This window comes from Bacillus pretiosus (assembly GCF_052947655.1).
Genome location: NZ_CM129593.1, coordinates 4,521,131 through 4,707,500, shown reverse-complemented (window position 1 = coordinate 4,707,500; position 186,370 = coordinate 4,521,131). Strand labels below are relative to the sequence as shown.

Here is a 186,370-nt window from a genome sequence, read left to right as displayed (position 1 = left end):
ACTAGTCGAGTGACTCTGCGCCGAAAATGTACCGGGGCTAAATACACCACCGAAGCTGCGAATTGATACCAATGGTATCAGTGGTAGGGGAGCGTTCTAAGTGCAGTGAAGTCAGACCGGAAGGACTGGTGGAGCGCTTAGAAGTGAGAATGCCGGTATGAGTAGCGAAAGACGGGTGAGAATCCCGTCCACCGAATGCCTAAGGTTTCCTGAGGAAGGCTCGTCCGCTCAGGGTTAGTCAGGACCTAAGCCGAGGCCGACAGGCGTAGGCGATGGACAACAGGTTGATATTCCTGTACCACCTCTTTATCGTTTGAGCAATGGAGGGACGCAGAAGGATAGAAGAAGCGTGCGATTGGTTGTGCACGTCCAAGCAGTTAGGCTGATAAGTAGGCAAATCCGCTTATCGTGAAGGCTGAGCTGTGATGGGGAAGCTCCTTATGGAGCGAAGTCTTTGATTCCCCGCTGCCAAGAAAAGCTTCTAGCGAGATAAAAGGTGCCTGTACCGCAAACCGACACAGGTAGGCGAGGAGAGAATCCTAAGGTGTGCGAGAGAACTCTGGTTAAGGAACTCGGCAAAATGACCCCGTAACTTCGGGAGAAGGGGTGCTTTCTTAACGGAAAGCCGCAGTGAATAGGCCCAAGCGACTGTTTAGCAAAAACACAGGTCTCTGCGAAGCCGTAAGGCGAAGTATAGGGGCTGACACCTGCCCGGTGCTGGAAGGTTAAGGAGAGGGGTTAGCGTAAGCGAAGCTCTGAACTGAAGCCCCAGTAAACGGCGGCCGTAACTATAACGGTCCTAAGGTAGCGAAATTCCTTGTCGGGTAAGTTCCGACCCGCACGAAAGGTGTAACGATTTGGGCACTGTCTCAACCAGAGACTCGGTGAAATTATAGTACCTGTGAAGATGCAGGTTACCCGCGACAGGACGGAAAGACCCCGTGGAGCTTTACTGTAGCCTGATATTGAATTTTGGTACAGTTTGTACAGGATAGGCGGGAGCCATTGAAACCGGAGCGCTAGCTTCGGTGGAGGCGCTGGTGGGATACCGCCCTGACTGTATTGAAATTCTAACCTACGGGTCTTATCGACCCGGGAGACAGTGTCAGGTGGGCAGTTTGACTGGGGCGGTCGCCTCCTAAAGTGTAACGGAGGCGCCCAAAGGTTCCCTCAGAATGGTTGGAAATCATTCGTAGAGTGCAAAGGCATAAGGGAGCTTGACTGCGAGACCTACAAGTCGAGCAGGGACGAAAGTCGGGCTTAGTGATCCGGTGGTTCCGCATGGAAGGGCCATCGCTCAACGGATAAAAGCTACCCCGGGGATAACAGGCTTATCTCCCCCAAGAGTCCACATCGACGGGGAGGTTTGGCACCTCGATGTCGGCTCATCGCATCCTGGGGCTGTAGTCGGTCCCAAGGGTTGGGCTGTTCGCCCATTAAAGCGGTACGCGAGCTGGGTTCAGAACGTCGTGAGACAGTTCGGTCCCTATCCGTCGTGGGCGTAGGAAATTTGAGAGGAGCTGTCCTTAGTACGAGAGGACCGGGATGGACGCACCGCTGGTGTACCAGTTGTTCTGCCAAGGGCATAGCTGGGTAGCTATGTGCGGAAGGGATAAGTGCTGAAAGCATCTAAGCATGAAGCCCCCCTCAAGATGAGATTTCCCATAGCGTAAGCTAGTAAGATCCCTGAAAGATGATCAGGTTGATAGGTTCGAGGTGGAAGCATGGTGACATGTGGAGCTGACGAATACTAATAGATCGAGGACTTAACCATATAATATGAAGCAATGTTATCTAGTTTTGAAAGAATATAAAAAACTTGTTGACTTTAAAAGTTAAATAAGTTACAATGATTCTTGTCTTAAATGAATATAGTCTGGTAATGATGGCAGAGAGGTCACACCCGTTCCCATACCGAACACGGAAGTTAAGCTCTCTAGCGCCGATGGTAGTTGGGACCTTGTCCCTGTGAGAGTAGGACGTTGCCAGGCAAATGGAGGATTAGCTCAGCTGGGAGAGCACCTGCCTTACAAGCAGGGGGTCGGCGGTTCGATCCCGTCATCCTCCACCATTTAGCCGACTTAGCTCAATTGGTAGAGCAACTGACTTGTAATCAGTAGGTTGGGGGTTCAAGTCCTCTAGTCGGCACCAGAAAATCATGGCGGTTGTGGCGAAGTGGTTAACGCACCGGATTGTGGCTCCGGCATTCGTGGGTTCGATTCCCATCAGTCGCCCCATTTTTTCTTTGAATAATTAATATGCGGGTGTGGCGGAATTGGCAGACGCACTAGACTTAGGATCTAGCGCCTTTGGCGTGGGGGTTCGACTCCCTTCACCCGCACTTTTAATAAAATAACTCATACATGTCTTGCGGAAGTAGTTCAGTGGTAGAATACAACCTTGCCAAGGTTGGGGTCGCGGGTTCGAATCCCGTCTTCCGCTCCAATTTTCAATATGACATGCCGGGGTGGCGGAACAGGCAGACGCACAGGACTTAAAATCCTGCGGTGGGTGACCACCGTGCGGGTTCGACCCCCGCCCTCGGCACCATATGCGCCCGTAGCTCAATTGGATAGAGCGTTTGACTACGGATCAAGAGGTTAGGGGTTCGACTCCTCTCGGGCGCGCTTTTATTAACGGGAAGTGGCTCAGCTTGGTAGAGCACCTGGTTTGGGACCAGGGGGTCGCAGGTTCAAATCCTGTCTTCCCGATTTTCCAAAAACACGGGGCCTTAGCTCAGCTGGGAGAGCGCCTGCCTTGCACGCAGGAGGTCAGCGGTTCGATCCCGCTAGGCTCCACTTATTTTAATATATTTTATGGCGGTGTAGCTCAGCTGGCTAGAGCGTACGGTTCATACCCGTGAGGTCGGGGGTTCGATCCCCTCCGCCGCTACCATAAAGGACCTTTAGCTCAGCTGGTTAGAGCAGACGGCTCATAACCGTCCGGTCGTAGGTTCGAGTCCTACAAGGTCCACCACTAAAGCTTTATATCTCGGAGGTATACCCAAGTTCGGCTGAAGGGATCGGTCTTGAAAACCGACAGGCGGCGAGAGTCGCGCGGGGGTTCGAATCCCTCTACCTCCTCCATTTTTTCTAAATTAAATATTTTATCATCGCGGGGTGGAGCAGCACGGTAGCTCGTCGGGCTCATAACCCGAAGGTCGCAGGTTCAAATCCTGTCCCCGCAACCAAATGGTCCCGTGGTGTAGTGGTTAACATGCCTGCCTGTCACGCAGGAGATCGCCGGTTCGACCCCGGTCGGGACCGCCATTTTTTTACATAAAGGCTCGGTAGCTCAGTCGGTAGAGCAGAGGACTGAAAATCCTCGTGTCGGCGGTTCGATTCCGTCCCGAGCCACCATTTTGAAGTCGCAAGCCGACTTAGCTCAACTGGTAGAGCAACTGACTTGTAATCAGTAGGTTGGGGGTTCAAGTCCTCTAGTCGGCACCACTTTCAAAATGAGCCATTAGCTCAGTTGGTAGAGCATCTGACTTTTAATCAGAGGGTCGAAGGTTCGAATCCTTCATGGCTCACCATTTACAATTTAATGCGGGTGTAGTTTAGTGGTAAAACAAGAGCCTTCCAAGCTCTGGTCGAGAGTTCGATTCTCTTCACCCGCTTTTCAATTATGGGCCTATAGCTCAGCTGGTTAGAGCGCACGCCTGATAAGCGTGAGGTCGATGGTTCGAGTCCATTTAGGCCCACCATAATTATTCCGCAGTAGCTCAGTGGTAGAGCTATCGGCTGTTAACCGATCGGTCGTAGGTTCGAGTCCTACCTGCGGAGCCATATTATAGAGAAGTACCCAAGTGGCTCAAGGGGCTCCCCTGCTAAGGGAGTAGATCGCGAACGCGGTGCGAGGGTTCGAATCCCTTCTTCTCTGCCAGAATTGGCCCGTTGGTCAAGTGGTTAAGACACCGCCCTTTCACGGCGGTAACACGGGTTCGAATCCCGTACGGGTCATACTAAAAGAGATAGCATAATCTGCTATCTCTTTTTTGTTGTGTAAAAGCGGACTTTGGATAGTCTGCTTTTTTTTATGGGTTTTTTGTGTCTTTAATGCTTGATAGTAATTATTGCAATAAGTTGTAGGAGATTTATATATATGCATTTATTTTTGCAACCTTTTTATTCTCTCATTCGACTATATTAGTAAAGGGAGGAAGAAATAAAAATGGACATAGCCTATCTAGTAAACTAAGCAACAAGAGGAAATGATCAAGCATTTGAACAACTTATTACTTTTGTTCGCCCAAAGCTATATCGAACAGCCTATTCTTATGTAAGAAATGAACAAGATGCACTGGATATATACCAAGAAACAATTTATGAAGCATATCTTTCATTGAGAAAATTAAAAAAGCCGGAGAAATTTCAAAGTTGGATTACTAAAATTCTTGTTTTTAAATCCATTGATTTTGTAAGAAAGTCCTCTAGACAATTTGTTGTGAATGATGAAATGTTATCTAATTTATGTACAGAAGAGAGCATGAATAAATTAGAGCAATCGCTGGATTTAACCGAGGCATTTAATTTCTTAGATCCTACTTACAAAACCATTATTTTATTAAGGTATTATCACGATTTATCTATTAAGGAAATTGCTGAGGTTCTTAATTCTCCAGAAGGAACGGTAAAATCTCAATTACATCGAGCAAAGCAAGCCTTACGCCCCATTTTAAAGGAGGGATATAGTTATGAATAAAGAAGAAATTAATCACCATATCAATGATATTCCTATACCAGAAGATCGGTTAATTCAAAGAGAAAAAACAGCCATGCTTCAAGCTAAGAAAAATCAGTACCGTAGAAAAAAAACAATTAAGTATTCTAGTCTTATTGCTTGTGGAATATGTGTTTCTCTCTTAGGTTTTGGATTCATTTCTCCTACCATGGCAAAGACATTATCGGGTGTTCCAGTTATAGGCTCCATTTATGCACAATTTAATGATATTGCTTCTGATAAAATTGAAAAGGATGAGCTTGCCACATCAATTGAGAGACGAGATAGTCATAGTGGTTTAACGATGAATGTGAAAGAAGCTGTTTACGATGGTGGACGTTTAGTGGTCACGGTGGAATACAAAGGAGAGAATCCTATTTCCAAAAGTAATGAAGAGAAAGCTGGATTTAGTTATATAACCATTAATGGGAAAGAAGTCAGAGCTGCAATTGGTTCTACTTCACAGAAGTCAAAAGGACAAAACACCATTATTGAGCAGCATGAATTTACTCTGGCTAATTACGGTGAATTTGGTGATAAAATTGATGTTTCCGTCCATGGGAAAGATTTATTTGAACAAACAGGAATATGGAACGTAGCATTTCCTCTTACAAAAGTTGAAGGTGAGATTCATAAATTCACTCCTAATATAAAAACATCAACGAAAGATAATTTATATGCATTAACAGTAAATCAAGTAACCTTTTCTTCACTTTCAACGAGGATTGATTTGACCTTTGATTATCCAAAAGAAATGGAAGCTAATGATAGCTGGCCAGCACTTGATTATACCGTAACTGATGATAAAGGAAAAATCTACGAAGGAGTCAGCTTGCAAGTTGGTAGCACGGGACTATACGGACACCATATTGTTTTAGCTCTTCCACCAATGGATAATCCTCCAAAATCCTTAACAATTGAACCTACGTATCTTAGTGATCTAAATGATACATTAAAAAATGGAGGTGCTGAAGATTTAAAAACGACTGTGTTGCTACAATAATTAAAGAGCTTTGCTAGGTTCACATGTTTATTGACTGTTAATAAGTGACGGTATGTTAATTTGACGTGTATGGAAAAAACATCGCTGTCCAGCTAAGATAAATTTGTATCCATATAATCAAAAGACGCTATTCTTTTTGTAGAAATATACAGAAAGGATGGCGTTTGTTATGCTGTTATCATTGTCGGTTTTTGTCGGTAAGTCGATATATTGCAAAAATCGCTGATATATTTGGAGTTACGGTCCATATATTTAAAAAATCGCTGATATAATTTCACTTACCGACAAAAACATAAGAAAATCCCTTTCACAATCTAAAGAAAACGTCTCCATTGAGATGGATTCCACACCTATTCCATCAACTTTACACTCTATGTGAAAAAGTTCACAAATAGGTCATAATTTGTGAACTTTTTCACAATAATACGTGCTACAATATGAATGTAAAGAAGTTAAACAACATTAAATTAGTATTTTAATTAATTACTTAAACAATCATAAAAAAATATATGTGAACAATAGAGAGGGGAAATTACCATGAAAAAAGGTATCAATCGTGTAGTATTAGTAGGAACAGGAGCTGTAGGTTGTAGTTACGCTTACTCAATGATCAACCAAGGTGTAGCTGAAGAATTCGTATTAGTAGATGTTAATGAAGCAAAAGCAGAAGGGGAAGCAATGGACTTAAGCCATGCGGTACCATTCTCTCCATCACCAACAAAAGTTTGGAGCGGTAGCTATGCAGATTGTAAAGATGCAGATCTAGTTGTTATCACTGCTGGATTACCACAAAAGCCAGGTGAAACTCGTTTAGACTTAGTTGAGAAAAATACAAAGATCTTTAAACAAATCGTTCGCGGCATTATGGATAGCGGGTTCGATGGAATCTTCTTAATCGCAACTAACCCAGTTGATATTTTAACTTACGTAACTTGGAAAGAATCTGGTTTACCAAAAGAGCGCGTAATCGGTTCTGGTACTACTTTAGACTCTGCTCGTTTCCGTTACATGTTAGGTGACTACTTAGATGTAGATCCACGTAACGTTCATGCTTACATCGTTGGTGAGCACGGTGACACTGAACTTCCAGTATGGAGCCACGCTACTGTAGGTGTACAAAAGTTAGAAACAATCTTAGCTAACAACGAGCAGTACAAACAAGAAGACTTAGATAAAATCTTCGAAAATGTACGCGATGCAGCTTACCATATCATCGAGCGTAAAGGTGCAACTTACTACGGAATCGGTATGTCACTACTTCGTGTAACTAAAGCAATCTTAAGCAACGAGAACAGCGTATTAACTGTATCTGCATACCTTGAAGGACAATATGGTGAGAAAGATGCTTTCGTAGGTGTTCCAGCTGTTATTAACCGCGAAGGTGTACGTGAAATCGTAGAACTTGAGCTAAATGAAGAAGAAAAAGCGAAATTCGCTCATTCTGTAAAAGTATTAAAAGAAACAATGGCACCAGTACTATAATAATTGCTAAATAATTCAGAGGCGGGAAACTGCTTCCTACCTCTGAGTTTTTATATAATTTAATATAAATTCCTTTTCCGGTTTCCCTTGTATATCCCCAATATACCCCTTTTGCTGGATAAGGGTCGTTTATAGAAAAGAGCACTCTACTTTATATAGAGTGCTCTTTATTATTATTTTTTAGGTGTTAATCCTAATTTCTTTAAAATATCTGCCAGTGTACCGCTTTTTGATTTTTCAACAGGTATTTGTGATTTAGATGCATCTGGTCCTTTTTTCAAGAAGTTCTTTTCAACGAAACGAATATCTTTTTCGTCGACAATGCCATCTTTGTTAAGGTCGCCGTCTTTCACAGATAGTCCTTTTTTACCATAGTTGCTAGCGATAATTTCAGCATCTTTCATATCAATTACTTTATCAGCATTTACATCGCCAGCAAGGTTTTCGTCAGGTCGTGCATAATAATATTGACCAAGTAGTTTACCATCTTTTTCAGTACCTAGTTTTGTAGTTAGTCGGCTTGTTAAATGTCCTGGAACCTCCACGTATAAGTTATAATCACGTTTATTAACAGGAAGTCCATTCAATTTGAAGTAACCGTATTTATCAAGTGAGCCTTCAAACTTATGACGGTAAGAATCTGTTGCATATACTTTTACACCAAGCTTTGTATAATCAAATTTCTCATCTAAATATCCACGTTCATTTAAGAATGCACCAGGTTTAATATTTCCTTCTACTTTTGAGTTTAAAGACATAACTGAGAATGTTTGATCTTGAAGCACACGCATTCTGCTTGGCTCTGATTCACCTTGTTTCCAGTAAACGAACACCGGTAAATCTAATTGAGCATTTGCTTCATAAAACTCATCATTTTCTACCTTGAAAGTTACATCAATGAACGGGAAGTCACCATCTAATCCGGCGAAGTTTTTATCATCGATAGCTCCGCCTACTGTAACAGAACCTTCTTCTAGTTTCGGCTCATTTACTTTTGCGGTTACCCCTTTTTCAGAAAGGAGTTTTTCAAAAGTAGGATTCAATTTCGCATTTGCAAATTTGAAGTTCTTCTCTAGGAATTTTACGTTAAATTCTCCAGATACAAATTGTTTCACATGTTTGGCGTTTAGTGTCACAGTGAATTCATCATCTTTATATAATTCTTTTTTATCATAACTAGCTTTTGCATATTGAGCACCTTGCGGAATAAACCAATAGTTATTTACACCGCTTGGATAGTCAGGACCTGCAGTTGCATAATCGAAAATATATACGCCTGTGTTCATTGGACCTTCAGTTTTAAAGGAATCAGGTGTAATACCAACTTTAAAGTCACCATTTTCAGTAATAGGTAAAAACTTGTGCAAGTAGGGAGAATAGTCATAGTACATAACGCCGTTCGCTTCTTGCGTAATGTTTAATCCTTTTCCTCTTAAGTAGTCAACGTTAGAATCATATACATTTCCTTTAACCCATAGTGCTTTTTTACCGTCTTCTACTGTATAGTTTTCTTCATTTAATTCATAAATACCAGGCTGTAATCCAGTTAATTTCACTTCTGGCGGTGTATTATCAATTACGACATAATCACCTTTCACACGTGCTTTCCCGGCTTTATCGTAGCCAACAAATTCAATTGTGTAATCTCCTTCTGGTAAGTCGATTTTTTCATCACCAATTGGTTTTGCAGGATCATTTGTAAAAGGATACACTCTGCCGTTAAAGAATGAATCTAAATAGTAATACACATCTGTTTTTAATCCACTCGTGTTTAATGTTCCGATGAAGCCAAGTGCTTTATTTGTTTTGGAATCTTTCACGATAAGATCTAACGTTTCAAGTTCGCTATTTAATTGGAACGCCCCGTGAACATATGATTCGCGGTATGGATTGAATGTAGATGTATCAGTTGAGATTGTTTTTCTTGATAATAGTGCATTTTCAATACCAGGCTCTGACACACGAATAGAGAACGGAATTTGATACGTTTCTTCTTTATTTTTCGTATTTGTAATATGAATATATCCTTCATATCGGCCTTGCTTTGCACCAGCAGGAATATTAATTTTTGCTTCAATTTCATCTGATTTACCAGCATCAATCGTAATTGTTTCAGAAGTAGAAATTTTTACACCGTTTGCGGTAGCGTCATTAATGGCAGAAGAAGCTGGTGTATAAGAAATTTCTGTTTTAAATTCTTTCTTCTCTTGTTTATTGCGGTTTTCAATTTTAATTTTTCGTTTTTGTTCAATGGATTCCCCGTCTTTTTGATAGTATTTACCGAATGCAATGGATCCAGTTTCGTCTGGTACTTCAATCACTTCATCATTGACAATTGTTTTTGTCGTATCTAACACTTTAAAACTTGTTTCCGTGTGAACAGAGTTATAAGCATCTACTCGTCCAGCTCCAACTTCATATACGGAATACTTTTCTTTTAAATCATCAGCTGTGTTCATAAGAGATGCCTTTACATCGAATGGAGAGTATTCTGGGTGTTCTTGCAAAATAAGAGCAGCAACGCCAGCGATATGAGGAGATGCCATGGATGTTCCTTGCATACGTTCATAGGAAACATCGTAGTTTTCACCTTCTTGCGGGTCGTTAATATATTCAGGTACTGTTGAAAGTACCGCAACACCAGGCGCTGTAATATCAGGTTTAATATCATCATTTGATGTAACAGGGCCGCGTGAGCTAAAGTCTGCAAGATGATCGCCTTCTGTTTGAATATAATTTATTTCATCGAAAGTTAAGGATGTTTTGCCTTGTTCAATTTGAGCTTTTAGTTTTTCGCCATCTTCTTTCGTTAGGCGGAATGCTGGAATGTATTTTGTACTTTCGCCAATATAGTAAGGAATTTCTCCATCCACATTGTTATAAATAATAACTGCTTTTGCACCAGCTTGTTTCGCATTTGCGATTTTTTCATCAAACGAGATTGTACCACGTGCAACGAGAGCGATTTTTCCTTTTACATCTTTTTTACTAAACTCGTCAGGAGTACCGATTCCTACAGATTCAATAGGGAGAGATTGTCCTTTGAAATCCTCTATTTTATCAGTGAAGTTTTTGCCGAATAAAATTAGGTTAGGGAATTGTAATTGCCCAGCATGACCGGATAGTTTCGGTAAGGAAATAGAGCTATCACTTGCTCCAACTGTAATAGCAAATGGAGAAGCGCCTGGTGACCCAAGTGTCGCTGGATTTGGGCCAGAGTTCCCGGCAGCAACGACTGTAACAACGCCCGAAAGCATTGCGTTATTGACAGCGATAGACGTTGGATCAAGCGGATTGTTGCTATCGTCACCTAACGATAAGTTAATGACGTTCATACCGTCAGAAATAGATTTATCGATTGCAGCAATAATACCAGAACTATCGCCGCTTCCGTAAGGACCTAGTACACGATAGTTATACAGTTCAATGTCAGGTGCAACACCTTTTACTGCGGAATCTGATTTATTTTTCTTTTGAGCAGAAACGATACCTGCTACGTGAGTACCATGCGCAGTATAGAAGGAAGAACCACGATCATCAAATTCAGGAGCGCCAGATTGTTGCCACTCTGTATAAGTTGTTTCCATCGGATCTGCATCGTTATTAATAAAGTCCCAACCTTTTACGGAGTTTGGGTCTACCTTACTAGAATCCTCACCCGATTTTGCGCGATAGCCTTTATACACGTCTTTTAAGTCAGGGTGATTGTAATCAATACCTGTATCTAGTACACCAACTTTAATTCCTTTTCCGGTAATGCCCTCGCTATGTAACTTATCTACCCCAATTTGGGGAATGCTATCTGTTAGTTTTTGAGGTGCTTTCTGCTCTGCTTGTTTTGGTAAATTTAATTTCACTTCGTAATCTTTCCAAATACGTTTTACAACGCCAATGCGTAACAATTCTTCAACTGTATTTGCAGGTAACGTTAGCGCAACACCATTTATAGCGTGCTTATAAGAACGTTTAATTTGTACAGACTGGAAATTCCCTGATTTTACTGATGGGCTGAATTGATAAAGGCGTTTTAATCCTTTTTGGAATTCCTCATGTTCTTGATCAATACGTGCCTTTATATTTTCAGGAGCAGCTTGTAATCCTTTTTCTTTTTGTTTTAATTCATTAATCTTTACTGGAGCAGTTTGAAATTCTACAATGATATTTACTGGTTCAGAACTACTCGTATTAATATCTGGCGAAATAGTAAAACCAGGATTGGCATCTAACGTTTGTAATGCTTGGCGCTGTTCTTTAGAAAGTTTTGATAGTAAAGACTGGGCGTTTGAAGAGTCAATTTGGTTAATAGGGTTTTCAGCAAGTACATTGAACGGAAGGGCAGTTGAAAATAGAACGCCAGCCGTCACAATTCCGGTAACAAAACGATTTTTCTTTTTCATATATAGGCCTCCGATAATTTATATTTTAAAAATTATTTCTCCACGCCTGGTGTTTGCTCTGCATGGAATGTCCAGTTTAGCTGCAGGGAATCACCCTGGAATTTATTTTGATCTTGGTCGTTATCTTCAAAGGAGAAGAGAACGTGTAAATAGTCTGTTTCACCAGACTTAATACCGTCTATTAAGTTATAACGTTCTAGAGAAGTAGCTACATCCTCCGGTTTCATAGTTTTTAATTCTGATAGTTTTGTTTCCCACAAAATTTCATGATCATCGTTTGGATTAGATGGCTTTCCATCATTCACTAAAAATTTGACGGTGATGTGATCGCCTAAATCTTCACTATCATTATTTTTCTTTGCATCTGTAACCTTATAGGATGCTTCAAGTGCTACTTTTGCAATATCTAATGTTCCTTTATTTTCAAGCTTGAAGTTTCTTTCAATCAAATCACCTGGTTTTAAATCTTTCACATTAACAATTACACTTGGGTTAATAGAAAGATCTAGTGTACCAGCTTGAAATGAGTTACTAGATGTTTCAGAATCACTGAAATAGGCGAATACACCGCCGAATGTAAGGGATAAGCCAAGTGAAGCTGTGACAACTCCCATTCCAACCTTTTGTTTTAATGACATAAGAAAGCCTCCTAATTTAATTTTTTATCAAACTTTTTCCTGGAGCATGGACAGAGTAAACATAGTGTTTCAGTATGAATTATATTTGCGAGAGTTCGTAGTTCTTTATTGAGAACAAGTATATGCTTATGAATTTTCCATTTCAATAAAATTGTGACAAAAAATGTTGAGAAACATTTTTTTATGACAGATTATTTTGTTGTGATTTTAAGTGATAAATAGCAAGTAAAATAGAATCAATCTAATGAAATAAAGGTTGAGAAATAAATAATAGGATGAAAGACTAGTAGGAAATGAAGCGTTTGCAATGGATATTCGTCAAAATTCGATATTTTACACAGTAAATTTGAATATTTTAAGCGAAATTAAAGAAAAAAACGAATATTTTTTAAAAAATAACAAGGATATTTCAGTTTTTCGCAGAAATGATAAAGAGTAAAAAATTTCTGTCATCTTAGTGAGGTGAACATATTGGATGTAATAAATTGTGAAGAAGTGAAACGAGATGAGTTTCATACAGAAAAGTACTATGACAGTTATAACATCTTTGGGGCACATATTGTGACGGAAGATGGGATGCGAGGTGTACGATTCACAGTATGGGCTCCTCATGCGAAAGCAATGAGTGTTGTTGGAGATTTTAATGAATGGGATTATGAGCAACATAAGATGCTACAAGTGACAGAAGAGGGGATTTGGTCCTTGTTTGTACCGCATATTGAAGAGAATGAGATATATAAGTATGCGATTGAAACGATGGATGGTGACGTTATTTTAAAAGCAGATCCTTACGCAGTATATGCAGAAGTAAGACCAAATACGGCATCTGTAGTTTTTGATATAGAGGGATATGAATGGAATGATAAAAACTGGATTCGTAAGAGAAAGAAAAAATCGATTTATAAAGAAGCGATGACAGTTTATGAATTACATTTCGGTTCTTGGAAAAAGAAAGAAGATGGCGCTCTGTATTCTTATAGAGAAATGGCCGAGGAGCTCATTCCGTATGTGGTGGAACATCAATTTACACATATTGAAATTATGCCGCTTGTTGAGCATCCATATGATCGTTCTTGGGGATATCAAGGGACGGGATATTATGCAGCGACAAGTAGATTCGGCACGCCACATGATTTGATGTATTTTGTCGATGAATGTCATAAATATGGAATCGGTGTCATTTTAGATTGGGTGCCGGGGCATTTTTGTAAAGATGCTCACGGTTTATATTTGTTTGATGGGACACCGACTTATGAATATAAAGATATAGATGTACAAGAAAACCTAGTATGGGGAACTGTTAATTTTGATTTAGGGAAGAGGGAAGTACGTAATTTTTTAATTTCAAATGCGTTATTTTGGATGAAGTATTTCCACATTGACGGTTTCAGGGTGGATGCAGTTGCGAATATGCTGTACTGGAATAAAGAAGGACAAGAGCAAAGTAATGAGCACGCTGTTTCATTTTTACGAGAGTTAAATGAAGCGGTGTTTGCAGAAGATGAAGATTTTCTTATGACAGCAGAAGATTCAACAGCTTGGCCACTTGTAACAGCTCCAACGTATGAAGGTGGGCTTGGGTTCAATTACAAATGGAATATGGGCTGGATGAATGATGTGCTGAAATATATGGAGTGTGCGCCTGAGTACAGGAAGTATATTCATGAGAAAATGACGTTCTCTTTAATATATGCTTACTCTGAAAATTTCATATTACCGCTTTCTCATGATGAAGTCGTTCATGGGAAAAAGTCGTTATTAAATAAAATGCCAGGAGATTACTGGGATAAGTTTGCTCAACTTCGTTTATTATATGGATATTTCTTTACTCATCCAGGTAAGAAATTGCTCTTTATGGGTGGAGAATTCGGGCAGTTTGATGAGTGGAAAGACCTTGAAGATTTAGATTGGAATTTACATGATTTTGAAATGCATCGTTATATGCATGATTACTTTAAAGAGCTCATAGCATTGTATAAGCGCTCCAAACCACTTTGGCAGCTTGATCATTCACCTGAAGGATTTCAGTGGATAGATGCTAATAATCATGAGCAAAGTATTTTCTCGTTTATCCGCCAAGGGGATAAACAAGAAGATGCGTTAGTTGTCGTATGTAATTTTACGAAAGCTACATATGAAAACTATAAAGTAGGTTTGCCAGATTTCGAGTATTATAACGAGATTTTAAACAGTGACGCTGAGCAATATGGCGGATCGGGGCAAGTGAATAAGAAACGTCTCAAGACGATTCAAGAACCGTATCATAATCAAGCGGCACATGTAGAAATTACAATTCCACCATTCGGCGTATCCATATTACGACCAGTGAAGACGAGAAAGGGGAGCAAAAAACAAGATGGCTCAAAAGCAAAAGTGCGTAGCAATGTTACTAGCAGGGGGAAAAGGTAGTCGATTAAGTGCATTAACAAAAAATTTAGCCAAGCCAGCTGTTCCATTTGGTGGTAAATATCGCATTATTGACTTTACGCTAAGTAACTGTGCGAATTCTGGTATTGAAACGGTTGGGATTTTGACGCAATATCAACCACTCGAACTTCATAATTATATCGGAATCGGCAATGCTTGGGATTTAGACCGAGTAAGCGGTGGAGTCACAGTGTTACCTCCTTATGCGGAGTCTTCAGGTGTGAAGTGGTACACAGGTACAGCAAGTGCCATTTATCAAAACTTAAACTATTTAAGTCAGTATGAACCAGAGTATGTTCTGATTTTATCAGGCGATCATATTTATAAAATGGATTACAGTAAAATGCTAGATTACCATATTGAGAAAGAAGCGGACGTTTCGATTTCTGTTATTGAAGTGCCGTGGGATGAAGCGAGTCGTTTCGGTATTATGAATACGAACGAAGAGATGGAGATTGTTGAATTTGAAGAGAAACCGCAATTTCCAAGAAGTAATCTTGCATCAATGGGAATTTATATTTTTAACTGGGCAATTTTGAAAGAGTATTTAGAGATGGATGCAAGAAATCCTGAATCTAGTAATGATTTCGGAAAAGATGTACTTCCGCTTTTATTAGATGAAGGGAAAAAGCTGATGGCGTATCCGTTTGAAGGATATTGGAAAGATGTTGGAACGGTGAAAAGCTTATGGGAAGCGAATATGGATTTACTTCGCGATGAAACATCGCTGAATTTAAACGATCGTAATTGGCGTATTTATTCTGTAAATCCAAATGAGCCACCTCAATATATTGCAGAAAAGGCAAAAGTAGAAGAATCACTTATTAACGAGGGATGTGTCATTGAAGGGGACGTGAAGCATTCTGTATTATTCCAAGGGGTGACGGTGGAAGAAGGTAGTATGGTTATTGATTCCGTCGTTATGCCAGGAGCGAAGATTGGTAAAAATGTTGTGATTGAAAGAGCGATTGTTGGATCGGAAATGGTTATTGAAGATGGAACAATTATTCGTCCAGAAAAAAATGTCGACGATGTAGTACTCATTGCTGAAGGGAAATAGAAAAGGGGGATGAAATGAATGGGAGAAAAAATGTTAGGAATTATTAATGCAACGGGAAGTTTTCCTTCCTTAAAGAAAGTAACAGGGCATCGTTCATTAGCGGCGTTACCATTTGGGGGCCGTTATCGACTCATTGATTTCATGCTTTCAAATATGGTGAATTCTAATATTCATAGTGTAGCGGTTTTTACAAGTCATAAAAACCGTTCACTAATGGACCATGTTGGTTCAGGAAAACAGTGGGATTTAGATAGAAAAAGAGACGGACTGTTTTTATTCCCGCCAAATTGCCAATGTGACCAAGATGAATTTGGGTCTTTTGCACATTTTAGAAGACATATTGATTATTTTTTAAGAGCTAGAGAAGAATACGTTGTTATTACGAATAGCCATCTCGTAACAGCATTAAATTTTCAAGCGGTGTTAGAGCGACATATACATACGGCAGCTGATATTACTGAAGTTTGCCATGAAGGGGTTTCGCTTCAAACATACGTGTTAAAGAAACAATTATTGTTAGATTTATTTGAGACATATAAAGATGTGGAGCAATACAGTTTATTTGATGTAGTGAGAGAAAAGCGCGGAAAATCACTGTATATTGCTACTTATGAGCATACAGGATATGTAGCTATTATTGATTCAATTGAAAGTTACTATAAACATAGCTTAGAAATTTTGCAACCTGCTATTTGGAAGCAATTATTTAAGAAAGAAGCACCGATCTTTACGAAAGTAAAAGATGAACCACCAACTCGTTACCTGAAGGGTGCAGCCGTGAAAAATACAATGATTGCAAACGGCAGTATTATTGAAGGAGAAGTAGAAAATAGTGTTATCTCCCGTTCTGTTAAAATTGGAAAAGGCTCAATTGTTCGTAATAGCATTATTATGCAAAAGAGCAAAATTGGAGATAATTGTATAATAGACGGTGTTATTATTGATAAAGACGTGAAAATTGGTGACGGTGTTGTACTAAAAGGAAACGCCGATGAGCCATATGTTGTAGAAAAAGGAAGCATTCAAAACAGTACGATTAATAGTTATTCTTAAAAGAATCAGTGGGGGTTTTTCCTCCACTGATTAAAGCATTCATTCAAATGAAAACTCGAAGGGAGGAAGCTGCAAGGGAAGTCGTATAAGCTTTTCGTGCAGTGGGACAACAAGTGAATATTTTATTTGCAGTATCAGAATGTGTACCATTTGTTAAATCGGGAGGATTAGCTGATGTAGCAGGTGCGCTCCCAAAAGAGCTAAAAAAATTAGGCGTAGACGTTCGCATTATACTTCCAAATTATAGTCTTATTCCGCAAAAATTAAGGGATGGATGTACGTTACATAAAGTAATTAACGTCCCGCTTGGGTGGAGAAATCAATATTGCGGAATTTTAAAAGGTGAGCAAGACGGGATTACGTATTACTTAATAGATAATGAATATTATTTTAAGAGAGATTCTTTATATGGTCATTATGATGACGGAGAGCGTTTTTCTTATTTTTCGAAAGCAGTTTTAGAGTGTATTCCGCATCTTGATTTCGAAGTGGATGTTCTTCATAGCCATGATTGGCATACAGCTATGGTGAATTTCTTACTGCGTGAAAAGTATCAAGATAATCCATTATATGAGCATATTAAAACGGTGTATACGATTCATAATTTGCAGTTCCAAGGTGTATTTCCTCCTGAAGTGATGTACGACTTGTTAGAACTTGGTGATGAATATTTTCATAGTGAGCAGCTAGAGTTTTATGGAAATGTGAACTTTATGAAGGGCGGAATTATTGCTTCTGATCAAATTACAGCGGTTAGCCCGACATACAAAGAGGAAATTCAATATGAGTTTTTCGGTGAGAAGTTAGATGGGTTGTTACGAAAAAATAATGGTAAGCTTAGCGGCATCGTAAATGGAATTGATACGAGCGTATATAATCCAGAAACAGATTCGTATATTACTGCTCAGTATGATGCAGAGTCATTAGAGGAAAAGAATGAAAATAAACGCGCCTTGCAGCGTTATTTTGGTTTGCCAGAAAAAGAAGATACACCAATTATTTCGATGGTAACGAGATTAACGAAGCAAAAAGGTCTTGATTTAGTACGTACTGTATTCCGCGAAATAATGGAGGAAGATGTGCAATGTATTATTTTAGGATCAGGTGATTCTGAATATGAACAATTCTTTGAGTGGATGGCATACGAGTATCCTGAGAAGGTAAAAGTGTATATCGGATTTAATGAAGAACTAGCCCACCAAGTGTATGCGGGAAGTGATTTATTCTTAATGCCATCACTATTTGAACCGTGTGGACTTGGACAACTTATCGCATTAGCGTACGGTACAATTCCGATTGTAAGAGAGACAGGCGGATTAAATGATACTGTACAATCTTATGACGAAGAAACTGGAGAAGGAAATGGTTTCAGTTTCACGAACTTTAATGCGCATGACATGTTGCACACGGTTCTTCGTGCGATTGAATTTTATCATGATAAACCGGTATGGGAGCAGCTTGTAAAACAAGCGATGACTGAAGATTATAGCTGGGAGAAATCAGCTCTTGCCTATAAGAAATTGTATAAAAGTCTCATGGAATAACATGTAGGTGGTGAAGAAATGTTTACTCATGTTGAAAGTTTCAAATCAGCTTTTCTAGAAAAGTTAGAGACGATGTATGGTAAAAGTTTTAAAGACTCTACAACTCGTGATCAATACAATACGCTTGGGTACATGGTACGTGAGTATATGAATAGTCAATGGATTGCAACGAACGAAAGTTATCGGTCTGGAGAGCAAAAGCAAATGTATTACTTATCCATTGAGTTTTTACTTGGGCGTTTGCTTGGAAGTAACATATTAAATTTAGGCATCAGGGATGTATGTGAGCAAGGACTTTCTGAGCTTGGGATTTCTTTGCAACAGTTAGAAGAGGTGGAAGCAGATGCAGGTCTTGGAAATGGTGGACTTGGACGATTAGCAGCCTGTTTCCTTGATTCACTTGCATCTTTAAACTTACCAGGTCATGGCTGTGGAATTCGTTACAAGCACGGCTTATTTGATCAAAAAATTGTTGATGGTTATCAAGTTGAATTTCCAGAACAGTGGCTTCTTCATGAAAACGTATGGGAAGTAAGAAGGCATGATCAAGCTGTAGAGGTAAGTTATTTCGGCAATGTTGAACCGCTATACATTGACGGGCGTTTAGAGTTCAGGCATACGAATGCAGAAGTGATTATGGCAGTACCATATGACGTTCCAGTAGTAGGTTATGAGACGAGTACTGTAAATACACTCAGACTTTGGAATGCTGAACCAGTTCCTTTCCCGCAAAATTGCAAAGATATTTTGAAATATAAGCGTGAAACAGAGGCGGTATCGGAGTTTTTATATCCAGATGATACGCATGATGAGGGGAAAATACTTCGTTTGAAGCAACAGTATTTCCTCGTATCAGCAAGTTTGCAAAATATCGTTCGTATGCATAGAGAAAGATATGGTGACCTTCGTCAATTACATGAGAAAATTGCGATTCATATTAATGATACACATCCAGTTTTGGCGATTCCAGAACTAATGCGTATTTTATTAGATGAAGAAAAACTAGCATGGGAAGAAGCTTGGCACATAACGACACAAACGATTTCTTATACGAATCATACGACGTTATCAGAAGCGCTTGAGAAGTGGCCAATTCACATTTTTAAACCGTTATTACCGAGAATTTATATGATTATTGAAGAGATTAATGAACGTTTCTGTCATGAACTTTGGGAACGTTATCCATATGAATGGCATCGTATTGAAGAGATGGCGATTATTGCGCATGATCTTGTGAAAATGGCTCATTTAGCAATTGTCGGTAGCCATAGCGTAAATGGTGTAGCAAAAATTCATACGGAAATTTTAAAGCAACGTGAAATGCGATTGTTTTATGAGTTTTATCCAGATAAGTTTAATAATAAAACGAATGGAATCGCTCATAGACGTTGGTTAATGAAGGCGAATCCGCAGCTGACAAACCTTATTTCGGAGGCGATTGGAACAGAGTGGAAGAAAGAACCGATTAAGCTTCAAGAGCTACAATTAGTTCAATATGATGCGAGTTTTCAAGAGAAATTTGCAGAGGTAAAACAAGAGCGTAAAGAGATTTTAGCGGAGCGTATTCATAATAAAATGGGGATTACAATTGATCCTAATTCTATTTTTGATGTGCAAGTAAAAAGACTACATGCTTACAAACGACAACTATTAAACGTTCTTCATATTTTATATTTGTATAACCGTTTGAAAGAGGATGCTAGTTTTACATTTTATCCGCGTACTTTTATCTTTGGAGCGAAAGCATCACCTGGCTATTACTATGCGAAAAAAATTATTAAATTAATCAATGAACTCGCAAGGAAAGTGAATAATGATCCGTACGTAAGCCAATATATGAAAGTTATCTTTCTAGAAAACTATCGAGTGTCTTTAGCGGAAGATATATTCCCAGCTGCGGATGTGAGTGAGCAAATTTCAACTGCGAGTAAAGAAGCATCAGGAACAGGGAATATGAAATTTATGATGAATGGTGCGATTACACTCGGAACGTTAGACGGAGCTAATGTTGAAATAAAAGACCGGGTCGGTGATGATAACTGTTTCATTTTTGGCTTAACAGCGGAAGAGGTTCTTCATTACTATCAAAATGGTGGATATCGTGCAAGTGATTATTATCACCACAATATGCATATTAAAAAAGTAGTAGATCAGTTAACGAATGGTTTCTTTGCACATTCGGGAGCTGAATTTGAAGCGATTTATGATTCTCTCGTAATTCAAAATGATGAATACTTCGTTCTGCGAGATTTTGGTCCATATGCGGAAAGACAAGAAGCTGTCGGTAGAGCGTATGAAAACCGAACGAAGTGGCTAGAAATGTCGATTTTAAATATTGCACAGTCTGGTCATTTTGCGAGTGATCGAACGATTTTACAGTATAGTAATGAGATTTGGAGTATTGGTAATGCCGTTACACAGTATTAAGTGAAAGTCCCTTTTGAAGGGACTTTTATTCATGGAGACAAAGTGTATTCACTTTTAAAAGAGGAATATAATTGCTAAAAAACGAGCTTAATCTCATTAAGCTCGTTTTTCCTTTTTTGCTTAAGAAAGAAATGGGATGGCAGTATACATGATACCTGTTCCACCATATTCTCCAGTCGCAAAGTATGAAAATGTAAAGAAACCCGTAAACGTAAAAATTACAATGAGAAAAAGTGCAAAGATAAATTTTAGCATGTAAGGTCCCCTCATCCAAAAATAACTTCATATATTATTATAGTATAAGGATATAGAGTTTCCAATCATTACCTGGTTAAAAATGAGAGGTCAGACATGTTTTGTATGTTGTCATGGCATGATTATTTGTAATAGATTTTGTGTTTTTTGTAAATGTCATGTTGTGATGAACGTGTGCATATTCCCAGTCTTGGTCATTAAAATGGACATTGCGCGGAGGGAGAAGAGGAACGACATCAAATAGATTAACGAAGCGAAAGCTACTAGCTACTTGTAGTTTATAATAATTACGAAATGCAATATCGCCCACTTTGGGAGAGGCAAATGTATAAAGACCGTACTGTGCGAAGGCGGTGTTGATACGCGCATCGAGTATATGTAGTGTGGCGAGCGCGCCGCCTAAGCTATGACCTGTTGCAAGGAGTTTTTTATGGGCTGGTAGTGATACGAGCATATCCATAATAGAATCTCGGCAAGATTCATAAATGGAAAGAAAGCCGTTATGGACATTTCCGCTGTTTAAAGCATATGGGTATGGTTTTTGGTTAACGAGTGAATCGATAATCCAGTCTGTATCTGTTTGTGTTCCGCGAAAAGCTACAATAATCGTATCCTCAGATTCTAGTATGAATCCGAACCATTCTGTCGTTTGAATGGTTTTTCCTTGAAAGCCTTGTACATATTGAAAACCATCCGGTATTTCGAAAATCCCATTTTGTTTATATTGTTCATACGTTAACTCACAACAAGAAGCTAACAATATGGCGGTATCTTTATCGAAGGATAAAGGAGTACGCATTAAGGAAGCCCTCCTTAAGAAAAGGTATAGTTCAATATATGCAGTGAGGGACTTGATTCATTCTTTTGGAGGGGGCAAATAGTTTGTATCGCGTATATAAATTAGTGGATGAAATTATAGCGACTTATGGACGAATCATGCCAAAATAAAACAGCACCCTATAAGGGCACTGTTTACTCTTTTCCATCTAATAAACGTCCAAGTCCGCCTAAGACGCTGCCTTCACCGCTGTTTTGAGCTGCTGGGCTTGTAAGGCGTGCTGCTAAACGGCTAAGTGTTAAGGACTGAATCCAAACCGTTCCAGGACCTTCTAACGTTGCGAAGAATAAACCTTCGCCGCCAAATAGAGCTGTTTTTACTTTTCCAACGAACTCGATATCGTAGTTAACGTCTTTTGTCATGGCAACGAGACAACCTGTATCGATGCGAAGTCTTTCGCCAGGTTTTAATTCACGCTTATATACAGTCCCTCCTGCATGCATGAAAGCGAGTCCATCACCTTCAAGTTTCTGCATGATGAAACCTTCACCACCGAAGAAACCAGTTCCAATTTTTTTCGTAAACTCAATTCCGATAGAAACGCCCTTTGCTGCACAAAGAAACGCGTCTTTTTGACAAACGACTTTCCCTTGATATTGTGTTAAATCAACAGGGATGATTTTTCCTGGATAAGGAGCGGCGAATGATACGTGGCGCTTGCCATGACCTGTATTTGTAAAGACAGTCATAAACATACTTTCACCTGTAACAAGACGCTTACCAGCGCCCATTAATTTACCGAATAGACCACTAGATGGGCCAGAACCATCACCGAAAATGGTTTCCATTTCGATATGATCTTCCATCATCATCATTGCGCCAGCCTCTGCGATAACGCTTTCTTCTGGATCTAATTCAATTTCAACAAACTGCATATCATCGCCATATAATTTATACTCGATTTCATGTGCTTGCATTTTTTCACCTCATCATATGTAGTAATTATATTGTACAGAAATCAAAGGAATTAGAATACTGTAGATTTGTTAATTTTTGAATAAAAATAGAATGAAAATTTAAGGTTATACTAGGATTATAAAAAACGATGGGTTGAAAGTGTTCTCATTTGACGTTTTTGACATAGCATGATATAGTGAAAATACTATTGAGCTACATAATGTGGTACGGAAATAAAGCACGTTGTATTAAAGGCTGTAAGCTTGTTATACATTCATGTCCTTTATATCCACCTTTTCATGTGGATTCATAGTTTCATTTTTATTTAGGAGGTACATGACATGCAAACAGGTAAAGTTAAATGGTTTAACGGCGAAAAAGGTTTTGGCTTCATCGAAGTTGAAGGCGGAGAAGACGTATTCGTACATTTCTCAGCTATCCAAGGCGACGGCTTCAAAACTTTAGAAGAAGGTCAAGAAGTTTCTTTCGAAATCGTTGAAGGAAACCGCGGACCACAAGCAGCTAACGTTACAAAAAACTAATTAGCTAGCGAAAAAAAGCATTCCGAATTTCGGAATGCTTTTTTTATTCTTTGGAGCTAGATTCATTTGAAGATAACTCGCCTTTGAAAGTACGCTCTTCAAAGTCATCAAGCATTTGTTCATACTCTTCATGTTCTTCTGTGGCGAAAACTTGAGGATTTTTGCCATACATGTCTGTTCCTATAAAATTTTCGAAATCCTCTACATACCCAACATTTTCTTCACTATTTACGTACATGCCATTATAGTTTTTGGAATCCTGTCTTTCTAAATCGGACGGTGTTTCTGATGTCCCATAATTTGCGACATCTTGCCATGCATCTTCAGCATCGTATTCTACAGAATGATCTTCGTCGTGCTTGTGAAAAGAAGGAGCCAACACCTCTTCTTCAACTGGTCGCGTGTTCATATTTAATTTATTTGTAGTGTGCTGAATACACGTTGTAGCGGTTGGCATTGCCTCTAATCTTTCAAACGGAATTTCTTCGCCAGATACTTCGCAAATTCCATACGTACCTTCTTCAATTTTTTGCAGGGCATGTTTTGTATCTTCTAGCTGCTTATGCCAAAATTCGATGAGCCCGAAATCTTTCTCACGTTCGTACAATTCTGTAGCCATATCACCTGGATGATTGTCATAGCTAGATAATTCTCCAACAGAATCGCGTTCAGAAGCACGATCTGTATTCTCATGAGTTTGTATTGTTTGTTCAACTTCTTGCTGTTGTTTTTCTAAAATAGATTTAAATTGATTTATTTGTTGTGGAGTTAACATAGTCGTCCACCTTCCTACAATTCAGTTTCTTTACATAGTATGAGCGTTGAGAGTAGGAATTATGAGCTGAAATTGGTATATGAAAAAGGAGCCACGTCAGCAGCTCCTTTTTATCCCGCATTAACGGGCAGTTGATTAAAGTTTCACTTTATAGGAAATATCCAAGCAATAATCCGATTCCCATGAGGAGACCGAAGATTGTATTTGTTTTTGCTGTTGCAATCATCGCAGGTACCATTTCCATTGGAATACTTTTGCCGATAAAGCCTTTCGTCGCTTTCAATGCTTTCGGTGCACTTAAAAATACGATAAGCATCCATGGTGATACGATGTTAACGATAATTAGAGCGATTGTCCAAATATAAGAAACGATGAACATAGAAGCGAGTACACCAACGGCTCTTTCGCGTCCAACGAGAATTGCTAACGTTTTACGACCGTTTTCTTTATCGCCATCTAAGTCACGAATGTTATTAGCTAGTAAAATGGCACCAATTAAAATGGAGCTTGGAATAGATAGTAAAACGACTTCTGATGTTACAGTTCCAGTTTGAATAAAGAATGAAATTCCAATAATAATGACACCCATAAATAATCCGGCTGTTAACTCTCCAAATGGTGTATATGCAATTGGAAGTGGGCCACCTGTATAAAGGTAAGCAACGGCCATACAAACAAGACCGATTGCAGCAAGCCACCAGCTAGAATTCATACAAATATAAACACCTAATAGTATTGCGATCCCGAAAAATCCAAATGCTAAGTTAAGCACCGTTTTTGGCTGAATGCCATCGCGAACGATAGCGCCGCCGATACCAACTGACCCTTCGTGATCGAGTCCTCTTTTATAATCAAAGTATTCATTAAACATGTTTGTTGCTGCTTGAATGAGAAGACAAGCGAGAAGCATCATAAGGAAAAGAGGGAGATGTATTTGATTTATACCTCCGACCTGCATCGCATAGGCTGTTCCGATGAAAACAGGAACGAAAGCTGCTGTTAATGTATGGGGACGTAGTAAACTCCACCAAATGCGCCAGCCGGTTTGCTTACTTGGCTTTGGCGCCGTAGGAGAGGAATTCGTTTCGACGTTCATTTCCATGTTGAATCCTCCTTTGGTCACATATTGTACACAACTAAGTGTAGAAAAAGCATCATTTAGTGTCAACGTTTATTTTCTAGGAAGAGAAGGTGAATTTCTCAGAAATGCTAAACGTTGACAGGCCTTTCGTTTGAGGTGTATCTTAAAATCAAGCGTAATTATGACTATTTTTCGCCCATAGGGGGGAGACAATTGTGATTCAAACGAAACAAATAGGCTTGCAAGAAGTTCTTAGTGCAGCCATTAAGCGTGCAACTGATGAAAAAATATTGGTGAGCTTCGTAAAACAAATAGACTGGATAGATCCGCTTCTGTTTTATGCAGCAGGAAAAAGGATCTCATTCGAAAATAGATGTTATTTTGCAGACCCAGCTCAGCATGTAATATTTGCTGGAATTGGCTCTGTTTTCACTATAGCAACTTCTTCTCACAAACGCTTTCAAACGGCTCGTGACGAGTGGGATAAAGTAAAAGAGAAAGCATTTGTACAAAGAGAAAGATACGAATTTGGAACAGGTCCTCTTTTATTTGGTGGATTTTCATTTGACCAAGAAAAAGAGAAAACCGACTTATGGAAAGAATTTGATGATACGACATTTTCACTACCAGCATTTTTATTAACTGTAAAAAATGAAAAAGCATGGTTAACAATGAATACATTCGTTTCAGCAACTGATTGTGCAGAAACTCTTTATAACGAAATTGTTTCTTTAGAAGAGAAAATTTTTTGGGAGAGTAAATGTGCACTCGAAGGATCGAAATTAACAGTTACTTCTAAAGTAGAAGTAGATCCGCAAGGCTGGATGAAGGCCATTGAGAAAGTGCAGGATGAGATGAAGCAGGGGAACGTGCAGAAGGTTGTATTAGCGAGGGAGCTAAAAGTAGAAATGGATCATCATATTGATTCTGCTCTTGTTTTAGAAGCACTTCGCATTGGGCAACCAGATTGTTACGTATTTTCTTTTGATTATAAAGGAGCATGCTTCTTAGGAGCGACGCCAGAGAGATTAATTCGCAAAGAAGATGAGAAGTTTACTTCGATGTGTCTTGCTGGTTCAACTGGTCATGGTCAATCTATAGAAGAAAGTGAACGAAATAGTAATGCGCTTCTTCATGATGAAAAGAATTTAGCTGAACACGGTTATGTTGTGAACATGATTCGAGGAGTACTAAATGAGCACTGCGAATCCGTTAATATTCCGGAAAGTCCGGGCTTATTAACAACGAAAAACTTAATTCATTTATATACGCCTGTAGAGGCAAAAGGCGATGCGAGTCTTTTGACAATGGTAGAAGAATTACATCCAACACCAGCTCTTGGCGGGACACCTCGTTTGGAAGCGATGAAACTGATTCGTGATGTTGAATTGTTAGACAGAGGGTTATATGGTGCACCGATTGGCTGGATAGATGATGAAGGAAATGGTGAATTTGCGGTTGCACTTCGCTGCGGATTATTAAATGGCGCGAAAGCATCCTTATTTGCTGGGTGTGGGATTGTAATTGATTCAGTACCGCAACTTGAATATGAAGAAACAAGCTTGAAGTTTAGACCGATGCTTGGTGCTTTGGAGGAATTAATGAAATGAACAATCATATAGAAGCATTATCATATTATTTAGGCGCGTTCGTGGATGAACTGACGCGTCTAAATGTATGTGATGTTGTCATTAGTCCAGGCTCACGGTCAACACCGATTGCTCTACTAATGGAACAACATGAAGGAATGAACACATATTTACATGTAGATGAAAGATCAGCGGGATTTTTTGCACTCGGTATCGCAAAAGCAAAAAAACGCCCTGTTGCATTATTATGTACGTCAGGAACGGCAGCAGCAAACTATTATCCAGCTGTATGTGAAGCTTTTCATTCACGAGTGCCGCTTATCGTCTTAACGGCAGATAGACCGCATGAATTAAGAGATGTTGGTGCGCCACAAGCGATGAATCAATTCAATTTATACGGTACATTTGTGAAGCAATTTACAGAGATGGCACTTCCAGAAGCGAGTGAAGCGATGTATCATTATGCTCGCATGACGACGCAGCGCACGATAGCAAGCGCACTTCTAGCGCCGCAAGGACCTGTTCATCTTAATTTTCCAGTTCGCGAGCCGCTTATCCCAGATTTCTCATTAGAAAGTTTATGGGATAAAGGACGCGGGGAATATACAGGAGTAGTTCAGCAAGGGAACGTGATGATGCCGAGTGAATATGTAGATTCTCTTGTAGGGCGCCTTTCACATATGGAAAAGGGGCTTATTATTTGTGGAGATGATAGTCATTCAGAAATCGCAGCGTTTACGGCAGAACTAGCTGAGAAAACGGGATATCCAATATTAGCGGATCCACTTTCTAACATTCGTAGCGGACATCACGATAAAACGATGGTAATCGACTGTTACGATACATTTTTACGAAATGAGCTGTTAAAAGAAACGTGGAAGCCAGAAGTTATGATTCGTTTTGGTGGGATGCCTGTTTCGAAAGCATTAACGCAGTTCATCAAAAAACAGACGAAAGCTGTTCATATCGTTGTTGACGAATCTGGACAATGGAGAGATCCAGCTCTCGTTGCGACAGAAGTTGTCCAAGCAAGTGATATTGCATTTTGCAGTGCATTAATAGAAAAACTGCCAGTTATGAAAAAGAATGATTGGTTCGGAATGTGGCAACATATAAACGAAAAAACGAAGGAAACGCTTCGTGAAATGGAAACATATGAAACTGCATTTGAAGGGAAAGTTATTACGGATATCGTCCGCGTACTACCAGAAGGGGCAACATTATTTGCGAGTAATAGTATGCCAATTCGTGATACAGATTCATTCTTCTTCACATCGGATAAAAATATTCAAGTGATGGCAAACCGTGGTGTAAATGGGATTGATGGCATCATTTCGACAGCTTTAGGAGCGAGCATTATTTGCGATCCGCTCGTATTAGTTATTGGTGATTTATCATTCTATCACGATTTAAACGGATTATTAGCCGCAAAATTACATGAATTAAATATAACGATTGTCGTTGTAAACAATGATGGTGGCGGTATTTTCTCATTCTTACCACAATATGAGAAAAAGGAACATTTTGAATCATTATTTGGAACGCCAATTGGACTTGATTATGAGCATGTTGTCAAAATGTACGGCGGTTCATTTAGTCGTGTAAATGGTTGGGAGCAATTCCGAGAAGAGGTACAAAAGGGAACGACGACGGAAGGTTTACACGTTGTAGAAATTTGTACGAACCGTGATGAAAACTTAACATTGCACCGTAAATTGTGGGCAAAAACGCAGGACGTAATTACTACATCGTTGCAAGGTGAATCAAAATGAACGTAACGCTGCAAGGTGTATCGTATGAATATGAAGTAGTCGGAAGCGGGGAACCACTTCTACTTCTTCATGGTTTTACGGGAAGCATGGAAACGTGGCGTTCCTTCGTTCCTTCTTGGAGTGAGCAGTTTCAAGTCATTTTAGTAGACATTGTGGGGCACGGAAAAACGGAAAGTCCTGAAGATGTAACTCACTATGATATTCGAAATGTAGCATTGCAAATGAAAGAACTATTAGATTACCTTCATATTGAAAGAGCGCACATACTTGGCTATTCAATGGGCGGTAGACTGGCGATTACGATGGCATGTCTATATCCAGAGTATGTACATTCCCTTTTGTTAGAAAATTGTACAGCTGGGCTCAAAAGTGAAGATGAGAGAGAAGAACGTCGTGAAAAAGATGAGCGACTTGCCGATAAAATTGAGCGAGAAGGCATCAATAGTTTTGTAACGATGTGGGAAAATATTCCGCTGTTTGAAACGCAAAAACGTTTAGCACAAAACGCACAAGAAGCAGTGCGACAAGAAAGACTTGCTAACAATCCAAAAGGAATTGCAAATAGCTTGCGCGGCATGGGAACAGGGGCTCAGCCTTCATGGTGGAACGAGCTGCAAAACTTAAAAATACCTGTTCTTTTAATGAACGGGGAGCATGATGAAAAGTTCTTTCGCATATTAAAAAACATCGAAAAATGCATCTCTGACGCGAAATTTGTGAAAATTGATGGTGCTGGCCATGCAATTCATGTGGAACAACCGGAAAAGTTTGATACAATAGTAAAGGGATTTCTAAAAACTATGCAGTGATGCTTTTTCATCTAAGAAGGAAGCTACACTTATAGAGGAGATCAGAAATATACAAGGAGGTAGTTGTAATGGCTATTGAATGGGTAAAAGAAGGCAATTACGAAGATATTATTTATTCAACATACAATGGTATCGCAAAAATTTCGATTAACCGTCCTGAAGTACATAACGCATTCCGTCCTAAAACGGTAATGGAGTTAATCAACGCTTTTGCACACGCTCGTGATGATGCAAATGTTGGCGTTATCATTTTAACAGGTGAAGGTGGACGTGCATTCTGTTCTGGCGGCGACCAAAAAGTTCGCGGTCATGGTGGATATGTAGGTGACGACCAAATCCCTCGTTTAAATGTATTAGACTTACAACGTCTAATTCGCGCAATTCCTAAACCAGTTATCGCAATGGTAGCAGGTTATGCAATCGGTGGTGGACACGTACTTCATATCGTATGTGACTTAACAATCGCTGCAGACAACGCTGTATTCGGACAAACTGGTCCTAAAGTAGGAAGCTTTGACGGTGGATACGGAGCTGGTTACTTAGCTCGTATGGTAGGCCACAAGAAAGCTCGCGAAATTTGGTACCTATGCCGTCAATACAGCGCACAAGAAGCGCTTGATATGGGCTTAGTAAACACAGTAGTACCATTAGAAGAGCTTGAAGCAGAAACAGTACAATGGGCACAAGAAATCTTAGCAAACAGCCCAATGGCACTTCGTTTCCTAAAAGCTGCATTCAACGCAGACACAGACGGTCTAGCTGGTATTCAACAACTAGCTGGAGATGCAACGTTATTGTACTACACAACTGACGAAGCAAAAGAAGGTCGTGACGCGTTCAAAGAAAAACGCAGTCCGGACTTCGGTCAATTCCCTCGTTTCCCTTGATCAAACCAAAAGCGGAGCCGACTGTTTAGCCTCGTAGGCTAAGGTTCTTTCGCACAGAAAGTGTTTTTTACTTTCTCGCTTAGAATGTGAGGGGGATGGAGCTTCTGACGAAGAGGCGCTTTTTGCCTCGTAGGAAGGCGTGAAACGACCGACTGTTCTAGCCGCTGTAGCTAGATGAGATCAACCGGAAACAAAATAACTAAGAGACTTGATGTCATATCAAGTCTCTTTCTTTCATGAAAGGAGAATGAGTGATGGAGACGATGCCAAATTGGTTAATGCAACGTGCATTTTTAACACCAGATCGCACTGCAATTGAAATAGAGGATGAAAAGGTTACTTTTATGGAGCTGCATGAAAAAGTAGTATCTGTTTGTGAACACCTCACGCATGTAGGAGTGAAGCGTGGGCAAAAGGTGGCTGTTCTGATGAAAAATGGTATGGAGATGATTACAGTTATTCACGCCCTATCTTACGTAGGTGCAGTAGCTGTGCTTTTAAATACGCGTCTTTCAAGAGAAGAGCTACTTTGGCAAATGGATGATGCTGAAGTTATATGCTTAGTGACGGATCAAGATTTCGAGGCTAAAGATGTTCCTGTATATTCGTTCGCCGAAGTGATGAATGGATCGAAGGCGGAAGCCTCTATACAAGAAGAATTCTCTTTAGAAGAAGCGATGACAATCATTTATACGTCAGGGACGACAGGAAAACCGAAAGGCGTTATTTTAACGTACGGCAATCACTGGGCAAGCGCAGTCGGTTCTTCGCTTAATTTAGGGCTTCGTGATGATGATTGCTGGTTAGCTTGTATGCCAATGTTCCACGTTGGCGGGCTATCTCTTTTAATGAAAAATGTTATGTACGGAATGCGTATTTTACTCGTTCCGAAATATGATGCTGATTTTATTCATAAAGCACTTCAAACGAGAGGTGTTACGATCATTTCTGTCGTTTCTAAAATGTTAACTGATTTATTAGAGAGACTTGGAGAAGAGACATATCCATCTTCTTTACGATGTATGTTACTTGGCGGAGGACCAGCGCCGAAACCGTTATTAGAAACTTGTGTAGATAAAGGAATTCCTGTGTATCAAACGTACGGTATGACAGAAACGTCGTCGCAAATTTGTACGTTATCCGCAGATTATATGTTAACGAAAGTAGGATCAGCTGGGAAACCACTATTTCAGTGCCAACTTCGTATTGAAAAAGATGGCGTAGTAGTACCGCCGTTTGTGGAAGGCGAGATCGTAGTAAAAGGACCGAATGTAACAGGTGGTTATTTTAACCGTGAAGATGCGACAAGCGAAACAATTCAAAACGGATGGCTTCATACTGGTGACCTCGGTTATTTAGATGGAGAAGGATTTTTATACGTACTAGATCGCCGCAGTGATTTAATTATTTCTGGCGGAGAAAATATATATCCGGCTCAAATTGAAGAAGTGTTGCTTTCTCATCCGATGGTAGCGGAAGCCGGTGTTGTCGGTATGACTGACGATAAATGGGGACAAGTACCCGCTGCTTTTGTTGTAAAAAGTGGAGAGGTAACAGAAGAAGAAATTCTGCATTTTTGCGAGGAGAAATTAGCGAAATATAAAGTGCCGAAGAAAGCGTGTTTCTTAGAGGAATTACCACGAAATGCTTCGAAAAAATTGTTAAGACGAGAGTTAAGACAATTAGTGGAGGAGATGTAAGTGGAAATAAAAAAAGCGACACTTCATATAACGGAAATGCCACTCGTAATCCCGTTTGCTGCAAGCTACGGAACGTATGAAAAGCGTGAAAGTATCGTCATTGAATTAGAAAATACGGACGGATACATTGGATTTGGCGAAGTTGTTGCGTTCTCTGAACCGTGGTATACGGAAGAAACGGTGAAGACAGCGCTACATGTACTTCAAGATTTTTTAATACCGGATTTATTGAAAGCTGAAATTTCTCATCCGAATGAAATACCAGGGTTGTTCAAGCATATAAAGAGAAACAGAATGGCAAAGGCCGGAATTGAAGGGGCTGTTTGGGATTTATATACAAAGCGTCAAAAGAAGTCATTAGCGACATTGCTTGGCGGAACTAGGACTGAAATTGAAGTAGGCGTTGTGATTGGTATCAATACAATTCCGGTTATGTTAAAACAAATCGAGAAGTATGCAGAAGAAGGATATGAGCGTTTTAAAGTGAAAATAAAGCCAGAGCACGACTACGAGTTATTGAAAGAAATTCGTAAAGAGTTTCCAAGCATCCCGTTAATGGCTGATGCAAATTCAGCGTATACATTAGCTGATACGGAGAAACTGAAACGATTAGATGAATTTCAATTGATGATGATTGAACAACCGCTAGCGGATTACGATTTTCTTGATCATGCACAACTGCAAAAGAAAATGGAAACGCCGATTTGTTTAGACGAAAGCATCCATAGTTTAGAAGACGCGCGCGTTGCGATTACGCTTGGCAGTTGCCGAATCGTTAATATTAAACCAGGGCGAGTGGGTGGATTAACAGAATCCATTCAAATTCATGATTACTGCATGGAGCATAACATATCAGTTTGGTGCGGTGGTATGGTAGAGATGGGGATTTCACGAGCACAAAATGTTGCGCTTGCTTCACTGCCAAACTTTACGATTCCAGGTGATATATCTGCCTCTAGCCGACATTGGGAGAAGGATATTATTTCGCCGGAAGTGATGCTTGAGGGCGGAAAGGTGATTGTACCGCAAAGTGTTGACACTGAGTATGAAGTAAATCGAGGAAGGCTGGCGGAAATCACGAAGCAGCGGATAGTTTTGGAGCGGTGAATTTAATCAGGATGCCCGCAAATAGCGGTAGGATTTTGTTGTTAATTGTCGGTAAGTCGATATATTTCAATAATCGTCGATATAATTTCATTTACAAAGGTTACTCCTGTGAGTAACCTTTTCGTATTGTACAAATTGGATAGACTAGTTTACAATCGAGCGTATAAAGTGAAACTTTAATCAGTGGGGGCATCCCCACTGATTATTAGCCCGCACCAATCGGGCTTTTATGGGCAGTTGATCTTCCACCTAACTTCTTTGATTCACCCGAATTTTGAGGTGGGAGTCTTACTGCCCGCAAATAGCGGGGTAAAGGGGGAGTAAAATGAAGAACATTTCAATTTTAATAGCGGATGATGAGGCAGAAATTGCTGATTTAATTGAGATACATTTAGAAAAAGAAGGTTACCACGTCGTGAAAGCAGCTGATGGAGAAGAGGCAATTCATATTATTGAAACGCAGCCAATCGATTTAGTGGTTTTAGATATTATGATGCCGAAAATGGATGGTTATGAAGTGACGCGCCAAATTCGCGCGAAGCACCATATGCCAATCATTTTCTTAAGTGCGAAAACGTCTGATTTTGATAAGGTGACAGGTTTAGTATTAGGTGCAGATGATTATATGACGAAACCTTTTACACCGATTGAATTAGTCGCACGTGTAAATGCACAATTACGCCGATTTCTTACGTTAAATCAGCCGAAGGTAGCGGAGAATAAATCTGCTTTAGAGGTAGGCGGAGTCGTTATTGATCCTGAGCGAAGAACAGTGAATGTGTACGGAGAACAAGTTGAATTAACACCGAAAGAGTTTGATATTTTATATTTATTAGCGAGCCATCCGAAGAAAGTGTACAATGTGGAAAATATTTTTCAGCAAGTATGGGCAGATGATTATTATGAAGGCGGAAATACGGTTATGGTACATATTCGTACGTTGCGGAAAAAACTTGGGGAAGATAAAAGAAAGAATAAGTTAATAAAAACAGTTTGGGGAGTAGGGTATACTTTCAATGGCTAAAAAGATGAGAAGCTTTCGCTCGAAGATGGTTATGCTATTTGCGTTAAGTATGATATTTGCTGGTGGCGTAACGTATATCATTTATGAAGGATTACGGATTTATTATAAATTAGTCGTTCGTTTTGAGGATCCGTTAGCTCAATTTCGTTCCATGGTAAGACAAATTGGGGATGTTAATTTCTTTTTGATTATTTTCATTCCTCTATCCATTATGTTTTTCTTCTTCCTTACTAGGCCGTATTTAAAATATTTTGATGAGATTTCAAACGGAATTCATCATTTGGCAAACGGTGATTTTACAAATGAAGTGCGCGTTTCATCTAATGATGAGTTTGGATATATCGCACGTGAAATAAATGTAGCGAGTGAAAAATTAAAGGAAGCGGTTGAACGAGGAGACTTTGCGGAAAGTAGTAAAGACCAGCTCATTGTTAATTTAGCTCACGATTTAAGAACGCCGTTAACATCTGTTTTAGGTTATTTAGATTTAATTCTTAAAGATGAGAATTTGACGAAAGAACAAATTAAACATTTTTCCACAATCGCTTTTACGAAATCCGAAAGGCTGGAAAGTTTAATTGATGAATTATTTGAAATTACGAGAATGAATTATGGGATGTTGCAGCTGGACAAAAGACCAATTGATATAAGTGAATTGCTTATACAGTTAGAGGAAGAATTGTATCCGTTATTAGAGAAAAAGGGTTTAGAAGCGAGATTGAACATGGATTCTTATTTACCTATTAGCGGTGATGGAAAATTATTAGCGAGGGTATTTGAAAATCTTTTAACGAACGCGATTCGTTACGGGTATGATGGAAAGTTTGTCGATGTGAACGGATATATTGAGAGTGAAGAGGTAGTCGTACAAATTATTAATTACGGAGATAGCATTCCGGAAGAAGATTTACCGTATCTTTTTGATATGTTTTATACAGGTGATAAAGCAAGGTCAGAGCAACAAGGTAGTACAGGCCTTGGACTGTTTATCGCGAAAAATATTGTTGAACAGCATGATGGGAAGATTTCTGCTGAAAGTAATGTGATTAGGACGATATTTGAAGTGAGATTGCCAAAAGAAGAGAGCGAAGCAATTTAATAAAAATTTAAACTTTACCCCACTTTTTATTTTAATAGTTTTTTCTATTCTATACGTAAGTTACGTTAAGGAGGAACTAGAAATGAAAAAGTGGGTATTTATTTCTCTATTTATAGCATGTACAATCTGTGTAGGTTTTTATATATCACCGTTATTTCAAAAAGAGATCGATGTTAAAATTGCTGACAAAGATAATACGGTAAGAGCTGCGAATACGGAAAAGATAGAGATTACAAAAGAAGAAATTTATAAAGGGGATCTATTATTAGTTAATAAAGATTACCCAGTTAAAAAAGATAGTATTAGGTCTGACATTATAAATGTAAATCACAATAGTGAATTAGTAAGAGGTTACGTCATATTTGATAGAAATCTTCGCTTATCAAAGGGTGTTGTGAAAAATTTTTTGAACGTTGTCGATGCAGCTGGAAAAGATGGAGTACAGCATTTCTTAATGAGTAGCGGGTATCGAGATTTTAAAGAGCAAAGTAAATTGTATAAAGAAATGGGATCTGACTATGCACTTCCAGCAGGATATAGTGAACATAATTTAGGATTATCACTCGACATTGGATCTACGCAAAAGAAAATGGAGAGAGCCCCTGAAGGAAAGTGGATTGAAGAGAACGTATGGAAGCATGGCTTTGTTTTACGTTATCCGAAAAATAAAAGTCATATTACAGGCATTCAATATGAGCCGTGGCATATACGCTATGTCGGATTACCTCATAGTGCGATTATGCAAAAGGAGAAAATTACATTAGAGGAATATTTGGACTTCTTAAAAGAGAAAAAAGAAGTTTCAACTGATGTTGAAGGTAAGAAATATACGGTTTCTTATTATAAAGTTTCAGATCGTATGAACGTGAATGTTCCAGCGAATAAGCAGTATGAAATTTCGGGGAATAATATGGATGGGGTTATCGTGACGGTTCAGGAATAGATAAAGAGGTTGTTCCCTTTTGGAGCAGCCTTTTCGTATATAAGAAGGGGATTGGCGTTTTTTGTCGGTAAATCGATATTCCTTGTTGAAGCGTTGATATAAATTCCTGTACTATCATTATTTTGAGGAGTATCTTTTATTTCACCTTTAAACATTATAACGTTATATTTACTTCTCCCTTTTTTTGTGTTACGCTAAACGTGTGAAAGACATATAAAATGAAATTTTAATGTAAGCGTATTCTTGTGGCTTCTTATAGAAAAGGGTGGAAGTACAATGACAGAACGATTCGTACTACGTAATGTGGAACGTGTGAACGGGGAAGAGATTGACATTGTAATTGAAAATAATAAAATCGCACAGGTGACGAAAGCTGGTGCTGGCGAGGGTGGAAAGGTTCTTGATTACTCAGGTACTTACGTATCGAGTGGCTGGATTGATTTACACGTTCATGCTTTTCCAGAGTTTGATCCGTATGGCGATGAGGTGGATGAAATTGGCGTTAAGCAAGGGGTAACGACAATTGTTGATGCGGGTAGCTGCGGAGCTGATCGTATTGCAGATTTAGTACAAAGTAGAGAACAGGCGAAAACGAATTTATTTGCCTTTTTAAATATTTCTCGCATCGGTTTGAAACGAATTGATGAATTATCCAATATGGAATGGATAGATAAAGAGAAAGTAATAGAAGCAGTAGAAAAGTATAAAGATGTCATCGTTGGGTTAAAGGCGAGAATGAGTAAAAGTGTTGTTTGTGACAGCGGAATTGAACCGCTTCATGTTGCACGCTCGTTATCTCGTGAAACATCATTGCCGATTATGGTACATATCGGTTCAGCGCCTCCTCGCATTGAGGAAGTTGTACCTCTTTTAGAAAAAGATGATGTCATTACACATTACTTAAACGGGAAAGAAAATAATTTATTTGATGAAGAAGGCAAACCGCTACCTGTATTACTAGATGCAGTGAAGCGCGGTGTTCATTTAGATGTTGGTCACGGTAATGCTAGTTTTTCTTTTAAAGTAGCAGAAGCGGCGAAGCGTCACGGTATTGCCTTTAATACAATTAGTACAGATATTTACCGGAAGAATCGTATACACGGCCCAGTGTATAGTATGGCTCACGTTCTTTCGAAATTCCTTTACTTAGGTTATCTGCTAGAAGAAGTAATTGATGCGGTTACGAAAAATGCGGCAGAGTGGCTGAAAAAACCAGAGCTTGGCCGTATTCAAGAAGGCGATATTGCAAATTTAACTTTATTTACGGTGAAAGATGAACCGATTACGTTAATTGATTCAGAAGGGGATCAGCGCATTGCTGAAAGAAGAATTGATACGAAAGGGGTTGTAATCAATGGGTCATTCATTGAATGCTAAGTACGGATTAAAAAGAGTAATTAATGCGAGCGGTAGAATGAGTATTTTAGGTGTATCCGCTCCTACAAATACAGTTATGGATGCGATGAAACATGGTGGACAAAATTATGTGGAAATTGCAGATTTAGTAGATAAAGCAGGAGACCATATTGCGAGAATTCTAGATTCGGAGGCAGCAGTCGTTGTGAATTCAGCATCGAGCGGAATTGCGCTTTCTATCGCTGGTATCGTTACAGAAGGAAATCGCCGTAAAAGTGAAAGACTTCATCAAGAGGTCATCGCGAAAAACGAAGTGATTATGTTAAAAGGTCATAACGTTCAATACGGTGCTCCTGTTGAAACGATGATTTATTTAGGTGGCGGTAAGCTTGTTGAAGTGGGTTACGCAAATGAAGGGAAAGCAGAGCATATTGAAGATGCGATTGGTGAAAATACAGCAGCAATTCTATATGTGAAATCCCATCATGCCGTGCAAAAAAATATGATTTCTGTTGAAGAAGCATGGGAAGTTGCGCAGCGAAATAACGTACCACTTATCGTCGATGCGGCAGCTGAAGAAGATATTCAAAAATATGTGAAGTATTCAGACCTTGCCATTTATAGCGGTTCAAAGGCAATTGAAGGACCAACTTCTGGTATTGTCGGCGGTAAACGAAAATATATCGAGTGGCTGAAAGTACAATTACATTGCATCGGAAGAAGTATGAAAGTTGGGAAAGAAACAACTTTCGGTCTACTTCAAGCACTTGATGAGTACGGAGTAAAACAAGATAAGAGTGAGCAAGAAAAAGAGTTATTACAAGTACTTATGCCGCTAAAAGAATTAAACGGTGTAAATGTAACGATCGTTCAAGATGAAGCAGGAAGAGCAATCTTTAGAGCACGCATTCACATTAACGAGAATGAGTTAAATAAATCAGCAAAAGATGTTGTAACAGCATTACGCGAAGGGGAAATTGCCATTTACACACGTGATTACGGAGTAAGACAAGGATTCTTTGATATCGATCCACGTCCACTTCAAGGTGATGACATACATGTAATCGAAGAAAAAATGAGAGAAATTGTAGGGGGAAACTAAAATGACAAACATTCAAAAACGTTTTTATAAAGGCCGCGTAGCATTAAATGTATTAGCGAACAATATCGAAAATGCGAAAGACATTTTTGAGGCCGCAGAAGGTTATGTAGTTGTTGGAGTGTTATCAAAAGATTATCCAACAGTAGAAGAAGCAGTTACAGCGATGAAAGCATACGGAAAAGAAATTGATGACGCTGTATCAATCGGATTAGGCGCAGGAGATAATCGCCAAGCAGCAGTTGTAGCTGAAATTGCGAAGCATTATCCTGGTAGTCATATTAATCAAGTGTTCCCTTCAGTTGGAGCGACACGTGCAAATCTTGGCGGAAAAGATAGCTGGATTAATAGTTTAGTATCTCCAACAGGAAAAGTAGGGTACGTAAATATTTCTACGGGTCCAATTAGTGCAGCTGGAGAGGAAAAAGCAATCGTTCCAATTAAAACAGCAATCGCACTTGTACGTGATATGGGCGGAAATTCATTGAAATACTTCCCAATGAAAGGTTTAGCTCATGAAGAAGAATATCGCGCAGTTGCGAAAGCTTGTGCGGAAGAGGGATTTGCATTAGAGCCAACAGGCGGAATTGATAAAGAAAACTTCGAAACAATTGTACGTATTGCGCTAGAAGCAAATGTAGAGCAAGTTATCCCGCACGTGTACTCTTCTATTATTGATAAAGAAACTGGCAATACGAAAGTAGAAGATGTTCGCGAATTATTAGTGGTAGTGAAGAAGCTAGTTGATCAAAATGCGTAAGAAAATTGCAGCATTCGGCGAAGTAATGATGCGCCTGCAAATACCAGGATATGAGTTGTTGTCGCAAGCTAACACATTAAACTACTCATTTTCTGGTACAGGTGTGAATGTTGCAGCAGCACTTTCTCATCTCGGTCACGAAGGCTTTCTTATTTCAACTTTACCAGAGAACTCGGTTGGGGATGCTGCGGTATCACATATTCAAAAGTTAGGCATTCGGACGCCGTTTATTTCAAGAGGCGGTAAATATGTCGGCATGTACTTTTTAGAAAATGGATTTGGCGCACGTGCAAGCCGCGTTACTTATTCAAATCGATTAGAAAGTAGTTTCAATACGGCATGTGAAGACATGTATCAATTTGAAGAAATCGCAAAGGAAATTGATATCGTTCATTTTTGCGGGATTACACTTGCGATGAATGATACGGTGCGCCATCATATGAAATCTTTAGCGAAAGCAGTGAAAGAAAACGGAGGAACTGTCGTCTTTGATTGCAACTATCGTCCATCTCTTTGGGGAGAAGACGGGTATAAGCAGGCGAAACCACATTATGAAGAAATGCTGGCTCTTGCTGATAGCGTTATGATGAACGAAAAAGATGCAATGTTCGTTCTGGGAATGAAAACCGAGGAGACGGAGCGAGAGGCGCAACTTGTTGATCTTATTCCAAAGGTTGCTGAAACATATCATATCGCTACAATTGCTGGTACACATCGCTCTATTAATAGCGATAATACACACTCGCTTCGCGGGTTTATATGTAAAGATGGTGCGTTCACTTTTGCAAAAACACTTACGTTTTCTGTATATGATAGAATAGGTGCTGGAGATGCTTATACGAGCGGGATTATTCATGGCGAGATAGAAGAGTTTGCACCAGAGAAAGCTGTTTCATTTGCGTCAGCAGCTGGAATGCTTGCACATACAATCGTCGGTGATACGCCAATGTCATCAGAGAAGGATATACTTCGGGCAATGACGGCATCAGTAGGTGATGTAGAAAGGTAGTGGGTGTAACGGTGAACGTAACGAGGAAAAAAGGACCATTATATTTACAAATAAAAAATATTATTCGTGATCGAATATTGCATGGTGTATATGCGATTCATACGAATATTCCTTCCGAACCGCAGTTAGAAGAAGAGTTCAAAGTGAGCAAAATTACAGTGCGTAATGCGATTAAAGAACTTGCTCAAGAAGGATATTTAGAAAAGAAAAGCGGTAAAGGAACGAAAGTTATCCGTAATACTTCTGCGACAAAGTTGTCAAAGGGTAAGAAATTTACAGAAGTGTTAGTGGAAGAAGGATATAAAGTACAGAAGAAATTGCTCAAAGCAGAAATCGTTCATAATGAAGAAGGAACGGTGCCATTTCGATTATTCGGTAAGGAAAGTTTTCGCATTGAACGTTTATATACGTTAAATGATGCACCGTACATTCATTATACGCACTATTTCTCAGCACACATGGCAAGTACAGATTTATCGGACTTTGACTTGCAATCGCTTTACGATTTAGTGGAAGACCGAGGTATACATTTAGAAAACTTCAGAGATGAATTCGCTGTTGGGCTTGCGCCTAGTTTCGTTGCCGAAGCGTTAGGTGAAAAAGAGGGGACAGCGCTATTAAAACGTATGCGCTATTCTTACGATGAAGTTGGAGAAGTAATTGAATATAGCGAAGGCTACTACAACACAGAAATGCAGCATTATGTAGTGAATTATGACATATAAAAAAGAGGGGATTCGCCCTCTTTTTTTATAAAGTGTTTCATTAGATTCATCCCGCACCAATTAGGTGCTTATTACCTGCAAATACGGGATAAAAGTAAGGGGAATGAGAGATGGATATATACTTATTAATCGTCACGTTACTTGCAATCGCGATTGTTATTTTAGGGGTATCATGGTGGAAATGGCATGCATTTATTAGTTTAACAGTTGCAAGTTTATTTTTAGCTATCATGTCTGGATTGAATTTGACGAAAATAGTGACTGCCTATGAAACTGGTGTCGGTAGTGTACTAGGGCATCTAGTTGGTATTTTAGCTCTCGGAACAATTTTAGGAAAAATGATGTCCGATTCAGGGGCCGGCATGCAAGTGGCAGACTTCTTTATTCGATTTTTCGGTGTAAAGAAACTACCTTGGGCTATGTTATTTGCAGGATTTGTTATAGGAATTCCAGTATTTTTTGAAGTGGGGATCGTCATTTTATTACCACTTGTTATTTCTATTCGAAAAACGACGAAGCAAAATATATTATTAATTGCGTTACCTGTTATTGCTGGATTATCTATTGTGCACGGGCTTGTACCACCACATCCAGGGGCGATGACAGCAATCGGTATTTATAACGCGAACTTAGGAAAGGTACTTTTATATTCATTACTTATCGCGTTACCAGCAGCCATTATCGCAGGACCGATATTTGCAAAGTGGGTACATAAAAGGGTTATACCTGAAAATGAACCAGAGCTTGTTCGAGTTACGACTGTATCAACAGATTTACCAAGTCGTAAAGTTTCATTTTTTATTATTTTATTACCAGTTGTATTGATGATTTTATCAGTAGTTGCACCATATATTTCATTACCAAAAAAAGATAACTGAATTTTTAGTATTTATAGGTAGCCCAGTAATTGCTTTACTTATTTCATGTTTCGCAGCGTTCTATTTACTTGGAATAAGACAAGGAATTAATAAAAAGATGATTAAAAAATTAACGGATGACAGTTTATTACCGGTCGGTTCCATTATTTTAATTATTGGTGCAGGCGGTGGATTTAAACAAATATTAATTGAAAGCGGCGTTGGAACAGCGATTGCCCAAATGGCAGAACATATATCGTTATCACCAATTGTGTTAGCTTTCATGGTAGCTGGATTAATTCGAATTGCAACAGGTTCAGCGACAGTAGCATTAACGACAGCAGCAGGGATTGTTTCACCAGTTATTCAGCACATGTCAGGTGTAAATTTAGAATTGCTCGTTATAGCAACAGGTGCAGGATCATTAATGTTTTCTCACGTAAATGATGCAGGGTTTTGGCTTGTAAAAGAGTATTTAGGATTAACGGTGAAGGAAACGTTTAAAACGTGGACGGTACTTGAGACATTGTTATCATTTATTGCATTTGGTTTTGCGCTTTTATTAAATACTTTTATTTAGAAGATACCTTAATTGGTATCTTTTTTTGATGAAGCCCATTTCCAAAAACAAGCCCGTTTTTAGGTAAGCCAAGCTTCCTATTCGCCCTGAAAACATACTATAAATGGAATCCCCTCATTTAGAGCAAGGTGAACTTGTTATGAATGATACTAAAGGAGGAATAGAGTAATGAGCGAAAAGTGTGAACACAGACATGATGATTGTAACCGCAGACACCATGGTTGCGGAGGCGGTTTTGCGCTTCTAATCGTATTGTTTATTTTATTAATTATCATCGGTGCTAGCTGCTTCGGCGGAGGCGGAGGCGGTTGTGGTTATGGTGGTTACGGCGGTTATGGCGGCGGCTATGGTGGATATTGCTGCTAATTAAAAACTATTGAAAATAGCCTTGTGCATACTGCACAAGGCTATTTTATTCATATTTTTATATGCTGTGATAATTTATTAATGTACAGAGAACGGATTAAGAAGAAGAAAATGATCTCGATAATCCCGAAAAAGGTGAGTATAATTAATAACTCTTTTAGTAATGAGAAAGAAAACATGCTTTGTAAAAACTTAACCGCAAATAATGTGTGAACACCAGCAACGATATAAGGAACGAAAAATAAAATTCCTAACTGAATCGTTGCAGAGCGAAACATTTCTGATTCAGTTAAGCCTAGTTTTGTAATCGTAATGTATTTTTGTTTTTCATTCGTTAAGTCGTTATACATACGGAAGTATAAAACGCTAGCCGCACCGATAAAGAAGATAAAGCCAAGAAATGCCCAAATAAAGAATTGAGCAACTGCATTTTCTTTATTATGGAGTAACTCATCAGTAGCTGTATAAATATTAAAAGGAACGGGAGATGCATGCTTATCGTCTTTATGTGCCTCATAATATTTTTCGGTGTCATTACTAATACTTTTTAATATATTTTTTGTTGGAATAATTGCATTTTCCCAATTATCCACGAAGTAGTTATAAACTGTAATGGTTTCAATATGAGGAATCATAGTATCGATTGCATAATCTTGCATAATAACTAAATTTGCTAATGCAAATGGTGGTGCTATTCCTTTGTTAATAAATCCCTTTATATAAAACTCCTTTTTATTGGATTCAAGCGTAATTGTATTTTGTTTTACAAATGGATTTGATACAAGGTTTAATAGCTCTGGTGAATAGCCAGAAATAATGTAAACTTCTTTTGAATCAAGGGTGATTGTAGGTCTCTTTAACTGTTTAGCAATTTCGTTATAATCACTCATTTTCATAATTGCAATCTCTTCTTTTGAAGCAGTATCTTTTAAAAGCGTAAATTTATATTTTTTATATTGAAAATGAGCATTGGAAAGTTCGGATTCAATAGTATTAACGTGCTTTCGTTCAAGGGAATGATCCCCTTCTAATTTGTATGTGAAGGGAATAGGATATCGCTCTAGTATCGACGCTTTTGTATTATTATTCGCAGCAAATAGTCCGATAATAATCGTAAATGCAAGCGCAGATAGCATAGAAACGATAAAGAGTACATTAATATTACTACGGGTACGAGCAACTAAATCTGAAATCCATAACATGTTTATTTGTTTCAAATAAAACTTTCTACGCTTCTTTAAAATATAGATAAAAAGAAGAAATGTTTGTGAAAAGAAAAAATATGTTCCGATTACTACGAGTGGCAAAATAGATAATATAATAAAGAAGACAGATCCGTTTTGCACATTTTTTTCGGTTACGTAGCCTTGTGGATAACCAGCAATATAATAACATAACCCTAAACAAGTTAAAGCAAATATCGAAATGAGTATAGACGGCCTTTTTTCGGCTGTCACTTTCTTGTTCCCTTTAATAAGATGGACTGTTTTACGCGTACGAATAAACATCGGTGTAAACGTAGAAACGATTAAAAATAAAATGATAAACGTTACGGTTGTCACGATTATCGCTTCTGTTGGCCAATATAAATAGAGACCTTTCGCACTTGTTAATTTCGAAGTGACTAATAAGAAAAAGTTAGAAAATACAAGGCCACCTTGAATGCCGATAAAGATAGACAATATCCCGATGATCATGTTTTCAGTAAATAAAAGTCTTTTTAATTGTCTCTGTGAGATACCGAGAATCGTGAGTATCCCGAATTGCTGCTTCCGTACATTTAAAAATGTTCCAATTGAATATAAGAGAAAGAAGAACGAGAACATAACGATAACAAGCTGTGCTGTACTTGCTAAGTTCATTAGAGGATCACGTTCTTGAAAGTTTTGTACATTTTGTAAGCGCGGGTGATACGCGTATACAGTAAATGAAAAGAAAACCATGATAGAAAAAGCACTACTTACAAAATAAGCGAAATATGCTTTAGAATTACGCGAGACATTTTTAAATGCAAATTGCCAAAATGTCATCCACGTCTTCCTCCTAATAATGCTAAAACATCTAATATTTCTTGATAAAACTTCTCGCGATATAGCCCGCGGTGTAGTTCGTTGTAAAGCTCGCCATCTTTAATGAAAATGACACGGTTACAGTAACTTGCTGCGAATGGATCGTGCGTAACCATTAAAATTGTTGCATCTTCTTCTTTATTTAACTTCGTAAATAACTCCATTACATCAATTGCCGCCTTTGAATCTAAGTTTCCTGTTGGTTCATCGGCAAGTAGAAGTGACGGATGATGAATAACAGCACGTGCTACTGCGGTACGCTGCGCTTGTCCGCCAGAAACTTCAAAAATACGCTTGTCTAAAATATGATCAATTCCAAGCTTTTTTGAAATGTTATCAAGCTTTTCGTCCATTTCTTTTAATGGAACATTATCTAACGTTAAAGGGAGTACGATATTTTCACCGATTGTTAGTGTATCTAGTAGGTTAAAGTTTTGGAAAACAAATCCTAACTCTTGGCGGCGGAAAATAGCTAACTTCTCTCTACGAAATGTGTGCGGTTTTTTTCCGTTAATAACGACATCACCAGAAGTAGGTGAATCAATTGTAGAGATAACGTTTAAAAATGTAGATTTACCACTACCAGATGGTCCCATGATAGCGACAAATTCACCTTTATCTACATGTAAATTTATATTTTTTAAAGCAGTATGAGGGACTTTTCCTTCATACACTTTTGATACGTTTTTTATGTGTAAAACTTCTTCCATAGTAATCACCTTTCTATTCGTTAAAACTTAATATGTTGTGATAATTTTTGCATATAGAAGGAACGAATTAAAAGGAAAAATATCACTTCAACTGTTCCAAAAATCATCAGTACGACTGTAATCTCAGCGAAGAACGAGAGATGTAAAACTTCTTGTAGCATCTTTGTCGCAAACATCGTATGGATCGATGCCATAATGTATGGAACAAAGAATAAAATAGCAAGTTGAATTGTAGCAGATCGTTTCATCTCAGCTTCTGTTAAACCGATTTTTGTAATCGTCACATACTTTTCTTGCTCATTTGTTAAATCTGTATACATCCTGAAGTAAAGAACGCTGCCAGCACCGATAAAGAAAATAACACCTAAGAAAGTACCAATTAAGAAGAACGAAGCGACATTGAGTTTAGTTGTGTATAGAGAATCGCTCGCTTCACTTGCATGGAAAGGCGGGTGCTCTGCTTGAATGTTGTTCCCGTCGGTATTAATTTTTTCTATGAATACCGAGCCGATGTTATTAGCTTTTTCCCAATCGTTAACTTTAAAGCTATATACACTCATCTGTTTTGAAGCTGATGATAATGCCTCTACATTTTCATCAGATAATACGAGTAATTGTGAGATTAAGCTATTTGGGAATGGATTATAACTTTTATATTCTTTTATGTGTAACGGTAAAGAATTTTGGTTCAGCGTAAGCGTATTTTTCGTTTTTTGATCATGAAGTGTTTCAAAAACTTGATTATCTAAATCTTTAATAAGGATATAAGATTCATTATTCTTCACGTGGAGATTTTCCCAGTTTAATGCTTTAGCAAGTATATTATAGTCACTTTGTTTAATTGCATAATAGAGCTGCGGTGTTTCTTCCGCCGAAGATACTTCATATATATCCGTTTTAAATTGTTTATAAGTAAATTGTTCTTCATTGAACTTTTGTTTTAACCAATTCAAATGTTCATCCGCTAACGTATTTTCAGTATGTGATAAATATGTAAAAGGAAAAGGATTTTCCCTTACTGCATCAAACTTTGTAAATTTCCCAAAACCGTATAAGAACGTAATCATAGTGAAAGCGAGTGTTGATAGCATCGCTACAATAAAGAGCATGTTAATATTTGTCCGAATGCGAGCTGCTAAATCAGAAATCCAAAGCATATTAATACGTTTCATATAAAATTTTCTTCTCGTTTTTAATATACGAATGAGTAAAAAACTAATTTGTGAAAAGAAAAAATATGTTCCAGCCGCAACGAGTGAAGGAATGACAAATATACTGGTGACGGCGTACAAAATTCCAATTACGTCGCCAAGCGATATGAAATATAGCGGATTTGCTGCTAGTACGTATCCAGATATTAAACATGTCGCACCAAATAGAGAGATGAGCACGGATGCTTTTCTTTCTTTTTGCTTTGTTCCTTCTTTTAAAAGACGTACAGCCTTTCTCGTCCGAATGAGCATCGGCGTAAAAGATGAAACGAGAATGAAGAGTCCAAGAAAGATGATCATAGTTAAAATAATAGCACTCGTTGGCCAATATAAATATAAACCAGGTACATGTGTAATTTTGGCGGTAACTAGTAGAAAGAACTGTGAAAAGACAAGTCCAAGTTGAATGCCGAAAAATATGGAAAGAACACCAATTAACATGTTTTCTAGAAATACAAGTCTTTTTAATTGTTTTTGAGATATACCAAGTACTGTTAAAATCCCAAATTGTTTTTTTCGTACTTTTAAGAAAGTACCGATTGAATATAGTAAAAAGAAAAAAGAAAAGAATACAATGACAACTTCTGAAATTGTCATTAATATGTTCAGAGCAGCATTCACGCCTGTCATATGCAATTTAGGATGAAATAAATAAACCGCAAACGAGAAAAAAATTGCAATGGAAAATGCACTACTTACAAAATAGGCGAAATAAGCTCTGGCGTTCCGGGTTACGTTTTTGAATGCAAACTGCCAAAATGTCATTCACCTGAACCTCCTAATAGAGTGAAGAAGAAAAGGATATAAGAGATACCCTTTTCCTGTACTAATATATTTATAAAACTTAACCATTCGTATACTCTGATAACTTTTGCATGTAAAAGGAACGAATAAATAAGAAAAAGATGACTTCAACGACTCCAAAAATAATAAGAACAGCTGAAATTTCTTTGAATAGTGATAAATCAATTACGTCTTGGAGCATTTTTGTTGCGAACATTGTATGAATGGACGCCATAACGTACGGAACGAAAAATAAAATGCTAAGTTGAATGGTTGCAGATATTTTCATCTCTACATCTGTTACACCAATTTTTGAAATTGCTACATATTTTTCTTGTTCATTCGTTAAATCAGTATACAGTCTAAAGTAAAGAACGCTACCTGCTCCAATAAAGAAAATGACACCTAAGAATGTCCCGATTAGGAAGTATGCGGCACTTCCTGATGTAATTCTATATAATGAGCCTGCTGATTCATAGGAGCGTATAAGGGGTCCTTCGTATTGGAATTCCTGTCGATCTCTTTGTATTTTTTTCATAAAATCATCAGCAATTTCATACGTCTTTTCCCAGTTTTGTACGTTATAATTGTACGCTGCTACATGCTTTGTTGTATTTGGTAAGTTGTTTACAACAGCGTCAGGTAAAATTAAAGTTTGATATGAAAAGTCAGAGGGAATGGCCCCTACTTGTTCATATCCTTTTACTTGTAATGTCGTATTTGTGCTAGAAAGTGTAATGGATTTTCTATTGTAGCTTGGCTCAAATTGGCTGAATAAGGTGAAATAAGCGCTACCTGTTAAGACATATGCTTCGTTATCGCTCATGAATAGTTGTTTCATTCGCAGGGAAGCTGCAAGTTTGTTATAGTCACTTTGTTTCATTGCATAGATGTCATTGTAAGTCGTTATACCTTCATCTTCTTTCAGTGGTGTTTCATATAAATCAGCCTTTAGTTTTTTATAAGAGAAATCTTCCTTTTGTAACTGCTTTTCAAGCCAAGTTAAATGCTCGTTAACAAAAGGATTTGCGTCATATGAAAAATAAGAAAATGGAAAAGGTGAAGTTCTCGCAACATCTAGCTTTGTAAACTTTCCGAATCCATATAGGAACGTAATCATTGTGAAAGCAATTGTAGAAAGCATCGCTACAATAAAAAGCATATTGATATTCGTTCGAATACGACTTGCTAAATCCGAAATCCAAAGCATGTTAATTCGTTTCATATAAAAATTTCTTCTTTTCTTTAAAATATAAATAAGTAAGAAACTAATTTGAGAAAAGAAAAAATATGTCCCAATTGTAACAAGTGCTGGAATCACAAAAACACTTGAAACCATATAGATAACGCCTACTTGCGTGTTTATTGAGAAGAAATATTTAGGGTTTGCAGCTAAAATATAACCACCTAATAAACAGATAGCACCAAATAGAGAAATGAATATGGATGGTTTTCTTTCCTTTTGTTTCCCACCATTAGTTTTTAAAAGGTTTACCGTCTTTTTCGTACGAATTAGCATGGGTGTAAATGAAGATACAGCGATAAAGAGACCAAGAAATACAATCGTTGTTAAAATGAAAGCATTCGTAGGTGGATATAAATATATCCCTGGTAGATGTGTAATTTTCGCTGTCACTAATAAGAAAAATTGTGAAAATACAAATCCAAACTGCATACCGAAAAAGATAGATAAAATACCAATTAACATATTTTCAGTGAAAACGAGTCGATGTAATTGTTTTTTTGATATACCTAAAATAGTTAAAATACCAAATTGCTTTTTACGAACTTTTAAAAACGATCCAATTGAATAGAGTAGAAAAAAGAACGAGAACAAGACAATAACAACTTCTGAAAAAATCATTAATCCTGAAATTTCAGAGATCATAGTGGGATTTTGTAATTTCGGATGAAACAAATAAACAGCAAACGAAAAGAAAACAGCAATTGAAAAGGAACTGCTTAAGAAATAAGCAAAATAAGCTCTGGAATTACGCGTTACATTTTTAAAGGCAAACTGCCAAAATGTCATAATATGTACCTCCCGTTAGAAGGTAAATATGTAGTTTTATTGCAAAAAATGTATGAGAGTAAGTTCTCATACATTTTGCTAGCATATGTTCCGATCATGCTTCGGTCACCTTCTCTGTATGTTCTGCTTGATTATTTGCAGCGTTGTGGAAGATGATTTTAATCGTCGTTCCTTTACCAACTTCAGAATCTAGTTTGACAGAGTGACCTAAATAATCACAAATTTTACTTACAATATAAAGTCCCATACCAGTAGATTCTCCGAATGCGCGACCGTTTTTCCCAGTGTAAAACGGTTCAAATACTCTTCGAATATCTTCTTGCGGAATACCAACACCTTCATCGCGAACTTCTAAAATAATATCTTTTCCGTTTCGATAAGCAGATAAGAAAACTTTCTTCCCGCGCTCACCAGAGTAACGAACTGCATTTGTCATTAACTGATAAATGATGAACTTTAGCCATTTCGCATCAGAAGCAACTTTTAAATCGGAATGAACTTCTAAAACAGGGAAGACCCCATTTCGAATGAATAGTTCTTTTAATCCGTTAATATTTTTTGTTACCGCATCTTTTAATGAAATCGTCTCAACGTGGAAATCTTCATGGAAGTTATTTAACCTTGCCATATATAAAGCCATATCGAGTCCTTGATTTAATCGTTCTAATTCTTTTTTGAATTTCGGAATCAAATGTTCATCTTCCATTTCGAGTACCATAAGTTGCATAACAGACACAGGTGTCTTCATTTGATGCACCCAGTGGTTAATGAATAATTGATGTTCTTGTTGTTTTACTTCATACGACTGTAGTTCCTTTTGGAAGAGACGGTACTGTGTGCGCACGAGTTCATTTACACCGTGAGGCATCGGAGCAGTTGCTCTTTCAATAAACGCATCTTCCATTTTCTCTGGTTGCTCACTTAATCTATGGTACATTCTACGATTGCGGACGTAACGATAAGCGAGGAAACAAATGAATAAATATAAACTTAAAACGACGAAGTAAAATTTATTATTTTGAAATCCATCTACTGCATCATACAGAACGAAAATGATGCCGAAGTTTAATACATATAGTAGAAAAAATGCAAAATGATCACGTAAAAATAGCTTCATGCTTATTCACTCCAAGTTGCGTTAAAACGATACCCAAGTCCACGTACTGTTTCAATAGCATTTTCAATACCAAGCTCATTGAACTTTTTACGAAGACGCGTAATGTTTACGTTTAATGTATTTTCCTCAACGAAGCTTTCGTCATCCCATAGGGCAGCTAATAAATCTTCACGGCTCGCTGTACGAGGGAATTTAGATAATAACATTTCTGCTAAAATTGCCTCTTTCTTCGTTAAAAGAACTTGCTCAGCACCGAAATGGATTTCTGGGCGTTCTGGGAATAGTTTTAAACCTTCTACTTCAACGATACGTTCAGAAATATTTGGCGCATAATCACCGTAAATACGGCGTAATTGACCTTTAATTTTCGCCATTACAACGTCATAGTGGAACGGTTTTGTAATATAATCATCCGCACCGCTTTCAATCGCCATAATTTGTTCCATCTCGCCAGCACGCGCTGAAATGAAAATAATTGGACAAGTAGATTCATGACGAATTTGACGGCACCAGTAGAATCCATCGAATTTCGGTAAGTTTACATCAAGTAAAACAAGATGTGGTTTCACTGCATTAAACGATTCCATAATATCATCGAAATTCTCTGCAACAACAGCTTCATAGCCATATTTTTGAATGTGAGATTGTAGTAATGATGAAATATTTGGATCGTCTTCAACGATTAAAATTTTATACATATGTATACTCCTCCTAAAAAAACAATTGTAGCTATAGTGTATCATGTGTTTCAAGTCTTTTCATTATGTTGAAATGTAGGCTAATAAACAGTATAGGTCAAAAGTGTGAAAAGTAAAAAGGGCTTATGTATAATTGACAATTAATTGGAAGTGATTTAATATTTAGATAAATATCTAAATGTCTAATTAGTGAAAGGAAGAAAGACATTGAATCAAGCATTCAAAGCATTAGCAGATCCAACAAGGCGAAAAATTTTGGACTTATTGAAAGAAGATGATTTAACTGCTGGTGAGATTGCTGAACATTTCAATATGACGAAGCCAAGTATTTCACACCACTTAAACGCACTTAAAAATGCTGAACTTATTCAAGATGAAAAAAAAGGGCAATTCGTTATGTACTCTTTAAATACAACTGTATTTCAAGATTTATTGACTTGGGTGTTTACATTTACGAATAAGGGGGAAGAGGGGAAATGAGGAAGCATATATTTCCGTTATTATTAATTGCTTTAACGATTATTGCATGGTGTGCCGCGTGGCCGCATTTACCGGAGGAGGTTCCGAGTCATTGGAATCTTGCTGGTGAGGTAGATGGACATATGTCAAAAATGGGCATGATGATTTTGGATGTTGCAGTTATGGTTTTTATATATGTGTTATTGACTTTATTGCCTAAGATAGATCCGAAGCATGGGAATTATAAGAAATTTTCTAAAGGATATAATGTAATGAATTATAGCGTATTAGTCCTATTATTTTTAGTAAGTATCATTGGAATTGGTGCTGGATTAGGTTATGACATTCCCATGAATAGTACACCGCATATTCTTGTTGGTCTTTTATTTATAGTCATCGGCAACTATTTACCACAATGTAAACCAAACTACTTTGTAGGTATAAAAACACCGTGGACATTAAGTAACGAGGAAGTGTGGAGGAAGACACACCGTTTTAGTGGAAAGGTGTTTGTTGTATTAGGAATTATTATGATGTTAAGTATTTTTGCCCCAGTAGTATGGAAAGCTTTCTTAATAATTGGGATTATTATCGGTGCAGTAGGACTAACGATGGGATATTCTTATGTTGCTTATAAAAAAGAACTAAAAATGTAAATAAAAGCTGCTTTTCCTTCTAAGGAAGAGCAGCTTTATTTCTTATTTCTTCAAAATCGGTATCCAAATTTCACTTTTAAAGTTTGGAGAAGATACATCTTTCTGTTCATTCCACAATATTTCCGGTCCTACCGCTAATTCATAGTTGGAAGAAGGAAACCATTCGGAATAAATGCGTCCCCATACATTTTGTAATGTTTCAGGAAATGGACCGACAGCTTCAAAGATAGCCCACGTTGAGGCTGTGACTTCAAGTTGCGCGAATTGCGCTGGACAATCTTTCGTTGTGGCTACTCCAATGTAGTGATCAAGTTCTCCCTTTTCCTCCATCCTTCCTTCAGAAAAGTTAGTAGAAGCACTAATAATTCCATTCGGTTCCATGTTTGAAAGGGACTTTAACGTTTGAATGGACTCTGGTTTTAAACTCTTCCACATAGAAGCAATTTCTTCATTTACACCATTAAACACAATCGGTACTCGTTTCGTAATACCAATAATTCGAAATGGTTCTTTTTCTTTAATTCGATAATTCATTTCATTTCCTCCTTGAATCGATAACTGGAAGGTCATTGGTGAATAAGCTTTCAAAGAACGAATTGTACTTCGAGCTTCTGAAGGCGTTATACCGTGCAAGTTTTGAAAGGCACGTGTAAAGGAATCGGGTGAGTTGTATCCATATTTGATAGCGACATCAATGACTTTTGCATTGCTATCTTTTAGTTCAAAAGCAGCAAGAGTAAGACGTCTACAGCGAATATATTCTGACAGTGGTATGCCAGCTAGGAAAGAAAACATTCTTTTAAAATGATATTCGGAGCAGAAAGCTATTTTTGCGACTTCTTTAAAATCAATTTCGTTTGTAAGGTTGTTTTCAATATACTGCATTGCCGCATTCATGTTTTTAAGTGAATCCATATCATGACCTCCTTGTTAAATAGAATAGCAGGAACAAACGAAGTCCATCCGACATTTCATGCACAACTTTGTAGGGTACATTTTTAACCTTACAAAATTGTAATGTTCCTGTAAGGAGAATGAATGGATGGTATGATATCCCAATGCTATAGTAACAAAGTACTTTTGTTCAGTAGGTTAAATTTTTATATCTTTACTTATGCGTCTTACATAACTGTCATGTTTGTGTAAGAAACATCGATAGTGGCAAGAGTAGAGAGTGTATATAGTTGAAAATAGAGAATAGAAGAAATGAGGGATGTCGAGATGAAAACAGTGTTAGAAGCAAAAAATATTGAAAAAGTGTATGACACGGGTGGTAATAAATTTGCAGCGTTAAAAGGTATTAACTTACAAGTAAAAGAAGGTGAGTTCGTTGGAATTATGGGACCTTCTGGTTCGGGTAAGACGACTTTACTAAACGTTCTTTCTACAATTGATAATGCGACGAACGGTGAAATTTTAATTGATGGAAAAGATATCGTGAAGATGAACGATGATAAGTTAGCGTTATTCCGCCGCGATCATTTAGGGTTCATTTTCCAAGATTATAATTTATTAGATACGTTAACGGTAAAAGAGAACATTGCGTTACCTCTTGCGTTATCAAAGGTGAAAGCGAGTGAGATTGATCGCCGCGTTCTTGAAATTTCAAAGAAATTCGGTATTGATCACATTTTAAGTCAGTTCCCATATCAAGTGTCAGGCGGACAGAAGCAGCGCTGCGCAGCATCGCGTGCGATCGTTACGAATCCTAGTATGATTTTCGGGGACGAGCCGACAGGAGCGCTTGATTCTAAATCAGCGACAGATTTACTTGAAAGTATGAAGTCGTTAAATGAATATGATAACTCTACAATTTTAATGGTAACACATGATGCGTTTGCGGCGAGTTACTGTAAACGAGTTATTTTCATTAAAGATGGTGAGTTATATAAAGAATTGCACCGCGGGGAATTAACGCGTAAACAGTTCTTCCAACAAGTCGTTGACGTAATGTCTTCCATTTCCGGAGGTATGGCTGATGACCTTATCTAGCATTGCCCTCCGCAACATACAGCGGAATTTTAAAGACTACTTTGTATATTTTGCATCTATGATCTTTAGCATCGTCATTTATTTTACATTTAAGGCGTTGCAGTATAATTCACAAATGGAAAAAGCTGCGGAAGCTTCTAAAAAAATTAGCGGAGCGTTCCAAGTTTCAAGTGTTATGCTAATTATTTTCGTAGCGGTGTTCATTATATATTCGAACGGTTTCTTTACAAGGAAGCGTAAAAAAGAAGTTGGGCTATATTCCTTATTAGGCATTCGTAAAAGACAAATTGGTAAAATGCTGTTTTATGAAAATATGTTAATGGGATTAATGTCTTTAATTATCGGAATTGCGATCGGTAGCGTTCTTTCAAAACTATTCCTTGAACTACTAATAAGTATGATGGGAATAAACTTAAACGTTCATTTTGAAATACCGATGGCCGCAGTTATTGATACAGCACTTATTTTCTTTGTGATTATTTTGTATACATCACTTCAAGGATATCGTTTAATTTATCGCTTTAAGCTAATTGAACTTTTCCGAGCGGAACGCGAAGGAGAAGCAATGCCAAAAGGATCCGTAGTGATGGCGTTAATTTCAGTTTTCTTAATCGGTTCAGGTTATTTCTTAGCGTTAATGTACATGAAAGCAGTTATGTATGCAGACTTTATGGTCGTTGCATTATACATTTTACTAGCGACAGTAGCAGGAACTTATTTATTGTTTATGTTCTTCACAGTATTTGTATTGAAGCGAGCAAGAAATAATAAGTCAGCATTTTATAACGGTATGAATATGGTAACGACATCGCAACTACTATATCGCATTAAAGGAAACTCGAAATCACTAGCAACAATTGCTATTTTAAGTGCAGTGACATTAACAGCGGTTGGTACGTCAGTTACGATGTATTACAACACATTTACGCAATCAAAAGTTGCAGCACCGTATAGTTATTCTTATGAGAAAAAAGATGAAGCACTAGATAAAAAGGTAAAAGAAATACTTGCTGGAGAGAAGAGCAATCATCCAGTGACATATGAGTCAGAAGTTGAAATGATTCCTGTGAAGGGAACATTTAAAGGTGAAAGAGCAGATCAAGTGCTGAACACACACTATAATGTTACGAAGCAGTACCAGCTTATTTCTCAATCAAGCTTTAATACAATTGCGAAACGTTTAGATGTAGAACCTGTAAATTTAAGTGCGAATGAAGCTTTTGTATATGATAGCCTCTATATTGAAAAACTCGATTTTGGTCCTCTTTATACAGGAAATAAAGCTGTATTTCCTGTTGGGAATGAATCGAAAGAGCTAAACATTAAAGGTGTAAATAGTAGAAGTCTTACAAACTTAAATGAACTATTTGTAATCGTTCCAGATCAAACATATGAGCAGGCGAAACAAGTACATGAAACACGCGCTGTAAAAAATATTGATGTAAAAGGTGAGCGAAATAGTAAAGAGTTAACAGCGAAATTAGCAAGTATTATGCCAGCAGGTGAATCGGAAGTTTTAAAACCATTTAACGATTTCTATACAGGATTCCAAATGGGAATTGAAACGACAGGTTTAATGATGTTCATTGGGCTATTCTTAGGATTAGTTTTCCTATTAGCGACAGGCTCAATCATTTACTTTAAGCAACTTACAGAAGCAAGTGCTGACCGTGATCGTTACGTTGTTCTTCATAAAATTGGTGTAACGAAGCAAGAGATGAAGAGAGCTATTGCGAAACAAGTGAGCTTTATCTTTGCTATTCCGTTAATTATCGGTATTTTACACAGTTTGTTCGCACTAAAAGGTTTATCAAATATATTACCATTTGAAATTATGATCCCGCTCCTAATTAGTATTGGAGTATATGGCGTCATTTATATCGGATATTACTTCCTAACAGTTCGTTCTTATTATAAGATTGTGAGTGCGAAATAATAAGTGAAGCTGCGAGAAAATAAGAAAGCCACTTACCTAATTTTTTATGAGGTGAATGGCTTTTTTTACGTTCTAATTATAATGAAGAGATAATTAACGCGCATCGATTATGTCGATGAAACTAAAAGTATGCTTTCGGTTAAAGGCATCTATGCAAAGTAAAGAACGCTTCAAAGGATTTAATTCCATTACAGTCATATAACTTGTAGGGAAGTAACCATCTTTATAATAAGTGATCAATATTTCTTTTTCTGAAATGTAAGAGCGTAATAAAGTATCTTCAATTTTGTCTCTATCATCATAGGGTGATACTATTTGCGATTCTTTCATATCAGTCGATTTTGATATATTTGTACTACTCATGCTTTCTATTCTCCTAACGATATATTTTCTATATGGGAAGGCTAATTACTATGGAAGTACCTTGTGTGATAGAACGAAGTAAGTATGGATGATTGGGAGCAGGATTGGCTTCGTACTAAAAAATTATCAAATTCATTCACTTATTTATAGTAATTATTTGTCATTCTTGTACTTTTTTGAATGGGATTCAAACTTTATTAAGGGGAATAAATCGATGTGATGAAGGTGAGCTAGTATGACAACTATCTCACCTTCTATATTAAGTAAGCATTTTTATATAACGGTATGATTTTCACGATATTGTCTAGGCGTCATACCCGCAATTTTTTTGAAGACTCTTGTGAAATAACTTTGATCATTAAAATTAAGCCAGGCACAAATATCTGATAATGGATAAGTCGTTAATGTTAATAATTTTTTAGCTTCTTCTACTCGTTCTCTCTGGATGTATTCAATTAAAGGAATTCCCACTTCTTTTTTAAATAGTTTTGATAAATAAGTAGGGGAAATATGTAAAAGGTTAGCAAGATCATTCAAAGATATTTCATCGTAAATATGCTTGTTAATATAATTGAGGCACGTAGTAATGGAATTAGAATATGCTTGATTATGATATTCTTTTACACGTTCTGCAAAAGTACATAATGCATCTTCAATTAACCTATTTACGGAATACATGTTATCTAGTTTCTCAATCGTTTGTATATATAAAGTACCGAGTGAAAAAGCAATATGCGATGGAAGATTACCGTCTATCGCATATCGAATAGCTAGCGTAATGGCGATAATGCCATTATTTTTTTGGTTTCTAAGCTGATCTCCTTTAGACCAAATTGTCGCATCTTCTTGGGGGAATGAATACGCATATTGTATGACCTTTTCTGTATTGCCTTCTTTAATGGCTGAAAAAAATTTGCGTTCCAATGATATGTCATAATTTTGCGGATCATGCCGGCGACGTTTTGAAATGTATAAATCAGGATTTACGATTTTATAAGAAACATCTTCGAGTAATTTATTCTCTTTCCAGACAATATCTCTATCTAATTTTTCATTAAAAATGACGTAATGTAACCAAATACTTATATCAATTAACGTGCTTTTTTTAATCTCGGGTAGAAATTGATAGTAATCTACTCCTTGTTGCATTTTATTATTACAGTTGAAATACTTCATCAGTTTAATCGCCATTTCATCTGATACTTTTGGATAGGTAGTCGGGCCGATTATAATTGTACCTTTTATATGTTCATGATTTGTTATATGGATGCTAATGAAATTTTCAAGATACTTATTTCCTTTGAAAATTGGAAAATTGCAAGGTACGTTTTCTTGATAAATTTCATTAAGATGTTCTTCTTTAGAAGAATAAAATGGACTACCAATTGTATGAGAAGTAGATTCATATACAATTTTTTTATCAGTAGATAGAAATTGAACAGGAACATGGAATGTTCTATGTACAAGGTCACATAAGTGCTGTAGGTCGATGGAATTATTCATTATCTTCTCCTTTTAAATAGTTTTGGAATACCACATATTCAGACTCAAATCTATATTTCTTATTATTTGCCTTTGTTTGCTTACATGAAAATAATTACATATATTGGATAATAATGAAAGTTGATTTACAAATTAATTTCCGCAGATAGTGCATGAAAATAAACGTAGTGATGGTACCTTCCATAAAAGTTCTTTTTATATTTATTATACCAAATTAATGAATATAAAAGAGGTATTTATATATGGAATAAGAAATGTTTCATTCTTCATAAAATCTTAAGAAATCTCCTCAATTTTTGTTAAGAAACGATAGTTATACTTAGAACCAAGTTAAAAACTATCGAACGAATGGGGAGAGGGTTACATGCAACTCATAACATTCTTACATGAATTTATAAAACATCCGAAACATACTGGTGCAATTGCGCCAAGTTCAAAAATATTAGCAAAGAAAATGGTAGATGTAATTGATTTTAATAGAGCGAAATGTATCGTAGAGCTAGGGCCTGGTACAGGGGTTTTCACGAGAGAAATTATGAAGAGAAAGAAGAAGGAAACGATATTTCTTCTTATTGAAATTAATGAAGTGTTTTGCAAAGAGTTAAAGAGAAAGTTTAAAAATGAGCAGAACGTCATTGTGGTACATGGTTCAGCTGAAAATATAAAGAAGTATATGGAAGAATTACAGATAGAATGCATTGATTACGTCTTATCGGGATTGCCTTTTACATCTTTACCAGAAGAAGTTTCAAAGCGTATTTTAAACAATGTAATGGAGGCGATACATGAGACAGGTGAATTTATTACATTTCAATATTCACTTGTGAAAAAAGGATTTATACAGCATTTCTTTCCTGAAATTACGCTCGAAAAAGTGTGGCTCAATTTCCCGCCAGCGTACGTCTTTAGCTGTAAAAAAGAGCTAAGGAGAGCATATGCTTAATGGACTTACATGAATTATTATCTTATATTGAACAGTACGGTTATTGGGCACTATTTTTCTGTTTATGGTTAGGTATTATCGGTATGCCAATTCCAGACGAAATGATCGTAATGAGTGGTGGGTTTGTCTCTTCATTAGGGATATTAAGTGTCATTCCAGCATTTTTATTAACCTATTTAGGCGTTGTATCTGGGCTGTCGTTAGGTTATATAGTAGGAAAAATATTTGGTACAAAAGTACTTGATAAGCTAATGAAAAAGAAAAAGGCGAAATATCTTTTGAAATCTCAACAAATGGTAGAGAAGTATGGCCATTATGCGTTAGTCACAAGCTACTTCATACCGGTTGTAAGACATATCGTACCGTATTTAGTTGGAATGAATAACATGTCATTTAAGGTGTACGCTTTGTATTCCTATACGACAGGACTTGTTTGGACACTTGCTTACTTTGTACTCGGTTCTTTATTTGGACAACATATTGAAAGGATTGTAGCGCTTGCGATAGAGTATGGCGTGTATTTTGGCGGAATTGTTTTTGTTGTTGCGAGTGGTGCTTATTTGTATAAGCAAAGAAGAAGTACGGTGATGAGTAAGTAAATGTTTATACTTATTGAGAGTAGTATAAAAGGGAGAGTTATTTTGTAGAATAACTCTCCCTTTTAATGTAATGGCTTCTTATTACTTACATTAGGTGTTGTTTGAAATACAGTTATATAAATTGTTAATATGATTGTATTGATTAGATTGGCAAATATAGTCATAAAATCACTTGATGGGATGAGAAGAACGAAGATTGAAAGTATGGCAGAAGCAAGTGGAATGAACTTTTGCAGAGTAGTTAACTTTCCTTCTTTATGAAGCTTCGAAGATTGAAAGAAGCTAATTAAGAAAATAAAGGATGTAAATACTAATCCTAAATACCCCCAACCATCTTCAATATACCAAGGTAAAAAGCTCATTCTTGATGTGAAAATAAATAAATTGAATACTAACGTGCTAATGATTAGCGTATTTAAAATCGTGATATTTGTCTGTTTTTCCATTTGAATTATACTCCGAAATTTATTTTATCCCGTATTAAAGGGCAGTAAAATCCCCACTGATTAAAGTTTTACTTTATTGAGATGTTTTTGCCATTTCCATAAATCGCTGTTCAATTTCATCGAAATCGAATGAGTGGCATATTCTGCGGTCTTCTTTATCTAAAATTCGATAATGTTGAGATAAAATATTTTGTTGTATTTGATAACCATTTAATTCTTTTATTTGTCGCCACCACACTTTTCCGCCTAATGTCTTCGGGAAGTTCGTATTGTAATGTGTAAAGGCGATTGTTTTTATAATTTCATTCACATCATCTCCAAATGTCATCTGGACTGTATCGCTCTGTTCGAAGAGTGTTACGACACAAACTGCACCTGACCATGTTAGCGTGCGTCTTCCTTTTTCGATTTCGACTAATGTTTTCTTTGATAAACCAATAATTTCTGACATTTTATCTTGTGATAAATCATTTTCAACACGGATGAGTTTTAATTTTGAATTAACGAGTTCAATAAATTTTTGTTTATCCATAATGCAGCTCCTTTTTCTTATAGTGTAAAATTACACTAAAGGTGTAATTTTGTCAATTGGAGTGTAAAAATTTATTTTTTGTCTATTTCAATCTTTTTAATTAATATTTCACTTTTAGTTTAAGAAAATGTTAAGAAATCGAACGAGTTTTTATTAAGAAATAAGCTCTATACTTAGAAAGATCTTAAAGAAAACATAATGAAAGGTAGAATATAGATGAAAAGATTTATTTTTGGATCACTACTTGTTATCGTCGCAGGAGCGGCATATTTATTAAATGGGAGCGCGGGGTTTGATAGAATGAATCCATTTCTTGATATAGAGGACCATTATGCAATAATTGATAACGATGGAAAAGAGTTAGGTGGAAATAAAGGTCGTGAATATAAAGTGAAAGCTTATGATGAAAATGGTAAGAAAAAAGAAGTTACAATTGACGAAGTAGATGAATTACCAAAAGGCTCATACTGGCATGTGCTTACGAGAGGTAAGTTCTTACATAATAAAGTACAAGTAACAACAGATAAAATTCCTGATGGAGCGAAGGCGAAATTAGGACTATAAGTATAAAACCGATTCTCAATGAGAGAATCGGTTTTGTTGTTTTATGGTAATGTTTAGTGTAAGGGGGCGAGGGTGATGCTACTCATTGTTAGTCTTATTTTAATCGGGGTTATGTGTAGTATGAGAATAGTATCTTTACATATGATAGAACGAGAAAAGATAGAAGAGCGATATGTATATTGTCCAAAATGTAATGCGAAAATTAGGAGAGGCAATTCTGCTCCCTTTTGTTCCAAATGTAATTTAACATTTTAATTATAGGAAATTTGAAATCATTTTGTATGGTTTTGGATTTTTTACACGAAAGCGTAAGAAAGAAATAGGTCTTTACTCTTTACTAGGTATTGGAAAAAAAGAAATAGGTCTTTACTCTTTACTAGGTATTGGAAAAAAAGAAATAGGCAAAATGCTGTTTTATGAAAATACGTTAATGGTTTTACTATCGATTAGTAATCGGCATTGTAATTGGTAGTTTACTTTCAAAATCATTCCTTCAGTTATTAGTAAGCACGATGGAATTAGGCGTAAACGTTCATTTTGAAGTACCGATTGGAGCGGTTATTGATACAGCATGTATTTTTTTGTTTCATTTTTCTTTATACATCTTTTAAAGGATATAGCGTTATTTATATTAGTTATTATTTCTTAACGGTTCATTCTTATTTTCGGATTGTGAGTAAATGAAAATAGTGATAAAGTTTTTCGGGAAACGAAAGAGAACATAGTGAAAATTATGTTCTCTTTCGTTTTTTATTAGCTAAAATGAGGTGTGCATAACTAAGGTTTGATAAGGGGAATTTGAAACAGAAAAGAGATGGGAAAACCATCTCTTTTCTGTTTCAATGTTTTACGCTATTATCTATTTTCTTTCTATTCACATATAGGAAATGCATCTTGTAGATAAGGAGAAAGATAATCCTTTATTCTAATATTTAAAGTGGAGAAAAGCAGAAGTTAGAGCTTTTGTAATAAACGCTCGCTACTATTCATATCATTTTTGCATAATGGACATTTTGGTTCTTCTTCTAATGAAAAATTTTTACGCATCCATCCACGGCAGTCTTTTGCCGTGCATTCCCATATAGCTATCGCTTCGGGATCTTCTACAGGCTTATCATTTTTTCTCCAATACATGTGATCGCTCCTCTAAAGTGAAAAGTTTTTTTGAAAAAATAAAAAGGTTGTTAACATTTTTTGTTAACAACCTTTTACTTATTAATTATACTGTATTTTTCGCAAAAATGCGAAGTTTAGTAATTATTAAAGTATAATAAAGTATTGATTACACAACCGCAGGATTATAAATCATCGTAAAGTGTCCTTGTAATAGTTCAATATGACAAGGTGTATGAAGCGAGCTTTCTCCATCTGTATCTACTTCTTTTTCTTCTTCTGTTTCAATGTGAATGGATTTCGCTTTTACATGGAAGATGTCATTTTCATTTGAGTCTTCAAATAGTTTCTTCCCGATATAATCTTTAAACGCTTGAATGCCTGTTGATTTTACAACAAAAATATCAAGTGTTCCGTCATCACATTTTACGTTCGGAATAAAGGACGGGATCCCGCCAAGATATTCACCGTTTCCAACCATAACAAGGACGGCTTCGTCTTCATATACTTGTCCATCGTACGTAATTTTTACGGGGAATGTTTCAGCGTTTTTGACAGTTCGAATGGTGCTTAAATAGTAACCAATTTTCCCAAGCTTTGCTTTCTCTTCCGCATCGATATTGTTTGATACTTCAGAGACAAGTCCAATGCCCCAGAAGTTTAAGAAGTGTAGGTCATTTGCTTTTGCGACGTCAACTGGTTTTACATGTCCTTGTGTAATAAGTTTTGCTGCTTCTGCGATGTTTTGCGGAACGCCAAGTGTGCGAGAGAAGTCATTGCAAGTTCCGCCTGGAATGATTGCAAGTGTAGGTCTAGTTTCAAGAGGTGCTAAGCCATTTGTGCATTCAAATACAGTGCCGTCACCACCAAAGACGATAATTAAATCTACTTTACTAGCAAACTCTTGGCAATATTTTGTTGCATCACCTTGCTTTTTCGTATGAAGGATATGTAAGTCAGGAAAAGCTGCCGCAAGAGGTGGTACGATTTTCGTTAAGTTCGTATGTAAATCACCTTGTCCTGCTTTCGGATTTACGATGAGGAGTACTTTTTTAAATTTTGTTTTTGTCATTTTATTCTCTCCCTTTGTCTTTTACGAATCGTGATAGAAAATAAACTTCCATCAATGATTGATAGAAGTTTATTCTATTTATATTACTTCGTTACAACTGAAGCGATAAATGGTAAGTTACGATATTTTTCTGCGCAGTCGATACCGTAGCCAACGATAAATTCGTCTGGAATTTGGAAGCCAACATATTCAGCTTTTAAGTCCACTTTACGACGCTCAGGTTTATCAAGTAACGTACAGAATTTCAATGCTTTCGGTTTATGCATAAAGAAGTGATCTTTTAAGAAGTGAAGTGTTAAACCAGAATCGATAATATCTTCTACGACAATTACGTTTTTTCCAGTAATGTTTACATCGATATCTTTTAATAGTTTTACTTTGCCAGTTGTTTCTGTTTGATTTCCGTAGCTAGATGCAGAAATAAAGTCGATTGTTACATCGTTTTTAATGTGACGAATTAAATCGGCAGCGAATACGAAAGATCCTTTTAATACAGCGATTACTACGATTTCTTCTCTTTCAAAGTCACGTTCGATTTGAAGTGCTAGTTCTTTTACTTTTTCTTGTAATTGTTCTTCAGAAATTAAAGTATCTTTTATTTCAAGATTCATTGGAGTCCTCCTACAGTGTAAAACTTGTGAACATTTCGACTGTAAAGGAAAGAAGGGGAAAAGTCAAAGAAGATATAAGTTTTTTACAGAAATCCCCACAAAATAGTCAGATGGTATGATATACTGATTACATCAAGAAAACGCTTCCAAAAGGATGATTATGATGAGAAAGAAAGAGTATACAAGTGCAACATTTATAAAAGCATTACTTTTAACAATTGTTCTTGGTAGTTTGGCTTACATAATTGATGTACCAGCGATTCGGATTTCACTAATTGGAATGACTTTAGTATTAGGCGCAATTTCCCACGGTATGATGTCACAGCTACAAGAAGCTGGAGTGGATCATATGAAAAATCATATAGATAAGAAATGAGAAACCTTCACGTATAGAGAGTGAAGGTTTTTTGTTTCTTACAAAAATGTAAGGTAGTTGTAAGGCAAATCGATAGTTGCATAGTAGTGTTTTGGATAAACTATAGGTGTAAGGTAAAAGGCAAGCATATTTTAGGTAAATTAAGTTTTAGGCACTCTATATGTGAAAAAGGAGTAGGAGGGCATGGAGAAACGTTGGACGACCTTTTCTTTTTTAGCAACTAGCAACACCGTAATGCTAGCTGGCGAAATGGATTTTTTGCACTTGTTTGATCGAGAAGACGATCATTCTTCTTCTAAATTTACAATGAAATGGAATAAATGGAGCGAAAGTTGTAGGTTTGAAGAAGAGGCCCCTAACGAAGAGCAAAAGATTATTTTGACAAACCCTATTAAAGCGTGGGTTGTTCAACGTCGTAAGTGTAACGTCAAAAATCACTTAAAGAAAACTGAGCCGAGACAATTAGTTATCGCTCCGGCCCGTTCTACTTCTAAATCACGCGAAAGTAACATGTAAATATTGAGACACACACCCGAAAAAACATCGCATATATTGCGATGTTTTTTTATTTTTCTACAATGAAATCTTTAAATGAAATATATTTCATCTGCATCTTATATTTATATCTCTTGTTTATTCTAGTGATACATCCGATGCGAGTTGATGTGAATAAAATATAAGGAGAGAATGAAGATGAAAAAGAGACTATTACCAATTTGTGCAATGGCACTTTTAACAGTAGGATATTCTTCAGTAGCGAGTGCGGATACTGGAACAGTAACAAAGGAAGAACAGGCACAACTGCAGCAAGATAAAGCGAAAAAAGAAGCATTGATTAAAGAACAGCAAAAAAGTGAAGAAGAGAAAAAGCGAATAGCGCAAGAGCAGTTGAAAAACGATAAGGCGAAAAAAGAAGCAGTGATTAAGGAACAGCAAAAAAGTGAAGAAGAGAAAAAGAGAATAGCACAAGAACAGTTGAAAAATGATATGGCAAAAAAAGAAGCAGCACAAGTACAACAAAAAAATGGTGCGGTAAAAAAAGAAGTAGCGAAGCCAGCTGTACAAGGTGAAAAATTACCAAACACAGCATCTAATAATGTAGCAATGATGGCACTAAGCGCATGTCTTGTAGGGATAGGGACATTATTTGGTTTGAATCGTCGCAATAAAGTTAAGGCGTAAATAAAATATTGTCCTATAAAGAATGGAATAATTTCATATATTAAAAATGGTAGGTTATTCCTACCATTTTTGGCATGGAGGGATGAACATGAAGTTACTCAATTATATCGGTATCATATTGATGGCTATAGGGCTATTTATGGGATCATATTACGCTATGGAATGGTATAAAGGAAAAAGCTCTGCTCAACAATTAACGAAAGAAAAATTAAAGAGGCTTGAAAATATACAACATAATCAACTTTCTTACGAAACACCTGTAACTTCCCAAGTACCTTCTTCTCAAACAGAACATAAAGAAGGAGAAAAGGTTGCACTGTTAAATATACTGAAAATAAAGAAGAAGTTTTCTATATACTGGGGAGCGGATGATGCAACGTTGAAGAAAGGAGTTGGAATGTTCGTTAGTGATGTAACGACAACGCCATCTGGAGGGGGACATACTGTACTGAGTGGACACCGGGATACTGTCTTTACAGATTTAGGAGAGTTAAAAGAAAAAGACACTCTTGTTTTAGAGTATGATAATAAAACTTACACATACGAAATTCAAAAGATATGGATTACCCATGCGGATGATCGTACTGTTATTATAAAAAAAGAAGAACCGATATTAACACTAACGACTTGCTATCCATTTGATTATATAGGGGATGCACCAGATAGATATATTATCGAGGCGAAGTTAACGGCTAGTTATTCAAAATGAAGTGATAGTTTCTGAAAGCGGAAGGGGGATACATAAGTTATGTCAAAAAACATTTTAATTGTGGAAGATGAAGATATTTTGCGTGAAATATTAAAAGATTATTTTTTGAGCGAGCAATATGTAGTGTTTGAAGCAAGAGATGGGAAAGAAGCTTTAGTTGTATTTGAGGAAGAAGAGGTTGATTTAGTTATTTTAGATATTATGTTGCCGGAACTTGATGGATGGTCTGTTTGCCGAAGAATTCGTAAAACATCGGAGGTTCCTATTATTATGCTGACGGCACGTGTAGATGAAGATGATACGTTACTTGGATTTGAACTTGGGGCGGATGACTATGTGACGAAGCCGTATAGCCCACCAATTTTATTAGCAAGAGCGAAAAGGCTGTTAGAAAGTAGAAAAGTAACGAAGCAACTTCTAGAGAATGAAGATGATACATTATCTATTCACGGTATTCACGTCCACTTCCCATCGCGCACTGTTACGGTAGATAGGACAGACATTAATTTAACACATACTGAATTTGAAATATTAGCGTATTTCATGAAAAATCAAGGGATTGTTTTAACGCGAGAGCAACTCATTTCAAGAATTTGGGGATATGAATTTGCTGGTGACGATCGAACGGTTAATAGTCATATTCGTAATTTAAGAAATAAATTAGGAGAGAAAGCAAAGTGCATTACAACTGTAGTACGAACAGGTTATAAATTTGAGGGGAATGTATGAGAAAGGGGATTGTACTAAAATTATTTGCCCTCACAACAGCATTATGTATGTTAATTTTAGCGACGATATTTATTGGACAAACGATATTTTTTAAACAATATTATGCGAATCGAAAAGTAGAAGATATTAAAGTGAATTTAAATTCCTTTGAGAAGAATTATTTGAATTATGCAGGAAGTGCAGAAGGAATTCAGAAGCTGGAGCAAGACTTTTTAAGAGAAAATAATACGTGGATTACAACGTTAGATCAGAATGGGAATTTAAAACATGCGGATGATTTTTATTTTGAAGTAACGATAGATCGTAGGCAACAAAAGAGCTTTGGACAACAAATATTCAAAATTCCTTTATACAATCTCGTCAATATAGAGGAGATTGATAATAAATTATCAGATCCGTTTTTAGGACAAGAAATTTATTTTTCTGGCGTGAAAAAAGGTGATAGTTTTATTCCATTCTCTTTCGCGTTAGGTAAGCAAAATTTAAATGGATCTAATAAACCGTTAGAAAAAGCGTTTCAGGAGAAAATGAAATTAGATGAGGAGAAAAAGAGAGCGGATCAAGAACAACTTGTTAAAGAAAAGAAACCAGCTGTTCAGGAAGAATCTGCTCAGGAATTAGATACTTACATAAGAGGACGTGTTACGAAAGTACAGTTTCCTGATGTAAAAGGTCTTGTAAATCCAATTTATAAAAATAGTCTATTCTTAGATAGCATAAAAGAGTTTCAAAGGGATGTATTACTAAATGAAAGTAATCAAATAGAATATTCAATAAAAACAATGGACTATGAAAAAAATGATATAAAATATAAATTATTAATGAAACCAATAACAGAAAGAGACGGATCAGTCACATATATTTATGCGATGGCTTCTTTACAGCCTGTAGATGAAGCTGTACAAATGGTGCAAGATTACTACATTTACATCATTGCATTTGTAGTCGTTCTTATTTTTCTAGCTTCGTTCTATTATTCAAAACAAATTGCAAAGCCGTTATTAAAAATAAATGATACGACGAAGAAAATAGCACACTTAGATTTCACAGAACAAATACCGATTACTTCAAAAGATGAAATTGGTGATTTATCGAAAAATATTAATGTATTATCTAATAAGCTCCATTCGCATATTGGACAGCTAGAACAAGATATTGAAAAGGAAAGAAAGTTAGAAAATACGCGGAAAGAATTTATTTCTGGTGTTTCGCATGAATTAAAAACACCGCTGAGTATTATGAAAAGCTGTATTTCTATTTTAAAAGATGGAGTAGCTGAGCATAAAAAAGAATACTATTTTCAGGCAATGGAACGAGAAGTAGATAAAATGGATACTTTAATTTTGGATATGCTGGAGTTAGCTAAATTTGAGTCAGGTACATATAAAATGAAAAAGGGTGTATTTTATATCGATACAGTAATTGAAGATATATGTGAACACCTTTCTGTGGACATAGAGAAAAAAGAACTTCATGTGCATAAAAATATATGTTCATTTGAAGTAGTCGCAAATCAAAGTCGGATTGAACAAGTAATCGTGAACTTCATTACGAATGCCATACGTTATACACCGAATAAAGAGGATATTATTATTTCTACAATAGATGAGAAAGATCGTATAAAAGTGTGTATTGAAAATAAAGGTACTCACATTGAAGAAGAGCAATTAGATAAAATTTGGGACCGTTTTTATCGCGTGGATGCAGCTCGCCACCGTTCACAAGGTGGAACTGGGCTTGGTCTAGCTATTTCTAAAAATATTTTAGAACTGCACGATGCTGAATATGGGGCAGAAAATACAGAAGATGGTGTATTATTTTACTTTTATTTACCTAAAAAAGCGTAGATGATGCATGCTACGCTTTTTTTAGTTTATTTTCATATTATCTTTACCTAATCTTTATTTTTAAACGATATAATCTGGGTAGAAAATGAGGTTATGTAAGGAGTCGATGAACCGTGCATAGCAAGTGGCTAAGTATAATGGTATTTATTTTCTTTTGTGCATTTATTGTATTTTTAATTGATATTACGATATAACAAAAAGAGCGCTTATTAAGCGCTCTTTTTGTTTGAATTTATTTGATAAGCATTGATGCTCTTGAATAAGCGAGGTGAAGTAAGAAATAAAAATATAAGTAAAACGGTACATAAAATAAAAGAACCGAGCATTGTACTGCCGTTTACGATTAATGAGTATAGAACTGCTGATTGACCTTTCGGTGCATATTGTCCCCAGAAAATAATACCAGCAATAAAGTGGCAGAAATAGCGAGCAAAGCTACCGATAAATGTAGCAAGGATAATATAAGCAAGGACTTTCTTACCTTCGTTTTGTTTTGATGAAGGTTTTTCTTTACGGGTACCTAAACTTGATTGTTCTAAGTTATTTTCATTAGACGTTAAAAGTGCTTTTTGAATTGGACGATAGAATAAGCCAGCAAATCCGATAAAAGCAAAGGCAATGAAGTACTCAATGAAAGCTTGAATAGGTGTTAAAATGTAAGCATCTCCTACGACAATTTGTAATAGTCCCCAAACTAAACCACCTAAGAAAGCTGATTTAAAGCCCCAGCGGTATGCAATAATAAAAATAGGAATCATAGCGAATGAAATGGAACCGCCTGTTGGAAGTTTGATTGATAATGGTAAAATGTCGATGACCAAGGCGAAGGCTGCAAGAATTGCAGATTCGATCATCGCTTGTAAATTGGTGTTACGCATGTTGTCTCCCCCTAAATCCAAGTTGTACAAAAAAGAATAGATATCATAGGAGGATACGAAATACGTAAATAAAAAAGAGGTATGTATTTCGGACGTTTGCACAATCCCTGCGTTAGCATTAACTAACAGGTTCGAAGGGTCGGAACGAAGTGTTCCCTCTCAGCGGCATGGCTCCCCCAGTGATAACGAGATTCTTTATTTGCTATTGTTTATTGTAAGCGAAATGGATGAGAATGGCAAACGAATACAGTATGACAATGATTGAAATAGAATTGTAGCGAAATGTTAATAAATATGAAGCAAAAGGGTATAGTACAAGAGAAATAGAGTGTGCTATAATTTTTTTGAAAATAATTATCATTCTCTTCTGAGGGGGAAGGTTATGAGCTTAGTAGATATTAAAATCGGTGAGAAAGTGTTAGTAAAAAGCGTTCAGTCTTTAGATCATTTACTGAAGAGAAGATTGGCTGCTTTCGGTCTTTCTGAAGGAAGCGAACTTCGCATGAAGCAGAAAGCGATGTTCAAAGGTCCTTGTACATTGGAGTGTCGTGGACAGTTAATTAGTATTCGTCATTGTGACGCGAAAATGATAAAGGTGGAATTAGCGTGAATAAGGTAGCTTTGCTAGGGAATCCGAATACAGGGAAGACATCATTATTTAATGCACTTACTGGTTCTTATGAATACGTAGGAAACTGGAGCGGTGTAACAGTAGAAAAGAAGGTTGGTAAATTAAAAGATAAGCAAGGAACATTAATTGATTTACCAGGTGTTTATGATTTGAATCCAGTTTCGCGTGATGAAGGTGTCGTTACAAATTTTCTACTAACAGACGAATTTCATCATATGTTAAATATAGTGGATTCTTCGCAATTCGAGAGAAATATGCATTTAACGTTGCAATTACTTGAGTTTGGAAAGCCGGTTTCAATCGGATTAAATATGGTCGATGTGGCAAAGCAACGAGGCATTGTAATTGATGTAAAACGATTATCAGAGCTATTAGGTGTAACAGTCGTTCCTGTCGTTGCAAGAAGTGGAAAAGGCTGTGAAGAACTACTTGCTACTCTTAAAGAAAATGACAAAAACGAGAAAAAGCCATTCATTATTTCATATGGTGTACAGATGGATGAAGGAATTGGAGAGGTAATAGCCCTTTTAGAGACAGCGAATTATAAGCATCCAAGATGGTTAGCCCTTCAATTTTTAAGCAATAACGAAGTAGTAGAAAAAGAAATGAAAGCATTACCAATTTATAAGGAACTTGTAGCCATTCGATCTCGCTTAGAAGGAAAACTTGATTGTACGTTGGAAGAGCACATTTACAAAACTCGTGAAGCGTATATTGAAAAGTTAAAAACAAATGTTATGAAGCATGAGAAAGAAGGAAAAATTCCTTTTTCGGAAAAAATTGATAGATTAATTACACATAAAATTTTAGGACTTCCAATCTTTTTAGCAGTTATGTTTTTTATTTTTCAGGTTACGTTTACGTGGATTGGTACACCTTTATCCGATATGTTAGATGAATTTTTTGGTGGACAGCTTACGGATTGGGTAACGGCTGGGCTCACAAGTGTTGGAGCTTCTGATTTTATTCAAGCACTCGTTACAGAAGGTATTATTGCCGGTGTTGGTGCGGTATTAGTATTCGTTCCACAAATCTTTGCACTATTCTTTTTCATTTCATTATTAGAAGACTCAGGATATATGGCGCGAATTGCAGTTGTTATGGATAGAATTATGGAGTTCTTCGGTTTAAATGGAAAAGCATTCATTCCGATGATTATCGGTTTTGGATGTAATGTTCCAGGTATTATGGCAGCGAGAACGATTGAACAAGAAAAAGAACGTTTACTTACAGTTCTTGTAACACCATTTATGTCTTGTTCGGCACGTTTACCTGTATATGCATTATTTGCGGGAGTATTCTTCCCTCATAGTCAGGCAACTGTTGTGTTTTCTTTATATGTTGCAGGTATTGTTCTTGCATTATTAGTTACAAAAATTATGTCTCTTACAATTTTAAAAGCGGAAAAGTCTATTTTCGTCATTGAACTACCTCCTTACCGCGTGCCACAAGCGAAAACGTTATGGCTAAGCACGTGGGAGAAAGGTAAGGGATTTGTTCGTAAAGCAGGTACATTCATCTTCGGTGGTTCTGTTGTCATTTGGTTATTAAACTATGCAGGTCCATCAGGATTTGGTGTTGATATGGGAGATAGTTACTTAGCGATGATTGGTGGATTTATTGCACCACTATTTGCACCGCTCGGCTTTGGAACGTGGCAAGCTGCAGCATCTCTTTTAACAGGATTTTTAGCGAAAGAAGTTGTCGTTTCTACAATGGCAATTATTTATGCGGTGAAAGAAGATGTGCTTGGAAATGTAATGGGAGCACATTATACTGCGTTATCAGCATATGCATTTATGTTCTTTATTTTATTATATGTTCCGTGTTTAGCGACAGTAGCTGTTATTAAACGTGAAACAGGATCAACGAAGTGGACGATTTTCTCTGTCGTTTATCCACTCGTTGTTGCTTATGTATTAACGTTCATTATATACCAAGTTGGATCCTTACTCGGATTCTAGAAGGAGATGTATTAGAGTGATGGTCAATATTATAATCGGAGCTATCATTTTTGGTTATGCAGCATACACGTTAGTTAATTTTGTAAAGAGAAGTAAAAAGGGAAAATGCGCAGCATGTTCTTTAAATAAATCATGTCAGTCGCAAACTTGTAGTCCGGATATGGAGCAAATCGCTCACAAATAGCAAAAAAGCTTTGCGAATTTCGCAAAGCTTTTTTGTTTTACTTTTTAATTTTTACAAGTTGAGAAGCTTCTACACCGTTGTAGCCAGGGAATTCTTTACTAGGGTCTTTATCGAATTTTAATACCCCAACAGATTTTTCATCGCCTTTTACATTTACGTAAGTTGCATCATCAACAATCGCGAACATGTCGGCATATGCACGTCCACTTCCGATAATTGTATTGCCTTCGTATTTTAATTTTGCCCCATCAAGTGTAGCATTTTCTACTTTTTCTTTAGCAAATAATACACCTTGTTCTGCTGTTACAGCTGGTAATTTATTAAGTGGTTTCGTGTCGTCTTTTTCATCAACTTTGCTAAGTAACTCTTTCTTCACCAGTTCTTCACCAGTTTTCTTATCCATAACAAGAACTTTTTTACCCTCTAATGTAGTCATTTTCATTTTATAGAAGTCTTTTTCTTTCACTTCTTTTTTGTTTTTATCTGTAATTTGTTGAACTTGTTCTTCTGATCCGTACAGTACAAAACCGTTTGCTTTCTCTCCTAATAAAGAACAACCTGATAATGCTCCGAATGAAATTGCTGCTGCTAATCCGATGCCTACTAATTTTTTCATGATGATTTCTCCTTTTTATATGTTTTATTGTAAATACAGTTTTTGTATTAGTTCTGAAATGATGAGAAGCTTGTTCGTTGCTTCTGGTATTAGTGTATAAGAAATATTGCAACGTAACTATCGAGTTAGCTTACAGTAACATTACAATAATGTAATTTAGTGAAAGTGCATAAAAATAAGTCAATTCTGAAGAGGGTTAATGAGAATATATTAGGAATACAATGTTTTATATAGAATGTCATATTATATTGGCTGTATTTTGGAAATAACATGTAAGGACATATTAGTTTTGTTATAATAAACACGTAGGCTGTAAAAATGAATATTCTTTACTGTTAAGGGAGATTTTTCAGTTTTCCAAGTAGTGAATTTGAAATATGAGGTAAGTCATAGGAGGAATTAGAATGTCTGTATTTAAACGATTACGAGATTTAACAATGTCGAATGTATATTCATTAATTGAAAAAGCGGAAGATCCAGTTAAGATGACGGATCAATATTTACGCGATATGCAAGCGGATGTACAAGAAGCTGAGAAAAGTGTAGCAGCTCAAATTGCACTTGAGAAGAAATTCAAAATATTATTTGAAGAGCAAGAAGCACTTGTGAAAAAACGTGAAGAGCAAGCTCATATGGCTGTTCAAGCAAGCAATCTTGATCTTGCACGTCGTGCTCTTGAAGAAAAACAAAACGCAGAGCAAAAGATGAATGAGTATAAAGCAAGCTATGAGCAAAACAAAGCTGCTGCCGATAATCTTCGCCTGAAGCTAGAAGAAATGCGTAAGCAATTAACAGAGCTGAAAAATAAACGTGAAACACTTGTAGCACGTGTAAATGCGGCGAAAGCACAAAAGAATATTAATCAGGCGATGTCTGGATTTGATTCAAATTCAGCAAAAGCTGGTTTAAGTCGTATGGAAGAGAAAGCTCTTCAATTAGAAGCTGAAGCAGAAGCAAGTGGTGAAGTGTATAAAAAAGAAAAGTCATTAGATGATGAATTCGCAAGCTTAAACAAAAATTCTGCTGTTGACGATGAATTAGCTCGTATTATGAAGCAGTATGAGAAATAATATAGAATAGACAAAGAAACCGACATGTCTGAAGAGAATTCATGTCGGTTTTCTATTACTTTTTAGAGGAGGTTTTGCAATGACATGGACAAATGTGTTAGCCATGCTTGTATGGACTGGAGCAAGTGCAGTACTTTTATTTGCAATTATGTGGGTTGATTCAATTTTTACTAAATACAATGATTTAAAAGAAATAAAGAATGGGAATACAGCTGTAACAACGCGTTTCGTTATGAAATTATTCGCGCAAGGGTACATTTTATCTCAATCCATAACGAAAGCAAATGACTTATGGCAAGCGCTACTTGCATCAGCAGTTTCTTTCGTTATTTTATTAGTGGTAGAAATGTTTATCGAATTTGTGTTAAAGAAAATGTCCGGTTTAGATTTAGAAGAAGGTACGAAAGAAGGCAGTGTTGCGCATGCGATGTTGGCCGGATCATTACATATCGTTGGTGCACTTATTTTAGGTGCTTGTTTATAAAGAGAGAAGGAGGGGTAAATCATGAGTTTATTTAAACGAATTAAAAATATAATGAAGAGCCCAGAACCGCCGAAACCGGAGAAGAGTTTGTTAACGTTAGCTCCTGGCGATATGATTGAAGTTTCATTAGTCATGTACGAATTAACTGGGAAAACGAGTATGCATTCTCGTAAAGAAATTGTTTTAACACTGCAAGACGGGAAAGATATTCGTTATTTAAAAATTGAAGATCGTGAAAATACGTATTACAAATTATATACACCAATCGATGGTCGTTTAGATTCAATTGATGAAGTTCCGACGACAATTGAAATGGATGATACAGAGTACCATATGGAAGAGCAATATAACGGACGTGTTGTTGTGATGGGGAAAACACCATTCTCTGCTTCAGAGGAACAGTACGTATGGGAATTCCAATCAGATAACCGAAAATTATTACGTATTGAATGGCAAAATGGTCGCACAATGATGTATGAGGGAGAAGCAATTATTCCTGCTGATGTACAAATTATAAGAGCAACGTAAGGGGGCGTAATCATGTCAAACCGATTGTTTACCATGATTAAATCGTTCGTAATCCCTATACTTGCTATCGTTCTATTACTTGTTGTTGCTGGATATGCCTTATCAGGTTGTCAAGGCGGACAGACAAAGTCGATTCAAGACCGTTATCCACTAGAATCTGTCGCAAAAGAAGGTAAACAAGAATCTTACGTGTATAGGGCCGCCAATCGGTCAGTTCCTGAAGTCGCAAAGGAACTCATTAATGAAAGAGAACCGAAGCAAGCATCTAAAGAAGACGAAAATCAAATGTTCCTCGTTTATTCTGATAAGATTTATAACCTGCAAAAGGATAAAGAGAAACCTTCTGATACGTTAATTGAAATAAGTAATAAAGAATTTGTCCGTCAAAATTACCAACCATCCTTCCTGCAAGGATATATTATGGGAAGTATTTTAAACGATATATTCGGTTCACGAAAATCATCATACGGTGATTATCGCGGATATAATGACAGACAAAATCATAAACCGGTTATTCCAGAGAGACCGCCTACGAAAGAAGAAAAGAAAACCCCGCCTCCAATTACGAAGGAAGGGAAAGGATCTATCATTAAGCGAGGCGATAATGTAGATTCGAAACCTTCCGTAGGAGATACAGGAAGTATTACGAAAAAAGGAAGTAGTACGCCTCCGCCTTCTACTGGAAGCAAAGGAAAAATTACAAAAACACCAGGTGGCTCGAGCGGATCAGATGTGAAGCCGAAATCATCTATTAAAACGCCGCCAAGGAATACATCTCCTCCGAAAACGAGGGTCGGTGGTTCAGGAAAAATTACGAAGAGAAGATAGGTATAGAGGCCGAAAAGGAGAAGTTGCTTTTCGGTCTTTTTATTATGGAAATTAATTCCTTGTAGCTGGTACAATTAAGTTATAAGGAGGAAATTAGTATGACTATATATAAAAGGTTTAGTTTGATTATGTTCCTCGTTTTATTCCTCAGTTTGTTTATTAGCACAACGATGAAATTTCACTTTGTAGTAGGTATTCTATGGATACTATGTACATGTACTCTTTTTCTATATGTTCCGCTGCGCTTTCAACATGAAGTGCCTGCCTTTCAAAAATATGTAGCATGGATTAAGAGAGGAAGAAGATGGGGAGAGTAAAATTATATCAGCGATTATTAGAATATATCGACCGCAACTCCAAATATATCAGCGATTATTGAAATATATCGACTTACCGACAACGACCGCAACTTCATAATAAGAAGAGGGTGTGCCAAATTGTTGGCACACCCTCTTTATTCATGATGATTAATGAATATCACGTTTCTTAAAGTTACCGCCTTTTACTTCTGCTACGTCATAAACTGTAATAAAGGCGTGTGGATCGATTTCATTAATAAGTTCTTTCATTTTACTTTCTTCTAAACGGTTAATTACACAAGAAATTTCTTTGAATTTCTCTCTTGAATAACCACCGTATACTTCGTTATATGTTGCACTTCGGCCTAAACGATCACGAATTGTTTCTACCATTAATTCAGGCTCTTTCGTAATGATTTTAAATGCTTTCGAACCACTTAAACCAACTTCAACGATATGAATCACTTTCGAAGCAATAAAGTAAGCAATTGCCGAAAGGATAGCTCCTTGAAGACCGAATACTGTTGATACGAAAATAAATACGAACATGTTTAAGAATAAAATAAGGTCACTTGTTCCAAAAGGTAACTTACGAGAAAGCAATACAGCTAGCATATCGATTCCATCTAATGCGCCGCCGTTACGTAATGCTAGTCCCATACCGAAACCGATAATAATACCACCAACAACTGTAACAAGTAGTGTATCGCCTTCAATAATAGCTGGTATTCCGTGCATAACAACAGTACCTACTGCTAATGAAGCAATCCCGATAATGGAATAAATAGCAAAGCTTTTACCGATTTGCTTATATCCTAACCAAACGAAAGGAATGTTAATAACTGCGATTAGAGCTCCTAATGGCAATCCAAATAATCTTGAACTAACGATACTTAAACCAGTCACACCACCGTCTGATACGTTATTTGGAATTAATACTGCTTCTAATCCGTACGCTGTGATAAATGCCCCAATAATAATCATCAAAGCTTTTGAAGCAATTTTTAGCTTATTGGGCTTGTTTTTGATAATTTTCTCCATGTAATTTCCTCGTTTCAAACTAGTTTCTTATTTGTTACGTCATTCACACCTAACTTCCATTTTAACATTTAATTTGAAAAATTTCTCCTTTAATGGATGTATGCAGGGGATATTATGACCATACTCACTTTAAAATATTTTTGAAGTGAGTATAAGAAATCCCATCCTTTCAAAGGATGGGAGACTATTAAGAAATGATAAAACTAAGCACGGATAGGAATAAAGAAAATCCTAAAATAGCTCCGCAAACTTTCATATGACGTTTACGTCCCATCACAACGATTGCGACATACTCACGAATCATTGCATTAGGCCAGTAATAAAATGCAGTTTTTGATCCGATTCCTTGGCTATTAAGCCCCGCTTGTCTTGCATATATACCAGCGCGGAAAAGATGGAAATTATTCGTTGTAAAAATACTTCTATACTTACCTTCAGGTTTTAAAGACTCCATAATTTCTTTAGAGAACGACATATTTTGATATGTGTTTACAGAGCGATTTTCTTGCACTGTATGTTCAAGCGGGATTCCTTTTTCAACAGCGTACTTTTGCATCGCTTCCGCTTCTGGAAGACCTTCATCTGGACCTTGTCCACCAGAGAAAATGATTGTTGGTGGTGTATTCACAGCGGCTTGTTTCCAGTAAAAGTCGATTGCTTTATGAATACGACTTGCAAGTAAAGGCGGTACTTTATCATTAATTAAGCCGCTACCAAGAACGATGATGAAATCTTGATTACGCCTTGGTCTGTTGAATTGATATAGAAAATAAGCGCTTAAGAAGTTAGATAAGTGTATAAAGAAATATAAGGTTATAAGAGAAATTCCACCAAAAATAGGTTGCAAATGCGGTGAGAAGAAACTTGCTGGACTTATGAAAAAGAATAATATACAGAATAAAATACCTAAAGCAGCAATGAGTGTTAAACAGTTAGTGAACCGTCGTCCTTCTCGTTTCATTAAAATTCTCGCATTCAGAAATAGCCCAAACATTAAAGCAACAACACCGAAAGGAATCATAAGAATAAGTGCTAAAATAGGTAAAATTATACTATAGCGTAGGACATCAATACTTGAATTTACAGATATAATCACACAAAAAAGAAGGAAAAAACAGAAAAAAACATTAAATAAAAAGCCGTTTATTATTTTTCGCGGATCCTTTAAGTAAGAGATAAGAAAAATAATAAACAATATAAGAGGAATAATTCCAAAATACATAAATATAGTACACCTCAATTTGTATAATAATTTGACATACCCTTTATATTACATGATTTTATAATTGAAAATGAAAGAAAAAATGATTTAGAATTTTCTCAATAAAATATATAGATACATATGTTACAATGTATGGAAAGCGATATATTAAAAGTAAAATGGTTGAAAAGGCACTCTATGGAGTGTCTTTTCTTTTTTTCATGTAATTATGCATATTATATTTATTTTCAAGTGAAGAGGATTAAAATATAAGTGGTAGGCAGACTATATAAAGCAGAATTTCTTACAAACATTTCCCTCTACTTTTTGTATCTAACAATCGTATAACAATAAATAATTCTGTTTTATAGCGTCTGTTTATGAAAGGTGCCCTCTTTGAAGGCACCTTTTTATTGTTTCATGTAGATACTTTTCACTGTTGATATAGTGGAAAGTATCTATACTAAACATTAGCAATCTTCCGTATAAATATTATCAATTTACTATATATTCCAGTGGTGTTAACCTACATATGAAAGGCTTTCTTTTTCAAAATATTACCCCTAATAAATTTTTGAAGAAGTCAACTGTCTCCAAAACTGCCATTCATGCTTAGCAAAAAAGAATCCTTTTGGATTCTTTTTTGTGTTCGACATAATGTGACAAAATATATTTAAATAATTTGTTATATTGTTAAATGGTTATTATAGGAAAGAAAAGGAGACTTAAGTATGGGATTTAAAAAATTAATTTTAACAGGTGCAATTGTTGCAACTACAGCATTTACTTCAATTGGAACAGCGCAGGCAAGTGCAGATTTTAAAGATGTTCCAAACAATCATTGGTCTTATAAAGCGATTATGGATTTAGCAAATAAAAACGTTGTTGCTGGATACGGAAATGGGATTTTTGGATTTGGTGATGATGTAACACGTGAGCAAGTTGCAGCTCTTATGTTCCGTCATTTCAAACCGACAGTAAAAGAACAGTATAACAATCCGTATAAAGATGTTACGGATCGTTCAACTATGTTTAAAAAAGAGATTCTTGCTTTAACAGAGATGGGTGTATTCGTTGGAGATAACACAGGAAAATTTAGACCGAAAGATTCGTTAACTCGTGAAGAAATGGCACAAATTTTGACAAGGGGATTCCAATTGCAAATAAGAGGCGATCATAATTTCCCGGATGTAGATAGAAATGGATGGGCGAATCCTGCGATTACTGCAATTAAATCAAATTATATTACGGCTGGAACTGGTGATGGTAAATTCGCACCTAAAATGCATGTAAGTCGTGAGCAATACGTTCAGTTCTTATATAATGCAACGTTACCATTTGAAGAAAGACCAGGAGCAAAACAACCACAACCAGAAGTGAAGCCAGAAGTAAAGCCAGAAGTAAAACCTGAAGTGAAACCGGATCCGAAACGTTTTGCTAATTGTAAAGAAGCAAACGATGCTGGATATTATGACATTACAAGAGATAGTCCATATTATGGTAAGCATTTAGATCGTGATGGCGATGGAGTTGCTTGTGAGAAAAAGAAAAAAGGTAAATAAGAAAAAGCACTCAGTTTGAGTGCTTTTTCTTATGGAAACATGCTATTTTTTTAGGTGGTTCTCATAAAATAAAAGTAAGGAAATGAAAGTAGGTGACAAAATGCCGTCAGTTGTGGAAGGCGTTATTATTGAAAACTGTAACGGAACGATTAATTTAGGAGATAAATATAACGTGCAGCCGATTGAAAAAACGAAAGCTTATAATGGATCAGGATCATCGAATACAGGAAAAAAAGTACAAACATTTAGTGGTATTAGTACAGCAGATGTAAGGGATAGCGATGCGAACGATCAAGGAATACAGTTTACTTTATAGATAAATATGTAAAATTGCATAAAATGATGAACTTGCCCTGTGCTACAATCTAGCTGTGAGCTGTTCATGATTCTTCTGTATTATAGTTGTTAGATTGGAAATATAACATCTTATCAAAAATCATACGTACAAAAAAGACACTTCAAACGAAGTGTCTTTTTTTACTTTAGTGATACCCTTTAGCAGAGTCTTTATGAATTTTATTTTTAAAGATACTGTAGCTCCAAAGTTGATATCCAATAACAATTGGTACCATAACCATTGCAACGAAGAACATAATTTTTAAGTTTAATTGACTACCAGCTGCGTTATATAGCGTTGTACTATAAGCATCATTAATACGAGATGGTAACATTCTTGGGAACATACCTGCAAATCCAGTTGTCATAAACATTGCGATTGTTAAGCAAACGAATGTGAATGCGAGACCTATATTATGTTTGTACACCATAATAAGTGCGAGTACACTCATTAACATGGCAAGTACCGGAAGAATGAATAGTACCGGATATTCTGTGAAGTTTTGGAATAAATTTGTACGATTTGCAGTTGCTACATAGAAAATAGCTAAAATGATAGCAGCTGCCATTGAAAATGGTCTTGCGATTTTATAAGCACGATCAGATACTTCACCAGTTGTTTTAATCATAACCCAAAGGGCGCCAGATACGACGAATATAGCAGTGAAGAACAGACCACCTAAAATACCATAATGATTTAGTAAGCTTAGTAAATTTCCTTCATAGCCATTTTTTCCGATTTGTAGTCCGTAATAAAGGTTAGCGAACGTAACACCGAATAAGAAGGCGATTAGGAAACTACCAATTGTAAATGCCCATTTACAAGTTTTTTGCCAAATTGGTGAATCGTCTTTATGCATAAATTCAAGTCCGGCAGCACGAGCAAACAGTGCGAGTAATACTAAAAATAGTGGTGTATATAGGTAACTAAACATATTTGCATATGTGACTGGGAAGGCAGCAAATGTTGCGCCACCAGCTGTAATTAACCATACTTCATTACCACCCCAGAATGGGCCGATTGCTTCTTGTAATTGATTTCGTTCTTGTCGGTCTTTCGCAACGAAAGGAAAAATCATTCCGTTACCAAGTGCATATCCATCAAGAATGAAGTAAACTGTCCAAATCACGCCCCATAAACAAAACCAGATAATTGCAAGCATATCATGAGACATGAGCTGCACCTCCCTCAGTAGCAGGTTCTTCTAATGCTGCTGGTCCTTTTTTCGCGAACTTTAGCATTAAGTATACGTCTGCGATTAAAAGTAATGTGTAGAACAAGATTAAACTAATTAATGAGAACCAAATTTGTGGAACAGATATAGGTGATACAGATTCTGCTGTACGCATTAGTTTATAAACTGTCCATGGTTGACGACCTACTTCGGCAACAATCCAACCAGCGTTAATTGCGATATATGGTAGTAAGACAGACCATATTGTAATTTTTAAATAACGTTTTGAGTTTTCTAGTTTTCCTTTTCGGTTTAAGTAGAAGCCGTACCAAGTTAATGCCATAAAGAACATACCAAGTGCAACCATTAAGCGGAAGCTATAGTACACGAGGTTAACATTTGGACGTTCATCTTTCGGGATATCTTTTAAACCAACAATTTCGCCATTAAATGAGTTTGTATAGAAGAAACTCCCTAGTTTCGGAATAGTAAGGAATTCAAAGTTCTTTTCGTTTTTTACATCAGGAATTTGAACAATCGAAAAGCCTTGTCCTTTTCCAGTTTCCCAAACTGCTTCCATCGCAGCTCCTTTAGCTGGTTGATATTTAGCTGCTGATACACCAGACTGATGACCCATAAACGGTGTAACAGTTGCAGCGAATAAACCTAACATTAAACCAAATTTAAATGATTTTTTGAAGAATTCCACTTCATTTTTACGTAATAAATGATAGGCGCTAATTGCCATAACGAAGAAAGCACCAACGATATAACAACCAATTACAGTATGGAAGAACATGTTCCAAGCATATGGATTTGTCACAAGTGCCCAGAAATCATTTAATTCAGCGCGGCCGTTACGTACGACGTAGCCAACAGGATTTTGCATAAAACCGTTTGCTGTAATAATCCAAAGGGCGGAAATATTTGTTCCAAGTGCAACCATCCACATACAGAAGGCACGGAACTTTGGTGAAATTTTGTCTTTACCGAATAACCATATTCCCATGAAAGTAGATTCTAAGAAGAAGGCAACGAGTGCTTCGATTGCGAGAGGTGATCCGAAAATATCTCCCATATATTTGGAGTACTCAGACCAGTTTGTTCCAAATTGGAATTCCATCGTAATCCCAGTTATAATCCCCATTACGAAGTTAATTGTAAATAATTTACCCCAGAAATTTGCCATTTTGCGGTATGTTGGATTCAATGTGCGGGCGTATTGAGTTTCCATACATGCTACTAAAATAACAAGTCCGATTGTCAAAGGTACAAATAAAAAGTGATAAAAAATAGTAATTGCAAATTGAAAACGACTCAGTAACAGAACGTCGGACATAATGAATATTCACTCCTTTTTTACATTATCTACAATCAGTTTATAGTGAAAATACGTTTTAAATAGGAGGGACTTGTTACAAAGATGTGTGTATATTTTGAAAGAATTATGTCGGTTATCTGAAAATATCTTATTTTCACTATAAAGTAATATCCTTTTTGAGTTTTTTAAATTTTGGTACACTATATAAGTAATGTAAATGAGAGAAAAGAGGGTTCTTTACTATGAAGTCATTAGAAGAGATTTTACAATACAATGAAAAATTCGTTGAAGAAAAAAAATACGAAGAGTACGAAACAGGTAAATTTCCAAACAAAAAGATGGTAATTATCTCTTGTATGGATACTCGTCTTGTTGAATTATTACCGAAAGCGATGAATATGCGTAACGGTGATGTGAAAATTATTAAAGTAGCAGGCGCTGTTATTTCACATCCGTTTGGAAGTATTATGCGTAGTATTTTAGTTGCTGTATATGAACTTGGTGCTGATGAAGTTTGTGTAGTTGGTCACCACGATTGTGGTATGGCAAAAATTCAAGCAAGCAGTACAATTGAGAAGATGAAAGAGCGCGGTATAACAGAAGAGAAATTAGATACACTTCGTTATTCTGGAATCGATTTAGAAAGATTCCTACAAGGATTCTCTAGTGTAGAAGAAAGTGTAGAACATAGCGTATCAATACTTCGCAACCATCCATTACTTCCTGAAGAAGTACCTGTTCACGGTCTTGTTATAGATCCTGACACAGGAAAATTAGATTTAGTTGTGAATGGTTACGACAATTAAGAATTTGCTTTGTCATCCTTTTTATCTGGGACAGGATCAAATCCTCCCGGGTGGAAAGGGTGACATTTTAATATACGCTTGCATGTAAGCCAAAATCCTTTCAGAGCACCATGTTTTTGAAATGCTTCTAATCCATAATGAGAGCAAGTTGGGTAAAAGCGGCACGTTGGTGGTGTCATTGGAGAAATGAATTTTTGATAAAAGCGTATAATCCCAATAAAAATCTGTTTCATAATGGTCTCCTTTTCAGCATAGTCTTAAAGTATTATAGCACGACTGTACATAATACTTTACTAATGTTGATTTCCGTTATATCATATTGGATATAACGGAATTAAATTAAAAGCGGGAGAGATGTTGTATGCCATCAGTAGAAAGCTTTGAATTAGATCATACGATTGTAAAGGCGCCTTATGTAAGACATTGCGGAGTTCACAACGTAGGTAGTGACGGTATTGTAAATAAATTCGATATTCGTTTTTGCCAACCGAATAAACAAGCAATGAAACCAGATGTTATTCATACGTTAGAACATTTATTAGCATTTAATTTACGTAAATATATTGATCGTTATCCGCATTTTGATATTATCGATATTTCACCAATGGGCTGCCAAACAGGATATTATCTTGTAGTAAGCGGAACACCAACGGTTCGAGAAATCATTGATTTATTAGAATTAACATTAAAAGATGCGGTTCAAATTACAGAAATTCCAGCTGCAAATGAAACACAGTGTGGCCAAGCGAAGCTTCACGACTTAGAAGGAGCACAACGCTTAATGAACTTCTGGTTAAGCCAAGATAAAGATGAACTTGAGAAAGTATTTGGATAAAAAGAAAAAACTGCCTGTGAAAGGGCAGTTTTTTGTAACACGATGATAAATGAAATTATATCGACGATTTTTCGAATATATCGAACACAACTTGAAATATATTAACGATTTTTTTAATATATCGATGTTTCGAAACTGGATATCGACTTACCGACAAAAACTGCCAATAGTATGAATCAAATATAAAGAAGAGGCCGTCTAACATATGTGTTGGGCGGCCTCTTTTTTATGAAAGTATACTAGATACCCCAACATATAAAATAAAGGCAGAACCGAGAAAATAAACAAATGCTTTTGCTTTTTGCCGCTCTTTTATTTCATCGATTCCAAAAAGGATAAACATAATACTCAAAAGGATAAAAACGTATGGTAAAAGCGTAGAGAGGTTTGCGAAGAAGCTAAATAGGGCGAGAATAAGAGCGATAGTAGCTATTATAATTCGAATGTTTTTAAACATATAATTCTCCTTTAAAAGAACATTATAAATGGAATAACAAAAACAATCGTAAAAAGACTTAAACCGATGCTAATTAGCTCCAATTTGTTTTTGCTGTTTTTGAATCGTCTCAATTCCTACTAAGCTTCCATATAAACTAAAGAGGAACAAAATGATAGGTGAAAAGATTTGAAAGTTCATTGTAAATGTGCTGTATAAACATAAGATCAAAGTAATAAAAACGATGGTTAGCTGTACTTTTCTTATATGCATTTTAACCTCCTAGTAGAAAAATAATTACCGAGAGACAAAAATTATAATAGCAACGATTAAAGTGAATACGCCAGAAAAGAAGGAGAGTGTACTATGTACTTTCTTTTGTTTCTGTTTTTCTTCTGCGCTCATGATGAAGGTCATAACAGATAAGGCGATGAGCATATAAGGCATTGTAACAAGTGCGTTTGTAAACATTCCGGATAAAGCGAGAGCGATGACGATAAGAGCCGATACAATTCGTAATGTTTTTAGCATACAAATCTCCACCTTTTAAATAGATTATTTACCGGAATATTTCTGAGAAGCCAAGCAGTAAAGCACCAGCACCAGCCATGAAAGCAAGTATGCTGCTAGATTGTTTCTGTTTTTTTATTTCCTCTAAACCTATAGTGAAAGCCATAGCCCCTAAGAAAATGAACATGTAAGGCATAATGTCTCTGTTACCGCTAATAAATCCATAGATTGCTATAGATAAGGCGATAAGTGCAAAAGTAATTCGAACGCCTTTTAACATAAAAGCCCTCCTTCTAGTTTATGTAGGTAATGATGGGAACAATCTAAATGAAAGCACCTGCAACAATACAAATAAATCTAGTTCCTGAATCCTTTTTCCTGATTTGTTCAATGGTAATAAGAAGCAGTAAAACTCCTAATAGAGATTGTGAAAGTGGTAGAAAGTTATGTTGACCTGTCAATAAACTAATACTGAATATGATGTGGGCTAAAATAAGTGGTATATGAAGCGTATTATGAATTCTTCTTGCTGTTTTTTGTATAAGGGTTATCTTCTGGCTTATCAACAGAATGTTTATAAGCGTAGCCTTTATTAATCGTCATGACGGAGAGTACTAGTATGACTAGAACGATTATAATACCGATAATTAATATTTTGAACATGGAATCCCTCCTTTTCTTTATTTTACATAATTTTGTAATTGATGAAAACAATAGAAATTAAAAGGATGAAAGAAGGGTGTTACATGGAGACGAAAAAAACATATTATATATCAATAGGAAACGGTCAAATTTCACAAGTGAAGACGGCGGATACGTATAATTTTGAGATTTCCGCAAGTGATGAAGAAATTACGGAGTTAAGAGAGTACTTTGATCAAGCATATGTAGAGGATTTAGGTTCATTTGTACGTTCTCACGTTCCATTTGTTGAGTATCATCACGATTCGAATAATGACCGATATGATGAACAACTACAAAAAGCATATAAAATGATTTACGATTTAGGTAATCATGAGACGAAAGAATTAGTCGCGCAAATGGGAATAATCAATGGATTGTAATTGGATAATATTATGCAGAAAAGCGAGAATATGCTACAATTTGTGGTAGGAAAAACTTGTAACCATCAATAGGGGAGTAATGGCATGTACAAATTTAAAGATTATTACCACAATACTGTACAATTATCGTTTGAACGTTATCCATTTTCTCCTGAGCCAAAGCATGTTTGGGTTGTATGCCGGTACGGGGATCAATGGTTATTAACGCATCATTTACGTCGCGGTCTTGAATTTCCAGGTGGTAAAGTAGAATTAGGGGAAACACCGGAAGAAGCGGCAGTTCGAGAGGTTCATGAAGAAACCGGCGGCATAGTTTCTGATTTAACTTACTTAGGACAATATAAAGTATCTGGAAAAGACAAAATAATCATTAAAAACATTTATTTTGCAACAATTAGTGCGGTAGAAGAACATACGCATTACGAAGAAACGAAAGGATCTGTTTTATTAACAGACATTCCTGATAACATTAAAACGGATAGAAAATTTAGCTTTATAATGCGTGACGATGTACTGGCGCGCACGATGAAACATATAGAAGAAATCGGCTGTTTTACGAAGTAAAGTGGCCGGTTTCTTTTTTTGTGTGTAAGAATAAATGTAAATATATCTTTATATTATTTTGGGTATATTATACAATTTTGTAAAGATATATTTACATTTTAGGAGGGGGAAGATGGATAAAAGAAAAGAAACGACTGTTACTGTTTCGATGGGGAAATTAAATTTCTATTCATGTTGTATAGCATTTGCTCTGGCGATTGGAGTTAGTTTTTTACATTCACTTCTTTCAGGTGAGTTTCAAATTGAAATTACGTTACCAACCTTGTTTCTTTTTATTATCGCAATGATTGTTCTTGTTTGTATTCATGAAGCGATACATTTAATAGGGTTTCGCTATATCGGTGGTGTTCCGTGGAGTGAACTGAAATGGGGTGTTAATTGGAAATTAGGTGTTGCATATGCTCATTCTAAACAGGCGATTACAGTAAAGCAAATGAAGAAAGTGTTAATGCTGCCGTTTTTACCAACTGGAATTTTGCCAATTGTAATTGGGTTAACTACGAATGTGCAATCCATCTCATTTTTAGGGATTTTACTAACAGCAGGTTGTATCGGTGACATTGCCCTATATCAAAAAGTCTCAAAGTTTCCAGATGGTGCGCAAGTTAAAGATCATCCGAGTAAACCGCAGTTTACAGTATATGAATAATAAAGGAAGGGGAGGCGTTTTTGAAAAACGGCCTCTTTTTTGTTTGTCAGCTTTTGTCGGTAAGTCGATATATTGTAAAAAATCGCCGATGTAATTTATTTACTATTATTTTGTTTTCATTTCTACCTCTAAAAACGAAAGCACCTCCAACAAATCGTTCACCATGCGTGAATGTTCAAAGTCACCCCAAAACGAATCTCTCTTCCACACACCAAGAATCCCTACTCGTTCAGAACCAAGCACGTCGTTTTCTGGATGATCTCCAACGTAAATACATTCTGTGGCCTTAACATCTAGCTTTTTTAAAGCCCGTTCGAAAATCTCAGGATGTGGTTTTTTAATTCCTTCCGCTTCTGAAACGAGAATTGTATTTGTATACGTATGTATGTTTAGTGCGCGAAGATTATTCATTTGAAAGTCAGTAAAGCCATTTGTAATAATACCAATTTTAATATTTTGTTGTGTTAAACGATGAAGTAATTCATGCATGTTTTTGAAAGGAATACAATGGTGTTGAAAGTTTGTAATATAGTCGTGCAGCAGTTGCTCTGGTATTAAAGTGGTAATGTTATATTCGCAAAGGAGAGTAGCATATACTTTATCTTTCCACGTATAGCCATTATTATCGAGCTCAAGAAATCGAGAACAATACTCTGATTTTTCTATGTTCATTAAGTGAGAGGCAAAGCGATTATATTGATCATGAATAAACTGTTCTAGAGATTGGCGCCGATCTAATAGTGTTCCATCTAAGTCGAATAAGACTGCTTGAATCATGAGAAACCTCCTTATAGTTTGTATAATTAATTATCGCACATTCGTTAGAAATTGCTTATGATATTTTTGTAGAATGGAACGACGGAGGTTTATATGAAGAGACTGTATGGTAAGTTAGTAGCGGTTGTCGTCGCAATTGGTTTAGTAGCAGGGTGTGATATTTCTATGAAGAGTGTGAAGGAAAAAGAAGTTTGTAAAACAGAAGAAGAATGTGTGGAAATAGGAGATAAGAAACTTCAAAAAGTATATGAAAAAATAGATGGATTATCTGAACTTGAAGCAGTAGAAGATTATGATATAGAAGAGCATGAAAGTGCGAATATGAAAGAGGCAGAGCAGAAAAAAGAGGATGACGAAAATTATTTCTTTTTAGCCTCTTATTATATTGATGGTGATGAAATTGTAGATCCTTATTTTGAAAAAATAGAACGGAAACGTTTAAATAAAGTATTCGCTGAAGATAAAGAAGCGAAAGAAGAGGTACTACAACAGCGTCAAGATAGAGGTTATCATGAAGACTTATGGGATATGTACCGTACTCTCATTCCAGCTAAATATCGCGGGAATATAACAGAATTTGATTTAATAACGGACGGTTATGACGGTGTTGTTGCTCACGTTATGCCTAGCATGGAGAATCCGAAAGATTGGATTCTTAGCTTAGATACGCTTGATTCCGCGATAAATATCGATGAAGTGATGAAAACATTAATTCATGAGACGGCTCACGTGTTGACACTCGGGCATAAGCAAATACCAGTAGATGAAAAGTATGTAAAGGATTTTGAAGAAGATAAAGATATTTCAACATACCGAAATAACTGTGAAACTCTTTTCTTACAAGAGGGGTGTGCGAAGGGAAAATCTTATATTAATCAATTTTATAACTCTTTCTGGAAGGACATTGAGCAGGAGTGGACAGAAAAGAAAGTGGAAGAAAGTGAAGAAACTCAAATTGAATTTTTTAAAGAAAAGCATGAGGAGTTTGTATCACAGTATGGAACAACAAACGTAGCGGAAGATATTGCAGATACGTTTACAGCATTTATTTTGCAAGATTCAAAAAAGGTGAAAGAAGGATCGGAGTTAAAGTATAAAAAAATTGCGTTCTTCTATCAGTTCCCTGAGCTTGTAAAAATGAGAGCAGAAGTGTTGTCGGGATTAGATGATATCTCAAAAACGATAGAACAACAAAGCGGACAATAATGAGAGGTATACATTTTAGCCAATAAAACGTAAAGAATTTTAGTTCTTTGCGTTTTTTTATGTTTATAAAATTGAAAATTCTGTCTTTTTTAAAAAAGAAGAAGGAACTGAAGCTTTAAAAGAGAATTAGTATAAAAATGTCACAAATTAGACACAATTATAATGCGCATATTGTAGGGACTATAAGTTTACTCTCAAGGAGGTAATGAAACGTATGAAAACGATTCTTGCGGTTGCTGGTCTCATTTGGGTAATGTCTCACGGTTTTCCGATTTTTGAAGGAGAGCAAATTCGTAGTGCATTAAATAAAAAGTATGATGATTATCATGTAATAGATCGAAAAGAAAATGTCGTTACAGTACGTGTGAAAGATTGTTTCCATACAGTTACGGTTGCAGATGGAAACGTTACAAATGAAACAAAGATGTGTGATAAAAGGTAAAGAAAGAAGCTGACTATAGTTTATCGCCCTAAGTCAGCTTCTTTTTCGTTTTCCAATTAGAAGTTTTTCAAATGCCTCAACAAACACATACATAAGTGTTGCGAGGACGCAGGTGAGTAGTACGCTCAGTAAGACGAGCGTGAAATTAAATACTTGGAATCCGTAGCTAATTAAGTAGCCAAGACCTTGTTTAGAGACGAGAAGTTCGCCGAATATAACACCGACCCATGATAAACCAACGTTCACTTTTAACGTTGAAATAATTGCTGGGAAGGATGCAGGGAGAACGACTTGCTTATAACATTGCCATTTATTCGCGCCAAATGTGTCCATCACTTTTATATAGTTAGAATCGACTTCTTGAAATGCGCTGTAAATAACGAGAATGGTAATGATGATGGAAATGATTACCCCCATTGCAATCGACGAAGAAATATTTGGACCGAAGATTACAATGATAATAGGTCCAAGTGCCACTTTTGGCATGGCGTTTAGGACGACGAGATAGGGGTCGAGCACGCGAGCGAGAAGTGGCATCCACCAAAGAAAAGTAGCGATAATAGCGCCGAGCACTGTTCCAAGAATGAAGCCTACTCCTGTTTCAAGTAATGTCGTCCATATGTGAACCCAAAGCGAACCGTCAATCCATTTACTAAGGAAGAGATCCCAAATGCTTGAAGGAGAGCTAAAGAGTAAAGGATCAATCCACTCTTTTTTGCTAGCTATTTCCCATAGTGAAAAGAAAAGAATGAGCAGTAAAAGCTGCAGTGAGCGTGCTAACCATGCACGCTTACGTTCTTTTTTCTGAAACTGTTCATGTAGTTGCTTTATATTATCCAAGTCGCTCCAGCTCCTTCCATATATCTTGGAAGAGGGATGGGAAGTCATGGTGGTGGCGTGATTCTAACGGTGATAAGGAACGGATGCTTTCTGGGACGATAAATGTTTTTGCAATTTTCCCGGGATTCGCTTGTAGTAAATAAATACGATCACTCATCGCAATTGCTTCTTCAATATCATGTGTTACGAGTAGTGACGTTTTCTTATATTTGCGTAGTAAGTTGAAAACGAGATCTTCTAGTTTCAATTTCGTTTGATAATCGAGTGCTGAGAATGGTTCATCTAGCAATAAAATTTTAGGATCGGTCGCTAACGTTCGAACGAGAGCGGCACGTTGACGCATACCGCCGGACAGTTCACGAGGGTATTGCTCTTCTACATCATGTAGACCGACTTGTTTTAAAAGCTGTAAAGTATGTTCTTTCGTCTGTTCATTGTAAATTTTTCGGGTATGAAGTCCGAGCATAATATTTTCTTCAATTGTTTTCCAAGGGAACAAGTAATCTTGCTGCAGCATATATCCCATAGATGAAGTTTTCGTTGTAATAGGCTCACCATCTAAAAAGACGATACCTTCAATTGGATCAAGTAGCCCGGCAATAATGGAGAGGAGTGTCGTTTTGCCGCAACCACTTGGACCGAGTATAGAAATAAATTCGCCTTCTTCCACTTGTAAGCTCATATCTTCGAGAATTAGTTTGGCATTCTCTTTCGCGAAAAAGCAGTGAGAAACGTTACGTATTTGTAAAAAACTCATACACTTCGCCTCTATTTCTTAATAACGCTTTCGGCAATTTTTGTATTGACGAGCGCTTCATGTGGAACTTCTTTTTGTAATTCGCCAGCTTCTTTCATTATCGTTTGGAGCTGTTTCCATTCTTCAGCATCTAATAGCGGATTTGTTGCATAAGAGTGTTGTTTTTTATACCGTTCGATTACTTTTACTGTAATGTCTTTTGAAGTGTCTTTAAATAACGGAGAAACGGTGTCAGCAATCTCTTCTGGACTATGTGTATCAACCCATTGCTGCGCTTTATAGAGAGCACGTGTGAATTTTTCAGCAGCATCTTTATCTTTCTTTAAGAAGCTTTCTTTTGCCATGAACGTTGTATACGGAACAGTTCCAGATTCATTTCCGAACGAAGCGACGATAAACCCTTTTCCTTCTTTTTCGAATATACTTGCAGTCGGTTCAAAGAGCTGTACAAATTCCCCAGTACCAGATGCAAAGGCACTTGCAATGTTAGCAAATTCGATGTTTTGAATTAAGTTTGTATCTTTGCGAGGATCAATGCCATTTTTCTTTAAAACGTATTCTCCAACCATTTGCGGCATGCCGCCTTTACGCTGTCCTAAAAACGTAACACCTTTTACGTCATTCCAATTAAAAGAGTCTAATTTTTTACGCGAAACTAAAAATGTTCCGTCTGTTTGTGTAAGTTGTGCGAAGTTAATGATAGGGTCTTTTGCACCTTGTTGATGAACATAAATAGACGTTTCAGAACCGACGAGAGCAATATCAATTCCGCCAGATAATAGGGCGGTCATCGTTTTATCTCCGCCAGCTGTTGTTTGGAGGTCAATATTTAATCCTTCATCTTTAAAAAATCCTTTTTCAATCCCGACATATAAAGGGGCGTAGAAGAGAGAATGGGTAACTTCGCCGATGCGAATGTTTTGCGTTTGTTCTTTCGTACCTTCCTTTTTACTACTGCAAGCAGCAAATGTGAAAATAGATAGTAACATGATGCAAAAAACAGCTATAAATTTTTTCACTATATGACACCTCCTAGAAGTCACTCTACAAGCATGATATGTAGGTAAGTGCCCATATGTGAGTGTAGATAGCAGGAATTTTTTGGGTGATAAAGAAGTACAAATATAAGGGGTGATAAAATGGAGTACGAATATGATGATAGCGTACATTTACATCTTGACTATTTCGGAACAGAATGTGATATGGAATCGATTGCTTATAAGCGGAAGAATGAAGACGTGTGGGATGTGTATTTTAATTTTGGAACATATGGTCTTCAGAAAGATGAGATCGAGACAGGTAGATTTATGGACGAATATGCTGGTCATTACGTTTTTTCTGTACATGCTCGTGATCTTAGTTGGGAATTTGGAAGTGCTCAATTTGAAGAGTGGGTCTTGAAAAATCATATAGTAGAAAAATCGCTGCAAAAATAGGGAGGAATTTTGTGGTCGATTTTCTCATTTTCTTGTTCATTTTCGTAGTCGGTTTTTTTATTATGCAAGTACTCATTTACAGATTTGCAAAGAAAAACATTCAAAAATATACAAAAAGAAAATGGATTCATATGTGGCTAGAGATGAATATGAAAAAGGGCCCGAGATTAGATCTTTTTGATTTTGTAGTTATCTTACTTGTATGTATTATATGGAAAGTATGGATGTATTCTCTTATATAATACATATGCTCATGTCTGTTAGAATGAAGCAGAACCTGTCAGTGTTGATAGGTTCTTTTCTTATGGTAACAATTTTGTGAAGCGTAGTTCATTTATGCTGTTAGAATATAGAGCGAAGAAGGTTCATCCCGTTCAATCCTGAATGGTTCGGACTTATTAAAGTTTCACTGCATTTTTAAGGGGAAATTAAGGATACATGTGTATTATTACAAGCACATAGGGAGACTAGCTGCATACAAATATGGTATTTTGTATATGACAATATGTTTGTTGATGCGAGACGAAGGGGTAAAGGAAAGAGGGAATAAATTGCGCTTTAATGTTTTTACACAGCGACGAAGAAGAGATGAATTTCATTTTAGTTTCTCGGCTCAGCAACCGAGAAAGAATCTATTAATTTCTATCATTCTTAGTGGAATGTGGGCGATCTGTTTAGAAACGCTATTCTTTGTTATGTTAAGGTCTTTCGAATTTGAGAGAACGAAAGATTTTTTTAATGGGGAAATACCGCTAAGTATACTCATTATTGTTTTGTGGAGTGTACTACTATATATCATTCATTTGAATAAAGGCATCAGTCATAAGCTTAGGCCGGCTATTCGAGTGTATGTCGTATTATTTTTAATTGCTCATACAATGAATTGGATGTATATCATAGTGCAGGAGGACATGAACCTTATAGTAGTAAATACATGGGTGTATTTACAATATGGACAGTATATATTAAGCCTGTTATTTATTTATATGGTATACGTTTTTGCATATAATTTGCTTGGAAGAGTTTTCTTAAGTACAACGATAACTAGCTTAGTCTTACTTATTTTTGTGATGGTGAACCATTTTAAACTCATTTTTAGAGGAGAGCCATTCTACCCGTCTGATTTTACACAGATTGGTCATATGAATTCCGTTATACCGATGGTCATGGAGTATTTTAGTTTTTGGAATATGTTCCTGACAATCGTTGGCATTGTGTTGATTGTATTTGTAGTTACGTATATACGAAAGTATATTCCAGTTATAAAATCACATATTATTATGAGGATTATTTTAATATGTGGCTCTGGGTTTATGTTGTATGGATATAGTAACTATCCTACTACCTTTATGAATGATTTATTTATAAAAGGTGGAGTAGACATCCGTGCATGGAATCAAGCTGCAAATTATAAAGCGAATGGTTTTATTATTGGATTTTTAAGTAACTTAGATACGACAGTTATTAAAGAGCCAGAGGAATATTCAAAAGAAAATATGCAGCAAATTGCAAAGGATATAGAAAAACAATATAGCGGCAAAGTAAAAGCACAAAAAAAAGTAGAGAAGCCGAACATTATATTTATTATGAGTGAAGCATTTTGGGATCCAACAAAATTAACGAATCTTTCATTTAGCGAAGATCCAGTGCCGAATTTACATCATTATACAGAGAATTTTCCAGGTGGACAAACGATAGCTCCTACATTTGGAGGGAATACAGCGAATACAGAATTTGAAGCCTTAACGAGTTATTCGATGAGTCTTTTAATGCCAGGTTCTATACCATATCAACAAGCTGTTCCAAGCCAAAAAGAGATTCCATCGATTGCAAGTGAGTTGAAAAAACAAGGGTATTATGCAAGTGCAATTCATGCGTTTAATCGATCGTTTTATAAACGTGAAGATGTATATAAAACATTGGGATTCGATAATTTTAATGCAGAAGATACGATGAAAAATAAAGAAGTAGTGGGAGACAATATTGGTGATTTATCTATGAGTAAAGAAATCATAGATGAATTAAATAAGAGAAAAGAACCTACATTTATTCATGCGGTGACGATGCAAAATCATTTTCCGTATACGCCAAATATGTTTGGAGAAAATAAAATAGAAATTAGTGGATTAACAGAAGAGGAATCGAAAGCGGAATTAGAAGCATATACAGAAGGTGTAAGACTGTCTGATGAAGCTCTGCAATATTTAATCGAGCAGCTTAACGATTTAGACAGACCTACTTTATTAGTCTTCTTTGGAGATCATTTACCTATGTTAGGAACTAATAAATCTATTTATAAAGAAGCAGGATATATAGAAAATGAAGAGACGGTAAGAGAAAGATTAATTATGTCAGAAACACCATTGTTAATGTATGCAAATTTTGATTTGCCAAATGACAATTTAGGTTTAGTAAGTCCAATTTATTTTTCTAATCTTGTTTTTGATTATGCAGGACTAAATCAATCACCGTTTTATCAATTTTTATCGGAAATGCATAAAGAAATACCGGTTCTTAGAGATGAGTTAAAGGTTAATAAAGATGGGGAAGAGATAACAGATTTAACAAAGAAACAAAAAGAAATGTTAGAGCAATATAAAATGATCCAATATGATTTACTTGCTGGAAAGCAGTATAGTAAAGATATACTTTTTAAATAGAACAAACAAAAAGAACTTGTATAACGATACAAGTTCTTTTTTTTATAGTATTTAACGGGGTAACCAGACAAGCTGGGTTTAGGGAGTATTACCTGTACATTTAGTATAAATGAAAATGTAATCGTTTTATTGATTGATTTGTGAGAAATATGTGAATTTTAATCTTTTCAAAAAATGCGTTCCAATTGAAGCGATTTGGTATAGATTTTTATGAATGCAAAAACTTTATAAGTTCTGCATTTAATTCATCCGCTTGATCAATTGGAGAGCCGTGACCGCTATTTGTAAGAGGATGTAACTGAGAATTTTTAATCTGCTTTTGCGTGAGTTCAGCGCTTTTGTAAGGGATAAGTTGATCGTGAACACCGTGGAATATTTTTGTTGGGACGTTAATTTCACTTAAATCTTTCGTTACATCTTCATTTGCGGCTGCTTGCAATATTTTGATGAGAGCGTAGGAAGCAGACTGCATACCGAGATAAGAAAACCATTCTAACGTAGCAGATCCTAAGTTTCTATTAAAAAATGATAAAGATACATCATTTAAAAATTTTGGCATATTGGCATACATTTGATTAATGAGGGTATCTGCTTGTTCTTTTGGGACACCATAGGGCGATTCTTGATTTTTAACGAAAGAGGGGGAAACAGCATCGACTAATACAAGTTTAGAAATACGATGGCCATTATAGCGGGACATGTACCGAATAGAAAGAGCACCACCTACTGAAAAACCGACTAATGTAGCATTTTCTACTTGAAGTGCTTCGAGAACAATGGCGATATCGTCTGCTAAACGATCGTATGTGTAACCAGTCCATGGTTTATCAGATTGCCCGTTTCCTCGTATATCCATAGCGATGCAGCGGAAACCATGCTGTGGTAACACATTGAGTTGATATTGGTACATTTGATGATTTAAAGGCCAGCCATGAACGAAAAACACGGTTTTACTACCGGGTCCAGGATTAACGTCTTGCACAAAAATATGCACATCTTTCTCGACGGTAACAAACATAAATTATCCCCCTAACCTATTCATATGCTCTATCCCAAAAGCGTTGTTTCGTCATGGCTTTAATAAATTTATTTGCAAGTTGCGTAGGGTTTTGTTCTATTAGGACGCCAGGCTTTCCTTCAATATTTAAAGATTGAATAACGGTAGATCCATTTTGAAAGGCACCAATTGGCTTAAAGTGATTATATGATTCTACGACAAATGAACTCGCTTTATTAAGAAACAGTTCATCAAGGTTTCCTCCAATAAGAAGTAGCCCGTCATAAAGAAGTGAAGATCCCGTTAAGAAAGTGTCATTCACGTCCCAACGTACATTTTGCGTTCCTTGCACAATACCTAATCGCTCGGAAACAATTACTGGCTGCAACCCAACTTGTTTGAATTGATTTAGTATATATTGCGCGTTTTGTCCGTCATATCCATTTGCAACAATGACACCTACTCGTAATGTATTAGGACTAAATGTCGTATTTGCCATACTGAGTGCTGGCGATGATTTCGTAACGCCCGATTCTTGAATATTTGGGACTTTTGCTCCGATCGCTTCAGCGACTAACGTAGCTAATTCAGTACTAATATGCCCAATCATAGTTACGACTTGTTGGCGGACCGATTTACTTTTTACTTTTCCTAATTCAAAGGAGAAGGCTTGCATAATATGAACCTTTTCGACGTTACTCATACTATTCCAAAATAAACGTGCTTGAGAGAAATGATCTTTGAAACTAGCGGCTGTTTCTCTCGTTTTATGCCCTGATACAGTAGAAGGATATGTAACGAACCCACCCTTTGTACCGGGGACAGTGTAAGGAGTGTTATTTGCTAAGGAATTATTATGGTAAGCAATTTTTCCTTTGTCGATTATATATTTAGATGCACCATCTCTTTGATTGTTGTGAAATGGGCATATCGGACGGTTAATCGGTAATTCTTGATAATTTGTACCGACGCGTGCCAATTGAGTGTCTGTATAAGAAAAGAGCCTACCTTGTAAGAGCGGATCATTTGTAAAATCAATACCACGGACGATACTTCCCGGATGAAGCGCGACTTGTTCCGTTTCAGCGAATACATTCTCGACGTTGCGATTTAATGTCATTTTCCCGATGATTTTAACGGGGAAATCTTCTTCAGGCCAAATTTTCGTCGCATCTAATATATCGAAAGCGTATTTAAATTCATCCTCTTCTTCTAAAATTTGAATGCCAAGTTCGTACTCAGGATAGTTTCCAGCATTAATATTTTCCCATAAATCACGGCGATGGTAATCTGGATCAGCACCACCTAATTTTTGCGCTTCATCCCAAATTAATGAGTGAATGCCGAGCTTCGGCTTCCAGTGAAATTTTACGAATTGTGACTTTCCATTTTTATTCACTAAGCGAAATGTATGAACGCCAAACCCTTGCATCATTCGAAAACTTCTTGGAATGGCACGATCAGACATAATCCACATCATCATCGCAGCCGATTCTTGGTTATTGGCGATGAAGTCCCAAAATGTATCATGTGCTGTTTGTCCCTGTGGAATCTCATTATGCGGTTCAGGTTTAAGGGCGTGAATAAGATCAGGGAATTTAATGCCATCTTGAATGAAAAAAATAGGAATATTGTTTCCTACTAAATCAAAATTTCCTTCTTCTGTATAAAATTTAACGGCGAACCCTCGTACATCTCGATTTGTTTCATTCGCCCCTTTTGATCCGGCTACTTCAGAGAAGCGAACGAAAAGGGGTGTTTTTTTTGAAGGGTCTTGTAAAAAGTGGGCCATTGTTAGCTCTTCTAAAGATTCATATAGCTCGAATATACCATGTGCACCATATCCACGTGCGTGAACGACTCTTTCAGGAATTCGTTCACGGTCAAAATGAGCAAGCTTTTCTCGCATTAGGAAATCTTCTAGAAGGGTAGGACCACGATCACCAGCGGTTAAAGTATTTTCATCATTTGAAATGGTAACACCTGTATTTGTCGTCATTTTCTTTCCTTCATTCTCACGCGTGAAGGATTCCAGTTGTTCTGTTTTTTTATTTTTTTTGCCGTCCACATAAAACACCTCCCATAATATACGTATTATTGTTTATAGCTTTTATGCTTATATAGCCTGAAGATACTTTGCTTTATTGGGATGATTTTCCTCAAATGTTCGATTTATCTTTGTTTGTCTATGAAAATCATTTATTATAATAAATGGTATTCTTCGAGATATTATTTTGAAGGGGTGTTGAAGTGAAAGGAAGTTTTCTATCATATAAAGAAGAAGAAAGGAATGCAAAAATTTTTTTATGGGTGCTATATGTCATTGTTGTTTCATACCAAATTTTCTATGCAATCGTATTAGAAAATAAATCATTAACGGATATGGGACATAGCATACTATGGCAAGTTATTTGCGGAACTGCAATACTCGGTGTGAATGTATATTTAATAAAAAAAGAGAAAGCGAACCTTGTTAAATATGCATGTGTATTTGCATACATAGGAATAGAAATCGTTAATATACTTTCGTATATGCTTTATAATGAGGCGGCATTTGATGGAGTAAATATAATAGAAATTATTTTCATCTTCTTTGTACCTATATTTTTAAATAAAAAATATTTTGTGTTTGTACTTTCGACAATTGTAGGGAAATATGTTATTTATTTATTCGTATTAAAGGAAGTAAAAGGATTTATGTTCCTCATTATGTATACACTCGTATTAATAGCGGCATACATCATTTTAAATCGATTTATACAATACCTTTCAGCGGTAAAGGAAAGTATTAAGATTGCTAGTGAATCACAAAAATTAGCAGTAATCGGAAAAATGGCAGCGACAGTGGGACATGAAATTAAAAATCCACTTGCTTCATTAAAAGGGTTTACGCAATTACAACGAGAGAAGCATGAGGAGGACCCTATTTACGAACAGATGATTTTTGAAATAGAAAATATGAATAATATGATAAGTGAGTTAATGGAAGTTGCTACATGTAAACCTTCTGTTTATAAGAAACATAATATAGGTGAAATTGCATTACAAGCAGTAAAAATTGTTCGCGAAAAAATGAATGAATCTAGCGTCCAGTTTATTTCTAATGTGGAAGAAAAGACGATAGAAGTTGAATGTGATGAGCGGAAAATAAGAGGAGTCTTTCTATATGTCATAAAAAATGCTCTGGAGGCAATGGAGCAAGGTGGCACATTAGAGTTACGGTTAGAAAACAAAGGACAAGATTATGTAATGCTAAGTGTAATTGATAATGGTTACGGTATTAAGAAAGAAAATTTAGCTCGTGTTAAAGAGGCCTTTTATACAACGAAACAAGATAAAATTGGCCTAGGACTTACTGTAGCGAATCGGCTTGTTACTGAGCAGCATCTTGGTGAATTACATATTTCAAGTGAAAGAGATATTGGAACTAGAATAGATATTATGCTCCCGAAGCAACGTGGAAATAATGAAATCCAAGAGGGAGAAAAGCTAGGAGTTACGATATGAATAAAGACGATATATTTAAAAATGAAGAAATGAAGGCACTGAAAATATTTTTAAGTTTATTTTTCATTATATTTTTTGTATACGATCTTGCCTACGAATTTATTGTACCTTTAATAGGAGGAGAGCAAGAAGGAGTAGGACAATTTGAAGATGGTTTAGGTTTATGGCTTTATTTTCTAATGGTGATTTTGTTTTGTATTGGAGTATACTTCATGAAATGGAAGAATCCATTTGCAGTGAAATATATTATTCTAATTGGATATAACCTATTAGATTTTATCCATAATTTTATGATTTACTACGGTAGTGATGCTGAGTTTGATGGTGGGAATATAGTAGAAGGATTTTTTATTTTATTTGCCCCACTCTTTGTGAACAAAAGGTATTTTTGGTTAGTTACTGGTATACTTGTTGGGAAATACGCTCTTATAGGAATCATTATTCACTCGTCACTCGTTTTAATCCCGATGGCATTATATAGCGTATTTACTATTATATGTTGGATTATGTTTTTAAGGTTTCAATCTTACGTTCGTACGCTTGAGATGATGGATAAAGAAATACAACAAACAGAAAAGCTAGCAACTGTTGGGAAAATGGCTACAGTTATTGGTTACAAAATTAGAAGACCTCTAGCTAATTTAGATAAATTTGTTAATAAGCAAGCAAATAAATATCCTGAGGATAAAATATATAGTGATATTATGAAACAAGAAGTAGAGCGAATTCATACAATCGCTACAGAACTTAGTGGATTTGAGAAATCTAAATCACTAGAATCAGAAGTTCATAATATAGAAGAAATTATCGCTTATGTTATTCGAGTTATGGGAAAGCCTGCTTTAAAGCAAGGAGTGCACATACAAGGTATTTATAGTAAAGACATACCATCGATTACATGCGATGAAAAACGATTAAAGCAAGTATTTTTTAATTTAATTAAAAATGCGATTGAAGCAATGTCAGTTGGCGGAACGATTACGATTAAAGTGACTGTAGAAGATGCAATCATTGTTCAAGTTAAGGATGAAGGTTGCGGTATTCCAAAAGACAAAATTCCAAAGTTAAATGAAGCTTTTTACACAACGAAAGAAACGGGAACAGGTTTAGGTTTAGTAGTTACAGAAAAAATTATTAAAGACCACAACGGTAAAATGAGTTTTGAAAGTGAAGTTGGGGTTGGAACGACTGTGAAGATTGTATTGCCAATGTAATGAAAAAATTTTTAAAAGGGAGATTACTTATTTGAGAGTGATCTCCTTTTTTTGTTAAATAAATTACTGTTAAGAAGGAACTAAATATTAGTGATTAGAAAAATAGAATATACAGCACTGGCAGTAATTCCAGGGTTAATATAAAGAGATATAGCATCCCCTCTTGAAACAGGGTTTCCAGTTGTAATGCTAGTCCAAGTTACAGTAGCCGGACCTACGGCTGGAGTAGGATTAAATACTTGAATTTGTCCTGATCCAGTATCCGTCGGTTTAATGGAAAATACTATAGTTCCGGTAATTTTGTCCGTGGTAGTTAAGGTAATAGTAGTTAAAATGTAACTGGAAGTAGGGGCAGTGAGGTTTGTTGGGACATTCCTGCAAATATCAATCGTATAAACAGCAGCAGGTAAGTTATTTACATTTATAGATGCAGCAAAGCCAACTACACTACCGTCTCCAGCAGTGACATATGGAATAACATTGGAGTCAATGCCAGGAGAACCCGCTATACGTTGAAAACCAGCATTTGTTCCTTGAAAAACAATACTTTTTGCTGATGCACTACCTGCAGTTCCAGTAGGCCCGGTAAATCCAGTAGGCCCGGTAAATCCAGTAGGCCCGGTAATGCCAGTAGAACCAGTAAATCCAGTAGGCCCGGTAATGCCAGTAGGCCCGGTAATGCCAGTAGGCCCGGTAAATCCAGTAGGCCCGGTAATGCCAGTAGGTCCGGTACTACCAGAAGGTCCAGTATTCCCCGTAGGCCCAGTACTGCCAGTAGATCCAGTATTCCCCGTAGGCCCAGTACTGCCAGAAGGTCCAGTATTCCCCGTAGGCCCAGTACTGCCAGAAGGTCCAGTATTTCCCGTAGGCCCAGTACTGCCAGTAGATCCAGTATTCCCCGTAGGCCCAGTACTGCCAGAAGGTCCAGTATTCCCCGTAGGCCCAGTACTGCCAGAAGGTCCAGTATTCCCCGTAGGCCCAGTACTGCCAGTAGATCCAGTATTCCCCGTAGGCCCAGTACTACCAGTAGATCCAGTATTCCCCGTAGGTCCAGTGATGCCGGAAGGTCCGGTACCGCCAGAAGGTCCAGTACTGCCAGTGTTTCCAGTAGGTCCGCTTTCTACTAATACGATATAATCTGGAGATACATTCGGAAATCCTTGAGGTGCATCTTTTTTTACAACATAGCCGCTGCTCGTATAAGTGACAACTTGTCCTTTTTTATAGGTGGGGGCGGCTGCTAGACTAAAGGCGGTAGTACTTTGGAAACCAGCTCCGGAAGGCCCGGCAGAGCCAGAAGGTCCAGTACTACCAGTGGGTCCGGTGTTCCCGGAAGGTCCAGTGATGCCGGCAGAGCCAGTGTTTCCAGTAGGTCCGGTGCTACCAGTGGGCCCGGTGTTTCCGTTAGAACTACTATTGCGTCTGCCGTCGCAACTAAAACAATTACGTGGGTACATGTATGTTCTCCTTTCTATATTTTGAAAAACTAGTTTTAAAAATAGAACCACTATATACATATTATGAATTCTATATTTTTGTGTGTTCAATCGTATTGTGTATAGATTTTAAAATATAGAGGAGAGTTGAATCGTTATAGAGCCAACGTTTCTCTTGTGGGCCGAAAGTAACACCCAAGTCAAAATTAAGCTGCAAATAAATCTTAAAGTGATTCTTATTTTTTCATAGCAAAATAAGAAGCGGTTAGGAAACAAATAAAGCCTAAAATCCAACCAATAGAAGGAGAATAAGGAAGTATATGTTGTAATAGCATTCCGCTAGAAATAAAAAAGCTACCGAGTAGGCCTAAGAAGATGGGGTATCGCAGTAATTTGAACATGAGTGATACAACCTCCTTTATTACATACATTGTATATTAGTCTTAATTTTCTGTATATAAATTTAAGAGAAAATGGTGGTACAATGTATGAAGGATATGAGAAGAGAGGATGAAGATTAACATATGTACGTTACTGTAACAGAAGCAGCATATAAAAAGATTATGGATACGATTCCAAATGAAGCGAAATATATAAAGTTATTTTACGATAATGAAGGTTGCGGTTGTGTAATGAGCGGAATTATCGATTTAGTAGCTGTAGCAGAAAAAGATGAGCGCGATGTGGATATCGAATCTAGCGCAATGAATTTTATCGCAGATCGCACAAAGCTTGTATTTATGGATGATAAGTTAACAGTTGATTGGCATGAAGTTGGAGGAACTTTTCAGCTGAAGAGCCCAAGCCAATTTTATAATCCAAATATGAAGTTACACGTTCGAGTGTAAGAAAGAAAAGGTGGTCCAAAATATTTTTGGACCATCTTTTTATTATATAAGGTACTATTATTTTCGTTTTTTGTTGATAAGTCGATATATTCGAAAAATCGTCGATATAAGTTTATGTACCAAACAAAGCAAACCTCTCCATACAATACAAAGATTTTTTCACATAATGAAATGTACATGTGATTGAATTTTCTGTATAATCTTATTTGCGGAGGGGATATGCATGAGAAGATGGGGGATTGAGTTATTAATTTTAGCAGTCGTTATTATTTGGGGGATTAATTTTACGATTGCTAAATATGGACTTTTAGAATTTACAGCAATTGAGTTTACTGCACTTCGGATGATATCAGCGGCACCGCTTATGTTACTCCTTACATTTTTTATTGAAAAGTCGGTTTATATGGAACGAAAGGATATACCTAGATTAATCATCGTTAGTGTTGTAGGTATTGTACTGTATCAAACGTTATTTATGGAAACTGTCAAATATACGTCCGCTACAAATGCCTCTTTACTCATTTCTATTTCACCTATTTTTACAACTGTATTTGCTATTTTTTTGAAACAAGAAAAGTTTTCTTCTCGAAAGCTCATCGGTTCTATAATTGCCTTTGGTGGTGCCGCATTAGTTTTAGTAGCAGGGCATTCGCTTGCTAGTTCTTTTTATGGTAACGGAATTGGACTTATTACATCAATATGCTGGGGGCTTTATCCTGTTTTAGCAGGTCCATTAATTAAAAAATATTCAGCACTACGTGTTACCGCATGGTCAGCATTAGTTGGCGCGATTCCGCTTTTATTGTTAAGTGGACCACATGTATTTATAATGCCATTTCACATTACACATGGAATGACACTATTCGCTTTACTATATTCCATTTTCTTTGTAACAGTATTTGGTTTAGTGATGTGGTATGTTGGTATTCAAAAAATTGGCGCGTCACATACGATGGTATATATGTATATAACGCCACTTGTAGCTGTTTTATTTGCAGCTATATGGGCAAATGAATATGTATCATTTCAACAAATAATCGGTGGAATTATTATTTTCTTCGGTCTATGGTTTGTGAAATCGGAGAAAGTAAAAATTCATTCTACTGCGGGGGAACCTATATCAAAATAGGAAAACAGATCATCTATGATCTGCTTTCCTATTTTTTTATTTTTGGTAAGAAGACGAGAAATAAGATAGCAGTAATAAGTGGAATTAAGTTTAAAAATGGAATACGGAAGAGTGTGATAAGAATAATACCTGGAAGAAGAACACCGAGGACAGCGTAGAAAATACTATGATTTTTCGTGTACCAATACAATGAAAGTCCAATAAGTGCAGGGATAATGAGGTGAATGAGAGCCATTAAAAAATAAATCATTAGACGCCCCCTTTATTTGTGTACTTATTACATCATATCCGTATGTTCATAGATTGATATCACTTTTTTCATAAATGGACGAAAAATGTTTGGAAAAACGTCACAAATTATGAGAATATGATGTTTGAAATCTTGTATAATATTATTTCCTGAAAACATTCAAACAACATAAACATACTGTTTATGTTGTTTTTAATTTGAGTGAAATGAATTTTAAGTAGTATGAACTCGAAAGAAATGAGTTATACAGCTTTTGTTGGATAGATAAAAATTACTGAAGAGGAGAACAGCATGATTAGTATGTCATTAAGATCATTTAAAATTCAATCGTATTATTTACTAGGTTTTCTTTTGCTAGGATGGATGTTAACACCGTTTTCAGCTCATTTTCTAGGTGCTGGAATTGGACTTATCGTAAGTATGTATTGTGTTTGGCTTTTAGGGAGACGAATTGAGAAGCTTGGAGATAGTATCGTAAAGAAAACGAAAGCACCGATGCTCGGTATGTTTAATCGTTTTGCAGCTGCCATTTTGGGCGCTGTTATTATGTACGAAATTGAGCACCACATGGTTATGTGGGCATTTGCAGTAGGGATTCTGGGTGGTTATTTCTTAATCGTTGTGAATTTAGGCTACTATAGTATGAAAGATGAGGAAGAATTAACAAAGGGCTAAAAAGATAAAAAGCCTCTTTTTAGATGGAATAGAGGGTCCGGCGAGGGGGAGTTACAATAGGAAGCATAATTTTGCATAAAATACAGGTTTCTGCTTCCTATAAGCTAACATGAAATCACATATTAGTATGACTCTTATGTTCTTTAAAAAAGGTGGATATAATACAACAAATTATTCCGGTAATTAGAATAATATATTTTATCGTTTCATTTGTATGCTCAAATAAATTAACGTTAAGCATCACAAGTCCCCAAAACATTTGGATCGCTCCGTAACTGAATAAAATTTTTCCTGTACGAGAAAAATTTTCCATAGGCCTCATCCTTTCCTGTATATGTAAATTGTATCATAAAAAAATAATAATGAATGATTATAAAATGAATTTTCTGTAAAATTTGGATGTTGGTATGTAATTTTACGAACTAAGTCATAGATGAAGAGATAAGATATAGAAAGAAGCTTACGTTAAAAACGTAAGCTTCTTTTTTATGTAAGTGTGTATAACCGTAAAGCCGCATTGGGTTTTGTCGGTGAGTACGCGGAACTTTACGGTTACACGGCACTTATTCATATGAGTAAAAGGGGTATTCCAACAGAAAGTTTGTACTTAAGCGATTGGACCGCCTAAGTTAATAATATCTTCAGAAACGCTGTCGAACTTTTTGAAGTTCTCTTTGAATTCGCTCGCAAGCTCGATTGCTTTCTCTTTATAAGCAGCTTTATCAGCCCAAGTTTGTTCAGGCATTAACACTTCGTCAGGTACACCTGGTACGTGAAGTGGAACTTCAAGACCGAAGATGTCATGTTTAGCTGTTTCAGTTTTCGCAAGTTCGCCGCTTAATGCAGCTTGAATCATTGCACGAGTGTAACCTAAGTTCATACGTTTACCAATGCCGTATTCGCCACCAGTCCAGCCAGTGTTTACTAAGAATACTTTCGCATCGTGTTTCTCGATTTTTTCACCAAGCATTTCAGCATAGCGAGATGCATCAAGTGGTAAGAATGGTGAACCGAAGCAAGTTGAGAATGTTGCTTGCGGAGATGTAACGCCGCGCTCTGTTCCTGCTAGTTTACTAGTGTAACCACTTAAGAAATGATACATAGCTTGTTCTTTTGATAACTTACTGATTGGAGGCAATACGCCAGATGCATCAGCAGTTAAGAAAATGATTGTATTTGGGTGTCCAGCAACACTTGGCAGTACGATATTGTCAATCGCATGCATAGGGTATGCAGCACGAGTATTTTCTGTTAAAGTAGTATCGTTATAGTCTGCGATACGCGTTTGGTTATTAATGATAACGTTTTCTAAAACAGATCCAAATTTGATTGCATCGAAAATTTGTGGTTCTTTCTCGTGAGAAAGGTTTACACATTTTGCGTAGCAACCGCCTTCAATATTGAATACACCGTTATCAGACCAACCATGCTCATCATCACCGATTAATTTACGGTGTGGATCAGCAGATAATGTTGTTTTACCTGTTCCAGATAAACCGAAGAATAGTGCTACGTCACCTTCTTCACCTACGTTTGCAGAGCAGTGCATAGAAAGAATATCTTGTTCAGGTAGTAAGAAGTTCATAATAGAGAAGATTGATTTTTTCATTTCTCCAGCGTATTCTGTACCACCAATTAGTACGATACGTTTTTCGAATGAAACCATAATGAATGCTTCAGAGTTTGTACCGTCAACAGCTGGATCAGCTTTGAAATTCGGTGCAGAAACAATTGTGAACTCTGATTCATGAGTTGTTAATTCTTCTTCAGTTGGACGAATGAATAATTGATGTACAAATAAATTGTGCCATGCATATTCGTTAATAACTTGAATTGGTAGGCGGTAATTGCGGTCAGCGCCTGCAAATCCATTGAAGATGAATAACTCTTCTTTTTCTTTTAAGTATTCTAAAACTTTAGTGTATAATTTATTAAAATGTTCTTCAGAAATCGGTTGATTCACTGCTCCCCAAGCAATTTTGTCAGCAACCGATGCTTCTTTCACAATAAATTTATCTTTAGGAGAACGTCCTGTATATTTTCCTGTTGAAGCAGAAACGGCACCAGTAGAAGTTAATTTCCCTTCATTTCGCATTAATACTTTTTCCACTAATTGCGGAACACTTAGTTGAATCTGTGCATTGCTTCCGTTCAATAATTCGTGTAAACCAATTTGGACATTCACAGTACTCATATTTATATACCATCCTTTTCATTTAATGAAATATTTCTCGTAATCCCCAACAAGAGTATAACACAATTATATAAATAATGTATACTATTTATTTCTTTTTGTTTGTGTGAATGTATTATTTCCTTATTAATATTTCATTCCAGGCGTATTGAGAAAAACTTTCAGGAAAATGTGAATATTAATTGACAAATGAATATCATTTCTTTAGTATAGGTTGGGACGGATACTCTCTTATCCCGAGCTGGCGGAGGGACAGGCCCGATGAAGCCCAGCAACCTCACTTGTAGTGGTAAATACAGGTGAATAGGTGCTAAAACCTGTGCGAGGCTAACGGTCTCGAACGATAAGAGCAAAGGGCAAAAAGCAGTATGCAAGTAGCAAATTAAACCTTTCCTCTATGTAAAGTAGGAAAGGTTTTTCTGTATGCTTGTGTGGGAGAATAAATGTATGTCGCAGTTTGTGGCAAATTAAGGATGAGTTCCGTACAATATATACAATTACTGTAGGGAGGTTTACCACATGACAAAAAAACGTCATCTGTTCACATCTGAGTCTGTAACTGAAGGACATCCAGATAAAATTTGTGACCAAATTTCTGATTCAATTTTAGATGCGATCTTATCAAAGGACGCAAATGCACGTGTAGCTTGTGAAACAACTGTAACAACTGGTTTAGTATTGGTAGCGGGGGAAATTACGACTTCTACTTACGTAGATATTCCAAAAATCGTTCGTGAAACAATTCAAGGCATTGGTTACACACGCGCAAAATACGGATTCGATGCAGAAACTTGTGCAGTTTTAACATCTATCGATGAGCAATCTGCTGACATCGCTATGGGTGTTGACCAAGCGCTAGAAGCACGCGAAGGTCTAATGACTGACGCTGAGATTGAGGCAATTGGTGCGGGAGACCAAGGTTTAATGTTTGGCTTCGCATGTAATGAAACACAAGAATTAATGCCACTTCCAATCTCGCTTGCTCACAAATTAGCTCGCCGTTTAACTGAAGTACGTAAAGATGACACATTATCATACTTACGTCCGGATGGAAAAACGCAAGTTACAGTTGAGTATGATGAAAATGGTAAACCTGTACGTGTAGATACAATCGTAATTTCTACACAGCATCATCCAGATGTTACATGGGAAGAAATCGATCGCGATTTAAAAGAGCATGTAATTAAAGCTGTAGTTCCAGCAGAATTAATGGATGGAGAAACGAAATTCTTCATTAACCCAACTGGCCGCTTCGTAATTGGTGGACCACAAGGTGATGCTGGTTTAACAGGACGTAAAATCATCGTTGATACTTATGGTGGATACGCTCGCCACGGTGGCGGTGCATTCTCTGGTAAAGATGCAACGAAAGTTGACCGTTCTGCAGCATATGCAGCTCGTTATGTTGCGAAAAACATCGTAGCAGCTGGTCTTGCTGACAAAGCAGAAGTACAACTTGCATACGCAATTGGTGTAGCACAACCAGTATCAATTTCAGTTGATACATTCGGGACTGGTAAAGTATCTGAAGACGTACTAGTAGAACTAGTTCGTAACAACTTCGATCTTCGCCCAGCTGGTATTATTAAAATGCTAGACTTACGTCGCCCAATTTATAAACAAACAGCAGCTTACGGCCACTTCGGACGTACTGATGTAGACCTAACATGGGAACGTACAGACAAAGCTGCAGCTTTAAAAGAGCAAGCTGGTCTATAATATATGAAAAAAAGCTTTGCGCCGTGAGCGCAAAGCTTTTTTTATTTTGTTTTACTTCCAATTTGAATACATGAGCTACAATACACTTCGCCGTATAGCTCAATATACTTTTTCATATTCGTCATACTATTTGCTGGAAAGGGCATATGAATCCATGCTTTTTCATACGTTTGTATTTCTTTTTTACATGATTTACAAAGGATTGGTTTCTTCTGGAACATATGTAATCAACCTTTCATTTGACGTGCTTTACCCGCGCAAAAGGCACTGCATAGTAAAAATAGTGTTGCGAATATAATGCTTACTAATGTAGCGTATGGAATTGCGCCTTTTAGAGAAAAGCCGACAGTAATGGAAGCGACGAATAAGAGGATGAATGTTGTTGTTAGTTTTTTATAAAGTTCCATAATATGTAGACCTCCTTATTTAGAGATAGAACGTTTAAAAATAAAATCTATTATATAGGCAAGTACGAGAGGAATTAATGTGCTAGTCAAATAGTAACGAATACCACCATCAGGCAAAAGTACATACAATTTTAAAAAGTTAATATCGAACCCGTAAGCGATACATTGAAAAAGGGATAATATAATTAGGAATGGTATAATGGGTACGGATCGTTTCATATTTTGAATCATGTAAAGCTCCTTTATATGGATAAACATACTTATATTGTATCATGTTGAATTCTTTGCTTCATACATAATTTTACAATAAAATGAAAGGGAAGATGAAAAATGAGTGTAACTGAACATAAAAAACAAGCTCCAAAAGAAGTGCGTTGTAAGATCGTGACGATTTCCGATACACGTACGGAAGAGACAGATAAGAGCGGACAACTATTACATGAATTGTTAAAAGAAGCGGGACATAAAGTAACTTCTTATGAAATTGTAAAAGATGATAAAGAAAGTATTCAGCAAGCGGTGTTAGCTGGTTATCATAAGGAAGATGTAGATGTTGTATTAACAAATGGCGGTACTGGTATTACGAAACGCGATGTCACAATTGAAGCAGTATCAGCGTTATTACATAAAGAAATTGTCGGATTTGGTGAGCTGTTCCGTATGATTAGTTATTTAGAAGATATCGGAAGCAGCGCAATGTTAAGTAGAGCGATTGGTGGTACAATTGGGCGCAAAGTAGTTTTCTCGATGCCAGGATCGAGCGGAGCAGTTCGCCTTGCGATGAATAAATTAATTTTACCGGAATTAGGTCATATTACATTTGAGCTGCATCGCCAATGAGTAAGTATGCTGGAATTGTATTAGCAGGCGGTATGTCGAGTCGATTCGGTGAGCCGAAAGCGTTAGCAATTTGGAAGGGAACTACTTTTGTTGAGCATATTGTGAAAGTGATGGGAACTACTTTGCAAGACATTGTAGTAATTAGCCATACTGATATAAAAGAGCGAGTAGAGCAACTCGTACAAGTTCCTGTTATAGAAGATATTCCGCATTATAAAGGAAATGGACCGCTTGCCGGCATTGTATCAGGTATGGAATATATAGAAGCAGATTGGTACGCTATTATGCCTTGCGATGCACCAAACGTTTCGCCAGAGTGGCTTACCATTTTACTAGAGCAAACGAGTAATGAATATGATGCGGTTGTACCTATTATTAATGGAAGAAAACAACCGTTACTTGCAGCGTATCATAACCGTGTGAAAGAAAAGATGTATGCTTTGCTTCAGGAAGAAAAAAGAAGTGTGGGCCAGCTTTTATCACAATGTAATGTAAAGTATGTTGTTGGAGAAGATGTACAAGCGCATGCGGATTGGTTTATAAATGTGAATACGAAAGAAGAATATGTGCAGGCTCAAAAAAACCTTTCAAATGAATGAAAGGTTTTTTAGTATACAGAAATTGGGGAACAATTACTGTATAAAGGTATGTGAGTAAGTTGATTTTAAGGGGAATTCTTAAAATCAATATACAGTTAAAATACTGTATAACCATATATTAATTTTTATGGGTTTTTATTACAAGTCTGTTTAGTTATGTTTATTTTTGATATAATGAATATAGAAATAAAACAATGTTTAACCTTATGTATCATTTATGAAACTAAAATTTATAACTGTGTAATAAACTCCCTTCGTCTAGTTGAAGGGAGCTCTTCTGTTTAAGCGAGTAATTCTGATGCGGTGTTCTGAAGGACGGTTTCGTATTGGTCAAGTAACCCACGGAAAATCTCATCCCAGCTTTTTGTTTTGGCATAAGATGAAGCCGCTATGCTCATTTGCATAAGTTGCTCTTCATTTCGCAATAAAGAATGGATGGATGATAGAAATGAATCCGCATGTTTGGGCGGGCAAAGAACTCCTGTCTGTCCATCCGTAATAATATTTTTAACCCCGCCACTATTTGCACCGATGACAGGTGTACCGCATGCAAGTGATTCGAGTACGACATTTCCGAACGTTTCAGTAGCGGATGGAAATACCATGATGTTAGAACAAGCATATGCTTCAGCTAAATCCTTACCTTGTAAATATCCAGTAAAAGTGACATTTGTATTCGGAACAGCTTCACGTAAATTTATTGCTAGAGGACCGTCTCCTGCAATGAGCCAATGAATATCGTTTCGAGTATGCGCTGTTTTCGCAATAAGGTGTTGTAACGTATCAATATCTTTTTCAGGGGCAAGCCGTCCAACATAGGAAAGGACATACTTCGCTGTAATATTATATTTTTTTCGGAATAGGTCTGTATTGTAAGATGGATGAAAGAGTGTGCAATCTACACCACGTCCCCATATGGAGAGGGAATGAAAGCCTTTATTTTTTAGTTGGTGTAACGTTTCAAAGGAAGGAACGAAATTTTTTTGCATATGGCTATGAAACCATTTTAAATAGTTCCAAAGCATGTTAGAGAGAAATTCGATTTTGTAATAGCGTAAATAAGCATCGAAATCAGTATGATAAGAACCGACAACTGGGATGTTTAACTTTTTTGCATAATACAATCCACAAAGTCCCATGTTGAAAGGTGTAGCAATGTGAATAATGTCAGGTTTAAAGGAAAGAAGTTCTCGTTTAATGCGCGGAGTAGGAAAAGAAAAGCGGCATTCTGGATATAATATTGTTAACGGGATACTTCTCATCTTGTTCACATTAGCTACGAAATTATCTTCAGCTGTATGCTGAGGGGCGAAAACAGAATAGGCGATCTTTTCTTTCTGAAAGTAACGTGTTAATCGTTCTAATGTTTTCGCAACTCCGTTAACTTGTGGCGTAAAAGTATCGGTAAAAATGGCGACTCTCATCATATCACTCCTTTATGTGAAAAGTGGGATGAATTGATAAAAAGAGATGATGCCAGAGCAAGTGCCGAGGCACATACCGACGAATACATCAGACGGATAGTGAAGCCCTAAATAAATGCGAGAAATGCCAACGCATAATGCTAACGGTAATAGAAAAGCAAATATGCTTGGATTATAGCAAATAAATGGAATAAGGACAGAGAAAACGGCTGTTGTATGACCAGACGGGAAAGAGTGGTCTTTTAATGGATGGACTGGATATTTCGCATCCTGAATTGTTAAATAAGGGCGTTTTCGCGGATACCATCTTTTTAATATTTGTACAGGAATATGGCTAATTGCTAAAGAAATAGCAGTTGCGATTGCAGCTTGATGCAAAGTCCCTTTTGCAAAAATTAAAAAGAAAAGTGTGAGTGCGATTGAGAAAGTAGCACCACCGATATGAGTAATATTGCTGAAAAAGATATTTAATGTTTTTTGATCAAAGTATCGGTTAATTCCTTTGAAAATGTAACATTCTATTTTATACAGTCCACTGACCTTCATGAAAATTCTCCTCCCTCGTTTACATATATATGGAGATATTAGCTTTTATTTTAATAAGATTTTATTGAGGGAGTAATAATGTTTTGTAAAGAAAAAGTTAGTTTTTATCCCGCTTTAATGGGCAGTAAGACCCCCACCTCAAAATTCAGCGAAAGCAAAGAAGTTAGGTGGGGGATCAACTGCCCATAAAAGTCCGACTGGTTCAACTAATAATCAGTGGGGGATGAAGAAAAACCCCACTGATTAAAGTTTCACTTTATATAAAAAGCTGCCATTAAAGTGGCAGCTGGAAAAGTTACTTCTGTAATGATTTATAATACTGGCCTTTTTCAACATATTGTGTGCGAATTCGCTCCATGTCTTTACGGTCTTCTTCTGTTAATTCACGAACGACTTTAGCTGGTCGACCGAATGCTAATGTGTTTGGCGGGATTTTCTTTCCTTGTGAAACGAGGCTTCCAGCACCGATAAAGGCTCCTTCACCAATTTCAGCACCATCTAATATAATAGATCCCATTCCAATTAAAGCATCTTTTTTAATATGACAGCTATGTAAAATAACTTGATGCCCAATGGTCACGTCGTCTTCTAAAATAAGAGGATACTGTGGGCTTTGGTGAAGTGTACATTGGTCTTGTACATTTACCCGGTTTCCAATGATTGTTGGTGAAACATCACCGCGTATGACTGTATTAAACCAAATACTTGATTCTTCACCAATGGAAACGTCGCCTGTAATCGTAACATAATCAGCGACAAAAGCACTACTCGCAATTTTTGGATTTTTTTCTTTGTAAGGATATATCATGTAAAGTCTTCCTTTCCTAGAGACTAGTTTCAGTGTATCAAATTATGAGAAAGAGTGAAATGGAGGAGGTCCGTATGTGGAATTATGAAACAGAGGAAGCGAAAGCTGTCGTTGTTATCGTGCACGGCGCAATGGAATATCACGGACGTTATGAAGCCGTTGCGGAAATGTGGAATCATATCGGCTATCACGTCGTGATGGGGGACCTTCCGTCACACGGAACGACTTCAAGAAATAGAGGACATATTGATTCATTTGATGAATACATAGAGGAAGTTAAATTATGGGTGAAAGAGGCAAGAAAGTATAGGTTACCTATTTTTATATTTGGTCATAGTATGGGTGGTCTTATTGTCATTCGTATGATGCAAGAAACGAAGAGAGAAGATGTAGACGGCATTATTTTAAGTTCGCCATGTTTAGGCTTAGTAGCTGGACCTTCAGCACCACTTCAAGCTGCCTCAAAAATATTAAATATTATCGCTCCAAAATTGCAATTTGCAACGAATCTTACAGTGGAAATGTCCACTCGTAATCATGAAGTTAGGGACGCGATGGAGAATGATTCATTGTTCTTGCGCAAAGTATCAGTACGTTGGTATAGTGAATTGATTAAGTCTATCGAAATTGCTCATAAAAAAATAGATGATTTTCCAGATGTTCCGCTCTTGCTAATGCAAGCTTGTGAGGATAAACTTGTAGATAAAATACGTGTCCGCACTTGGTTTGATAATGTTAAAATAAGTGATAAGGCTTTTAAAGAATGGCCGAATTGTTATCACGAGTTATTAAATGAGTATGAGCGTGATGAAATTTTGAATTATATTCAGTCATTTACTGAAATACGCATCAATAACATAATAGAAACAAACAAATAAGTAAATTATTTGTACATCGAATAGAGGAGATGAAGGAAGAAGTGAACGTACCGAGTAATCCCATAACGCTCATGGCGAAAGTATACCGTGATGTGTTTCCGGTAGTACACCATGAGCTAGCGGTGTGGAAAGAGCGTGCCTACCATATTCCGAATGATGAGCTTCATAGTCAGGCAATCGCGAGTATTGAGAATAAAACGTTTCATTCCGAAGGCGGTGGTATTTTAGCACTGTTAGCAAATGAGCACCGAGAGGAATGCATTCGTTTTATCGTAGCGTATCAAACAATCAGCGATTATTTAGATAATTTATGTGACCGCAGTACATCACTTGATCCGAATGATTTTGCCGCACTGCATGAATCTATGTTAATGGCATTATCACCTGAAGTAGAAGGTGGCGGTAATTATTATCGCTATCGTGATGACCAAGACGATGGTGGTTATTTAGATGAACTTGTTGAAACATGCCAAGATGTTTTAAAGAAAACGAAGCACTATGACAAAATTGCTCCTGTTCTTCATGAACTTGCTTGTTATTATTGTGATTTGCAAATTCATAAACACGTGAAGTTAGAAGAAAGAGAACCACGCTTACAAAAATGGTTTGAAGCACATAAAGAAAATTTACCTGAAATGAGCTGGTTTGAATTTTCAGCATGTGCCGGTTCTACACTTGGAATCTTCTGTCTTGTAGCATATGCATTTCATGATGAATTACATGATGAAGATATTGCGAAAATTAGACAAGGATACTTCCCATACGTACAAGGACTTCACATTTTACTTGATTATTTCATCGATCAAGAAGAAGACCGTATAGGCGGGGATTTGAATTTCTGTAGTTATTATGAAAACGAGCAAGCGATATTAGATCGTATGAAACATTTTGTAGAAGAAGCAGAGAAGAGCATTGGTGATTTACCTCATGCGAAGTTTCATCGTCTCATAAGCCGAGGGTTACTTGGTATTTATTTATCAGATCAAAAAGTATCAGCACAAAAGAATATGAACAAAATGGCACGGCGCATTGTAAAATACGGAGGGCTTACTTCACGATTCTTCTATTGGAACGGGAAGATGTACCGAAAGAAAATGGCGCAGTGATGAAAAAAACCACTCATGTAGAGTGGTTTTTTGTTATAATATGGTAAATGCTGGTGGTGGAAATGAAGCGATTGTTTCAAAAGCTATATGAAAATATTGAAGTAACGTTACTCATGCTACATTCCATTTCATTTGTAACTGGAATGTATATGATGATGAATAGGCCAAGTGGTCCTACTATGATGGATTATGTGCCGCAAGTAATAATTGGCACAATTATTATTGTAGATATCGTGTTCTTAATGAATAGTAGAAAAAAACAAACGAATAGTAAATAAAAAAGCATTTGTACACGAGAGTACAAATGCTTTTTTATTTATGATCGTATTTTTGAAAATACATATATGAGAAGTTCAATTGCGAAAATAACTAAAACAGATAGTCCGAATAAAGGCATGACAGCGCCTAGTATAACCATCATGATAAAGAAAACGATTATGCTTTTTTTATCTCTTTGTTTTGGCGGTGCTGCTAATTTTCCTTTCGGCTTTCTTGCAAACCACATTTTTACTCCGTAATAAATAAGAAGTAATAAAGATAATGTCGTTAGTAAGCATAATATTTTATTTGGCCATCCGAATAAATGACCTTCGTGAAGCGGGATACCGTAAGTGAACCATTGTGCAAATAAGCCATAATCACGATAGTCCGTTTTTGAAATGAGTTTTCCGCTATATTGATCAAAGTAAGCTGTTATTTCTTCATTTGGTGCCACATCCATGCCCGTAATACCAGAACCGCTCGATTTCGAAACGGTGAATACACCTTTCGGATCAGTTGGTAGTGAGATAACGTATGGCTTTTTTATTTCAATTCCTTTTTGTAATTCATCGACAGAAATTGTTTTTGGCTCATTTGAATTCGATTCAGGAGGAGCTTCTTTTCTTGTTGCCCACGGCAATTCTTTTACCTTTGATTCAGGCGGTGCCATATACAACTTGGGATATCCAATCGATTCATTCGACGATGCGATTTTATAAATTTGGTTACCCATAAATCCTGACCATGGCAATCCAGATGCGACTAACAAAACGAGTGGAATTGTAAATATAATACCGATAATAGAATGACGTCGTTTTGCTTTTTCTCGCTTAGTGGATGCCGGTGTGTTTTTGAATTGGCGTATACTCATATACAATCCAGTCACAATTAAAAAGATTGTCCAGCATGCCGCAAGCTCTACAGTATAGTTGACGACAGTGCCACCAACTAAAAGAGAACTATGTAATTCCCGCATTATATTGGCAAACGTTTCACTTGCATTTTGATCTCCAATAATTTGATTATTGCTATCTAAATACACATATTTTTGTTGCCCTGTATATTCATTTGCAATAGTAAGCCTCGTATTATAATCCCCATTAAACTCACTAATTTTCGCCACACTATAATGTGGATATTTTTTCTCTGTTAAGGAAATAGAATCAGACATCGAAATAGATTCCGTTTGGGCGCTCTTCCCAAAATATAAATCTTTATAGATGAAATCTTCAACTTCTTCCCGAAATAAATACCCAATTCCGCTCAGTGACAACGTAATAAGAAGCGGTGTAATAAAAAGCCCAGCATAAAAATGCCAACGCCAAAAAATGTAATGAAGCGAACGATTTACTTTCATACTTTCAGTTCCCCTAACCTTCCCTATATGAATAAATTCCTCATTTTAATATAGCGAGATTAAGTGTGGATATTTTGAAGGAATTGTGAAAAATGTTAAAAGTTTTGGGGAGGTTTTCTATGTTTATGAAGATTTCTTTGTATTTGATAGATACATCCTAACAACCGCCTCAGCAAGACATTGAGAGGAATCAACAAAATCCTCATCCGCCACAACATTTAAATCGGTACATGCGATAATTGCGGTATCTACTTCATTTCTCAATTGTAAAACGAGCGTATGCCATAATTCGCGGGCTTTTTCAATTTCTCCGCCTTTAATACAAGAAATAGTTTGATTAATCATTTCTTGCCATTTTCCATGATGAATGTATTCTATATTCCGTTTTGCAATACCGTCTTGATAAATACCAGCTTGAATTGTCGCTTCTGTTGCGAGAAGCGCGACTCTTTTTGTACTTTCAGGAATTGCTTGTAACGTCTCATCGACTATATTTAAAATCGGGATAGAAAGAGAATGCTGTAATTCTTCAAAATAAAGATGCGCTGTATTGCAGGGCATAGCGATAAAGTCTACGCCAATACTTTCAAGTTTTTGTGCCCCTTCAATAATTGCTTTTTTCATCGCCTCATGATCAATAGGCCGATCCATATAAAACGGTGTTGGACAAGAATAAATCATCATATGAGGAAAGTCCATATCATGCTTTGCTCCGTATATAGTTTGGCACCCTGCTACAACTGTATCAACGAATGGCCCAGTTGATTTTGGTCCCATTCCTGCTAGTATTCCGATCATTGGTTTGTCTCCTTTATTATGTAATTAAAAACGTTTTTTACGAACGACAAAAAGAAATAAAGTAAGTAATAAAAATGAATATACGATAGCCCAAGCTGTGAGCCATAGCGTGTGAGTAAGTATATTAAATTTGTATTGTCCAAGCATTAGAAAGCTTTCGACAGGTGGTAAAAACCATAGTAACTCTTTTTTAAACCGGATTGAGGCGATTGTTATAAGTAATATAAATATCAGGCTAAGCCAAGCTGTGCTTGCTTTTGGAATCATATTTCTAGTAAATAAAGTTGCAATTGAAATTCCTATTATAGAGAAAGATATATGAGCGAGAAATCCGACTAGGAATAAAGAAACTGTCATTTTTTCATTAAACATTTGCAAAATCATTGGATAGATTACGGATATAAAAGATAGCACAGTACAAATGAGAAGAGCGGTAATATATTTACCCACATATAGTGCGGAAATATTATTTGTGTGAGAAATAGTAATTTGTTCTTGTACAGGATCTTCCGTATGAAAAATTGTGATTGTAATCCAGGCAGATAATAAATAAAGGGCGAGAGCTGTTTCTAAGTATGTCGGTACAATAGGAGTCGGCTTATATGTATATACAAAAAGTAAGCTCACAAAGTACATCGCAATAGGAGGGACGTACTTATACGATTTTGTATAGTCGAGAAAATGGTAACGAATAAGGGCAAACATAATAAACCTTCTTTCGATTTAAAAGTTAGGTTGTAGCAGTGTGATAGATGCTTTTTTATGTAATAAAAACTGAAGCATTTCGTTTGTATATTCTTTTTCGATTTGTAATTGAATAAGGTTTTGATTTGAATTGTGTGCAACGTGTATAAAGCCTAATTGTTTCCGTAGTTCTATCGCTGAAAATGTTTCATGAACGATTGCTTCAATATAGACTTGTTCTGCTCCTTTTTGCACAGAGATATCTTCTGTGATTGTATGATTTGCTAACGTCACAATTCTATCGGCGAAGTTTTCTAGTAGTTGTTTTTCGTGACATGTGAAGAGTATAGATATGCCTTGTTGTTTTAATGAGAGTAAAATATGTTCTAATTCTTGCTGAGAGTTAGGATCAAGTCCAGAAAGAGGTTCATCTAAAATTAATAAATGGACGTCTGTAAGCAATGCTTGCATAATGCCAGTTTTTTGTTTCATACCTTTTGAAAAGTTTCGTAAAACGGAATGCCTTGCATGATGTAAATGAAAAGATTCAAGAAGCATCGGAATTTTATCTTTTAAATATTTTGTTGATAAGCCGTGGATGTGGCCGAGATGATATAAATAATCCTCTAATGTAAAACGAATCCCTTCAGGAAAATGTTCAGGTACATAGCCAATTTGTATATGTTCTTTTCTTTGAAGTGTCCCTGTTGTAGGTGAAATAAATCCTGCAATTATTTTGAGTAGAGTACTTTTTCCAGTCCCGTTCCCGCCAATAATAGCGAGTGCCTCTCCTTCTGGAATGGATAAATCGATGTTGTCTAGTATAAGTGATTTGCCGTACTTCTTTTGAATTCCCCTTAGTTCTACTAGCAAAGTTCTATCCTTCTTTCTTCAAATAGTGTATATATCCATTATATAGGAGAATAAGAAAAAGACGTGCAATGAGTGCACGTCTTTTTTTGTTATGTTTTGTCGAATCGTCGATATATCGAAAAAATCGTTGATATATTTTATCGCTTCTCAATCGCCACAATAAATGGTGGGTTATTTTGCTGGTTAATGAAGCCGTATCGTAGTACGTGAGCTTGTTTTTGGTCGAGTTCTTCTGCAAATTTGAGAACAGCGTCGCGTTCTACTTGTCCTTCTGGGTGTCCGTGGTAAATGACAAGGACGATGATTCCTTCAGGTGCCATTACTTCTAGTAATTGTTCAATTGCCGAAAGTGTTGAGTTCGGTTTTGTAACGATATGCTTGTCACCACCAGGAAGGTAACCTAAGTTGAAGATAGCGCCTGTTACTTTTCCTTTTGCATCTTCTGGTAGTACGGATAGAAGCGTATCGTGACTATCGTGAACTAAAACAGTACGTTCAAAAAGCTCTTTTTCTTTTAGACGGATAGTAGAGCTTTCAATTGCTTCTTTTTGAATATCAAATCCAAATACTTTTCCGTTATCTCCAACGATTTCAGCTAGGAAGCATGTGTCATGTCCATTGCCGAGCGTTGCATCTACAGCGTAATCGCCTTCTTTTACTGCCGTTTGCAGTAGTGTGCGAGCAAACGGTAATACACGTTCTAATTTCATTGTTGTTTCTCCTCATTTGCATATTTTCCTTGCCAGCTTCCGCGGCGTACAAATTCTGCATCGATGGAATTTAATACTTCCCATTTATTTAAGCTCCACATTGGACCAATCATTAAGTCAGGCGGACCGTCACCTGTGATACGGTGCACAATTACGTCTTCTGGAATCATTTCAAGTTGGTCAACAACGAGACTTACGTAATCTTCAAGAGAAAGGAATTCTAGTTGTCCTTTTTCATATTGCTTCACCATTGGCGTTCCTTTTAATAAATGAAGTAAATGAATTTTAATTCCTTGTACATCAAGCTTCGCTACTTCACGAGCTGTTTCCATCATCATGTCGTAATCTTCAAGTGGAAGACCGTTAATAATATGAGAGCAAACTCTAATGCCATGCTTACGTAATTTATTTACACCTTCCACGTAAGATGGGTAATCATGAGCGCGATTAATAAGGTTTGCAGTTCGTTCGTGAACAGTTTGTAAACCGAGTTCAACCCAAAGGTATGTGCGTTTATTTAAGTCCGCTAAATATTCAACGACATCGTCCGGTAAGCAATCTGGACGAGTGGCGATAGAAAGACCGACAACGTCTTTTTCTGCTAGAAGCGGTTCGAATTTTTCTTTTAACACTTCAAGTGGTGCATGTGTATTTGTGTACGCTTGGAAATAAGCGATACATTTTCCGTCTTTCCACTTTGAGCGCATTTTTTCTTTCATTTCATGATATTGCGTTATAACATCATCGCGGCGATCACCAGCGAAGTCACCAGATCCGGCAGCACTACAAAATGTACAACCACCGTAAGCAACTGTACCGTCACGGTTCGGGCAATCGAAGCCAGCATCTAATGAAACTTTAAAGATTTTTTCACCAAATTCATTTCGTAAATGGTAATTCCATGTATGATAACGTTTATTGTCGTTTGTATATGGAAAAGGGTTTTGAACCTTCATTACTTTCCCTCCTAAGCCGAGTCAAAATGAAACAAAATCCATTATAACATACTCATAAGGTAGAGATGGAAGGGACACACTAAAGGGGAATTGAAGCAAGGAGGGACAATTATGGCAGAGCGTCAATCACTTGAATCGTATATTACACAAGCGGAACAAGCGGTGGAATATGCGAAAGAACAATTAGACCAAGGTATGAGACAAGAGCATTATAATACGATGGAGTATTCAGATGCACAGTTACAATTAGAACAAGCATATAACGATTTACAAACGATGCAGCAACATGCGAATGATGAGCAACGTGAGCAGTTAAATAGAGCACGCATGGCAATTCGCCAACTGCAACATCAAATGATTATTACACCGCACTAATAAGGAGTGAATGTAATGGCGAAACGTTCCGATCAAAATAATCCAGAGCAAAAAACGCAAAATGGACATAACGCTGAGTTTTCAAATGAACTTGATCCAGTTGTTCAAGTGAAACAGCGCAACAGTAAAAAAGGACAACCTCAAAGATCAAAGCAATCAGAGTAAACCAGGTCGCAATATGACCTGGTTTTATTTTGCTATATGACAATAATGTAAGATTTCTGTAAGGTTTGCCGATAGTTGTAAGCTTACTTTTCCAGTAGAGTAAGGGAGGATTAAATTTTGGACAAGGAGTTGCTTTATGGGGAACAACATTACAAACAAACGAATTGATGAGTTAGATTACATTCGTGGCTTCGCATTACTGGGGATTATTTTAGTAAATATTCTTGCACTACTCAATATTAAGGTACCCGATCCTAATACAGTAGATGCCAGTTATCAAAGGTTTCTATACTTATTTGTAGAAGGTCGTTTCTTCTCGATTTTCTCATTCTTATTTGGAGTAGGATTCTACATCTTTATTACAAGAGCAATTGCGAAAGGGAAGAATGGGTACGTTCTATTTCTACGCCGCGTAGTTGCACTATTTATTTTTGGTTTAATTCATCAAATGTTTCAGCCTGGAGAAGCACTAGCGTTATACGCAATTTGTGGATTAGTCGTTTTACCGTTTTATAAAGCGAAAAAAGAAGTGAATGTAGTACTCGGTCTTATTCTTACGATAGCTTTTAGTATTATGGCAGCTAAGGAATTATTACCATTAGGTTTAATTTTATTAGGTCTTGCTGCAGGGCAGTATAAAGTGTTTGAAAACCTTTCAGCAAAAATCAAACAAGTCGCTATTTTTACAGGCATTATGTTTGTTTTAAGTGTTGCAGCGTTATGGTATCAATATGGGCACGTTCCTGCTAATCCATTTGTAAATATGATAATTATGAATGAAGATGGAACAATGGACGCTGCAGGTCAATTCTTAAAAATTGGTGTTACAGTTGGACCAATTATTTCAGCTTTCTATGTAGGAGCATTAATTTTATTACTTCAGTTAAAACCAGTTCAAACATTGTTAGCACCATTGAAATACTACGGTCGTATGGCTTTAACGAATTATATCGGACAAACTGCAATGATTTTAATTGCTGGTAGTGTATGTAACTTTGCAGGAAACTTAACATACATGCAGACGTTATATGTATGTATCGCAATTTATGCTATTCAAATTGTGTTTAGTGTAATTTGGATGAAAATCTTTAAAATGGGTCCACTAGAATGGATTTGGCGTGTTATTACGTATTGGACGGTAACACCTTTAAAGAAATAAGGAGAGAATTGGGCTGTTCCTTTTGTGGAACAGTCTATTTTTATTGTCATCTTTTTTCGGTAAGTCGATATTCCTTTGAGAATCGCTGATAAAATTGCATTTACCAATGAGGTTGATCTAAAAAAAACGAACCTTACACGCGCGCCTTTTTTATATTACAAAAGTGTAAGGTAATTGTAATGTTAACAAATAGCAGTTCTCTTCTAAAAGGCGCAAAATAGGTAATGGAAAAACAAGCGTAGGAGGATATATATGACGAAACCAGTTGTAGACGTGAAAAACGTTCAAAAAGTGTACGGTAAAAAAGGTGAGAACCAATCACACGCGTTAAAAGGTGTTTCATTCTCAATTCAAGAGGGTGAGTTTGTTGGAATTATGGGACCATCTGGTTCTGGTAAAACGACATTATTAAATGTAATTTCAACGCTTGATAAAGCAACGGGCGGCGTTGTTGAAATTGCGGGTACGGATATTACGAAAATGAAGCAAGGTGAGCTTTCTGATTTCCGTTCACAAAAATTAGGATTTATCTTCCAAGACTTTAACTTATTAGAGAACTTATCTATTTATGAAAACATCGCACTTCCACTTTCCCTTCAAGGTGTTTCATCACGTAATATTGGACCGAAAGTAGAAAAAGTAGCGGATATGCTAGGGATTACAGAAATTCTTCAAAAGTATCCATCTGAAGTATCTGGTGGACAAAAGCAGCGTTCAGCAGCAGCGCGTGCACTTGTGCATGAGCCAGCAATTATTTTAGGGGACGAGCCAACAGGAGCTCTTGATTCTAAAAATGCAACGAGTTTACTTGATGCGATGACAAATTTAAATAAAGATCAAGGTGTATCGATTATGATGGTTACACATGATCCGTATAGTGCAAGTTACTGTCAGCGTATTTTATTCATTCAAGATGGTGAGCTATATAAAGAAATTCATCGCGGTGGTACGCGTGAAGAGTTCTACAAAGAAATTTTAGATGTACTTGCAGATTTAGGTACACAAAAAGCGTAAGAAAGGAGGTTCCAGTATGTTATTTAAACTTTCCATGTCGGGGCTGAAGAGTAAGCTGAAAGATTATATCGTCTTACTTGTTGGTCTTGTCATGTCTATCTCAATTTTTTATATGTTTCAAACGTTAGCGCTTAATAAAGCGTTTATTGAATCTAACTCAGTTATTCAATCAATTGGATTCGTATTCCAGGCAGGTTCATTTTTACTAGCCATTATAACGTTCTTCTATATTTTATATGCGAACTCTTTCTTATTATCTCTTCGTCAAAAAGAGTTTGGTATGTACATGATGTTAGGAGCAAAAAAACATAAAGTTACATTGCTTATGTTTATTGAAACGATTGTATTAGGTGCTGCGTCTCTTGCGATTGGTATTACAGTTGGTGTAGGACTTGCAGAAGGTATCGGACAGTTATTAATGAAACAATTAGAATTTGCTGGTGAAGGCTATAAAGCATTTTATCTTCCATCTATGACTGTTACTTGCATTTTCTTCTTTGCACTATTTGTATTATCAGCAATTATGAACAGTATTAAGTTATCACGTATTTCTGTACTGCAACTTGTACATGCAGATGCACAAACAGAGCGTGTTGCAGTAAAGGGAAAAATGACAGGTGTCGTTGCAATCCTTGCTGTTATTTTATTAGGAATTGGCTATGCATCAATGATCTATATGGCAAAACTAAGAGAAATGGGAATCCTTATTGCATTAATTACAACAACAACTGGTACTTACATGCTATTTGGATCACTTCTCCCAGTTATCATTAGAAAGTTAAAGAGTAATAAAAAACGTAGTGAAAAAGGACTTAATGCTTTTACGTTTGCACAATTAAATTTCCGTATTAATAGCTTAACGAAAGTACTTGCAACGGTAGCGATGTTAGTTGCTCTTGGAGCGGGTGCAATTTCAGGTGGTATGGCGTTTAAAAATAACGTTATAAAAATGGTTGATGGTTTAGTAATATATGATTCAGTTATTCATAACCCAACAGCTGAAGAAAAGAATATTTTAGATGGTATTACATTTAAAGAGAAAAATGAATATCGTTACAAAGTTGATAATAAATACGTTTATTATGTAAAAGAAGATTTAGAGAAAAATCCTCCTTTCGTACAAGATACAAAACAGATGGAAAGTATGAAGGATTTAGGAAAAATAAAGAAAGTTTCAGAGGAACTGCCAGTAGGTGCAGTTTCTAGAGAAATGAATGAAAAAGATGCGAGTGCTAAAGAACTTCCAGAAGAATGGAACGAGGCTTTCAGAACAATTCAGCCATTTTATCTATATGAAGATCATGCAATTAAAATTGTAGATCAGAAAATGTACGATACTGTAAATGGTAAAGAAGGAATCGTAGTTACTGGAAAAACAGACGATTTTGTAGCATACACAAAAGAATGGAAAAAACTTGACGAGTTGCAGCTAGTTAAATATAAAAATGTAAAAGCTGAAAGATTAGATAGTAAATATCAATCTTACAATGGATTCTACGGCGTTGCGAGTGGAACAGTATTTATGGGATTCTTCCTTGGAATTGCGTTCTTAGCAATGATGGCAAGTTGTTTAATGTTTAAAATTCTTTCTGGTGCATCAAAAGATATTACGCGTTATCAAATGCTTCGTAAAATCGGTGTGCGCCGTGAGTTATTAACGAAATCGATTTATAAAGAATTATTCTTAGTATTCTTATTCCCGGCAATTGTGGGTATCGCTCACGTATTAGTTGGTATGAATATTTTCGGATTTATTTTAATGGATCCTTACTTCCGTATTTGGGTACCGATCGTAATTTTCGTAGTTATTTATGCGATTTATTACTTCATTACAGTTCAATTGTATAAAGGAATTGTTCTTCCAAAAGAAGATTAATAGGTAAAAAGCCGAGTGGAAGTGCTCGGCTTTTTGTATTTTCAGAAAAAACACTTTAATGTTACTGAAATATATAATATAATGTAAATAAGTAACATAATATAAAAGTATCAGCAACCGAAAAATGAAAGGAGGAATCCGATCTGTAGAAAGAAGCTGAACTTGTACTCCCCCTATTTTTTCTACCCACACCGTATTTGTACAATCATAAATTTCCAAATGAAAAATTGTCGTAAGAGTATATTGTGAAAATAATGGATAATACATGGAAATCTCATAGCATGATAAGGTAAAATGGACAGGATAATGAGAAAATTACCGTTCATAAGATGAGGAGATACATGTATGGAAGTTGTAGAGGCATTAAAAGATATAAGCCAAATTGAGGCTATGAAAAAGTATTTAAAAGAGCATTCGCAGCGAGATTATCTTTTATTTGTTATTGGAATTAACACTGGATTAAAGATCACTGAACTACTTAGTATGAAATTTGAAGAGGTATTGAATGAAGATGGAACTGTTAAAGAGTTCTATTCTCTTCCTGTGAAAGATGAAAAATTCAAACAAGATATTTATTTAAATACAAAAGTAAAAGAAGCCCTTTTAGAGTACGCACAATCTATTGATGCTCAAAGAGAAAACTACGTATTTCAATCTAATAAAACGAAAAATTCAATCTCACGCCAACAAGCATATCGTGTTATCCATAGCGCAGCTGAAGCGGTTGGGATTGTTGAAAAGATTGGAACGAATTCAATGCGAAAAACATTTGGATTTCATGCGTACAAAAGAGGAATAGCGATTGCGCTATTGCAAAAGCATTTTCATCACGCAACTCCATCAGAAACGCTCAAGTATTTAGGAATCTCAAAAGATGAGAAGTTTAAAACAGAGATTGATGTAGATTTGTAAGAGCCGTAACTAAAAACTTTAGGAGGCGGAAAATATGAATATTAGAGAGAGTGAACTACCTGGCATTGGATGTAAATTTGAAGTGATAACAAAAGGTAATGAAAAAATGGTTATTGTGATTCATGATGATGGCCGAAGAGAAATGTATCATTTTGATGCGGATCATGATGAGAGTATTTCAAGCATTTCTCTTCGTGATTCTGAAGCGAGACAAATTGCGGCTATATTAGGCGGAATGGTATATAGGCCGCAAGCGCTAGACACAATTGAGATGGCTTTTGAAGGATTATCAATTGAATGGTTTAAGGTGGAGAATAATGCACCAGTAGTACAACAAACAATTGGTAGCTTACATGTCAGAAAAACATATAACGTAACGATTATTGCTATTTTGAAAAAGAATATGAAGAAATTCTTTAATCCAGGTCCAGATTCTATTATTGAAGCTGGCGATATGCTCGTATTGTCGGGTGAAAGACATGAAGTGAAAAGAATTATTAATGAATTGCTTTCAGCAGGAGGTGATTCCTAATCGATGGATACTTTAATCTTTGAAGTTGGAACTGCGTTAGTATTAGTAGCTTTTGCAGCTATCCTCGCTGCGAAGTTAAAGTTCTCGATTATTCCGTTTCTCATTATACTCGGTATGTTAGTGGGGCCTCATGCCCCAGATTTAGGACTTATCGATTTAAGGTTTATTGAAAGCGGAGAAGTTATTTCCTTCCTCGGCCGTGTTGGCGTCATATTCCTCTTATTCTACTTAGGTTTAGAATTCTCAATAAAAAAATTAATTAAATCAGGAAAGTCGATTGCTTTTGGGGGTAGTATTCATATATCGCTTAATTTCATATTGGGTTTACTTTATGGATATGTTATGGGTTTCCCCTTATTAGAAACATTAATTATTGCTGGAATCATTACAATCTCATCGAGTGCAATTGTTGCAAAAGTAATTGTTGATTTAAGAAGATCTGGTAATAAAGAGACTGAATTAATATTAGGAATCATTATGTTTGATGATATCTTTTTAGCTGTATATTTATCAGTCGTTTCAGGGTTAGTACTCGGTGGTGTAACATCATTTGTAGGTGCTCTTACATCGGTGTTAATCGCGGTAGGGTATATGCTACTATTCTTTGTAATCGCTAGAAAAGCTACGCCGTTTCTAAATAAAGTATTAGATATTTCGTCAAACGAAATTTTTATTATCGTAATATTCGCCATTTTATTCTTTGTAGCAGGATTTTCAGAAACGATTCATGTTGCTGAGGCAATTGGAGCATTATTGTTAGGACTCGTCTTTTCTGAAACAGAGCATAGTGATCGGATTGAGCATCTCGTCGTTCCGTTTCGTGACTTCTTTGGAGCCATATTCTTTTTCAGTTTCGGTTTAAGTATAGATCCGTTTTCACTTGGAGGAGCAGTGTGGTTGGCATTAGGAGCAGTTTTCATTACGCTCATCGGTAATTTTACAGCTGGAATGATGGCGGGACGTAAAGCCGGGTTATCGCATAAGGCTTCTACGAATATCGGTTTAACCCTCGTATCACGCGGAGAGTTCTCCATTATTGTAGCCAATATCGGCATTGCGGGTGGTTTAATGGCAACGATTAAACCGTTCTCTGCACTGTACGTTTTAATATTAGCATCGTTAGGACCGTTATTAACGAAGGAGTCTGGGAGAATATACTCTCTACTAAATAAAATATTTAAATGGAGTGCGAAAGAACGTGCGAAGCGAGAAAAAGAAGTTGGATAGTATAAATAAGGGGGAGACTGCATGAACTTTAGAACTTTATGCAGTCTTCCTTTTTTATATATTGTTGTTGATGTCGTTTTTTGTCGGTAAGTCGATATATTTTAATAATCGCTCATATATTTCGGGAATCGCCGATATATTCCCCAAATCGCTGATATATTTTCAAGTGACAATTCATATAATTTCATTTACTGAAAAACCATTATCTGAATTTCATCAACTATTAATCAGTTGCCTTCCTATTTAAAAACGACTACAATTTTACTGTTATAGATGAACGAAAAAAATAGAATAGGAGGGGAGACTATGCCAAGGAAAGTATGGCTATTAGTAGCTGGGATGATTATTAATGTCACGGGTGCTTCTTTTTTATGGCCTTTTAATACAATTTATTTGCATGATCACCTAGGAAAATCTTTATCTGTGGCCGGAATGGTATTAATGATCAACTCGCTTACTGGTGTAATCGGAAACTTGCTCGGCGGTGTTTTGTTTGATAAATGGGGCGGTTATAAATCAACTTTAGTAGGGATTGTCATTACACTTGTATCGATTTTAGGCCTTGTGTTCTTCCACGGTTGGCCGTTATATGTTGTGTGGCTAGCATTAATCGGCTTTGGTTCTGGAATGGTCTTCCCATCGATGTATGCGATGGTCGGTACGGTTTGGCCAGAGGGCGGAAGACGAGCATTTAATGCGATGTATGTTGGGCAAAACGTTGGTATTGCGATCGGAACAGCGTGCGGTGGTTTAGTTGCATCTTACCGTTTTGATTATATTTTCTTAGCCAATTTTGTTTTGTACTTTGTTTTCTTCTTAATTGCTTTTATTGGATTCCGTGGTATGGAAGACAAGAAAGAGCCAGGAGTGCAAAAAGAAGTCGAAACGAAAAAAGGCTGGACACTTACACCTGGATTCAAAGCACTTCTTATCGTATGTGTAGCATATGCTTTATGCTGGGTTACATATGTGCAGTGGCAAGGGGCGATTGCGACTCATATGCGGGAATTAGATATTAGCCTCCGCCATTATAGTTTATTATGGACGATAAACGGAGCGATGATTGTTTGTGCGCAGCCACTTGTTAGTATGTTAATTCGCTGGATGAAGCGTTCTTTAAAACAACAAATTATGATTGGAATCGTCATTTTTGCGGCGTCATTTATTGTGTTAAGTCAAGCGCAGCAATTCACGATGTTCCTCGTTGCGATGGTGACGTTAACGATTGGTGAGTTATTCGTATGGCCAGCAGTTCCGACCATTGCAAATATACTTGCACCAAAAGATAAGTTAGGGTTTTATCAAGGGGTTGTAAATAGCGCGGCGACTGTAGGGAAAATGTTCGGACCGGTCGTTGGCGGAGCAATTGTTGATTTATACAATATGGAAGTATTGTTTATAGCAATCATGGTAATGCTTGTAGTAGCGATTATTGCAACGAGCATGTATGATAAACGAGTAAAAGTAGAAGAAACAGTAGAAGAAAAAATTGCAGTTTAGTTTGACGGAACATGTAACATGTTTTAGAATATATTTAAATAAAACAACCTTTGGAACAAGGGAGATAGCTCGGCTGTCCTAAGACGAATTCGTTAGTTATGAAGAGTAACGATTAACCGAGAAGCCTTAGCTTCAAGTAAGCTCTTTAGAGATACGAAGTGGTGGGTAGTTCACATTAACTTATATTTGTAATAACAGTGAGAAGGAGTAGTAGTAATAGAAGCTGGTTTAGAGAGTTGACGGTCGGTGCAAGTCAATCCACGTTTCGTTATGAACTCGCCTTTGAGTTGCAGTTGTGAAACTAGTAGTAGCAATTGCCGTTAATCCACGTTACGGATCTAAGCGAATGTATATTTGTACATTAATTTAGGGTGGTACCGCGGGAATCTATAGCCTCTCGTCCCTTTCTAGGGATGAGAGGTTTTTTGTATTTTGGGCGGTGAAAATAAATAGAATTTCAAGGAGGGTATCTCATGAGCTTTAATCATCAAAATATTGAGAAGAAGTGGCAAGGGTACTGGGAAGAGAATAAAACATTCCGTACGCCAGATGAGACAGAAAAACCAAAATTTTATGCACTAGATATGTTCCCATATCCATCAGGTGCAGGCCTACACGTAGGACATCCAGAAGGTTATACAGCGACAGATATCTTATCTCGTATGAAGCGTATGCAAGGATATAACGTTCTTCATCCAATGGGATGGGATGCGTTCGGTCTTCCAGCAGAGCAATATGCACTTGATACTGGAAACAGCCCGGCAGAATTTACAGAGCTTAATATTAATACGTTCCGTAATCAAATTAAAGCATTAGGCTTCTCTTACGATTGGGATCGTGAAGTAAATACAACAGATCCAAACTACTACAAGTGGACACAATGGATCTTCCTAAAACTATTTGAAAAAGGTTTAGCTTACGTTGATGAAGTACCTGTAAACTGGTGCCCAGCACTTGGTACAGTACTTGCAAATGAAGAAATCATTGACGGTAAGAGTGAGCGCGGTGGACATCCAGTTGAGCGTCGTCCGATGAGACAGTGGATGTTAAAAATTACAGCTTACGGAGATCGTCTATTAGAAGATCTAGATGAGCTTGATTGGCCAGAAAGCTTAAAAGATATGCAACGTAACTGGATTGGTCGTTCTGAAGGTGCAGAAGTACACTTCAACATCGATGGTACAGACGAGAAATTCACAGTTTTCACAACGCGTCCTGATACACTATTTGGTGCGAGCTACTGTGTACTTGCCCCAGAGCATGCGCTTGTTGCTGACATTACAACAGCAGAGCAAAAAGAAGCTGTAGAAGCTTACATTAACTCTGTTAAAATGAAGAGTGACCTAGAGCGTACAGAACTTGCGAAAGAGAAAACTGGTGTATTCACTGGTGCTTACGCAGTTAACCCAGTAAATGGTGAGAAATTACCAATCTGGATCGCTGACTATGTTCTTGCAACTTACGGAACAGGTGCTGTAATGGCAGTTCCCGCTCATGATGAGCGTGACTATGAATTCGCATCAACGTTCAATCTTCCAATGAAGGAAGTTGTAAAAGGCGGAGACATTACGAAAGAAGCATACACAGGTGATGGTGCGCACGTAAACTCAGCATTCCTTGATGGTTTAAATAAAGAAGAAGCCATCGCAAAAATGATTGAATGGCTGGAAGTAACAAGCGCAGGAAATCAAAAAGTAACGTACCGTCTACGTGACTGGTTATTCAGCCGTCAACGTTACTGGGGTGAGCCAATTCCAGTAATTCACTGGGAAGATGGCACAATGACAGCTGTGAAAGAAGAAGAATTACCGTTAGTTCTTCCGAAAACAGAAAACATTCGTCCTTCAGGTACAGGTGAATCACCACTTGCTAACATTGACGAGTGGGTAAATGTTGTTGATCCTGAGACTGGTAAAAAAGGTCGTCGTGAAACGAACACAATGCCACAATGGGCTGGTAGCTGCTGGTATTACCTACGTTACATCGATCCAAACAATAGTGAAGCACTTGTAGATCCTGAAAAAGTAAAACAATGGCTTCCAGTTGATATTTATATCGGCGGAGCAGAGCACGCTGTACTTCACTTACTATATGCTCGTTTCTGGCATAAAGTATTATACGATATCGGTGTAGTTCCAACGAAAGAGCCGTTCCAACAATTATTTAACCAAGGTATGATTCTAGGTGAAAACAACGAGAAAATGAGTAAATCAAAAGGTAACGTTGTAAACCCTGATGATATCGTAGCAAGCCACGGTGCAGATACACTTCGTCTATATGAAATGTTCATGGGACCATTAGATGCTTCAATCGCTTGGTCTGAAAATGGTCTTGACGGAGCTCGTCGTTTCCTAGACCGCGTATGGCGTCTATTCATTCAAGATAACGGTGAATTAAGTGAGAAAATTACGGATGCACCAAATAAAGAGCTTGAAAAAGCTTACCACCAAACAGTGAAGAAAGTAACAGAAGACTATGCAGAACTTCGCTTCAATACAGCGATTTCTCAAATGATGGTATTCATTAACGATGCATATAAAGCTGAAACACTTCCGAAAGAATATGTAGAAGGTTTCGTGAAAATGATTGCACCAGTTGCACCTCACATCGGGGAAGAGCTATGGAGCAAACTTGGATACAATGAAACAATCACATATGCAAGCTGGCCAACATTTGATGAGTCTAAACTTGTAGAAGATGAAGTTGAAATCGTTGTTCAAGTTATGGGCAAAGTTCGCGCGAAACTAACAATGAGTAAAGATGCATCAAAAGAAGAAATGGAACAACTTGCACTTGAAGCAATTCAAGACCAAATTGAAGGGAAAACAGTTCGTAAAGTAATTGTTGTTCCTGGAAAACTTGTTAACGTTGTTGCAAACTAATTCATTCTAAAAAAAAGCTCAGAGCATTTATGCTCTGAGCTTTTTTGTGTAGAAAATAATTTCAGGATCTCTTTCATCTAAATTTTCAACTATTCCACTACGTACAAATAAAAGAGCGGAATTCCAATACAGACAAACACCTATTTTTCTATAGGAAATATGATAAAAAAGGTAGGCTAAATTGAGTAGAAGAGGTGAAAGGAATGAAAGGGATGGACAATAATGCACCACATGGCTTCTTCGGAGGCGAATCGGACAGTTATACACAAATGATGTTAATGGGAGGAGCTGGCCAACAAGGGTACGGTGGAATTCCGAGCTGGATGGGTGGAGGAGCAGGGGGATTTCCAACATCGGTAGCGGGCATGCAAACTGGAATGCCTACATTAATGGGAGGGTTTTCGACATCAGGGGCTGGAATGCCTACAGTAACAGGAGGATTTCCGACATCAGTAGCTGGCGTACAGACAGGAATTCCAGTAGGAGTACCAACTACATTTCCTTCTTTCGTTGGAGGAGTGCAGACAGGATTTCCGGTACCGGGAGTAGGTGTTGTAGCAGGTGGAGTAGGTGGTTATCCGCAAGGTGTTCACGGTCATCATGTACATCACCACCACCAAGGCCAACACGGTCATCATGGACATCACCACCATCAAGGCCAACACGGTCATCATGTACATCATCACCATCAAGGCCAACACGGTCATCATGGACATCACCACCATCAAGGTCAACATAGTCATCATGGACACCATCATCACCAAGGCCAACAAGGTCAGCACGGTCATCATCATCACCAAGGTCAACACGGCCATCAACAACAAGTACATCACCACGGACACCATCATATATATCCACAGGCTGTTCTTTATCAAACGCATCAAGGTCAACACGGTCATCATGGTCACCAAGGCCAGCACGGTCATCATGGTCACCAAGGCCAACACGGTCATCATGGTCAACACGGTCATCAAGGCCAACACGGACACCAAGGTCAACACGGTCATCAAGGCCAACATGGTCAACAGCACCAACAGCACCAACAGCACCAACAGCACCAACAGCACCAACAGCACCAACAGCACCAACAATACCAACAATATCAACAGCAACAATCTTCTCCTTGGACAGGTGGAATTGGAGCAGGAGGAGCAGGAGCAGCAGCAGGAGCGGCTAGCATTAGTGGAGCAGCAGGGCACGCTGGACACGTGGGTCATTAATGAATTGCAGAAAAAAAGACATAATAAAAAACTGCTAGGAAATCCTAGCAGTTTTTTTCAGCTTCTTGGCGCTGGCGTTCGATTTCAGCACGAAGCTGTGGTTCTGGTGCTTGCCAGCCTTCTGGTTTTAGAATTTTGCCGTCCCCTTCACGGAATCGAGGTTTTCCATCAGGGAATAGTTTTGCCATGTTTGCGTTATTTACAATTTCGAATCCTTTATCAGGACGTACGCCCATTTCGGCAAACGTTCCGAATGCAAAGTAAATAAGGTCAATTAGTGCATCATATTGATCTTCAACAGTCGTTGCTTCTAGAAATTCTTCTAGCTCTTCTTGCATAAAGCTAGCACGAATTTTTGCACGTTCTTCTGTTAATTTCGTTGGAGTATTTGTCACAGGGTGTCCGAACTCTTCATGCATTTTTGCAACAAGTTCGTATCCTTTATCTAAACCTTTTTCGTTTGTCATGTTGTTTCATCCTTTCTCGCTTTGTGCCGAATCTCATTGTAACATAAGGTGATTATGAAATGAAAAAGGACTGTTCAAAAGTTTCATCTTTTAGTTAAGGTAGGGAAAGATTATATCGACTAAACGACAAAACATAACCTATTAATAAAAGAAAGCCATCCCGGAATATTTTTGGGACGGCCTTGCTCGTTATTTTTCTTCTTTTATTAAAATGGATAAAAGAAGATCGATGCCAAACATACCAACGAGCAACATTGGAATAACGACAAGTAAATAACGTGTGAAGGAAACATTTTTTAAGTATGTATGAGCAAATAAAAAGACGCCGAGAAATAAAATACCATTTAAAATAGGCTTTACTAATTTTTTAGACATAAGCTCCCCCGTAAATATCTTCTCTCTCTATCTAAAATAAAAACTCCTCTTTCCGTTGTATCATGCTGGAGAGAGGAGTTCAATCATTTCTCATTCAATTACACCAGAATTTGTAATATTTACGGTGTATTTTATAGTAACTGGAACATCTTTATACATTTGCCTCCACTCTTCTAATTTGAATGGGCGATAATGTTGCTTATATTTAGCTCCTAGCCCGAGCGGATCGACACCTAAAGATTTGAATTGCTTAATTAACTTGTTACCTTGTATATCCAATTGTTTTTGGATGGCTTTCTCAATCTTTTTTGTGTTCTTAGCATTCTCTAAGTTAATTTGTTTTGATACTTCTTGAATGCGAGCATCAATTTTAACATGAATGGAAAAAGAAGGCTTTCCATTTTTTATTTTTATATCGTATGTTGGAACAGAACGAATATTATTAATCATTACGTACCCAGGATTTGCTTTAAATTCATGTGAATCCAACTTATGTTTCTCTAAAAGTCCTTTGAATACAAACATATCTTTTTCTGCAATTTTACCAACATATTTATCCTTTTTAAAAAGACCAATTCCGGTGATTTTTATTTTATCACCATGTTTCTTTAAAATTGGAATATAGTAGTCTTGCCCTTCTTGATAATAACGGAATGCTCCTACATGCAGATTATCTGTTGGTAAAGGACCGGTTTCCATATTATGTTCTAGCATTTTTTTTATATAAATTGCAACGTTGGATGAAGTCGTGTACTTTCCTTTTAAAAGTTCAGTACCGTTACCTTCAAGTAAAGCAACATATAAGGCATTTCCAATGTTTACATCGCGAATTAATGTATCGAAGGAAGCAACCATTCCTTTCTTAGCAATTCGGGTGGTAAATAGAGCAACTCGCATTTGCCCGCTAGCAAATGGTTGAGAAGACTCTAAAGATGTGTCTGCTTTTACTTGTTTTACAGCATTTGCTGTTCCTTCAAAAACTTGAACTTTGTTCCCTTTTTGCTGAATAGGACAAACAAATGTTACCTTTATTTTATTATCTTTTGCTACATCAAAGACAGTTCCTTGGATAAGGTGTACGTCATCGATAATATTTTTTTGTAAACATCCAGTTAGACTGATGAGTGTTATACAAGAGATAAGTATTAATTTATTTTTGATTTTTTCCATTTTCTTTTCACCCACACAATGATAAATAGGATTGGGATGTATACATAAATGAGCCAAAAGCTCCCCTTTGATGCATTACTAATAAAATTATTAATATCGTGTCTGTTTGTTAAAAGTTGTGAAACAATGAGGGTGATAATGATAAAAGCGATTAAAACACCTCTTTGTTTTACACGGAATATTTCGTGAGTTGCTCTCGTTGCCGCCCACAAAGGTAGAATAAAACTTGTAATAATAACGAGGGCATAAGCTGAAATTGCAATATATTCTAGCCTTTCTATGAATGGTAATTGAATGACTTGGGTCATAGAAAGTTGGGCCCATATCGTTTTTAATAATTGTTTTTCACTAAAAAACGAAAAGGCTAAAAGGGTACTAAATAAATATAGAAGGTTTGAAAATAGTGCTCCAAGCTGGGCGTATTTATGAGATTGCATAGGCTTTTTCACAAATGGATACACCATGAGGTAAATCTCAAAACCGGTCATACTGTAGATTGACAGTTGAGCGGATTTTAAAATGTCTGAAAAAGAATGTGTGAATATAGGTAGTAAATTATCCCAATGTGAATATTTCAAAACGAATAAGCTTAGAAATAAATATCCTAATGTACCACCAACAGAGATGACGCAAATACCGGTAATTACACGAAATCCAGAAGAAATAATGTAATAGCTAACTAAGCATAAAAAGAGTGTTAACATCCAAGTGGAAGCGGTAGGAAACATCCACACTTGAATAATTTCAACGTATGTTCGAATGACGGAAATACTGACGATTAAAAAATAAGCAGCAAAGATGATGTTAACGCCGTTCCCTAGCCACTTTCCAAATGTTTGCCGATGTAAGTCGATTAAATTACCGTTTGTTTCTTTTAATAAAAAATACATCATCCATATAAGAATCTGGATACAGATTCCTGTGATTAGAACGCCCATCCAGCCATCGTATCCAGCGGCCTTGGCAGTAATTCGAGCGAAGCCGAGAACGCCAGCTCCAAACTGTGCACCGTGAATTAAGAAGAAGACAAAGACAGGAGATATTTGATATTTTTCTTGAACTTTACTCATCGATGCACCTCGTTCTTTAATCATCAAAGTCTGATCTATGTTTTGTTGAAATTCCTTTTGCTGATTTTTTTACATGTTGTGGCCTCGCTTGTACATCCCTTGTATCAATCATCGTTAAAGGAAAACGAATCCAAGAGTCCTTAACCGACTGTTGTCTCGTCGGATAAAACAAAGCGTACGGCTTACGTAAGGAAGTAAGTCTGAATAGATGCGTAAATAAGAAGATAAATCCAAGAGAAATCCCGAACAATCCGCCTATTTCTGCAAACATAAGAAATGGAAAGCGTAGTAATCGAACTGCATTACCCATTTTATAAATAGGTGTAATAAAGGAAGCAAGTGCTGATAAGGCAACGATAATTAATAAAATATTACTCGTTAAACCAGCTTGTACAGATGCTTGCCCGATTACGATACCACCTACAATTCCGAGTGTTTGACCAACTTTCATCGGTAATCTCGCGCCAGCTTCTCTCAATAAGTCGATTGCAAGTTCTAAAAAGAGTGCTTCAATTAAAGGTGGGAATGGTACTTGTGCCCTTGATAAAATCAAAGTTTCAAGTAAATCACTTGGAATAAGTTCATAATGATAATTTAAAATTGCAACATATAGTGGTGTAGCACAAATTGAAAATAGAACAGCGATAAGGCGTAAAATGCGTGAAAATGTAGCGTATAGCCAAGAAACGTTATAGTCTTCTGGTGAAATGAAAAAATCGAAATAGGATACTGGCGTAAGTAGAACACTTGGAGAACCATCCACAAAAATAGCAATTTTCCCATCAATGAGTGCTTTTGTAACTCTATCAGTACGTTCTGTATTGATATAGAGAGGGAAAATCGACTTTTCACCCATTAGTTCTTGTATATAAGCACTATCATTAATTTGATCATATTCAAGAGCACGTAATGACTCCTCGAGAAAATCTACATTTTCTTTTTCAGCGAGGTTGTCTAAATACATCATGACAACTTTTGTTTTGGAAAACTCGCCGACAATCATTTCTTTTGTTTGTAAATCTAAAACAGGAAGACGTTTTCGAACTAAATTAATATTTGTATCAATATCCTCTACGAAACCTTCTTGAGGACCGATAACAGTCGATTCGTTTAAAGGAGGGCTTGGTGCCCGATACGTATCAATTGCAATGTTTGCAAGCATACACTTTTGGTCTTGCTGATTTAATTGAATAATCGCATGTCCCTTTAACACCATATCCTCAATTTTTTGTAAATCGTTCGTAATTGTAATACCGCTCATTGGAATATGTTCTTTTAGCTCTTCTAGTGAAGCGTTAGGTCGTTCTAAAAGAGTAGGCATTAAATACTTTTGTAATTTCTCTCCATCAAGCGAAGGGCGATAGTAAGAAATCCAATAAGGCATCGTTTCATCGTCAGATGTGTGATAATTAACAAAATCGCTAGATTTTTTAAGTTTCTCTATTAAATCTTGTAGAGAGTGAATCCGGTCTTTTTCTGGTTTCGTAAAATCATAAATACTATTATTTCCAGAGTTTTGCTGCTGATCTTGATCCGAGTTCCCTTGTTTAGAATGTTGTTGCTGATTCTGATTCGAGTCGTTTTGTTTAGAATTTCGTTGTTGATTCTGATTCGAGTTGTCTTGATTAGAATGTTGTTGATTCTGATCCGAGTCGTTTTGTTTAGAATGTTGTTGTTGATTCTGATTCGAGTCGTTTTGTTTAGAGTTTTGTTGTTGATTCTGATTCGAGTCGTTTTGTTTAGAATTTCGTTGTTGATTCTGATCCGAGTTGTCTTGTTTAGAATGTTGTTGTTGATTCTGATTCGAGTCGTTTTGTTTAGAGTTTTGTTGTTGATTCTGATTCGAGTTGTCTTGTTTAGAGTTTTGTTGTTGATTCTGATCTGAGTCGTTTTGTTTAGAATGTTGTTGCTGCTGATCCTGAGAAGGCTCTTTGTGTTCCTCTTTTTTTTGCTCGCTATTGCTATCTTTATTATGTTTCATACTTCTAGTCTGTTCTTTGTTATCATTCTCTTGGTTGTTAAGCTGTTGCTCCGAGTTATCTGTTTCGTTTTTCTCTGTCGTATTTGATTTTTTTTTCTTACGTAGCCAATTCCAAATCATATGTATGCCCTCTTTGATTGTGTAATATAATGCTATTTTGTGGCTAATTTTGTATATTATTCATTTATTTATGAAAAGAAGGAGGAGATTAGTTTGCATAGAAAAAATCCTTTAGTAAGCAGCAGTTCATACTATGTCGGGAAGAGGGCGAGTCTGTGCAATTTGTAAAAAAGGAAAAGTTTGTTTTAAGAGAGTTTACGTTTGAAAATGGTAGGGGAATTCCTGTTCAAATGGGGTATGAGACGTATGGTACTTTAAATAGAGAAAGGTCAAATGCGATTTTGGTATGCCATTATTTTAGTGCAACGAGTCACGCGGCAGGGAAATATACAGCGCATGATGAGGAGTCTGGTTGGTGGGATGGTTTAATTGGACCGGGAAAAGCAGTTGATACAAATAAATATTTTGTTATATGTACTGATAATCTTTGTAATGTGCAGGTTAAGAACCCTTATGTGTTTACAACGGGACCGAAATCGATTCATCCGAAAACTGGAGATGAATATGCGATGGATTTTCCGGTTTTTACATTTCTTGATGTAGCTCGTGTGCAATATGAGTTAATAAAAGATATGGGAATCTCAAGGTTACATGCTGTAATGGGACCGTCAGCTGGTGGGATGATTGCGCAGCAATGGGCTGTTCATTATCCTCATATGGTAGAGCGGATGATTGGTGTTATTACGAACCCGCAAAATCCAATTATTACGTCGGTAAATGTAGCGCAAAATGCAATTGAGGCTATTCAACTGGATCCAAGTTGGAAGGGCGGAAAATATGGAGAAGAGCAGCCAATGAAGGGACTTCATTTAGCAAATAGAATGATGTTTATGAACGCATTTGATGAGCATTTTTATGAAACGACATTCCCTCGTAATAGTGTAGAGAAAGAACCTTATGAAACATTTGCTGCATTAACATCATTTGAGAAAGAAATAAATAAAGTGACATATAGAAGTATAGAGTTAGTAGATGCAAATTCATGGATATACACTGCGAAAGCAGTTTTATTACATGATATTGCGCATGGATTTTCGTCTTTAGAAGAGGCGCTTTCTAACATAGAAGCAAATGTACTTATGATTCCGTGCAAACAAGATTTGCTTCAGCCGTCACGTTATAATTATAAAATGGTAGACATTTTGCAAAAACAAGGGAAGTATGCGGAAGTGTATGAGATAGAAAGTATAAATGGGCATATGGCAGGAGCATTTGATATTCATTTATTTGAAAAGAAAGTTTATGAATTTTTAAATCGGAAAGTATCTAGTTTGGTGTAGAAAATAAATGGTGTGAAAAAGGTGCGATGTATGTAGTAGGCACCTTTTTTTACATGATTTGTAGACGGAAAATATATGTGGCAATTGCTATACCGAAGAATGCGATACTAAGCAATAGAAATAAGAATGACATTTCTTGTGGTGATTTTATCTTTTTATTATTCTTCATACTAAGTGCAATAATTGCGGCGATTAAGAAAATGATGCCCGTAATGAAAAGAAAAAGTGTCATTTTCATTGGCTCCTTTCATAAAACAAGTATATTGAGGATACAATGCACGAGTTATGTTTGTAAAGAATAAGTTTTGCGAGAAAATTGAGAAATAAAATTTCCATTCTTTGCGTTCTTTCTTTCGCATGCTAAAATTGACTAGATATGCTTGTTTAAGGAAGAGACTAAAGGTTTTATTGTATATAAGGAGGAACGACATATGACAGAAGTTAAAACAATTACTACAGAAGAAGTGCAAGAGCGTTTAGAAAATGGAGAAACGTTATTTTTAGTAGACGTAAGGGAAGATGAAGAAGTAGCGGCAGGGAAAATTCCAGAAGCTGTACATATTAAAATGGGTGATATCCCAAATAAAGTAGATTTCTTTGATAAAGAGAATGAATATATCTTTATTTGTCGCTCGGGAATGCGCAGTGAAAATGTATGCCATTATTTAAATGAGCAAGGATTTAAAACAATGAACATGGTTGGCGGTATGCTTCAATATGAAGGTGAAACGAAATAAGTAGCTAAAAAAACTTGAAACGTGTTTGTTTCAAGTTTTTTTCTTTTGCATACAGTGTACAAAAGGGGGATAGGTAAATGGGGATTAACTTGCGGAAAGTAAAAATTATTAATAATACAGGGGCTGTTAATGTCGGTGACTGTTATGATATCTCACCTTTAGCTGTAGCAAAAATATATGCAGGTGCTGGAGGATCGAGTGCGGCTATTTTTTTAAATGGGAAAAGGCAGCCAGAAGCGGTGATTCGAACATCAGTATTTCTTCCACCATTAGCAACGAGTACACGTACATTAGGTTCATAGAGGAAAGGTAGAGTGTAATTATGCCTGCTCATATAAAAGAGTTTGTTATTGTGAATAACACTGGGAATATATTTACTGGTGATAATTTGAGTGATACGTCATTTACTGCTACGAAATCGTATAGTGGCTCAATGGGGTGCACTTGGATCGACGTTGTTACAGTAATAGGGACGGAGACGAAGCTTTGTTTACAGCCGGGTGATTCGGTGACGACAACATATACAAGAGGCACTCCTGCGGGTACTGTAACAGGAACAAATATGGGGCAAAGTGTAAATGCATCGAGTATAGCACAAGCTGTCCCTAATACAGATAATATGGATTCAATTGCTGGACTCCCTTAAGGATTTAAGGGAGTTTTTATTATTTCAAATAAAAATAGTCTTTGAGTTTGTTTTTGTAAATACATATTAAGAAGAAGAGGTTTGTTTAATGTAAAAAAGATGGTGTGCAGGTGGTGAAAGTGTGAGAGAGCGCGATAAAAAACATTCATTAAACTCTAATTTCAGAATTTCACCAAATCTTATTGGTCCTACCTTTCCACCCGTTCCAACGGGATTTACTGGCATTGGGATTACTGGTCCAACTGGTTCCCAAGGTCCGACTGGCCCTCAAGGGCCAAGAGGATTACAAGGTCCGATGGGGGAGATGGGCCCGACAGGACCTCAAGGTGTGCAAGGGATACAAGGACCAGTTGGACCAATAGGGGCAACAGGACCAGAAGGACAGCAGGGGCCGCAAGGATTGAGGGGAGCACAGGGAGCTACAGGAGCGACAGGACCAGAAGGAGTGCAAGGGTTACAAGGTCCGATTGGTCCAACAGGAGCGACTGGGGCACAAGGTATACAGGGGATACAAGGGTTACAAGGTTCGATTGGAGCGACTGGACCTGAGGGACCTCAAGGAATTCAAGGTGTGCAAGGGGTACCAGGTGCAACAGGTCCACAAGGAATACAAGGAGCGCAAGGGATACAAGGACCACAAGGACCGAGTGGAAGTGCGGGGACAACAGGAGCAACTGGTCAAGGGGTTACAGGCCCAACTGGAATAACAGGTCCAACAGGGATAACGGGTCCATCTGGAGGACCACCAGGTCCGACGGGGGCAACTGGTGCGACAGGTCCAGGAGGTGGACCGAGTGGAAGTACAGGTGCGACGGGAGCAACTGGAAATACAGGGGTAACAGGAAGTACAGGTGTAACTGGAGTAACGGGAAATACAGGACCGACTGGAAGTACAGGAGAAACAGGAGCACAGGGATTGCAAGGAATACAAGGGGTTCAAGGGCCAATTGGACCAACAGGTCCAGAAGGTCCGCAAGGTATTCAAGGTATTCCGGGTCCGACGGGCGTAACTGGTGAACAAGGAATACAAGGAGTTCAGGGAATTCAAGGGATAACAGGAGCAACAGGAGATCAAGGTCCACAAGGTATACAGGGAGCTATAGGGCCTCAAGGTGTAACAGGGGCAACAGGAGATCAAGGTCCACAAGGTATACAAGGAGTACCGGGTCCAACAGGAGAAACGGGACCACAAGGAGTTCAAGGGATTCAAGGCCCGATGGGTGAGATCGGACCAACAGGACCAGAAGGCCCAGAAGGACTTCAAGGTCCGCAAGGAATACAAGGGGTGCCAGGACCAGCTGGAGCAACAGGTCCAGAGGGTCCGCAAGGTATACAGGGAATCCAAGGGCTAATAGGAGCAACAGGTCCAGAAGGTCCACAAGGTATACAGGGGGCTATAGGACCACAAGGTGTAACAGGAGCAATAGGAGCACAAGGAGCAACTGGAATTCAAGGTGTACAAGGGAATATAGGAGCAACAGGTCCAGAGGGCCCGCAAGGAGTGCAAGGTACTCAAGGGGAAATAGGCCCAACAGGTCCAATGGGAACACAGGGCGTGCAAGGTATTCAAGGAATTCAAGGTCCAACGGGTGCGCAAGGAGTGCAGGGGCCACAGGGAATTCAAGGGGGCCAAGGTCCAACCGGAGTAACAGGAGATACGGGTGTAACCGGAGCGACAGGGGAAGGAACTACAGGCCCGACAGGAGTAACCGGTCCAACAGGGGTAACTGGTCCTTCTGGAGGACCAGCAGGACCAAGTGGTCCAACGGGGCCATCAGGTCCGACTGGAGTGACAGGTCCATCCGGTGGACCACCTGGACCAACAGGAGCAACCGGTGTGACAGGAGCAACTGGAGATACCGGGGCGACAGGCTCAACTGGAGTGACAGGAGCGACAGGAGAAACAGGAGCAACTGGTGTGACGGGCTTACAGGGACCCCAAGGAATTCAAGGTGTACAAGGAGAAATAGGTCCAACCGGTCTGCAAGGTGTTCAAGGTCCCCAAGGGATACAAGGAGTAACGGGAGCAACGGGAGATCAAGGCTCACAAGGAATCCAAGGCCCGCAAGGAATCCAAGGCCCAACCGGTCCACAAGGAGTACAAGGAGATCAAGGCCCACAAGGGATTCAAGGTGCGACAGGAGCAACAGGAGCACAAGGTCCACAGGGAATTCAAGGAATCCAAGGAGTGCAGGGGCCGACCGGTCCACAAGGCCCAACAGGAATTCAAGGTGTACAAGGAGAAATAGGTCCAACCGGTCCGCAAGGCGTGCAAGGGTTGCAAGGTCCACAAGGCCCGACAGGGGATACGGGAGCTACTGGTTCACAAGGTCCACAAGGAATTCAAGGTCCACAAGGCCCGACGGGATCCACTGGAGCAACGGGTGTGACCGGAGTTAGTACAACTGCAACGTATGCATTTGCGAATAATACATCAGGAACCGCTATTTCCGTTTTATTAGGTGGTACAAATGTACCATTACCGAACAATCAAAATATTGGACCAGGAATTACCGTTAGCGGAGGAAATACCGTATTTACGGTTGCGAATGCGGGGAATTACTATATAGCTTATACAATAAATTTAACAGCCTCTTTACTTGTAAGTTCTCGTATAACTGTAAATGGCAGTCCGCTTGCAGGAACAATAAATTCACCAGCAATAGCTACAGGTTCATTTAATGCGACAATCATTGCTAATTTGCCTGCTGGAGCTGCCATTAGTCTGCAGTTATTTGGATTAGTTGCAATAGCTACATTATCTACGGCAACGCCAGGAGCTACTCTAACTATTATTAGACTAAGTTAATAGGAAGAAAACCTTGGAGCTTTTATGCTTCAAGGTTTTTTATCCTGTTATTTGTAGGTAGTCTAATTGGTTAGGAAAGTTTCACTTTATTCACTTGAGCAAAAACATCGCAGTTCGAAAATATATTATAATAGAATGAAAAGAGAGAAATTTGACAGAAAGGGAGGGTGGCGATGCAGGAGATGGTTACAGATTTTTTTGGACGCCCACTTCAAGATTTGCGCATATCTGTCATTGATCGTTGCAATTTTAGATGTACATATTGTATGCCAGCGGAAGTTTTTGGGCCAGATTATGCTTTTTTGAAAGATGAGTTTTTACTGACGTTTGATGAAATTGAGCGTTTGGCAAAACTATTTGTTAGCATCGGTGTACGAAAAATTAGACTTACTGGTGGCGAACCACTACTGCGTAAAGATTTAACAAAACTTATTGCTCGTCTCGTGAAAATTGAAGGGTTAGTAGATATAGGGTTAACGACAAATGCAATTCATTTAACGAAACAAGCAAAAGCATTAAAAGAAGCTGGATTACATAGAGTAAATGTTAGTTTGGATGCAATAGATGACGATGTATTTAAGGACATTAATGGCCGGAATATCAATACGAAACCTGTTATAAAGGGAATTATGGCTGCAAAAGAGGCCGGGCTTGATGTAAAGGTAAATATGGTTGTGAAAAAAGGGATGAATGACCATCAAGTACTTCCGATGGCTGCTTATTTTAAAGAGCAAGGAATCACACTTAGGTTTATTGAGTTTATGGATGTTGGTAGTACAAATGGATGGAACTTTGATCAAGTCGTTACAAAGCAAGAATTAATTGAAATGATTCATAGTGTGTATCCACTTGAGCCAGCCGAAGCGCATTATTTCGGTGAAGTTGCGAAGCGATATCGTTACGTTGGAACAAATGTCGAAGTCGGTTTTATTACTTCTGTTTCAGAGTCATTTTGTTCCTCTTGTACGAGAGCAAGAATTTCGGCAGATGGAAAGTTTTATACTTGCTTATTTGCGACAGAAGGATTGGATGTAAGGGAACTTCTTAGAGGAAATCTTTCGGATGATGAGTTAGTAAGCGTTATACAAGATGTATGGATGAATAGAAAAGACAGGTATTCGGATGAGCGGACAGAAGAAAGTGCAAAGAATCGTCCGAAAATTGAAATGTCTTATATAGGAGGATAAGAAAGGGGGGCTATCGTATGCAGGAGCGATATTCAAGACAAATATTATTTTCTGGTGTTGGAGAAGAAGGTCAGAGAAAAATTAGAGAGAAGCATGTGCTTATTATCGGCGCTGGTGCTCTCGGGGCAGCGAATGCAGAAGCAATTGTTAGAGCAGGTGTTGGCAAAATAACAATTGCGGATCGTGATTATGTAGAATGGAGTAATTTACAAAGGCAACAATTATATACAGAAGAAGATGCAAAGCAATATAAACCAAAGGCGGTAGCAGCAGCAGAGCATTTACAAGCGATTAATTCTGAGGTGAAAATAAATCCGGTTGTGACTGATGTAACAGTGCAAGAAATGGAAGAGCTAGTGAATGATGTAGATTTAATATTAGATGCGACAGATAATTTTGAAACGCGTCTTCTTATTAATGATATTTCACAAAAGTATAATATTCCGTGGATATATGGTGGTTGTGTCGGAAGCTACGGAGTAACGTATACAATTTTACCAGGAAAAACACCGTGTTTCCGCTGTTTAATGGAACATCCAGCGAGCGGGGCAACATGTGATACGGCTGGTATTATACAGCCGGCAGTACAATTAGTAGTTGCGCATCAAATAACGGAAGCGCTGAAAATATTAGTAGAAGACTATGGGGCACTTCGCGAAACGATGTTATCGTTTGATCTTTGGAATAATCAACAGATGGCATTTAAAGTGAATAGGCAGAAAAAAGACACATGTTTATCTTGCGGAAGATTACGTACATATCCGAGTTTAACATTTGAAGCACAAACGAAAACAGAAGTGTTATGTGGCCGAAATACAGTACAAATCCGTCCAGGTGTGCGGAATGAATTTAATTTAGAAGAAATTAAAAAGCGCTTACAAAGAAGTGTGGATGTAAAAGCTACTCCGTATTTATTATCATTTCCGGTGGAGGAATTTCGTTTTGTTTTATTTACAGATGGCAGGGCGTTCATTCATGGAACGAATGATATAAATATAGCAAAACGCTTATATGCAAGATATATAGGTTGAACCTAAAGGGAGCCCTTTAGGTTCAACGGAAAGAAGATTAAGACTTTCTCGTATAATCTCCACTTTTTCCACCTGTTTTTTCAAATAAGTAAGTTTCGCCAATAATCATACCTTTATCAACAGCTTTGCACATATCGTACACAGTAAGAGCTGTAGCGGAAGCGGCTGTTAAAGCTTCCATTTCAACACCGGTGCTACCTTCTGTTTTAACTTTTACTTCAATAAGTAATCGATATTGTTCTTCGGATTGTTTCCAATCGAAAGAAACGTCAACACCTTTTAATAATAAAGGATGGCACATTGGGATAATATCAGAAGTGCGTTTCGCAGCCATAATACCTGCGATTTGTGCAACTGCTAATACGTCACCTTTCCCAATTTCATTGTGAGAGATTTTATCGTAAATTTCTTTTGTAACGACAATGCTAGAGCACGCAATTGCTGTTCGGACGGTTGCTTTTTTGTCACTTATATCAACCATCTTCGCGCGTCCTTGGTCATTAAAGTGTGTGAATGAAGACATGGAATTCCTCCTTGAAGTAATTTCTATTTAATATATAAAGTTTAATCGAGATAAAAAAAATTGCAAATATGAGGTGAGAAACGATGATAGAAAAACGAATTCCAATTCAAGTTGCTGAGGCAGTAGAGAGAGTAATGGAATATGTGAAGCATGGTGAAGTAGAAGAGGTTTCTATTACGGAAAGTTACGGGAGAATTCTTGGGGAGGATGTTATCTCTGATCATGACGTTCCTCATTTCGATCGTTCTCCTTACGATGGTTTCGCGATTCGAGCAGAAGATACGAAAGAAGCAAATCAAGAGAATGCGATTGAGTTTGAAGTAATAGGAGAAATCGGGGCAGGATCTGTTTTTACAGAAGAAGTAGGACATTTTCAGGCGGTTCGTATTATGACAGGAGCAGCTATTCCAGAGGATTGTAATGCAGTCGTAATGCTAGAGTTGACGGAAGGTTTTGAGAAGAACGGAAAAACATATATGAAGTTAAAGCGTCCTTTTCATAGTGGTGACAATGTGTCATTTAAAGGAGAAGATATAAAGAAAAATCAAGTTCTCGTTCAGAAAGGTGTTGCAATTAATCCAGGTGTTGCGGCCTTATTAGCGACGTTTGGATATAGTACTGTGAAGGTTGTAAAACAGCCTGTTGTTGGTATTGTGACGACAGGAAGTGAACTGCTAGAGGTACACGAGTCGTTACAGCCGGGGAAAATTAGAAATAGTAACTCGTATATGATCGCCGCTCAAATTATGAAAGTCGGAGGGAAAGTTCGTTATTATGGCCAACTTGCCGACGAGTTAGATGCATGCTTTGCAGCTGTTCAATCAGCGATGAATGAGGTTGATATTTTAATTACGACAGGCGGTGTGTCGGTAGGGGATTATGACTACTTGCCGGCTATTTATGAAAGATTACAAGCGAATGTACTCTTTAATAAAATAGCGATGAGACCAGGAAGTGTAACGACAGTAGCTGAAGTTGACGGAAAGTTACTTTTCGGTTTATCAGGGAATCCGTCAGCTTGCTACGTAGGCTTTGAGCTATTTGTGCATCCGGTTATAAAAACATATTTGTATGCGAAAGAACCCCACGTATATAGAGCGGATGCTATTTTACAAAAAGATTTTCCGAAGCCAAATCCGTTTACTCGTTTTGTAAGAGCAAACGTGACAATCGTAGACGGGGCATTACAAGCGATGCCGGTCGGTTTAGATAAATCGAGTGCGGTCTCTTCACTCGCCGATGCGAATGCTTTTATTGTGTTGCCTGGAGGAACGAGAGGATTTGAAGCAGGGATGAAAGTATCTGTATTATTGTTAGAGCACGACGAGGGATGTGATTGGCCATGGGCAAAGCCCCTTCAATCTTACAAATAGTAGGATATCAAAATAGCGGGAAAACAACGCTCGTTGAGAAAATTGTGTATGCATTAGCTGAACGAAACATGAAAGTTGCTACAATTAAGCATCACGGGCACGGAGGTTTTCCAGAAGTAGCGCAAAAAGATAGTGAAAGGCACCGAAAGGCTGGGGCTGTTGTCAGTAGTGTAGAAGGCGCTGGATTACTTTCACTGTCGTCATTAAGAGAGGAATGGTCCTTGCAAGAAATTATTCGCTTATATGAGTTTTTTGAAGTGGATACAATTTTAATAGAGGGCTATAAAAAAGAGAGCTATCCGAAAGTAGTATTACTTCGTTCTGCGGAAGACGTTGAACTTTTACATAAAGTAGAAAACATAGTAGCGGTTATTACGTGGCATGATGCACCTGCAAACTTACGAGAAGAATATAAAGTATTTCATATAACAGAAGAAGAGTTGTATATAGACTGGTTTATACAAACGGTAAGGAGTACGAAATGACAAATACGTATTATGAAGTAATTGATACAGAAATCTCGATTGAAGAGGTAGCAAAGAAGGTTATTCGCCGCGAATGCGGTGCTGTTACAACATTTATTGGAACGGTTAGGGAGTTTACGAAAGGGAGTCGTACATTATACTTAGAATATGTCGCTTATAAAACGATGGCAGAAAAGATGCTAGAGAAAATTGGCTCAGAAGTGAAAGAGAAGTGGCCAGGTACACACGTTGCGATTACACATCGCATCGGTACACTGCAAATTTCTGATATCGCGGTTGTTGTTGCTGTTTCAACACCGCATCGTAAAGCGGCCTATGAGGCGAATGAATACATTATGGAACGTATAAAACAAGTTGTTCCGATTTGGAAAAAGGAGTTTTGGGAAGATGGAGACTCATGGATTGGTGATCAATTAGAAAAAACGCCATATCCGGCAGGGGAGCCTGGGAAGGAGCTGTAAGTATGATTCGAGTATTATTATTTGCGCACTTGCAAGAGGAAGCAGGAACAAGTGAATTACAAATAGAGAAAGAAAATATTACGGTTGCAGAGTTAAAAGATGTTGTTGCTAAAGAATATAATGTACCAGTGACAGCATCAACTATGGTTGCGATTAATGAAGAATATGCGAATGAAGATGATACGATCCGAGATGGTGATGTTGTTGCACTAATCCCACCAGTGAGCGGTGGTTAATATTGGATTCATTAAAACGACTTTCCTACATAGGGAAGTCGTTTTTTTATGGAAGTTTTGCGAACACTAACTTATAGAACAAGGAGGGTGTTATGAAAAAAATATGTGTAGTTATTACAATGCTATGTGCAATCTTTTTCTCTTCTCCAAGTGATTCTTTTGCGAAAGAATCGAGGGAGCAGCTGTTAGAGAGTGCATTATCAAATAGGTACTATTCAGTTATTAGACAAGTGACAGAAGATCAGTATGAATGTGCTTCCGTTATAAATATAAAACGTCTCGGTAAGAACGGTGAGTTCGTTCCTAGATTTGAAATTACGCTACAATTTCTTACGTTCCAAGGTGCACATAATCCGCCGAATGATAAAGTTACACTTATTTTGGAAGATTATTTAGATCACGTAAAAATAAAGAAGGTGGAGCGAGAAAAGAATGTTTCTGGTGCTATTGCAGAAAAAGTTTGTGAACGGGAAAAAGAAAAAATAAAAGCTCACTCTAATGATTCAGAGTGATAACTTATGACATTTAGTAAAGAAAGGTAATGAGCGATGGACATACTTTTAGCGATTTTACCGGCTATATTTTGGGGAAGTATTGTGCTATTTAACGTGAAACTGGGCGGGGGACCGTATAGTCAAACGCTCGGTACAACGTTTGGGGCACTTATTTTCTCGATTGTTGTTTATATTTTTATGAAGCCAGTATTAACTCCTACTGTTATTGGAGTTGGAATTGTGTCAGGTTTATTTTGGGCACTTGGTCAGGCGAATCAATTAAAAAGTATTGATTTAATGGGCGTTTCGAGAACGATGCCCATTTCAACAGGACTGCAATTAGTTGCGACGACTTTATTTGGAGTCATCGTATTTCATGAGTGGTCCACGACTATATCAGTCGTCCTTGGTGTTTTGGCTCTCGTTTGTATTATTATCGGTGTTATTTTAACATCACTTCAAAGTGAAGAAGAAAAGAGTGCAGAGCAGGCGGGTAATTTTAAAAGGGGCATTATCATTTTATTGATTTCAACAGTCGGTTATTTAGTTTACGTAGTAGTGATTAGGCTATTTAACGTAGATGGTTGGTCAGCTTTATTGCCACAAGCAGTTGGTATGGTGTTAGGGGGCGTTTTGCTTACGTTTAAACATCATCCATTTAATAAATATGCACTACGAAATATTATCCCAGGATTAATTTGGGCAGCTGGAAATATGTTTTTATTCATTTCGCAGCCGCGTGTTGGAGTGGCAACAAGTTTTTCGCTATCGCAAATGGGGATTATTATTTCAACGCTTGGCGGGATTCTTATATTAGGTGAAAGAAAAACGAAACGCCAATTAACGGGGATTGTTGTCGGTATCGTTTTTATTATCGCAGCCGGAATAATGTTAGGTGTTGCAAAAAGTTAAAGGGGGTATTGAAATGTATAGTGATTTAGCAGGAAAAGTTGTCGTTATTACAGGATCAGCAACTGGTCTTGGAAGAGCGATGGGAGTACGGTTTGCTAAGGAGAAAGCAAAAGTAGTAATTAACTATCGCTCACGAGAGTCAGAAGCGCATGATGTATTAGAAGAAATTAAAAAAGTAGGCGGAGAAGCGATTGCTGTAAAAGGTGATGTGACAGTTGAATCTGATGTCGTGAACCTCATTCAATCTGCTGTGAAAGAGTTTGGTACGCTTGACGTTATGATTAATAATGCAGGGATAGAAAACGCGGTCCCGTCGCATGAAATGCCGTTAGAGGATTGGAATAAAGTAATCAATACAAATTTAACAGGTGCTTTTTTAGGAAGCCGTGAAGCGATTAAATATTTTGTAGAACATGATATTAAAGGTTCTGTTATTAATATGTCGAGTGTTCATGAGAAAATTCCGTGGCCACTATTTGTGCACTATGCGGCGAGTAAGGGCGGCATTAAACTGATGACAGAAACGTTAGCGTTAGAATATGCACCAAAAGGTATTCGAGTAAATAATATTGGGCCAGGTGCAATAAATACGCCAATTAATGCCGAAAAGTTTGCTGATCCTAAAAAACGTGCTGACGTAGAAAGTATGATACCGATGGGCTACATTGGAAAACCGGAAGAAATTGCAGCAGTCGCAACGTGGCTTGCTTCCTCAGAAGCGAGTTACGTAACTGGAATTACGTTATTTGCAGATGGTGGAATGACTTTATACCCGTCGTTTCAAGCAGGGCGCGGTTAATAAAAAAGGACAAAGAGATTATCTCTTTGTCCTTTTTTCTGCAAAAAAAAATAGCGGTCGGCTATTTTAAATTTAATGATTAATTGTATCTTGAAGAAATTCTGTTGCTTGATGTTCAGAAACATTTTGCACAAGTGCAACTTCGCTAATCATCATTTTGCGTGCATTATCTAGCATTTGTTTTTCGCTCGCATTTAATGCTCTCTCTTTATTACGGCGAAGTAAATCGCGAACAACTTCTGCGCTATCTTGCAGATTGCCGTTTTTCATTTTTTCCATATTCATTGTATATCTCTGTTTCCAGGAAAGTGATGTGTCTGATTCCCCGTTTTGAAACTCAAGAAGTATAACATCTAATGTACCTTTATCTACGATATAACGAATACCTGATTTTTGTAATTGATCCATAGGAAGCATTATTTGCATGTCTTTACTAATGATACGTATCACACAATATTGACGTGTTGTTCCTAATATTTCTTTCTCTTCAATGGCTTCGATGACTCCTGCGCCGTTCATTGGATAAACGATTTTATCGCCAATTTGAAACAAATCATCCACCTCCATATGTGGTAACCACTTTTAATGATAGCACAAGTGAGTGAAAATGTCAAATTTTATATAATACCATAATGTTGATATTATAGTCAATAAGTAAAAACTCTTTTTTTTTTATATATTTTTTTGCTCTTATTTATTGATGATTTTTTTGAAAAATAGTACAGACGAAGAAAGAAGGCATATCCACTTATTTTTAAGCATAAAATGTAAAATCGTTAATACAATATACCTAAATCCGTTCTTTGCAAGGGAGGGAGAGAAGGTGGGGCGCACAATAAGAATTGATATTACAAATAAAGTTGTAGCTAAATTTAGACCGGATTATTTGGAATTATATACGAGTAAATTTATGATAGGTAAGTTTTATGTCTATACTGAAGGTAAACAATATGTGTTAGAAGACGGATATATATATGAAGACGGAAAATTTTATCGCATCATAGATACGCACCGTGGCAATAATCAAGCGGCGGAGGGCTGCGATCTAGGATGGTGTTAACATGATTCGTGTGAAAGTGTTTGATGAAAGTCACGAAAAAGACTTAGAAGACGCTGTAAATGTTTTTTTGAAAAAGATTGATGATAGTAATTTTGTAGATATTAAGTACCAAGTCGGTGTTTCCATTAATGATGACGAAAACCAAATTTATTGTTTTTCAGCAATGATCGTTTATAAAACATAAAAAAGAGCTGGGTGAGCCAGCTCTTTTTTATGTTTTATGTTGGGACAACATGTGTCGGTAATACGTTCATAATAGATTGAGTTGTGCCTAATTTCTTTTTCGCTAAAAGAGGCTCCCCTGTTTCATGGTTTTGGGCATCTGTACACATACCAAGGTGATAACGATCACCTAAAAATGGATCGATATAAAAACCGTTTTTGAATACTTTATCATTCGGATGTTTTTCATGGTGAATGTCAGAGCAATTAATGCAATAGAACATAGCTTTCATCCCCTTTTTATTTTTGTTTGAAAAAAGTGAGTTGGTAGTCATTTCGCTCCTAAGGAAATGTTGAGGAGAAGAGAAATAACTACCTACTCAAATGGTGGGCATATTCCTTCTGATTTTTCATATCTCGCGTAGTGTCCCTGAGGGAAGGAGGAGAGACGAAATACGCATGATATACGTAAGGCACTTCTTTCAAGATGAATGATGGAGTTTCATGTTGAGAGAAGTTTTTATTTTTTGTTGCCTTTGTGAGTATATTATGAGGGAATGCTCAGAGGGTGTTTGTCCTGTTGAAAAAATGTTGAGAATTTCTCAACAATAAAAAATAACTAGCGTTGACATGAAACTAAAAGGTGTTATATTATCAAAGTATAACCAAAAGGTGTTATATTTGATTGCCGAATAAAGGAGAATGAAAATGGAACAACAAAATACATTAACTGATATTAAACAAACGATCGTTTTTAACGCGTGTATTCAAAAAGTATGGAATGTAGTATCAACTGCAGAAGGGATTGCGTCATGGTTTATGCCGAATGATTTTGTATTAGAGGTAGGACATGAATTTCATGTGCAATCACCATTTGGCCCATCACCATGTAAAGTGTTAAAAATTGATGAACCAAACCATCTATCTTTCTCATGGGATACAGATGGCTGGGTCGTTTCATTTAATCTGAAAGACCTAGGAGATAATAAAACAGAATTTACGTTAATTCACGGCGGCTGGAAACATCCTGATGAAATTCTTCCGAAAGCGAATGCGAAGAGCTCTATTATTCGCGATAGAATGAGTGGCGGCTGGGTAGCGATTGTAAATGAAAAACTGAAAAAGGTTGTTGAAGGCTAAGTGTCTTCATCAGCAGCGAAATATGATGTATTTCAAGCAATTGCTGATCCAACCCGCCGAGAAGTAATACGGTTATTAAGTGATAAAGAGTTACCGATTTCCAAAATAACGGATCATTTTCCGATGAGTCGTACTGCGGTTGTAAAGCACCTTCATATTCTTTCGGAAGCGAATTTAGTAAGCGGAAGAAAAAGCGGAAGAGAGAAGATATATCGTTTGCATCCAGAACCATTAGAGGAATTACAACAGTGGCTCTCATATTATGAACGTTTTTGGGATAATAAATTATCTATGCTGAAACATATTGTGGAGAATGAAGAGTAAAAAGAGGATGACCAAAATGGTCATCCTCTTTATGATTGCTCACTTGTTTGAGTAGCTGGTTTTAATAAAATCCAAGCGATAATTAGTGTAAATACTGCTAATACGAAAGTACTCATATAAATGACGTGTACACTTGATGCTAATGCCTCTTGCGATTCGGTTACTACGTTTGCTGTAGTTCCTCCGTGTCCGCCACCAGATACAAGATCAAGGTTTTGAATACCGCGTGCATGAATCATCGTATTAAAGATTGTGCCAAAGATTGCAGCACCTAACGTTTGACTAAATGTATTAATAAATGTGTTTAAACCAACGGCTGTTCCGCGTGTATGAGCTGGTACGGCTGCTTGAATTGTTACCATATAAATAGGTGTCACAAGCCCCATTCCTAATCCGAATAATCCGACTGCTACATAGATAAGGAACGATGGTGAATTTGTTGATAATGTAAATAATAAGAACGTAGCGACTGATAAAATGCTAGCTCCAAGTAAAATGATTTGTTTCGTTTTTAATTTGCCTACTAAGTTACCAGAGAAAATAGCGCCAAATGTCCACATAACAGGGATTGGCATTAAAATAAGTCCGGCTTCTGTCGCATTTTTTCCTAATACACCTTGGCTCCAAATTGGAAGGTACATTGTAATACTAATGATCATTGCGCCAGCAATGAGCGTTAATATGTTTATTGTAGATAATGTACGGTTAGAGAAAAGTGCTAGCGGAATTAATGGTTCCGGAGATTTTTTCTCGATGAATAAGAAAATAATGAATGAAACGACGGCAAAGATTAATAGGCCGATAATTGTTATGTCGCCCCAGTTTTGCTTACTGCTACCTGTTAATAATGCATATAGTAGAGCGATCGTACTTAATGAGAAGACTGTTGCACCAAGATAGTCGATATGGTGTTTAGCGGGCTTAATAGATTCTTTGTAGTAAATGGCGATCATTAAGCAAGCGATAATTCCAAATGGGACGTTTAAGAAGAAAATATAACGCCAAGATAGAGAATCAACTAAAAATCCACCGACTAACGGTCCGATAACACCCGATACACCCCAAACGGCACTCATCCAACCTTGTGCTTTCGCGCGGTCTCTCGCTTCGCTATATAAGTCTCCAATAATCGTCATTGTGATCGGCATAACAGCACCAGCACCTATACCTTGAAGAGCACGGAAGAAGATTAATTGTTCCATTGATGTAACGACTCCGCAAAGCGCAGAACCGATTAAGAAGATTGTAGCTCCGATGAGTAAAACTTTTTTACGGCCGAATAAATCAGCTAACTTTCCGTATATTGGAGTCGAAACAGCTGTTGCAAGCATATAAATTGCATATACCCAACTAACAAGTTCGACGCCTGACAAATCACTCGTTATACGAGGGATCGCTGTACTAACAATCGTTCCTTCTACCGCAGAAAGAAACGTCATTAGCATTAAAGACATCATGACTTTTTTTCTCATATTTTTTCCCCTTACCCTTTTTCAAATATTCAACAATATAAAATATAAAGGTACTAAGGTATATAAAGCAACAAAAAAGCAATGGGAAGTTAGGAGGAACGTATATTTGTCGCTTATTTTCGGTAAGTCGATATATTTAAGAAATCGCTGATATATGTTGCCAAATCGCTTATATAATTTCATATACCTATAAAAAAAGAAACAGGAAGCCCTGTTTCTTTTTTAATATTGCATTTTCGCGTTTTCTCCAGCCGTTGTTCCGGCAATTCTACCAGTAACGAGAGCAGATGTAATATTATAGCCGCCAGTATAACCGTGAATATCAAGAACTTCTCCGCAGAAATATACGCCGTTCGTGAATTTAGAAGACATTTCTTTCGGGTTAATTTCTTTAACGGATACACCGCCGCCAGTAACGAATGCTTTTTCAATTGACTGCGTACCATTTACATTCACAGTAAACTCTTTAAAGTCTTTCACAAGTGCACGAATTTTCTCGTGAGAAACTTGTCCAGCTTGTTCGCTGCCATCAATTTCATTTTTTTCTAATAAGAATAGGAAGTAACGTTCAGGAACATAACCTTTTAATACATTTTTAATCCCTTTTTTCGGATCTTCTTTCATTTGTTTCAGCATGCGCTGGAATAGTTGTTCACTATTTTCTTCTGGCAATGCATCGATACTCATTTGAATCGTATTCGTTTTAAACTTTTTCAGTGCTTTCACGACGAATTGGCTACAACGAAGAGCGGCAGGACCAGATAGGCCGAAATGAGTGAAGAGCATGTCCATTTTGTGAGAAATGATAGCTTTTCCTTTTGGGTTTAATACGCTTAAGTTAACATCGCGTAAAGCAAGACCTTGTAAGGAGCGATCACGAATAAATGGTTCGTTTGAAAGGATTGGTACTTCTGTTGGGAATAGCTCTGTAATTGTATGCCCAGCTTTTTCAGCCCAAGCGTATCCGTCTCCAGTAGAGCCAGTTTGAGGAACGGATTTTCCGCCAACAGCGATAACGACATGATTCGTTTCTAACACTTCGCCAGTTTGCAGTACGACTGCTTTCGTTTGACCGTTCTCATATTCAATTGTTTCAACGGGTGTATTCGTACGGATTTTTACACCTAAGTCTTTTAATCGTGTTAAAAGTGCGTCTACTACTGATTGTGCTTTATTTGATACAGGGAACATGCGACCATGATCTTCTTCTTTTAGTTGCACGCCAAGCTTTTCGAAGAATGTAATAATATCTTCATTATTGAAAATAGAAAAAGCGCTGTATAAGAAGCGACCGTTTCCTGGTATATGTTTAACGATCTCATCAAGTGGTAGACGGTTCGTTACGTTACAACGACCACCACCAGAAATCGCAAGTTTACGCCCTAGTTTATTTCCTTTATCAAGAAGTAAGACACTTGCGCCTTCTTCTGCAGCACCGATTGCAGCCATTAGCCCAGAAGGCCCGCCGCCGATGACAATAACATCATAATGCATAATATATCGACCTCATTTTCTACATTTCCTGCCTAAAAGAATAGCATGTTTTCCCTTAAAAGAAAAATAGAGTGAAGTACTGCTTAAGGAGAGAATTGTGGTACAATACAAAAGTTAGAGTTCAGCACTATCCTGCTATTTGTGGGTAAGAAGACTAAAACCTTAAGATGTAAGAGAAATAAAAAGGGAATTTGGTAGCCCATAAATGCTCGAATAGTTCAACTAATAATCAGTGGGGAAGAACACCCACACTGATTAAAGTTTCACTTTATGTAGATGTAGGAGGATTTTTGTATGTCCGATTCGAAATTTCTGCGCGGAACGCTTATTGTTACGTTAGGGACATTTTTAGTAAAGTTCTTAGGCATGATTTACGTCTTTCCGTTTCATGCATTAGTAGGTACAGAAGGCGGAACGCTCTATACATATGGATACATTCCATATACGATCTTTTTAAGTATTGCAACGGCAGGGGTGCCGCTTGCTGTTTCAAAATTTGTTTCCAAATATAATGCGCTTGGCGATTATAAAACGAGCCGGAGAATGTTCCGTTCGGGAATGGTTATGATGATAGTAACAGGAGTTCTTTCGTTCCTAGTTCTATACATGACAGCGCCACTGTTTGCAGAAGCAATGCTTGGTAAACAAAGTATACACAGTAATGTAGAAGAAGTTACGACGATTATTCGTCTTGTAAGTTTTGCACTTATTGTTGTACCAGCAGCGAGTTTAATTCGTGGTTATTTCCAAGGTCACCAATCGATGGGACCGACTACTGTTTCGCAAATTATTGAACAAATTATTCGTATCGTCTTTTTATTAGCGGGTAGTTTTATCGTTATTAAAGTACTTGGCGGTACAGTTGCAACAGCAGTTGGGGTAGCGACATTTGCTGCGTTCGTTTCAGCAGTTGGAGCGCTCGGTGTACTCATTTGGTACTGGTTAAAACGTAAAAAATATTTGGATCAATATTTAATTGAACAAACTGTACCAGAATCGACAGTGAGTACGGTTCAATTATTTAAAGAATTATTTGCATATGCGATTCCTTACGTTGTAATTGGGTTAACAATTCCTTTATATCAACAAATTGATACATTGACATTTAACTCAATTATGCAAGCGATTGGCCAAGGTGATATCGCAGAGCGAGCGCTTGGTATTTTCACAATGTGGACGCATAAATTAATTATGATTCCTGTATCGCTTGCAACAGCGTTTAGTTTAACGCTTGTACCAGCGATTACAAAATCATTTACTGAAAAACAATACCGCTATTTAAAGTTACAAATTACACAAACATTCCAGGCAAATATGTTCTTAACATTGCCAGCAGTTGTCGGTATATCAACACTTGCATATCCAATTTATACTGCGTTCTATGACTCAGATCCACTAGGTGGACAAGTATTAATGTGGTATGCACCGGTTGCGTTATTATTCGCTTTATTTACAGTAACAGCAGCAATTCTGCAAGGAATCAATCAACAAAAACATGCGATTGTCGCGCTTATTATGGGTGTTATTTTGAAATTCGTATGTAACGTAATCTTTATTCGTTATTTCGGTACAGTTGGAGCGATTTTAGCAACTGCAGTCGGATTCTTAGCTTCCGTATGGTATACGAATCGACAAATCAAAAAACATGTACACTATTCATTTGGTGTTGTATATAAGAGAACTTTCCAAATTGCAGTATTAACACTTGTAATGGTCATTGCTGTAAAGTTATCACAATGGACTCTGTCCTTCATGATCTCACCTGATGGCCGAATGGGTGCTCTTATTACAGTTGTGGTTTGTGCAGGTATTGGTGGTCTTGTGTATGGATTGTTAGCAATTCGCACAGGAGTACTTGAACGAGTATTTGGCGGAGAAGCGTTAGAGAAAATCCAACGTAAACTTGGCAATAGATTCAAAATAAAGTTGAAATCAAAAGGGGCGTAATTACGTCCCCTTTTCTATGATAAACAAAGAAGGTGAAAAACGTGAGATTAGATAAATTATTAGCAAATATGGGATATGGAAGTAGAAAAGAAGTAAAGAAATTATTGAAAGACGGCGTTGTAAAAATTGATGGAACGCCAGTGAAAGATGCGAAGGTTCATGTAAATGTAGAAGAGCAAGAAGTTATGATTCACGGAGAAGTTGTGGAATATAAAGAGTTTGTTTATTTAATGTTGCATAAACCACAAGGCGTTATTTCAGCGACAGAAGATGATAATCATGAAACGGTAATAGATTTATTAGAGTTAGAAGATGCAATCTTTGATCCGTTCCCAGTTGGACGACTTGATATTGATACGGAAGGTTTCTTATTGATAACAAATGACGGGAAGTTATCACATCAATTGTTATCTCCGAAAAAGCATGTGCCGAAAAAATATTATGCACACGTTGCAGGAGTAGTAACAGAAGAGGATGTAAAAGAGTTTGCTAAAGGTGTTATTTTAGATGATGGCTATGAAACAAAGCCAGGTGCACTTACAATATTAAAAAGCGATGAGATTTCTGAAATCGAGCTTGTAATTACAGAAGGAAAGTTCCATCAAGTGAAGCGTATGTTTGAAGCGGTAGGGAAAAAAGTAGTCTACCTAAAGAGAACAGAGATGGGACCATTAGTATTAGATGAAGAGCTAGAACTTGGACAATACCGAGAGCTATCAGATGAAGAAGTAGAAATGTTAAAAACATATCAAGTAGATACTGAAAAATAGTGCTGTTTTTGGCGCAGAAAAGACCCCTTTCTAACGAATTAGAAAGGGGTATGTATTTATTTACATACAATTATTTGTTCATTATGAGGTCATTCTCACTTTCTTTCCTGTTGTTGTCCACTTACCGCGGCAAGGGCTATACACGAGTTCATTAAACTGCAACACATTTAGATCACGTTGTATCGTTCGCGGTGTGATCCCGAACTCATCTACAAGGTCTTTCGTCGTTACCGTTCCGTTTTCATTGATGTACATATAAATTGATTTAATGCGTGTTAGCATACGAGTAGTTGTAGGTTTCAAGAGAAAACCACTCCTCTACTAGTTTTTTTGACCCCATTCAGGAAAGAAGGTCGTTACTACCATTGTACTCTACATGATAAAATTCATGCTTTAATCTACTTAAATTTTACAGAAATTTAACAAATATTCATATAGAAAAATATTGGTAGTTGACATTGTATATATGGTCAGTCAACTAACACATAAAATTCTACGTAAAACGCCAAATTCCTGCAAATTTTTTTAGAAAAATAAAAGAAAAACTAATAAGAAATATCTGAAATGTTACAATTGTTAGGTATTTGAGTTTCGTATATGGCATAAGAGATTTCGGTTTGTTATGATGAAAGAAACAATATAGTGAAGGATGGATGCGTGATGTCAGCGATTAATTGGACAGAAGAAGTTGCAAAACGAAAAGATGATTTAATTCGTGATACACAACAATTTTTACAAATTAAAAGTGTATGGGAAGAAGAATCAGCGAAAGAGGGCGCACCATTCGGTGAAGGTGTAGAAAAAGCTTTATCTTTCATGTTACATAAAGGAGAAACTGAAGGTTTTGCTTCTAAAAATTTAGAAGGGTATGCAGGTCATCTTGAAATGGGACAAGGAGAAGAGTTAGTAGGTATTCTTTGTCACGTTGATGTTGTACCAGAAGGAGATGGCTGGACGACTCCCGCATATAGTGCAGATATTCGCGATGGAAAGATTTTTGCACGTGGTGCAATTGACGATAAAGGCCCAACGATGGCAGCTTATTATGCGATGAAAATTGTGAAAGAATTGGGTTTGTCTCTTTCAAAACGCGTTCGCATGATTTTAGGAACAGATGAGGAAAGCAATTGGAAATGTGTAGATCACTACTTTAAAAACGAAGAAATGCCAACAATCGGTTTTGCGCCAGACGCAGATTTTCCAATTATTAATGCAGAAAAAGGAATTTCTGATATACAAGTTGTGCAAAGTGGTAGTGAAGAGAAGAAAGGTACATATGAACTTGTTTCATTTGAATCAGGTCGCCGTTTAAATATGGTTCCTGATTTTGCGGAAGCGACTATTACAGGAGAAGATGTAAATACACTTACAGTAGCATATGAAGAGTATTTACAAACTGCTAAAAAAATAGGTGAAGCAATTGTAGAAGGTAATACGGTGACGTTGCAAATCAAAGGGATTTCAGCTCACGGATCTACTCCAGAGAAGGGTGAGAATGCAGGTTTATTACTGGCAAACTTCTTAACTACAGTTGCTCTTGATGGAAAAGGGGCTTCGTTTGCATCGTTTGTAACAGAAACATTTACAGGAGATATTTTAGGAGAGAAAGCTGGGATTTCTTATAAAGACGATATTAGCGGACCGTTAACTGTGAATGTTGGTCGCCTTTCTTATACGAAAGAGAATGGTGGTAATTTAGGATTAAATGTACGTTACCCGGTTACGACTAACTTTGACGAAATGATTGCAAAGTTAAAAGAATACGTTGGTAATCATGGATTTAAAGTGGCGGATTATTCAAACTCTCGCCCGCATCACGTTGATAAAGACCACGTGTTAATTCGTACGTTGCAACGCGTATATGAAGAACAAACAGGTGAAAAAGCAGAGCTATTAGCAATCGGCGGCGGTACTTACGCTCGTTCATTGAAAGCTGGCGTTGCGTTTGGTCCGTTGTTCCCTGGAAAAGAAGAACTTGCGCATCAAAAAGACGAGTACATTGAAATTGAAGACTTATTAAAAGCAACAGCAATTTACGCGCAAGCAATTCATGAATTAGCGAAGTAATGGATATATAAATAAGGAGAGGCCGTCCCGATACATATTTTGGGACGGTTTTCTGTTACGTATAGGTTGCTTTTCTTATCGTATTTAGTTGTTAAGTCGATATAATTTCATTTATCCCGCATTAACGGGCAGTAAGCCCCCCACTTTAAAATTTAGCGAAAGCGAAGAAGTTAGGTGGGGATCAACTGCCCGTAAAAGCCCGATTGGTGAGGGCTAATAATCAGTAGGGGATGGACAAAACCCCCACTGATTAAAGTTTCACTTTATTAACGCGACCCTAACTTGGTTAGACTTGTAGGGAAGTTTGATTCTATTTAATTGAATGAGATAAGAAAGAAAAGCAACAATAGAAAGAAGGAGAAGATGTACATGGAGCCGCATTATTTTGTCGCGATTACGTTACCGAATCATATAAAAGAAGTGCTGTCTAACTATAAAGAGGAAATGCAGGAGGAATTACCATTTCGTTCATGGGTACATAAAGAAGACTACCATATTACCCTTTCATTTTTAGGTAGTGCAACAGAGGAACAATTAGAAGGAATAAAGAATGGATTACAAACCCTTACAGAAACGCAAGAACTATCGTTCACATTACAAGGATTTTCTACGTTCGGTATGGAAGATAGGCCGCGTATTTTTTGGTCGAAGGTAAGCGAGAATTACGATTTGCTTCAATTACAAAAGCAAGTGCACGCTATGTGTGAAGGGAATGGATTTTCTTTAGAAGCGCGCCCGTATCATCCGCATATTACTGTTGCTCGTAAATGGGTAGGAGAAGAGAAGTTTGATTTAGAACATATAAAGGAAGTACCTGAAATATCATTTCAAGCGGATACGATTACTTTATACGAATCTCACGTGAAGGAGACACCGAAGTATAAAGCGATTGCTGAAATAAAATTACAAAAATAGAATGTATGAAAACGTTTTTTATACAGGTGAATATACTATAGAGAATAATGAGTTACTGTATAGGGCTTCAATGATAAGAAAAGTCTTATCATTTGCAGCTCGTTTCATCCCTCTATTTGCGGGCAGTAAGACTCCTACCTCAAAATTAGGATCAAGCAAAGAAGTTAGGTGGGAGATCAACTGCCCATAAAGGCCCAATTGGTGAAGGCTAATAATCAGTGGGGTAAAGCTTTCCCGCTGATTAAAGTTTCACTTTATTTTAACTTTAAGAATGATGGTGATTTTTTTATGTTGAAAGTAAAACGTCCATTTGATGCCTATTTAGATGAAATGAATAAAATTACAATTTTGCTCCCACATGCGTATGGAACAAGCCGGACATTTCGTTTGCAAGAAGGAAGTAACGTGAAAGATTTACCGATTGCTCATACAATTGCGCTTCCGGATGCAACGAAGTATGAGTGCTTTATAGAAGAGCCGCTAGATGTGGGGAAGTATTATACAGTACGAGATGAACGGAATGAAGAAACAGATTTACAAATAGGTGCTGTCATAAGAACAGCGATTTTCGATGAAAAGTATTATTACGAAGGTACAGATTTAGGTGCTGTTTATCAAAAAGAAGCAACGACATTTAAAGTATGGGCTCCAACTGCGAGGCTTGCGAAAGTAAGGATTTATAAAAGTGATAAAGAATATACCGATCATGAAATGTATAGAGGAGAAAGTGGGGTTTGGACTCATACATTACAAGGTAATTTAGCTGGAGAAAAGTATACATTTCTTGTTTGTATTAATTTAATATGGAATGAAGCAGTGGATCCTTACGCAAAGTCAGTGACTGTAAATGGGAAGTACGGCGTTGTTATCGATTTGGAAAAGACAAATGTAACAAGACGAGAGCAATTACCACCATTACACGCAATGACAGATGCCATACTGTATGAACTGCATATTCGTGATGCCACTATTCATAAGGGCAGTGGAGTGAGTAAAAAAGGAACATATAAAGGGCTAATGGAAGAAGGGACAACAGGGCGAAATGGGACGTTAACAGGCTTGTCTCATATAAAAGATTTGGGTGTTACACATGTTGAATTATTGCCTTTATATTGTTTCGGTGGTGTAGATGAGGCGAATCCTTCTTCTGCATATAATTGGGGTTACAATCCATTATATTACAATGCGCCTACGGGATTTTATGCTACAAACCCTTCTGACCCGTATAACAGGATAGTAGAGTGTAAGCAACTAATTGAAACATTTCATGAGCACGGCATTAGGGTGATTATAGATGTTGTATACAATCATGTGTATGAAAGAGAGCTATCATCATTTGAAAAGCTTGTCCCAGGATATTATTTTCGTCATGGTGAAGATGGTATGCCTTCTAATGGGACGGGAGTCGGGAATGATATAGCATCTGAACGGAAAATGATGAGGAAATTTATTGTAGAGTCTATTTTATATTGGCTTACTGAATACAATGTTGATGGATTCCGATTCGACTTAATGGGAATTTTAGATGTTGATACAATGAATATAATAGAAAAAGAAGTACGAAACATAAAGCGAGATGCATTGTTATTAGGAGAAGGGTGGGAGCTACAAACACCACTTCCTCTAGAGGAAAAAGCAACGTTAAATAACGCAAAGAAAATGCCGCATATTGCGCAATTTAATGATCAATTTCGTGATGGGATAAAAGGGAGTACCTTTCATATAAATAAGCGTGGTTTTGCATTTGGTGGGCATGTAGACTGTAATCATTTGCAGTATATAGCATCGGGAAGTCTTTTGAGTATGAAAGAAACAGGTCTGTTTCTAGAGCCTGTGCAAAGCATTAACTATGTAGAATGTCATGACAATATGACGATGTGGGATAAACTAATGCGGAGTAATGAAGAACCAGAAGAGATTTTGAAAAAACGTCACCTTCTAGCGAGCGCAATGGTGATTCTTTCGCAAGGCATCCCTTTCTTACATGCTGGGCAAGAGTTTTATCGTACGAAGCAAGGAAATGAAAATAGTTATAATGCAAATGATGAAATTAATCAATTAGATTGGGATCAAAAAGAGGAAGAGATAGAGACCGTTAACTATATAAAAGGTTTAATTGCGATTCGCAAAGAGCACAGAGCATTCCGATTACAAAACGCAGACCTTATAAAAAAGCACATGACTTTTTTGCAAACATCTCCAGAAGTACTTGCATATCACCTAGAGCATGCAGAATCATTTGGACCGTGGAAAGAGATTATAGTTTTATTTAATAGCGGTTTAGAAGCTAAAACGGTGCAACTTCCGAAAGAAGAAACGTGGCATGTGTTAGTAAACGAAAAGCAAGCGAAAATAGAGCCAATTTCTTCATTTAGAGGAAAGGAACTTAGGCTCGCTCCGATTAGCACGTATATATTGACGATAATGTGACAAATCGCTACTTGACGATGAGAATGTAATAAATGTAGAATTGACAAAGGTGACGATTTTGATAAGTTGTCATTCTATGACAGGTTTTGTAAAATAAAATAGAGAGTTTTTGGCTTATGCCAAGTTTTCTTTTCATTTACAGTAAAATATATGAATCCACAACATATGTAGAAATGTTGCGGTTTTTCTTTTCATAACTATAAAAGATAAGGATTTGTTAACGGGTAATGAATATGGAATGGTTGGAACAATTATTAGGAAAAGAGTGGAGTCTTGTACCGGCTGGTGGAGTAACGGGCGATGCGTATATTGCGCAAAACGGACAACAGAAGTTATTTTTAAAGCGGAATACATCGCCCTTTTTAGCGGTATTGTCAGCAGAAGGAATTGTTCCAAAATTACTTTGGACAAGAAGGGTAACGAACGGTGATGTAATTTCTGCTCAAAAATGGCTTCCGGGACAGAAGCTAGAGCCAGAGGATATGAAACTAGAACGTGTTGCGAAACTTTTGAAGAAAATACACTCTTCTAAAGCGCTTGTACAGATGATTCAAAGACTTGGGAAGCAGCCGCTTCACGCACAAGAGTTATTACAACAACTGCAACTGGTTTTAAGAGGAGATATAAGGGATGATGAAACAATTCAGCAAGGCCTTCAATATTTAATGGATTCATTAAAAGATATTGAATACAATGAATTCGTTGTATGCCATTGTGATGTGAACCATAACAACTGGCTATTGTCGGATGAAGATGAGTTGTTTTTAATTGATTGGGATGGAGCTGTAATTGCTGACCCAGCTCTAGACCTCGGTATGTTATTATATTGGTACATTCCGCGCCACGAATGGAGCGAGTGGCTCAAATATTATGATATTGAAATGGATGAATCGCTGCTTAGGCGTATGAGATGGTATGTAATAGCACAAACGATTTTGTCTATGCAATGGCACACAACAAAAAAACAGCAAGCAGAAGCTGAATATTGGCATCAATATTTACAGCAACTACTTGCTTCAGAGTAATACTTAAGAAAAATTGTCCATTCCAGCAATCCACTGAGTAAGTTGTTCTTGATTATTGGAAATGTGGTTGTCCAAATTAGAGGAAGATTTACCCGATTGACTATAAGAATATACATCGTTTAGCATTGCTTTAGCGTCACTACTTATACTATCGTTTGCGAGTAACGATTGAATGAGACGCTCTAATTGCTCGCATTCAGAAACTGTCCCGCAACAATCACTTTGGTGATTGACTAAAATATCTTTCAGCACTTCTAATTGATGTTGTTGATTAATTGGCATGAACGGATCATCCTTTCGATTGTTTTTCTCTTCAAATGTACGAGAAAAAGCTGTTTCGTCATGGAATGTTTAATGCTGTATGTAGTTTTTATCAAAATGGTACATCTTATACTTGAAAGAAACGGACCGAGTGCTCGTACGTACTTGGTTTTTTGTTTGGGAGATTGATTAAAACAGAGAGAAGGAATTATTCCTTTAAAATAGCTATGTAAAGAGAGGGAGACATCTATGCGTTTAAGACATAAACCATATGCAATGGATCGAATTAATGAGTATTCACATATCGTAATTGGAAACCCAGAGGAGCGCGCTGGTAACTGGAAAGAAGTATTTGGAAATGAGCAACCAATTCATATTGAAGTAGGTACAGGTCGTGGCCGCTTTATGTACGATATGGCAAAAGCAAACCCACATATTAATTATATTGGAATTGAAAAATTCACAAGTGTTGTTGTAGATGCACTTGATAAATTAATTGAAGAAGAAGTACCGAACTTAAAGTTAATTAATAAAGATGCTGAAGATTTAACAGTTTTCTTTGCAAAAGGTGAGATTGACCGCGTTTATTTAAACTTCTCAGACCCATGGCCGAAGAATCGTCATACGAAGCGTCGTCTAACGTATAAAACATTTTTACGCAATTATGAAGAAGTGTTAGTAGAAGGCGGAGAAATTCATTTCAAAACAGATAACCAAGGTTTATTTGAATACTCTCTAATGAGTATGGCTGAGTATGGTATGTTATTAACTTACCTGAGCCTAGATCTTCATAATAGTGATTATGAAGGAAACATTATGACAGAATACGAAGAGAAATTCTCAAGTAAAGGTCATCGTATTTACCGAGTTGAAGCAAAATATCGCACAGAGCCTATGCAGTAATGCATAGGTTTTTTTTGTAACTAAAATAATCGGAATTTTATGTTAATATTGAAAGGAAAGGGGGATGAAAAATGGAACAGTTACAAATTGGAGATATAAAAGTGACGTGGCTAAAAGGCGGGAACACACATTTAGATGGGGGAGCAATGTTTGGTGTTGTACCGAAAGTGCTTTGGTCACGTAAATATAAACATAATGATACAAATCATATTTATTTACGAACAGATCCGTTACTTTTGCAAACGAAAGACGGTAATATGCTCATTGATTCCGGAATAGGAAACGGTAAATTGAATGAGAAGATGAAGCGAAATCAAGGTGTAACAGAAGAGTCATCGGTTTATAAATCATTAGAAAAACTAGATTTAAAACCTGAAGATATTCAGTATGTCTTAATGACACACCTGCATTTTGATCATGCATCTGGTTTAACGAAATGGGAAGGTGATCACCTTGTACCATCGTTTCCGAATGCGAAAGTTTACGTAAGCGAAACAGAATGGAATGAAATGAGGAACCCAAATATCAGGTCGCGTAATACATATTGGAAGGAAAATTGGGAGCCGATTGTAGATCAAGTTGTTACATTCCAGCAAGAAATAGAAATTACGGATGAAATAAAAATGGCGCATACAGGTGGTCATAGTGATGGACATGCAGTTATTGCTTTAGAAAGCAAAGGTGAAACGATGATTCATTTAGCAGACCTATTGCCGACGCACGCACATCAAAATGTACTATGGGTGATGGCCTACGATGATTATCCAATGACATCAATTGAAAATAAGAAAAAGTGGATGGAGTACGGCGCTGAAAACGATGCTTGGTTTACGTTTTATCATGACGCGTATTACCGTGCAGTAAAGTGGAATAAGGAAGGACATATTGTAGAAAAGATAGAGCGGAAAACGAGTGTAGAAGCATAAAAATAGGAGGTTGTTCCAGAATATTTGCTGGAGCAGCCTCCTATTTAGATATGCTATATAAATAATGAAGCATATCTCCATTATAATATTTAGTCATGAATTCTTTTTCTTTAATCATACCAAGCTTCTTAGCAACTTTTTGTGAAGCAATATTGTCATGTTTAATCATTGAATAGACTTTTGATAGTCCTAATTCATTAAAAGCATATTCTTTAATGCTTTTAGTAATTTCACTTGCGTAACCTTTATGCCAAAACTCTTTTTTTAACAAATATCCAATTTCTATGACCTGTTCAACATCGGTATCCTGCATACTTAAACCGGCATTCCCTATAAATTCATCAGTTTCTTTTAGATACATCCCCCATAAGCCAAACCCAAAATCTTTATATCGTTTTATATTTTTATCTAACCAGGATTGGACATCAGCATCAGAAAAATTGTGCTCATAAGCATACATTACATCTGGATCTTGCAACATCATTTTTAAATCATCAAAATCATCTTGTCGCATTTCCTTTAGGCATAAGTATTCGGTTTCTAATATCATCTAACATCGATACTCCTTTTATTTCTTTCACAATTAAAAAATAAGAGGTTCACCTAATGGGAACCCTCCTTTTTATGCTGCTATAACCTCTAAAACAGTACCTGTTTTAGCATCAACTAAAAATTCAAATCGTTCTTGTATATCATCTAACATTGTTGTAAGACCGCCACGATAAACTTCGTATGCGACATCATATTTTTCAAATGCCTCTGGAACCATATGTACCCAAGAGCCAGTAATTTCACCTTTATGACTTAATGCTTGTTTCACCATTTTCAATGCTTTTTCTGAAGAAATATGGGATTGTTCTTGTACTTTGTTTGCAACAAGATAACCAGCTGCGAACCCAACGCCAAGACCTGCTACTAAACCTTTCCAGCTCATATATTCACCTCAATTCTATAAAATAAAAATAGTGTACCAATAATAATTATAAAGCAAATACAGTTAAAAAAGAAGAAACTAGAAACATTTCGAAAATTTCGTTACAATAAAAGAGGTATTCTACTAAGGTTTGAAAGAAGGGGACTTCGTGAATAAAGAGACATTACAATTATTTCGTACGTTAACAGAATTACAAGGTGCATCAGGTTTCGAACATGATGTACGCCGTTTTATGAAGCAAGAATTAAGCAAATATGCGGATGAAATTGTGCAAGACGGTTTAGGTAGCGTATTTGGTCTAAAAAAAGGGGACGAAACTGGCCCACGTGTTCTTGTAGCAGGTCATATGGATGAAGTAGGTTTCATGGTTACGCAAATTACGAAAAACGGGATGCTTCGTTTTCAAACGTTAGGCGGCTGGTGGAGTCAAGTGTTATTAGCGCAACGTGTACAAGTTATGACGAAGAATGGTCCTGTTATTGGGGTTGTTGGTTCTATTCCTCCTCATTTATTAAGTGACGCGCAACGTGCAAAACCGATGGATATAAAAAATATGTTAATTGATATAGGTGCAGATAGCTACGAAGATGCGATTGAGATTGGTGTAAAACCAGGACAACAAATCGTGCCAATCTGTCCGTTTACGCCGATGGCAAATGAAAAGAAAATTATGGCGAAAGCTTGGGACAACCGTTATGGATGTGGCCTTGCAATCGAATTATTAAAAGAATTAAAAGATGAAACATTACCAAACACATTATACTCTGGTGCGACTGTACAAGAAGAAGTTGGTCTTCGCGGTGCACAAACTGCTGCAAATATGATTCAACCAGACATTTTCTATGCGCTTGATGCAAGTCCAGCAAACGATGCATCTGGTGATAAAACGCAGTTCGGTCAATTAGGAAAAGGTGCTCTTCTTCGTATTTACGACCGTACAATGGTAACACATAGAGGAATGCGCGAATTCATTTTAGATACAGCAGAAACACACAACATTCCGTACCAATACTTTATTTCACAAGGTGGTACAGATGCGGGCCGTGTACATACAAGTAACTCAGGTATCCCATCAGCAGTAATTGGTGTTTGCGCACGTTACATTCATACACATGCTTCTATTTTACATGTTGATGATTATGCGGCAGCAAAAGAACTCATTACGAAGCTTGTAAGAGCAACGGATAAAACGACGTTAGAGACAATTAAGAATAACGCGTAGAGGAGAAGGGCGAAAAACCCTTCTTTTTTTAGGTTGAATAGATGCCCCAGCGGTGTGTGGTGGCGGTTAGTGCTTAATAGGTGCTCGAATGGTGTATTAAGACCGTGGGTAGGAAGAAAGAAGAAGCCTGTTTTTTTGTTTAGGACCAATAATATTGCGGAAAGCCATCTTCTTTTATAGGTAAAAGGGATTCCACTGTGGTGTGTGATAGTGGTTGGTACTTAATTTGTGCCGAAGCGGATATTGGATGGAACAAAATGATGAATTTTTATAGAGGTGAACGAAATGAAAGTAGTAGTTGGATCGAAGAATAAAACGAAAGTTGGTGCTGTGGAGAAGGTTTGGAAAGATGCTACAATTACATCTATTTCTGTTCCTTCAGGGGTAGCAAATCAGCCGTTTACAGATGAAGAGACGATGCAAGGAGCGGTTAATAGAGCGAAGCGAGCGCTACAAGAAGGAGAAGCTCAAATTGGTATTGGATTAGAAGGTGGCGTAATGAAAACGGAGCACGGTTTATTTATGTGTAACTGGGGCGCGCTAGCAACAAATACCGGTAAAACATTCGTTGCAGGCGGTGCACGTATTAAGTTACCAGATGATTTTTTAGCACCTCTTGAAGATGGCAAGGAGTTAAGTGAAGTGATGGAAGAGTTTGTACAAAGAAAAGATATTCGTAGTCACGAAGGTGCTATCGGTATTTTTACAGATGATTGTGTCGACCGCACGGAATTATTTGTACATGTTGTTAAGTTACTTGTTGGGCAATATAAGTATGACGAAAAGCAAGCATAAACCTTGCACCATGCGCGATGTATGGTAGTATAAAAGAAAGATTATAACATGAAAAAATGCACTCGTTAGAGGAGGAAATATAGATGAAATCATTAGAAAGCATGGAGCAATTCCAACAATTGAAAAATGAAGAGAATGTAGTCTTTATGTTCTCAGCAGAATGGTGCCCAGACTGCCGTTTTGTAGACCCGTTTATGCCAGAAGTAGAAGAGAAATATAGTGATTTCTCATTTTACTATGTAGATCGTGATGAGTTTATTGATCTATGCGTAAAATTAGACGTATTTGGCATTCCGAGCTTTGTAGCGTACAATAAGGGTGAAGAAACAGGTCGCTATGTAAACAAAGATCGTAAAACACAAGAGCAAATCGAAGAGTTCATTGAAGGTTTAAAATAAGGCAATTTGCCAATTGAATTGTAAAACAACCTCTACCTTCGCGGGGGAGGTTATTTTTTTGGAAGGGAGGAAAAAGAGATGAAGATGACAAGTAAAAAGATGAAAGACGAGTTAATGAAGAAATTATCTCGCCCAGAATGGGACTTTCAGTATGATAGCGAGAAAGAAGTTCTACGTATAGAACAGAAAGACTCGAAAAAAGGTATTAACGTATCGCTTCCAGGAGTTGTGGCAAAATGGGAAGTGAATAAAGAAAAAGCAATTGAAGAGGTTGCTTATTACGTACAAGAAGCGTTAATTGCGATGCATAAAGAAGAAAATAGCGCAGCGAAAATTTTACCTGTTATTCGCTCTACTTCTTTCCCGAAACAAGCAGAAGAAGGAAATCCGTTTATTATGACGGATCATACGGCGGAAACACGTATTTACTACGCGTTAGATTCGAATAAAACGTATCGACTCATTGATGAGCGTCTATTACAAAAATTAGAACTTACAGAGCAACAAGTGCGTGAGATGGCATTATTCAACGCTCGCTCATTAGGTTATGAATTTAAACAAGAAACAGTAGCAGGGAATACATTCTACTTTTTAAACACAAATGATGGGTATGATGCGACGCGTATTTTAAACGAATCGTTACTACAATCGATGCGTGAAAAGATTTCTGGTGACATGGTTGTTGCTGTTCCTCACCAAGATGTATTAATTATTGCTGATATCGTCAACGAAATCGGTTATGATATTATTGCACAAATGACAATGAAATTTTTTGCCGAAGGGCATGTTCCGATTACATCACTTTCATTCGTATATGAAGATGGAGACTTCGAGCCAATCTTTATTTTAGCGAAGAATCGGAAGAAGACAGACGGAAAAGAGAAAGGATGAACGAAGTGAACGTTTTTTACAACCTTGAAGGAATTGGTGACACTCTAATTGTTGCCTTACAAGATATTACTTTAGAGAACCGTACTTTTGATCGCAAAGGAGATGTTGCACGCGTATACGATCGTGAAAGCGATGTAACAGCAGGATTCAACATCTTTAATGCGTCTTCTTACTTAGAAGTAAAAGAAACAGGTAACCTAACATTAACGAAAGAATTTGTAGAAAAAATTAACGGGATTTTAGCGAAGAACGGCTTTGAAGAAACAGTAGAAGCAGATCTTTCTCCAAAATTTGTTGTAGGCTATGTAGCTGAAAAAGAGAAGCATCCAAATGCTGATAAGCTAAACATTTGTAAAGTAGAAATCGGTACAGAAACATTACAAATCGTATGTGGCGCACCGAACGTTGATGCAGGACAAAAAGTTGTCGTTGCAAAAATCGGCGCTGTAATGCCAAGCGGTATGTTAATTAAACCAGCTGAACTTCGCGGTGTTCCTTCTTCTGGAATGATTTGTTCAGCACGTGAATTAGAGCTTCCAAATGCTCCACAAGAAAAAGGTATTCTTGTATTAGAAGATAGCTTTGAAGTTGGACAAGAGTTCAAATTTTAATTGATGTAAGAAAAGAGAGGTTGTCCTTTTGGACAGCCTCTCTTTTCTGTTGAATCATTGATATATTGCGAGTTGTGACAGATATATTCAAAAAATCGTTCATATGATAAGGATGTCACCTTTTTTCTCAAAAACTATATTGTATTTTATAAACAAACTAGTTAAAATTTAGAAAAATAGAAGGGGATAGACGTATGAAACAACAACTAAAAATCGCAGAACTTCTGAAACGAATTGAAACTTCAAAACAGCAAGATATCGAACTAGGTTCCTATGAAATATATGTGTTTAGCGAAAATGAATTAGAAAAAGGACAAATCGGTTATCGATATGATAAACATAAAAATTCATTAATAAGTGAAGAACATGGAAAATGGAAAGAAGAATGGATTGTTATCGGATATGAAACAGATATGGGGGATCCGATTTTCGTAAATGTGGCTGATGGTGCGTATTTAGTTTATACGGCAGAGCGTGGTATAGAAACATGGCAACCCGTTCATATTGGAAATATGGATGAGATTATAAAACAATTATAAAAAAATTTGAGACCGGTGCAAAGTGATGGGAGAAACACATGAAGTATATAAAAATAATGAGCATGATTGTATTCATTGGAATATATATGGGAGGTTGTTCGCAAGAAGAGCCGAAAAAAGAAGTAACATCTTCTATGCAGGAAAAAAAACAAGATAACAGGGAAGACGCACCGGTAGAAAAGCAGCAAGAAGAACAAGAAAAGAAAGAAGAACCGCAAGCAGTTCAAACGAATGAGCAAGTGGAGCAGAAGCAGGAGGAAGTGCCGGCCGAGGAAAAGAAAGAGGAAGCTACGCCAGCGCAGCCAACAGAGCAACCGCTGCAAAATAATGAACAAAAAGTAGAGAGTAATGAAAAACAAGGAAAGTTTCTTGTTGTTATTGATCCGGGGCATCAACAAAAAGCAAATTTAAATTTGGAGCCAATCGGGCCAGGAGCAACGACGCAAAAATATAAAGTGACAGATGGTACAACTGGTGTTGTGACGAAAAAAAGAGAGGCTGTTCTTGTATTAGAAATGGCTTCCGTATTAAAAGAAAAGTTAGAAGCAAAGGGAATACAAGTATTAATGACGAGAACGTCACAAGATGTGGATATAAGTAATAAAGAACGCGCGACATTTGCGAATGATCATAAGGCGAATTTATTTTTACGTCTTCATGCAGATGGCTCTGAAAATCCGAATCAAAGTGGATTTGCTGTATTAACGCCGGCAGAAGGAAGTCCGTACACGAAAGAGATTTATGCTGAAAGTCTTCAAATCTCTCAAACGATTGTAAATAAAATGAGAGAGAATCATCAAGTGAAAGTAAATGGAATTAAATTCAGGGATGACCTTTCTGGATTTAATTGGGCAAAGGTTCCTGGCGTACTATTAGAACTTGGATTTATGTCAAATTCTGAAGAAGATAAAAAATTATCTGACCCACAGTATGTAAATTCTTTATTGCAAAGTGTAACGGATAGTGTAGATGAGTATCGGAAGAGTAAAGCTTAAACGCAGTCTTACATGGAAGGCTGCGTTTTTCCATATGAAAACACTCGTAAATTAGAATGTTATGGATAAATATGACATGCTTAATTTTACCTGCACTTTTTGCCGAATGCTGATACAATAAAGGATGTTACTATTTAGTAGAAAGAGTGGTAAGCATGTTAGATTGGATGAAAAAGCTGTTTAACAAAGAGGAAGAACAAACAGCGATAAATAAAGAAGTACCAAAGCAAATCGAAAGTCAGCCGAAGATCCCTCGTGTAAACCACTACACTGAAGCAAGAGAAGCACAAATGGCAAGTCGGAATGCAGGTAAATGCCGTTTTCCATTAGTACCGGATAATGGGTTCGATGAAGAGGATGTTATAGCAACAGGGCATTTTGAAGAACAACCTGTTCAAGTTGTAACATATGAAAATCAGCCTACTCAAAGAGGGGTCAAAGTGGAAAGAAGTAGACGACAGTATGTGGAAAAAGTAGTTTCTACATATGAAGAGCCGGCAGTACAATATGAACCGGAGAGAGAGCCTGTCGTAAAGAAAGCATCTGCACCTTCGCAAGAAAGTAACCGTAGACCATTTCGTCCAACAGAAATGATCTCGCCAATTTACGGATATAATCGTCCTTCTGTAGAGAAAAAGGTAGAAAAGCAGGAGGAAAAAAAGGAAAGAGAAGATCTTGAAATATCTGTAGAGGGCAAATCAGTCGTTGATGCATGGTTAGAGAAAAAAGGATATACATTATCTGATTTCTCAGAAGGACAAGCAACGAATTCTTCCAGTCATGAAGGTGTTGATCAGCGAGATCAACAAAGTAAAAAGGAAGAAAAGTCAGTTGTCGATCAATGGCTAGAGAAAAACGGTTATGAAATTGAACGCCAAGAGCCTATAGTAGAAGAAAAAGAAGTGGTTCAAGAAATTAGTGCACAGCAGGCAGTTCCAGCGGGTGAAGTACCTCATCAAACAATTGCTGAGCGTATGGAAGATGCTAAGCAAGAAAGTGATGTAGTGGTCAAAAACATTCTACAAACAGAATTAGTAGATTCTAAAGTAGAGCACGAGGATACAATATTATCAGAAGAAACTAAACGTAATACAGAAATAGAACAACCTACTATTGAAGTAGAAAAGCAAGCTCCAGCAGAATCAGTGATTGTCAAAGCAGAAGAAAAACTTGAAGAAACAATCATCGTGGAAATACCAGAAGAAGTGGAAGTAATTGCAGAAACAGAAGAGTCAGAAGAAGTGGAAGTAATTGCAGAAGCAGAAGAGCTAGAAGAAGTGGAAGTAATTGCAGAAGCAGAAGAGCTAGAAGAAGTGGAAGTAATTGCGGAAGCAGAAGAGCTAGAAGAAGTGGAAGTAATTGCGGAAGCAGAAGAGTTAGAAAAAGTGGAAGTAATTGCAGAAACAGAAGAGCTAGAAGAAGTGGAAGTAATTGCAGAAGCAGAAGAGCTAGAAGAAGTGGAAGTAATTGCGGAAGCAGAAGAGTTAGAAGAAGTGGAACCTATAGCACTTGAGGAAACACAGCAAGAAATGGTTTTAAATGAAGCAATTGAACTAAAGAATGGATTCATACATGTTACTGAGGTTGATGAACAAACGAAAAAAGATGTTCAAAGCTTTGCAAATGTTTTAATTGCAGAAGAACAACAAGTTGTAGAAGAAGCGCCGATTGCGGAAGAACAACGAGTTGTAGAAGAAGCGCCGATTGCAGAAGAACAACGAGTTGTAGAAGAAGCACTAATTGCAGAAGAACAACAAGTTGTAGAAGAAGCACGGATTGCGGAAGAGCAACGAGTTGTAGAAGAAGCGCCGATTGCGGAAGAGCAACGAGTTGTAGAAGAAGCGCCGATTGCAGAAGAACAACGAGTTGTAGAAGAAGCACCGATTGCAGAAGGACAACAAGTTGTAGAAGAAGCACCGATTGCGGAAGAGCAGCCAGTTGTAGAAGAAGCACTGATTGCAGAAGAACAACAAGTTGTAGAAGAAGCGCCGATTGCGGAAGAGCAGCCAGTTGTAGAAGAAGCACGGATTGCAGAAGAACGACAAGTTGTAGAAGAAGCACTAATTGCAGAAGAACAACAAGTTGTAGAAGAAGCACGGATTGCGGAAGAGCAACGAGTTGTAGAAGAAGCGCCGATTGCAGAAGAACAACGAGTTGTAGAAGAAGCGCCGATTGCAGAAGAACAACGAGTTGTAGAAGAAGCACCGATTGCGGAAGAGCAACGAGTTGTAGAGGAAGCACCGATTGCAGAAGGACAACAAGTTGTAGAAGAAGCACGGATTGCGGAAGAGCAACGAGTTGTAGAAGAAGCGCCGATTGCGGAAGAGCAGCCAGTTGTAGAAGAAGCACGGATTGCAGAAGAACGACAAGTTGTAGAGGAAACACCGGTCTCAGAAGAGCAACAAATTGTACAAAAAGAAGAACCAAAACGTCAGAAAAAGCGCCATGTCCCATTTAATGTTGTTATGTTGAAACAAGACAGAACGCGATTAATGGAAAGACATGCGGCTAGAGTAAATGCAATGCAACCTTCTATGAGTGAACGAGTAGAGAATAAGCCTGTCCAACAAGTGGAAGAAAAGCCAATGCAGCAAGTAGTAGTGGAACCACAAGTGGAAGAAAGACCAATGCAACAAGTGGCAGTAGAACCACAAGTGGAAGAGAAACCAATGCAGCAAGTAGTGGTAGAATCACGAGTGGAAGAAAAGCCAATGCAGCAAGTAGTAGTGGACCCACAAGTGGAAGAAAGACCAATGCAACAAGAGGTAGTAGAACCACAAGTGGAAGAGAAATCAATGCAGCAAGTGGTGGTAGAATCACGAGTGGAAGAACACCCAGTGCAACAAGTAGTAGTAGTAGAACCACAAGCGGAAGAGAAACCAATGCAGCAAGTAGTGGTGGAATCACAAGTGGAAGAACGTCCAGTGCAACAAGTGGTGGTAGAGCAAGTACAAAAGCCAACTTCAAGTACGGAAGTACAAGAGAAAGCATATGTTGTAAATCAAAGAGAGAACGATATGCGAAATGTATTGCAAACACCACCGACATATGCAATTCCGCCATTAACATTGTTGTCAATTCCGCAGCAGGCAGCTTTAGATAATACGGAATGGTTGGATGAACAGAAAGAATTATTAGATACAACATTTAATAATTTCCACGTTGGTGCACATGTTATTAACGTATCGCAAGGTCCAGCGGTAACTCGTTTTGAGGTACAGCCAGACCCAGGTGTGAAAGTAAATAAAATTACAAACTTAAGTGATGATATTAAACTGAGTTTAGCAGCGAAAGATATTCGTATTGAAGCACCGATTCCAGGGAAGAGTGCGATTGGAATCGAAGTTCCAAATAAAGAAAGTAAGCCAGTATTCCTTCGTGAAATTTTAAGAAGTCCTGTGTTTACAAAGAGCGAATCACCGCTTACAGTTGCGCTAGGACTTGATATTTCAGGCGATCCAATTGTAACGGATATTCGAAAAATGCCACATGGACTTATTGCGGGTGCAACGGGTTCTGGTAAAAGTGTGTGCATTAACGCAATTTTAACGAGCATTTTATATAAAGCGAAACCGCATGAAGTGAAGTTAATGTTAATCGATCCGAAGATGGTTGAGCTTGCACCATACAATTCTGTTCCGCATCTTGTAGCACCTGTTATTACGGATGTAAAAGCAGCGACAGCTGCATTAAAGTGGGCGGTTGAAGAAATGGAGCGTCGTTATGAATTGTTTGCGCACGCTGGTGCTCGTGATTTAACTCGTTATAATACGATTGTAAGTGGGCGAGAAATTCCAGGAGAGACATTACCTTATATCGTTATTGTCATTGACGAGTTAGCCGATTTAATGATGGTAGCACCTGGTGATGTTGAGGAAGCGATTTGTCGTATTGCGCAAAAAGCACGTGCTTGTGGTATTCATTTATTAGTAGCAACGCAGCGTCCGTCTGTAGATGTTATTACAGGTTTAATTAAGTCAAACATTCCAACGCGTATTGCGTTTACTGTATCATCTCAAGTTGATTCGCGTACGATTATTGATATTGGGGGCGCGGAGAAATTACTTGGCCGTGGTGATATGCTATTTTTAGGAAACGGTACGTCTAAACCAGTTCGTGTACAAGGTGTATATGTATCGGATGATGAGATTGAGAAAACAGTTGATCATGTGAGAAAGCAAATGAAGCCGAATTACTTATTTAAGCAAGAGGATTTATTAGCGAAAACAGAACAAGCTGAGTCGGAAGACGAATTGTTCTTTGATGCATGTCAATTTGTTGTAGAACAAGGGGGAGCGTCCACATCTTCTGTACAGCGAAAATTCCGCATCGGTTATAATCGCGCGGCACGTCTCATTGAAGAGATGGAATCGCAAGGGATTATTTCTGAAGGAAGAGGAACGAAACCGAGAGATGTCCTTATTTCTGAGGATGAATTCGCTGCTATGCAGGAAACAAATGTATAGTAAACGGTTTTGCTGTATACTAATAGAAAATGTTGGATAGTAAAGTAGGGAGTAAAGCGACATGAAAGAAATTGAATTAAAATTAAAAGGTGAAATAAATAGACTAACAAATAGAACATTTAAATTTGACGAACGTGTTGGAGAAGGTTGGTTCTCTGCCGTTTACTTTTTAAAGACTAGAGAAATCATTGAAGAATTTCGCCCGAAAAGTGTTGTGACGATGCAATTTTTCCAAAAGGAAAATGCAGTTCTTTGCGGAACAGATGAAGTGATTGCGTTGCTACAAACATTCGCCAAAAATCCTGAGGAACTTGAAATTAACTCTTTAAAAGATGGCGATAATATTAGTCCGTTTGAAACAGTGTTAACAATTCATGGTCCTTATGAAAATTTCGGATTTTTAGAAGGTGTCATTGATGGAATTTTAGCCCGTCGTACATCAGTTGCGACAAACGTATATAACGTTGTCCAAGCTGCGCGTAGCGTAGATAAAGAAAAACCAGTTATTTTCATGGGAGATCGTGACGATCATTATACGCAACAAGCTGGTGACGGTTATGCAGCATACATCGGAGGTATGAGCGCACAAGCGACGCATGCGATGAATGAATGGTGGGGTAGAAGTGGTATGGGGACAATGCCTCACGCATTAATTCAAATGTTTAATGGTGATGTTGTGGAAGCGGCAAAAGCATATCATAAGAAATTCCCAGAAGATGAATTAGTTGTATTAATTGATTACAATAATGATGTCATTACAGATGCACTTCGCGTAGCGCGTGAATTTGGATCAACATTAAAAGGTGTACGTGTAGATACGTCGCGCACGATGATTGATCAATACTTCATTCGCCACCCAGAAGTACTTGGAACATTCGATCCACGTGGTGTAAACCCATCGCTTGTATTCGCACTTCGTAAAGCACTTGATGAAGAAGGATTCCAGCATGTAGACATCGTTGTAACTGGTGGATTTGATGAGAAGCGTATTCGTGAATTTGAAGCTCAAAACGTACCTGTTGATATATACGGAGTAGGAAGTAGCTTATTAAAAATGAATATTGGCTTTACTGGTGATAACGTAGAATTAAATGGAAAACCAGAAGCGAAAGCTGGTCGTAAATATCGTCCAAACCCACGTCTAGAGCGTGTTCAATTAGAAAAAAGAGAAGATATGTAAAAGAGAGAAAAACTGATAGGTGATTGACCCTATCAGTTTTTCTGTTATCATAGTATAGCGGCTTCTTTTTTGCTATAATGGATTTGTTATGGACATAAAAAAGAAGTACGTACGAGTTTATCCTGATAAGTGAAGGGAAAGAATAACTTCACTACATCAAAAATGTATGATGATTACCAAAATAAGAAAAGATTCATATACTGTCTTATAGATAGGCCGTTGTATTAGTTCGAAATGTTGGAGGTTCTTTAAGATGACAGTTTACCATTTTGTAGGAATTAAAGGAACAGGAATGAGTTCATTAGCTCAAATTCTTCATGACATGAAGCATACTGTTCAAGGGTCTGATTATGAAAAGCGTTTCTTTACACAAACAGCGTTGGAAAAGCGTAATATCTCGATCCTTCCTTTTGATAAAAATAATGTAAAAGAAGGACAAGTGATTATTGCAGGAAATGCATTTCCTGATACGCATGAAGAAATTGTAGCAGCAAAAGAATTAAATATCCCAGTACATCGTTACCATCACTTCTTAGGTGATCTTATGAACCAATACACAAGTGTTGCTGTAACTGGTGCACATGGAAAAACATCAACAACTGGTTTGTTAGCCCATGTAATGCAAGGTGCACACCCTACATCTTACCTCATTGGAGATGGAACAGGGCATGGGGTAGAAAATAGTAAGTATTTTGTATTTGAAGCTTGTGAGTATCGTCGTCATTTCTTGTCTTACAATCCAGACTATGCAATTATGACAAACATTGATTTTGATCATCCAGATTATTTCTCAGATATCAATGATGTATTCAATGCATTCCAAGAGATGGCATTGCAAGTGAAAAAAGGTATTATTGCATGTGGAGATGATGAAGAACTTCAAAAAATTCAAGCGAAAGTACCTGTTATTTTCTATGGATTTGGAGAAGATAATGATTTCCAAGCACGTAACATTCAAAAGAGAACAGATGGTACTATTTTCGATGTATTCGTTCGTAATACGTACTATGACACGTTCAAAATTACAGGATACGGCAACCACAGCGTATTAAATGCATTAGCAGTAATCGCGCTTTGCCATTATGAAAACGTTGATGTAGAAGCAGTTAAGCATCAGTTAACAACTTTTGAAGGCGTAAAACGTCGCTTTAATGAAAAGCCAATGGGAGAGCAAGTTATTATCGATGACTACGCACACCATCCGACAGAAATTAATGCAACGATTGAAGCAGCTCGTCAAAAACATCCAGAGCGTGAAGTTGTCGCTGTATTCCAGCCGCATACATTCTCACGTACAGAAAAGTTCTTAGATGAGTTCGCTGAAAGCTTAAGCAAAGCTGACCAAGTATACTTATGTGATATTTTCGGATCAGCGCGCGAAAACAAAGGTGAATTAACAATCGAAGATCTGCAAAAGCGTATTGACGGTGCAGAACTAATTACAGATACAACAACGGATGTATTAAAGAAACATAAAAACGGCGTTCTAATTTTCATGGGCGCAGGAGACATCCAAAAATTCGAAGCAGCTTACGTAAAAGAAGTTCAAGTTGCAGAGAAGTAATAGAAAAGACGCATAGCTGTGGCTGTGCGTCTTTTTTTGTTGTATTCGATATATTTTAAAAAGCGTTAATCTGTTGATATTGTTTATTCTTTTTGTATAGTTGTTTTAATAAAAAGATATATAGTGAACTAAAAAGTACATATCCGATTAAATAATAGAATGAAAATATATCGAATTGTTTTGTTATCATAATTCGAATCGCGAAGAATGCAAACGGAAGTGCAATTAAAACGCTAGTACTAAAGGAAATCATTGTTTTTAAAAATTTTAATTGCTTTGTATTCCAATGGTTTTCTCTACAGATGAACCAAATATTGCTTACGATAAAGGCTAATAAAAATGGTAAATTAGCTGAAATATTTATAAAGCCAAGTGCGATAGGTACTGATAAAGCAACGAGTGGAGCAACAGATAGCCCTGTAAAGTATTTAATAAATGTATTTGTAAATTGCTGTGCATCTTGAATAACGTCTGTATATTCTCCGGCAATTTCCTTTGCTAATTCTTTTGGAGGAAGAAATTCTTCAATCACTTGTGAAGGGATGATTTCTAATGGTATCCCTTCACTTTCTTTACTTAATGCATTTTCATATAAATCGGATTTGATTTCTAGCACATGTTGTTCTCTTGCTGAGGTAGGTAAGTTCATTAAACCTTTGTCGAAATCCTGTAAGAAAGAAGTAATGAGTTCATTTGAAAAGAATTGTTCTTTATTCATTTTTTATCCTCTCCTTTAGCTAGTAACATTAGAGCATGATACACTGCATCATAATCATGTAAGCGACTATTTAAAATTTCTCTCCCTTCGTCTGTAATTCGATAGTATTTTCTTTTTGGGCCATCACCGGACTCTTCCCAATAGGAAATAGCCCAATTGTTTTTCGTGATTCGATTTAATATGGGGTAAATCGAACCGTTTGGGATATGAAACACAGGGATATCTTGTAATGCACTTGTAATTTCGTATCCGTACATAGGTTGTTTACTTATTAAAGACAAAATAGCGAGATCAAAAACACCTTTACGTAATTGAATTATAAAATTATCATTTTTTTCCATACTTTAACTATATATGATTCATATCTAGATATCAATCATATATAGTGGTTGTTCATATATAAAATTCAAAAGAAAGTGTGAATATTTAACAATTTACATCTGTAAGTGTTAGAATAATAAGAAAACTAAAAGGGAGCTAAAAAACATGTTCACACTTCGAGTAGACGATGAAATCGAATTACAGTTATTAGAGAAGCATCATAAAGAGGAACTATATCAATTAATAGACCAAAATCGTAATCATTTACGAAGATGGCTTCCTTGGGTAGATGGGGTAAAATCTGCTGGTGCGTATGATGAGATTTGTCCGATGTGGTTAAAGAAGTTTGCAGAGGGAGACGGTTTTGAAAGTGGCATACGTTATAAAGGAAAGCTCGTTGGGATGGTAGGCATTCATCCGGTAAGTTGGGGGAAGAAAGCGGCCAGTCTCGGATATTACCTGGCAGAAGATGCTGGCGGGAAAGGTATTATGACGCGTAGCGTGAAGGCTGTACTTCACTATGCATTTGAGAATTTAAAATTAAATAAAGTGGAAATTAGATGCGGTGTTGAAAATGTGAAAAGCCGCGCTATTCCAGAGCGTTTAGGTTTTAAGTTAGATGGTATTTTAAGAGATGATGAATGGCTATATGATCATTTTCACGATATCGCTGTATATAGTTTACTAGCTTCAGAGTGGAAGGAGATTCGATGAACGAGAAGATACGCATTATTCCGTATGAAAGTACGTTTCAAGATAAAGTAGTAGATCTTATCGTTCATATTCAGCAAAAAGAGTACAATGTCCCCATTACGAAAGAAGAGCAGCCAGACCTGCTTGAAATAGAAACATTTTATCAAAGGAATCATGGAAACTTTTGGGTAGCAACTTATGATGATAAAGTAGTTGGAACAGTAGCTTTATTAGATATTGAGAATCAGCAAGTAGCGTTAAGAAAAATGTTCGTAAAAAAAGAATTTCGTGGAAAAGCGTGGGGCGCATCACATAAGTTGCTCCAAACAGCAATTTCGTGGGCTGAGAATAAAAAGCTGAAAGATATTTACTTAGGAACGACAGTGAAATTTTTAGCAGCACATCGCTTTTATGAAAAGAATGGTTTTCAAAGTGTGGATATAGAAGATTTGCCAAAAAGTTTTCCAGTGTTACAGGTGGATAAGAAATTCTATAGATATATTGTTTAAGAAGGTCATGTAGAAATGGCCTTTTTTTATGGACTAAAATGGAAAAAAGTGGTATAATTTGGGGTGGAGGTGCGTGTATGAACATTCCGATTCAAAGAAGTAAATCGGTAGTAATTTTCGTTTGTCTCACGTTAGTTTTTATGTTCGTATATCCGCTTGTCATGATTATCTCAAATAAAGAGCAGTGGATGTCAGCGTTAATTGGAATGGGTTTATGTTTCCTTGTAAA

The 186,370-nt window shown here is 37.1% G+C and carries 192 protein-coding genes, 22 tRNA genes, 2 rRNA genes, 3 pseudogenes, 2 riboswitches and 1 other annotated feature (2 of these 222 cut by a window edge); of the genes and pseudogenes, 145 read left to right on the top strand and 74 right to left on the bottom strand.

The window, feature by feature from the left end; all coding sequences use genetic code 11:
* The 27 genes from ACU8YW_RS24415 to ACU8YW_RS24285 form a co-directional block, all read left to right on the top strand.
* Positions 1-1,774 (top strand): 23S ribosomal RNA (locus ACU8YW_RS24415); it begins 1,148 nt to the left of the window's first position.
* Positions 1,775-1,875: 101 nt separating this feature from the next.
* Positions 1,876-1,991, top strand: a 5S ribosomal RNA gene (gene rrf, locus ACU8YW_RS24410).
* 4 nt (positions 1,992-1,995) lie between these two features.
* Positions 1,996-2,071: transfer RNA gene (locus tag ACU8YW_RS24405), tRNA-Val, on the top strand.
* 4 nt (positions 2,072-2,075) lie between these two features.
* Positions 2,076-2,151 (top strand) — tRNA-Thr (locus tag ACU8YW_RS24400).
* Between the two features lie 10 nt (positions 2,152-2,161).
* Positions 2,162-2,237, top strand: a tRNA-His gene (locus tag ACU8YW_RS24395).
* A 23-nt stretch (positions 2,238-2,260) separates the two neighbouring features.
* Positions 2,261-2,341: transfer RNA gene (locus ACU8YW_RS24390), tRNA-Leu, on the top strand.
* A 29-nt stretch (positions 2,342-2,370) separates the two neighbouring features.
* Positions 2,371-2,445: transfer RNA gene (locus ACU8YW_RS24385), tRNA-Gly, on the top strand.
* A gap of 16 nt (positions 2,446-2,461) precedes the next feature.
* Positions 2,462-2,550, top strand: a tRNA-Leu gene (locus tag ACU8YW_RS24380).
* A 3-nt stretch (positions 2,551-2,553) separates the two neighbouring features.
* Positions 2,554-2,627, top strand: a tRNA-Arg gene (locus tag ACU8YW_RS24375).
* A gap of 10 nt (positions 2,628-2,637) precedes the next feature.
* Positions 2,638-2,711 (top strand) — tRNA-Pro (locus tag ACU8YW_RS24370).
* Between the two features lie 14 nt (positions 2,712-2,725).
* Positions 2,726-2,798 (top strand) — tRNA-Ala (locus ACU8YW_RS24365).
* 20 nt (positions 2,799-2,818) lie between these two features.
* Positions 2,819-2,895, top strand: a tRNA-Met gene (locus ACU8YW_RS24360).
* A 4-nt stretch (positions 2,896-2,899) separates the two neighbouring features.
* Positions 2,900-2,976, top strand: a tRNA-Ile gene (locus tag ACU8YW_RS24355).
* Between the two features lie 17 nt (positions 2,977-2,993).
* Positions 2,994-3,086: transfer RNA gene (locus ACU8YW_RS24350), tRNA-Ser, on the top strand.
* 27 nt (positions 3,087-3,113) lie between these two features.
* Positions 3,114-3,190 (top strand) — tRNA-Met (locus ACU8YW_RS24345).
* Positions 3,191-3,193: 3 nt separating this feature from the next.
* Positions 3,194-3,269, top strand: a tRNA-Asp gene (locus ACU8YW_RS24340).
* 14 nt (positions 3,270-3,283) lie between these two features.
* A tRNA-Phe gene (locus ACU8YW_RS24335) sits at positions 3,284-3,359 on the top strand.
* A gap of 14 nt (positions 3,360-3,373) precedes the next feature.
* Positions 3,374-3,449 (top strand) — tRNA-Thr (locus ACU8YW_RS24330).
* Positions 3,450-3,459: 10 nt separating this feature from the next.
* A tRNA-Lys gene (locus tag ACU8YW_RS24325) sits at positions 3,460-3,535 on the top strand.
* Positions 3,536-3,548: 13 nt separating this feature from the next.
* Positions 3,549-3,619 (top strand) — tRNA-Gly (locus ACU8YW_RS24320).
* 10 nt (positions 3,620-3,629) lie between these two features.
* Positions 3,630-3,706: transfer RNA gene (locus tag ACU8YW_RS24315), tRNA-Ile, on the top strand.
* A gap of 7 nt (positions 3,707-3,713) precedes the next feature.
* A tRNA-Asn gene (locus tag ACU8YW_RS24310) sits at positions 3,714-3,788 on the top strand.
* Positions 3,789-3,794: 6 nt separating this feature from the next.
* Positions 3,795-3,885 (top strand) — tRNA-Ser (locus tag ACU8YW_RS24305).
* 5 nt (positions 3,886-3,890) lie between these two features.
* A tRNA-Glu gene (locus tag ACU8YW_RS24300) sits at positions 3,891-3,962 on the top strand.
* Positions 3,963-4,236: 274 nt separating this feature from the next.
* On the top strand, positions 4,237-4,704 hold the full coding sequence (locus ACU8YW_RS24295; protein WP_426934140.1) for a sigma-70 family RNA polymerase sigma factor: 468 nt from the start codon (positions 4,237-4,239) through the stop codon (positions 4,702-4,704).
* A complete protein-coding gene (locus ACU8YW_RS24290; protein ID WP_088064690.1) occupies positions 4,697-5,725 on the top strand; it encodes a DUF4179 domain-containing protein in 1,029 nt (342 codons plus the stop codon). Before ACU8YW_RS24295 ends, ACU8YW_RS24290 begins: the two co-directional genes overlap by 8 nt.
* Before the next feature lie 537 nt (positions 5,726-6,262).
* A complete protein-coding gene (locus ACU8YW_RS24285; RefSeq protein WP_048541166.1) occupies positions 6,263-7,207 on the top strand; it encodes an L-lactate dehydrogenase in 945 nt (314 codons plus the stop codon).
* A gap of 173 nt (positions 7,208-7,380) precedes the next feature.
* Here ACU8YW_RS24285 and ACU8YW_RS24280 read toward each other — a convergent pair whose 3' ends face one another.
* Both ACU8YW_RS24280 and ACU8YW_RS24275 read right to left on the bottom strand, forming a co-directional pair.
* On the bottom strand, positions 7,381-11,604 hold the full coding sequence (locus ACU8YW_RS24280; protein ID WP_426934139.1) for a S8 family serine peptidase: 4,224 nt from the start codon (positions 11,602-11,604) through the stop codon (positions 7,381-7,383).
* A gap of 32 nt (positions 11,605-11,636) precedes the next feature.
* Positions 11,637-12,242 carry a TasA family protein gene (locus tag ACU8YW_RS24275; RefSeq protein ID WP_426934138.1) on the bottom strand — a complete coding sequence of 202 codons (606 nt, stop codon included), beginning with the start codon at positions 12,240-12,242 and terminating at the stop codon, positions 11,637-11,639.
* Between the two features lie 471 nt (positions 12,243-12,713).
* Between ACU8YW_RS24275 and glgB the strand changes: the two genes are divergently transcribed.
* From glgB to glgP, 5 genes are all read left to right on the top strand, one after another.
* Positions 12,714-14,651, top strand: a complete 1,938-nt coding sequence (glgB, locus tag ACU8YW_RS24270; RefSeq protein WP_060486611.1) for a 1,4-alpha-glucan branching protein GlgB — start codon at positions 12,714-12,716, stop codon at positions 14,649-14,651.
* Positions 14,599-15,729 carry a glucose-1-phosphate adenylyltransferase gene (gene glgC, locus ACU8YW_RS24265; protein ID WP_000057613.1) on the top strand — a complete coding sequence of 377 codons (1,131 nt, stop codon included), beginning with the start codon at positions 14,599-14,601 and terminating at the stop codon, positions 15,727-15,729. The genes glgB and glgC overlap by 53 nt, the downstream gene beginning before the upstream one ends.
* Before the next feature lie 18 nt (positions 15,730-15,747).
* Positions 15,748-16,782, top strand: a complete 1,035-nt coding sequence (gene glgD, locus ACU8YW_RS24260) for a glucose-1-phosphate adenylyltransferase subunit GlgD (protein WP_426934137.1) — start codon at positions 15,748-15,750, stop codon at positions 16,780-16,782.
* Positions 16,783-16,895: 113 nt separating this feature from the next.
* On the top strand, positions 16,896-18,326 hold the full coding sequence (gene glgA / locus ACU8YW_RS24255) for a glycogen synthase GlgA (RefSeq protein WP_002203738.1): 1,431 nt from the start codon (positions 16,896-16,898) through the stop codon (positions 18,324-18,326).
* A gap of 18 nt (positions 18,327-18,344) precedes the next feature.
* On the top strand, positions 18,345-20,753 hold the full coding sequence (gene glgP / locus ACU8YW_RS24250) for a glycogen phosphorylase (RefSeq protein ID WP_087984936.1): 2,409 nt from the start codon (positions 18,345-18,347) through the stop codon (positions 20,751-20,753).
* 120 nt (positions 20,754-20,873) lie between these two features.
* Here glgP and ACU8YW_RS24245 read toward each other — a convergent pair whose 3' ends face one another.
* The 3 genes from ACU8YW_RS24245 to ACU8YW_RS24235 form a co-directional block, all read right to left on the bottom strand.
* Positions 20,874-21,008 (bottom strand): hypothetical protein, encoded by a 135-nt coding sequence (locus ACU8YW_RS24245; protein WP_002015803.1) that lies wholly within the window; start codon positions 21,006-21,008, stop codon positions 20,874-20,876.
* 76 nt (positions 21,009-21,084) lie between these two features.
* The gene (locus ACU8YW_RS24240) at positions 21,085-21,807 is read right to left on the bottom strand and encodes a lipase family protein (protein ID WP_001260119.1); all 723 of its coding nucleotides are present in this window, start codon (positions 21,805-21,807) and stop codon (positions 21,085-21,087) included.
* A 173-nt stretch (positions 21,808-21,980) separates the two neighbouring features.
* Complete coding sequence (locus tag ACU8YW_RS24235; RefSeq protein WP_001147830.1) at positions 21,981-22,763, bottom strand: TIGR00266 family protein; 783 nt, start codon at positions 22,761-22,763, stop codon at positions 21,981-21,983.
* 321 nt (positions 22,764-23,084) lie between these two features.
* On the opposite strand from ACU8YW_RS24235, the gene cspD reads away from it, so the two are divergent.
* Entirely contained in the window at positions 23,085-23,285 is a 201-nt protein-coding gene (cspD, locus tag ACU8YW_RS24230) for a cold-shock protein CspD (RefSeq protein ID WP_001193052.1), read from the top strand.
* Positions 23,286-23,328: 43 nt separating this feature from the next.
* Here the strand turns inward: cspD and ACU8YW_RS24225 are convergent, their stop codons facing one another.
* Together ACU8YW_RS24225 and ACU8YW_RS24220 are read right to left on the bottom strand one after the other, a co-directional pair.
* A complete protein-coding gene (locus ACU8YW_RS24225) occupies positions 23,329-24,060 on the bottom strand; it encodes a yteA family sporulation protein (RefSeq protein WP_048541151.1) in 732 nt (243 codons plus the stop codon).
* Between the two features lie 148 nt (positions 24,061-24,208).
* On the bottom strand, positions 24,209-25,162 hold the full coding sequence (locus tag ACU8YW_RS24220) for a 1,4-dihydroxy-2-naphthoate polyprenyltransferase (RefSeq protein ID WP_060486613.1): 954 nt from the start codon (positions 25,160-25,162) through the stop codon (positions 24,209-24,211).
* 194 nt (positions 25,163-25,356) lie between these two features.
* Here ACU8YW_RS24220 and ACU8YW_RS24215 point away from each other — a divergent pair, with 194 nt between their 5' ends.
* The 16 genes and pseudogenes from ACU8YW_RS24215 to ACU8YW_RS24140 all read left to right on the top strand — a co-directional run bounded on the left by ACU8YW_RS24215 (position 25,357) and on the right by ACU8YW_RS24140 (position 42,823).
* Positions 25,357-26,751, top strand: a complete 1,395-nt coding sequence (locus ACU8YW_RS24215; protein ID WP_088609425.1) for an isochorismate synthase — start codon at positions 25,357-25,359, stop codon at positions 26,749-26,751.
* Positions 26,748-28,502, top strand: coding sequence for a 2-succinyl-5-enolpyruvyl-6-hydroxy-3-cyclohexene-1-carboxylic-acid synthase (gene menD, locus ACU8YW_RS24210; RefSeq protein ID WP_088064684.1), 1,755 nt, complete (start codon positions 26,748-26,750; stop codon positions 28,500-28,502). Before ACU8YW_RS24215 ends, menD begins: the two co-directional genes overlap by 4 nt.
* Positions 28,499-29,311, top strand: coding sequence for a 2-succinyl-6-hydroxy-2,4-cyclohexadiene-1-carboxylate synthase (menH, locus tag ACU8YW_RS24205; protein ID WP_088609426.1), 813 nt, complete (start codon positions 28,499-28,501; stop codon positions 29,309-29,311). Before menD ends, menH begins: the two co-directional genes overlap by 4 nt.
* A 68-nt stretch (positions 29,312-29,379) precedes the next feature.
* On the top strand, positions 29,380-30,198 hold the full coding sequence (gene menB, locus ACU8YW_RS24200) for a 1,4-dihydroxy-2-naphthoyl-CoA synthase (protein WP_000963888.1): 819 nt from the start codon (positions 29,380-29,382) through the stop codon (positions 30,196-30,198).
* Between the two features lie 254 nt (positions 30,199-30,452).
* Positions 30,453-31,898: an o-succinylbenzoate--CoA ligase gene (locus ACU8YW_RS24195; RefSeq protein WP_141542724.1), complete on the top strand. Its 1,446-nt coding sequence runs from the start codon at positions 30,453-30,455 to the stop codon at positions 31,896-31,898.
* Positions 31,899-33,005, top strand: coding sequence for an o-succinylbenzoate synthase (gene menC / locus ACU8YW_RS24190; protein ID WP_330938967.1), 1,107 nt, complete (start codon positions 31,899-31,901; stop codon positions 33,003-33,005). It abuts the gene before it with no gap.
* Between the two features lie 325 nt (positions 33,006-33,330).
* On the top strand, positions 33,331-34,029 hold the full coding sequence (locus ACU8YW_RS24185) for a response regulator transcription factor (protein WP_088609427.1): 699 nt from the start codon (positions 33,331-33,333) through the stop codon (positions 34,027-34,029).
* Positions 34,022-35,128 (top strand): HAMP domain-containing sensor histidine kinase, encoded by a 1,107-nt coding sequence (locus tag ACU8YW_RS24180; RefSeq protein WP_088609428.1) that lies wholly within the window; start codon positions 34,022-34,024, stop codon positions 35,126-35,128. The genes ACU8YW_RS24185 and ACU8YW_RS24180 overlap by 8 nt, the downstream gene beginning before the upstream one ends.
* A gap of 82 nt (positions 35,129-35,210) precedes the next feature.
* Positions 35,211-36,071: a M15 family metallopeptidase gene (locus tag ACU8YW_RS24175; RefSeq protein ID WP_088064677.1), complete on the top strand. Its 861-nt coding sequence runs from the start codon at positions 35,211-35,213 to the stop codon at positions 36,069-36,071.
* Positions 36,072-36,347: 276 nt separating this feature from the next.
* The gene (locus ACU8YW_RS24170; RefSeq protein ID WP_426934136.1) at positions 36,348-37,448 is read left to right on the top strand and encodes an EF_0837/AHA_3915 family putative deacetylase; all 1,101 of its coding nucleotides are present in this window, start codon (positions 36,348-36,350) and stop codon (positions 37,446-37,448) included.
* Positions 37,426-38,529, top strand: coding sequence for a DgaE family pyridoxal phosphate-dependent ammonia lyase (locus tag ACU8YW_RS24165; RefSeq protein ID WP_088609430.1), 1,104 nt, complete (start codon positions 37,426-37,428; stop codon positions 38,527-38,529). The genes ACU8YW_RS24170 and ACU8YW_RS24165 overlap by 23 nt, the downstream gene beginning before the upstream one ends.
* Before the next feature lies 1 nt (position 38,530).
* Complete coding sequence (gene dagF, locus ACU8YW_RS24160; RefSeq protein ID WP_446894016.1) at positions 38,531-39,286, top strand: 2-dehydro-3-deoxy-phosphogluconate aldolase; 756 nt, start codon at positions 38,531-38,533, stop codon at positions 39,284-39,286.
* The gene (locus ACU8YW_RS24155; protein WP_426934135.1) at positions 39,279-40,295 is read left to right on the top strand and encodes a sugar kinase; all 1,017 of its coding nucleotides are present in this window, start codon (positions 39,279-39,281) and stop codon (positions 40,293-40,295) included. Before dagF ends, ACU8YW_RS24155 begins: the two co-directional genes overlap by 8 nt.
* Positions 40,295-41,020, top strand: coding sequence for a GntR family transcriptional regulator (locus ACU8YW_RS24150; protein WP_426934134.1), 726 nt, complete (start codon positions 40,295-40,297; stop codon positions 41,018-41,020). The genes ACU8YW_RS24155 and ACU8YW_RS24150 overlap by 1 nt, the downstream gene beginning before the upstream one ends.
* A 110-nt stretch (positions 41,021-41,130) precedes the next feature.
* Positions 41,131-42,457: pseudogene (gene gntP, locus ACU8YW_RS24145) on the top strand (gluconate permease GntP).
* Between the two features lie 168 nt (positions 42,458-42,625).
* A complete protein-coding gene (locus tag ACU8YW_RS24140; protein WP_001290402.1) occupies positions 42,626-42,823 on the top strand; it encodes a YjcZ family sporulation protein in 198 nt (65 codons plus the stop codon).
* Positions 42,824-42,873: 50 nt separating this feature from the next.
* Here the strand turns inward: ACU8YW_RS24140 and ACU8YW_RS24135 are convergent, their stop codons facing one another.
* The 6 genes from ACU8YW_RS24135 to ACU8YW_RS24110 form a co-directional block, all read right to left on the bottom strand.
* The gene (locus tag ACU8YW_RS24135) at positions 42,874-44,853 is read right to left on the bottom strand and encodes an FtsX-like permease family protein (protein ID WP_426934132.1); all 1,980 of its coding nucleotides are present in this window, start codon (positions 44,851-44,853) and stop codon (positions 42,874-42,876) included.
* Complete coding sequence (locus ACU8YW_RS24130; RefSeq protein WP_000393250.1) at positions 44,850-45,602, bottom strand: ABC transporter ATP-binding protein; 753 nt, start codon at positions 45,600-45,602, stop codon at positions 44,850-44,852. The genes ACU8YW_RS24135 and ACU8YW_RS24130 overlap by 4 nt, the downstream gene beginning before the upstream one ends.
* 20 nt (positions 45,603-45,622) lie before the next feature.
* Positions 45,623-47,578, bottom strand: a complete 1,956-nt coding sequence (locus tag ACU8YW_RS24125; protein WP_340435791.1) for an FtsX-like permease family protein — start codon at positions 47,576-47,578, stop codon at positions 45,623-45,625.
* Between the two features lie 79 nt (positions 47,579-47,657).
* Positions 47,658-49,628: an FtsX-like permease family protein gene (locus ACU8YW_RS24120; protein ID WP_088609432.1), complete on the bottom strand. Its 1,971-nt coding sequence runs from the start codon at positions 49,626-49,628 to the stop codon at positions 47,658-47,660.
* 94 nt (positions 49,629-49,722) lie between these two features.
* The gene (locus tag ACU8YW_RS24115; protein ID WP_000765337.1) at positions 49,723-50,745 is read right to left on the bottom strand and encodes a sensor histidine kinase; all 1,023 of its coding nucleotides are present in this window, start codon (positions 50,743-50,745) and stop codon (positions 49,723-49,725) included.
* 2 nt (positions 50,746-50,747) lie between these two features.
* On the bottom strand, positions 50,748-51,443 hold the full coding sequence (locus ACU8YW_RS24110) for a response regulator transcription factor (RefSeq protein WP_000276736.1): 696 nt from the start codon (positions 51,441-51,443) through the stop codon (positions 50,748-50,750).
* A gap of 207 nt (positions 51,444-51,650) precedes the next feature.
* Here ACU8YW_RS24110 and ACU8YW_RS24105 point away from each other — a divergent pair, with 207 nt between their 5' ends.
* Entirely contained in the window at positions 51,651-51,923 is a 273-nt protein-coding gene (locus ACU8YW_RS24105; RefSeq protein ID WP_088064669.1) for an autorepressor SdpR family transcription factor, read from the top strand.
* On the top strand, positions 51,920-52,558 hold the full coding sequence (locus ACU8YW_RS24100; protein WP_088064668.1) for an SdpI family protein: 639 nt from the start codon (positions 51,920-51,922) through the stop codon (positions 52,556-52,558). The genes ACU8YW_RS24105 and ACU8YW_RS24100 overlap by 4 nt, the downstream gene beginning before the upstream one ends.
* 42 nt (positions 52,559-52,600) lie before the next feature.
* On the opposite strand, the gene ACU8YW_RS24095 is transcribed toward ACU8YW_RS24100, so the two are convergent.
* Positions 52,601-53,473: an AraC family transcriptional regulator gene (locus tag ACU8YW_RS24095; protein WP_426934131.1), complete on the bottom strand. Its 873-nt coding sequence runs from the start codon at positions 53,471-53,473 to the stop codon at positions 52,601-52,603.
* Between the two features lie 306 nt (positions 53,474-53,779).
* Between ACU8YW_RS24095 and ACU8YW_RS24090 the strand changes: the two genes are divergently transcribed.
* Together ACU8YW_RS24090 and ACU8YW_RS24085 are read left to right on the top strand one after the other, a co-directional pair.
* Positions 53,780-54,550, top strand: coding sequence for an ABC transporter ATP-binding protein (locus ACU8YW_RS24090; RefSeq protein ID WP_000859654.1), 771 nt, complete (start codon positions 53,780-53,782; stop codon positions 54,548-54,550).
* On the top strand, positions 54,537-56,486 hold the full coding sequence (locus ACU8YW_RS24085) for an ABC transporter permease (RefSeq protein WP_087984916.1): 1,950 nt from the start codon (positions 54,537-54,539) through the stop codon (positions 56,484-56,486). The genes ACU8YW_RS24090 and ACU8YW_RS24085 overlap by 14 nt, the downstream gene beginning before the upstream one ends.
* Before the next feature lie 93 nt (positions 56,487-56,579).
* On the opposite strand, the gene ACU8YW_RS24080 is transcribed toward ACU8YW_RS24085, so the two are convergent.
* Positions 56,580-56,849, bottom strand: a complete 270-nt coding sequence (locus ACU8YW_RS24080; RefSeq protein WP_088064665.1) for a YolD-like family protein — start codon at positions 56,847-56,849, stop codon at positions 56,580-56,582.
* A gap of 273 nt (positions 56,850-57,122) precedes the next feature.
* Positions 57,123-58,352, bottom strand: coding sequence for a helix-turn-helix domain-containing protein (locus ACU8YW_RS24075; protein WP_088609434.1), 1,230 nt, complete (start codon positions 58,350-58,352; stop codon positions 57,123-57,125).
* Positions 58,353-58,716: 364 nt separating this feature from the next.
* Between ACU8YW_RS24075 and ACU8YW_RS24070 the strand changes: the two genes are divergently transcribed.
* A complete protein-coding gene (locus ACU8YW_RS24070; RefSeq protein WP_097889148.1) occupies positions 58,717-59,295 on the top strand; it encodes a class I SAM-dependent methyltransferase in 579 nt (192 codons plus the stop codon).
* Entirely contained in the window at positions 59,295-59,894 is a 600-nt protein-coding gene (locus ACU8YW_RS24065) for a DedA family protein (protein ID WP_426934130.1), read from the top strand. The genes ACU8YW_RS24070 and ACU8YW_RS24065 overlap by 1 nt, the downstream gene beginning before the upstream one ends.
* 62 nt (positions 59,895-59,956) lie before the next feature.
* On the opposite strand, the gene ACU8YW_RS24060 is transcribed toward ACU8YW_RS24065, so the two are convergent.
* Positions 59,957-60,340 (bottom strand): hypothetical protein, encoded by a 384-nt coding sequence (locus tag ACU8YW_RS24060; protein WP_426934129.1) that lies wholly within the window; start codon positions 60,338-60,340, stop codon positions 59,957-59,959.
* A gap of 73 nt (positions 60,341-60,413) precedes the next feature.
* Positions 60,414-60,872: a helix-turn-helix transcriptional regulator gene (locus ACU8YW_RS24055; RefSeq protein ID WP_000360776.1), complete on the bottom strand. Its 459-nt coding sequence runs from the start codon at positions 60,870-60,872 to the stop codon at positions 60,414-60,416.
* Positions 60,873-61,088: 216 nt separating this feature from the next.
* Here ACU8YW_RS24055 and ACU8YW_RS24050 point away from each other — a divergent pair, with 216 nt between their 5' ends.
* From ACU8YW_RS24050 to ACU8YW_RS24040, 3 genes and pseudogenes are all read left to right on the top strand, one after another.
* Positions 61,089-61,436 (top strand): YxeA family protein, encoded by a 348-nt coding sequence (locus tag ACU8YW_RS24050; protein WP_097889151.1) that lies wholly within the window; start codon positions 61,089-61,091, stop codon positions 61,434-61,436.
* 75 nt (positions 61,437-61,511) lie between these two features.
* Complete coding sequence (locus tag ACU8YW_RS24045; RefSeq protein ID WP_088064659.1) at positions 61,512-61,691, top strand: hypothetical protein; 180 nt, start codon at positions 61,512-61,514, stop codon at positions 61,689-61,691.
* A gap of 19 nt (positions 61,692-61,710) precedes the next feature.
* Positions 61,711-62,066, top strand: a pseudogene (locus tag ACU8YW_RS24040) (FtsX-like permease family protein); the annotation flags it as partial.
* A gap of 324 nt (positions 62,067-62,390) precedes the next feature.
* On the opposite strand, the gene ACU8YW_RS24035 reads toward ACU8YW_RS24040, so the two are convergent.
* From ACU8YW_RS24035 to hpt, 3 genes are all read right to left on the bottom strand, one after another.
* A complete protein-coding gene (locus ACU8YW_RS24035) occupies positions 62,391-62,570 on the bottom strand; it encodes a cold-inducible protein YdjO-related protein (protein WP_000289924.1) in 180 nt (59 codons plus the stop codon).
* 148 nt (positions 62,571-62,718) lie between these two features.
* The gene (locus ACU8YW_RS24030; protein WP_426934128.1) at positions 62,719-63,621 is read right to left on the bottom strand and encodes a diacylglycerol/lipid kinase family protein; all 903 of its coding nucleotides are present in this window, start codon (positions 63,619-63,621) and stop codon (positions 62,719-62,721) included.
* 83 nt (positions 63,622-63,704) lie between these two features.
* Positions 63,705-64,232, bottom strand: coding sequence for a hypoxanthine phosphoribosyltransferase (gene hpt, locus ACU8YW_RS24025; RefSeq protein WP_446894015.1), 528 nt, complete (start codon positions 64,230-64,232; stop codon positions 63,705-63,707).
* Between the two features lie 160 nt (positions 64,233-64,392).
* Between hpt and ACU8YW_RS24020 the strand changes: the two genes are divergently transcribed.
* From ACU8YW_RS24020 to ACU8YW_RS23995, 6 genes are all read left to right on the top strand, one after another.
* The gene (locus tag ACU8YW_RS24020; RefSeq protein WP_097889152.1) at positions 64,393-64,608 is read left to right on the top strand and encodes a hypothetical protein; all 216 of its coding nucleotides are present in this window, start codon (positions 64,393-64,395) and stop codon (positions 64,606-64,608) included.
* A gap of 183 nt (positions 64,609-64,791) precedes the next feature.
* A complete protein-coding gene (locus tag ACU8YW_RS24015) occupies positions 64,792-65,124 on the top strand; it encodes a hypothetical protein (RefSeq protein ID WP_046199459.1) in 333 nt (110 codons plus the stop codon).
* Positions 65,125-65,301: 177 nt separating this feature from the next.
* Positions 65,302-65,790, top strand: a complete 489-nt coding sequence (locus ACU8YW_RS24010) for an LPXTG cell wall anchor domain-containing protein (RefSeq protein WP_426934126.1) — start codon at positions 65,302-65,304, stop codon at positions 65,788-65,790.
* 88 nt (positions 65,791-65,878) lie between these two features.
* Positions 65,879-66,499 (top strand): class D sortase, LPxTATN-specific, encoded by a 621-nt coding sequence (gene srtD, locus ACU8YW_RS24005; RefSeq protein ID WP_426934125.1) that lies wholly within the window; start codon positions 65,879-65,881, stop codon positions 66,497-66,499.
* 39 nt (positions 66,500-66,538) lie between these two features.
* Complete coding sequence (locus tag ACU8YW_RS24000) at positions 66,539-67,228, top strand: response regulator transcription factor (RefSeq protein ID WP_060486642.1); 690 nt, start codon at positions 66,539-66,541, stop codon at positions 67,226-67,228.
* Entirely contained in the window at positions 67,225-69,075 is a 1,851-nt protein-coding gene (locus ACU8YW_RS23995; protein ID WP_426934124.1) for a sensor histidine kinase, read from the top strand. The genes ACU8YW_RS24000 and ACU8YW_RS23995 overlap by 4 nt, the downstream gene beginning before the upstream one ends.
* A 209-nt stretch (positions 69,076-69,284) precedes the next feature.
* On the opposite strand, the gene thiT is transcribed toward ACU8YW_RS23995, so the two are convergent.
* Positions 69,285-69,953: an energy-coupled thiamine transporter ThiT gene (gene thiT / locus ACU8YW_RS23990; protein ID WP_097856768.1), complete on the bottom strand. Its 669-nt coding sequence runs from the start codon at positions 69,951-69,953 to the stop codon at positions 69,285-69,287.
* 86 nt (positions 69,954-70,039) lie between these two features.
* A riboswitch (TPP riboswitch) is annotated at positions 70,040-70,141 on the bottom strand.
* A gap of 194 nt (positions 70,142-70,335) precedes the next feature.
* Between thiT and ACU8YW_RS23985 the strand changes: the two genes are divergently transcribed.
* Genes ACU8YW_RS23985 through ACU8YW_RS23975 form a run of 3 tightly spaced genes read left to right on the top strand, consistent with a single transcriptional unit; the run spans position 70,336 to position 72,732 of the window.
* Positions 70,336-70,563: a FeoA family protein gene (locus ACU8YW_RS23985; RefSeq protein WP_000060518.1), complete on the top strand. Its 228-nt coding sequence runs from the start codon at positions 70,336-70,338 to the stop codon at positions 70,561-70,563.
* Complete coding sequence (feoB, locus tag ACU8YW_RS23980; RefSeq protein ID WP_088064653.1) at positions 70,560-72,548, top strand: ferrous iron transport protein B; 1,989 nt, start codon at positions 70,560-70,562, stop codon at positions 72,546-72,548. The genes ACU8YW_RS23985 and feoB overlap by 4 nt, the downstream gene beginning before the upstream one ends.
* A 16-nt stretch (positions 72,549-72,564) precedes the next feature.
* The gene (locus tag ACU8YW_RS23975; protein WP_000989597.1) at positions 72,565-72,732 is read left to right on the top strand and encodes a FeoB-associated Cys-rich membrane protein; all 168 of its coding nucleotides are present in this window, start codon (positions 72,565-72,567) and stop codon (positions 72,730-72,732) included.
* 37 nt (positions 72,733-72,769) lie between these two features.
* Here ACU8YW_RS23975 and ACU8YW_RS23970 read toward each other — a convergent pair whose 3' ends face one another.
* The gene (locus ACU8YW_RS23970; protein ID WP_097889156.1) at positions 72,770-73,348 is read right to left on the bottom strand and encodes a lipoprotein BA_5634 family protein; all 579 of its coding nucleotides are present in this window, start codon (positions 73,346-73,348) and stop codon (positions 72,770-72,772) included.
* 404 nt (positions 73,349-73,752) lie between these two features.
* Between ACU8YW_RS23970 and ACU8YW_RS23965 the strand changes: the two genes are divergently transcribed.
* The 5 genes from ACU8YW_RS23965 (at position 73,753) to ACU8YW_RS23945 (ending at position 76,575) form a co-directional block, all read left to right on the top strand.
* A complete protein-coding gene (locus tag ACU8YW_RS23965) occupies positions 73,753-74,418 on the top strand; it encodes a PspA/IM30 family protein (RefSeq protein WP_000110287.1) in 666 nt (221 codons plus the stop codon).
* Positions 74,419-74,497: 79 nt separating this feature from the next.
* Complete coding sequence (locus ACU8YW_RS23960; RefSeq protein WP_000220323.1) at positions 74,498-74,902, top strand: DUF350 domain-containing protein; 405 nt, start codon at positions 74,498-74,500, stop codon at positions 74,900-74,902.
* 21 nt (positions 74,903-74,923) lie between these two features.
* Entirely contained in the window at positions 74,924-75,430 is a 507-nt protein-coding gene (locus ACU8YW_RS23955) for a DUF4178 domain-containing protein (protein WP_000051753.1), read from the top strand.
* Between the two features lie 12 nt (positions 75,431-75,442).
* Entirely contained in the window at positions 75,443-76,258 is an 816-nt protein-coding gene (locus ACU8YW_RS23950; protein ID WP_000071201.1) for a DUF4247 domain-containing protein, read from the top strand.
* Between the two features lie 98 nt (positions 76,259-76,356).
* Entirely contained in the window at positions 76,357-76,575 is a 219-nt protein-coding gene (locus ACU8YW_RS23945; RefSeq protein ID WP_088064650.1) for a hypothetical protein, read from the top strand.
* A gap of 150 nt (positions 76,576-76,725) precedes the next feature.
* Here ACU8YW_RS23945 and ACU8YW_RS23940 read toward each other — a convergent pair whose 3' ends face one another.
* The gene (locus tag ACU8YW_RS23940; protein WP_000411244.1) at positions 76,726-77,598 is read right to left on the bottom strand and encodes a YitT family protein; all 873 of its coding nucleotides are present in this window, start codon (positions 77,596-77,598) and stop codon (positions 76,726-76,728) included.
* A gap of 187 nt (positions 77,599-77,785) precedes the next feature.
* The gene (locus tag ACU8YW_RS23935; RefSeq protein WP_087984896.1) at positions 77,786-78,820 is read right to left on the bottom strand and encodes a YdcF family protein; all 1,035 of its coding nucleotides are present in this window, start codon (positions 78,818-78,820) and stop codon (positions 77,786-77,788) included.
* 710 nt (positions 78,821-79,530) lie between these two features.
* Here ACU8YW_RS23935 and ACU8YW_RS23930 point away from each other — a divergent pair.
* The gene (locus ACU8YW_RS23930) at positions 79,531-80,361 is read left to right on the top strand and encodes an S-layer homology domain-containing protein (RefSeq protein ID WP_426934122.1); all 831 of its coding nucleotides are present in this window, start codon (positions 79,531-79,533) and stop codon (positions 80,359-80,361) included.
* 82 nt (positions 80,362-80,443) lie between these two features.
* Positions 80,444-80,677: a spore germination protein gene (locus ACU8YW_RS23925; RefSeq protein WP_033657613.1), complete on the top strand. Its 234-nt coding sequence runs from the start codon at positions 80,444-80,446 to the stop codon at positions 80,675-80,677.
* Positions 80,678-80,843: 166 nt separating this feature from the next.
* Here ACU8YW_RS23925 and cydB read toward each other — a convergent pair whose 3' ends face one another.
* Positions 80,844-81,872 carry a cytochrome d ubiquinol oxidase subunit II gene (cydB, locus tag ACU8YW_RS23920; RefSeq protein WP_088064647.1) on the bottom strand — a complete coding sequence of 343 codons (1,029 nt, stop codon included), beginning with the start codon at positions 81,870-81,872 and terminating at the stop codon, positions 80,844-80,846.
* Positions 81,862-83,211 carry a cytochrome ubiquinol oxidase subunit I gene (gene cydA, locus ACU8YW_RS23915; RefSeq protein WP_048541033.1) on the bottom strand — a complete coding sequence of 450 codons (1,350 nt, stop codon included), beginning with the start codon at positions 83,209-83,211 and terminating at the stop codon, positions 81,862-81,864. Before cydA ends, cydB begins: the two co-directional genes overlap by 11 nt.
* Before the next feature lie 224 nt (positions 83,212-83,435).
* Between cydA and ACU8YW_RS23910 the strand changes: the two genes are divergently transcribed.
* Positions 83,436-83,999, top strand: coding sequence for a beta-class carbonic anhydrase (locus ACU8YW_RS23910; protein WP_000838167.1), 564 nt, complete (start codon positions 83,436-83,438; stop codon positions 83,997-83,999).
* On the opposite strand, the gene yidD is transcribed toward ACU8YW_RS23910, so the two are convergent.
* Positions 83,996-84,232, bottom strand: coding sequence for a membrane protein insertion efficiency factor YidD (gene yidD, locus ACU8YW_RS23905; protein ID WP_426934121.1), 237 nt, complete (start codon positions 84,230-84,232; stop codon positions 83,996-83,998). The genes ACU8YW_RS23910 and yidD overlap by 4 nt on opposite strands.
* Before the next feature lie 128 nt (positions 84,233-84,360).
* Between yidD and luxS the strand changes: the two genes are divergently transcribed.
* Complete coding sequence (luxS, locus tag ACU8YW_RS23900) at positions 84,361-84,834, top strand: S-ribosylhomocysteine lyase LuxS (RefSeq protein ID WP_001141371.1); 474 nt, start codon at positions 84,361-84,363, stop codon at positions 84,832-84,834.
* A gap of 226 nt (positions 84,835-85,060) precedes the next feature.
* On the opposite strand, the gene ACU8YW_RS23895 is transcribed toward luxS, so the two are convergent.
* The 6 genes and pseudogenes from ACU8YW_RS23895 to ytzI form a co-directional block, all read right to left on the bottom strand.
* On the bottom strand, positions 85,061-85,291 hold the full coding sequence (locus tag ACU8YW_RS23895; RefSeq protein WP_098230337.1) for a YczI family protein: 231 nt from the start codon (positions 85,289-85,291) through the stop codon (positions 85,061-85,063).
* A gap of 11 nt (positions 85,292-85,302) precedes the next feature.
* Positions 85,303-85,543 (bottom strand): annotated as a pseudogene (locus ACU8YW_RS23890) (hypothetical protein).
* Between the two features lie 24 nt (positions 85,544-85,567).
* Positions 85,568-85,801, bottom strand: a complete 234-nt coding sequence (locus tag ACU8YW_RS23885; RefSeq protein ID WP_088064644.1) for a DUF3953 domain-containing protein — start codon at positions 85,799-85,801, stop codon at positions 85,568-85,570.
* A 28-nt stretch (positions 85,802-85,829) separates the two neighbouring features.
* The gene (locus ACU8YW_RS23880) at positions 85,830-86,060 is read right to left on the bottom strand and encodes a YczI family protein (protein ID WP_088064643.1); all 231 of its coding nucleotides are present in this window, start codon (positions 86,058-86,060) and stop codon (positions 85,830-85,832) included.
* Between the two features lie 43 nt (positions 86,061-86,103).
* A complete protein-coding gene (locus tag ACU8YW_RS23875; RefSeq protein WP_088609457.1) occupies positions 86,104-86,301 on the bottom strand; it encodes a DUF3953 domain-containing protein in 198 nt (65 codons plus the stop codon).
* On the bottom strand, positions 86,294-86,443 hold the full coding sequence (gene ytzI / locus ACU8YW_RS23870) for a YtzI protein (protein WP_000472802.1): 150 nt from the start codon (positions 86,441-86,443) through the stop codon (positions 86,294-86,296). Before ytzI ends, ACU8YW_RS23875 begins: the two co-directional genes overlap by 8 nt.
* An 83-nt stretch (positions 86,444-86,526) precedes the next feature.
* Here ytzI and ACU8YW_RS23865 point away from each other — a divergent pair, with 83 nt between their 5' ends.
* The 3 genes from ACU8YW_RS23865 (at position 86,527) to ACU8YW_RS23855 (ending at position 88,057) form a co-directional block, all read left to right on the top strand.
* Positions 86,527-86,844, top strand: coding sequence for a hypothetical protein (locus tag ACU8YW_RS23865; protein ID WP_000448410.1), 318 nt, complete (start codon positions 86,527-86,529; stop codon positions 86,842-86,844).
* 84 nt (positions 86,845-86,928) lie between these two features.
* A complete protein-coding gene (gene mutTA, locus ACU8YW_RS23860) occupies positions 86,929-87,408 on the top strand; it encodes an antimutator 8-oxo-(dGTP/GTP)ase (protein WP_000276386.1) in 480 nt (159 codons plus the stop codon).
* Positions 87,409-87,520: 112 nt separating this feature from the next.
* Positions 87,521-88,057: a DUF3267 domain-containing protein gene (locus ACU8YW_RS23855; RefSeq protein ID WP_087984890.1), complete on the top strand. Its 537-nt coding sequence runs from the start codon at positions 87,521-87,523 to the stop codon at positions 88,055-88,057.
* A gap of 105 nt (positions 88,058-88,162) precedes the next feature.
* Here the strand turns inward: ACU8YW_RS23855 and ACU8YW_RS23850 are convergent, their stop codons facing one another.
* Complete coding sequence (locus tag ACU8YW_RS23850; protein WP_426934120.1) at positions 88,163-88,834, bottom strand: HAD family hydrolase; 672 nt, start codon at positions 88,832-88,834, stop codon at positions 88,163-88,165.
* Positions 88,835-88,927: 93 nt separating this feature from the next.
* Between ACU8YW_RS23850 and ACU8YW_RS23845 the strand changes: the two genes are divergently transcribed.
* Complete coding sequence (locus ACU8YW_RS23845; protein WP_426934119.1) at positions 88,928-90,040, top strand: recombinase family protein; 1,113 nt, start codon at positions 88,928-88,930, stop codon at positions 90,038-90,040.
* Positions 90,041-90,254: 214 nt separating this feature from the next.
* Positions 90,255-90,482, top strand: a complete 228-nt coding sequence (locus tag ACU8YW_RS23840) for a hypothetical protein (protein ID WP_000849118.1) — start codon at positions 90,255-90,257, stop codon at positions 90,480-90,482.
* Positions 90,483-90,515: 33 nt separating this feature from the next.
* On the opposite strand, the gene ACU8YW_RS23835 is transcribed toward ACU8YW_RS23840, so the two are convergent.
* Genes ACU8YW_RS23835 through ACU8YW_RS23825 form a run of 3 tightly spaced genes read right to left on the bottom strand, consistent with a single transcriptional unit; the run spans position 90,516 to position 93,098 of the window.
* Positions 90,516-91,322, bottom strand: a complete 807-nt coding sequence (locus tag ACU8YW_RS23835) for an ABC transporter permease (protein WP_088064640.1) — start codon at positions 91,320-91,322, stop codon at positions 90,516-90,518.
* Positions 91,315-92,079, bottom strand: a complete 765-nt coding sequence (locus ACU8YW_RS23830; protein ID WP_088064639.1) for an ABC transporter ATP-binding protein — start codon at positions 92,077-92,079, stop codon at positions 91,315-91,317. Before ACU8YW_RS23830 ends, ACU8YW_RS23835 begins: the two co-directional genes overlap by 8 nt.
* Positions 92,080-92,090: 11 nt before the next feature.
* A complete protein-coding gene (locus ACU8YW_RS23825; RefSeq protein WP_142314808.1) occupies positions 92,091-93,098 on the bottom strand; it encodes an ABC transporter substrate-binding protein in 1,008 nt (335 codons plus the stop codon).
* Between the two features lie 120 nt (positions 93,099-93,218).
* On the opposite strand from ACU8YW_RS23825, the gene ACU8YW_RS23820 reads away from it, so the two are divergent.
* The 3 genes from ACU8YW_RS23820 to ACU8YW_RS23810 all read left to right on the top strand — a co-directional run bounded on the left by ACU8YW_RS23820 (position 93,219) and on the right by ACU8YW_RS23810 (position 96,175).
* Positions 93,219-93,515 (top strand): DUF3986 family protein, encoded by a 297-nt coding sequence (locus tag ACU8YW_RS23820; RefSeq protein ID WP_088064638.1) that lies wholly within the window; start codon positions 93,219-93,221, stop codon positions 93,513-93,515.
* Between the two features lie 11 nt (positions 93,516-93,526).
* A complete protein-coding gene (locus ACU8YW_RS23815) occupies positions 93,527-93,757 on the top strand; it encodes a hypothetical protein (RefSeq protein ID WP_087984884.1) in 231 nt (76 codons plus the stop codon).
* A 273-nt stretch (positions 93,758-94,030) separates the two neighbouring features.
* Complete coding sequence (locus tag ACU8YW_RS23810; protein WP_141542725.1) at positions 94,031-96,175, top strand: LTA synthase family protein; 2,145 nt, start codon at positions 94,031-94,033, stop codon at positions 96,173-96,175.
* Positions 96,176-96,383: 208 nt separating this feature from the next.
* Here ACU8YW_RS23810 and ACU8YW_RS23805 read toward each other — a convergent pair whose 3' ends face one another.
* Positions 96,384-97,193 (bottom strand): alpha/beta fold hydrolase, encoded by an 810-nt coding sequence (locus tag ACU8YW_RS23805; RefSeq protein ID WP_426934118.1) that lies wholly within the window; start codon positions 97,191-97,193, stop codon positions 96,384-96,386.
* A gap of 16 nt (positions 97,194-97,209) precedes the next feature.
* Positions 97,210-99,240 (bottom strand): catalase, encoded by a 2,031-nt coding sequence (locus ACU8YW_RS23800; RefSeq protein ID WP_426934117.1) that lies wholly within the window; start codon positions 99,238-99,240, stop codon positions 97,210-97,212.
* Positions 99,241-99,422: 182 nt separating this feature from the next.
* Between ACU8YW_RS23800 and ACU8YW_RS23795 the strand changes: the two genes are divergently transcribed.
* Positions 99,423-100,679, top strand: coding sequence for an ATP-binding protein (locus ACU8YW_RS23795; protein ID WP_088064634.1), 1,257 nt, complete (start codon positions 99,423-99,425; stop codon positions 100,677-100,679).
* The gene (locus ACU8YW_RS23790) at positions 100,676-101,893 is read left to right on the top strand and encodes an ATP-binding protein (RefSeq protein ID WP_046958663.1); all 1,218 of its coding nucleotides are present in this window, start codon (positions 100,676-100,678) and stop codon (positions 101,891-101,893) included. Before ACU8YW_RS23795 ends, ACU8YW_RS23790 begins: the two co-directional genes overlap by 4 nt.
* Before the next feature lie 80 nt (positions 101,894-101,973).
* On the opposite strand, the gene ACU8YW_RS23785 is transcribed toward ACU8YW_RS23790, so the two are convergent.
* Positions 101,974-103,350 (bottom strand): collagen-like protein, encoded by a 1,377-nt coding sequence (locus ACU8YW_RS23785; protein ID WP_446894014.1) that lies wholly within the window; start codon positions 103,348-103,350, stop codon positions 101,974-101,976.
* 215 nt (positions 103,351-103,565) lie between these two features.
* Positions 103,566-103,730: a hypothetical protein gene (locus ACU8YW_RS23780; RefSeq protein ID WP_087984879.1), complete on the bottom strand. Its 165-nt coding sequence runs from the start codon at positions 103,728-103,730 to the stop codon at positions 103,566-103,568.
* 123 nt (positions 103,731-103,853) lie between these two features.
* Between ACU8YW_RS23780 and ACU8YW_RS23775 the strand changes: the two genes are divergently transcribed.
* Positions 103,854-104,177, top strand: coding sequence for an iron-sulfur cluster biosynthesis family protein (locus tag ACU8YW_RS23775; RefSeq protein WP_048540845.1), 324 nt, complete (start codon positions 103,854-103,856; stop codon positions 104,175-104,177).
* A gap of 223 nt (positions 104,178-104,400) precedes the next feature.
* The gene (locus ACU8YW_RS23770; protein WP_048540844.1) at positions 104,401-105,306 is read left to right on the top strand and encodes a DMT family transporter; all 906 of its coding nucleotides are present in this window, start codon (positions 104,401-104,403) and stop codon (positions 105,304-105,306) included.
* A 28-nt stretch (positions 105,307-105,334) separates the two neighbouring features.
* On the opposite strand, the gene ACU8YW_RS23765 is transcribed toward ACU8YW_RS23770, so the two are convergent.
* Positions 105,335-105,556 carry a hypothetical protein gene (locus ACU8YW_RS23765; RefSeq protein ID WP_000639043.1) on the bottom strand — a complete coding sequence of 74 codons (222 nt, stop codon included), beginning with the start codon at positions 105,554-105,556 and terminating at the stop codon, positions 105,335-105,337.
* A gap of 291 nt (positions 105,557-105,847) precedes the next feature.
* On the opposite strand from ACU8YW_RS23765, the gene ACU8YW_RS23760 reads away from it, so the two are divergent.
* Complete coding sequence (locus tag ACU8YW_RS23760; RefSeq protein ID WP_147786566.1) at positions 105,848-106,231, top strand: ATP synthase subunit I; 384 nt, start codon at positions 105,848-105,850, stop codon at positions 106,229-106,231.
* 115 nt (positions 106,232-106,346) lie between these two features.
* On the opposite strand, the gene ACU8YW_RS23755 is transcribed toward ACU8YW_RS23760, so the two are convergent.
* Together ACU8YW_RS23755 and pckA are read right to left on the bottom strand one after the other, a co-directional pair.
* Positions 106,347-106,544 (bottom strand): hypothetical protein, encoded by a 198-nt coding sequence (locus tag ACU8YW_RS23755; protein ID WP_147786567.1) that lies wholly within the window; start codon positions 106,542-106,544, stop codon positions 106,347-106,349.
* A gap of 294 nt (positions 106,545-106,838) precedes the next feature.
* On the bottom strand, positions 106,839-108,425 hold the full coding sequence (gene pckA, locus ACU8YW_RS23750) for a phosphoenolpyruvate carboxykinase (ATP) (protein WP_048540837.1): 1,587 nt from the start codon (positions 108,423-108,425) through the stop codon (positions 106,839-106,841).
* 228 nt (positions 108,426-108,653) lie between these two features.
* Positions 108,654-108,775, top strand: a riboswitch (SAM riboswitch).
* Between the two features lie 169 nt (positions 108,776-108,944).
* Here pckA and metK point away from each other — a divergent pair.
* Positions 108,945-110,144: a methionine adenosyltransferase gene (gene metK / locus ACU8YW_RS23745; protein ID WP_000163113.1), complete on the top strand. Its 1,200-nt coding sequence runs from the start codon at positions 108,945-108,947 to the stop codon at positions 110,142-110,144.
* A gap of 41 nt (positions 110,145-110,185) precedes the next feature.
* Here metK and ACU8YW_RS23740 read toward each other — a convergent pair whose 3' ends face one another.
* From ACU8YW_RS23740 to ACU8YW_RS23730, 3 genes are read right to left on the bottom strand one after another with little or no spacing between them, the layout of a single operon-like run.
* Positions 110,186-110,365, bottom strand: coding sequence for a hypothetical protein (locus ACU8YW_RS23740; protein WP_088064630.1), 180 nt, complete (start codon positions 110,363-110,365; stop codon positions 110,186-110,188).
* Between the two features lie 6 nt (positions 110,366-110,371).
* The gene (locus tag ACU8YW_RS23735) at positions 110,372-110,551 is read right to left on the bottom strand and encodes a hypothetical protein (protein ID WP_088064629.1); all 180 of its coding nucleotides are present in this window, start codon (positions 110,549-110,551) and stop codon (positions 110,372-110,374) included.
* A 15-nt stretch (positions 110,552-110,566) separates the two neighbouring features.
* On the bottom strand, positions 110,567-110,782 hold the full coding sequence (locus ACU8YW_RS23730) for a hypothetical protein (protein ID WP_088064628.1): 216 nt from the start codon (positions 110,780-110,782) through the stop codon (positions 110,567-110,569).
* A gap of 99 nt (positions 110,783-110,881) precedes the next feature.
* Here ACU8YW_RS23730 and ACU8YW_RS23725 point away from each other — a divergent pair, with 99 nt between their 5' ends.
* Entirely contained in the window at positions 110,882-111,391 is a 510-nt protein-coding gene (locus tag ACU8YW_RS23725) for a MogA/MoaB family molybdenum cofactor biosynthesis protein (RefSeq protein ID WP_000117127.1), read from the top strand.
* A complete protein-coding gene (locus ACU8YW_RS23720; RefSeq protein WP_426934115.1) occupies positions 111,388-111,990 on the top strand; it encodes a molybdenum cofactor guanylyltransferase in 603 nt (200 codons plus the stop codon). Before ACU8YW_RS23725 ends, ACU8YW_RS23720 begins: the two co-directional genes overlap by 4 nt.
* 281 nt (positions 111,991-112,271) lie before the next feature.
* Here ACU8YW_RS23720 and ACU8YW_RS23715 read toward each other — a convergent pair whose 3' ends face one another.
* The 3 genes from ACU8YW_RS23715 to ACU8YW_RS23705 all read right to left on the bottom strand — a co-directional run bounded on the left by ACU8YW_RS23715 (position 112,272) and on the right by ACU8YW_RS23705 (position 114,768).
* Complete coding sequence (locus tag ACU8YW_RS23715) at positions 112,272-113,414, bottom strand: glycosyltransferase family 4 protein (protein ID WP_097889169.1); 1,143 nt, start codon at positions 113,412-113,414, stop codon at positions 112,272-112,274.
* 12 nt (positions 113,415-113,426) lie between these two features.
* Positions 113,427-113,960, bottom strand: coding sequence for a phosphatase PAP2 family protein (locus tag ACU8YW_RS23710; RefSeq protein WP_000868583.1), 534 nt, complete (start codon positions 113,958-113,960; stop codon positions 113,427-113,429).
* 295 nt (positions 113,961-114,255) lie between these two features.
* Complete coding sequence (locus ACU8YW_RS23705) at positions 114,256-114,768, bottom strand: gamma carbonic anhydrase (RefSeq protein ID WP_000640213.1); 513 nt, start codon at positions 114,766-114,768, stop codon at positions 114,256-114,258.
* A gap of 74 nt (positions 114,769-114,842) precedes the next feature.
* On the opposite strand from ACU8YW_RS23705, the gene ACU8YW_RS23700 reads away from it, so the two are divergent.
* The 3 genes from ACU8YW_RS23700 (at position 114,843) to ACU8YW_RS23690 (ending at position 117,030) form a co-directional block, all read left to right on the top strand.
* On the top strand, positions 114,843-115,646 hold the full coding sequence (locus ACU8YW_RS23700) for an alpha/beta hydrolase (protein WP_000267444.1): 804 nt from the start codon (positions 114,843-114,845) through the stop codon (positions 115,644-115,646).
* Between the two features lie 41 nt (positions 115,647-115,687).
* Positions 115,688-116,752: a tetraprenyl-beta-curcumene synthase gene (tbcS, locus tag ACU8YW_RS23695; protein ID WP_426934114.1), complete on the top strand. Its 1,065-nt coding sequence runs from the start codon at positions 115,688-115,690 to the stop codon at positions 116,750-116,752.
* A 62-nt stretch (positions 116,753-116,814) separates the two neighbouring features.
* Positions 116,815-117,030 (top strand): hypothetical protein, encoded by a 216-nt coding sequence (locus tag ACU8YW_RS23690; RefSeq protein ID WP_426934113.1) that lies wholly within the window; start codon positions 116,815-116,817, stop codon positions 117,028-117,030.
* Positions 117,031-117,068: 38 nt separating this feature from the next.
* Here the strand turns inward: ACU8YW_RS23690 and ACU8YW_RS23685 are convergent, their stop codons facing one another.
* The 6 genes from ACU8YW_RS23685 to mnmL form a co-directional block, all read right to left on the bottom strand.
* Positions 117,069-118,370 (bottom strand): PepSY-associated TM helix domain-containing protein, encoded by a 1,302-nt coding sequence (locus ACU8YW_RS23685; RefSeq protein WP_149213717.1) that lies wholly within the window; start codon positions 118,368-118,370, stop codon positions 117,069-117,071.
* 123 nt (positions 118,371-118,493) lie between these two features.
* Positions 118,494-119,168 (bottom strand): aspartate/glutamate racemase family protein, encoded by a 675-nt coding sequence (locus ACU8YW_RS23680; protein WP_088064622.1) that lies wholly within the window; start codon positions 119,166-119,168, stop codon positions 118,494-118,496.
* 24 nt (positions 119,169-119,192) lie between these two features.
* The gene (locus tag ACU8YW_RS23675; RefSeq protein ID WP_262719830.1) at positions 119,193-119,873 is read right to left on the bottom strand and encodes an ABC transporter permease; all 681 of its coding nucleotides are present in this window, start codon (positions 119,871-119,873) and stop codon (positions 119,193-119,195) included.
* Between the two features lie 18 nt (positions 119,874-119,891).
* Positions 119,892-120,725: an ABC transporter ATP-binding protein gene (locus ACU8YW_RS23670; RefSeq protein ID WP_097889173.1), complete on the bottom strand. Its 834-nt coding sequence runs from the start codon at positions 120,723-120,725 to the stop codon at positions 119,892-119,894.
* A 137-nt stretch (positions 120,726-120,862) separates the two neighbouring features.
* Entirely contained in the window at positions 120,863-121,435 is a 573-nt protein-coding gene (mnmM, locus tag ACU8YW_RS23665; RefSeq protein WP_088064619.1) for a tRNA 5-(aminomethyl)-2-thiouridylate-methyltransferase MnmM, read from the bottom strand.
* Entirely contained in the window at positions 121,432-122,391 is a 960-nt protein-coding gene (gene mnmL, locus ACU8YW_RS23660; RefSeq protein ID WP_029440192.1) for a tRNA modification radical SAM protein MnmL/YtqA, read from the bottom strand. The genes mnmM and mnmL overlap by 4 nt, the downstream gene beginning before the upstream one ends.
* A 111-nt stretch (positions 122,392-122,502) precedes the next feature.
* Between mnmL and ACU8YW_RS23655 the strand changes: the two genes are divergently transcribed.
* The 11 genes from ACU8YW_RS23655 to ACU8YW_RS23605 all read left to right on the top strand — a co-directional run bounded on the left by ACU8YW_RS23655 (position 122,503) and on the right by ACU8YW_RS23605 (position 135,253).
* Positions 122,503-122,766, top strand: a complete 264-nt coding sequence (locus tag ACU8YW_RS23655; RefSeq protein WP_000840869.1) for a YtzC family protein — start codon at positions 122,503-122,505, stop codon at positions 122,764-122,766.
* Between the two features lie 15 nt (positions 122,767-122,781).
* Positions 122,782-122,931: a hypothetical protein gene (locus ACU8YW_RS23650; protein WP_001129345.1), complete on the top strand. Its 150-nt coding sequence runs from the start codon at positions 122,782-122,784 to the stop codon at positions 122,929-122,931.
* 136 nt (positions 122,932-123,067) lie between these two features.
* Complete coding sequence (locus ACU8YW_RS23645) at positions 123,068-124,090, top strand: DUF418 domain-containing protein (protein WP_088064618.1); 1,023 nt, start codon at positions 123,068-123,070, stop codon at positions 124,088-124,090.
* Between the two features lie 252 nt (positions 124,091-124,342).
* Complete coding sequence (locus ACU8YW_RS23640) at positions 124,343-125,104, top strand: ABC transporter ATP-binding protein (protein ID WP_046198226.1); 762 nt, start codon at positions 124,343-124,345, stop codon at positions 125,102-125,104.
* Between the two features lie 16 nt (positions 125,105-125,120).
* Complete coding sequence (locus tag ACU8YW_RS23635) at positions 125,121-126,980, top strand: FtsX-like permease family protein (RefSeq protein ID WP_088064617.1); 1,860 nt, start codon at positions 125,121-125,123, stop codon at positions 126,978-126,980.
* A gap of 345 nt (positions 126,981-127,325) precedes the next feature.
* Positions 127,326-127,892 (top strand): tyrosine-type recombinase/integrase, encoded by a 567-nt coding sequence (locus ACU8YW_RS23630; protein ID WP_446894013.1) that lies wholly within the window; start codon positions 127,326-127,328, stop codon positions 127,890-127,892.
* 34 nt (positions 127,893-127,926) lie between these two features.
* Positions 127,927-128,424 carry a cation:proton antiporter regulatory subunit gene (locus ACU8YW_RS23625; protein WP_001026048.1) on the top strand — a complete coding sequence of 166 codons (498 nt, stop codon included), beginning with the start codon at positions 127,927-127,929 and terminating at the stop codon, positions 128,422-128,424.
* A 3-nt stretch (positions 128,425-128,427) separates the two neighbouring features.
* Positions 128,428-129,651, top strand: coding sequence for a cation:proton antiporter (locus ACU8YW_RS23620; protein ID WP_446894012.1), 1,224 nt, complete (start codon positions 128,428-128,430; stop codon positions 129,649-129,651).
* Between the two features lie 306 nt (positions 129,652-129,957).
* On the top strand, positions 129,958-131,151 hold the full coding sequence (locus ACU8YW_RS23615) for an MDR family MFS transporter (RefSeq protein WP_001137571.1): 1,194 nt from the start codon (positions 129,958-129,960) through the stop codon (positions 131,149-131,151).
* A 188-nt stretch (positions 131,152-131,339) separates the two neighbouring features.
* Positions 131,340-131,559 (top strand) — a binding site (T-box leader).
* 65 nt (positions 131,560-131,624) lie between these two features.
* Positions 131,625-134,033: a leucine--tRNA ligase gene (gene leuS, locus ACU8YW_RS23610; protein WP_426934112.1), complete on the top strand. Its 2,409-nt coding sequence runs from the start codon at positions 131,625-131,627 to the stop codon at positions 134,031-134,033.
* Between the two features lie 203 nt (positions 134,034-134,236).
* On the top strand, positions 134,237-135,253 hold the full coding sequence (locus ACU8YW_RS23605) for a hypothetical protein (RefSeq protein ID WP_446894011.1): 1,017 nt from the start codon (positions 134,237-134,239) through the stop codon (positions 135,251-135,253).
* Positions 135,254-135,297: 44 nt separating this feature from the next.
* On the opposite strand, the gene ACU8YW_RS23600 is transcribed toward ACU8YW_RS23605, so the two are convergent.
* The 5 genes from ACU8YW_RS23600 to ACU8YW_RS23580 form a co-directional block, all read right to left on the bottom strand.
* The gene (locus ACU8YW_RS23600) at positions 135,298-135,720 is read right to left on the bottom strand and encodes a pyrophosphohydrolase domain-containing protein (protein ID WP_000180547.1); all 423 of its coding nucleotides are present in this window, start codon (positions 135,718-135,720) and stop codon (positions 135,298-135,300) included.
* Positions 135,721-135,909: 189 nt separating this feature from the next.
* Complete coding sequence (locus ACU8YW_RS23595) at positions 135,910-136,095, bottom strand: hypothetical protein (RefSeq protein ID WP_001982745.1); 186 nt, start codon at positions 136,093-136,095, stop codon at positions 135,910-135,912.
* 90 nt (positions 136,096-136,185) lie between these two features.
* Positions 136,186-137,265, bottom strand: a complete 1,080-nt coding sequence (locus tag ACU8YW_RS23590; protein WP_147786578.1) for a Ger(x)C family spore germination protein — start codon at positions 137,263-137,265, stop codon at positions 136,186-136,188.
* Positions 137,241-138,335, bottom strand: a complete 1,095-nt coding sequence (locus ACU8YW_RS23585) for a spore germination protein (protein WP_106382724.1) — start codon at positions 138,333-138,335, stop codon at positions 137,241-137,243. The genes ACU8YW_RS23590 and ACU8YW_RS23585 overlap by 25 nt, the downstream gene beginning before the upstream one ends.
* Before the next feature lie 16 nt (positions 138,336-138,351).
* A complete protein-coding gene (locus ACU8YW_RS23580; protein ID WP_426934110.1) occupies positions 138,352-140,436 on the bottom strand; it encodes a spore germination protein in 2,085 nt (694 codons plus the stop codon).
* A gap of 155 nt (positions 140,437-140,591) precedes the next feature.
* Between ACU8YW_RS23580 and ACU8YW_RS23575 the strand changes: the two genes are divergently transcribed.
* Positions 140,592-141,716 carry a homoserine O-acetyltransferase family protein gene (locus ACU8YW_RS23575; RefSeq protein ID WP_087984855.1) on the top strand — a complete coding sequence of 375 codons (1,125 nt, stop codon included), beginning with the start codon at positions 140,592-140,594 and terminating at the stop codon, positions 141,714-141,716.
* Between the two features lie 49 nt (positions 141,717-141,765).
* Here the strand turns inward: ACU8YW_RS23575 and ACU8YW_RS23570 are convergent, their stop codons facing one another.
* Positions 141,766-141,948, bottom strand: coding sequence for a hypothetical protein (locus tag ACU8YW_RS23570; RefSeq protein ID WP_000171896.1), 183 nt, complete (start codon positions 141,946-141,948; stop codon positions 141,766-141,768).
* A 199-nt stretch (positions 141,949-142,147) separates the two neighbouring features.
* Here ACU8YW_RS23570 and ACU8YW_RS23565 point away from each other — a divergent pair, with 199 nt between their 5' ends.
* From ACU8YW_RS23565 to ACU8YW_RS23540, 6 genes are all read left to right on the top strand, one after another.
* Complete coding sequence (locus ACU8YW_RS23565; protein WP_000141210.1) at positions 142,148-142,453, top strand: rhodanese-like domain-containing protein; 306 nt, start codon at positions 142,148-142,150, stop codon at positions 142,451-142,453.
* Positions 142,454-142,530: 77 nt separating this feature from the next.
* Positions 142,531-142,755 carry a spore germination protein gene (locus ACU8YW_RS23560; protein WP_000512461.1) on the top strand — a complete coding sequence of 75 codons (225 nt, stop codon included), beginning with the start codon at positions 142,531-142,533 and terminating at the stop codon, positions 142,753-142,755.
* A gap of 20 nt (positions 142,756-142,775) precedes the next feature.
* Positions 142,776-143,099, top strand: a complete 324-nt coding sequence (locus tag ACU8YW_RS23555; protein WP_001110863.1) for a hypothetical protein — start codon at positions 142,776-142,778, stop codon at positions 143,097-143,099.
* A 121-nt stretch (positions 143,100-143,220) separates the two neighbouring features.
* A complete protein-coding gene (locus tag ACU8YW_RS23550; protein ID WP_426934109.1) occupies positions 143,221-145,908 on the top strand; it encodes a BclA-related collagen-like exosporium protein in 2,688 nt (895 codons plus the stop codon).
* Between the two features lie 173 nt (positions 145,909-146,081).
* Complete coding sequence (moaA, locus tag ACU8YW_RS23545) at positions 146,082-147,095, top strand: GTP 3',8-cyclase MoaA (protein WP_088064603.1); 1,014 nt, start codon at positions 146,082-146,084, stop codon at positions 147,093-147,095.
* Positions 147,096-147,112: 17 nt separating this feature from the next.
* On the top strand, positions 147,113-148,126 hold the full coding sequence (locus ACU8YW_RS23540) for a molybdopterin-synthase adenylyltransferase MoeB (RefSeq protein WP_048540776.1): 1,014 nt from the start codon (positions 147,113-147,115) through the stop codon (positions 148,124-148,126).
* Between the two features lie 37 nt (positions 148,127-148,163).
* Here ACU8YW_RS23540 and moaC read toward each other — a convergent pair whose 3' ends face one another.
* The gene (moaC, locus tag ACU8YW_RS23535; RefSeq protein ID WP_000094144.1) at positions 148,164-148,649 is read right to left on the bottom strand and encodes a cyclic pyranopterin monophosphate synthase MoaC; all 486 of its coding nucleotides are present in this window, start codon (positions 148,647-148,649) and stop codon (positions 148,164-148,166) included.
* A gap of 83 nt (positions 148,650-148,732) precedes the next feature.
* Here moaC and moeA point away from each other — a divergent pair, with 83 nt between their 5' ends.
* The 7 genes from moeA to ACU8YW_RS23500 all read left to right on the top strand — a co-directional run bounded on the left by moeA (position 148,733) and on the right by ACU8YW_RS23500 (position 153,409).
* Positions 148,733-150,022 carry a molybdopterin molybdotransferase MoeA gene (moeA, locus tag ACU8YW_RS23530; RefSeq protein WP_426934108.1) on the top strand — a complete coding sequence of 430 codons (1,290 nt, stop codon included), beginning with the start codon at positions 148,733-148,735 and terminating at the stop codon, positions 150,020-150,022.
* A complete protein-coding gene (mobB, locus tag ACU8YW_RS23525; RefSeq protein WP_060486695.1) occupies positions 149,992-150,507 on the top strand; it encodes a molybdopterin-guanine dinucleotide biosynthesis protein B in 516 nt (171 codons plus the stop codon). The genes moeA and mobB overlap by 31 nt, the downstream gene beginning before the upstream one ends.
* The gene (gene moaE / locus ACU8YW_RS23520; protein ID WP_426934107.1) at positions 150,504-150,968 is read left to right on the top strand and encodes a molybdopterin synthase catalytic subunit MoaE; all 465 of its coding nucleotides are present in this window, start codon (positions 150,504-150,506) and stop codon (positions 150,966-150,968) included. The genes mobB and moaE overlap by 4 nt, the downstream gene beginning before the upstream one ends.
* Before the next feature lie 2 nt (positions 150,969-150,970).
* Positions 150,971-151,204, top strand: coding sequence for a molybdopterin converting factor subunit 1 (gene moaD, locus ACU8YW_RS23515; protein WP_000621775.1), 234 nt, complete (start codon positions 150,971-150,973; stop codon positions 151,202-151,204).
* Positions 151,205-151,296: 92 nt separating this feature from the next.
* A complete protein-coding gene (locus ACU8YW_RS23510) occupies positions 151,297-151,716 on the top strand; it encodes a DUF3888 domain-containing protein (protein WP_048540764.1) in 420 nt (139 codons plus the stop codon).
* Positions 151,717-151,752: 36 nt separating this feature from the next.
* Positions 151,753-152,610 (top strand): glucose uptake protein GlcU, encoded by an 858-nt coding sequence (glcU, locus tag ACU8YW_RS23505; RefSeq protein WP_048540762.1) that lies wholly within the window; start codon positions 151,753-151,755, stop codon positions 152,608-152,610.
* A gap of 13 nt (positions 152,611-152,623) precedes the next feature.
* Entirely contained in the window at positions 152,624-153,409 is a 786-nt protein-coding gene (locus ACU8YW_RS23500) for a glucose 1-dehydrogenase (RefSeq protein WP_000286669.1), read from the top strand.
* A gap of 72 nt (positions 153,410-153,481) precedes the next feature.
* Here ACU8YW_RS23500 and ACU8YW_RS23495 read toward each other — a convergent pair whose 3' ends face one another.
* Positions 153,482-153,976: a CarD family transcriptional regulator gene (locus ACU8YW_RS23495; RefSeq protein WP_000451450.1), complete on the bottom strand. Its 495-nt coding sequence runs from the start codon at positions 153,974-153,976 to the stop codon at positions 153,482-153,484.
* Positions 153,977-154,232: 256 nt separating this feature from the next.
* On the opposite strand from ACU8YW_RS23495, the gene ACU8YW_RS23490 reads away from it, so the two are divergent.
* On the top strand, positions 154,233-154,469 hold the full coding sequence (locus tag ACU8YW_RS23490) for a DUF2553 family protein (RefSeq protein WP_000533808.1): 237 nt from the start codon (positions 154,233-154,235) through the stop codon (positions 154,467-154,469).
* A 1-nt stretch (position 154,470) separates the two neighbouring features.
* Entirely contained in the window at positions 154,471-154,653 is a 183-nt protein-coding gene (locus ACU8YW_RS23485; protein WP_000621752.1) for a sporulation protein Cse60, read from the top strand.
* Positions 154,654-154,687: 34 nt separating this feature from the next.
* Here ACU8YW_RS23485 and ACU8YW_RS23480 read toward each other — a convergent pair whose 3' ends face one another.
* Positions 154,688-154,915 (bottom strand): DUF3973 domain-containing protein, encoded by a 228-nt coding sequence (locus ACU8YW_RS23480; protein ID WP_000498995.1) that lies wholly within the window; start codon positions 154,913-154,915, stop codon positions 154,688-154,690.
* A 424-nt stretch (positions 154,916-155,339) separates the two neighbouring features.
* Between ACU8YW_RS23480 and ACU8YW_RS23475 the strand changes: the two genes are divergently transcribed.
* Together ACU8YW_RS23475 and ACU8YW_RS23470 are read left to right on the top strand one after the other, a co-directional pair.
* The gene (locus ACU8YW_RS23475) at positions 155,340-155,771 is read left to right on the top strand and encodes an SRPBCC family protein (RefSeq protein ID WP_426934106.1); all 432 of its coding nucleotides are present in this window, start codon (positions 155,340-155,342) and stop codon (positions 155,769-155,771) included.
* Entirely contained in the window at positions 155,772-156,095 is a 324-nt protein-coding gene (locus ACU8YW_RS23470) for an ArsR/SmtB family transcription factor (RefSeq protein ID WP_000098837.1), read from the top strand.
* Between the two features lie 29 nt (positions 156,096-156,124).
* Here the strand turns inward: ACU8YW_RS23470 and ACU8YW_RS23465 are convergent, their stop codons facing one another.
* Both ACU8YW_RS23465 and ACU8YW_RS23460 read right to left on the bottom strand, forming a co-directional pair.
* Positions 156,125-157,567, bottom strand: coding sequence for an MDR family MFS transporter (locus ACU8YW_RS23465; protein WP_098230836.1), 1,443 nt, complete (start codon positions 157,565-157,567; stop codon positions 156,125-156,127).
* Positions 157,568-157,789: 222 nt separating this feature from the next.
* A complete protein-coding gene (locus tag ACU8YW_RS23460) occupies positions 157,790-159,061 on the bottom strand; it encodes a BaiN/RdsA family NAD(P)/FAD-dependent oxidoreductase (RefSeq protein WP_000558876.1) in 1,272 nt (423 codons plus the stop codon).
* 294 nt (positions 159,062-159,355) lie between these two features.
* Here ACU8YW_RS23460 and ACU8YW_RS23455 point away from each other — a divergent pair, with 294 nt between their 5' ends.
* Together ACU8YW_RS23455 and ACU8YW_RS23450 are read left to right on the top strand one after the other, a co-directional pair.
* Positions 159,356-161,008 carry a putative polysaccharide biosynthesis protein gene (locus ACU8YW_RS23455; RefSeq protein ID WP_097889183.1) on the top strand — a complete coding sequence of 551 codons (1,653 nt, stop codon included), beginning with the start codon at positions 159,356-159,358 and terminating at the stop codon, positions 161,006-161,008.
* 41 nt (positions 161,009-161,049) lie between these two features.
* Positions 161,050-161,778: a pseudouridine synthase gene (locus ACU8YW_RS23450; protein ID WP_001234944.1), complete on the top strand. Its 729-nt coding sequence runs from the start codon at positions 161,050-161,052 to the stop codon at positions 161,776-161,778.
* Positions 161,779-161,859: 81 nt separating this feature from the next.
* Here the strand turns inward: ACU8YW_RS23450 and ACU8YW_RS23445 are convergent, their stop codons facing one another.
* Positions 161,860-162,081 carry a DeoR family transcriptional regulator gene (locus tag ACU8YW_RS23445; protein ID WP_000805512.1) on the bottom strand — a complete coding sequence of 74 codons (222 nt, stop codon included), beginning with the start codon at positions 162,079-162,081 and terminating at the stop codon, positions 161,860-161,862.
* Positions 162,082-162,438: 357 nt separating this feature from the next.
* On the opposite strand from ACU8YW_RS23445, the gene pepV reads away from it, so the two are divergent.
* The 4 genes from pepV (at position 162,439) to ACU8YW_RS23425 (ending at position 168,215) form a co-directional block, all read left to right on the top strand.
* Complete coding sequence (gene pepV, locus ACU8YW_RS23440) at positions 162,439-163,845, top strand: dipeptidase PepV (protein ID WP_088609958.1); 1,407 nt, start codon at positions 162,439-162,441, stop codon at positions 163,843-163,845.
* Between the two features lie 369 nt (positions 163,846-164,214).
* Positions 164,215-164,760, top strand: coding sequence for an RNA 2',3'-cyclic phosphodiesterase (thpR, locus tag ACU8YW_RS23435; RefSeq protein ID WP_088609957.1), 546 nt, complete (start codon positions 164,215-164,217; stop codon positions 164,758-164,760).
* A 288-nt stretch (positions 164,761-165,048) separates the two neighbouring features.
* Positions 165,049-167,190: a type I pullulanase gene (pulA, locus tag ACU8YW_RS23430; protein WP_088609968.1), complete on the top strand. Its 2,142-nt coding sequence runs from the start codon at positions 165,049-165,051 to the stop codon at positions 167,188-167,190.
* A 227-nt stretch (positions 167,191-167,417) separates the two neighbouring features.
* Positions 167,418-168,215, top strand: coding sequence for a phosphotransferase family protein (locus ACU8YW_RS23425; RefSeq protein ID WP_087984845.1), 798 nt, complete (start codon positions 167,418-167,420; stop codon positions 168,213-168,215).
* A 3-nt stretch (positions 168,216-168,218) separates the two neighbouring features.
* Here ACU8YW_RS23425 and ACU8YW_RS23420 read toward each other — a convergent pair whose 3' ends face one another.
* A complete protein-coding gene (locus tag ACU8YW_RS23420; RefSeq protein WP_001122236.1) occupies positions 168,219-168,497 on the bottom strand; it encodes a YtzH-like family protein in 279 nt (92 codons plus the stop codon).
* A 228-nt stretch (positions 168,498-168,725) separates the two neighbouring features.
* Here ACU8YW_RS23420 and trmB point away from each other — a divergent pair, with 228 nt between their 5' ends.
* Positions 168,726-169,379, top strand: coding sequence for a tRNA (guanosine(46)-N7)-methyltransferase TrmB (gene trmB, locus ACU8YW_RS23415; RefSeq protein WP_001239384.1), 654 nt, complete (start codon positions 168,726-168,728; stop codon positions 169,377-169,379).
* 71 nt (positions 169,380-169,450) lie between these two features.
* Positions 169,451-170,305, top strand: a complete 855-nt coding sequence (locus ACU8YW_RS23410; RefSeq protein ID WP_075311122.1) for a YtnP family quorum-quenching lactonase — start codon at positions 169,451-169,453, stop codon at positions 170,303-170,305.
* 40 nt (positions 170,306-170,345) lie between these two features.
* Here ACU8YW_RS23410 and ACU8YW_RS23405 read toward each other — a convergent pair whose 3' ends face one another.
* Together ACU8YW_RS23405 and ACU8YW_RS23400 are read right to left on the bottom strand one after the other, a co-directional pair.
* A complete protein-coding gene (locus tag ACU8YW_RS23405; RefSeq protein ID WP_088609956.1) occupies positions 170,346-170,855 on the bottom strand; it encodes a GNAT family N-acetyltransferase in 510 nt (169 codons plus the stop codon).
* A gap of 72 nt (positions 170,856-170,927) precedes the next feature.
* Positions 170,928-171,239, bottom strand: coding sequence for a PepSY domain-containing protein (locus ACU8YW_RS23400; protein WP_048540743.1), 312 nt, complete (start codon positions 171,237-171,239; stop codon positions 170,928-170,930).
* A 148-nt stretch (positions 171,240-171,387) separates the two neighbouring features.
* Here ACU8YW_RS23400 and ACU8YW_RS23395 point away from each other — a divergent pair, with 148 nt between their 5' ends.
* The 10 genes from ACU8YW_RS23395 (at position 171,388) to murC (ending at position 183,900) form a co-directional block, all read left to right on the top strand.
* A complete protein-coding gene (locus ACU8YW_RS23395; RefSeq protein ID WP_001031515.1) occupies positions 171,388-172,461 on the top strand; it encodes a M42 family metallopeptidase in 1,074 nt (357 codons plus the stop codon).
* 285 nt (positions 172,462-172,746) lie between these two features.
* Positions 172,747-173,256 carry a DUF84 family protein gene (locus ACU8YW_RS23390; RefSeq protein ID WP_426934104.1) on the top strand — a complete coding sequence of 170 codons (510 nt, stop codon included), beginning with the start codon at positions 172,747-172,749 and terminating at the stop codon, positions 173,254-173,256.
* A gap of 83 nt (positions 173,257-173,339) precedes the next feature.
* Positions 173,340-173,654, top strand: coding sequence for a thioredoxin family protein (locus ACU8YW_RS23385; RefSeq protein ID WP_000838193.1), 315 nt, complete (start codon positions 173,340-173,342; stop codon positions 173,652-173,654).
* Between the two features lie 78 nt (positions 173,655-173,732).
* The gene (locus ACU8YW_RS23380) at positions 173,733-174,545 is read left to right on the top strand and encodes a DUF1444 domain-containing protein (protein ID WP_000784602.1); all 813 of its coding nucleotides are present in this window, start codon (positions 173,733-173,735) and stop codon (positions 174,543-174,545) included.
* Entirely contained in the window at positions 174,542-175,156 is a 615-nt protein-coding gene (ytpR, locus tag ACU8YW_RS23375; protein WP_088609954.1) for a YtpR family tRNA-binding protein, read from the top strand. The genes ACU8YW_RS23380 and ytpR overlap by 4 nt, the downstream gene beginning before the upstream one ends.
* A gap of 194 nt (positions 175,157-175,350) precedes the next feature.
* On the top strand, positions 175,351-175,695 hold the full coding sequence (locus ACU8YW_RS23370) for a thiamine transporter (protein WP_426934103.1): 345 nt from the start codon (positions 175,351-175,353) through the stop codon (positions 175,693-175,695).
* 38 nt (positions 175,696-175,733) lie between these two features.
* Positions 175,734-176,690 carry an N-acetylmuramoyl-L-alanine amidase gene (locus ACU8YW_RS23365; protein ID WP_097889186.1) on the top strand — a complete coding sequence of 319 codons (957 nt, stop codon included), beginning with the start codon at positions 175,734-175,736 and terminating at the stop codon, positions 176,688-176,690.
* Positions 176,691-176,845: 155 nt separating this feature from the next.
* Positions 176,846-181,156 carry a DNA translocase FtsK gene (locus ACU8YW_RS23360; protein ID WP_446894010.1) on the top strand — a complete coding sequence of 1,437 codons (4,311 nt, stop codon included), beginning with the start codon at positions 176,846-176,848 and terminating at the stop codon, positions 181,154-181,156.
* Between the two features lie 61 nt (positions 181,157-181,217).
* Complete coding sequence (locus tag ACU8YW_RS23355) at positions 181,218-182,336, top strand: nicotinate phosphoribosyltransferase (protein ID WP_000658380.1); 1,119 nt, start codon at positions 181,218-181,220, stop codon at positions 182,334-182,336.
* A gap of 253 nt (positions 182,337-182,589) precedes the next feature.
* Complete coding sequence (gene murC / locus ACU8YW_RS23350; RefSeq protein WP_000219461.1) at positions 182,590-183,900, top strand: UDP-N-acetylmuramate--L-alanine ligase; 1,311 nt, start codon at positions 182,590-182,592, stop codon at positions 183,898-183,900.
* A 55-nt stretch (positions 183,901-183,955) separates the two neighbouring features.
* On the opposite strand, the gene ACU8YW_RS23345 is transcribed toward murC, so the two are convergent.
* A complete protein-coding gene (locus ACU8YW_RS23345) occupies positions 183,956-184,618 on the bottom strand; it encodes an HAAS signaling domain-containing protein (protein ID WP_426934101.1) in 663 nt (220 codons plus the stop codon).
* Positions 184,615-184,959, bottom strand: a complete 345-nt coding sequence (locus ACU8YW_RS23340) for a PadR family transcriptional regulator (protein ID WP_043935380.1) — start codon at positions 184,957-184,959, stop codon at positions 184,615-184,617. The genes ACU8YW_RS23345 and ACU8YW_RS23340 overlap by 4 nt, the downstream gene beginning before the upstream one ends.
* Before the next feature lie 145 nt (positions 184,960-185,104).
* Here ACU8YW_RS23340 and ACU8YW_RS23335 point away from each other — a divergent pair, with 145 nt between their 5' ends.
* The 3 genes from ACU8YW_RS23335 to ACU8YW_RS23325 all read left to right on the top strand — a co-directional run.
* On the top strand, positions 185,105-185,653 hold the full coding sequence (locus tag ACU8YW_RS23335) for a GNAT family N-acetyltransferase (RefSeq protein WP_098856916.1): 549 nt from the start codon (positions 185,105-185,107) through the stop codon (positions 185,651-185,653).
* Complete coding sequence (locus ACU8YW_RS23330) at positions 185,650-186,141, top strand: GNAT family N-acetyltransferase (protein WP_340435632.1); 492 nt, start codon at positions 185,650-185,652, stop codon at positions 186,139-186,141. Before ACU8YW_RS23335 ends, ACU8YW_RS23330 begins: the two co-directional genes overlap by 4 nt.
* Positions 186,142-186,218: 77 nt before the next feature.
* A protein-coding gene (locus ACU8YW_RS23325; RefSeq protein WP_087985432.1) for a PH domain-containing protein crosses the window boundary here: on the top strand, positions 186,219-186,370 show its beginning. The gene runs 253 nt beyond the window's last position; 152 of the gene's 405 nt are visible here — the first part of the coding sequence; its start codon is at positions 186,219-186,221; its stop codon lies beyond the right edge, outside the window.

Coding starts and splice junctions, on each gene's coding strand:
- ACU8YW_RS23850 (WP_426934120.1), bottom strand. CDS start 88,834: ATGATTCAAGCAGTCTTATTCGACTTAGATGGAACACTATTAGATCGG.
- ACU8YW_RS23620 (WP_446894012.1), top strand. CDS start 128,428: ATGGATACTTTAATCTTTGAAGTTGGAACTGCGTTAGTATTAGTAGCT.
- menB (WP_000963888.1), top strand. CDS start 29,380: ATGGCTATTGAATGGGTAAAAGAAGGCAATTACGAAGATATTATTTAT.
- ACU8YW_RS24135 (WP_426934132.1), bottom strand. CDS start 44,853: ATGACATTTTGGCAATTTGCATTTAAAAATGTCTCGCGTAATTCTAAA.
- ACU8YW_RS23555 (WP_001110863.1), top strand. CDS start 142,776: ATGCCTGCTCATATAAAAGAGTTTGTTATTGTGAATAACACTGGGAAT.
- ACU8YW_RS24070 (WP_097889148.1), top strand. CDS start 58,717: ATGCAACTCATAACATTCTTACATGAATTTATAAAACATCCGAAACAT.
- ACU8YW_RS23955 (WP_000051753.1), top strand. CDS start 74,924: ATGAGTTTATTTAAACGAATTAAAAATATAATGAAGAGCCCAGAACCG.
- ACU8YW_RS24120 (WP_088609432.1), bottom strand. CDS start 49,628: ATGACATTTTGGCAGTTTGCCTTTAAAAATGTAACGCGTAATTCCAGA.
- pulA (WP_088609968.1), top strand. CDS start 165,049: ATGTTGAAAGTAAAACGTCCATTTGATGCCTATTTAGATGAAATGAAT.
- ACU8YW_RS23940 (WP_000411244.1), bottom strand. CDS start 77,598: ATGGAGAAAATTATCAAAAACAAGCCCAATAAGCTAAAAATTGCTTCA.
- ACU8YW_RS23455 (WP_097889183.1), top strand. CDS start 159,356: ATGTCCGATTCGAAATTTCTGCGCGGAACGCTTATTGTTACGTTAGGG.
- ACU8YW_RS23405 (WP_088609956.1), bottom strand. CDS start 170,855: ATGATATTAGAAACCGAATACTTATGCCTAAAGGAAATGCGACAAGAT.
- moaA (WP_088064603.1), top strand. CDS start 146,082: ATGCAGGAGATGGTTACAGATTTTTTTGGACGCCCACTTCAAGATTTG.
- ACU8YW_RS24010 (WP_426934126.1), top strand. CDS start 65,302: ATGAAAAAGAGACTATTACCAATTTGTGCAATGGCACTTTTAACAGTA.
- leuS (WP_426934112.1), top strand. CDS start 131,625: ATGAGCTTTAATCATCAAAATATTGAGAAGAAGTGGCAAGGGTACTGG.
- menD (WP_088064684.1), top strand. CDS start 26,748: ATGAACAATCATATAGAAGCATTATCATATTATTTAGGCGCGTTCGTG.
- ACU8YW_RS23935 (WP_087984896.1), bottom strand. CDS start 78,820: ATGTATTTTGGAATTATTCCTCTTATATTGTTTATTATTTTTCTTATC.
- ACU8YW_RS23635 (WP_088064617.1), top strand. CDS start 125,121: ATGTTATTTAAACTTTCCATGTCGGGGCTGAAGAGTAAGCTGAAAGAT.
- ACU8YW_RS23640 (WP_046198226.1), top strand. CDS start 124,343: ATGACGAAACCAGTTGTAGACGTGAAAAACGTTCAAAAAGTGTACGGT.
- ACU8YW_RS23845 (WP_426934119.1), top strand. CDS start 88,928: ATGAAGAGACTGTATGGTAAGTTAGTAGCGGTTGTCGTCGCAATTGGT.
- pepV (WP_088609958.1), top strand. CDS start 162,439: ATGTCAGCGATTAATTGGACAGAAGAAGTTGCAAAACGAAAAGATGAT.
- metK (WP_000163113.1), top strand. CDS start 108,945: ATGACAAAAAAACGTCATCTGTTCACATCTGAGTCTGTAACTGAAGGA.
- ACU8YW_RS23565 (WP_000141210.1), top strand. CDS start 142,148: ATGACAGAAGTTAAAACAATTACTACAGAAGAAGTGCAAGAGCGTTTA.
- ytpR (WP_088609954.1), top strand. CDS start 174,542: ATGAACGAAGTGAACGTTTTTTACAACCTTGAAGGAATTGGTGACACT.
- ACU8YW_RS23540 (WP_048540776.1), top strand. CDS start 147,113: ATGCAGGAGCGATATTCAAGACAAATATTATTTTCTGGTGTTGGAGAA.
- ACU8YW_RS23965 (WP_000110287.1), top strand. CDS start 73,753: ATGTCTGTATTTAAACGATTACGAGATTTAACAATGTCGAATGTATAT.
- ACU8YW_RS23380 (WP_000784602.1), top strand. CDS start 173,733: ATGAAGATGACAAGTAAAAAGATGAAAGACGAGTTAATGAAGAAATTA.
- mnmM (WP_088064619.1), bottom strand. CDS start 121,435: ATGAAATTAGAACGTGTATTACCGTTTGCTCGCACACTACTGCAAACG.
- trmB (WP_001239384.1), top strand. CDS start 168,726: ATGCGTTTAAGACATAAACCATATGCAATGGATCGAATTAATGAGTAT.
- ACU8YW_RS24220 (WP_060486613.1), bottom strand. CDS start 25,162: ATGGAAATGAACGTCGAAACGAATTCCTCTCCTACGGCGCCAAAGCCA.
- ACU8YW_RS23865 (WP_000448410.1), top strand. CDS start 86,527: ATGGAGACGAAAAAAACATATTATATATCAATAGGAAACGGTCAAATT.
- ACU8YW_RS23385 (WP_000838193.1), top strand. CDS start 173,340: ATGAAATCATTAGAAAGCATGGAGCAATTCCAACAATTGAAAAATGAA.
- ACU8YW_RS23370 (WP_426934103.1), top strand. CDS start 175,351: ATGAAACAACAACTAAAAATCGCAGAACTTCTGAAACGAATTGAAACT.
- ACU8YW_RS23680 (WP_088064622.1), bottom strand. CDS start 119,168: ATGATCGGAATACTAGCAGGAATGGGACCAAAATCAACTGGGCCATTC.
- ACU8YW_RS23420 (WP_001122236.1), bottom strand. CDS start 168,497: ATGCCAATTAATCAACAACATCAATTAGAAGTGCTGAAAGATATTTTA.
- ACU8YW_RS23425 (WP_087984845.1), top strand. CDS start 167,418: ATGAATATGGAATGGTTGGAACAATTATTAGGAAAAGAGTGGAGTCTT.
- ACU8YW_RS23690 (WP_426934113.1), top strand. CDS start 116,815: ATGAAGCGATTGTTTCAAAAGCTATATGAAAATATTGAAGTAACGTTA.
- ACU8YW_RS24280 (WP_426934139.1), bottom strand. CDS start 11,604: ATGAAAAAGAAAAATCGTTTTGTTACCGGAATTGTGACGGCTGGCGTT.
- ACU8YW_RS23460 (WP_000558876.1), bottom strand. CDS start 159,061: ATGCATTATGATGTTATTGTCATCGGCGGCGGGCCTTCTGGGCTAATG.
- ACU8YW_RS23390 (WP_426934104.1), top strand. CDS start 172,747: ATGAAAGTAGTAGTTGGATCGAAGAATAAAACGAAAGTTGGTGCTGTG.
- ACU8YW_RS23895 (WP_098230337.1), bottom strand. CDS start 85,291: ATGTTTAAAAACATTCGAATTATAATAGCTACTATCGCTCTTATTCTC.
- ACU8YW_RS24125 (WP_340435791.1), bottom strand. CDS start 47,578: ATGACATTTTGGCAGTTTGCATTCAAAAACGTAACCCGGAACGCCAGA.
- ACU8YW_RS23995 (WP_426934124.1), top strand. CDS start 67,225: ATGAGAAAGGGGATTGTACTAAAATTATTTGCCCTCACAACAGCATTA.
- ACU8YW_RS23590 (WP_147786578.1), bottom strand. CDS start 137,265: ATGGAAAAAATCAAAAATAAATTAATACTTATCTCTTGTATAACACTC.
- glgD (WP_426934137.1), top strand. CDS start 15,748: ATGGGAGAAAAAATGTTAGGAATTATTAATGCAACGGGAAGTTTTCCT.
- ACU8YW_RS24060 (WP_426934129.1), bottom strand. CDS start 60,340: ATGGAAAAACAGACAAATATCACGATTTTAAATACGCTAATCATTAGC.
- ACU8YW_RS24075 (WP_088609434.1), bottom strand. CDS start 58,352: ATGAATAATTCCATCGACCTACAGCACTTATGTGACCTTGTACATAGA.
- ACU8YW_RS23495 (WP_000451450.1), bottom strand. CDS start 153,976: ATGGAGGTGGATGATTTGTTTCAAATTGGCGATAAAATCGTTTATCCA.
- ACU8YW_RS23820 (WP_088064638.1), top strand. CDS start 93,219: ATGGAGTACGAATATGATGATAGCGTACATTTACATCTTGACTATTTC.
- luxS (WP_001141371.1), top strand. CDS start 84,361: ATGCCATCAGTAGAAAGCTTTGAATTAGATCATACGATTGTAAAGGCG.
- ytzI (WP_000472802.1), bottom strand. CDS start 86,443: ATGTTCAAAATATTAATTATCGGTATTATAATCGTTCTAGTCATACTA.
- ACU8YW_RS23775 (WP_048540845.1), top strand. CDS start 103,854: ATGTACGTTACTGTAACAGAAGCAGCATATAAAAAGATTATGGATACG.
- mnmL (WP_029440192.1), bottom strand. CDS start 122,391: ATGAAGGTTCAAAACCCTTTTCCATATACAAACGACAATAAACGTTAT.
- ACU8YW_RS24045 (WP_088064659.1), top strand. CDS start 61,512: ATGCTACTCATTGTTAGTCTTATTTTAATCGGGGTTATGTGTAGTATG.
- ACU8YW_RS23560 (WP_000512461.1), top strand. CDS start 142,531: ATGGGGATTAACTTGCGGAAAGTAAAAATTATTAATAATACAGGGGCT.
- ACU8YW_RS23650 (WP_001129345.1), top strand. CDS start 122,782: ATGGCGAAACGTTCCGATCAAAATAATCCAGAGCAAAAAACGCAAAAT.
- menH (WP_088609426.1), top strand. CDS start 28,499: ATGAACGTAACGCTGCAAGGTGTATCGTATGAATATGAAGTAGTCGGA.
- ACU8YW_RS24245 (WP_002015803.1), bottom strand. CDS start 21,008: ATGCTAAAATTTATCTTTGCACTTTTTCTCATTGTAATTTTTACGTTT.
- ACU8YW_RS23805 (WP_426934118.1), bottom strand. CDS start 97,193: ATGTTTGTTACCGTCGAGAAAGATGTGCATATTTTTGTGCAAGACGTT.
- ACU8YW_RS24115 (WP_000765337.1), bottom strand. CDS start 50,745: ATGAAGCTATTTTTACGTGATCATTTTGCATTTTTTCTACTATATGTA.
- ACU8YW_RS23885 (WP_088064644.1), bottom strand. CDS start 85,801: ATGCTAAAAACATTACGAATTGTATCGGCTCTTATCGTCATCGCTCTC.
- ACU8YW_RS23645 (WP_088064618.1), top strand. CDS start 123,068: ATGGGGAACAACATTACAAACAAACGAATTGATGAGTTAGATTACATT.
- ACU8YW_RS23400 (WP_048540743.1), bottom strand. CDS start 171,239: ATGAGCTGGAAAGGTTTAGTAGCAGGTCTTGGCGTTGGGTTCGCAGCT.
- ACU8YW_RS24095 (WP_426934131.1), bottom strand. CDS start 53,473: ATGGATTCACTTAAAAACATGAATGCGGCAATGCAGTATATTGAAAAC.
- ACU8YW_RS23600 (WP_000180547.1), bottom strand. CDS start 135,720: ATGACAAACGAAAAAGGTTTAGATAAAGGATACGAACTTGTTGCAAAA.
- ACU8YW_RS23700 (WP_000267444.1), top strand. CDS start 114,843: ATGTGGAATTATGAAACAGAGGAAGCGAAAGCTGTCGTTGTTATCGTG.
- ACU8YW_RS23510 (WP_048540764.1), top strand. CDS start 151,297: ATGAAAAAAATATGTGTAGTTATTACAATGCTATGTGCAATCTTTTTC.
- ACU8YW_RS23765 (WP_000639043.1), bottom strand. CDS start 105,556: ATGATTTATTTTTTAATGGCTCTCATTCACCTCATTATCCCTGCACTT.
- ACU8YW_RS23985 (WP_000060518.1), top strand. CDS start 70,336: ATGAGCTTAGTAGATATTAAAATCGGTGAGAAAGTGTTAGTAAAAAGC.
- ACU8YW_RS23705 (WP_000640213.1), bottom strand. CDS start 114,768: ATGATATATCCTTACAAAGAAAAAAATCCAAAAATTGCGAGTAGTGCT.
- glgP (WP_087984936.1), top strand. CDS start 18,345: ATGTTTACTCATGTTGAAAGTTTCAAATCAGCTTTTCTAGAAAAGTTA.
- ACU8YW_RS23725 (WP_000117127.1), top strand. CDS start 110,882: ATGAGTGTAACTGAACATAAAAAACAAGCTCCAAAAGAAGTGCGTTGT.
- mobB (WP_060486695.1), top strand. CDS start 149,992: ATGGGCAAAGCCCCTTCAATCTTACAAATAGTAGGATATCAAAATAGC.
- murC (WP_000219461.1), top strand. CDS start 182,590: ATGACAGTTTACCATTTTGTAGGAATTAAAGGAACAGGAATGAGTTCA.
- ACU8YW_RS24140 (WP_001290402.1), top strand. CDS start 42,626: ATGAGCGAAAAGTGTGAACACAGACATGATGATTGTAACCGCAGACAC.
- ACU8YW_RS24275 (WP_426934138.1), bottom strand. CDS start 12,242: ATGTCATTAAAACAAAAGGTTGGAATGGGAGTTGTCACAGCTTCACTT.
- ACU8YW_RS24080 (WP_088064665.1), bottom strand. CDS start 56,849: ATGAGTAGTACAAATATATCAAAATCGACTGATATGAAAGAATCGCAA.
- ACU8YW_RS23500 (WP_000286669.1), top strand. CDS start 152,624: ATGTATAGTGATTTAGCAGGAAAAGTTGTCGTTATTACAGGATCAGCA.
- ACU8YW_RS23880 (WP_088064643.1), bottom strand. CDS start 86,060: ATGTTAAAAGGCGTTCGAATTACTTTTGCACTTATCGCCTTATCTATA.
- ACU8YW_RS23485 (WP_000621752.1), top strand. CDS start 154,471: ATGATTCGTGTGAAAGTGTTTGATGAAAGTCACGAAAAAGACTTAGAA.
- ACU8YW_RS24170 (WP_426934136.1), top strand. CDS start 36,348: ATGACAGAACGATTCGTACTACGTAATGTGGAACGTGTGAACGGGGAA.
- cydA (WP_048541033.1), bottom strand. CDS start 83,211: ATGTCCGACGTTCTGTTACTGAGTCGTTTTCAATTTGCAATTACTATT.
- ACU8YW_RS24050 (WP_097889151.1), top strand. CDS start 61,089: ATGAAAAGATTTATTTTTGGATCACTACTTGTTATCGTCGCAGGAGCG.
- ACU8YW_RS23585 (WP_106382724.1), bottom strand. CDS start 138,335: ATGAGTAAAGTTCAAGAAAAATATCAAATATCTCCTGTCTTTGTCTTC.
- cydB (WP_088064647.1), bottom strand. CDS start 81,872: ATGTCTCATGATATGCTTGCAATTATCTGGTTTTGTTTATGGGGCGTG.
- moaC (WP_000094144.1), bottom strand. CDS start 148,649: ATGTCTTCATTCACACACTTTAATGACCAAGGACGCGCGAAGATGGTT.
- ACU8YW_RS23360 (WP_446894010.1), top strand. CDS start 176,846: ATGTTAGATTGGATGAAAAAGCTGTTTAACAAAGAGGAAGAACAAACA.
- ACU8YW_RS24240 (WP_001260119.1), bottom strand. CDS start 21,807: ATGCGTACTCCTTTATCCTTCGATAAAGATACCGCCATATTGTTAGCT.
- ACU8YW_RS24195 (WP_141542724.1), top strand. CDS start 30,453: ATGGAGACGATGCCAAATTGGTTAATGCAACGTGCATTTTTAACACCA.
- ACU8YW_RS23910 (WP_000838167.1), top strand. CDS start 83,436: ATGAAGTCATTAGAAGAGATTTTACAATACAATGAAAAATTCGTTGAA.
- ACU8YW_RS23740 (WP_088064630.1), bottom strand. CDS start 110,365: ATGTTCCAGAAGAAACCAATCCTTTGTAAATCATGTAAAAAAGAAATA.
- ACU8YW_RS24155 (WP_426934135.1), top strand. CDS start 39,279: ATGCGTAAGAAAATTGCAGCATTCGGCGAAGTAATGATGCGCCTGCAA.
- ACU8YW_RS23840 (WP_000849118.1), top strand. CDS start 90,255: ATGAAAACGATTCTTGCGGTTGCTGGTCTCATTTGGGTAATGTCTCAC.
- ACU8YW_RS23785 (WP_446894014.1), bottom strand. CDS start 103,350: ATGTACCCACGTAATTGTTTTAGTTGCGACGGCAGACGCAATAGTAGT.
- ACU8YW_RS24020 (WP_097889152.1), top strand. CDS start 64,393: ATGATGAGAAAGAAAGAGTATACAAGTGCAACATTTATAAAAGCATTA.
- ACU8YW_RS23855 (WP_087984890.1), top strand. CDS start 87,521: ATGGATAAAAGAAAAGAAACGACTGTTACTGTTTCGATGGGGAAATTA.
- dagF (WP_446894016.1), top strand. CDS start 38,531: ATGACAAACATTCAAAAACGTTTTTATAAAGGCCGCGTAGCATTAAAT.
- ACU8YW_RS23345 (WP_426934101.1), bottom strand. CDS start 184,618: ATGAATAAAGAACAATTCTTTTCAAATGAACTCATTACTTCTTTCTTA.
- mutTA (WP_000276386.1), top strand. CDS start 86,929: ATGTACAAATTTAAAGATTATTACCACAATACTGTACAATTATCGTTT.
- pckA (WP_048540837.1), bottom strand. CDS start 108,425: ATGAGTACTGTGAATGTCCAAATTGGTTTACACGAATTATTGAACGGA.
- ACU8YW_RS23480 (WP_000498995.1), bottom strand. CDS start 154,915: ATGTTCTATTGCATTAATTGCTCTGACATTCACCATGAAAAACATCCG.
- hpt (WP_446894015.1), bottom strand. CDS start 64,232: ATGAATCTTGAAATAAAAGATACTTTAATTTCTGAAGAACAATTACAA.
- ACU8YW_RS24090 (WP_000859654.1), top strand. CDS start 53,780: ATGAAAACAGTGTTAGAAGCAAAAAATATTGAAAAAGTGTATGACACG.
- ACU8YW_RS24130 (WP_000393250.1), bottom strand. CDS start 45,602: ATGGAAGAAGTTTTACACATAAAAAACGTATCAAAAGTGTATGAAGGA.
- srtD (WP_426934125.1), top strand. CDS start 65,879: ATGAAGTTACTCAATTATATCGGTATCATATTGATGGCTATAGGGCTA.
- ACU8YW_RS24290 (WP_088064690.1), top strand. CDS start 4,697: ATGAATAAAGAAGAAATTAATCACCATATCAATGATATTCCTATACCA.
- ACU8YW_RS23365 (WP_097889186.1), top strand. CDS start 175,734: ATGAAGTATATAAAAATAATGAGCATGATTGTATTCATTGGAATATAT.
- cspD (WP_001193052.1), top strand. CDS start 23,085: ATGCAAACAGGTAAAGTTAAATGGTTTAACGGCGAAAAAGGTTTTGGC.
- thiT (WP_097856768.1), bottom strand. CDS start 69,953: ATGCGTAACACCAATTTACAAGCGATGATCGAATCTGCAATTCTTGCA.
- ACU8YW_RS23475 (WP_426934106.1), top strand. CDS start 155,340: ATGGAACAACAAAATACATTAACTGATATTAAACAAACGATCGTTTTT.
- moeA (WP_426934108.1), top strand. CDS start 148,733: ATGATAGAAAAACGAATTCCAATTCAAGTTGCTGAGGCAGTAGAGAGA.
- ACU8YW_RS24110 (WP_000276736.1), bottom strand. CDS start 51,443: ATGTATAAAATTTTAATCGTTGAAGACGATCCAAATATTTCATCATTA.
- ACU8YW_RS23770 (WP_048540844.1), top strand. CDS start 104,401: ATGAGAAGATGGGGGATTGAGTTATTAATTTTAGCAGTCGTTATTATT.
- ACU8YW_RS24100 (WP_088064668.1), top strand. CDS start 51,920: ATGAGGAAGCATATATTTCCGTTATTATTAATTGCTTTAACGATTATT.
- ACU8YW_RS23685 (WP_149213717.1), bottom strand. CDS start 118,370: ATGAAAGTAAATCGTTCGCTTCATTACATTTTTTGGCGTTGGCATTTT.
- ACU8YW_RS23960 (WP_000220323.1), top strand. CDS start 74,498: ATGACATGGACAAATGTGTTAGCCATGCTTGTATGGACTGGAGCAAGT.
- ACU8YW_RS24000 (WP_060486642.1), top strand. CDS start 66,539: ATGTCAAAAAACATTTTAATTGTGGAAGATGAAGATATTTTGCGTGAA.
- ACU8YW_RS23595 (WP_001982745.1), bottom strand. CDS start 136,095: ATGTCTAAAAAATTAGTAAAGCCTATTTTAAATGGTATTTTATTTCTC.
- ACU8YW_RS23410 (WP_075311122.1), top strand. CDS start 169,451: ATGGAACAGTTACAAATTGGAGATATAAAAGTGACGTGGCTAAAAGGC.
- ACU8YW_RS23625 (WP_001026048.1), top strand. CDS start 127,927: ATGAATATTAGAGAGAGTGAACTACCTGGCATTGGATGTAAATTTGAA.
- ACU8YW_RS23605 (WP_446894011.1), top strand. CDS start 134,237: ATGAAAGGGATGGACAATAATGCACCACATGGCTTCTTCGGAGGCGAA.
- ACU8YW_RS23335 (WP_098856916.1), top strand. CDS start 185,105: ATGTTCACACTTCGAGTAGACGATGAAATCGAATTACAGTTATTAGAG.
- ACU8YW_RS23790 (WP_046958663.1), top strand. CDS start 100,676: ATGAATAAAGACGATATATTTAAAAATGAAGAAATGAAGGCACTGAAA.
- ACU8YW_RS23730 (WP_088064628.1), bottom strand. CDS start 110,782: ATGATTCAAAATATGAAACGATCCGTACCCATTATACCATTCCTAATT.
- ACU8YW_RS23780 (WP_087984879.1), bottom strand. CDS start 103,730: ATGTTCAAATTACTGCGATACCCCATCTTCTTAGGCCTACTCGGTAGC.
- ACU8YW_RS23340 (WP_043935380.1), bottom strand. CDS start 184,959: ATGGAAAAAAATGATAATTTTATAATTCAATTACGTAAAGGTGTTTTT.
- ACU8YW_RS24065 (WP_426934130.1), top strand. CDS start 59,295: ATGGACTTACATGAATTATTATCTTATATTGAACAGTACGGTTATTGG.
- ACU8YW_RS23810 (WP_141542725.1), top strand. CDS start 94,031: ATGCGAGACGAAGGGGTAAAGGAAAGAGGGAATAAATTGCGCTTTAAT.
- ACU8YW_RS23830 (WP_088064639.1), bottom strand. CDS start 92,079: ATGAGTTTTTTACAAATACGTAACGTTTCTCACTGCTTTTTCGCGAAA.
- ACU8YW_RS23970 (WP_097889156.1), bottom strand. CDS start 73,348: ATGAAAAAATTAGTAGGCATCGGATTAGCAGCAGCAATTTCATTCGGA.
- ACU8YW_RS23950 (WP_000071201.1), top strand. CDS start 75,443: ATGTCAAACCGATTGTTTACCATGATTAAATCGTTCGTAATCCCTATA.
- ACU8YW_RS24015 (WP_046199459.1), top strand. CDS start 64,792: ATGGAGAAACGTTGGACGACCTTTTCTTTTTTAGCAACTAGCAACACC.
- ACU8YW_RS23715 (WP_097889169.1), bottom strand. CDS start 113,414: ATGAGAGTCGCCATTTTTACCGATACTTTTACGCCACAAGTTAACGGA.
- yidD (WP_426934121.1), bottom strand. CDS start 84,232: ATGAAACAGATTTTTATTGGGATTATACGCTTTTATCAAAAATTCATT.
- ACU8YW_RS23615 (WP_001137571.1), top strand. CDS start 129,958: ATGCCAAGGAAAGTATGGCTATTAGTAGCTGGGATGATTATTAATGTC.
- ACU8YW_RS23945 (WP_088064650.1), top strand. CDS start 76,357: ATGACTATATATAAAAGGTTTAGTTTGATTATGTTCCTCGTTTTATTC.
- ACU8YW_RS23710 (WP_000868583.1), bottom strand. CDS start 113,960: ATGAAGGTCAGTGGACTGTATAAAATAGAATGTTACATTTTCAAAGGA.
- ACU8YW_RS23630 (WP_446894013.1), top strand. CDS start 127,326: ATGGAAGTTGTAGAGGCATTAAAAGATATAAGCCAAATTGAGGCTATG.
- ACU8YW_RS23570 (WP_000171896.1), bottom strand. CDS start 141,948: ATGACACTTTTTCTTTTCATTACGGGCATCATTTTCTTAATCGCCGCA.
- ACU8YW_RS23735 (WP_088064629.1), bottom strand. CDS start 110,551: ATGGAACTTTATAAAAAACTAACAACAACATTCATCCTCTTATTCGTC.
- ACU8YW_RS23580 (WP_426934110.1), bottom strand. CDS start 140,436: ATGATTTGGAATTGGCTACGTAAGAAAAAAAAATCAAATACGACAGAG.
- ACU8YW_RS23330 (WP_340435632.1), top strand. CDS start 185,650: ATGAACGAGAAGATACGCATTATTCCGTATGAAAGTACGTTTCAAGAT.
- ACU8YW_RS23755 (WP_147786567.1), bottom strand. CDS start 106,544: ATGGAAAATTTTTCTCGTACAGGAAAAATTTTATTCAGTTACGGAGCG.
- ACU8YW_RS24185 (WP_088609427.1), top strand. CDS start 33,331: ATGAAGAACATTTCAATTTTAATAGCGGATGATGAGGCAGAAATTGCT.
- ACU8YW_RS24180 (WP_088609428.1), top strand. CDS start 34,022: ATGGCTAAAAAGATGAGAAGCTTTCGCTCGAAGATGGTTATGCTATTT.
- ACU8YW_RS24165 (WP_088609430.1), top strand. CDS start 37,426: ATGGGTCATTCATTGAATGCTAAGTACGGATTAAAAAGAGTAATTAAT.
- ACU8YW_RS23655 (WP_000840869.1), top strand. CDS start 122,503: ATGGCAGAGCGTCAATCACTTGAATCGTATATTACACAAGCGGAACAA.
- ACU8YW_RS24055 (WP_000360776.1), bottom strand. CDS start 60,872: ATGGATAAACAAAAATTTATTGAACTCGTTAATTCAAAATTAAAACTC.
- ACU8YW_RS23760 (WP_147786566.1), top strand. CDS start 105,848: ATGATTAGTATGTCATTAAGATCATTTAAAATTCAATCGTATTATTTA.
- ACU8YW_RS23925 (WP_033657613.1), top strand. CDS start 80,444: ATGAAAGTAGGTGACAAAATGCCGTCAGTTGTGGAAGGCGTTATTATT.
- ACU8YW_RS24225 (WP_048541151.1), bottom strand. CDS start 24,060: ATGTTAACTCCACAACAAATAAATCAATTTAAATCTATTTTAGAAAAA.
- ACU8YW_RS23930 (WP_426934122.1), top strand. CDS start 79,531: ATGGGATTTAAAAAATTAATTTTAACAGGTGCAATTGTTGCAACTACA.
- ACU8YW_RS23675 (WP_262719830.1), bottom strand. CDS start 119,873: ATGTTTGCCCTTATTCGTTACCATTTTCTCGACTATACAAAATCGTAT.
- ACU8YW_RS23720 (WP_426934115.1), top strand. CDS start 111,388: ATGAGTAAGTATGCTGGAATTGTATTAGCAGGCGGTATGTCGAGTCGA.
- glgC (WP_000057613.1), top strand. CDS start 14,599: ATGGCTCAAAAGCAAAAGTGCGTAGCAATGTTACTAGCAGGGGGAAAA.
- ACU8YW_RS23355 (WP_000658380.1), top strand. CDS start 181,218: ATGAAAGAAATTGAATTAAAATTAAAAGGTGAAATAAATAGACTAACA.
- ACU8YW_RS24030 (WP_426934128.1), bottom strand. CDS start 63,621: ATGACAAAAACAAAATTTAAAAAAGTACTCCTCATCGTAAATCCGAAA.
- moaD (WP_000621775.1), top strand. CDS start 150,971: ATGATTCGAGTATTATTATTTGCGCACTTGCAAGAGGAAGCAGGAACA.
- glcU (WP_048540762.1), top strand. CDS start 151,753: ATGGACATACTTTTAGCGATTTTACCGGCTATATTTTGGGGAAGTATT.
- thpR (WP_088609957.1), top strand. CDS start 164,215: ATGGAGCCGCATTATTTTGTCGCGATTACGTTACCGAATCATATAAAA.
- ACU8YW_RS23465 (WP_098230836.1), bottom strand. CDS start 157,567: ATGAGAAAAAAAGTCATGATGTCTTTAATGCTAATGACGTTTCTTTCT.
- ACU8YW_RS24235 (WP_001147830.1), bottom strand. CDS start 22,763: ATGCAAGCACATGAAATCGAGTATAAATTATATGGCGATGATATGCAG.
- moaE (WP_426934107.1), top strand. CDS start 150,504: ATGACAAATACGTATTATGAAGTAATTGATACAGAAATCTCGATTGAA.
- ACU8YW_RS24285 (WP_048541166.1), top strand. CDS start 6,263: ATGAAAAAAGGTATCAATCGTGTAGTATTAGTAGGAACAGGAGCTGTA.
- ACU8YW_RS24085 (WP_087984916.1), top strand. CDS start 54,537: ATGACCTTATCTAGCATTGCCCTCCGCAACATACAGCGGAATTTTAAA.
- ACU8YW_RS24175 (WP_088064677.1), top strand. CDS start 35,211: ATGAAAAAGTGGGTATTTATTTCTCTATTTATAGCATGTACAATCTGT.
- ACU8YW_RS24035 (WP_000289924.1), bottom strand. CDS start 62,570: ATGTATTGGAGAAAAAATGATAAGCCTGTAGAAGATCCCGAAGCGATA.